The sequence below is a fragment of the Sphingomonas sp. Tas61C01 genome (assembly GCF_052567495.1).
The window spans coordinates 117844-348529 of the sequence record NZ_CP199583.1 but is presented as its reverse complement, the minus strand read 5'-3'; the positions used below and the strand labels follow the sequence as shown (position 1 = coordinate 348529).

Here is a 230686-nt window from a genome sequence, read left to right as displayed (position 1 = left end):
AAGGCGTCGACCTGATCCGCCTCGCCACCCCCACCACCGACGCCGCGCGCCTGCCGCAGGTCCTGGATGGGGCCAGTGGCTTCCTCTATTACGTGTCGGTCGCGGGGATCACCGGCCTGCAACAGGCGGCACAAGCGTCGATCGAGGCGGCGGTCGCCCGGCTGAAGGCCGCGACCGAGCTGCCGGTCGCGGTCGGCTTCGGCGTCCGCACCCCCGATCAGGCCGCCGCGATCGGCCGCGTCGCCGACGGCGTCGTGGTCGGCTCCGCGATCGTCGATCTCGTCGGTACCCACGGTGCCGATGCGCCGGCTGCGGTTCGCCCCTATATCCAGTCGCTCGCGGACGCGCTCCGCGCCGCTCGAAAGGTCCATGCATGAGCTGGCTCAACAGCGTCCGCAACGCGCTGCCCTTCGTCGCCAAGAAGGCGACCCCCGACAATCTCTGGCACAAGTGCAAGGGCTGCGGGCAGATGGTATTCACCAAGGAGCTGGAGGAGAACCTGTACGTCTGCCCGCGGTGCGACCATCACGAGCGGATCGGTCCCAGGCAGCGTTTCGCGCAGCTGTTCGACGACGGCGGTTACGTCCAGCTCGCCGCGCCGCGGGTGCCCGAGGATCCGCTGAAGTTCCGCGACTCAAAGCGCTACGTCGATCGCATCAAGGCCGCCCGCACTGCGACCGACGAACCCGACGCGCTGCTCAATGCGCGCGGCACGATCGCGGGCAACAAGGTGGTGGTCGGCGTCCAGGATTTCGCCTTCATGGGCGGATCGATGGGGCTCGCGGTCGGCGAGGCGTTCGTCTGCGGCGTCCGTGCCGCGATCGAGGACCGCGCGCCCTACATCATCTTCACCGCGGCCGGCGGCGCGCGGATGCAGGAAGGCATCCTCAGCCTGATGCAGATGCCGCGCGCGACCGTTGCGATCCAGATGCTCCACGATGCCGGCCTGCCCTATGTCGTCGTGCTCACCGATCCGACGACCGGCGGCGTCACCGCCAGCTACGCGATGCTCGGCGACGTCCAGATCGCCGAGCCGAACGCGCTGATCGGGTTCGCCGGGCAGCGGGTGATCGAGAACACGATCCGCGAAAAGCTACCCGAAGGCTTCCAGCGAGCGGAATATCTGCTCGATCACGGGATGCTCGACATGGTGGTGCATCGCAAGGACCTGCGCGACACGCTCGCCTCGGTCACCGCGTATCTGTGCGGCGAGCGCCGGGCCGCCTGATCGCGCGGCGCGGACCATGCCCGATCACGCCGTCTCCACCTCGCCCGCAGTCCAGGCGCAGCTCGACCAGCTCTCGCTGGTATCGCCCGGCGCCGACGTGCTCGGGCTCGACCGCATCGCCCGCCTGCTCGCCCGGCTCGGCGATCCGCATCTGTCGCTGCCGCCGGTGTTCCATGTCGCCGGCACCAACGGGAAAGGATCGACCTGCGCCTTCCTGCGCGCCGCGATCGAGGCGGCGGGGCATAGCGTTCACGTCTATTCCAGCCCACATCTCGTGCGCTTCAACGAACGCATCCGCGTCGCCGGCACGCTGATCGACGACGACCCGCTCGCCGCAGTGCTCGCCGAGGTGCTCGACGTCGCGGACGGCGTCGGCGCCAGCTTCTTCGAGATCACCACGGCCGCCGCCTTCCTCGCTTTCGCACGCAGCCCCGCCGCGGCCTGCATCGTCGAGGTCGGGCTCGGCGGCCGGCTCGACGCGACCAACGTCCTGCCCGCGCCCGCGGTATGCGGCATCGCCGCGCTGGGGATGGATCACGAATCCTTCCTCGGCAACGCGCTGCCGACGATCGCCGCGGAGAAGGCGGGCATCGCCAAGCCCGGCGTCCCGCTGGTGACGATGGATTACCCACGCCCGCTGCGGGATCGCATCGCCGCCGTCGCCGCGCAGGCCGGCGCGCCGGTGATCGCGCGCGGATCGGCGTGGCACAGCGAAACCGCGCACACCACGCTCCGCTACAGCGACGCCGGGTTCGCGGTCGTTACCAGCCGGCCGCGGATGGTCGGCGCACACCAGTCGCGCAACCTCGGCCTCGCGCTGGCGATGCTGCGCCACCAGGGGGCGCTGACGGTGCCCGAGGCCGCGATGCGCGCGGCTGCGGATTGGGCGACGTGGCCGGCGCGGATGCAGCGGCTCGGTGCCGGCCCACTGACCGCGCGCCTGCCGACGACGAGCGAGCTGTGGCTCGACGGCGCCCACAACCCCTCCGCGGCCAAACCGGTCGCCAAGGCGCTACGCACGCTGGCGAGGGGCCGCCCGGTCGCGCTGGTCACCGGCATGCTCGCCAACAAGGATGCGGCGGGCGTCCTCGCCGCGCTCTCTCCCTCGCTCGCACGGGTCGTGGCGGTTCCCGTCCCCGGCCACGATCATCACGCTCCCGCGGCGCTGGCGACGATCGCGCGAAACATCGGCCTCGCCGCCGACACCGCCGACGGTATCCCCCAGGCGATCGATCGCGCGACGGATTGCCCGTTGGTCCTGATCGCGGGCTCGCTCTACCTCGCAGGCGAAGCGCTCGCGTTGAACGACGAGCCCCCCACCTGACGAGTTATTGCTATTGACTTGCAATAACGAACAAGCGATCCTCGCGGCATCTACTGGAGACGCCGCGAACATGACCCTTGCCGCCCCCGCAACGACGATCCTGCCCCATGCCCTGCCCGGCTGCACCAACGCGCGTATCGTCCTTTTCGCGATCCGCAGAATGGGCGCGCACGGCCTCCACGATGCCGGCGCCGCGAACCTGCTGATCAACGCATTCGGCCAGGATTTCCGCCGTCCGCTGCTGCTGATGCGAAACTTGATGGCGGATCTCGCCACCCACGCCAGCGGCACGATCGCGATCGCACCCTGCTGCTGCGCGCGGATGACCCCCGCCGAGGGCGCGCTCCTCACCATCCTCGCCCGCATCGAGACTGCGCCGGAGACCGCACGCTACCTGCTGTCCGACCTGCTCGGCGCCCGCCGCGTCGACGGCGTCCTGGCCAGCGCCGTCGTGGTCGCCACCGCCTTCGCCGACGCCGGCCGCCCGATCGGCGAGCGGGGCTAGATACTCGTTCACGCAGAGGCGCGGAGGACGCAGAGATCGACCTCATGCCGCAGCTGCGGCAATCACTTTACACGAAGCGCAACGGGTCCAAGACAGAGACTCGAACCGGAGCAACCGCAAGCACACGCATATCGGCGTTCTCCGCGTCTCTCCGCGAACCCCCTATCTCGTCAGCTACTGGTCTCGCACCGCTGCCCCTTCCCGCGCATCGCCCTCGCCCGCGATCCCGGCGCTGCCGATCGAGCGGTCGACCAGCCCGCTCCGGCTCATCCACCAGAACAGCAGCACCCCCGGCACCGCGGCCACCGTCGTGCCCCAGTAGAAGTCGACGAACCCGAATCGCTCGACCAGCGCCCCCGCGGTGGTCGCGGTCAGCAGCCGCCCGACCACGCTCGCCGCCGCCGAGATCAGCGCATATTGCGCGGCGGTGAAGCGCAGGTCGCACAGCGCGGAGAAATAGGCGGTCACCGCAACGCTGCCGATGCCGCTGGTGAAGTTTTCGAACCCAATCGTTCCCGCGAGCCCGGCGTTGCTATGCCCCGCCGCCGCCAGCAACGCGAAGCTCGCGTTCGACACCGCCATCAGCACCAGGCTGATCATCACCGACCGCTTCAGCCCCAGCCGCGCATAGATCGCACCGCCGACGAACACCCCGATCAGGAACGCCCAGAAGCCGACGCCGACGTCGTAAATCGCGATCTCGTCGTTGGTGAAGCCGAGGTCGTTGAGCATCAGCCGCAACACGATGTTGGCGAGCGTGTCGCCGATCTTGTGGATCAGGATGAACACCAGGATGATCACCGCGCCCGCACGCTGGAAGAACTCCACGAACGGCCCGACGATCGACGCCACCACCTCTGCGACGCCGCGACGGGCGGCGGGCTCGCGGTGCCGCGGCGGCTCGCCCAGCACCAATCCGGTCACGATCGCGGGTAGCACGAACAGCGAGCAGGCGAGATAACCGATCGCCCACCCCGTGCGCGCCGCCAGCACCAGGGCCAGCGACGCCGCGGCGACGTTGCCGATCCGGTAGCCATATTGCGCCATCCCCGATCCGACGCCGAGCTGATACGGCTTCAGCGTCTCGATCCGATAGGCGTCGATGACGATGTCGAAGGTCGCACCCGCAATCCCGACCAGCACCGCGGCGACGATCGTCGCGCCGAGATCGGCCTTTGGATCGACGAACGCCAGATTGGCGACCGCGGCGACCACCAGGATCCCGGCGAACAGCAACCACGAAACCCGCTGCCCCAGCCGCCCGAGCACCGGCAACCGCACCCCGTCGATCAGCCACGCCCAGAGCGGTTTGAGGTTGTACACCAGGAAGCCCAGCGTGAAGGCGGTGATCGTCTTCTTGTCGAGCCCGTCCTGCGCCAGCCGGCTGGTCAGCGTCGCGCCGATCATCGCGATCGGGAACCCCGACGACATGCCGAGCGTGAACGCCGCGATCGGCTCCTTCTCGACATAGGGCTTCAGCCCCGCCTTCCAGTCCCCCGCCACCTCGCTCATTCACGCGCCCCCAACCGATATTACCGGACCCTAGCGAGAGAAGAGCACGACTTGAAGGAGAACCGCTTCCGCGATCGGCGTCATTCCCGCGAAGCAACATCTCCCGGGAAGGCCGCCGCCGATCCATCTTCGTCACCCCGGACTCGATCCGGGGTCCCGCTAAGCCGCAGGAGCAACCTGCGTTGCATCGTTGATAAGCGGGACCCCGGATCAGGGCTCTCCTGAGCGAAGTCGAAGGGTCCGGGGTGTCGGGCAGTCCGATCCCCACCTCCGCGTTTCCCAGCCTTCTTCACCCCAGCGGCGCGAACAACCGCAATCCGCCCGGCAGGCGCTTGGTCGGTTTCCCGTCCAGCCGCGCCTCGATCGCCGCGATCGCCGCCAGCAGGTCGCGTTGCGCATAGGGCTTGTCGAGGCACCCCGCCGCAACCTCCGCGGCCTCCGCCGGGCAGTTGCCGGTCACGAACAGTACCGGGATGTCGCGCAACCGGGCAGCGCGGGCGACGTCAATGCCGCTGCCACCTGCCAGGTTGATGTCCGCGAGCACCAAGTCGATCGACGCCGCGCTGCCGACCAGCGCGATAGCCTGCGCCGCGCTGTCGACCGTGCCGACGATCTCGAACCCCGATTCCGTGAGGAAATACTCGGTATCGAACGCGACTAGCGGCTCGTCCTCGACGACGAGGAGCCGGACGAGCTGTCGCTTCTTCCTGCCGAAGATCATCGAAATTCCCGGTGAGCGTTCGTTACGCTCGCGCACATAACGCGCGCTGTGGGCAACGGTCGCAATTATTTTCACCTCGGACGCAATCGCATGTATCAGCCGCGGCATGCCGACCGACAAACCAGATCAGCCGACCGCCGGCACGCCAGAGACCCGCAGCGGCGACCGGATCGCCAAGCTGCTCGCACGGGCGGGCGTCGCGTCCCGGCGCGAGATCGAGCGGATGATCGTGGAGGGGCGGATCGCGCTCGATGGCGTCGTGTTGGATACCCCAGCGACGATCATCCGTTCGCTCGCTGGGGTCACCGTCGATGGTGAGCCGGTCGAGGCGCCGCAGGGCGCGCGGCTGTTCCTCCACCACAAGCCGACCGGACTGCTCGTCACCGAACGCGATCCCGCCGGGCGCCCGACGATCTACGACCGGCTGCCCGCGGACCTGCCACGGCTGGTGCCGGTCGGGCGGCTCGATCTGAATACCGAGGGGCTGTTGCTGCTCACCACCGATGGCGGCTTAAAGCGACAGCTCGAGCTCCCCGCCACCGGCGTCGAGCGCGCCTATCGCGCACGCACCTACGGCCCGATCACCCAAGCCCAGCTCGAGGAGCTGATCGAGGGCGTCGAGATCGACGGCATCCGCTACGGCTCGATCGACGCCAATCTCGAACGCCGCACCGGGGCCAATGCCTGGATCGAACTGGTGCTGACCGAGGGCAAGAACCGCGAGGTCCGCCGCGTCCTCGAACATCTCGGGCTGCAGGTCAGCCGCCTGATCCGCACCCGCTACGGCCCGTTCCTGCTCGGCGAGCTTGCCCCCGGCGAGATCGGCGAGGTCAAGCAGAACGACCTCGTCGCGTTCCGCAAGGTTCTCGACGGCCCCAAGCGCGGCAAGGTCGCAGGCGAACAGGTGACGGTCGAGGTCGAGGCGCAGAAACCAGCCCGGAACGAGCCGCGCGCGGCCCCGCCCCCCCGGGCCCGACTGCCGCGCGAGGGCAGCGACCGGCCTGCGCCCCGGCCGGTGCGCCGCGACGACCGCGCGCCGGAGCGCCCCGCCCGCGAGGAACGCGCCACCGCGCCTGCGCCCACGCCGCCGCGCGCCGCCAAGCCACGCACCGGTCCGCAAGGGTTCGGCGTCGGCCAGCGCCGCCGTCAGCAACAGGCCGCCGAAGCCCAGGCATCGCCCCGCGCGCGCAGGACCGACGACGACCGCACCGAGCCCAGGGCGTTCGCCCCGCGATCACGCGCCGACAAACCCGCCGACCGCGCTCCGCCGCGGGGCCCCGATCGCTCCGGCGAGTCGCCCTGGGCGCGGCCCGACACCGGCAATCGTCCGGCCCCGGTGCGCGGCGCACCCTCGCGCACCCGCAGCGACGAAGGGCAGGCACGGGCCGCACGGGCATCGGGGAAGCCCTCCGACCGCACCACCCCGCGGGGTGGCGATAGCCCGCGCCCCACCCGTCCCGGCAAGGGTCCCGCCAAGGGCCCGTCCGGCGGTCGCGGCCACCCGCCCCGCGCGCCCAAGGGGAAGCGTTGAGATGCGCGTGATCGCCGGCACCTGGCGCGGCCGCCCGCTCGTCGCGCCCAAGGGCGACGCTACCCGCCCTACCGCGGATCGCACCCGCGAGGCGCTGTTCTCGATGCTCGCCAGCCGGCTCGGCAGCTTCGAGGGGCTGAGCGTCGCCGATCTCTTCGCCGGCTCGGGCGCGCTCGGGATCGAGGCGCTGTCGCGCGGCGCGGGGTCGTGCCTGTTCGTCGAACAGGATCGCGCCGCCGTGGACGCGCTGAAGGCCAACCTCGCCAAGCTCGAGGCCCGCGCGCCCGATTACCGAATCGACGTCCGCGCCACCTCGGTGATGGCGCTCGGCCTCGCCCCTGCGCCGCTCGACCTGATCCTGATGGACCCGCCCTATGCGTCGGGCGCAGGCAACGTCGCGCTCGACAAGCTGGCGCGGCTCGGCTGGACGAGTCCCGCGACGTGGATCAGCATCGAGACCGCCAAGGCGGAGGAGATCGATCTCGCCGGCTTTACGATCGACGCGACCCGCGTTCACGGGAAGGCGCGGCTCACGCTGCTGCGCGCCGCCTAGCGCCGCAGCAGCGCGAGTCCGCCCAGGCTTAGCACCCCCGCCGCGACGAGATAGCCGCCGACCCAGCCGAGCCCACCACGCTCGACCAGCGCCTGTGCCGCGATCGGTGCCACCGCACCGCCGACGATCCCGCCGAGGTTGAAGGTCATCGACACGCCGGTGTAGCGCACCCCCGCGGGGAACAGGCTAGGCAGCCAGCCGCCCAGCGGCCCGTACGCGAAGCCCATCACGAACAACGCCAGCGCCAGCCACGCGAACACTCCGCCGATCGATCCGGCGCCGAGCATCGGCCCCATCAGCAGCCCCGCCGCGATGCAGCCGACGAAGCCGATTACCAGCATCCGTTCGGCGCTGCTCCGGTCCGCGATCATGCTCGCGATGACCACTCCGGCGGCGAGGAACAGGATCGCGCCGAGCTCGACCGCCAGGAACTGCTCGCGGCTATAACCGAGCGCAGTGGTGCCGTAGCCGAGCGCGAAGGCGGTCGCGAGATAGAACAGCGCGAAGCACGCCACCACCGCGCACGTCCCCGCCACCACCGCGCGCGCATGATCCCTGACCAGCGAAGCGATCGGCACCCGCGGCAGCGCCTCGGCCTCAGCAGCGGCGAGGAAGGCCGGGGTCTCGGTCAGCTTCAACCGCACCCACAAGCCCAGCCCGACCAGCACCGCGCTCACCAGAAACGGCAGTCGCCAGCCCCAGGCGCGGAACTGCGCATCGTCGAGCCATAGCCCGAGGATCAGGAACAGCCCGTTGGCCGCGATGAAGCCGACCGGCGCGCCGAGCGGCGGGAACATGCCCCAGGTATTGCGCCGGTGCGGCGACGCATTCTCCACCGCGAGCAGCGCCGCCCCGCCCCATTCGCCGCCCAGTCCCAGACCCTGCCCGAACCGCAGCACGCAGAGCAGCGCCGGCGCCACCCAGCCGACCTGCGCATAGGTCGGCAGGAACGCGATCGCGACGGTCGATCCGCCCATCAGCAACAAGCTCGCGACCAGCGTCGACTTGCGCCCGACCCGGTCGCCGAAGTGCCCGAACGCCACTGCGCCCACCGGCCGCGCGACGAACGCCAGCCCGAAGCTCGCATAAGCCAGCAACAATTGTGCCGACGCGCTCTCCGCCGGGAAGAACAACGGCCCGAACACCAGCGCCGCCGCGGTCGCATAGATGTAGAAATCGTAGAATTCTACCGCGGTGCCGACAAGGCTTGCGGTCAGGATCCGGCGAGTGGAGGCAGTGGTCATGCCCCAGCCTTACCGCAGGACGCGGCCGGATGAACCATCGCGATACGATACCATCCTCCCCTGCAAGGGGAGGTGGCTGGCGTCAGCCAGACGGAGGGGTGACCCGCTATCCGGATGCGGTGTCACCCCTCCGTCAGGGCTACGCCCTGCCACCTCCCCTTGCAGGGGACGACGTCCCCTCCCCACCACATTTCATCCGGAAACGATGGATTGCTACAAACGTGACATGCATCTGCAACAAACCCGCCCCATATCGGGATCATCGCTGCTGCCCTCCCCCTTGCGAGCAGCGACCGGTCGGTCGTCTCCCCTGTCGACCGATCCTCCCCGAACTACGGGGCGGCTCCTTCCAGGTGCCGCCCCATTTTTTTGGGCTCACCAGCGTCGCGCGCGATAGATCTGGGATCGCTGCACCCGGCGTGCGCGCACCGGCGCGTCATAGGTCTCGGTGGTTGTCGTCGTCGTGGTCGTCACCGGATTGCCGATCGTCACCGTCGTGACGCTGCCGCCATCGTACCGCACATCCCCCCGGCTGGTCACCACCGTCCGCCCATCGGGAGAGACCCAATCGTCGTCCGCATGATCGGCCGGCGGCGGCGGCATCCGGTCTGGCGCGATCGGCGGCTCGTCGGCGTCGTAGACCGGCTCGGGCGGCATTGCCGCGGGTGGCTGCGGGCGCAGTCGCGGGCGGCGCGGCGCGACCGGCGCGGGCGGGGCAACGTCGTGGCGGTCGGCGGTGCCCGCATAGACGCGGTCGTCATTGGCGTAGAACGGATCGCTGCCGCGGCGGTCGACCGCCAGCGCCACGTCGAAGATCGAATAGTTGCGATCCACCAGCACCGCATCGCCGTGATAGCGCGTCCAGCGATAGCCGGGCAGCGGCTCGCGCAGGCCCAGCGCGCGCCAGTCGGCGACCGCAAAGCGCGGCGACTGCCAATAGGCGGGCAGCGCCCAGCCGCGGGTCGGCCGGCGATAGGTATCGGGCAGCGCCGCCGGTCGTGCCGCCGCGGCGTGCACCACGCGGTGGCGCTTGGCGGCCCCCGCCAGCGCAGCGTCCGTGGTGGCGATGCCCAGCAGAGCCGTCGCGATCATCACCGTGCGCATCGTCTTCTCCCGTCGGTCCGGCCCCCAGCCGGCTGCAATCATGCGTCGGAAGCTACCGTCGGCGCCAGCGAGTCGCCAGCATGCGTACCGTCCCGTTCTGGATCAGACCACGCGCGCCGCGATCAACGCGACCAGCGCCTCGCACCCGGCCGCATCCTCAGCATCGAACCGCGCCGCGATCGGGCTGTCGAGATCGAGAACCGCGACCAGCGCGTTGCCGACGACGATCGGCACCACCAGCTCCGATCGGCTCGCCGCATCGCACGCGATGTGCCCGGGAAAGGCGTGGACGTCCGCCACCAGCTGCGTCTCGCGCGTCGCCGCCGCCGTGCCGCAGACGCCCGCACCGACCGCGATGCGGATGCACGCCACCTTTCCCTGGAACGGCCCGAGCACCAGCTCGCCGCCGACCATCCGGTAGAATCCCGTCCAGTTCACGTCGGGCATATATTCCCACAGCAACGCCGCGACGTTGGCCATGTTGGCGACCGCATCGGGTTCGTCGCCGGTCAGCGCATCCGCTGCCGCGATCAGGTCGCGGTAGAGATCGGCCTTGGATCCTCTCGTGATGTCGAACTGGTACATGTCGCTACTCCGCACTGACCCGGCCGCGCCCGGCCTTCACCGCGCTGCGCCCCTTCTTCTCGTCGACCCGCCGCGCCTTCGCCGCGCGCGACGGCTTGGTCTTCACCCGACGCGCCTCGCGTTCCTCCGCGGTGGCGAGCAGCGCCGCGAGCCGCTCGCGCGCATCGGCACGGTTCGCCTCCTGCGTGCGGTAGCGCCGGGCGGTGATCACCAGCGTGCCACCCGCGGTCATCCGGCTACCCGCCGCCAGCTTCAGCCGCCGATAGGTCTCCGGATGCAGCCCCAGCTTCCACACGTCGCAGCGCAATTGGCAGGCGGTTGCGACCTTGTTGACGTTCTGCCCGCCCGGTCCCGAGGCGGCGAGGAAGCGTTCCTCGATCGCATCCTCGGGCACCGCGATCACATCAGCCCCGCGAATCGATCGGGCATCGGCGCTTCGGCGACCACCGGCTCCTTGCCCTCGCGCGGCACCACCAACTTGTGCGCGTGGAGCATCATCCCGCGCGGATCGGCACGGCCATAGACCGGGTCGCCGATCACCGCGACGCCGAGCCCGGTGGCGGCATGGACGCGGATCTGGTGGGTCCGCCCGGTCTCCGGCTTGAACTCGACACAGGCGCGCCCGTCGGCCACCGACACCAGCCGCCAGGCGGTGCGCGCGGCTTTCCCCGCCGGGTCGGCGACCATCCGCCAACCCTCCTCGCGCGTGCTGACCTTGCCGAGCGCGAGATCGATCACCCCGCCTTCGCCGCCCGGCACGCCGTCGAGCACCGCGAGATACGTCTTCTCGACCGCCCCGCGCTCGAACGCCTGTTGCAATCGCGCGTGCGCCTTCGGATTGCGCGACAGCAGCAGGCACCCGCTGGTGTCGCGATCGAGCCGGTGCACCGGATGCGGCCAGCGCTTGAAGCCGAACTTAAGCGAATCGAGATGGTTTTCGAGGCTAAGCGAACCGTCGCGCGGCGGATCGACCGGCAGGCCCGCGGGCTTGTCGATCACCAGCGCTTCGCCATCGAGGAACAGGACGTGGTCACCATGCATCCCCCGCCCTTGCCACCTGCGCGCCCGCCATGCCAGAGCCGCGTCGAATGAAGCGCCCCTTCCTTCTCGCCGCCGCGCTACTCGGGTTGCCCGCCGGTGCGCAGGCGCAGCTGTGCGAGGCGGCACAGGCGAGCATGTCGAGCGCCGACCGCGTCTATGGTCATCTGTCCTATGGCGACGCGCCGCCCACCGAACTGGTCGCTGCTCCCACAGGCTTCGCGCTCGGCGCCTGCCTGATCCGGCGCGACATGGTCCCGGACCTCGAACGCCTGCTCGCCGCCGCACCGCCGGGAACGCTGCGCGGGCTGTCGTGCCACCGCTCGATCATCCGTCAGGCCGACGTGTTCTGCCGCGAACGCCCCGCGGGTGGCGCCGCCGACCGATCGATCTCGGTCGCGCCGCCGGGACACAGCGAGCATTCGACCGGCTACGTCATCGATTTCGCGGTGCGCCCCCGTACCGATTGTCCCGACGCGGAGGCATGCATGGCCGCGGCCCCCGCCGCCCGCTGGCTGGTCGCCAACGCGCCGCGCTTCGGCTTCGAAATGTCGTTCCCCGGCGGCAACAAGCAGAACGTCAAATGGGAACCGTGGCACTGGCGCTGGGTCGGCGCAACCGCCGCCACCCCCGGCGCAGCCCGCGCCCGCTTCGTGTTCGCCAAGGCGCGGCAGGATTACCCCGCGGATCCCGCGGTGGTCGATCTGTACGTGCTCACCGACGTCCCGGCGCCACCGACCTTCGTCGCGGCGCCGACCTGGACCGGCAAGAAGCAGCGTCGACGGCGGCGTTGAGCGGCGTAGCGCGCGCGGCCGGGCCCCCTCCTCCGCGCGTCATCGCGAGCAGTGGAGGGGGGAGGTGACGCCGGAAGCTACCCCAGCTTGGCCGCAACCTCGGCGATCCGCTTGCCCTGATATCGCGCACCCGCAAGCTCGACCTCGCTCGGCTGGCGCGATCCGTCGCCGGCGATCGTCGACGCGCCATAAGGCGTGCCGCCCTTCACCTCGTCGACGCCCTGCTGGCCCTGAAAGCCGTAATCCAACCCGACGATCGTCATCCCGTGGTGCAGCAGATTGGTGATGATCGAGAACAGGGTCGTCTCCTGGCCACCATGCTGGCTCGCGGTCGAGGTGAACGCGCCGCCGACCTTGCCGATCAGCTTGCCCTGGAACCACAGGCCACCCGTGGTGTCCCAGAAGCTCGCCATCTGGCTCGGCATGCGGCCGTAGCGGGTCGGCGCGCCGACGATGATCGCGTCATAATCGACCAGCGCGTCGGGGCTTTCGATCAGCGGGTGTGCGGTGTCGGTCTTGAAGTGTGCCGATTCGACGATCGCCGCCGGTGCGGTTTCGGCGACGCGGCGGATGTCGACCTCGGCACCGCCTTCGCGCGCACCCTCGGCGACCGCATCGGCCATCTGCTCGATATGGCCGTAGGAGGAATAATAGAGAACGAGAACCTTGGTCATGTCGGTTTCCTTCGATGATGTGCGACTATTCTGAACCCGTATTCCTGCAACCGCAGGAACCCAGAGTTACGGACAACTATGCTTGTAGCCCTGGGCTCCTGCGTTCGCAGGAGCACGGTGGCGCGCCAGCATTAGAGCGAATCCACGAGCACGATCTCGGCATCCTCGATCGCGGTGATCGTCACGATCTGCGGGCCCAACAGCGCGACGCCGTCGCGGGTGTCGATGCGCTCGCCGTCGATCTCGATCCGGCCGGTCGCGGGCACCAGATAGACGTGGCGACCGTCGCCGATCTCGTGCGTCGCGGTATCGCCCGCCGACACCGTCGCCGCCATCACCCGCGCTTCGGCCCGGATCGGCAACGCATCGCCGTCGTCGGCGAAGCCGCTCGCCAGCGTCAGGAACTTGCCGGTGCGGTCGTTCGTCGGGAACGGCTTGGCGCCCCAGCTCGGGCTGCCACCGGTGCGGGTCGGCTCGATCCAGATCTGGAACAGCGTCGTGGTCTCGTTCTCGAGATTATACTCCGCATGGCGGACACCTGACCCGGCGCTCATCACCTGTACGTCACCCGCCTCGGTGCGCCCGGTGTTGCCGAGCGAGTCCTGGTGGGTGATCGCGCCGCTGCGGACATAGGTAATGATCTCCATGTCCTTATGCGGGTGCGGCGGGAAGCCCGAGTTCGCGGCGATCGCGTCGTCGTTCCAAACACGGATCGCGCCCCAGCCCATCCGGCTCGGCTCATAATAGTTGGCGAACGAGAAATGATGCCGCGCGTCGAGCCAGCCATGATTGGCATGGCCCAAAGTCGAAAAGGGCCGGCGGTCGATCTTGGTGTCGGTGTCGATCATGGACTGTCTCCAAGTTGTTGACGCCAAGATAGTCGTTCGGATCACGACTTAAATGGAAACGGTAGAAACCTATCGTTTCAAGTGATAGCTTCCACACGGACCGGAAGGAGGACCACCGATGCGCTTACCCGATCTCGAAGCCTGGGCGATCTTCGCGGCGATCGTCGAGCACCGCTCGTTCAGCGGCGCCGCCGACGCGATCGGGCTCAGCAAGGCGACGGTCTCCAAGGCGATCACCCGACTGGAGGCGCATCTCGGCCAGTCGCTGTTCCACCGCACCTCGCGGCGCCTCGCGCTCACCGAAGCCGGCAAGCCGCTCGCCGAACACGCCGCAAGAATCCTCGCCGAGGCGCTGGCCGCCGAGGAAGCTGCGCGCGACGGCGCGTCGGGGCATAGCGGTCGCATCCGCCTCGCCGCACCGATGAGCTTTGGGATCACCAACGTCGCGCAACTCGTCGCCGACTTCCTCGTCGCACATCCGGGGATCGAGATCGACCTTCACTGCTCCGATGCCCGGGTCGACATCGTCGCAGAGGGCTTCGACATCGCGCTGCGGATCGCCGACCTGCCCGACAGTTCGCTCCGCGCGCGGCGGCTGTGCGGCATCTCCACTCATCTGGTCGCCTCGCCCGCCTATCTCACCGCGCACGGCACCCCGACCCACGCTGCGCAACTCGGCGAGCACCGGCTGCTCGGCTATGCCAACGTCACCGGCCCGTGGCGCTTCCGCGGTCCGGGTGGCGCGGAGGTCGCGGTTCGCGCCGAAGGGCCGCTGGTCGCGAACAGCGGCGAGGCGCTGATCCCCGCGATCGTCGCCGGCCTTGGCATCGCGCGCTTGCCCGGTTTCATCATCGGCCCCAACATCGCCGACGGCAGCGTCGTCGAGATCCTCACCGATTGGGCGCCGGGCCCGATCGGCCTGCATTTGCTGACCCCGCCGAGCCCCCTGCGCCCCGCGCGGGTCGAGGCATTGATCGCCTTCCTCGCCGCCAACCTCCGCGATCCCTGCGCGGCAGTGACGAAGGCTGCCTGACGCTCACCGCGGCGCGCGCATCAGCCAGACCACGCGGCCGATCACCTCGACTGGCGCGTCCGGCAGCGGCGGCGCATCGGCGTTGTCGCTCGTCGCCACAGGCCCCGTCGGTCCCCGCGCGACCCGTTTGACCATCGTCGTCCCGTCGATCCGCACCACGAACACCTCGCCCCGCACCCCAGGCAGCCGGCGCGACAGATCGACCACGATCAGGTCGCCGTCCAGCAGCCCCGGCTCCATCGACGACCCGCGCACCCGGATGATTCCCGCCTGCCCCTCGCTCAGCCCCAGCCTCGCCGCGAGCGCCGGATCGATCGCATCCGCTCCGACCACGATCTCGCCATCGACGAACGCCCCCGCGCCCGCCGATGCCGCCACATCGAGCCGCGGCACCATGAATCCGCGACGCACCGGCGCGCCACCCAGTACCGTCTCGTCCACCCCGAAGAAGTCCGCCAGCCGCCGCCGGTCCTCACGGTCCAGCGTACGCGGCGATCCCCGGGTCACGAACTGCTGCAGATACGCTGCATTGCGCCCGAGCATCGCCGACAGCGCGGCAAGGCTCGTCCCGCGCGTCGCTGCCAGCGTCCTCAATGACGTCCTCGGATCCTCGGCATCCACGGGCGAATACCTAGCGTAGGAAATTTTCCTAGACAAGTTGGATAATGGAACAGAACTAGAACATCGTCCGAGACTCGGGAGATAGACGATGACGCCCTTGGTCAAGATCGACCGCTACCTACGCCGTACCAAGATGCCGCCGACCAAATTCGGGCGGCTCGCCGTCAACGACCCGCGGCTCGTCGGCGATCTCAAGCGTGGCCGCAACCCTGGGCCCAAGATGATGGCGCGGATCGATGCCTTCATCGGGGCCGACGGCGCATGACGGCCGCGCCCGTCACCGATGCCGCGGTGCTGCTGCTCCGCGCGCTGCGCATCGCCGCGCGCGCCGCGGGTGCCACCGTCACGATCCGCGCGACCGCCGAGCGCTGCTGGGCGAGCGCCACCTTCGCCGGCATCCGCCACCGCATCGACCTCGCGATCGAACCCGACAACGCGACCCTCGATTGGCTTGCGGGTCTGGCCGAGGCCGAGCTGCCGATGCGCGGCCACCTGGTCGCGGACTTGGTCGTCGCGCGCGACGGCGACCAGGCCAGGATCGAGGCCCTGACGATCGAACATGACGCCGGCTGACGATACGCGCCCCGCTTTGTAAACCGCGGCGCCCGGCGCTACGCCGCGGGCATGACCGACGTCACCTATCGCAGCTATCTCCGCCTTCCCGAACTCCTCGCGGTGCAATCGCCACGCAGCGGGGTCCATGACGAGCTGTTGTTCGTCACGATCCATCAGGCCTCCGAACTGTGGATGAAGCTGTGCCTCCACGAACTCGACGAGGCACGGCGCCGGATCGCGGCGGATGATCTCCAGCCCGCGCTGAAGATGATGGCACGGGTCAGCCGCATCCAGGCGCAGCTGATCCAGTCATGGGAGGTCCTCGCGACCATGACCCCGGCCGACTATGCGACGATGCGCGGCTCGCTCGGCGGCAGCTCGGGCTTCCAGTCCGACCAGTACCGCCAGCTCGAATTCGTGATGGGCAACCGCAACGCCGCCATGGTCGCGATCTTCGACGAACTGGACGTGCGCGAACGCCTCCAGGACGAACTCCGCCGCCCCAGCCTCTATGACGAGGCGCTCCGCCTCCTCGCCCGCCGCGGCCTCCCCGTCCCCGCCGACCGCCTCGACCGCGACGTCGCGATCAGCGCCGTCTCGTCGCCCGCGGTCGAGGCATGCTGGGCCACCGTCTACCGCGAGCCCGACCGTTATTGGGACCTGTACGAGCTCGCCGAAAAGCTCGTCGACCTCGAATATCACCTGCAACTATGGCGCTTCAGCCATTTGAAGACGGTGGAACGCGTGATCGGCTTCAAGACCGGCACCGGCGGCACCCCCGGCGTCCCCTACCTCGCCAAGGTCGTCGAACAACGCTTCTTCCCCGAACTCCTCGATGTACGAACGCGGATGTAGGCTGCTTACGGCAAGCGCGGCGACGCTGCGCATGCCTAGCACCGAACGGGCTGTTCAAAGCGCCGCCAGGTGCCTATCTTGAGATTGGATTAGGGATCGTCGATGTCGAAGAAGGGCCAACACGTCGTACCATCCACAGCCGGATGGCGCGTCAGAAAAGCGGGCGCTGCCAGGGCATCGAGTACGCATGCCACCCAGCAGGAAGCCATTCGGGCTGCAACCACGATCGCGCGCAATCAGCGTACCGAACTCTACATTCATGGTCGCGACGGACGCATCCGCGAGCGCATCTCATATGGCACTGACCCTTTGCCGCCCAGGGGATGATCGAAGCGCCTCCTTTCGAGCGGTCGGTTTTCGTCAATTGCCCGTTCGATCCCGCCTTCGCGCCACTTCTTCAGGCTATCGCCTTCTGCATCACCGATCTGGATTTCTTCCCACGGATCGCGCCGGAAAATGCCGATAACGCTAAAAGCCGGCTCGATCGGATCGTCGAACAGATCCGCGGATCAAAGTACGGAATCCATGATCTTAGTCGGTGCAAATCGACTGCTCCGGATGAGTATGCTCGTTTGAATATGCCATTTGAGCTTGGCCTCGACCATGCTTGTGCTCGCTTCGGGGGCGGAGACATGGCGGAGAAGTCGATCCTCATCCTGGAGGAGACCCGCTACGACTATCAGAAGGGGCTGTCAGATATCTCCGGCTGGGACATCCACGCCCATGATGGTGAATACATCAAGATCGTGCGCATCGTTCGCGATTGGCTTGTGCGACAGGCCGGCGCCGAGCCGCTTGGTGCTACCAAGATCCAAGACGACTATGCGACGTTCCAGGAATGGTATTGGGAGCGAGAGACTGCACGGGGCGCGGGCGACGACGACATCAGAGCCTATCCTACGGTGCAAGTAGTGACGGCGATGCGTGAATGGGTCGACGCCGGCAAACCCGATTGAGCCGAACTGAGCATCCGCAGCAAAATACGCTTTGATATGTTGTAACATGGCCGTTAGGGAGCCGCGGTACAGTTCGCCTACCCCGGAGTCTCCCATGATCAAGCTCGTCCTGGCCAGCGGTGCCGCCCTGCTCGCAGTGCCCGCCTTCGCGCAATCGGCCGCACCCGCCGCCGCGGCCGACCCCGACGCCAGGCGCGACATCATCGTCACCGGCATCGTCGAGACCAGCGAGCGCGACGTGCTGCAGGGGACGTCGGTCATCTCGGGCGAGGAGCTCACCCGCAACCTGCGTCCGACGATCGGCGAGACGCTCGCCCGCCAGCCCGGCGTGTCTGCTACCTCGTTCGGCCCCAGCGCGTCCCGACCGATCCTCCGCGGTTTCCAGGGCGAGCGGATCCGCGTGCTGACCGACGGCATCGGCTCGATCGATGTGTCGAACACCTCGGTCGATCATGCGGTGATCATCGATCCGCTGCTCGCCGAGCGGGTCGAGGTGCTGCGCGGTCCCTCGGCGCTGCTGTTCGGTTCGTCCGCGGTCGGCGGCGTGGTCAACGTCATCGATACCCGCATTCCGCGCACCGTGCCCGCCGACGGCTTCCGCCTCAACGCGATCGCCAATTACGGGTCCGCTGCCAACGAGCGTTCCGGGGGGGCGGCGGGCGACGTCGCGGTCGGCGAGCATCTCGTGCTCCACGCCGACGGCTCCTATCTGAAGAGCGACGACCTGCGCACCGGCAAGGGCTACCTCCTCTCGCGCGCCGCGCGCAGCGCCGCGCTCAGCCAGGTCGGCCTGCCGCAGCCCGGCACCGATGAACCGATCGACTTCGCCGCCTCCGCCGCACTCCGCGATCGCCTGCCCAATTCCGCAGCCGAGACTTGGACCGCGGGCGCGGGCGCGTCGATTATCACCGACACCGGCAATCTCGGCGTCTCGTACAGCCATTACGACAGCCTCTACGGCGTCCCGATCCGCTTCGCGACCGCGGTCGGCCAGGGGCAGGAAGCGCCGCGTCTGTCGGTGGTCCAGAACCGCTTCGATCTGCGCGGCGAGGTGAAGACCGGCGGCGGCTTCATCGATCGCATCCGCATCCGCGCCGGTCAGGCGAGCTATCGCCATTTCGAGCTGGAGGAGGATGGCAGCGTTGGCACCGCCTTCTACAACAAGGGGCTGGAGGGCCGGCTCGAGATCGTCCAGGCGAACCGCGGCGGTTGGCAGGGCGCGTCGGGGGTGCAATTCTTCAACCGCTTGTTCAACGTCGTTGGCGACGAGGCCTTCCTGCCGAAGAACGAGACCAACCAGACCGGCTTCTTCACGCTGCAACAATATAGCAGCGGCAGGTTCCGTGCGGAGGGCGGGCTGCGTTACGAGAACACCGATCTCGCCGCCCGCACCGTGCCCGACGACCCCCGCTTCTTCCGCGGCAGCCGCCAATTCGACGCGGTCTCGGGCTCGCTCGGCGCGAGCTACGGCGTCACCGACGCGGTCCGCTTCGGCATCAACCTGTCGCATACCGAGCGCGCGCCTTCAGGCGAGGAGCTGTTCGCCAATGGCGGCCATGCCGGAACCCAGGCCTATGAGCTTGGGAATCCCGACTTCGAGCTGGAGAAGAGCTGGGGCGCCGAGGCGACCGCGCACGTCCATGGCGACGGCTTCAGCATCGACGCGTCGGCCTATTACAACCGCTTCAGCAACTACATATCGGAGAACCAGGTCGGTCCGGCGATCTGCCAGGCCGCCGCGGCACCGTCGGGGCGCGATGTCGACCTACCCTGCTTCCAGTACCAGCAGTCGGACGCGACCTATTACGGGTTCGAGGCGGATGCGTCCGCCCGCGTCGCGCGGATCGGCGGCTACACGATCAACGCCGACCTGCTCGGCGACTATGTTCGCGCGACGATCGTCGACGAGAGTCCGATCCCGCGCATCCCTCCCGCGCGTGTCCTCGGCGGCGTCGAGGCGCAGGGCGACCTGGCGAACGCCCGCGTCGAGGTCGAGCACGTCTTCCCGCAGAACCGCATCGCCCCGTTCGAGACGCGCACCGACGACTATACGATGGTCAACGCCTCGGTCGGCCTGTCGCCGTTCGGCAAGGACAGCAAGACCAGCCTGCTGCTATCCGCCAACAACATCTTCGACGTCGTCGCGCGGAGGCACGCCAGCTTTCTGAAAGACTTCGCGCCACTCGCCGGCCGCGACATCCGCCTTACGCTGAAGTTCGGCCTATAACTCCTCCCCGGACGAAACTCCTCCCCCGCCAGGGGGAGGAATAGTAGCCGCTTGCCCCGCCCCCCGTCCCGCCGTACCGCCATCTCAAAAGGAGATCACCATGGCCGGTATGGGCGCATTCGACTGGGCGGACCCGTTCCTGCTCGACGATCAGCTGAGCGAAGACGAGCGCATGATCCGCGATTCCGCGCGCGCTTACGCGGACGACAAGCTCGCGCCGCGGATCGTCGATGCGTTCCAGCACGAACATACCGACCCCGAGATCTTCCGCGAGATGGGCCAGTTCGGCCTGCTCGGGCCGACCATCCCCGAGGAATATGGCGGCGTCGGCGCCTCCTATGTCAGCTATGGGCTGGTCGCGCGCGAGGTCGAGCGGATCGACAGTGGCTACCGGTCGATGATGAGCGTGCAGTCCAGCCTCGTCATGTACCCGATCAACGCGTTCGGCTCCGAAGAGCAGAAGCGCAAATATCTGCCCAAGCTCGCGAGCGGCGAATGGATCGGCTGTTTCGGCCTGACCGAGCCCGATGCGGGCTCCGATCCCGGCGGTATGAAGACCCGCGCGATCAAGACCGACAACGGCTATCTGTTGTCGGGGTCCAAGACCTGGATCTCGAATTCACCTATCGCCGACGTGTTCGTGGTCTGGGCGAAGTCCGACGCGCATGGCGGCGGCATCCGCGGCTTCATCCTCGAAAAGGGCATGAAGGGCCTCACCGCCCCCAAGATCGAGGGCAAGCTCAGCCTGCGCGCCTCGATCACCGGCATGATCATGATGGACGAGATCGAGCTCGGCGAGGATGCGCTGCTGCCCGACGTGCAGGGCCTGAAGGGCCCCTTCTCCTGCCTCAATCGCGCCCGCTACGGGATCAGCTGGGGCGCGCTCGGCGCTGCCGAATTCTGCTTCCATGCCGCGCGGCAATACGGCCTCGACCGCCAGCAGTTCGGCACGCCGCTCGCGGGGCGCCAGCTGTTCCAGAAGAAGCTCGCCGACATGGAGACCGAGATCGCGCTCGGGCTGCAGGCGTCGCTGCGCGTCGGCCGGCTGATGGACGAGGGCCGCTTCGCCCCGGAGATGGTCTCGATCGTCAAGCGCAACAATGTCGGCAAGGCGCTCGACATCGCCCGGATGGCCCGCGACATGCACGGCGGCAACGGCATTTCGGGCGAATATCACGTGATGCGCCACCTGATGAACCTGGAGACCGTCAATACCTATGAAGGCGCGCACGACGTCCATGCGCTGATCCTCGGCCGCGCGATCACCGGGCTGGCGGCGTTCTGATGAACCTCGGGCGCCTTCCCTTCTACCACCCCGGCGCAGGCCGGGGCCCAGTAGCGGAGGTGGACGTAACGACGCGCAGCATCGGCCAAAGGGCGTCGCCGGACCGGGCCCCGGCCTCCGCCGGGGTAGTAACAAGGGCTGAAACAGGGGCGGCAGGGTGACCAAGCCCGCCCCCCTCGCCGGCCTGAAGGTGCTCGAACTCGCGCGCATTCTCGCCGGGCCGTGGGCGGGGCAGGTGCTCGCGGATCTCGGCGCCACCGTCATCAAGGTGGAATCGCCCGCCGGGGACGACACCCGCAGCTGGGGTCCGCCCTTCGTCGACAACCCGGACGGCACGCGCGACGCCGCCTATTTCCACGCCTGCAACCGCGGCAAGACCTCGCTGGTGATCGACTTCACCACGACGGAAGGCCAGCAGCGGGTCCGCGATCTCGCCGCCGACGCCGACGTGCTGATCGAGAACTTCAAGGTCGGCGGCCTCGCCAAATACGGGCTCGATTACGCCGCGCTCTCCGCGCTCAACCCGCGGCTGGTCTATTGCTCGATCACCGGCTTCGGGCAGGACGGCCCCTACGCCCCGCGCGCCGGCTACGACTTCATCGTCCAGGGCATGAGCGGGATCATGGACCTGACCGGCGAGCCCGACGGTGCGCCGCAGAAGATCGGCGTGGCGATGGCGGACATCGGCACCGGGCTCTACGCGGTGATCGCGATCCAGGCCGCGCTGGCGATGCGCGAGCGCACCGGGCGCGGGCAGCAGATCGACATGGCGCTGCTCGACACCATGACCGGCATGCTCGCCAACCAGGCCGCCAATTATTTCGCGAGCGGCGTCACGCCGCCGCGGGTCGGCAATGCGCATCTGAACGTCTCGCCCTATGCGGTGTTCGAGACCGCGGACGGCTGGTTCATCCTCGCGGTCGGCAATGACGGGCAGTTCCGCCGCTTCTGCGCGGTAGCCGGGTTGGAAGCCGAAGCCGCCGACCCGCGCTTCGCGACCAACGCCGGCCGGCTCGACCACCGCGAGCCGTTGTTCGCCGCGATCACCGCCGCGACCAAGCGGTTCGCGCGCGACGACCTGCTCGCCCGGCTGGAGGCGGCGGGGGTGCCGGCTGGCCCGATCAACACCGTCGCCCAGGCGCTCGAAGACCCGCAGGTCCGTGCCCGCGGCATGGTCGTGCCCGGCGATGCGATCGCCGGCCTGCGCACACCGATCCGCTTCTCCGACGCCGATCTGGCCACGGGAAGGCCGGCGCCGCGGCTGGGGTCGGGCGAGTGAAAGAGCCAGCTTCTACTTGATCCTACCACCCCGGCGGAGGCCGGGGCCCAGTAGCGGAGGTGGAGACAAGGACGAGCAGCATCAGCCAAATGGCGGCGCCCGACTGCGCCCCGGCCTCCGCCGGGCCGGACTACCTATCGCCCTCCATCCAACATAACATTTGTTGTGGCCCCTGCCCCACTTGCCTACCCTCTCCCCATAAGGAGAGCCCCGCATGACCACGCCGCCGCTTCACGGCATCCGCATCGTCGAGCTCGCCGGCATCGGCCCCGGCCCATTCTGCGGCATGATGCTCGCGGATCACGGTGCCGAGGTCATCCGCATCGATCGCCCCGGCACCAGCGGCATCGCCGCTGCCGCGCTAGACCCGCTGCTCCGCTCGCGGCGATCGATCGCCTTGGACCTCAAGCGCCCCGAAGCGATCGCCGCGGTCCGCCGCCTCGCCGCCGGCGCCGACGGCCTGATCGAGGGCTTCCGCCCCGGCGTGATGGAACGGCTCGGGCTCGGCCCCGACATCCTCCACGCCGACAATCCACGGCTCGTCTATGGCCGCATGACTGGCTGGGGACAGACCGGCCCGATGGCCGACCAGCCCGGCCACGACATCAACTATCTCGCCATCTCAGGGGCGCTCGACGCCTTCGGCCGCGCGGGCGAGAAGCCGACCCCGCCGATCAACATGGTCGCCGATTTCGGCGGCGGCGGGATGATGCTCGCCTTCGGCATGCTCGCCGCGCTGCTCCACGCGCAGCGTACCGGCGAGGGCCAGGTCGTCGACGCGGCGATGACCGACGGCGCCGCGTTGCTGATGAGCATGATCTGGGGCTTCCGCGCCGCCGGTGTTTGGCGCGGCCCGCGCGGCACCAACCTGCTCGATACCGGCGCGCACTTCTACGACACCTACGAGACCGCGGACGGTCGCTACGTCGCGATCGGCGCGATCGAGCCGCAATTCTACACCGCGCTCCGCCGCGTCATGGCGCTCGACGACGATCGCTGGTCCGCACAAATGAACCCCGCCGCCTGGCCCGCGCTGAAGGACGATCTGACCGCGATCTTCAAGACCCGCAGCCGCGCCGAATGGGTTGCGGCGTTCGCGGGCCACGAGGTCTGCTTCGCCCCGGTGCTCGACTTCGACGAGGCCGCCGCCGACCCACACAACCGAACGCGCGGCACGCTGGTGGAGTGCGGCGGCGTCGTCCAGCCCGCCCCCGCCCCGCGCTATTCGGCCAGCACGACCGTCGCGCCCGTTATGCCCGGCGAGCGCGAAGACGCCACGGTGCTCCGCGATCTCGGCTTCGATCCCGCCGAGATTGCCGCGCTCGGCCATTGACGCCTGTTCCATTGCCCGGCGCCTCGGCTAGAAGGCCGCGATGACGCGCTTCACGGTCAACAACCAGCCGGTCGAATACCGGCTCGACCCTGCGACCCCGCTGCTCTGGGCGCTGCGCGACGCGTCCAACCTGACCGGTAGCAAATATGGCTGCGGCACCGGCCATTGCGGCGCCTGCACGGTCGATGTCGACGGCGCTGCGGTCCGATCCTGCCGCGTCGCGATCGGCAGCATCGAAGGCAGCTTCGTCACCACCATCGAGGGGCTGTCGCGCGAGCGTAATCACCCTGTGCAACTCGCCTTCATCGCCAACAACGTCTCGCAATGCGGCTTCTGCATTCCCGGCTTCATCATGGCCGCGGCCGCGCTGATCAAGAAGACGCCAGATCCGAGCGAGGAGGCGATCCGCCGGACGCTGACCAACATCTGCCGCTGCGGCATCTACCCCCGCGTCGTCGAAGCGGTCCAGCTCGCCGCCCGCGCCACCCGCGGCGAGGAGATCATCGCCGCCGGCGCCCGGCCCGACATCGACCCCGCCGACGCCGCCCGCGCCGTGCCCGCGCTGGTCCCGGTAAAGTAGCTCCGCGTGATCCTCCCCTGCAAGGGGAGGTAGCGGGGCGCAGCCCTGACGGAGGGGTGACACCTCATCCGGATAGCGTGTCATCCCTCCGCCTGACTGACGCCAGCCACCTCCCCTTGCAGGGGAGGATGCAAAGAAAGCGCATCCACACGCCGCCCCGCCGCGTAGCTTCACGAACCGGAACTACTGGCGGAACAACGACTTGCTACCTGAGGCGCAGACACGACCGGCCACCCGCTTCGACAGCGACCCCGCCTATGACGAGATGGCGAGCATCTTCGCGCCGAGCGCAGACCGCACCCCGACCCATGTCCGCCACCTCGCCTCTGCTCCACCGCCCGACCGCGCATCGCGCGGCGCCGTCTTCATCGTCTTTGCGCTCGTCGCGATGCTAGCTGGCCTCGCCGGACTGGCCGCCTCGCGCCATCTGGCCACGCCCTTGGCCACACCGATGCGCATGCCCACGCCGATCCCGTCGCCGGCGCCCAGCCGGACGCCGCTCCTCGCCGCCGTCCCCAAACCCGCGCCGGCACCCGCGATCGAGCCAGTTCCTCCATTCGTCCCCGTGCAACTCGCGCTCTCGCGTCCACCGAGCCTGCCGCCGATCGCCGCGCGCAAGCCACTGGCAGCGGCTCCCGAACCCGCACCCCAGCCCTACGCCACCCCCTCCAGATGGCAGAAGACGCCGCATCTCACCGGCGCGGCGTTGCAGCGGGCCTTGGCACAGGACGTGATCGACACCCGCAAGCTCAACATCAATGTCCTGGGCGCCCCCGCCCCTTCTTCGACCGCCTCGCCCCTGCCCCGCCCACGCTGATCCGCCAGCTTTCGCAATGCTGACGATCGGGTTCAGACATGCGACACCGGCTCCGGCGCACAAGGATGCATCATCGGGGCCGGCTCGTGCGCCGGCGGGAGTGAGAACGACCATGAAGACCTTGATCAAGGCATTGCTCGCGGCATCGATGTTGATGCCGGTCGCGGCGCAGGCACAGGATGACCGTCCCGAACGCCGCATGGAATCGCGCGGTGAGCGCGGCGATCGGGGCGACCGGTTCCAGCCTCGCGTTCCGTCCGAAGCACAGGCGCAGGTCCAGCAACCCGCTCAATCCCGCCCGGCGCCGCAGTTTCGTAGCGATCGCGGCGGCAACCCCGGCGTGCAGGCACAGGCCGGCGGTCAGTGGCAACAGCGCCAGCGCGACCCGGGCACCGACATGCGCGAACAGCGCCGCTCCGCGATCCGGCAGAATCTGGGCCAGCAATTCGGCAACGACGATCGTCGCAACGATTGGCGCAGCGGCCGCCCGGACGCCGGCGCCGGCTTCCAGGGTCGTCCGGACCGCCGCGACGACGTCCGCCGTGATGGCCAGCGCGACTATCGCAACGACCGGCGCGACGATCGACAGGACGTCGCGCGCGATCGCCAGCGCCAGCAATGGGATCGCGATCGCGCCTATGGAGGCCGCAACGGCAACAGCTTTGGCGGCGGCAGCTACGGCCGCAGCTACGACCAGCGCCAGGGCTGGAACCGTGGCTGGCGCAATGACGATCGCTACGACTGGAACCGCTATCGCAGCGGCAATTCGAGCCTCTACCGCCTGCCGCGCTATTACGCGCCGAACGGCTGGGGCAATGGGTATCGCCGCTTCTCGGTAGGGATCACGCTGTCGTCGGTGCTGTGGGATCAGGATTACTGGATCGACGATCCATGGTCCTATCGCCTGCCCGAGGCGTACGGCCCCTACCGCTGGGTCCGCTACTATGACGACGCACTGCTCGTCGACATCCGTAGCGGCCAGGTGGTCGATAGCGTCTACGGCATCTTCTACTGATCGGTGAGACTGCTGGGCCCGGCGACCACGCCGGGCCCTTGCCTTTGCGCCGCCAGCTTGCCACCTCCCGCCGCATGTTCGCCCGCAGAGCCCCCGCCGCCAATGCGCCCGACAAGCGCCGCGCCAGCATCGGCGCCGACGTCGCCCGGTTGCTGGAGGCCGATCCGCGCATCCGGCGCTCCGATACCGACGCCGCGCAGGTCTACCTTGCGGACAACTTCCTCGATGCCGCGCAATGCGATCGCCTCATCGCGCTGATCGACGCGGGCCGCCGCCCCTCCACCCTGCTTTCGGATCGCGCCGGCACCGGCTTTCGCACCAGCGAGAGCTGCGACCTAGACCGCTGGTCGCCCGAGGTCCGCCCAATCGACGAATCGATCGCGTCGCTGCTCGGCATCGATCCCGATCACGGCGAGACGATCCAGGGCCAACGCTACGCCCCCGGTCAGCAGTTCCGCACCCATCACGATTATTTCCACGAAGGCGAGAGCTACTGGCAGACGATGAAGAAGTCCGGTGGTCAGCGCACCTGGACTGCGATGATCTACCTCAACGACGTCGAGGAAGGCGGCGCGACGTGGTTTCCCCAAGCCGGCGTCCGGATCGCCCCGACGCGCGGCCTCCTCCTCGCCTGGAACAACATGAAACCCGACGGCAGCCCCAACGAACGCACCATCCACGAAGGCACCGCCGTCGTCGCGGGCGTGAAGTATATCGTGACCAAGTGGTTCCGCGAGGAGTCGTGGATCAGACGGTAGCGGTTGGGACCTCTAATGTTCGTTACCCCGGACTTGATCCGGGGTGGCGCTACCGCGCTAGCTGAAGCCGTGAGATTCGGGTCAAGCGGGATCCCGGATCGAGCCCGGGGTGACGAACGGATTTGGCGAATTCGGCGACTCTTGCAGAGGTCTCGCGTAGCGGGAGTGCAGGTGCGATTGCCCCCGGGCAATCCAAGATCGTGCCCGGGACACGATCGACGCTGTGCTGGGGACCGCTCTCGAAGCTAGTAGTCAATAGGGCCCTCTCCACCAGACGACCGGCCAAAGCAAATCACCAGCCTGTCCTACGCCTCTACACCCTGCCATAGACCCGCGATGCCCACCTGCTCCCGCACCCCACCCTCCCGCGCCGGCGCGTGTAGGTGCGACTCTTGTGACTTTTGCCATCTGACAAGCTCCCGATGAGCCCCGTCCTCGGCGTCACCCGCTCGATCCTCGGCCAGCCATGGCGCTGGCGCGCACTCGCCGCGGACGCGCGTGACGGCTTCGGCGGCGACGACCTCGTCACCCAGTTGCTGTTGTCGCGCGGCGCGCTGCGCGAGACGCTCGACCAGCACCGCGCGCCCTCGATCCGGGGCTTCATGCCCGATCCGTCGATCTTCCGTGACATGGATCGCGCCGCCGATCGCCTCGCCGATGCGGTGCAGGCGGGCGAAAGCGTCGCGGTCTTCGGCGATTACGATGTCGACGGCGCCACCTCCGCCGCGCTGATGATCCTCGTGCTCCGCGATCTCGGCATCGAGGCACGCCCCTACATCCCCGACCGCTTGCTCGAAGGCTACGGCCCGTCCGGTGAGGCGCTGGTCCGCCTCGCGGCCGAAGGTGCGTCGCTGATCGTCACCGTCGATTGCGGCGCCCAGGCGTTCGAGGCGCTGGCGATGGCGCATGCCGCGCCGGTCGACGTAATCGTCGTCGATCACCACAAATGCGCCGCCTCGCTCCCCGTCGCCCATGCGCTCGTCAACCCCAATCGCCTCGACGAGACCGATGGCGCCGCCCACGGCCACCTCGCCGCGGTCGGCGTCTGCTTCCTCCTCGCCGCCGCGCTGGTCCGTACCCTGCGCGCCCGCGGCTACTTCGCCGCTCGCACCGAACCGCGCCTGATCGACCTGCTCGACATCGTCGCGCTCGGCACCGTCGCCGACGTGGCCCAGCTTCGCGGCCTCAACCGCGCCTTCGTGTCGCAGGGGCTGAAGGTGATGGCGCAGCGCCGCAACATCGGCCTTGCCGCGCTGATCGAGGCGTCGCGTCTCACCCGCGCGCCCACCGCCACAGATCTAGGCTTTGCGCTAGGGCCTCGGATCAACGCCGGCGGACGCGTCGGCCGCGCCGATCTCGGCGTCCGCCTGCTCACCACCCGCGATCCCGTCGAGGCCGGCGTCATCGCCGCCGAGCTCGACCGGCTCAACGACGAACGACGCCAGATCGAGGGCGACGTCCAGCAGCAGGCCGAAGCGATGGCCGCGGGAGACCGCCGCATCGCGGTCGTCGCCGGCCGCGGCTGGCACCCCGGCGTGATCGGCATCGTCGCCGGCCGGCTGAAGGAGAAGTCCGGCCGCCCGGCGATCGTCATCGCGGTCGACGAACACGGCGTCGGCAAGGGATCGGGCCGATCGATCCCCGGCATCGATCTCGGCGGTGCGGTGCTCGCCGCCAAGGACCACGGGCTCCTCGTCGCCGGCGGCGGCCACGCCATGGCCGCCGGCCTCACCATCGCCGCCGACGACATCCCCGCCTTCGCCGACTTCCTCGAATGCCGCCTCGCCGAGGCGGTCGACGTCGCCCGCGGCGATCGGGCGTTGCTGCTGGACGCGGTGCTCGCGCCCGGCGGGGTCAACCCCGCGCTCGTCGAATCGCTCGAGGTCGGCGGCCCCTACGGCATGGGCTGGCCCTCCCCGCGCATCGCCGCCGGCCCGGTCCGCGTCGTGAAGGCGGATATCGTCGGCAACGGCCATGTCCGCGCGGTGGTGGCGGGCGACGACGGCCGCAGCCTGAAGGCGATGGCGTTCCGCTCGGCCGAGACCCCGCTCGGCCAGGCGCTGCTCGGCGCCGCGCCGCACCGCAAGCTGTGGCTCGCCGGCCGCGCCAAGATCGACGATTGGTCCAGCCGCCCCGCCGCCGAACTCCACCTCGACGACGCCGCCTGGGCGGAATGATCGACTTGACCCCCCGCCCGACCTCGCCTAACCGGCATTCACCGGCGCAGGCCCCTTCGTCTAGCGGTTAGGACGCGGCCCTTTCACGGCTGAAGCACGGGTTCGATTCCCGTAGGGGTCACCATCGTCGGAAATCGCCCTGGTCATCCGATCGCCAGAAACTCGCCGTCCTTCAGGCCTGCTGCTAACCGACGATGCGGATGCGGGTGAACAGCATGAAGCTGGACAAGTCGGATCCGTAACGCGGCCGAATGTCGTTCGGCAGGTCATACCTGCTGACGAGCCCGCCGAGGTCGAGCGCCAGCTTTCCGATCGGAATGGAGTGGTAGCCGCCGAGGCTGAGCTTGCCGACGTTGAACACGCGACCGGCGAGCGGATCGCCGCCCTCGTCGCCGAACAGCTCGTCCTTGTCGACGTTCTCCGCCCGCCCGAACAGCGTCCAGCGTCCGAGCTGCACCGCGCTGTCGAGCAGGAACGCGTCGGTGACGTGGCCGTGATCGCCACCCGCCGGGTCGTTGCGCCCCCAGGCAAAGGTCGACTGCCAGTTGCGATCGTCGCCCAACGGCAGGTTCCAGGTGACCGACGCAGAGCTGCGGCGAACGTCCTCCCCGGGGTGCAGCCCCTCGGGGCTGTGCAGGAAGCCGTGGCTGACCTGCGCCGATAGGTTAGCCGTGGGGTTCACGCTGACGCGCACCGACCAGCTGTCCATCCGCGGTCGCTCGATGTTCCAGCGGTTCTCGTCGGGCTCCCGGCCGGTGAAGACGGACCCTTCGAGCTTCAGCCCCTTATAGACGAGGCCTGCCGTGGCGACGCCGAACGTCACGTGGGTGCTGTCGAGCCAGTGGTGCGAGATCGGCGCTTCCGGGTTGGCGACGCCGGAGAAGCGATGCATGTAAGTCGCCGGCCCCAGAGCTGGCTCGCCCGGCAGGCCGAGGTACACGAACCCGGCGAGGTCTCTTCCGAGCGACCGGCTGTAAGTGGCGGACAGCTCCATGAAGGCGTCATGGGGGTGCTGGCGGTCGACCAGCTCGGTGCGGCCATCGGCGGTCTCGCCCGTGGCGAGCAGCAGCGGATAGCCGGCTTTGCCCATCAGCGGATCGAGGCTGCCCATTGCCTTCAGCGTCAGCGTGCCGTGGCCGATCGGACGCTGCGCCATGCCCATCAGCATCGATGCCACGAACGACTTCTCGTCGCCGCGCGGCCCGCCCTGATTGTCGTAGACCAGAGTTGCGTAGCCGTGGACCATAGTCGACCAGGCGCCGTGGCGACCCATGATTGCCCACATCGGCGAACTGTCCGGCTGCCAGGCGGTGCCGGACGCGTCGCGCATCATGCCGTAGGGTCCGAGCATCCCCTTCATGCCATGCATGTCCATGCCAGCCATCGCGCTGTTATCCGACCCGGCCATCGAGCCATGGTCCATCGTCCCGTGGTCCGTGGCGGGCATCTCGCCCTGCACGGCCGGTGTGCCGGCCATTCCGGATATCGCGTCGTGATCCATCCCTGCGTGCGGATCAGCGGCAGGCGGCGCGGTGGTGCGCTTGGGTGCCGGCTTCGCCTCTGCCGGCGATTGCGCTTGGTGCGGGTGTCCGCCCATGTCCATACCGGGCATGGACTGGGCGAGAGCCGTGGCGGGCGTGCATAGCGCCGTCGCGGCGAGGAAGGTCCTGATCAACATGATGTGGTCCATTCGTGCTCGAGTGCACGCGGGCGGCGCGTGACAGGGTACGCGGCGGTGCCGGAGCTCCTCGGGTCTTTCCAGCGTCCGGGGAACGACGGGCGCTCCCCGGCTCGTTACTTGGCGGCTGCCATCTGCACGTCGTGGCCGTCGTGGTCGCCGCGATGCTTCATGTCCGCACAGCAATCGCCCGTGCCTCCGTTGCCGCAGTCGGTCGCCGCGTTGACGGTCATCGGGCTGGCGAACGCGAGCGCCGCGCCGATAATAGCGAGCTTCTTCATTGTCGTTTTCCTTAGGTATCGTGACGTTCGATGTCGTTCGAAGTCACGCCACCTTCGGCGGCGGCGGCGCGGGAGCGCCGTCCAGGCGGAACAGGCCGCCGATCGGAGATGCTATTGGTTCAAGAGCGCGGGGCTTTGCCGGGCTATCCTTCGTCCCTGCAGCGTCGGGCAAGGCATAGCACAATGCGGAACTCGCGAGATTGACCTTCATCGGCTTGCCCGGCGTGGCGGGCATTGTGTCGCAGTGCGAGGCCGCGGCAGAGGTCGTTGTCGGTACGGCGGCCAAGGCTTCGCACCCCGCGCCCATGCGCAGGACCAGCCCGATCGCCAGCAGAGCCAGCAACACGTGCCGGATGTTTGCGATAGATAGAGGACGAGTGAGCGTCATCGTTCTGATCTACGGCCGACACCGGTGATCGGCAACAGAACCCATCACCGGCATAATCATGCCGACGAGCATCCGCAGCGCCAATGGGCCAAGCGCGACGTCGGACGAGCCGCCGACCCGGGTGCATTTGCGCTGCCGCTTGTCCACATAGTCGGCGTCGAAGACCGACAAGGTGCCGGGCTCGCGATCGGGCGGTCTGCCATCAGGATGCAGCTTCCGGCGCGCCGCCGGCCGCAATGGGATCGACGGCCTCTCGCGGCTTCCACCCGCCGAAGCGAGCGTAGAGGGTAGGCAGCACGAAGAGCGTCAGCAGCGTCGCTGAGATAAGACCGCCGATGACCACGGTGGCGAGTGGCTTCTGCACCTCTGCGCCCGCGCCGTGGCCGAGCGCCATGGGCACGAAGCCGAGGCTGGCCACGAGCGCGGTCATCGCCACCGGCCGCAGCCTTATCAGGGCGCCGTCGCGGGCCGCGCGGGCTCGCTCCATGCCTCGACCGCGGAGGTCGTGAATGGAGGAGACCATGACCAGGCCGTTCAAGACCGCGACACCGGACAGCGCGATGAATCCGACCGCGGCCGAGACCGAGAACGGCATGCCTCGCAGCCACAGCGCCAGCACCCCGCCGACCAGCGCGAGCGGGACGCCGGTGAAGACGATCAGCGCGTCGCGAACCGAACCGAGCGCTCCGTAGAGAAGGAGCATAATGATTGCGAAGCAGATCGGGACGACGATGGTGAGCCGCTGGCGCGCCGTGGCGAGGTTCTCGAATTGGCCGCCCCACTCCAGGTAGGTGCCCGGCGGGAGCTGTACCTGGGCCCCGATCGCCGCCTGTGCGTCGGCCACCACGCCTGCGACGTCGCGACCGCGGACGTTCGCCTGGACCACGACGCGGCGCTTGCCGTTTTCGCGGCTGATCTGGTTCGGGCCATCCCCGATCACGATGTTGGTGACGGTGGCGAGGGGTACGGAGGAGCCGTTCGCGGTGGGTACGGGCAGCTGCCCGAGCGTCTGGATGTCGGAGCGCGAGTTCTCCGCAAGCCGGATGACGACGGGGAAGCGCCGGTCGCCTTCGAAGATCACGCCAGCCTGTCGTCCGCCGACGGTGGCGGCGACGAGGTCCTGGACGTCGCCGGCGGTGACGCCGACCCGGGCCATCGCGTCACGGTTCGGGCGCACGTCGAGCAGCGGCAGCCCCTCGGTCTGCTCCACGCGCACGTCGGCAGCACCGCGGACCTTCGCAAGCGTCTCGGCGATACGCGCGGCGGTGGCGTTCATGGTGGCGAAATCGTCGCCGAACACCTTGATCGCGATATCGCCGCGGACCCCGGCGATGAGCTCGTTGAAGCGCATCTGGATCGGCTGGGTGATCTCGTAGCCGTTACCCGGAACCGTCGCGATCTTCCGCTGGATGCGCTCGACGAGCTCCTCCTTCGGCAGGCCGGGGTCCGGCCACTCGGCGCGGGGCTTCAGCATGACGAAGGTGTCGGTGGCGTTGGGCGGCATCGGGTCCGACGCGATCTCGGACGTGCCCGTGCGGGAGAAGGCGTAGCGCACCTCGGGCACGCGGCTGATGGCCCGCTCGACCGCGAACTGCATAAGCTGGCTCTGATCGACGGAGGTGCCGGGCGGACGCCAAGCCTGCACGAGGATGTCGCCCTCGTCGAGTTGGGGGAGAAATTCCTGCCCGAGCGTCGTGAAGGCGGCGACCGCCAGTGCGACCGCGCCGACCGCGGCTGCCATCGTGACGCGCGGCCGCCGCATCGCGATCTCGAGGCCGGGTTCGTAGCGCGCCTTCAGCCAGCCGACGATCCGGCTCTCCTTCTCGTCGACATGGCCGGCGAGGAAGGCGGCGATCGCGGCGGGCACGAAGGTCACCGACAGGACGAAGGCGAACAGCAGCGCGATGATGACGGTGAGCGCCATCGGCTCGAACATCTTGCCCTCGACACCCGAAAAGGTGAGCAGCGGCGTGTAGACGAGGATGATGATCGCCTGTCCGTAGAGCGACGGCCTGATCATCTCGCGCGCCGAGGCCGCGACCACGGAGAGCCTCTCGTCAAGGAGCAGTGGCCTGCCCGTCTCGTGCTGCCGCTGGCCGAGGCGCCGCAATGCGTTCTCGACGATGATCACCGCGCCGTCGACGATGAGGCCGAAGTCCAGCGCGCCCAAGCTCATCAAATTGGCGGACACCCCCACGCGCAGCATCCCGATCGCGGTCAGCAACATGGTAGTGGGGATCACCAGCGCCGCGATCAGGGCGGCGCGAAAGTTGCCGAGCAGCGCGAAAAGCACCACGATGACGAGCACCGCGCCTTCGGCGAGGTTGCGCGTGACGGTCGAGATGGTGGAATTCACCAATTCGGTGCGGTCGAGCACCGTCTTGGCAACGATATCCGCGGGAAGCGAGCGGCCGACGACTCTTAGCCGGTCGGCGACCGCGGACGCGACGGTGCGGCTGTTCTCGCCGATCCGCATCACGGCGGTCCCGACCACGACCTCGTGCCCGTTTTCCGACGCGGAGCCGGTGCGGATGCCCTGGCCGGGGCGAACGGTCGCAACCTGGCTGAGCTGGATCGGCACCCCGTCGCGGGACGCCACGATCGTGCGCGCGAGTTCATCGGCGGTGCGGACCCGCGCATCCGAACGGACGAAGAGCCCGGCACCGTTCAGGTCCACCGTTCCTGCGCCGACGCTGGTGTTGTTGCGCTCGAGCGCGGTGGCGAGGTCCTGGATGGTGATGCGCACCGACGCGAGACGCTGGACGTCGGGCACGACGAGATATTCGCGGTCGTAGCCGCCGAGCGAATCGACCCCCGCGACGCCTTCGGTGCCGCGTAGCTGCGGCGCCACGATCCATTCCTGTACGGTGTGGAGATAGGTCGCCTTGTCACGCTCGGAGACGAGATGCTCGCCCTCCGGCGTGATGTAGCTGCCGTCGCGCTGGATGCCCGGTTCTCCATCGCGGTGCCGGATCTTGTCGAGCTCGCGAAATTCGACCGTCCACATGAAGATGTCGCCGAGCCCGGTCGCGATCGGGCCCATCTCGGGCGTCACGCCCGCCGGCAGCCGGCCCTCGGCCATGCGCATCCGCTCGGCCACCTGCGCCCTCGCGAAGTAGATGTCGGTCGAGTCCGAGAAGACGGCCGTGATCTGCGCGAACCCGTTGCGGTTCAGCGACCGGGTGAATTGCAGACCGGGGATGCCGGCGAGCGACGTCTCGATCGTGAAGGAGACCTGACGCTCGATCTGGTCCGGAGACAGCGACGGCGCGAGGACGTTCACCTGCACCTGGTTGTTGGTGATGTCGGGAACGGCGTCGATGGGCAGGCGCTGAAGGGCGAACACGCCGACGAGCGCGGCGATGGCGGTGAGCAGCAGGACAAGCCAGCGGCGCTCGACGGAGAAGGTGACCAGGCGGGAGATCACATCACATCTCCATCTCGCCGCGCTTGCCGAGTTCGGCCTTGAGCGTGAAGCTGTTGGTGGTGGCGACCCGTTCCGTGCCGACGAGCCCGGATGTGACGATCACCTGGTCGCCGTTCCTGCGACCGGTCCGGACCGGCACGGCGCGGAAGCCCGTCGGCGTGCGCACGAACACGACGGTGCGGTTCTCGATCGACTGCACGGCGGTCGACGGCACCGCGACGCTGCGATCGCCGGCCATCGCGGGCAGCAGGATCGAGGCGGTCACCGGTTCGCCGGGGCGCCACCGCCCGCCGGCATTATCGAGTGTGGCGATGACCTGGACGAGGCGTGTCGTCTCGTCGAGCACCGGCGACACGAAGGTGACGCGGCCATCCTGTCGCCGCCCTCCCGCGGTCACCTCGACGCGCATGCCGGGGCGCACGCGGCCTGCGTCGGCCGGCGGCAGCGAAGCCATCAGCGCCACCGTCGACAGGTTGGCGATACGGTAGAGCTCCGCGTTCGCCTCCACCGCCTGGCCGAGCGTCGCCGGTCGCGCGATTACCCGACCCGAGATCGGCGATCGCATCGCGATGCGGTTCGGCGCCCCGCCGCCGCCACCCGTTGCGCCGAGTTGTTGCTGAGCGAGGCGCAGCGCGATGCCGGCCTCAACCGCGGCGGTGCGAGCGGCGATCAGATCCTGCTCGGGCGAGACCCGCTCGGAGAACAGCCGCTGTTCCCGGCGGTGGATCGACCGGGCGAGATCGGCACGCGCGCGTGCCGCCTCGACTTCGGCCTTCAGCGAGGCGGCTTCACGGCTCTCGATGACGGCGAGCGGATCGCCCTGCCGCACCGTCTGGCCGAGGTTGCGCGTCAGCGAGACCACGCGACCACCCAGGGTGGCCGAGACGACCTGGACCCCTTGTGGATCCCCCTGGATCATGCCGGGCACATCAATGGCGCCCGCCATGCCGCCGGTGATCGGGCGGGCGACCTCGATGCCGGCGTCGGCGATCTGTTGCGCATCGAGCGTGACCGCGTCCTTGTCGGCAGGCTTGGCGGCTTCGCCCTTCTGCATGGCCGCCTTGTCGTCGTCGGCCTTCTTTTCCGGGCCACCGCATGCGGCGAGCGCCAGCGGCAGCAGTGCCTGGGCGATCTTGATGTTCATCGTTGTTGCTCCGCGTCGGTGGGCGCCGGGGCGGTGAGCCGTTCCAGCCGGGCCTGTGCGTCATGATAGGCGGCGAGCGCATCGACCGCGGCCGTGCGGGTATCGGAGAGGGTTCGCTCCGCCTCGAGCAAGTCGAGCTGGCCGAACTTGCCCTCACGGTAGCCGATGCGGGCAATACGCGCGGCCTCCTGCGCGGCGGCGAGAACCGGGCCCGTCGCGTTCCGGGCAGTGGTGGCGGCGTTGGCCGCCTCCGCGCCCGCCGCAGCGATCATCTGCTCGGCATCGAGGATGGCGAGGCGGCGGCTCGCATCGGCCTGGCGGCGCTGCGCGTCGGCGAGGTCGACGGCCGCCCGGCCGTTGTTGAACAGCGGCAGCGGCACGGACACGCTGAAGACGCCCGCGACGTCGTTCGTCGCCTCCAGCCGCCTGGCCGCCGCGCTGACCGTCACGTCGGGAATGCGTTGGCTGCGCGCGAGCCTCACCTGCGCGGCGGCCGAGCCGAGATCCGCCTTTGCCGCCGCGACGGCGAGGGTGGCGTCGACATCGGCTGGGCGGCGCGGCCCGGCCCCGTCGACCCGCCCGAACCAGGATAGATCGATGCCCGCCACCGGACGCCCGGTCAGTCGAGCCAGGTTACCGACGGCCATCTGCGCGGAGCGTTCGGTGCGCTCCGCCGCGCCCCCGGCGTTCAAGCGCGCGACGTCGGCGCGCTGCTCCTCGAGCGGCGATGCGCGACCCGCCGCGACACGGACGCGCGCCGCGCGCAGCACCTCCGCGGCGATGCCGACCTGCTCCCGCGCAATCGTCGCGCGGCGGCTGTCGGCGCTCGCGGCGATGAACGCCTGGGTCACGCGCTGGCGCAAGTCGGCCAGGACGACGGCGGCCTCCAGCGAGGCGCGATCCAGCTGGGCGGAGGCGACGGCGACGCGTGCCGATCGCTTCCCGCCGAGTTCGAGCGGCAGGGACAGGCCGACGGTAGTCTCCGTCGATCGGAAACCGCGATAGGCGCCCGAGCCGCCGATGTTCTCGGCCATGGCGTCGATGGAGGGATTACGCCGTAGCCCGGCGACGGTGCGCTGCGCCTGTGCCGCCTCCACGCCCGAGCGCGCCGCTTCGATCGCAGGCGAGGTCGCCCCGGCTTGGGCCAGCGCGTCGTCCAGCGTCAGCGCTGGCGGCGCCGGGACGGACGCCGCGTTCTGCGCCTGCAGCGACGATGCGCAGGCGCCAGCGGCCAGGACGGCCGCGAATATTCGATACATGGAGTGCTCCTGACGTTTGCGGAGCGGGCGAGGTCGCGCCCGCGCGGCTGCGTCAGGCCTGCGGCGGTCGCAGCGTCAGTTCGATCCGGTGGCCGTCCAGCGACCGATGAGCCGCGGGAGCGTAGGCAAAGGACGTCGCGGACGCCTGGCCGAGCGAGCCCGCAGGCACCGGCGCGGCGACGTGATGCCCGTGGCAACCAGTATGGCAGTGCGGGTAGTTCCTGTCGGCGTCCGCCGGAACCTCGTCGCAGTCTCCGGCAGCGTGGACCGCCATCTGGTTCGTCGTCTCGGCGCATGTCGGAGCCGCGGCCTGCGCGACGCTGCCCCATGCCGTCACGACGAGCATCATGCAGACAAGGAGGGTGATCAGGGCGCGCATTCCAGCGTCGACTACCATGGCCGGGTCCAGTCGTCACCCCTGTCACTCAAAGGCGCCGGCTCAATCGACGTCTGCCGGCCGCGGCCGCTTGAACCTGCACGATCAACATTACACCGGCCGATCGCACAAGTCCGCACCGCGCGCGAGTTCACCCCGCCCGCTTCGACGTCAGCCGCAACAATCGCCCGGTCGGCCCGTCCTCCAGCAGCCACACCGCGCCATCGGGCGCGGCCATCACCGCGCGGATGCGCTCGCCCATGTCGAAGCGGTCGACCTCCCTGGCTTCGGTGCCGTCGAACGCGACGCGGATCAGCGCGGTCGCCGCCATGCCGCCGATCAACGCCGAGCCGCGCCATTCGGGAAACATATTGCCGTCGTAGAAGGCCAGCCCCGCCGGCGCGATTACCGGGTTCCAGTAGAGCGCCGGCTTGGCCAGATCGGGTCGGGTCGACGGGGTGGGGATCGGCGTGTCGTCGTAATTGGATCCGTAGGACACCAGCGGCCAGCCGTAATTCTTGCCGGGCTCGATCAGGTTCAGCTCGTCGCCGCCCTTTGGCCCCATCTCGGTTTCCCAGAGCCGGCCCTGCGCATCGAAGGCGAGACCGTATTGATTGCGGTGGCCGGTGCTCCAGGTTTCCGCCGGGACCAGATTAGGTGCCCCCAGCTTGATCTGCCGCGTCGGTGCGCCCCGCGCGGCGCCGGTGTTTTCCGGCGGGTCGATGACGCCGATCGTGGTCGCGCCGATCTTGCCCGCACCGGGATTACCGGGCGCCGGCTTGCCGTCGAGCGTCAGGCGCAGGATCTTGCCGACCGCCTGGTCGGGGTCCTGCGCGGGCGTCATGCGCATCCGGTCGCCCGAGGCGAGGAACAGGTGCTGCCCGTCGGGCGCGAAGGCGATGTAGCCGCCGAACTGGCCACCTTTCCCGCGTGGCAACTGCCGCCAGATCACTTCGACGCCGGTGAGCGCTGGCTTGGCGGATGCGGTGTCGAGCGTCGCGCGAGCGAGCGCCAGGCCGTCGCCGCCTTCGCCGGGCTCCGCATAGGTGATGTAGACGTGCCGATCGGTCGCGAAAGCGGGCGAGGTCGCGACGAACAGCAGCCCGCCCTGCCCGTCATGATGAACCTTTGGCACTCCGGACACCGCCGCCTTGGTGCCGTCGGGCGAGACCAGCCAGAGCTTGCCCGCCTTCTCGGTGACGAGCATGCGCCGGTCGGGCAGGAAGGCGAGCGCCCAGGGATCTTCGAAGCTCGCGATCGAGGCGACGTTGAAGGGCTTGGCGCTGGTCGCCTTGCGGTCGCCGAAATTGGCGGGTTGGGCGGCGGTCTTCGTCGCGGCCGGCGGCGGCGGCGCCGATTGCCCGCAGGCGGACAGCGAGGTGAGGGCGGCGACCGAAACGAGGCAGGGACGGATCATCGGCTATCCTAGGGCTTGGGTGAAGGGCGGAGCGACAGCGTACGATCGACGACGTTCCAGCCGCGCAGCTGGAGCGTGGCGGGCGTGCTCGCTTGGGGAAAGCGGATCGTTATCTCGCGTGCCTCGCCGGGGAGCAGCGACACGTAATTGTCGGTGAAATAAGCGGGCAGGATCTGCGCGCCGCCCGCGTCGAGGAGAGTGAGCTTGGCTTGCAGCGCGGCCACGCCGGCCGCGTTGTTCAGCCGCACCGACAGCGTGCCCTCCCCGCCCCCGGTCGCGCCGCTGCGAGCGTCGATGTCGAGCGCGACCTTGGGGAGCTTGTCCAGCGCCTTCAGGTCGGCCGGATCGCGCGCCTGCCAGTAGAGATTGTCCGACAGCGTCTCGCCGCGCGCGCCCGTCGCGGCCAGGCGGACCAGCACCGGGCCGGCCTGCATCGCCGCCGCCAGATCGAGCGTCATCGCCGCCGCGGTCGCGTTCGCGGGCACGTCGATCCGGGCATCGCGCGTCAGCAGCAGCCGGTTGTCGAGCGCGAACACCCGCGCGGTCACCCGAACCCCCGCCAGCGGCGCCCGGGTGGTGTTGACCATCAGCACGCGGTGATCGGGCTGATCGAGCTGGACGTGCACCGGCTCGGTGCTTTTCCTGGTGCCGTAGAAGGAGGCGTGCGTGTCGTAGTCGGAGGAATAGATCTGGAAGTCGGTCGACGGCCAGGCGGGGTGGGACATCCACAGCATCCGTGCGCTGTTGGTCGTCCACAACCCGGCATTGAAGCCCTCGAAGATCGCGCGATGCGATTCATAGTTGAGCATCTGCGCCTTGCGCTCGAAATCCGCGAGGTCGGTGGGTGCCCCGAAACGGGTCGCCATCGCATCCATGAAGCTCTGCACCGATACCGCGCGTTCCTGGTGCCAATCGTGATAGGCCCAGCTGTCGTTGACCGGCCAGCGATCCGCCGCCGGCACGAACCGCGCCCACGCCTCGCGGGTCGGAAAACTGGGCGTGCCGACTTCGACCGCGAAGCCCTTGGCGAACTCGGTGAAATAGCCTTCGGGCGCGCGCCAGTTGTAGGGGCCGGATCCGGCGAGATTGATGATCCGCGAATTGCCCTTGTACATCCGCGTGCCGTCTTCCTCCCACACCATGTCCTGCAGCGCGGTCTGCAGGATCGGCTGCGGCACGCCTTCGTTGCGACCGATCCACAGCATGATCGAGGGATGCGTGCGGAAGCGGCGGACGGTGTCGCGCGCATTCGCGACGAACAGCGGCACGTCTTCCGCCTCGGCATCGTTGTCCTGTGTCGATTCCCAGAAATCGTTGAGGATCATCATCCCGTATTCGTCGGCGAGCGCGTAGAAATTCTCCTCGGTGCTCTGCCCCATCCAGTTGCGGATGATGTTGAGCCCTGCCTCGCGGTGCAGCCGGAAATAGGGTTCGAGGCGGGTGCGCTCGACCCGCTTCATCATCTCGTCCATGCCCCAATTGCCGCCGCGCGCGGCGATCCGCACGCCGTTGACGCGCAGCACCAGCTGCGGCGACAGCCGCGGATCGCTGATCACGGGCGTGACCGCGGGGGAGGTCTCGGCACCGGGGAACAGGCTGTTCGCCCAGCCGCCAGCGACCTTGCGCAGTGCCGGGTGGCGCTCGTCGATGATCGGCGTCCCCAGCCGCTTCGCCTTCGCGAGATCGACCTCGATGCGGCGCAGGTCGCCCGCTTGGTCGAGCGACGACAGTTCGTAGGTCACCTGCCGCATCCCGAAGCGCAGCTGCCGCCGGTCGGACACGCCCGATCCGCTTTCGACGCTCAGCCGGAGATCGTGGAGCGCCGCCTCGCCATAGCCGTTCGGCCACCACAATCGCGGCTGCCGCACGCGCAGTGCGGGGTGGTCGGCGGGGCCGAACCGCGCCAGCACCGTCGCATGCGCCGGCACCGAGACGCGCCGTTCGACCGCGACATCGTCGAACCCCGCGCGGACGACCGCCTCCGCCGCGACGTCGCCGGCGTTGCTGACCGGCACCGTGATCTCGATGTCGGCGACCGACAGGTCGGCGTTGGGCAGCGTCGTCACCACGTCCGGGTCGCCCAGCGCCAGCGCGTCGGTCGCGACCAGCTCCACTCCCTGCCACAGCCCGGTGTTGCGGTCGCGGACCGCGGGGATCCAGTCCCACCCCTCGGTCGCGGTGAAGGTCGGCCCGTCGATCATCATCGCGCCGCCATTCTCGCCGCGCCCGCCGGTCATCGATTGTTCGTGCGGGATGCCCGGATGCGGCGGCGGCGAGACCCGCACCGCGATCGCATTGGCCCGTCCGGCGACCAGCAGGCCGGTCGCGTCGAACCGGCCGCGGATGAAGGCGCCCTTCACGTCGCCCATGCGCCGGCCGTTGACCCAGATCTCCGCGGCATAGTTGATGCCGTTGAACAACAATTCCAGCCGCTTGCCGCGCTGCTCCGCGGGCAGCACGAACTCGGTGCGATACCAATAATCCTGCCGCGCCAGCCGTTCCGGGATGGCCATGTTGTTGAGCCCGATCCGTGGATCGGGATAGACGCCGCGATCGACCAGCGTGGTGAGCGCGGTGCCGGGCACCGTCGCGGCGTACCACCGACGTGCATCGAAGCCGGCGCGCGACAGCGAGGCGGGGTCCGCGCTCACCGATGGAGCCTCCGCCATCCGCCAGCCGTTGACGGAAAACCGACCCTGTTCCGAAGGCACGAGCGGCGGCAGGGTCGAGGCGGGGACCGCGCGCGGCGTCGCGGCGGGCGCCTTGCTCGTCGGCAACGTCCAGGCGCGTTGCGGCACCGCCTCGCCGTATTGCGTGCGGACCTGGAGCGGCCAGCTGGGGCTGTTGCTCTCGAAGCGGACCAAGTCGTCGTTCGGCGCGGTGCGCGCGGCGTCGCGCAGCGCGGTCGCGGTGGCAGCGCCCGGTGCGACGGTCAGGCCGGCGACGCGGCCGGTGAAGACGGGCTGCCCCGGCACCCGCGGGCCGATCGTGACGATCGCGACCGGGTCGGCCAGCCGTGGCAGCGTGCGGGTCGCGATCCGCCGTCCGTCGAGGAACAGCGATAGCGTGTCGCCGTCGCCGATCGCGGCCAGCCGGTGCCAGCGGTCGCGGGCGAGCGGCGCGCCCGCGCTCAGCACGATGTCGCCGACCAGCACCGCGGCACGGCTGTCGACCAACGCAAGCGAGCGGGCGTCGCTCGCCCCAGGGTTGCCGACGCCGCCGACGATCACCCGTCCCGCCACCTGCCGCGCCGGCTTCACCCAGGCGGACACCGTCCATGCCGGACCGGGCCGCCAGCGCTCGCCCTCGGCATAGCCCTGTGCCGGCTTGGCGATGCCGTCGCCGCCCGCGATGAACGCCGCATCATAGGGGCCGAGCACGGCAAGCTTGGGACGCGGCAGCCGCGGCGACGGCCAGTCGACCTGCTGCGCGGTCACCCCCTGGCCGATCAGCGCGCCCAGGCCGAGGATCGCCATCAGGCCGGCGCGCTTCGTCATATCACGACACTCAGCACCAGGGTGAAGATCAGTCCGAAGATGCCGACCAGCGTCTCCATCACCGACCAGGACCGGAACGTCTCGCCGAGCGTCAGCCCGAAATATTCCTTGAACATCCAGAATCCGGAATCGTTGACATGGCTGCACATCAGGCTGCCGGCGCCGATCGCGAGGACCATCAGATTGGGGTCGACCCCGCCCGCCGCGACCAGTGGCTGGACGATCCCCGCCGCGGTCAGCCCCGCGATCGTCGCCGAGCCGAGCGCGATGCGGATCGCCATCGCCAGCCCCCAGCCGAGCACCAGCGGCGGCAGGCTCAGCCCGCCCAGCCAGCCCGCGAGCGCCGCGTCGGCACCCCCATCCACGAACACCTGCTTCAACGCCCCGGCCCCCGCTACGATCAGCAGGATCCCGGCGATGTCCTTCACGGCATCGACGCTGCCGCCCGACACCCGCGCCAGCGGCGTGCCGCGCATCACCCCCAGCATTACGATCGCGGCAAGCAGCGACACCAGCATCACCACCACCGGGTTGCCGCCGAACGTCAGCCACCCCTTCGCAGCGGGCGACAGGCCGGCCAGCGCCAGCGCCGCGGTCGTCCCGGCGAGCAGCACCACCGGCAGCAGCGCCACCGCGAAGCTCGCCGTCGCGCTCGGCGGATCCGCCGCCACCACCTCGACGTCGCCAAGCGCCGCCTGCGGCCGCGCGGTCATTCCCCGCAGGCTGCGCGCGAAAAGCGGCCCCGCGATCAGCAGCGTCGGCACGCCGACGATCGCGCCGTAGATCAGCGTCCAGCCCATGTCCGCCTTGAACAGCCCGACCAGCGCGGTCGGCGAGGGGTGCGGCGGCAGGAAGCCGTGCGCGATCGACAGCCCCGACAGCATCGGGATCGCGAGGTAGACGGTCGGCAAGCCCGAACGCCGCGCCACCGACAGGATGAGCGGCACCATCAGCACGAACCCGACATTGTAGAACAGCGGGATGCCGACGATGAACCCGGTCGCGGCCAGCGCCAGCGTGATCGATCCGCGCCCCACCGCGCCGATCAGCGTGTCGGCGATCCGCTTCGCCGCCCCGCTGTCCGCGATGATCCTGCCGAACATCGCGCCGAGACAGAGGATCGCGGTAAGCGACCCCAGCATGTCGCCGATCCCGCGGGTCAGCGACGCCGCGATCGTGTCCAGAGGTTGCCCCAGCAGCAGCGCCGCCGCCAGCGCGGCGATCAGGAAGGCGACGAACGGATGCAGCTTGGCGACCGAGATCAGCACGATCAGCAGCGCGACGGAGATCAGGACAGCGAGGATCGTCACAGCATCCGCTCCTCGGCAGCCGCGATCGCGACATTGCGCGCGGCATCGGCATCCTTGCGCCGGAAATCGGTCACCTTGCGCAACCCGACGGCGGGCGCGGGCGAGCGCAAATTGGTGACCGTCACGCCCCCCGCCCGCTCGAACCACAGCGCCGGGCGGCGATCCGCATAGGTGGTCGCGACCTCGATGTCGCGCAGCACGAGGTTCCGCACGTCGCGCGCCCACAGCCCGGTCGCGGGCAGCGCGCCGAACATGCCGGGCTCGGGATAGGCGTCCTCCGCCGCGGCGGGAAAATAGTGGAGCAGCGTCTGGCTCTGCCCGCCCAACTGGTGGAGCTGCACGTCGGCGATCTCGATATCCTCGACCGGATGACCGACCACGCCCGCGATCGTCGACGGCAGAATCGCGGCGTCGCGGCTGATCAGGTTGCGGATCGTCACCCGCCGCAACCCGCCGACCGGCGTCCCCGGCGGCCCGCGCAGCCGCCGCCCCAGCCGCAGGAAGATCGGCGAGGTCTGCGCGCCGCGCATCTTGATGTCGGTCACGCGTATGTCCTCGATGATTCCGCCATCGACGGTCTCCAGCGCCAGCCCGCGTGACTGATCGAACACGCAGTCGCGGATGACGATGTCGCGGAACCCGCCATTGCTCTCGGTCCCGCACTTGATCCGCCCGGTGCCGTTGAAGGTGGGCGGCAGGCGGCGCCAGCTGCCGTCGATCACCGATCCGACCGCGTAGCCACCGGTCACCAGGCAGCGTTCGATCACAACCTTCTCGGTCGCGCGCACATAGCCGAGCGCGAACGAGGATTTGGGGCAGATCCCGTCGTCATAAGGGCTGTTGACCGTGCACCCGACGACCCGGACATCCCGGCAGCAATCGATGTCGAAGCCATCGCGATTGGTGTCGACCGTGACGTTGTCGATCAGCAGCCGATCGACTCCGGTCGCGAGCAGGCAGAACCACCCACCGCGCACGATCCGCACGTCACGCAAAATGACGCCACGGCAGTTCTTCAGCGCGATCGCCTTGTCGCCCACTCCCGGCTTGCGCGATCCCGCGACCCCCGGCTCGTCGCCCCAGTCGCGCGCCAGCCCCGCGCCGTCGATCAGCCCGCCGCCGACGATCGCGACGTCGTGCAGCCCCTCGCCCCAGATCAGCGCGTTGTGCCAATGCGAATGGCCGAAATCCTGGTAGTCGCGGTAGCTTGGGTCGATCGGCTCCGCGGCGTCGTAGCCGCCCGTCGTCATCCCCTCGAACGGCACCGACGCCGCCAGGATCGTCGCCCCCGGATCGAGATGCAGCGTGATGCGGCTGCTCAGCCGGATCGAATAGCATCGATACACCCCGGCCGGCAGATGCACGGTGCCACCACCCCGCGACGCCGCGTGCAGGATCGCGGCGTTGACCGCACCGCTGTCGATCGCGACGCCGTCGCCCTTCGCACCGAAGCGCCGCACGTCGTGCCAGCCGCTCCTATCCGCGGGCATCGGCGCCGCCATCGCCCGCGCGCCGATCCCGGGCGCCACACCCGGCACCACGAGCGCCGCCGCCACCCCGGTGACCAGCCGACGGCGGCTCATCGACGAACCCCCGCCCCACCCGTCCGGCGCCTGCCCGCAAGCATGACGGGCGTGATCGGAAAGGTAGGTGCCCACGATATCTCCAGCAGATTGAGCCAGCGATGGCACATGTGACCCGTGACGCGCAACGATCCGAAGGTAGGGGGTCGCCCCCGCTCAGAAGCTCAATCGAGCCCCCAGGCGGAAGGTGCGGCCCAGCACGTCGTAGAGCACCGGGTTGAAGCCGTAGCTCACGCCGTTTTGCGGGGATTGCTCCGGGGCCTTGTTGGCGACGTTGTCGATCTTAAAATAGATCGAAATCTGCTTCGAGAAATCCACCGACCCACCGACATCGACATAGAAGGCGCCGGGCATCGAATTGTCCCCGATCGTCGACGTGTTGCCGGTCGGATCGGTCGCCGGGCAGCTGCCCGGCGTACATTCGATATATTCGTTGGAATAGACGCCGTTCGAGAACCACCGCTCGGTCACCGACAGCGAGAAGTCGTCGGTATCCCAGCTCTGGATCCCCAGCAGCTTCCAGTCCGGCGTATTGCCGCGGTTGTTGCCTGCCTGTTCGGTCGGGATCGTCCCCGGCAGGCCCGAAGTCTCGGTATAGTGCAGGACCCGGGTGGCGAGGCCGCGGATCATGAACGAGCCCGGCAGGCCGATGCCGCTCAGTGGGCGACGATAGCTCGCCTCGATGTCGAAGCCGTTGGTGCGAACCTGCGAGAAGTTGAAGAGCTGTTCATTGACGAACAGCGACCCCGCGGCGGTGTCCAGGTTGAAGGACGAACAGAATTCGTCGATCTTCTGCTGGAAGCACTGGTTGATCGCCGCCTGTCCGCTGAAGGGGATGATGATGCCCTTCACCTTGATGTTGTAGTAATCCACCGACGCGTTGAAGCCCGGCAGGAAGCCCGCTTCGCTGCCGTCGAAGACGATGCCGCCGGTGGTGTTGCGCGAGGTTTCCGGCTTCAGCGCGGTGTTGCCGATCGTGTTGGTCGGCGCCTGGACGAACTGCCCTGCGCTCGGCGATGCACCGGGCGGCCGGGTATCCAGGTAGGTCGCGTTCGCGAAGGTCGGTGTGCGGAACAGTTCCGACAGGTTCGGCGCACGCACGTCGCGCGAGGTGATGGCGCGCAGGCGGATGCCGGTGAGCGGCGTGTCCCAGGTGCCACCGACCTTCCAACTCGTGATCCAGCCCGACGTGCTGTAATGCGTTTGGCGGACGCCGGCGTTGATGTTCGCGCGGCCGATCTGCTCCGCGTTCGAGATCGGGATGTCGAGTTCCAGAAAGCCTTCGTGGACGTTGTACCGGCCGGTGCCGTTCTTGTAGTTGCCGGCATACCAGTTGCCGCCGGTCAGCGTGTTCTGGGTCGGATCGGCGGGATAGTCGGCGGTGTTCGGGTTGGCCGCGGTGACGCCGTTACCGTACGGGTCCGCTTTCGTCCGATACCATTCGCGCCGGAATTCATAGCCGAACGCGACCGACAACGGGCCGGCCCAGGTCTGCATCGGCTGGCCGTTTAGGTTGACCGCGGCGGCATTCTGGCTCGACCAGGTATGCTGGTACGGTCCGATCGCGGGCTTGACGTAGTTGAGCGACGCTTCGGTGACCCCGCCGTCGCCGATGATGTTGAGCGGCACGCAGCCTGCCGCGCGCGCCGCCACATTGGCGCAGGCGATCGTGCCGTTGGGCAGGCGCACCGCCTGATAGGCCGTTCTGAAGCGCGAGATGTTGAGCATGTTGGACACGTGCAGGTCGGTGTAATTGTGTCCGTATTCGTAATAGGCGTCGTAGGTCCACGTGGATCCCAGGCTGGCGAACTTGCCGGTCGCACCGATCACGCCGCGCAGATTGGTGCGAACCGGACGCACCTTGATGAAGTCGCCGAGCTGCGCCAGCGCGGAACCATATTGGAACTGGGTGATCCCCGCATTGGTGCAGCCCTGCTGGATCGAGGCGGGGACGAACGGATTGGCATTGAGATTGGCCAGGCCGCACTGGATGGTCAGGTTCGCCTGCTGGGCAAAGCCCGGATTGGGCGAGTTTTCCGCCTTCACACGCGATGCGTTGAAGGTGGCGTATATCTCGTTGTCGGGCGCGAAATCATAGCCGACGCGGCCATAGCCGTTGAACCGCTCCAGCTTGCCGGCCAGGGTAGTGCCCGCCCCGACCACGCCGCTGGTGTCGCCGCCCGAGCAGAAGGACGGCGTACACCCGGTCACCCCTCCGGTGCCGGTCGGGACGCCGTTCGATCCGTATTGAAATTGATAGGGCTGGCCGTTCGCGCCGAAGGCGGTGCCCTGCAGCGGACCCGAGGTGATCAGGCCGAACTTCGCATATTGATATTGCTGCGCTCGATCGACGTACTTGATGCGCGGTTGGCCGGCCGGGGTGTTGGTGACGCCGGTCTGCACGAAGGCGGGCGACGTAAACCAGTCGCGGCCATTGGCGCCGACGACGCCGAAGCCGGGATTGGGGACGCCGCCCTGATAGCCATATTCGCCGCTGACGACGACGTGCAGGCGATCCTGCGCGAAGCTGTTGCCCCAGGCGACCTGCGCGGTGCCGCCGGCATCGTCGCCATAGGTGGTGATGCTGCCCTGGACGTTCGCCTTGAAGCCCTTGAACCGTTTGTCGGTGATGAAGTTGACCACACCGGCGACCGCGTCCGAGCCGTAGGAGGCGGAGGCGCCGCCATTCACCACGTCGACGCGCTGGATCAGCAACTGGGGAAACTGGCTGACATCCGCCACGCCCGAATAATTGGCGCCGACGAAGCGCTGTCCGTCGAGCAGCGTCAGGGTGCGGATCGCGCCAAGGCCGCGCAGCGAGAAGGAGCTGAGGCCCTGGATGCCGCTCGACGTGCTGCCCACCGACGTCGCGCGACCCGTGCTGCCCTGGAGCGAAGGCAACTGCGTCACCGCGTTGAACACGTTGGGCTGCGCCAGGCGGTCGATGTCGGCCGCGCCGATGACCTGGGTCGGCGTCGGTGCGGAAAAGCCGTTCGCGGTGATCCGCGAACCGGTGACGATGATGTCCCGCACCGCCGCGATATCGTCGTCGGTCTGCGTATCGACGGTCGCCGTCGATGTCGGCGCGACCGGTTCGGCCGCCGCCGACGTGCCGGGCGTCGTCGTCGGTGCCTGAACCGTCTGTGCGGCGGCGGGCGATGCCAGCATCACCGCCAACGCCGCGCCGCTGGCGGTCGCCAGCGCCCACCGACGCGTCGCTATGTTGAGCCCTTGCCCGAATGAAGATGCCGTCATGAAATCCCCTCCCTCCCGTTGATCCGATCGGGCGGGGTCGACGTAACTAGGGGTGGCGCCTATCGCGCACGGCGCCCGGCGACTCTACGCTCGGCCGCGCCCCTGATCCCGTCGGAAAACCCTCTCCGTTCGCGACCGATATGTCGGCGATCTCTCGATATCCGTCGACAACTTTATGGTCGTATATGGAAAGAAGCATGGGAATGATGAATTATCATAAGGATGCGCGACGCTGTTGCCCGGCTTCACCAAGATTCAATGCGATTCGCTCAGTCGCCAAGCGCCTTCAGCATCGCCGAGAGTTCGTCCTGGCGGAACGGTTTGGTCAGCCGGGGCCGATCTGCATCGACTCCCTCCAGCTCCGCATAGCCCGACACCAGCAGCACCGGTAATGCCGGATAGGCCGACTGGACGTGCCCCGCGAGCTCGGCACCGGTCATTCCCGGCATCAGATGATCGGTGACGACGACGTCAATCGCCTGGCCGCTGCCGAGGATCCTCACGGCTTCTTCCGCGGACGCGGTCTCGATCACGGCATAGCCGAGATCGGACAGCATGCTTGCGGTGCTTATCCGCACCAGCTCCTCGTCGTCGACGAGCAGGGCGGTGCCGCGATGCTCGGCGTCGGCGGTGTCGCGCGTCGTGGTCGACGGCTCCTCGGCGACGATGAAGCTGACCGGCAGCCACAGCTCGACATTGGTGCCGAGGCCCTGCCGGCTCTGGATGGTGAGCGCACCGCCGAGCTGCGAGGCCAGGCCGTGGACCATCGACAGTCCGAGCCCGGTCCCCTTGCCGATACCCTTGGTCGAGAAGAACGGCTCGACCGCCCTCGCCAGCGTGGTCTCGTCCATGCCCGATCCCGTATCGGCCACCGACAGGCGGACATAGTCGCCCGGCACCAGCCTGGAGCGATGGTTCGAAGCAACCGAGTCGGCGGTCGCGGAGATCCGCAGCGTGCCGCCGTCGGGCATCGCGTCGCGCGCGTTCACCGACAGGTTCAGGAGCGCCATCTCGAGCTGGTTCGGATCGGCCTTGGCGGGCGGCAGATCGTCGGCGACCTCGACCACGACCTTGATCTGCGGCCCGGTCGTGCTCTCGACCAGATCGCCCATGCCCGACACCAGCCGGGCGACGTCGACCGGCATCGACTGGAGCGGCTGGCGCCGCGCGAAGGCGAGCAGGCGCTGGACCAGCGTCCTCGCGCGCTCGGCGGATTGCATCGCGCCGGCGATCAGCCGCTGCTCGCGCTCGTTGCCGACACGCTTGTGGAGCAGCATGTCCAGCGATCCGACAATCGGCGTCAGCAGGTTGTTGAAGTCGTGCGCCACGCCGCCCGTCAACTGCCCCATCGCCTCCATTTTCTGGCTTTGGCGGAGCGCTTCATGCGCGACCTCGCGGTCGGCGACCGCCTCGGTCACCCGCGCCTCCAGCGTCGCGTTGAGATCGCGCAAGGCCTCCTCGGCCAGCTTGCGGGCGGTGATGTCGAGCACGGTGCCGGCAACGCGCAGGCAGCGGCCGGACGCGTCGAACACGCCCCGCCCCTTCGCCGCAACCCACCGCTCGACGCCGTCCTCCTTGCCGATCGTCCGATAATCCACATCGTAGAGCGCGCGCCGATCCGGATCGGACGCGGCCAAATAAGCTGCGGTCGTCGTCTCGCGGTCGTCGGGATGCAGCCCGTCATAGAAATCCTGCATCGTGACCGGCACGTCCGCTGAAATGCCGAACATCGCCTTCGTCCGCGCTGGCCAGATCAGGCGATCGTCGACGATATCGACGTCCCAGAAGCCGACCTCCGCATTCTCGACCGCGAGCCGCAGCCGCTCCTCGCTCTCGCGCAGACGGGTCTCCGCACCGACGCGCTGGACATGCGCCCAGCATCGCTCGACGACCTCCCGGATCAGCGAGATCTCGTCCAGCGTCCAGTCGCGGGCGCGGTCCTGATGGACCGCCATCATCGCCGCGAGCCGCCCATCCTTCACCAGCGGGCAGCAGACGATCGCGTCGATCCCGATCGACTGGAACATTGCGCGGCCGTCGTCCGGCGCGATTTCGCCGGCGACGTCGCGGACAACGAGCGTCCTACCCTGCCGCATGTCGTGCGCGGCCCGCGCCCCGAACAGATCCAGGCTGTAGCTGCCGGCCGAGCTTTCGACCCCGGGCGCGTTGTAATCGCTGCGGATCCAGAAGCTGTCGCTGTCCGCATCGACATCGGCATAAGCGCAGCGCGAGGCACCGAGCCGCCGACCCAGCATCTCGGCCGCGAACTGCATCGCCTCGGTCGCGTCCGCCGCGCCGAACAGGCGATCCTCCATTTCCCCGAAGAATCGTAGCCGCGCCTCGCTGCCACGAAGGCTGTCCTCGGTGCGCGCTCGCGCGATCACCAGGCCCGCGGTGCGAACCACGAAATCGACGATCTCGAGATCCGACGCGTTGGGCTGGCGGGGCTCGCGATAATACATCGCGAAGGTGCCGAGGGTTTGTCCCTGCGGTGAGGCGATCGGGATCGACCAGCAGGCGCCCAGTCCGTGCTCGAGCGCCAGATCGCGAAAGTCGGTCCAAAGCGGATCGGTCGCGATGTCGGCGACGAACACCGGCTCCTTGCGGAACACCGCGCTTCCGCAGGAACCGACCGCGGCGCCGACCGCGACACCGTCGATGGCGTCGTTATAGGCTGAAGGCAGGCTCGGCCCCGCGCCATGGCGGAGATGCGTGCCGTCCTCGTCCAGCAGCAGGATCGACCCCAGCAGGCCGGTCGCGGACAGACCCTCGACCTCGCGGACGATCGCCTCCAGCGTCGACCGCAGCGGCGCCTCCTCCACCGCGAGTTCGAGGATCCGATTCTGCGCCTTGCCCAGCGCGGCCGCCTGGTCCCGCGCCTCGGCGAGGCGGGCGTTCTCGATCGCGATCGTCGCAAGCCGCGCCAGGCTTTCGAGCCGTTCGATCGTGGCGCCGTCATGCTCCGCCACCGTCGACCAATAGGCGCCGATCGCCGCGATCGGAGTCGGCCGGCCGATCGGCGCCATCACCAGGCTGCGCACGAAGGTCTGCGCATAGGCATGCTGGGGAACGCGCGGATCGAGCCGGACGTCGCTGATCGCCAGCGTCTGGCGCTCGCGCATCGCCCAGCCCGAGACACAGTCGTCGGCCGGGAAGCTCTGACCCTGCCAGAGCGGCGCCACCGCGTCCTCCGCCACATAGGAGCAGCGATCGCCGTCGCGCAGGATCACGGCGACGCCCTCCGCGCCGATCGCGGCCCGTGCGGTATCGCGCAACACCTTCACGACCGAGTCGAGCGAGTCGGCGGTCACCAGCCGTTCGCTCGCCTCCAGCACGTGCGATTGGCGCAGCGCATCGCTATCCGCGTGGGAATCGGGATCGTCTCGTTCGAACGCGCTCCCGGCCGACGGGGTTGCTCGATCCTGTTGCTGGCGTTCTTCGGACATCAAGCGAGCCTAACGCATGCTGGAACCGAGGTCATCCATTAGACCGCATGATAACGGCCCGAGCCGGACCCTATATACCGCTCGCCGATCGTTCGCTTATCTGCCACGATCCTGCGATGGCGACCGCGCGAACAACCGTCGACTATATCGTCGATCAGATCGGAGATGCCGGCCTCGTCGCGGCCAAGCCGATGTTCGGCGAGTTCGGTCTATATTGCGACGGCAAGATGATCGCGATCATCGCCGACGAACAGCTGTTCGTGAAACCTACCGAAGGCGGTCGTCTCTGGGCCGCGGGCGTCGATGAAGCCTCACCCTATCCCGGTGCAAAGCCATGTCTGCTGATCGAGCCCGATCGCTGGGACGATCGCGAGTGGATGAGCGAGCTCGCCCGCATCACCGCCGCCGAGCTGCCCGCCCCAAAAATCAAGCCGTCGAAGCGTGCCAAGCAGACCGGTTGAGGAACGCAGCACTCCTCCCATAGCTATCCTCCTCTTGCCCCAATCGCTTTGCCCCTCGGCAAATGCCCGAGGCGCCGCTAGCGAGACCGCGTGGCCGCACTCGACACTCTTGAGACCGGATTGGCGCAGCTTTCCGCGCACGGACGGCGCCGGACGCTGCTGCCCCGCGCCGGCCTGGATTTCTCGTCCAACGATTATCTCGGGCTCGCCGGGTCGAACCGCCTGCGCGATGCGGTTCTGGCGGCGATCGCGCGCGGGGTCCCGATCGGCTCGGGCGGGTCGCGCCTGCTGCGCGGCAATTGCGAAGAACATGCGCTGCTCGAGGAGGAGGCGGCGCGCTTCTTCGGCGCGGAGTCGGCACTGTTCATGGGGGCGGGCTACGGCGCCAATGCGCTGCTCTTCTCGACGCTGCCCCAGCGGGGCGACCTCGTCCTCCACGACGCGCTGATCCATGCCAGCGCGCATGAGGGGATCCGGCTCGGGCGGGCCGAGTCGCAGGCGTTCGCGCACAACGATGTCGATGCCGCGGCCGACGCGATCGCCGCCTGGCGCCGCCAGGGTGGCACCGGCACGCCGTGGCTCGCGGTCGAGACACTGTACAGCATGGACGGCGATCAGGCGCCGCTCGCCGATCTGAAGGCGCTCGCCGACCGCGAAGGCGCGATGATGCTGATCGACGAGGCCCATGCCACCGGGGTGTTCGGCCCGGACGGACGCGGGCTGGCCGCGGATCTCGACGGGCGCGCCAACGTCGTCGTGCTGCGGACCTGCGGCAAGGCGCTGGGGTGCGAAGGTGCGCTGATCCTCGCGCCCAGGACGGTGTGCGACTTCATCGTCAACCGCGGGCGCGGCTTCATCTTTTCCACCGCACCGTCGCCGCTGATCGCCGCCGCCGTACGCGACGCATTGCGCAGCCTGCGCGAGGAACCCGAGCGCCGCGACCGCCTGCATGCGCTGCTCGACACCGCCGGGCACACGCTGCGCGGCATCGGCCTTCCGGTCTCGGGATCGCCGATCCAGCCCGTCGTCATCGGCGACGAGCGTCGGACGATGGCGATCGCCGCGGCGTTGCAGGCCGCGGGGTTCGACGTGCGCGGGGTTCGGCCCCCCACCGTCCCGCCCGGCACCTCGCGATTGCGCCTGTCGTTCACGCTCAACATCGACGCGGCGGCGGTGACCGCGCTCGCGACCGTCCTTCGGGAGCATCTGTGACCACGATCGTCGTGACCGGAACCGACACCGACGTCGGCAAGACCGTCTTCGCCGCCGCGCTGACAACCGCCCTCGGCGCCACCTATTGGAAGCCGGTACAGGCCGGGCTCGACGAAGGCGGCGACGCATCGACGGTCGCCGCGCTCGGCGTGCAGCGCGACCGCATCCTGCCCGAAGCGTATCGCCTGACCACCCCGTGCTCGCCGCACCGCGCCGCCGAGATCGACGGCGTCGAGATCGATCCCGATCGCCTCGTTCCCCCGACGACGAGCGGACCGCTGGTCGTCGAGGGTGCCGGCGGCGTGCTGGTGCCCGTCACCCGGACGCTGCTCTATGCCGATCTGTTCGCGCGCTGGGGCCAACCGGTGGTGATCGTCGCGCGCACCGGGCTCGGCACGATCAACCACAGCCTGTTGTCGATCGAGGCGCTCCGCGCGCGCGGCGTGCCGCTGCTCGGCATCGCCTTCATCGGCACGGCAAACGAGGACAGCGAGGCGATCGTCGCCGACATCGGCCAGGTCAGGCGCCTCGGCCGCCTCCCCCGCCTCGCCCCGCTGACGGCGCGTGACCTTACCGCCGCCTTCGCCGCGAATTTCCGGCTGGACGATTTCCGGTGAGCGGATCCGCGATCTGGCATCCCTTCACCCAGCATGGCCTCGGTGAGCCGATCCCGCTGGTCGATCGCGCCGAGGGAGCCGCGCTGTTCACCGCCGACGGTCGCCGGATCGTCGATGCGATCTCGTCCTGGTGGGTGACGACGCACGGCCACGCGCATCCACGGATCGCCGCGGCAGTCGCCGATCAGGCCCGCAAGCTCGACCAGATCATCTTCGCGGGCTGGACCCACGAACCCGCCGAGACGCTCGCCGCGGGGCTGCGCGCGATCATGCCGCCCGCCCTAACCCGGGTGTTCTTCTCGGATTCCGGTTCGACCAGCGTCGAGGTCGCGCTGAAGATGGCGCTAGGTTATTGGCTCGATCGCGGCGAGCGGCGGCATCGCATCCTGGTGCTCGAACACGGCTATCATGGCGATACGATCGGCGCGATGTCGGTCGGTGCGCGCGGGGTCTTCAACCGCGCCTATTCGCCGCTGCTGTTCGAAGTCGAGAGCATCCCCTTCCCCGTTGCGGGACGCGAACAGGCGACGCTCGACGCGCTGGACAGAGCCTGCCGGGGTGGAGCCGCCGCGTTCATCGTCGAGCCGCTGCTGCTGGGCGCGGGCGGGATGCTGATCTATTCGCCGGCAACGCTCGCCGAGATGCGCCGGATCTGCGCCCACCACGACGTGCTGTTCATCGCCGACGAGGTGATGACGGCATGGGGTCGCACCGGCACGCTGCTCGCTTGCGAACAGGCAGGGATCGTGCCCGACATCCTGTGCCTGTCCAAGGGGCTGACCGGCGGCGCGGTGCCGCTGGCCGTCACGATGGCGACCGAGCCGATCTACGCCGCACATTACGGCACCGATCGCGCGCGGATGTTCTTCCACTCGTCGAGCTACACCGCCAATCCCGTCGCCTGCGCTGCCGCGAACGCCAATCTCGCGATCTGGCGGGAGGAGCCGGTGCTGGACCGCATCACCGATCTCGCACGCCGCCAGGCGGACCGGCTGGCGGCGCTCGAGACTCTGCCGACCGTCGCCAATGCCCGGCGGATCGGCACGATCACCGCGGTCGAGATCGACGACGGCGAGGGGTATCTGTCCGACCTCGCGCCGCGACTGACCGCAGTGTTCCGCCAGCACGACGTCCTGCTTCGCCCGCTCGGCAACACCGTCTACGTCATGCCGCCCTATTGCATCGACGACGACGATCTCGACCTGATCTACGACAGCATCGCGGAGGCGGTTGCAGCCATCTCGCCTGTTGCATAGGATGGAGATGGGATAGCAGCACGGCTGTTACGAGATACTTGGATTTGCGGAGATGCCGCATGTGACCGCCGCCCGAGCATCCCACGGCCCACTGCCGGTACGCGCGGCATTCGCGGCGGCTGCGTTCTCGCGGGGGCTGACGCGGTGCTTCGCGGACATGTTCCTCGGCTATCATCTCCATGCGCGCGCCGGGTTGAGCAGCGCCGAGACCGGCGCGACCCTGCTGGTGCTGCTCTCCGCCGGCGCGCTGGCCGATGTCGCGGCCGGGCTGCTGCTGCGGCGGTGGCGCAGCCGGGCGCGTGCGGTGTTCGTCATGCAGCGCATCGGCGCAATTTTCGCGGCCGTCGCACTGGTGCCGCTGTTCCTGCCCGAGATCGGCATGATCGGCGCGCTGTTCTGGGGCAGCGCGTTCCGGATCGCCTTCTCCTTCTACACGGTGCCGCAAACGACCTTGCTGTCGATCCTGCCTGAGGATGCGGGGGAGCGGCGGCTCTTCGTCACGCTCCACACCGCGCTGGGGGCGTTCGCGCGGCTCGTCACCGCTGCCACCGCCTTCCTCATCGTCGACGCGGTGGATCCCGCGCGGTCGGCGATCCACCTCGGCTGGGTCGTCGCCCTGGCGAGCTTCGGCGTCGTCACCGTGCTCCTGCTCGAACTGGCGGTCGGTGCGCGCCCCACCGTGTCGACCCTGCCCAGCGATCCCGCCGACGACCGAGGCTGGCCGGCCGGATTGACCTGGCTGCTCGCGACGACGCTGTTCCATGCCAGCGCGTTGTTCATGATGTCGCGGCTCTTCCTGTTCGCGCCGCAGGCGGACGGGGCGACGGTCAGCGGACCCTGGGTGCTCACCGCCTGGACGTGCGGCCTGACCGCGGGGCCGTTCCTATGGGGGAGGTGCCGTCGTCTCTCCTTCCCCGTCGCCGTCGCGGTGGCCGCGATCGCGGCGAGCGTGCTGCTGATGTCCGGACTGCCCCTGCCGGTGAAGCTGATCGCGGCGTGCGGCTACGGCATCGGGCTGGGCGCGAGCGGGGCCGAACTGATCGGCGCGATCGGCCATCTCGTCCGCAAGGGCAGCGGCGCGTCGGCGGGCATGGCCTTCGCCGCGTTCGCCTTCGTGACCAAGATCGCGATGGCCGCCGGCAACGGCGCGCTCGCCTTCATCCTGGACGGCTATGCCGCCGACGAGCGATCGACCCTCGCCCTGCTGGCGACGATCAATCTCGTCGGCGGCCTATCATGCGCGTTGGCCTGGCGCCGAGCGAAGCGCGCGCCGGGCGACCGGGTCATGGATCCAGCGGCATGCCGTCGCGCCTGAGTTCCGCCTGCCGCTCCATCGCGCGTCGTCGACTGTTGGACCGGTCGTCCATCCCGGCATGATCCAGCGCCGCCTCGACCGCCATGTCGGGTTGCGTCGCGGCCGGATCGGTGCCGATACCCGAGATCACGGTTGCGGCGGCGGTATCCGCAGCCGCATTCGTCCCGGCCCGCGGCGCCCCACCGGGAGCGGACACGAAGACGATGTCGCTACCCGCCTGGCCCGTCGCATCCTGCCGGCCGGCCCCACCTGCGTATCCGCTCCCCGCGATCACGATCGTCGCCACGACGATGGCCGCAACCACGACAGAGCCCGCAAATATTGTCCTCATCACGATCTCCTTCATTCGTTCGATCCACACGGAAGATCCGGCGCAGGCCCCCCCACGCCGGATCATCTTCAGTGCGTCGCGATCAGCAAAGATTGGCGGTGAAATAATAATATTCGGTCGACCAGGTGCTGGCGGTCCTGTTGCCCATCACGTCGAAGACGATGTAGTCGGGCCTCGTATTAGCGTTGCTCGCGAAAGCGGTCTTGGCGTGGCGAGCGTTGATGTCGAACGAATTGGCGCTGGTGTCCGTCGACTGGAACGAGAAGAGCCGGCACTGACCGCCGATCCGACGGCCCGCATCCGGGTTCGGCACGATCGTCATAAACTTGCGGCCGGACAGCTTCGTCCAACGTACCGCCTTGTAGGCGCCGTCGGTCGCCTTCGGATTGTCCGCGGGCACGCTTGCGCTCACGATCGGCATCCGCGGCGCGTCCCGATGGTTCTTCTCGGCATCCGCCCAGCACGATAGATAGGTCGGGATCGGCAGCGTCTTGCCGAACGCCCATATGCCACGATCGTCGTTCTCGAATGCGCTCAATTCGCCGTCGTTGATCTGCGGGATGATCTTCAGGCCCAACAGGTTGTTATTCTTGGCGTATTGATAGCAAGTGCTGTAGCCGGCATAGGTGTAGCCGCTGGCCAGCGCCTTGCTCGCGAAGAACTTGAGAAACACGTCGTTTTGCATGCCGTAGCGCTTGATGGAGTCAGCCGCGAGCTTGAAGATCCTGTGATCCTGAACGTCGAGGACGATCATGAAACGATCGCTTTCCACGATCCTGGGAAATTTCTTCTTGATGTTGCTCAGCATGCTATCCAACGTCTGCAGCCTGGTCACGTCGTTCGTATCGTTACATTTGACAGTCATTTGACTGTTTCTTTGATAGACCTTCAGCTGGCGATTATTCAAGGTATCTTTTCGTATGGTATTCCACCAGATCCGGTTCGGCTTGGCCTGCAGATTTAGCGAAACGTCTATCGGGTTCATCACGCCGCCGGCATTATCGAGGCATATCGCTCGGTTCGCGACCATATCGTGGGTCACGATGACCCTGCCGTCGGCATCCAGGCGGAGATCGAGTTCCACGCCCTTCATGCCCAGGATATAGGCACGCGACACGCTATCGAGCGAATTTTCCGCCTCGCCCATTTTGGGATCGACGTCGTGGTAGACCCCGCGATGAGCGATCGTTTCGTAGTTCGACTGGGCCGCAGCCGGCGTCGCACATACGGGCAGCAACAAAGCCACCAGCATTCCTATGCCTGTCCTGGGGAAACGCATCATATATCCTCTCATGCAAATGGTTATCGGTATTGATGAAAATGGTAAGCCGACTAGCTGGGCAAGCGAGATACCAGCGCTACACAAACAAAGCATTTATTTACATGACGAGCGTGTTACACTTCTCACGCAATAGTTCCCTACTCGCCCGGCCCCCCGTTAAATGGCAGATCATCTAATGTAAACGTATACCGTGCGCGCGAATGCATCCGGTAATTCACTCTATACTGACGCAATTCGCCCGCTGACGATGCACGACAGTGTCGATCGCTTTCAAATCGATCTAGCCGGAGCGCGCGGCCGCGGCGCGTGCGCTTTTTGGATCGGCGGTCAGTCGAACAGGGTTCGGTGGAAGACCAGTGACGCCGCGCCCAGCGGGCCGGCGAGATCGGGCTCCAGCGCGGCCACGTCCAAAACCGTCGCCGGCGCCCGCCGGCCGCGGCGGGCCGGCAGCCGCTCCTCGGGCCAGTCGACCGCCTCGACGATCCGCCGCGCCAGCACGCGCGGCAATCGCCCGCCCAGGATCAGCGCCTCGCAATCCAGCGTGTAGCGCAGCGCCCCGAACAGGTAGGAAAAGCTGGCCTGGTGCGCCGCCAGCCATGCCTCGACGCCGGGCCACGCCGGATCGAACCGCGCGACCATGTCGGCGATGCCGGTGGTCGCCACGCCGTGGTCGGCCAGGCAGGCGCGCAGGGTCTGGAGATTGGGCGGAATGCGCCCGACCAGCGGGAACAGCGGCGCGATCTCGCCGGCATTGCCGTGCCGTCCGCGCATCAGCGCACCGTCGACGATCACGCCCGCGCCGAACCCCGCGGCGACGTTGACATAGCAGCAACTGGCGTACCGCGAACCGACGCCCAGCAGCCGCTCGCCCAACACCGCCGCGCTGGCGATGTTCTCGACCGCGACCGGCAGCGACAGCTGGCGCGACGCGGCGGCGTGGAGATCGACCAGCGCCCAATCCTCGAGCTCCTCGCCCGGATTGACGGTGTCGGTGGCGACGAAATAGCCGGCGACCGCGATCCCCAACCCCTTCAACCTGCCCGGCGCGATGCCGATCGACGACAGCGTATTGGCGCCGAACGAGGCGGCGGCGTCGAGCAGCGCGGCGCGCGGCATCCCCGGCATCGTCACCTCGCACCGCGCGCGGATCGCGCCCGCCAGGTCCAGCAGCACGACATCGGCGCGATCGGTCATCACCGACAGGCCGAGCGCGAAGGCGGCGTCGGGCTCGATATGGATCGTCGTGCTCGGCTGCCCGCGGCCGGCCGCGACGCTGTCGCCCGCGCGCACCAGCCCCGCCGCCTCCAGCTCCTCGGTCGCGCGGAAGATCGCGGTGCCGGACAGGCCCCGCTCGTGGATCAATACCGACCGTGAGACGCTGCCGTGCCGCCTGATCGCGGCCAGCACGCTGCGCGATCGCGCGGATATCTCGCCGGCCTTCATCGAACGAATTTCCTCCCCGGCAAACCGTCAGATCGGGCCGAAACCAATTCGGGCTTGCGAGCCGTTACATTAATATCATACAATAGGATATATAAAGGATAAACGTACCAGAGGGGATGATTCGAAATGAGCTATCGCAAACAATGGGCTTGCGCCCTGTCCGCCGGAACGATGCTGGCGGGGATTCCGGCGCTCGCGCAGTCGCAGACGACCGATCCCATCACGACCACGCCCGCCACCGCGGATGCCGGGGCAAGCACCGACATCGTCATCACCGGCTACCGCGCGTCGCAACGGTCGGCGACCAAGGCGAAGCGTGAATCGTCGGTGATCCTCGACGCGGTGTCGCAGGACGATGTCGGCCGGCTGCCCGATCTCAACATTGTCGAGGCCAGCCGCCGGATCACCGGCGTGTCGGTGGTCGGCGGCGCCGATCCCACCAAGAACCGCGACATCTATCAGCGCGCGACGATCCGCGGGCTCGATCCGCGCTACAATCTCGTCACGATCGACGGCATCCCGCTCGCCTCGCCCGACTGGATCTTCCGCGGCGCGCGGCTGGACACGCTGCCGGCGTCGCTGGTGTCGCGGATCGAGGCGATCAAGAGCGTCACCGCGCAATATGATCCCCACGCGCTTGGTGGCCAGATCAACATCGTGTCGAAGAGCGCATTCGACGGGCGCAGCGACCATTTCCTCGTCGTCAACGCCAATGGCGGCTACAACGACACCGCGGGCAAGCTGGTGCGCGGCGGCGGTCCGGCGATCCGCGCGGATGCGACCGCGGCGACCCGCTTCGGGCCGAACAAGGAATTCGGCGTCGTCGCCTCGGTCGAATATCAGCGACTGCCATCGACCGCGCGCGCCGAACTGCCCGGCGACACCGGCGGCGCCGGCTGGTCCTACTTCACCACAGCCGGCGCGCGGACGCCGTTCCCGAACCGCTCCACCGGGTTCCTGGTGCCGGTGCGCAACCAGGATTATTTCTTCGAGAACATGCGCACCCGGCTCAGCGGCAACCTGAAGCTGGAATGGCGCCCCGACGATGCGACCGAGGTGTCGCTGTTCGGCGGCTATTACCGCGACAAGGATACCGAGAGCCGGTACGAGGTGCTGACCACGCCGACCGGCGCGCCCAGGAACGTCACCGCCACCAGCGGCAACTTCGCGCTCGGCGACATCCAGCAGGGGGTCACCTACCAGCCGGTCGCGCGCGACACCTGGCTGACGGACCTGAAGGGCCGTCACGATTTCGGCGGCGGCGTGGTGCTCGACACCACGCTGGCGCGGTCGAAGGCGCAATATCGCGAGCTGCGCGAAATGATCAAATACGACACCTCGCCGCGCCCCGGCGCCGCGACGTCGAACTTCCTCCCGGCCTATGGCTATGGCTATAATCTCGTCGACGGCCGGCCGCGGCTGACGATCAACGACACCGCGGCGGCGGGGAACCCCGACAGCTACCGCGCCCTCTATTATCGCCGCATCCACCGCGATCTCGATTCGACGGTCGATTTCCTGAAGGTCAATCTCGGCGTCAACGCCGCCGCCTCGGATCGGGGGTTCGGCGCCAATGTCGGTGCGGCGGTGACGCGGACCGATCTCTCCTACGACCAGCGCTATCTGGAATACGTACCGGGCAACGCCGCGGGGCAGACCGCGATCGGTTCGCTGCGCGGGATCATCTACGATCAGCGCCCGACACCCTATCTGACCCCGGCGGTGCCGTATCTGCTCGTCAATCGCCCCGCGGCGTGGCAGCTGTTCGACGCCAACCGCAATTCCTTCATTCCCACCAACCAGGTCGCCAACAACGCCGCGGACGACTTCCGCGACGTGGAGACCACCAAGGCCGCCTATGCGCAGGCGCTGTTCCGCGCCGATCGCTTCGACGTCCAGGCCGGGCTGCGCTACGACAGCACGCATCTCAGGATCGATACCAACCAACCGACCACCGCGGCGGCGACCGCCTATGCGCCGACGCAGCGCACCACCGACTATGCCTATTGGCTGCCCTCGGCGCTCGCCACCTACCAGATCGGCGACGGCATGCGGGTGCGCGCGGGCGTGTCGAAGACGATCGGCCGCCCCGACTACAGCCAATACGCCGCGCGGACGTCGTTCGGGATCGGCACCGACGGGCAGACGCTGTCGATCAACACCGGCAACCCCGACCTGAAACCGCGCGAGGCGTGGAATTACGACCTGTCCTACGAATGGTACATGCCCGCGGGGATGCTGTCGGTCGCGGCGTTCGCGAAGGACATCAAGAACGAGATCTTCACCAGCACGCAACAGGCGCCGGCCACGACCTTCCAGGGCGTGACCTACCCCCAGGTCTTCATCAGCACCCCGCGCAACGCCGCGGCGGCGAAGATGAAGGGGCTCGAGTTCGGCTATTCGATGGATCGGATCACGGCGCTGCCGGGCCTCGGCCTCAATGCGAACTTCACCCTGCTCGACGGATCCTACCGTCAGCCGGTGAGCCCCGCCGGCGTCGCCGCCGGATCGCCCGCCGCGCGCGACACCACCGGGCTGATCCAGCAGCCAGCCTATATCGCCAACCTCACGCTCTTCTACACCACCGGGCCGGTCGAGCTGCGGGGGTCGTACAACCGCATCGGTCGTGCGCTGCAGTCCGCCGATGGCGACACGCGGACGCGCGACCTCTACCAGGAACCCCGCCAGCAGGTGGACGTGCAGGCGCGGCTGACACTACGCGACGGGCTGGACCTGGTCGGCCAAGTGCAGAACCTGACCAAGGAGGCGTTCGTCGTCCGCCAGGGCACCGGCCGCGATTACCTCAACTATTTCTTCCCCGTCGGCCGCACCTTCTGGCTCGGCCTGTCGTGGAAGCCGAACCTGTGAGGCGCGGGTCGATCGCCGCGATCGCGGCGCTCTGCTGGTCGGCCGCACTCCCCGCGGCTGAGCCTGCACCCGGGCAGGTGACGGTGGTGCTGAAGTTCGTGAAGCGGAGCTCGGCGGCGGCGGCGACGCTGCGGTTCGATCCCGCTTCCTGCCGGGTCTGCACGCCGGTCACCACGCCGCTCTACAATGCAGACAACCCGCGCGAGACGGTGATCGCGCTGGCGGTGCCGCGTCGCCGGACGCTGGAGCTGCGCTTCACCGGCCCGCGCGATGCGATCCGCCGGGTGCTGCTGGAGAACGGCGACCTGGCGTTCCGGCAGGACCGGGACGCCATCGTCGTCGATCTGCCGCCGCTCACGCAGAACGTCATCACCGCGGCGGAGGTGGCGACGCACATCGTCGAGCCGGGCATGGTGCTGCGCTTCGAACATGCAGATCCGGCGCGGCGGGCGGGCGCCTATGCGACCGGCCGGTTTCCGGAGACCGAGCGTCTCGCCGCCAACGCGCTCGAGTTCGCGCAGCGCGAGGTCATCCGCGAACTCGCGCTCGGCGAAGAGGCCGAGCGCCGCGACCTCGGGCGCATCCAGGTGATGGGCTTCGACACCAATGCGCCGCACAACCATGTCGATACGCCGCCGCACATCCACATGCACCTGCGCTGGCCGCGCAACGCCGGCACGCAGATCGGCCATTTCTATCTCGGCCCCGACGGCCTGCTGACGCACAATCTGGCCGGGGTCAGCGGTGTCCCCGACACCGAGCGCCGCTTCAATCGAGGCGATACCTTCACCTCGGTCGGCCCGGACGGCAAGGGCCTCTATTTCCACCGCATCACTTCCGAAGGGTGGCTCGAGATCGGTCGGCCCGCGGGTCGTTCCTGTCTGATCCGTCCGGTCGGCGATGGCGGGTTTCAGGCCGGGGCGATCGTCCAGTGCGCGGGCGCCCCTGCCCGTCGGCTGACGGTGAAGGACGATATCGCGAAGGGCATGCTCACGGTCGCCACCGACGATCTGGTCGAAACCTTCCGCTACGATCCCGACAATGGCGAGATGTCGTCGCCGACGATGCCGCCACCGGCGACCCCGTCCAACTACGTGTCGAACGAAGTCGCGGATCTGCCGCCGAGCTGACCCACCCTCACGATCGATCCGGCGACCGATCGTTCCGGAACGCCGTCATCGCCGTCTCGTTCTCTCCTCGCCAGCAATGAGATTGGAACGCCGATGAACGAACAGGACGATCGCCCGACCGCCAAACTCTTGCGCGGGGCGCTCGCCGGCCTCGTCGCCGGCGCGGCGGCGTCGTTCGTGATGGATACGTTCCAGGCGGCGGTGGCGGCGCTGTCGTCGGACGACGACGAGCAGTCCGAACCCGCCACGCAAAAGGCCGCCGATGCGATCGCCAGGACGGTGACCGGCGACGAGATCGCCGCCGCCGACAAGCCGCTGGCGGGGCAGGCCATCCACTATGCGCTCGGGATCGGCCTCGGCGTCGCGTACGGCATCGCCGCCGAGTTCCGGCCCCAGGTGACCGCCGGCTACGGGGCCGCCTTCGGGATCGGCACCGCGACGCTGCTCGACGAAGCCGCCGTGCCCGCGGCCGGGTTGGGCGCGGCGCCGTGGGACGCAGGGCTTACCAGCAACCTCTATTCCTACGCCTCGCACCTCGTCTTCGGCAGCGCGACCGAGCTGGTCCGCCGTCAGGTCGCCGGCACGTTACGCGCCTGACGAGCGGGGTGGTAAAAGCCGCGGCGCCATCCTGACCGCCGCGCAACCCGCCACCCCCGCCTCGTCTCGGCCGCTGCGCAGCAGCCGGGCGACGACGGACGGGGCGCAACTGGCGACCAGCGCCGTCGATGTCGGTCGCGCCAGCGCCACGCGGTGGCCGATCGGCACGCCCCGCGCCAGCCACAGTTCGCGATAGGCCAGCAGCGTCGGCGCGTAGTGTGGCCAGCCGTCATAGGAGAAGCCGGGATCGACGACGACGATCGGCGCATCAATACGCGGTGCGATCGCCGCGAACAGCGCGCCGTAACGGCCCGCCTCCGCCCCCTCCCCGACCGGCGGCAGATAATAGCGGCGCGCGACCGCTGCCGCCGCGCCCGTCAGCAGCGGCACCGTCGCCACCAGCATCAAAGTCGCCGCCGCCACCCGGGAATGCCGCCCGCCACCGGCCAGCACCGCCCGCGCCCGATCGGTCGCGACCCGCACCGTGATCGCCGCCGCGATCGCCATGAATGGCAGCGCGGTCAGGATATAATGGTCGAGCTTGGACGCGGCCAAGGAGAACACCGCCAGGATGCTCGCGACCATGCACAGCGCGAAGCCTAGCAGCACCCGCTGCCGACCCCGCGCGAATACCCAAGCGACCGGCGCCAGCAACAGCAGCGGCGTCGCCGCGAAATAGCCGGCCCGCAGCAGTCCGAGATAATAGGTCCACGGCTTCGGGAGGACGAGCGACGAGGCGAACCGCCCGCCCACATCGTTCGCCCAGATCGCGGGCAGATATCCCGGCGATCGCGTCTCGCGCAGCACCAAAAACCCGATCGCGACCGCCAGCACCGCGGCGCCGGCAACCACATAGTGCGACGACGCCACCAGCCGACGCCGGCGCCCCGCCAGCAGCACGTACAGCGCCACGCCCGCCCCCGGCACCAGCCCGGCCACACTCTTGGTCAGGCACGCACAGCAGATCGCCGCGCCGGCCGCGCCCAGCAACCACCATGACGGGCAGCGCCGGTGCACGGCGAGGAACAGGAGGCACGCATAAGCCGTCACGAAGAACAGCAGCGCCGCGTCGTAATCGGCGGTGCGCGCGCTATGTTCGCCGAAATAGGCGGGGCTCGCCACCATCAGCGCCGCGCCCAGCCACGCCGTCGATGCCGATCCCGACACCCGCCGCACGAACCAGAAGACCAGCGCGATCGTCGCCAGCCCCGCGACCATGCTCGGCAGGCGCAGCGCCCAGAGCGACGGGCCGAACGCATCGACGCTGGCGGCCATCAGCCAGATCAGCAGCGGCGGCTTGCTGTTCCACAGATCGGGCGCGCCGCCATAGGTGGTGACGAGGCCGATACCCGCGCGGTGCATCTCCAGCGCGTTGACGATGTTGCGCGATTCGTCCCACAGCCGGATCGGCATCGTCGCACGATCGACGAACAGGAACGTCGCCGCCAGCAACAGCGACACGACCGCGACCAGCACCTCCGTACGGACCACGTAACCGCGCGGGCCCGTGCGGGCCGGTTCATACCGGGTGTCGAGCGGGAGTGCGGGCATCCTGGCCTAGGTGGCGGGCAAATCTTACCATCCCGCTAACCATCCCGGGTTCGCTACCGCGCCGCCACCTTCGTGCCGCCGTCGGACGCGGTCAGGTAGGCGAGGATCGCCGGCACGTCGCCCTCCGCGATGTCGGCGTGGTAGACCTCGCGCATCTTGGTGATCGTCGCCTGCCACTGCGCCGCGGTCAGCGACGGCTGGTTCAGCACCATGCTGGTCGAATGGCACGCGGTGCAATTCGCGTTGATCGCATCCGCCGACGCGCCGCCCGGGAACCGCGCCTCGTCGATCGGCATCGCCACCGCGGTCGACACCAGCGTAAACCCGCCGGCGGCGACGCTGCTCGGCGGCGCGGCGGCGGGGACGATCCGCTCGGGCGCCTTGCGCCGATCGGGGGTGCCGATCGTGGTCAGCATCAGCGCCGCACCGCCGATGACCACCGCGCACAGCGCACCGATGCCGAAGCTCTTCATGCCGTCATCCTCATGCGATCACGATGTCGGTAGCCTCGACCACCCCCCGCATGAAGCCGCCCGGGTTCCAGTTGGCGACCATCGGCTGCGCGGTCCCCGCGGCGTTCCAGCACCGCGTCAGCAACGTCGCGCGGCCGCGACCGCGCAACGGCACCTCGGCATCCCAGCGCCGGAAGCTGTAGCGTCCGTGATCCGGCCCCAGCGCCGCGCGGTGCCAGCGCCGGCCGCCGTCAGCGGAGACGTCGACCCGCGCCACCCCGTGGTCGCCGCCCATCGCGATGCCGCCGAGCGGGATCGTCGGCGTGAAGCCGATCGTCTGCCCCGGCGCCAGGCTGGTCACCCAGCTGCGCGGCACCATGCGGTTGATCGGTTCGCTCGGGAAATCCTTGGTGCCGGGGGCGACGTTCGCCTGCGGCGTCGTCGGGATCTTGTATGCCTTCGCCATCCAATATTGCTCGTCGGCGCCGGTCAGCACCTCGATGTCGTCGAGCATCTTGACCCAATAGGTCGAATACCAGCCGGGCACGACCAGCCTGATCGGGAAGCCATTGAGCAGCGGCAGCTGTTCGCCGTTCATCGCGAAGGCCAGCATGACCTCGCCGTCGCGCGCATGATCGAGCGCGAGGGTCTTGGCGAAATCGGGCGCGCCCGGGGTCGCCGGCCGATCCAGTCCGCCGAAGCGCACCGCGGTCGCCCCCGCGCGAACCCCGGCGAGATCGAGCACGTCGCGCAGCCGAACCCCCATCCAGCGCGCATTGCCCATCGCGCCGTGACCCCATTGCGCGCCGGGCACCCGCGGGGAGAAGAAGCCGCGCGAATTGCCCGAACATTGGTTCACCGCCGCCAGCTCGACCCGCGGCATCCGCAGCAGTCGCGCGAGCGACAGCGACAAGGGCCGGCCGACCGCGCCGCGAACCTTCAACCGGAACGTGCCGACGTCGATCGAGCTCGGGATGTCGGCATAGTGCCAGCGCACGAAGAACCGGTCGTTCGGGGTGAAGACGTCGCCGTCGAACGCCGACATCGGCGTTTCCAGCAGCGGCGGCGTCGCGCGCTGGAGGATCATCGTGCCCTTGCCCGGAAAGGCGCCGGTCAGCGGCCGTTCGTCGCGCGCGCCGCGAAAGCCGAGCCGTGCCAATTCCTGGGCGAGCGCCGGCGCAGCGAGCGCGACGCCGCCGACGCCGAGCGCGGCGAGCATCCGACGCCGGCCGGTCGCGGTGGCGAGTGCCATGTCGAAACGATCCATCACCGCTTCCTGCCCCAGCTTGGCGCCTGCGTCGATGCCCTCACCGCTCAACCCGCCGCCGGGTTCAGCTTGTCCTCGGTCTGGGTGAGGAAATCGTCCGCGTCGTGGCGTTCGCGCAACTGGCTCGCGGGATCGCCCATCACCCGGTTGACCATCCGCCCGCGCTGCACCGCGGGCCGTGCGCCGATCGCGTCGGCCCAGCGCTGGAGGTTCGTGTATTCGTGCACCTGGAGGAACTCGCCGGCCTCGTAGAGCAGCCCCTTCGCCATCCCGCCATACCAGGGCCAGACCGCGATGTCGGCGATCGTATAGTCGCTGCCGCCGAGATACTCGCTCTCCGCCAGCCGCCGGTCGAGCACGTCGAGCTGGCGCTTCGCCTCCATCGCGAAGCGGTCGATCGCATATTCGATCTTGGTCGGCGCATAGGCATAGAAATGCCCGAAGCCGCCGCCGAGATAGGGCGCGCTGCCCATCTGCCAGAACAGCCACGACAGGCATTCCGCGCGCGCCGCGCCGTCGGTCGGCAGCAGCGCGCCGAACTTCTCGGCGAGGTACATCAGGATCGATCCCGATTCGAACACCCGCACCGCGGGATCGACGCTGCGGTCGAGCAGCGCCGGGATCTTGGAATTGGGATTGATCGCGACGAAGCCGCTGCCGAACTGGTCGCCCTCGTTGATGCGGATCAGCCAGGCGTCGTACTCCGCGCCCGCATGGCCGAGCGCGAGCAGTTCCTCGAGCATCACCGTCGCCTTCACCCCGTTGGGCGTCGCGAGCGAATACAGCTGGAGCGGGTGCTTGCCGACCGGCAGCTCCTTGTCGTGGGTCGCGCCCGCGATCGGCCGGTTGATCGCGGCGAAGCGGCCCCCGCTTTCCTTGTTCCAGGTCCAAACGCTCGGCGGGACATAATCGGCTTGGTCGGTCATGATGGGCTTTCCAATTGCGCCGGGCGCTACTCGCCGGGCCGGTAGGTGCGTTCGACATGCCCGGCGAGATCGGCCGGGGTCAGGTAGATGGGGCGCAACCGGCCGCCTGCATAGCGTTCGATCTGGTCGGCGAAGTGCGGCGAGCGTGGATCGCCGCTCTCGCCGCCCGCCATCACCGCCCAGGCGCGCGGGGTCGCGCCGAACGAAACCACCGCGACGAAGCTGTTGCCGCTGGTGCCGTAATATCGCTTGGTGTTCGGGTATGATTTGGCGCCGAACGAGGCGAGCGATCCCCATTGTGCCGAGGTGAAGGGCACCGGAACGCTCGGCCGACGATCGTCGAAATGCGGCTCGATCACAGCGTCGAGCCGCTGGAACCGGTTGATCTCGCCCCATGCCACGCGCCAGTCGCCGAAGTCGCGACCGAGCGTCGCCACCGCCTGCGTCAAGGCCGCCAGCTTGGCGTCCGCGCCGACCCGGACGCCAATATAGTCGGGCACGTTCATCCCTGCCGCGCGTGCCGCGGGGCCGACCTGCCGCCACAGCGCATCGCCCCAGAATACCGCCAGCGCGGTCGGGGTCGATGCCGCCGACCAGCGATAGTCCCAGCCCTTCAACAACGCGATCGGGTCGGCCAGCACGCGCTTGCGCGGATCCGCCGCGGGCAGCGCCGCATGCGCTGCAACGAGCTGCGGGATCAGCGTCGCGAACGCGGGCAGGTAGCTGTCGTACGCCGCGACCATCAGCCGCTCGGCGGTGAAGTCGTGCCGGTCCTTCAGCAGCAGCGCCGCATGCACCCCGCGCGCATTCTGGCCGGCAGTGTCCATGTAGCGCGGGAAGTCGGCCGCCCTCGGGCTGTCCGCTCCCGCCGCGGTCCACGGCCAGTTGTTGGTGTTGACCACATAGCCGACCCGCGGCCTCACCGCCTGCGGCAGGCTCGCGAGCGGGTGCAGCCCATGCCAATCGGTCGCGGGATCGGCGCCGTCGACCGCGTGGGTATAATCGAACCGGTCGCTCCGCCGCGGCACGAATTGCGGGTGGAGATACGCGATCTCGCCCGCCGCATCCGCCAGGATCGTCGCGTTGGACGAGTTGGCCCGCCGCGCGGACACCTTCACGAACGACGCCACGTCGCTGGTCTTGGTCCTCAGCCAGCTCTGTTCGAGCGCCAGCACCGGCCGCCACATCAGGGCGGTCGCGATCCGCCGATCCCCGCGCGCGGCCACGATCGGGCCGTGATGCGTGTGCAGGGTCGTGAAGCTGCGCGAGGCAAGCTTGCCCTCTGCGGTGCGGTAGGCGATCGTCACCGGACGGCGCATCACCGCCCGCACCGCTCGCCCATAGCGGTAGCCGAGCCGCGCGCCCCGCCCCCGCACGATCGTCTCCGCGAATTCGTCGACCGAATCGACCCCCGACGAGGTGTGCATCCACCCGATCCGCGGGTTGAACCCCTGGTAGATGAAGAACTGCCCCCAGGTCGACGCGCCATAGGCGTTCAGTCCCTCGCCGCTGCGCATCTGCAATTCACTGCGGAAATAGAAGCTGGTGTGCGGGTTGATCAGCAGCAGCGTGCGACCGTCGGCGGTGTTGGCGGGCGCGATCGCGATGCCGTTCGACCCGCGCGGTTCCTGCGGGATCATGCCGATCTCCTCCGGGGTCGGTGCCACCCGCGCCTGGCCGTAAAAGGCGGCGAGCTCCGACAGGGAGATCCGCTCGATGTCGCCCCCGATACTGCCTTCGGTGAAAGACAGCGCCATCCACGGCTCGAACCGGGTCAGCACCCGCGGCTTCACCGACGGATGCGTTGCGAGATAATGGTTCAGCCCATCCGCCCATGCGGTCATCAGCGTCCGCAGCCAGGCCGGGCTGGCGCGATACTGCGTCTGCAGCGATGCCGGATCGACGAACAGCCGCTGGCGCAGATCCTGCCAGATCGCGCCCTCGCCCTCCGCCTCCGCGGTGCGCCCGAGCGCGGTGAGGTAGTTCGCCTCGATCCGTGGGAAATCGTCCTCGGCCTGCGCATAGATCGCGCCGAACACCGCGTCGGCGTCGGTCTTGCCGGTGACATGGGCGATGCCGTGATCGTCGCGGACGATCGTCACGTCGCGGGGCATGGCGAAGGCCGGGGTGACGATCGCGGCGAGCAGGAACAGCGGAGCGCGGTGAAGCTTCATGGCGCGAGGCTAGAACCCGCCCGCGGCCGCGACAAGGCGGCGGTTGTTGCGCGCCATGCCGGTTTCTGTTTCTTGCCACAGATGCAAGATTTCGCCTCGCTGCTCGTCCCCGATCGCGGCCAGCCCGCCCGCACCATCGAGATCGTCACCGCCGACTCGCTGGAGCCCTGGCTGGCCCGCCATCCTGCCGCCACCCGCGCCGGGCTTGCGGGGCAGCGCTTCACCGGCAAGCCCGGCACCCACGCGATCCTCGCCACGCCCGAAGGCTGGAGCGTGGTCGCGGCGATCGACGACCCAACCTCGCCCTGGTCGCTCGCGACGCTCGCCGATCGCCTGCCTGAGGGCAGCTACCGGGCACCCGGCGCCGAAGGCGGGGCGCTCGGCTGGCTGCTCGGCCAATACCGGTTCGATCGCTATCGCCAGGCCGACGATCACGGCGCGCGCGTGCTGCTCAGCGCCGACGCCGCCGCGATCGACGAGACCGTCCGCCTCGCAGCCGCCACCGCCACGGTCCGCGACCTCGTCAATACCGGCGCCGGCGATCTGGGGCCCGCCGAGCTCGAGGCCGAGGCCGAGGCGCTGGCGAAGCGGTACGGCGCCACCGTCACGACGACCCGCGGCGATGCGCTGGCGCAGGGTTATCCGATGATCCACATCGTCGGCCAGGCCGCGAGCCGCGACCGCGCACCGCGACTGATCGAACTGGAATGGGGCGACCCCGCCCATCCCCGCGTCGCGATCGTCGGCAAGGGCGTGTCGTTCGACACCGGCGGTCTCGACATCAAGCCGTCCGCGGGCATGCGGCTGATGAAGAAGGACATGGGCGGCGCCGCCCACGCGCTCGCGCTCGCCGGGTTGGTGATGGCGGCGCGGCTGCGGGTCCGGCTGCACGTGCTGATCCCCGCGGTGGAAAACGCGATCGCCGGCAACGCCTTCCGCCCCGGCGACGTGCTGCCGAGCCGGCTCGGGCTCACCGTCGAGAACACCAACACCGATGCCGAGGGCCGGCTGATCCTCGGCGACGCGCTCGCCAAGGCGGCGGAAGCCGATCCGGCGTTGATCCTCGATTTCGCGACGCTGACCGGCGCCGCCCGGGTCGCGCTCGGCCCCGATCTGCCGCCGCTGTTCACCGACGACGACGTCCTCGCCGACGAGCTGCTCGCGGCGGGGGTCGCCGCCGAGGATCCGCTGTGGCGGATGCCGCTATGGGATGGGTATGACGACCTGCTGAAGTCCGACATCGCCGACCTCGTCAATGCCCCCGACGGCGGCTTCGCGGGCGCGATCACCGCCGCACTGTTCCTTCGCCGGTTCGTGCCGGCGGGCATCCCCTGGGCGCACATAGACGTCTTCGCCTGGCGCCCCACCGCGAAACCCGGCCGTGCCAAGGGCGGCGACGCCTATGCCCTTCGCGCGACCTTCGCGGTGCTGAAGGCGCGCTACGGGGGGTAGCCGGAAGCCCCCAGACCACCGTTCGTGTCGAGGCGCTGTTGTGACGCGCCAACCATCCCTCGATACGGGCTCTCGATACGCTGCTGGCGCAGCTACTCGATCCCTACTCGGGACGAACGGAGTGGGTTAGAAACGATCACGTCGGCAAGCCCACCAACGCGCATCCTCCCCTGGAAGGGGAGGTGGCTGGCGCATGCCAGACGGAGGGGTGACGCCCTGTCCGGATAGCGGGTCACCCCTCCGTCAGGGCAGCGCCCTGCCACCTCCCCTTGCAGGGGAGGATCACTTCGGAAGCACGCCCCTACAGCCCCGCCGCGCCCTCGATGATCGGCACGAACTTCGCCGCGGTCAGGCTCGCGCCGCCCACCAGCGCGCCGTCGACATTCTCCAGCGCCAGGATCGACGCCGCGTTCGCGCCGGTCACCGATCCGCCGTAGAGGATCCGCACCCCGTCCGCGCGATCGCCGATCAGCATCCGCAGCTTGGCGCGTGCGATCGCGTGGATCGCGGCGATGTCCTCGGGGGTCGGGGTGCGTCCGGTCCCGATCGCCCAGCGCGGTTCGTAGGCGAGCGTCAGCCAACTGCCGTCGGCGTCGTCCGGCACCGATTTCTCGATCTGCGCCTGGACGATGCGCTCGGCACGGTCGGCGTTGCGCTCCGCCTCGGTCTCGCCGCAGCACAGGATCACCGACAAGCCCGCACGGTGCGCCGCCGCCGCCTTCGCCCAGGCGTCGTGGCTGGTCTCGTGCTGGTCGGCGCGGCGCTCGCTATGCCCGACGATTGCGAAGCGGGCGCCCGCCTCGCGCACCATCGGCGCCGAGACGCAGCCGGTATGCGCGCCATGATCCGCCTCGTGGACGTCCTCGGCACCGATCGACAGCGTCGGCACGCGGTCCGCCGCCGCCGCGATCAGCGTGAACGGCACCGCGACGCCGACGTCGACCTGCGGCGCCGCCTGTGCTGCCGCCGCGATCGCGTCGAGTTCGGCCAGGCTCGCCCGGTCGCCGTTCATCTTCCAATTGCCCGCCACCAGCTTGCGCCGCATCATCGCACGTCCCCGCCCGTTTCTTTGCCGTCGCGATGCAGCGCGCCACGCTTGATGGCAAGCCGCCTGCCCCCTAAAGCAGCGCCTTTCCCCGTTCCGCGATCGGCCAATCATGCTCACCTTCTTCCGCCGGATCATCAATTCCAAGGCCGGCGTGATCGTCACCTTCGTCGTGCTCGGCGTGATCGCGCTGGCGTTCGCGGCTGGCGACGTCACCGGGCTGCGCAACGGCGGCGGCGCCGTCGCGGGCAACAGCGTCGCCAAGGTCGGCGATCAATCACTCACGGTCGCCGACTTCAAGTCGCGGATCGGCAGCGCGCTCGAGAATGTCCGCCAGCAGCAGCCGACGATCGACATCACCCAGTTCATCGCGCAGGGCGGCTTCGAAGGCGTGCTCGACCAGATGGTCAACAGCCTCGCGCTCGCGCAGTTCGGGCGCGATCAGGGCATGGTCGTCAGCAAGCGCGCGGTCGACGGCGAGATCGCCAGCATTCCCGGCCTGCAGGGCCCGACCGGCAAGTTCGATCCCGCGATCTACCAGCGGCTGCTCGCCCAGCGCCGCCTGACCGACGCGCAGGTCCGCGTCGAGATCGAGCGCGACGTGCTCAGCACCCAGCTGACCCTGCCGACCGTCGGCGCGACCCAGGTGCCGCTCCAGATCGCGCTGCCCTACGCCTCGCTGCTGCTCGAAAAGCGCGCGGGCCAGGTCGGCTTCGTGCCGGTCGCGGCGATGGGCGCGGGCGCGACGCCGACCGCGGCCGAACTCGACACCTTCTACCGCCGCAACGTCGCGCGCTACACCGTGCCGCAGCGGCGGGTGATGCGCTACGCCCTGGTCACCCCCGCGATGGTCGCGGCGAAGGCGGTGCCGACCGACGCCGAGATCGCGCAGGCCTACAAGGCCGACGCGGCGAAATACGCCGCCGCGGAAAAGCGCACGATCAGCCAGGTCGTCGTGCTCGACCAGGCCGGTGCCAATGCAATCGCCGCGCGGGTGAAGGGCGGCACCGCCATCGCCGACGCCGCCCGCGCCGCCGGGCTCGAAGCCTCGACCCAAACCGCGGTCGACAAGTCGACCTACGCGGCCGCTACCTCCGCCGCGATCGCGGACAGCGTCTTCGCCGCCGCGCGCGGCGCGGTGATCGGCCCGGTCCGTGGGCCGCTCGGCTGGACCGTCGCGCAGGTCGGCGCCATCCAGCAGGTCGCCGGCAAGACGCTCGCCGAGGCACGCGGCGAGATCGTCACCGCGCTTACCACCCGCAAGAGCGCCGACGCGTTGAGCGCGCTGCACGATTCGCTCGACACGTCGCTGGCGAGCAATGCCACCTTCGACGAATTGGTCGGCGACCAGAAGCTGCAGCCGCTGACCACGCCCCAGCTGACCGCCGGCGGCACCGATCCCGACATCGCCGGCTCCAAGCCCGATCCTGCGCTGGCGCAGGTCGTCGCCGCCGGCTTCCAGAGCCAGGAGGGAGATCCGCCCCAGCTGGTGCAGACCGGCGCCGACGGCAGCTTCGCGCTGGTCGCGCTCGGCCGCATCGTGCCCGCCGCGCCCCGTCCCCTCGCGCAGGTCCGCGACACGGTGGCGCGCGACTTCGCCGCCGATCGCGCCCGCAGCGCCGCGCGCCAGCTAGCCAATGCGATCGTCGCCAAGGTCAATCGCGGCACCCCGCTCGCCCAGGCGATCGCGCAGGCGGGCGTACCGCTGCCGGCACCACGCCCGCTCGGTGCGTCGCGGCTCGATCTCACCCAGAACCGCGAAGGCGCGCCGCCCCCGCTGGCGCTGATGTTCTCGATGGCACAGGGCACCGCCAAGACGATCGAGGCGCCGGGCAGCACGCCGGCTCAGGCCGGCTGGGCGATCGTCAAGCTCGACCGCATCGACCGCGGCAACGCCGCCAGCCAGCCGCAGATCGTCAACGGTGCCCGCGGCAGCATCGGGCGGTTGGTGGGCCGCGAATATGCCGAACAGTTCGCGCGCGCGGTCCGCACCACGGTCGGCGTCAAGACCGATCCCGCGGCGCTCGCACGCGTCCGCGGCGAACTGACCGGCGCCGCGGCTCCGGCCAACTGACATCGCGATGACCGACGCGCAGGCGGCTCTCGCGGCCGGCAAGCCCGGCTTCGTCTGGCGCTGCCAGGTCGCGGATACCGAAACCCCGGTTGCCGCGGCGCTGAAGCTGATCGAGCCCGGCCGCGGCGATTTCCTGCTCGAATCGGTCGAGGGCGGATCGACCCGCGGGCGCCACAGCCTGATCGGCCTCGCCCCCGACCTGGTGTTTCGCGCGAACGGCGGCGCCGCGGAGATCAACCGCCGCTGGGCTTACGACCGAGACGCATTCGCGCCCGCCACGCAGCCGACGCTCGCCGCGCTCCGCGCGCTCGTCGCCGAATGTCGCGGCGACGTTCCGGCGGGGCTGCCACCGGCGCTGTCCTGCCTGGTCGGCTATTTCGGCTACGAGACCGTCGGCCTGGTCGAGACCCTGCCGCAGCCCGCCGCCGACACGCTCGCGCTGCCCGACATGATCTTCGTGCGGCCGACCACGATCCTGGTGTTCGATCGGCTCGCCGACACGCTCTACCTCGTCGCGCCGGTCTGGCCAACCGATGGCGCCGACCCCGCAGCGCAGGTCGCCGCGGCGGAGGAAAGGCTCGACGCGGTCGCCGCGCGCCTCGCGGGCACCCCGCTGCCCGTCGCCATCGACGCGCCCGCGTGCGCCACCGACTACACGCCCGCGCTGCCTGCCGGCCGCTACGGCGAGATGGTCGCGGCGGCCAAGGACTATATCCTCGCCGGCGACATCTTCCAGGTGGTGCTGGCGCAGCGCTTCAGCACCCCCTTCGCGCTGCCGCCGTTCGAGCTCTATCGATCGTTGCGGCGGATCAATCCCTCGCCCTTCCTCTACCATCTCGACCTGCCGGGCTTCGCGCTGATCGGATCGAGTCCCGAGATCCTCGTCCGCGTCCGCGACAATCGCATCACCATCCGCCCGATCGCGGGCACCCGCCCTCGCGGCCGCACCGCGGCGGAGGACGACGCCAACCGCGAAAGCCTGCTCGCCGATCCGAAGGAGCGCGCCGAACACCTGATGCTGCTCGATCTCGGCCGCAACGACGTCGGCCGCGCCGCCGCGCCGGGCAGCGTCCAGGTCACCGACAGCTACGGCGTCGAGCTGTACAGCCACGTCATGCACATCGTCTCCAACGTCGTCGGCAATCTGTCTCCTGCGCACGACGCGCTCGATGCACTGTTCGCGGGCTTCCCAGCCGGCACCGTCAGTGGCGCCCCCAAGGTCCGCGCCTGCCAGATCATCGCCGAACTCGAACCCGAACGCCGCGGCGCCTATGCCGGCGGCGTCGGCTATTTCTCGCCCGACGGATCGATGGACTCGTGCATCGTGCTCAGGACCGCAGTGGTGAAGGACGGCACCATCCACGTCCAGGCCGGCGCCGGCATCGTCGCCGACAGCGACCCCGCGTCCGAACAACGCGAGTGCGAGGCGAAAGCCGGCGCGATCCTGGCGGCCGCCCGCGAGGCTGTGGAGCGCGCGGCAGCGGGGAAGTACGGGCAGTAATCGCTGACATACGATCGAATAGCGAACAGTTAGATGCTTAGTGAAGTGTTCGTTATTTTGCTTGAAAGCTAGCCTATAGTTCATCTCGCTGTGTTAGTACTTTCACGTTGTACCAAAACAAGTTGGGCGCCATTGCTTCGGTATAGGATATAAGCTCTTTTCCCCTTGGCGGTTCACGCTGCAGGGGGAAAAATGATGGCCATCGACAAGGGTGTTCGGCGCTTTCGGATCATGGGCTCGGCGGTAAGCGCGCTACTGCTCGCCACCGGATCGATCGCGCTATCTACCGCGGCTCATGCTCAGGGCTTTTCGAGCTTCTCGGCGACCGGCATCGTCGTCGACGATAACGGCAAGCCGATCGCAAACGCGACGGTTACCGCCCGTTCGGACGATCAGGGGTTCTCGCGCAGCGCCAGGACCAACAAAAGCGGCAGCTACACGCTGCCCGAATTGCGTGAGGGGCAATATACCTTCAGCATCGAAGTAGAGGGCTATGCCCCGTACTCCGAGTCAGGTGTTCGCCTTGCTACTGGTTCGGCGGGCAACGAGTTCCGTCTCGCGTCGATCGGTACCAGCGGCGACATCCTCGTCACGGGTCGCCGGGTCGCCACATCGGAGTTCGATCTTACGACGACGGGGCAGGTCATCAACGTCGCCGATGTCGCCACCCGTATCCCTGTGGCACGCAGCCTCGCCGCGCTCATCCAGTTGGTGCCGGGCACCAGCGCGGGTTCGGGAGCGTTCAACAATCTGTCTTCGGTAAATGGCGGCGCGGTGTCGGAAAATGCCTTTTTCATCAACGGCCTCAACATCACCGATTTCCGCAAGGGCCTGTCGCCCGTTGAAGTACCGTTCGAATTCTACCAGACGATCGAGGTAAAGACGGGCGGCTACGCCGCGGAGTTCGGTCGCACCACCGGCGGTTTTACCAGCGCGACGTCGAAATCCGGTTCCAACGAGTTCCACGGCGGCTTGCTGATGACCTGGAATCCAAATGGACTGCGTTCTAACCGGCCTAACACCTTTTTTTCAGATAACAATGGCGGTGCCAGCGAATATCGGTCAGTGATCGCGCAGCTTTCCGGCCCGATCATCAAGGATCACCTGTTCTTCTACGGTCTTTATCAGGCGCGCAACAATACCTCCAGCGCGGCGGGCAAGCAGTTCCTTGGGGATCCGCGTAATCAATCGCAAGTCGACGATCCGGCGCAATATCTGGGGACATCGCGCAGCTACTCGCGATCCGACACACCGTTTTACGCGGCCAAGATCGATGCCATCATCACCGACGGCCAGCGACTCGAATTTACTTACTTCAACACCCGCTACCGGAGCAATACCAGCACGTTCGGCACGAGTGCGGGTACTCTCGCCGATCGCTACAATTATCGCACGAATTCTGACGGACCGTATACGGGTGGATCCAAGCAGACGTTCGGTGGCGCCAATTATGTTGGTCGCTATACCGGCGTGTTCACGAATTGGCTGACGTTATCCGCTGCTTACGGTCGCAACGAAAACATCGCATCCTTTGAATCGTTCAACGCGACCAACGTCAGCACGCCATCGGTAATCGACAGCCGTGATCCACTGAGGATCGTGCCGTTGACGATCGCCGGGGGCGGTCGGGGCAGCGATCTCGATGTCCGCAAATTCTACCGAGCGGATGCCGACCTGCGTTTCAAGATGCTGGGCTCGCATCATATCCGCTTTGGGTATGATCGAGAGGCGCTGTCATCGACTTCGTTCAGCCAAGGCACCGGCGAAGGTCTAAGCTACAACATCTTCTCGGCACGTGCCGGGAACATCTACGGCCTCGCACCAGGCACCCAATATGTTCGTCAGACCCGCTACTTCCAAGCGGGTCAATTCGCCTCTAGCAACGAAGCATTCTACATCCAAGACAGCTGGTCGTTGATCAGCGACCGCTTGAACCTGAATGTCGGCATCCGGAACGATCGCTTCTCCAACGATAACGCGTCCGCTGAGACCTTCTACAAGAGCGGAAATCAATGGGGGCCCCGCCTGGGCTTCACCTTCGACCCTATCGGGGAACGTCGCGACAAGATCTATGGCAGCTTCAGTCGCATGTACTTGCCGGTGGCGTCCAACACCAACATCCGCCTGACCGGCGGCGAATTCTTCTACACGCGTACCAATCTCTTCGGTGGGCTTGGCGCAGGCAACATACCGATCCTCGGCGCACCCGTGCTTTATCCTACGGCCGGAAATTGCCCCGATGACAACGTTCGGAACTGCTCGGTCACCGGGGACGGCAAACCCAAGGACGCCGAGACGACGGTCGCCCGCGACCTGATGCCGCAATCCGAGGATGAATTCATCCTCGGCTACGAGAAACGATTGGGAGCCAAGTGGCGCGTCGGCGCCTTCTTCAACTATTCGAAGCTGAACGAAGTTCTGGAAGACTCTGCAATCGACGCCGCCGTGAACAATTATTGCAAAGCCGAAAAGATCACGGGCTGCGACTCGGTTTGGGACGGGTTCCACCAATATGTTCTCATCAATCCGGGTCGCGGCGCGTCGATCACGCTCTCGGATCCAGTCAACGGAGAGCAGACGCTGCGTACGGTGGCGTTCACCCCGGAACAACTCGGATACCCCAAGGCCGAGCGAACCTACAAGGCGATGACCTTCGAAGCGCATCGTGAATTCGATGGCGTCTGGAGTCTGGACGCGTCGTACACCTTCTCGAAGACAATCGGCAATTACGAGGGCGGCGTTAAGACCGACAATGGCCAGAGCGACACCGGCCTGACCACCGACTTCGACCAGCCCGGCCTGACCCTCGGCACCTACGGTTATTCACCGAACGACAAACGCCACGTCATCAAGTTGGCCGGCAGCTACCAGATCGGACCAGTCAACGTCGGCGGCGTCTTCCAGGCCTATGCGCCGCGTCGTTATGGCTGCATCGGCCAGGTTCCGATCGGTGTGGATCGCTACGCAGCAGCTTACGGTGCCTCCGGGCTATTCTGCCAGGTCAGACCCGACGGCAGCATCAACACCGAGCCAAATACCACGACACCGGTCGCGCTGATCCGTCGTGGTTCGGTCTTCAAGAGCGATTGGCTATTCATCAACGACGTCGACGTGGCCTATAAATTCAACGTCGGCAAAGCATCGATGACGCTACGCGCGTCGGTCTTCAACGTCCTCAACAGGAAGGCGAAGCTCAACTTCAACGAAACCGGCACGAACGACGAAGGCGTGGCCAATCCCTATTACCGGACGCCTACCGAATACCAGAGCGGCCGCAACGCGCGCCTGCAGCTTGCGTTCAACTTCTGATCGACCGATCGAGCAGCGTTATTATGGCACCCGCGTTGCAGCACCTTGCTGCGCGCGGCGTTCCGCTGCCCAGGCCTGGTTCGTCGCGAGGGCGCAGCCGCTCTGGCCGCCGGTGCCGACCGGCGAGCACGTGTCCGGCAAGCCGCCGGCGACGCGACCGACCTGGTCCATCGTCGCGGTGCGGTTCACCCAGCTCTGGTTCTGCGCCTTGATCGGTGCGTCGTCGCGGAACTGCTTGGGGATGCGATAGGGTTGGTCGAGCGTCGAGCAGACCACGATGTCGCTGTCGGTGCTCGCCGGGCATTTCTCGCCCGCCTTCAGCGTCACGCTGCGGATCCGCTGGGGCGCCGCGCCGGATTCGGTTTGCGCCACCGGCTGGGCCGTGGCCGGAGCCTGCGCCTGCGCCTGCGCCGACGCGAGGGTCGGCAGGGCCAGCAAAGCGACGATCAGCAGCGGACGGAACATCATGATCTCCTTCATCATGCCGAACGTCCGTGATCGCGCATGGCTCCATGCTGAACGACGCGCCGCACAGCGGACCGTCGCCCGCGGTAACAGGCGTTGCGCACGATCCGCCATCGGCTATGGCGCTGCGATGATCCTGGTCATCGACAACTACGACAGCTTCACCTGGAACCTGGTCCATTACCTGATGGAACTGGGCGCCGAGGTCGAGGTCGTCCGTAACGATGCGATCTCCGCCGGCCAGGCGCTGTCGTCGGGCGCCGACGCGTTCCTGATCTCCCCCGGTCCTTGCACCCCGACCGAGGCGGGGGTGTCGCTCGATCTGGTCGCCGCCTGCGCCGATGCGGGGCGGCCGCTGCTCGGCGTGTGCCTCGGCCATCAGGCGATCGGCCAGCATTTCGGCGGCAAGGTCGAACGCGGCGGGCTGATGCATGGCAAGACCTCGGCACTGGTCCATGATGGCAGCGGCGTGTTCGCGGACCTGCCCTCGCCGTTCACCGCGACCCGCTATCATTCGCTGATCGTCAACGACGTCGCCGCGCCGCTGGTCGTGAACGCGCGGACCGAGGACGGGATCGTCATGGGGTTCCGCCACGCGACGCTGCCGATCCACGGCGTCCAGTTCCATCCGGAGAGCATCGCCACCGAACATGGCCATGCGCTGCTCGCCAACTTCCTGCGCGCCGCCGGCATCGCGGTGCGCGCGCCGCGGGACGTCGCGGCGTGACCACGCTCGCGCTGTTGCCCGACACGGCGACGCCGCTGTCGCGCGAGTCGGCGTCGCTGGCGTTCCGCGATATCCTCGACGGCCGCGCGAGCGAGGTGGCGATCGCGGATTTCCTCATCGGCCTGTCCGATCGCGGCGAGACCTCGATCGAGATCGCCGAGGCCGCGCGCGCGCTGCGGGCGCGGATGATCCCGATCGACGCGCCCGCGGGCGCGATCGACGTCTGCGGCACCGGCGGCGACGGCCACCACACCCTCAACGTCTCCACCGCCGTCGCGCTGGTCGTGGCGGCCTGCGGCGTGCCGGTCGCCAAGCACGGTAATCGCGCCGCCTCGTCGAAGGCGGGCGCGGCGGACACGCTCGAGGCGCTCGGCCTCGACATGGCGATCGCGGGAGCGACCGCGGAGGCGAGCCTTCGCGATCTCGGCATCGCCTTTCTGTTCGCGGCGAACCACCACCCCGCGATGCGCCGGATCACCCCGATCCGGCAGCGGATCGGCCGGCGCACGATCTTCAACCTGATGGGGCCGCTCGCCAACCCGGCCAGGGTCAGCCGCCAGCTGATCGGCATTGCGCGCCCCGATTACGCCGGGCTCTATGCCGAGGCGCTCGACCGGCTCGGCACCACCGCCGCACTGGTGGTGTCGGGCGAGGAGGGCCTGGACGAGCTGTCGGGGGCCGGCCCCAGCATCGCGGTCACCGTCGGTGCGGTGCCGCTACCCGCGCAGATCACCCCCGAGGACGCCGGATTGCCGCGCCACCCGATCGCGGCGATCCGCGGCGGCGATCCTGCGCACAACGCCGCGGCGCTGCGCGCGCTGCTCGACGGCGCGCGCGACGGCTACCGCGATGCCGTGCTCCTGAACGCCGCCGCGGCGCTGGTCGTCGCCGGCGCGCAGCCGGACCTGCCCAGTGCCGCCCACGCCGCGGCCGATGCGATCGACGATCGCCGCGCCGCCGACCTTCTCGATCGCTGGATCGCCTACCGATGAACGTCCTCGCCCGGATCATGGAAACCAAGCGTGCCGAAGTCGCTGCCCGAAAGGCGACCACCTCGCTCGCGGATATCGACGCGGGCATCGCCGCGCGCACCAAACCGCGTGGCTTCCGCGCCGCGCTCGATGGGCATCAGGGTCACGCGCTGATCGCCGAGATCAAGAAGGCGAGCCCGTCCAAGGGGCTGATCCGTGCCGACTTCGATCCCCCCGCCCATGCCCGCGCCTATCAGGCCGGCGGCGCCGCTTGCCTGTCGGTGCTGACCGACGAACAATGGTTCCAGGGTTCCGACGACTATCTGATCGCCGCGCGCGACGCCGTGTCGATCCCGGTCCTGCGCAAGGACTTCATGGTCGATCCCTGGCAGGTCACCGAATCGCGGTCGATCGGCGCCGATGCGATCCTGATCATCGTCGCCGCGCTCGACGACGTGCAGATGAGGGAGATCGAGGCAGCCGCGCTCGAATGCGGGATGGACGCGCTGGTCGAGATTCATGACGAGGCCGAGCTCGATCGCGCGCTGGCACTGAAATCACGGCTGATCGGCGTCAACAACCGCGACCTGCGCGATTTCACGGTCGACTTCCAGCGCACCTACGATCTGGTCCGCAAGGCACCGAAGGATTGCACCTTCGTCGCCGAAAGCGGGCTCACCACGCGAGACGATCTCGACAAGATGGCCGCGGAGGGCGTGCATTGCTTCCTGGTCGGCGAATCGCTGATGCGACAGGACGATGTCGAGGCGGCGACCCGCAGCCTGATCGGATGACCGGCCTCACCCATCTCGATGCCGACGGCGCCGCGCATATGGTCGATGTCGGCGGCAAGCAATCGACCGCGCGCGAGGCGATCGCCGGAGGCCGCATCACGATGAGCCCCGCCGCGCTCGCGGCGGTCCGCGACGGCGCCGCGGCGAAAGGCGACGTGATCGCGGTCGCGCGGATCGCGGGAATCATGGCGGCGAAGCGCACCAGCGACCTGATCCCGCTCTGCCACCCGCTGCCGCTCAGCCGGGTCGCGGTCGATCTTGCCTTCGACGACACCGGCATCGTCGTCACCGCGACCGCGGCGACAGACGGCAAGACCGGGGTGGAGATGGAAGCGCTGACCGCGGTATCGGTGGCGCTGCTGACGATCTACGACATGGCCAAGGCGATCGACAAGGCGATGGTCGTCACCGACATCCGCCTGCTCGCCAAGACCGGCGGCAAATCCGAACCCTGGACCGCGCCCACGCGCTGAAGCGACCGGCTCGCCCATGTGGGAGAGCCGGTCGCCTTCGCTCAGGCAAAGGTGACGCGGACCGAGGGACGCCGCACGCCGCGCATCGCCCCGCCGATCAGCGCAAAGCCCAGGATCATCATCGCCCAAGTCGCCGGCTCCGGCACCGCCAGCGCGAACTGCCGGTTGATGTCGTTGTACAGCGCCTTCTGCACGGCGGCAGTCGGATGGGTGCCGTCGAACGAGAAATACCCGGTGCACGCCGGGAACGCCGCCGCACCGCGGCAGGTGCCGCCGTCGGGGCGGGTCGCATCGGGCAGGATCAGCGGCTCGGGCAAGCCGAACGCGCTTGGATCAGCCTGCAGCCGCCCGAAGAAATCGAGATAGCTGAAGCGGAACAACGTCGTGCCATCGGCGAGCGTCAGGCCGGACAGCGCTTCGTTGAGATAGGCTTCGGCCTCCAGCGACGCCGCCAGTCCCGCGCCGGTCGCGACCGGGAACCCGGTGATCAGGATGTTGCGCGCGCCGAGCTTGTTGAGCGTCTCCACCCCGCTCGCATAGTCGGACGCCGCCGCCTTCAGGAACGCACTGTCACTGCCATACCCGGTCGGCGTGCCCGGCTGGATCGCCGCGAAAACGTCGTTGCCGCCGAAATTGAGCACGAACAGGCCAGTCGAATCGACCTTGTTCCCGAGTGCCAGATACTGGTTGTAGAAGAAGAGCTGCTCGCCGAGATCGGCCGACGCTGATGTCGTCGTTGCCCGTGCGCCCCCATAGGCGAAGTTGGTGCCGCCGAGCAGCGATGCGGTGGTCGGCTTTCCGAACAGGTCGATGCTCAGCAGGTCGGTATAGTCGTAGCCATTGGTGAAGCGGCCTTCGAAATACCCTTGAGTCGGGTTCGCCCCCGCACCGAGCTTGAGGATGTTGCCGGCGTCGACCAGGCTGTCGCCGAACACCGTCAACGACGTATAATTCGGCGCAGCCTCGGCCGGCACCGCCATCGCCGCGCTCGCTAGGCACACGCCCAGCGTCAACTTCCAGTTCATCGACCTCTCCCGTTTTTATTATGGTAAACGGATGGTAACACCCCGTTAGAAGGGAAGTAAACGGGCCGTGATCATCGGCGAGGTGACTGGTCGACGACGTAAGACAAACGAGCGGCATTCCCCAACCTCATCGTGCTTTCGCAGACGCGGGAGCCCTTCGCGGGGACCCAATGCGGGTCGCGTTACCGCCGCCCCCGAAACTCGGTGCCAAAACCCGCCCGACCATGCCAGATGACGCCATGAACACGCCACCCACCCTAATCCCCGTCGCCGAAGCGCAACGGCGCCTCTTCGCCGCTGCCGCCCCCGTCGCGGCCGATCATCTTCCGATCGCCGACGCCGCCGGCCGCTGGGCCAGCGCCGACATCCTCGCGCGCCGTACCCAGCCCGCGGCGGACCTGTCCGCGATGGACGGTTATGCGATCCGCTACGACGACCTGCCCGGCCCTTGGCAGGTGATCGGCGAAAGCGCCGCAGGCCGCCCCTATGCCGGGTCGATCGCAGCGGGCGGGGCCGTCCGCATCTTCACCGGCGCCGCGATGCCCGCCGGCGCGGACGCGGTGCTGGTGCAGGAGGAGGCGCGACGCGACGGCGCTCACCTGTCGCTAGATGGCGAGGGCCCCACCCGGCGCGGCGGCAATGTCCGCCGCCGCGGGCTCGACTTCAGCGAAGGCGACCGCCTGATCCGCGCCGGCGACCGGATCACTCCCGCGCGGATCGCGCTCGCGATCACCGGGGGCGCCGCCAACCTCCCCGTACACCGCCGGGTCCGGGTCGCGATCGCCGCGACCGGCGACGAGCTGATCCCGCCCGGTGCGCCGCTGAATCCGCTGTCGCTGCCCGAGGGCAATTCGTCGATGCTCGCCGCGATGCTGGCCGATCTGCCGGTCGAGATCGTCCGCCTCGGCATCCTCGCCGACGATCTCGCGACGCTCACCGCCGCCTTCGCCGCGGTCGATGCCGATCTCCTGATCACCACCGGCGGCGCGTCGGTCGGTGATCACGACCTCGTCCGACCCGCGTTGGAGATCGCGGGCGGGGTGATCGACTTCTGGCGGATCGCGCTGAGGCCCGGCAAGCCGATGATGGCGGGACGATTGGGCGAGGCGATGGTGCTGGGGTTGCCCGGCAACCCGGTCTCCGCCTTCGTCACCGCGGTCCTGTTCGCCCGCCCGCTGATCGCGCATCTTGCGGGTGCCGCCGATCCGCTGCCCCGCACCACCCATGCGTTGCTCGGCGAAGACCTCGCCGCCAACGGCGCGCGAACCGATTACCTGCGCGCCGAACTACGCGACGGGCGCGCCTTTGCCTCGACGATCCAGGACAGTTCGATGCTGCTGACGCTCGCCCGGTCGACCTGCCTGATCGTCCGCGAAGCGGGCGCGCCGCCGGCGTCGGCAGGCGACTCGGCGGAAATCCTCGTCATCGCTTGACGGCTTCCAAGATGTTCCATAGAAGTTCTGCGTCTGTTCTGGACGGAGAATATCCATGCTCACGCGCAAGCAGCACGAGCTCGTCTGCTTCATCAACGATCGGCTCGACGAAACCGGGATCTCCCCGTCGTTCGAGGAGATGAAGGAGGCGCTCGACCTGAAATCCAAATCGGGCGTGCATCGCCTGATCTCGGCGCTGGAGGAGCGCAATTTCATCCGCCGTCTGCCCAACCGCGCTCGCGCGCTCGAGGTGTTGCGGATGCCCGAGCGGCCGGAAAAGGCGGCGCGGGCCAAGCCGTCCACCACCGCGGCGGCGCCCCCCCCCGCCAACGTCCGCGCGGTCCCGCAGCCCGCGAACGACGTCATCGAGATCCCGCTGCACGGCCGGATCGCCGCCGGCGTGCCGATCGAGGCGTTCGAAGGCAGCGCGATGCTCGCGGTGCCGGCGGCATTGCTCGGCAACGGCGAACATTATGCGCTGGAGGTATCGGGCGACTCGATGGTCGAGGCGGGCATCCTCGACGGCGACTATGCGCTGATCCGCCGGACCGAGACCGCACGCGACGGCGAGATCGTGGTCGCGTTGATCGACGACAGCGAAGCGACGCTCAAATATTTCCGTCGGGAGGGCGCGATGATCCGGCTCGATCCCGCCAACCGCGCCTATGATCCGCAGCGTTATCCCCCCGCGCACGTCCGCGTCCAGGGTAAGCTCTCGGGTATCCTGCGCCGGTACGACTGATCCGGTCGAGCACCGGCGGATCGCGCCACGGGTGGCGATCCGCCGGGGCCAGCACCGTCGTCACTCGTTCGCTCCCGAGCGTCAGCGCGATGCCGCCGGTCCGGCGTAGCGTCTTCCTGTCGAGCCGCAGCCAGCGCGGCGTGCAACCGCGCGGCAGTCCGCCTTCGTTGACGACGATGTCCGCCGCCCGGCACGCCGCCAGCAGCGCGGCGCGCGGCACCGGATAGGCGCTGCGCAGCGCCATGATCCGCCACGTCCGCCCGCCGGCGACGAGATCGACCAGGCACAGGTCGCGGCTGCACCGCGCATCGGGCTGTTCGGCGAGCAGCAGTGGTTCGCCGTCCACCCCGCCATTCTCCGCGAGCGTCGACCGCGTATAATCGCCGGCCCGGTCGCGCAGGATCGCCAGCCCGGCGCGGGTCCTGACCGCGACGTGGCGACCGTCACCGGTGATCAGCAGGTCGGGCGGCGGGGTAGCGATCGCCCAGATCGCACCCGCCGCGACCGGGACGATCCCCAGCCGCCGCCAGCGCGTCCGCCACAACGCCAGCCACACGCCGCCGATCACCATCGCGGCGAACGCGCCGTCGGGCATCGCAGGCAGCGCCGCCACCGATCCCGGCGCCGCGGCGACCGCGTGCGCCAGCCACAGCAGCAGCGCGATCGCCCGCCCCGCCAGCCACCACAACGGCCCCCCCACCCCCGCCAGGTCGAGCACCAGCGCCGCCGCCTCCAGCGGCATGATAACGAAAGTGGTCAGCGGGATCGCGACGATGTTGGCGGCGGCGCCATAGATGCCCGCCTTGTGGAAATGGTACACCGCGATCGGCATCAGTGCGATCTCGACCGCGATGCCGGTCAGCAGCAGGGCCGCCAGCCCCCGCGCCGCCCGCCGCCCCAACCCTTCGTCGTGCGGCTCCAGGAATGCGCGGACCCGCGGCTGTTCGTGGATCGCGACGATCGCGGTGATCGCGGCGAAGGACAGCTGGAAGCTCGGGCCCGCCAGCGCCTCGGGCCAGGCGAGCAGCACCACCGTCGCGCCGACCGCGACCAGCCGCAGCGTCATCGCCTCGCGCCCCAGCGCCAACGCGACGAGCACCAGCAGCGCCGCGACGCACGATCGGATCGTCGGCACCTCGCTGCCCGTCAGCAACGTATAGCCGATCGCCGCCGTCGCGCCGGCCAGTGCGCCAATCAGCGGAATCCGCGCATGCAGCGCCAGCCACGGGCTCAGCGCCAGCAACCGCGCCACCACCACCATCGTCGCCGCCACCACCGCGGTGATGTGCAGTCCGCTCACCGACAGCAGGTGCGCCAGCCCCGCGCGTCGCATCGCCTCCGCATCCGCCTCCTCGATCGCGCCCTCGTCGCCGGTCGCCAGCGCCGACGCGATCCCGCCGATGCTGCCGTCGAGCCGCCCGGTGATGTGCCGGGTGAGCGCCGCCCGTGGTCCACCGCCCGCGTCGCCGCCGCGCTCCACCGTCACCGGCGCGAACCCGCGCCCGGTCGCTCCGATCCCGGCGAACCACGCGACCCGTGCGAAGTCGTAGGCGCCCGGCACGGCGGGCTGCGGCGGCGGCATCAACCGCGCGCGCAATCGGATCGTCGCACCGCGCACCGCCCCCGCGGGCACGTCGCCGGTGACCAGATTGACCCTGATCCGCCGCGGCAGCGCAGGGCCCGCCACCGGCGCGAGCGTCAGCCGCACCAGGTCGCGCGCGGCAAGCGGCTCGACCTGCTCGACGCGAGCGCCAAACGCCGCGATCGTCGGCCCCGCCAGCACCGGTGCCGCCACCCGTTCCGCGCGCCACCAGATCAGCGCCAGCCCGATCCCCGCACACAGCGCCGCGACCGCCACCACCCGCGCCGCGCGCCCGGTGCCGCCCGCCGCCGCCCCGGCCAGTGCCAGCGCCACCAAGCCGAGCAGCGCCACCGCCCAGCCCTGCGGATCGGGCACCACGAACCAGCACGCAACCCCGCCGCCGATCGCGACCGGCATCCACAGCGGCAGTTGCTCGCGTTCCGCCTCCAGCAGCCGTTCGATCGCGCGGCCCGCCTCGCGCCACGCGGTTTGTCCGCGCCAGGGGTGCGTGCTAGGGGCCTCGACGGCTGTTTCGGCCAACATGTATCGAACATTGGGAGCACGCTCGGTTGGGCGCAACGAATGATAGCGACGTAGGTATTCGCCCTAGGTCGGACGCCGTGGTCACCCGGTTCGCGCCGTCGCCGACCGGATACCTCCATCTCGGCGGCGCGCGCACCGCCTTGTTCAACTGGCTCTACGCGCGGCATCACGGCGGCAAGTTCCTGCTGCGGATCGAGGATACCGACCGCAAGCGCTCCACCCAGCCCGCGATCGACGCGATCCTCGACGGCATGCGCTGGCTAGCGCTCGACTCCGACGAACCGCCGGTGTTCCAGTTCGAGCGCGCCGCCCGCCACGCCGCGGTCGCGCACGAGATGATCGACCGCGGCCACGCCTATCGTTGCTACATGACCGCGGACGAGATCGCCGCGATGCGCGCCGAGGCCGAGGCCGCGAAGAAGCCGCTCCGCATCCGCAGCCCGTGGCGCGACCGCGATCCCGCGACCGTCCCCGCAGACGCCGCCTATGTGGTCCGGCTGAAGGCGCCGCTGGAGGGCGCGACGACGATCGACGACCGCGTCCAGGGCAGCGTCACCGTCCAGAATGCCGAGCTGGACGACCTCATCCTGCTGCGCTCCGACGGCACGCCGACCTATATGCTCGCGGTGGTGGTCGACGATCACGACATGGGCGTGACCCACGTCATCCGCGGCGACGATCATCTCAACAACGCGTTTCGCCAGCTGCCGATCATCAAGGCGATGGGCTGGCCCGAGCCGATCTACGCGCATATCCCGCTGATCCACGGCACCGACGGCGCCAAGCTGTCGAAGCGCCACGGCGCGGTCGGGATCGAGGCGTATCGCGACGAACTCGGCATCCTTCCCGAAGCGATGGACAATTACCTCCTCCGCCTCGGCTGGGGGCATGGCGACGACGAGATCATCAGCCGCGCACAGGCGGTGGAATGGTTCGATCTGGGCGGCGTCGGCAAGTCGCCGTCGCGCTTCGACCTGAAGAAGCTCGAGAACCTCAACGGCCATTACATCCGCGAGGCCGACGATGCGCGGCTGGCGGGTCTGGTCGCCACGATCGCCCGGCTCGACGGCGACGAAGCGCTCGCTTTGCTGCAGCGCGCCATGCCGCCGCTGAAGCCGCGGGCCGCCAATCTGAACGAACTCGCCGACGGCGCGGCGTTCCTTTTTCACGTCCGCCCGCTGGCGATGGCCCCCGCCGCGGCCGACTTGCTCGGGGGCGACGCGCCTGCCACGCTGGCCGCCGCACACGCCGCGCTTGACGCGGTGCACCACTGGGATACGGAAGCGCTAGAAGCTGCGGTACGGCAGGTCGCGACCGAACAGGGCCTCAAGCTCGGCCAGGTCGCTCAACCCCTCCGCGCCGCACTCACCGGGCGCAAGACGTCGCCCGGCATCTTCGATGTCCTCGTGCTGCTCGGGCGCGAGGAAAGCCTCGGTCGGATCGCCGATCGCATGGCCGCCGGACAGGAAGGACGACTGACATGAGCGACGCCGCGAAAATCTCCCTGGGCGGTAAGGATTTCGAATACCCGGTCATGTCCGGCACGGTCGGGCCGGACGTCGTCGATATCCGCAAGATGTACGCCCAGACCGACGCCTTCACCTATGATCCGGGCTTCACCTCGACCGCGAGCTGCCAGTCGAAGCTGACCTATATCGACGGCGACCAGGGCGTCCTGCTCCACCGCGGCTACGCGATCGGCGAGCTGGCCGAACAATCGACCTTCATGGAGGTCGCGCATCTGCTGCTGAACGGCGAGCTGCCCAACCAGGACGAGCTCGACACCTTCACCTACACGATCAGCCGCCACACCATGGTGCACGAACAGCTCGCGACCTTCTATCGCGGCTTCCGTCGCGATGCGCATCCGATGGCGATCCTCTGCGGCGTCGTCGGCGCGCTGTCGGCCTTCTATCATGATTCGACCGACATCCACGATCCGGTCCAGCGCACCATCGCGTCGCATCGCCTGATCGCCAAGATGCCGACGATCGCGGCGATGGCGTACAAGTACAGCGTCGGGCAGCCGTTCCTCTATCCCGACAATTCGCTCAGCTATACCGGCAACTTCCTGCGCATGACCTTCGGCGTGCCGGCCGAGCCCTATGTCGTGAACCCTGTGGTCGAAAAGGCGATGGACCGGATCTTCATCCTCCACGCCGATCACGAACAGAATGCGTCGACCTCGACCGTCCGGCTTGCAGGCTCCTCGGGCGCCAACCCGTTCGCGTGCATCGCCGCCGGCATCGCCTGCCTGTGGGGGCCCGCGCACGGCGGGGCCAACGAGGCCGCGCTCAACATGCTCCGCGAGATCGGCACCCCCGATCGCATTCCGGAGTTCATCGCGCGCGCCAAGGACAAGAACGATCCGTTCCGCCTGATGGGCTTCGGCCACCGCGTCTACAAGAACTACGATCCCCGCGCGATGGTGATGCAGCAGACGGTGCGCGAAGTGCTCGGCGCGCTCAACGTCACCGATCCGGTGTTCGATGTCGCGATCCAGCTCGAGGAAATGGCGCTGAACGATCCGTATTTCGTCGAGAAGAAGCTGTTCCCGAACGTCGATTTCTATTCGGGCGTGATCCTGTCCGCGATCGGCTTTCCGACCTCGATGTTCACCGTGCTGTTCGCGCTCGCGCGGACGGTCGGCTGGGTCGCGCAGTGGAACGAGATGATCACCGATCCCGACCAGAAGATCGGCCGTCCGCGCCAGCTCTATAGCGGCCCGACCGAGCGTCCCTACGTGCCGGTCGGCCAGCGCTGATGATCGCGCGTCGGATCCTGGTCGGCATCGGCATCCTCATGGCGCTTATGGGGCTGCTGTGGATCGGCCAGGGTCTCGGCTACATCCACTGGCCGGCGTCGAGCTTCATGCTCGACCAGCGGCCATGGGCGGATCGCGGCGCGGTGCTAGCCGTGCTCGGGCTCGTGCTGATCCTCGCCGCCCGCCGCCTTCGGTAGCGTCAGCATGAACCGCGCGCCTTCGTTCGGCGCGCTTTCCACCGTCAGGTCGCCGCCCATCGCCCGCGCCAGTCGCCGCGCGATGTAGAGGCCGAGGCCGTTGCCGCCCGGCTCGGCGGGATCGACCCGCTCGAACTTCTCGAAGATCCGCTCCTGGTCCGCCGGCGCGATGCCCTTGCCCTGATCGTCGACGATCGCAGTGGCGTGCGTCTCGGTCTCGGCGGCGGTCACCGTGATGATCGATCCCGGCGTCGCATAGCGCACCGCGTTACCGATCAGATTGACCATGATCTGCAGCGCCCGGCGGAAATCGCCCGCCGCGGGCACCGACAGGTCCGACACCGGCCGCGCGATCACCACCTCCGCACTCGCCGCACGAACCCCGAGCAGCCCCGCCGCCCGCCGCGCCACGTCGGCCAGGTCGATCGGCTCGGGGCTCAGCGCGAAGTCCGCGCCCTCGATCGCCTGCAGGTCGACCAGGTCGTCGACCAATTCGAGCAGGTGCCGCCCGGCATTGGCGATGTCGGCGGCGTAGTCGATATAATCCTGCTGCACCGGTCCGTCCGCGGCGGCGTTGATGCTGTCCGCATTGGCGATGATCCGCGACAGCGGTGCGCGCAGCACCTTGTCGAGACCGCTGGTGAAGAACGGCGTCAGCGTTCGCGTGCGATCCTCCGCGGCTTCGCCGGCCGGCATCGCGATACCCGTGAAGCCCGCGAAACCGATGTCCGCGCCGCGCCGCAGGTCGGCCGATACCGTCACGCGCTGCCCGGTCGCGCGGATCCGCGCGGGCTGATCGACGAAGGCGCGGCGGCGCGCGATCGCTTCCAGGATGGGGAGCGATCCGTCCTCGGTCTCGTCGAAGCTCAGCAGGATGGTGAGCGGCTTGCCGAGGATCGATGCCAGCTCGATGCCGTCGCCGACGAGGTGCGTCAGCCGCAGCGACGCGTCGGTCTCCCAGCGCAGCGCCGCCGCCGGGGCGCCGTAATCCTGATGATCTGGCGCGATCGTCCGGTGCGGCCGCTGCCATCCGGTCACCGCCAGCCGGACTCGGTCGCGCTCGGGTTGCGCTCGGACCCAAAGGTCGAGCGCACCGTCGCGGTCCGCGACGACAACCCCGCGCGACACGACGATGCCGAGCCGCCGCGCGAGCCGAGCGATCGTCGCCAGCTGCGGCACCGCCACCGGCCGGTCGATCGCGCCACCGGCGCGGTCGTTCAAGCCGGCGATCGCCGGATCGGCACTGACCAGCCGACCTTCGGCATCTACCGTCGCGACCGCGACCACGGCCTCCCGCGTCGGTTCGGCCTCGGTCATGCGAACGGAGCCTCGGCGAGATCGGCGAGCGCGCGCCGCAGATCGGGATGCGTCGCGAACGGCGCCAGCGCTGCCTGCGCAACCTCGGGCGCGATCGCCGCGATCTCGTCGAGCCGATCGGCGAACGCCTCGACATCGCGGGTCGGGTCGGCGTCCGCCAGCGACAGGCCGATCCTCGCGATCGCGGCCCGATCGAGCTGCACCGCGCGCAGTGCCAACCAGAGCTGCGAGCCGTCGGCATCGAGCACGATCCGTCGCATCTGCGCATAATCGAGCCCGATCGCGCGTGCGAGCACCGCGATGAACAGCGCCAGCGCCCGATCGCCGAGAATGTCGACCAGCAGCGTCGGCACCTCACTCGGCCGTGCGTCGATCGCGATCGCCAGCCGTACCGCGAGCGATTCGAGCCGCTCGCCCTCGTCATGCGCGGCGAGGCTGCGCAACGCCGCCTCCTCGATCGCCCGATCCACCAGCGCGTTATCGCCTGCGCCCTCGCGCACCGCCGCGGCGGTCCACCAGACGAGGCGGTGATGATTGTCCGCGGTCAGCTCGCTCCCCGCCGCCATGCCGAGGTCGTTGGCGGTGCGGCGCCGGCTCTGCGCGGCCAGCAGCGCGCCCGCCGCGCTCGCGACGACGCCGTCGCCGACATCGGTCAGGCGAACGACGACGCTCGGCTCGTCGGGCTCGGACACCGCGGTCGGCAGTAGCTCGGCCAGCAGGTCCTGGCGCACCCGGCCGATCAGTTCCTCCATCAACGATCGGTCGCGCAGCACCTGCGACGCGAGCAGCCGGTCCAGCGCCCTCCCCTGCGCCGCGATCAACGCCGCCGCGGCGCCGTCCTCGGCCCAATTGCCCAGCACCCGCGCCGCGTGGCGCCTGATATCGCCCTCGATCGCGCCGACGATCGCGCCGAGCACCGTCGCCAGTGTGAGCCGCGTGCGATCGTCGAGCCGCGCGTCGTCGGGCAGGAAGAAATCGGCGATCGTCCCCGACAGGCGGAGCGCGTCGCGCCGCATGCCGATACGCGCGCGTTGCGCCGCGTCGGCGGCGCTCGCGGAAATCTGGTCGCGCGGGTCTGGCGTGGTCGACATGCTGCCGAACTAGCCCCTCGTCGTTAAAACGACGCTAAGGCTCCCGCACCAGCCGCTCGATCGCCGCCGCGAGCGTCGCCGCTGCATAGACGCCGACAGCGACTAGCCCGGCTGTCGCCACGCCGGGCACTGCGCCCGCGAGCAGCACGAACGGATAGGCGGGCGGCGTTCCCCACCAGGCGGGCACCGTCTTTGGTCGCGCACGCTCGACCAGCCCGGCCGCGACCAGCGCCGCCAGCGCTACCGCGATCGCGCCATGGTCCGCGGTCGCGACGGTCTCACGATATCCGACCAGCAGCACCGCCAGGGCCGGCACCGCCCGCGCGCCCCACGACGCGGTGCGCAGGCTCGCGGGTTCGTCGCGAAGATCGGCGAGCAGCCCGGCGATCGACAGCCCGATCACTGCCACGATGGAGCCGATCAGGCCGACCACCGGACGATCGAACCACAGTGCCGCCATCGATCCGATCGCCATCAGCATCGCCACCGCGATCACCGCCGCCGCCGGAACCGCGCGTCGCACCAGCGGCGCCAGCGCCGGCCGCGCCAGCGGGTTCACCACGAAGCGATCGAACCAGCCGCGCCGCGCCGACACCAAGGCACTCAGCACGGTGCGGCTGCGCGTCTCCATCAGCGCGGCTTGATGCTCGATTCCATGCCCCTGCCGGATCATCTGGTACGGCAGCACGACATGCTGCGCCCCCGCCTGCGACGCGAGCCGCAGCAGCGTCGACTGGACGTCGTAGTCGCGGGGCATTTCGGCGAGTTCGTCCAGGCGTTGCGGCGCCAGTTGCGCGATCCCCGCCCACAGCATGCCGCCGCCGACCCGCTCGAACGCGCCGGCGTCCTGATCGTCGGGGACCACCAACAGCGTGTCGCGCATGTCGTCCGCCGCCATCGCCGCGACCGTCGCCGCGCTCGCGGTCAGCCCGTCGGCGAGCATCACGACCTTGGCCAGCGGATGCAGCTTCTCCGCCGCCTCCGCCGCCGATCGCACCGTGTCGACCGCGATCCCGCGCCGCCCGATCCGGCTCAGCGCGCCGAGCAGTTCGGGGCTGAACCGCGCCGCGATCACCACGATCTGCGACGCCCCCGCCGCGATCAGCAACCGCGCCTGGAACTCGATCAGAGTCAGTCCGCCGAACGGCAGCGTCGCGGTGAGGACACCGGGCCGATCGTCAGCATCCTGTATTGCCAGAAGAAGCCCTGCGAGCATCGCAGCGCTGTTACGGGGTGCCGCCGATGATGCAACCCCGCGGGGGATGCGGGACGGCGTTACAGCCGCTCGATCGCCCGCTTCAGCTTGGCGAGCGTCGCCGGATCGCCGATCGGCGCGGTCACCGCATCGGTCGCGAGCGCCATCAGCCGGATCGCGCCGAAGCTCGCGGCCAAGCCCTTCAGCCGCCACGCAGCCGCCTTCCACGCCTCGACCGTCACGGCCTCCGCCATCAGCGTGTAGGCGCGCTCGGCGCTTTCCACAAAGGCAAGCCGCAGTTCGGCGATCAGCCCGGGCTCGTCGCCCACCGCCGCAGCCAAAGTCGCATCGATCGCACCGGGGTCGTAAGCCATCGTATCGATCTAGCGCTCGGTGCTTAACGAAAGGTTACGCTATTCGCTTTGCCCGTACCGGAATCATGGTAACATTGCCGCTCTACGGGGGGTATTATGATCGTCGATTTCCGGGCTGACACGGGCAAGGGCACGCTTCCGCCTCTGCCGCCACCGCCCCCGATCGGCAGCGACGGCCTCGATGCTCCGGTGATCGAGGTGACCGACCTCTACGAACTCGATTCCGACGACGAGCTCGCGCCGCTCGGTGGTGGCTGGCTCCTCCCCGCGCTGGCGATCCTGGCCGCCTTGGCCTGGATCGGCGCGATGCTGTGGCTCGCACGCGATGCGATCCCGACGCTGGCGCCGGTCGCGCTGGCGCAGTTCGTCGCCGCGCTCGCGGTGCCGCCCATGCTCGTCGGGGTGATCTGGCTGCTCGCCAAGCGCACCAGCCGCGCCGAGGCCCGGCGCTTCGCCGCCACCGCGCGGGCGATGCGGGCGGAGGCGCTGAGCCTCGACCGCACCGTCGCGCTGCTGTCGCGCACCATCGACGCCAACCGCCGCCAGCTCGCCGACCAGGTCGATACCCTGCTCGCGATCGGCGACACCGCCAACGATCGCCTCGCCTCGATCGGCCAGCGCCTCGCCACCGATATCGGCCAGGCGGACGCGCACGCCCTGAACCTCGCCGACGCCGCATCGGGGGTGCAGTCGAGCCTCGGCGTACTGCTCGCCTCGTTGCCCCGCGCACATGCCGAGACCGAGCAGGTCGGCAAGCTGCTGGAGACCACCGGCCTCTCCGCCAGCCAGCACGCCGCCGCGCTCGATGCGCAGATCGTCGCGCTCGCCGAGCGCGGGCGCGAGGCCGATGCGGTCGCCGGCGGCGCCGCACAGAAGCTCGCCGCGCACATCGTCCGCATGGAGGCGACCAGCGAGACCGCGGGCGCCCGCCTCGAGACCGTCACTGCGGAGATGTCCACCGCGGTCGATGCGCTGCTCGGCCGCACCGCCGACGCGGTCGACGAGGCGCGTAAGGGCATCGCCGCGCAGGGCGACGCGATGCTGGCGATGATCGGCGCGCACCAGGCGACGCTGGAAAGCACCGCGCGCGAGAGCGCCGACGCGCTCGCCCACCGTATCGCCTCGGTGGACGAGGTCATCGACCGCGTCACCGACCGGCTCGAACAGCATCGCGCGGTCGGCGAGGATCTCGTCGCCGGGCTCGGCGCCGGCCTGTCGGGGGTCGAGGATCAGCTCGATCGCCTCCATGTCCAGGGCGTGGACCGCTCGCAGATGCTCGCCGCGTCGATCAGCGCGCTCGGCGGTTCCGCCGACGCGATGACCGAGGCGCTGAAGGCCGGCGAGACGATGGCGACCCGGACGATCGGCACCACCGAAAGCCTGCTGATCGCGCTCGACGCCGCCGCACGCGAGATCGACGAGACCCTGCCCGAGGCGCTCAGCCGGCTCGATCGCCGGATCGAGGCGACCCACGGCATCGTCGTCCAGGCCAAGCCCGAGCTGCTCGCGCTGGTCACTGCCGCGGAGAGCACCCACGACGCGATCGAATCGATCGCCGGGGTCATCGCCGACCAGCGCCGCACGCTCGACACGCTGTCCGCGATGCTGCTCCAGACGCTGACCGACGGCCGCGCCCGCGCCGACGATCTCGGCGGCATGATCGACGAGACGATCGCGCGCACCAACCGCTTCGCCGAGGAGGCCGCGCCGCGCCTGATCGACCTTCTCCTGCGCGTGCGCGACACCGCCGCGGTCGCTGCCGACAAGGCGCGCGAGACGCTGGCGACGGTCATCCCCGAAGCCGTCGACGCGCTGGAAAGCGCCAGCGTCGATGCGATGCGCCGCGCCACCGCCGACACCGTGGAGCGCCAAGTTCGCGCGATCGCCGACGCCAGCGACGGCGCGGTCGACGCCGCCACCCGCGCCACCGAGCGGCTGTCGCTGCAGGTCCAGGCGATCCTCGATCAGACCGCGATCGTCGAGACCCGGATCGAGGACGCGCGCACCGAGCGCGAGGAAGCCGATCGCGACACCTTCGCGCGCCGCGTGTCGCTGCTGATCGAATCGCTCAACTCCGCCTCGATCGACATCACCAAGGCGTTCGCACCCGAGGTCTCCGACAGCGCCTGGGCCGCCTATCTGAAGGGCGACCGCGGCGTCTTCACCCGCCGCGCGGTCCGCATCCTCGACCCCAGCGACGCCCGCGAGATCGCGCGGCTCTACGACGACGACGGGCCGTTCCGCGAATCGGTCAACCGCTACATCCACGATTTCGAAGGCATGCTCCGCACCATCCTCGCCCTGCGCGACGGCACCCCACTGGGCGTGACGCTGCTGTCCTCCGACATGGGCAAGCTGTACGTCGCGCTGGCGCAGGCGATCGAGCGGTTGCGATAGGGAAAGCTGGCCTCCGCGAAAGTCGCCGGGTTCGCCAAATTCGTTCGTCACCCCGAACTCGTTCCGGGGTCCACCGTCCCGCAAAAATCTACGGCTTATGCCCGTGCGGAGCAGTGAGTCCCGGAACAAGGCTCTCCTGACCGAAGTCGAAGGGTTCGGGATGACGGAGTGGGTTACGCAGGGGTCTCGCCTTCGCGGGAGCACAATCGGCTTAGCTTCAGCAATTCATGATCGGTCGGGATAAGCATCAACTTGATCCGAGGTGACGAACTGGTCTTTCGAAGGCTGTCATTCGCCAAATCACGGCATCAAACGTCAAAAGCTTATATAACGATAACAACCACCGGCGATCCGCTGAAGGAACCACCATGACCATCGGCACCTCCGACGCCGCCACCCAACTCGCCGCGATCGCACCGCCACTCACCCGCGTCCCGCCGATCGCTGCAGCAGAATACGCCGCCCGGATCGACCGTGCCCGGTCGCTCGCCGCTGCCGCGGGGGCCAGCGCCCTGCTGGTCCATACCGGCGCCAGCCTGCGCTACTTCACCGGAGTGCCATGGGGTGCGACCGAGCGGATGGTCGCGCTGCTGCTGCCGGTCGCGGGCGAGCCGGTGATGATCTGCCCGCGGTTCGAACGCGGCTCGCTCGAGGCCGATCTCGCGATCGGCGCCGACCTGCGCCTGTGGGAAGAGGATGAGGACCCGATCGCGCTCGCCGCCGATGCCGCCCGGGGGCGGGGCCGCATCGCGGTCGATCCGCTGATGCCCTTCGCCTGGACCGAAAAGCTCCGGGCCCGCGGCGCCACGCTGGTCGACGCCACTCCCGTGATCGACGGCTGCCGGATGATCAAGTCCGCCGCCGAGCTCGCCTGCCTCGCCGAAGCCAAGGCGATGACGCTGGAGGTGCACCGCCGCGCCGCCGCGATCCTTCGCCCCGGCATCGCCGCCAGCGAGGTGATCCGCTTCATCGACGCCGCGCACCATGCGATCGGCGGTGGCGGCTCGTCCTTCTGCGCGGTCCAGTTCGGCCGCGCCACCGCCTTCCCGCACGGCCTGCCCGGCGACCAGCTGCTGGGAGATGACGAGCTCGTCCTCGTCGACACCGGTTGCCGCGTCCACGGCTACCACTCCGACATCACCCGCACCTACGCCTTCGGCACGGTGTCGCAGGAGATCCGCGACATCTGGGAGGTCGAACACGCCGCCCAAGCCGCCGCCTTCGCGGCAGCGGCCCCCGGCGTCCCGTGCGAGGCCGCCGACGAAGCCGCCCGCGCCGTGCTGGTACGCGCAGGTCTCGGTCCCGACTACCGCCTACCCGGGCTGTCGCACCGCACCGGGCATGGCATCGGCCTGTCGATCCACGAAGCCCCCAACCTCGTCCGCGGCGACCGCACCGCGATGGCGTCGGGCATGTGCTTCTCGAATGAACCGATGATCGTCGTGCCCGACCGCTTCGGCATCCGCCTGGAGGATCATTTCCACGTCACCGACACGGGCGCCGCATGGTTCACCGCACCGCAGCCGTCGATCGACCGGCCGTTCGCGCCCTAGATCCTGCCCTCAGGGGGAGGTGGCGCCGCGAAGCGGTGACGAAAGGGAGGCAAGCGCGGAGCCAAGTCGGGAGAGACAGCCAGTCTTCTCCTCCACCACCCGGCTACGCCGAGCGGTCCCCCTCCCCCTGGCGGGAAGGATCGGCAGCAACCGTCACTCCGGCTTGTGGCTCGAGAACAGGTTCAGCATCTCGGGCGTCACCCACCCATAGGTATAATTCGCCACGAACAGCGCGAAGAGCAGCGTCGACAGGATCGTCACCCGCACCGCGAGGCGCACAATGTCGAACTCGTGCGGCGCGCTCTCCGCCTGGCCGGCGATGACCTCGCCGCCGACCTCGTGAGTCGTCCGCACGCCGAACGGCAGCACCAGGAACACCGTGAAGGACCAGAACAGCACGTAGATCGCGATGAGCGAGGTCCAGCGCATCGCGTCAGGCCTCGATCATCAACACATCGACAATCGGCTTCTTGCCGGTCCACCGGGTCGCCACCTTGCGCACTGCGAGCCGCACGTCCTCGCGCAGCCGGTCGCGCTCGCGCCGGCCGCCGCTGCGCATTGCGTCGGCAACCGCCGCGACCGCATCGTCGACGAAGGCGATCCGGTCTTCCTCGACCGGGATGCCTTGCAAGCGCACCTGCGGCGCACCGATCGACTTGCCGTCGCGTCCGATCGCCACCGCGACCGAGATCTGGCCGTTGAGCGATACCCTGCGCCGCTCGTTGATCGTCGTTCCGTCGGATGGCAGGATCACGTCGCCGTCGAGCACCAGCCGTCCGACCTCGGCATTGCCGATCTTCTTGGCGCCGCCGGGCAGCAGTCGCAGGATGTCGCCGTCCGACTGCACGATCGTCTGCGGAATACCTTCCGACAGCCCGAACCGTGCCTGCTCCATCAGATGCCGCATCTCGCCATGCACCGGCACCAGCAGCTCGGGCCGGATCCACTGGTACATCTGCGCGAGTTCGGGTCGGCCCGGATGCCCGGAGACATGGACGTGCGCCTGCCGCTCGGTGACCATCTCGACGCCGCGTCCGGCAAGGATGTTCTGGATCCGTCCGATCGCGACCTCGTTGCCGGGGATCTGCTTGGACGAGAAGATCACGCTGTCGCCCTGTTCGAGCTTCACCGTGTGCGAACCGTCCGCGATCCGCGCCAGCGCCGCGCGTGGCTCGCCCTGGCCGCCGGTCGCGACGATCAGCACCTTGTTGCGCGGCAGCCGCATCGCGGTCTCGGGGTCGACCGTCTCGGGGAAGTCCTTCAGGTAGCCGCACGCCCGCGCGACCTTCAGGATCCGGTCCAGCGATCGCCCGGTGACGCACAGCTTGCGCCCGGTCTCGCGCGCGACTTCGCCCAGCGTCTGCAGCCGCGCCGCGTTCGATGCGAAGGTGGTGACGACGACGCGCCCGCGCGCCTTGGCGATCGCCTCGGCAAGCCCGCGACGAACCGTGCTTTCCGACCCCGATGCCTCGGCGTTGAAGACATTGGTCGAATCGCACACCAGCACGTCGATCCCCTTGTCGCCGATCGCGGCGAGCGCTTCGGGGCTAGTCGGCTTGCCGATCACCGGCGTCGCGTCGAGCTTCCAGTCGCCGGTGTGGAACACCCGTCCCGCCGGCGTGTCGATGATCAGCGCGTTAGGCTCGGGGATCGAGTGGGACAGCTCGACGAAGGTGAAGCCGAACGGCCCGAGCTGGAACGACTTGCCCGGCTGGATCATGTGGAGCTTGACGCGGTTGGCGATCCCCTCCTCTTCCAGCTTGCCGCGGATCAGCCCGGTCGTGAACGGCGTCGCGTACAGCGGCACGCCGAGGTCCTCGGCCAGATACGGCAGCGCGCCGATATGATCCTCGTGGCCGTGCGTCAGCACGATCCCGACCAGGTCGTCGAGCCGATCCTCGATGAACGAGAGGTCGGGCAGGATCACGTCGATGCCGGGATACCCCGCATCGGCAAAGGTGATGCCGCAATCGACCATCACCCATTTGCCGTTACAGCCGTACAGGTTGACGTTCATGCCGATCTCGCCCGAGCCACCCAGGGCGCAGAAAAGGAGTTCGTTATTCTTCGGTGTCATTCATCGCTTTCAAGAAACAGGGGCGCCCGCAGGCCAAGATGGGCGCGAGCACGTCATCCCATATGGGCGCGTTCCCACATCATCGCCAGCCCCTGGATGGTGAGATCGGGCTCGATCACGTCGAACACGTCGGTATTATGCTCGAACAGCGTCGCCAGGCCGCCGGTCGCGATCACATTGGCGGGTCGCGCGATCTCGCGGCGCAGGCGTTCGACCAGCCCTTCGATCATCGCGATATATCCCCAATAGATCCCGATATGCATTTGATCGACCGTGTTTCTTCCGACCACGCTGGCGCTTGCGGGCTTCTCGATCGCGATCCGCGGCAGCTTCGCGGCGGCGGTGACGAGGGCGTCGAGCGACAGGTTGATGCCCGGCGCGATGATGCCGCCTTTGTACGCACCCGAATAATCACTGACGTCGAATGTGGTCGCGGTGCCGAAGTCGATCACGATCAGGTCGCCGGTGTGGAGCGCGTGCGCCGCGATCGTGTTGACCGCGCGATCCGCGCCCAGCGACGCAGGCTCGTCGACGTCGATCGCCATGCCCCATTCGACCGGCGCCCGCCCCGCGATCAGCGCCTCGGTCTTGAAATATTTGCTGCTCAGCACCTGGAGGTTGTGCAGCGCGCGCGGCACCACGGTGGCGACGATCACCCCGTCGACCTGAGACCGGTCATAGCCTTCGAGCGCGAGCAGTTGGCTGAGCCATACCGCATATTCGTCGGCGGTGCGGCGCGGATCGGTCGCGATCCGCCAGCGCGCCTTGATCTGCCGGCCGTCGACGAGCGCGAAGACGACGTTGGTGTTGCCGGCGTCGATCGCGAGCAGCATGCGGACAGCCTTCGGTTAGAGGAGGAACACGTCGCCGGCGTGAATGACACGGCGGGTGCCGTCCGCCAAGCGCAGGATGAGCGCGCCGTCGCGGTCGAGGCCGTCGAACAACCCCTCGACGGTGCCGCCCTCCGCCGACGCGGCGCTCAGTGCGGTGCCCGGCGGATGCGCGCGTTCCAGCCACCGCGCGCGCACCGGGGCGAGCCCCTCCCCGCGCCACCGCCCGATCCAGCGTGCGAACGTCGCCGCCAGCGTCTCGACGATTTCCGCGGGATCGACCGTCACACCGTGCTCGGCCAAGCTGGTGGTACGCCGGTCGGGCAGGTCGGGACGATCCGCCAGATTGACCCCGATGCCAATCACCACCGCGGCGTCGGCGCGTTCGAGCAGGATGCCGGACAGCTTGGCGCCGTCCAGCAGCAGGTCGTTCGGCCATTTCAGCCGGAGCGCCTCGCGCTTCAGATAGGCCGAGACGCATTCCTCCAGCGCCACCGCGGCGACCAGCGCCAGCGTCGGCGCGGGCGGATCGGATGCGCGCAGCCGCACAATCGTGCTCGCATAGAGGTTGCCCGTCGGCGACGACCAGCCCCGGCCGTGGCGCCCGCGCCCCTGGGTCTGCCGCTCGGCGCGCAGCCACACGCCCTCCTCGACCCCCGACCGCGCCAGCGCGATCATGTCGGCATTGGTCGAGCCCGTCTCCGCGACGGTACGGATCACCGTCAGAACAGCGCCCGCGCCGCGGCCATCGCCCAGCCGCCGATCAGTGGGATCGCGAGATAGCCGAGCGGCGACACGAACGCCGCGGTCAGCACGATCAATCCGCCCTCGACCTTGCTGTCGCTCGGCGCGAACGCCGCGGCGGGTTCGTCGAAGTACATCGTCTTGACGACGCGCAGGTAATAATAGGCACCGATCACCGACGCGCAGATGCCGACCACCGCGAGCGGGAACAGCCCCGCCGCGACCGCCGCGTCGAACACCGCGAACTTGGCGTAGAAGCCGAACAGCGGCGGGATGCCCGCCAGGCTGAACATGAAGATCGCCAGCGCCAGCGCCAGCCCCGGTCGTGTCCGCGACATCCCCGCAAGGCTGGCGACGGTTTCGACCGGCTGGTTGTCGTGATCGCGCATCTGCAACACGACGAGGAAGCTGCCGAGCGTCATCGCGATATAGATCGTCATGTAAGTCAGCACGCCCGCCACGCCCTCGGGCGTGCCCGCGGCGAGGCCGATCAGCGCGAAGCCGACATTGTTGATCGACGAATAGGCGAGCAGTCGCTTGATATTGGACTGGCCGATCGCCGCGACCGCGCCGAGCACGATCGACGCCAGCGCCGCGAAGATCACGATCTGGCGCCACTGCTCCACCGCCGGCCCCATCGCCTCGACCGCGACCCGCACCGCCAGCGCGACGCCCGCCACCTTGGGCGCCGACGCGAAGAACGCGGTGACCGGGGTCGGCGCGCCTTCGTAGACGTCGGGGGTCCACATGTGGAACGGCACCGCCGCGATCTTGAACGCGAGCCCGGCGAACACGAACACCAGCCCGAACATCAGCCCCAGCGACCGCGTGCCGCCGCCGGTATAGGCGTCGGCGATGCCGTCGAAGGTCGTCGTGCCGCTGAACCCGTAGACCAGCGAGATGCCGTACAGCAGAATGCCGCTGGCGAGCGCGCCGAGCACGAAGTACTTCAGCCCCGCCTCGGCCGAGCGCGTGTCGCGCCGCATGAAGCTGGCGAGCACGTACGCCGCCAGGCTCTGCAGCTCGAGGCCGACATACAGCGTCAGCATGTCGCTGGCCGACACCATGATGCCCATGCCGCAGGTCGAAAGCAGGATCAGCACCGGATATTCGGGGCGCAGATCGTCGCCCGCGGTGCGTTCGAAGAAGCGCGGCGCGAGCACGATCGAGATCGCCGCGGCGATGAAGATCAGCACCTTGGAGAAGGTCGCGAATGCGTCGGCACGGTAGAGACCGTCGAACGCCTCGCCGCCCGACGACGCCGGTCCGATCAGCGCGATGCCGGCGCCGGCGATGATCGCCACCGATGCCCAGGAGATCGCGCGGGTCGATGCCTGGCCACCCCAGGCGGCGACCAGCATCAGAACGATCGATCCGATGGCGAGTACCGCCTCGGGCAGGGTCATGGCGAGATTGGCGGCGTAGTTCATCGATGCGCGCCTTCATGTGCGGCGGTTGTGTGAGCGGCGGTGGTATGACCGCCAGCCGCGACCGGCTTGCCCGCGCTTGGGTTGCTGTCGCCATGCGGGGTGGCTCGGTCGATCCGGGCGAGCAGCGTGCCGACGTCCTTGCGCATCGGCGCCAGGAAGCTCTCGGGATAGACGCCCATCCAGAACACCACCGCCGCGATCGGCGCAAGCAGCCAGATCTCGCGACCGGACATGTCGCTCATCGCGCGGACCTCGTCGCTCTTCACCTCGCCGAACACGACCCGGCGATAGAGGTACAGCATGTAGGCCGCGCCCAGGATGATCCCGGTGGTGCACAGCAGCGCGATCCAGGTCGATACCTGGTAGGTGCCCATCAGCGACAGGAACTCGCCGACGAACCCGCTCGTGCCCGGCAGCCCGATCGAGGCCATCGTGAACAGCAGGAAGAACACCGCATAGCGCGGCATCGTGATCGCCAGCCCGCCATAGCGGCTGATCTCGCGGGTATGCAGCCGGTCGTAGATCACGCCGACGCACAGGAACAACGCGCCCGATACCAGCCCGTGGCTGAGCATCACCAGCATCGCGCCCTCGATGCCCTGCCGGTTGAACGCGAACAGCCCGATCGTGACGATCGCCATGTGCGCGACCGACGAATAGGCGATCAGCTTCTTCATGTCCGACTGCACTAGCGCGACCAGCGAGGTGTAGATCACCGCCACCGCCGACAGCCCAAGCACCAGCCAGGTCAGCTGCCCCGATGCTTCGGGGAACATCGGCAGCGAGAAGCGCAGGAAGCCGTAGCCCCCGAGCTTCAGCAGCACGCCCGCCAGGATCACCGATCCCGCAGTCGGCGCCTGCACGTGCGCATCGGGCAGCCAGGTATGGACCGGCCACATCGGCATCTTCACCGCGAACGACGCGAAGAAGGCGAGCCACAGCCAGGTCTGCACCTGCGGCGGGAAATCATGCGCCATCAGCACCGGGATGCTCGTCGTGCCCGCCGCGCGCGCCATGTAGAGCATCGCGATGAACATCAGCAGCGACCCGAGCAGCGTATACAGGAAGAACTTGTACGATGCGTAGATCCGGTTCGCGCCGCCCCAGATGCCGATGATCAGGTACATCGGGATCAGGCCGGCCTCGAAGAAGATGTAGAACAGGAACAGGTCCTGCGCCGCGAACGTGCCGATCATCAGCACTTCGGTGAACAGGAACGCGGCCATGTATTCGGGCACGCGCTCGGTGATCGATTTCCAGCTGGCGCCGATGCAGATCGGCATCAGGAAGACGCTGAGCATGATCAGCAGCAGCGCGAAGCCGTCGATGCCGAGCGACCATCCGAACCGCCCGAACAGCGGCAGATCGGCATGCTCGACGAACTGCCATTGCGCGCCGCCGATGTCGAAGCTGGTCCAGAGCAGGATGCCGAGCAGGAAATCGACCAGCGTCGCGCCGAGCGCGAGCCGCTTGGCCAGGTCGCCCGACACGAACAGGCACGCGACCGCGGCCAGCGCGGGCACCAGCAGCATGATCGACAGGATGGGGAAGCCTTGCATCAGCCGATCAACCCGCAATGACCCAGGTGACCGCGGCGGTGAGCCCGATCAGCATGACGAACGCATAGGTATAGAGATATCCAGTCTGGAGGCGGCCGGCCGCGCGGGTGCCGACCTGGACCAGCCAGGCCGATCCGTTGGGCCCGAACCGGTCGATCGTCTTCTCGTCGCCGCGGTGCCACAACAGCCGCCCGATCGCGAAGGCGGGGCGGACGAAGAGCAGGTCGTACAGCTCGTCGAAATACCATTTGTGGAGCAGGAAATCGTACAGCACGTGGAGCTGGTCCGCGACCGCCCTCGGCACCCCCGGCGAGCGGATATAGGCGTACCAGGCGGACACCAGCCCGATCAGCATCGCGATCGTCGCCGACAATTTGATGATCGTCGGCACGCCGTGCATCTCGTGCATCAGGTGTTCGCGGAATGCGATCGCGCCGCGCCAGAAGCGCTCGCCCGATTCCGGCTCGATGAAATAGCCGTGGAACGCGAACCCAGCGAACACCGCGCCGAGCGACAGCACCAGCAGCGGCGCCAGCATCGTCAGCGGGCTTTCGTGCGGATGATAGCCGCCGGTCCCCGCAGGGAGATCGTCCTGCGCCGGCCCGTGCGTCGACGGGCGATGCCCCGCATCCTCCGCCGCCGGCTCGTCGCCATGCGCATGGGCGTGATCGGCGTGCGCGTGCGCGTGATCGTCATGAGCATGGTCGTGCCCGTGATCATGCCCGTGCGCATCGTGGATCGCGTGCTGGATATGCTCCGACGCGGCCCAGCGCGGGGTGCCCCAGAAGGTCAGGAACATCAGCCGCCACGAATAGAAGCTTGTCAGCAACGCCACCAGCACGCCGACGAACCACACGCCCGGCTGCTGTGCGGCCCACGCCGCTTCGATGATCGCGTCCTTGGAATGGAAGCCCGCGAAGCCGAACGCGGTGTTGCCGAAGATACCCGGCAGGCCGACGCCGGTGATCGCCAGCGTCCCCATCATCATCGTCCAGAAGGTGATTGGGATGCTTTTACGCAGGCCGCCATAATAGCGCATGTCCTGCTCGTGGTGCATTGCATGGATCACCGATCCCGCACCCAGGAACAGCAGCGCCTTGAAGAAGGCGTGCGTGAACAGGTGGAACATCGCCGCGCCATAGGCACCGACCCCTGCCGCGAAGAACATGTAGCCGAGCTGCGAACAGGTCGAATAGGCGATCACGCGCTTGATGTCGGTCTGCACCAGCCCGACCGTCGCCGCGAACAGGCACGTCGCCGCGCCGATCGTCGTCACCACCGTCAGCGCCGCCGGGCTCGTCTCGAACATCGGCGACAGGCGGCAGACCATGAACACGCCCGCGGTGACCATCGTCGCCGCATGGATAAGCGCCGACACCGGGGTGGGGCCCTCCATCGCGTCGGGCAGCCAGGTGTGCAGGCCGAGCTGCGCCGACTTGCCCATCGCGCCGACGAACAGCAGCAGGCACAACACCGTCATGGTGTCGAAGCGCGCACCGAGGAAACCGATCGTCGATCCCGCCATCGACGGGGCCGCCGCCAGGATCTCGGGGATCGAGACGGTGTTGAACACCAGATAGGTGCCGAAGATGCCGAGCATGAAGCCGAGATCGCCGACGCGGTTGACCACGAACGCCTTGATCGCCGCGGCATTGGCCGACGGCTTCTTGAACCAGAAGCCGATCAGCAGATAGCTGGCGAGGCCGACGCCTTCCCAGCCGAAGAACATCTGGACCAGGTTGTTCGCGGTCACCAGCATCAGCATCGCGAAGGTGAACAGCGACAGATAGGCGAAGAACCGTGGTTGATCCGGATCCTCGTCCATATAGCCCCAGCTATACAGGTGGACGAGCGCCGAGACGCTGGTGATCACCACCAGCATCACCGCGGTCAGGGCATCGACCCGAAGCGACCAGGCAACATCGACGCCGCCGCTCTGGATCCAGTTGAGCACCGGCGTCACCGACGCGGTGTTCGCGCCCGACAGGAAGCCGATGAAGATCGGCCACGACAGTGCCGCGCTGGCGAACAGCGCCGCGGTCGTCACGACCTTGGCCGGCACGTTGCCGATCGCGCGATTGCCGAGCCCAGCGACGATCGCCGCGAGCAACGGCAGGAAGACTATCAGCGAGATCAACCGACCTACCCCTTCATCCGGTTGACGTCGTCGACCGCGATCGTGCCGCGGCCGCGGAAATAGATCACCAAAATCGCAAGCCCGATCGCAGCCTCACCCGCCGCGACGGTCAGCACGAACATCGCGAACACCTGCCCGACCAGATCGTGCAGATACGCCGAGAAGGCTACGAGGTTGAGGTTCACCGCGAGCAGGATCAGCTCGATCGCCATCAGGATGACGATCAGGTTCTTGCGGTTGAGGAAGATGCCGAGCACCCCCATCGTGAACAGGATCGCCGCGACGACCAGGTAATGGACCAGACCAATCACGTGCGAAGCACTCCGCCGAAGGGGATCACAGCTGCATCCCCTCGCCGACCGTCGGGCGCATGTTGCGCGTCGCGTCCTGCGGACGCCGCGCGTTCTGGCGCGAGATGTTCTGGCCGCGCACGCCGCCCCGCTGGCGATGCGTCAGCACGATCGCGCCGATCATCGCGACGAGCAGCACCAGCCCGGCGCCCTCGAACACGAACAGATAGCGGGTGTAGAGCAGGTTGCCGATCGCCTCGATGTTAGGGATCTTCGCGTCGGTGGGCGCGGCACGGCGGCCGAGTTCGATCGTCCCCGCGCTCCACGCGCCCAGCCCGATGATGATCTCCGCCGCCAGCGCCACGGCGAGCGCGAGACCCAGCGCGAAATAGCGCGCGATCCCGATCCGCAGCTGCGCGACCTCGATGTCGAGCATCATCACCACGAACAGGAACAGCACCGCGACCGCGCCGACATAGACGATGACGAGCAGCATCGCGATGAACTCTGCCCCGACGAGCACCATCAGCCCCGCCGCGTTGAAGAAGGCGAGGATCAGCCACATCACCGAATGCACCGGGTTGCGCGACGAGATCGTCAACGCGCCCGATCCGATGACGATCACCGCGAACAGGTAGAATGCGATCGCCTGGATCATAGCATCCTCCCCGCTCGCGGGGAGGGGGACCGCCGGCGAAGCCGGTGGTGGAGGGGGCGTGCAGCAAGGACGGCGCTCGCGGCGAGCCCCCTCCACCAGCCTGCGGCTGGTCCCCCTCCCCGTACCGGGGAGGACTGAGTCATCTGAATCATCCGGCGTCGCCTAACGGTACGGCGCATCGGCGGCAAGGTTGGCCCCGATCGAACGCTCCCAGCGATCGCCGTTATCCAGCAGCTTCGCCTTGTCGTAGATCAGTTCCTCGCGCGTCTCGGTCGAGAATTCGTAGTTCGGCCCCTCGACGATCGCATCCACCGGGCATGCCTCGGCACACAAGCCGCAATAGATGCACTTGGTCATGTCGATGTCGTAGCGGGTGGTGCGGCGGCTGCCGTCGTCGCGCGGCTCGGCCTCGATCGTGATCGCCAGCGCCGGGCACACCGCCTCGCACAGCTTGCACGCGATGCAGCGTTCCTCGCCGTTCGGGTATCGACGCAGCGCATGCTCGCCGCGGAACCGCGGGCTGACCGGGTTCTTCTCGAACGGATAGTTGATCGTTGCCTTGGGTTTGAAGAAATACTTCAGCGTCAACGCGTGCGCCTTCAGGAATTCCCATAAGGTGAACGACTTGATGATGTGTGCGACGCTCATTGACCAATTCCCACGCGCATGAACATCAGCACGCCCGATACCAAGAAGACCCAGAACAGCGACAAGGGCAGGAACACTTTCCACCCCAGCCGCATCAGCTGGTCGTAGCGATAGCGCGGCACCGTCGCCTTCACCCAGCTGAACAGGAAGAAGAAGAACAGCATCTTGGCGAACAGCCAGATGATCCCCGGCACCACGTACAGCGGCGCCCAGTCGAACGGCGGCAGCCACCCGCCCCAGAACAGCGTCGCGTTGAGCGCGCACATCAGCAGCACGTTGGCATATTCGCCTAGCCAGAACAGCGCGAAGCTCATCGAGCTGTATTCGGTCTGATAGCCGGCGACGAGCTCGCTCTCCGCCTCGGTCAGGTCGAACGGCGCGCGCTGCGTCTCGGCCAGCGACGAGATGAAGAACATCACCGCCATCGGGAACAGCAGCGGATTGAACGCGAAGCCGTTGATGAAGCCGTACAGCCCCTGCTGCTTCACCACGATGCCCGACAGGTTGAACGTCCCCGCCCACATCACCACGGAGATCAGGATGAAGCCGATCGCGACCTCGTAGCTGACCATCTGCGCCGCCGCGCGGAGCGCCGAGTAGAACGGGTATTTGGAGTTCGACGCCCATCCCGCCAGGATCACACCGTAAACCCCGAGCGACGACGCCGCGAGCACGTAGAGCAGCCCGACATTGATGTCGGCGAGCACTACGCCCGACTGGAACGGCACCACCGCCCAGACGATCAGCGCGACCGTGAAGGTGATGATCGGCGCCAGCAGGAACAGCACCCGGTTCGCCGCGGACGGGATGATGGTTTCCTGCAGGAACACCTTCAGCCCGTCGGCGAAGCTCTGCAGCAGCCCGAACGGCCCGACCACGTTGGGCCCGCGCCGCAGCGCCATCGCCGCCCAGATCTTGCGATCGGCGTAGATGATCATCGCCACCGCCAGCATCAGCGGCAGCGCGATGACCAGAATACCGATGATCGTCGCGGTGAACCATGCCCAGCCGTAGGACATGCCGACGCTCTCGGTGAAGAAGCCGGTCATTCCGCCGCCTCCGCGAAGCTGTCGTCGCCGTGGATCAGCTCCGCCGAGCAGCGCTGCATCGTTGGCGACGCGCGGCACACCGCGTTGGTCAGGTAGAAGTCCTTGATCGGATAGACGACCTCGCCCGATCCGCTCGCGTCGAGCGCCGGCGGGTTCCAGTCGAACCGCGCCAGCCCGAGCGTACCCAGCGCGGGCGTGTCCGCCGCCATCGCCGCCCGCAAGTCGGCCAGCGTGTCGAACGGCAGGGTATGGCCGAGCGTCTCCGAAAGCGCCCGGAAGATCGTCCAGTCCTCACGAGCGTCGCCCGGCGGAAACACCGCCCGCTCGCCACGCTGAACACGACCCTCGAGATTGACCCATGTTCCCGATTTTTCGGCGTAAGTCGCGCCGGGCAGGACGATATCGGCCGCCTGCGCGCCCTTGTCGCCGTGATGCCCGACATAGACCTTGCAGCCGGTGAAGCGCGTGAAGTCGACCTCGTCGGCACCAAGGAAGAAGGTCAACTTGGCGTCCGCGACATCGGCGATGCCGCCCTTCTGCGCATAGCCGAGCATCAGCCCGCCCATCCGGCTCGCCGCCATGTGGACGACGTTGAAGCCGTTCCAATCCTGTCCCGAGCTTGTCGAGGCGGCATCGCGCAGCAGATTCAGCGACTTGGCCAATGCCAACGCGGCGCCCTGCCCGCCCTTCATCGCGGCACCGCCGACGATCACCATCGGCCGCTCGGCCTTGCCGAATGCCTCGGTCACCGCCTCGGGCAGATCGCCGAGCAGCGCCAGGTCGTTGCCGAGCCATTCGGCGCGGTAGGTCAGCTCGGTCTCCGGCCCGATCGCGAACACCTTGGCGCCGCGCTTGATGGCCTTGCGGATCCGGGTGTTCACCAGCGGCGCTTCCCAGCGCAGGTTGGTGCCGACCAGCAGGATCGCGTCGGCGCGCTCGGCGCCCGCGATCGTGGTGTTGAAGTTCACCGCGGCAAGGCTGGACGTGTCGTAGTCCATGCCCGTCTGCCGCCCCTCGAGCCGATCGGACCCGAGCCGCGCCAGCAGCGCCTTGGCCGCGAACATCGTCTCGCAATCGACCAGATCGCCCGCGACCGCCGCAACGCTCGAGCCGGCATCGACCGCCGCGATCGCCGCAAACGCCTCGTCCCAGCTCGCCTCGACCAGCTTGCCGTCGCGCCGCACATAGGGCTTGTCGAGCCGCCGCCGCACCAGACCGTCGACGGCGTGGCGGGTCTTGTCGGTCGCCCATTCCTCGTTCACGTCGTCGTTGATCCGCGGCACGCAGCGCAGCACCTGCCGGCCGCGCGCGTCGAGCCGAATGTTGGTGCCGACCGCATCCATCACGTCGATCGTCTGCGTCTTGCGCAGCTCCCACGGGCGCGCCTCGAACGAATAGGGCTTGCTGGTCAGCGCGCCGACCGGACAGAGATCGACGACGTTGCCGCTCAGCTCGCTGGTCACCGCTTCCTCGAGATAGCTGGTGATCTGCATGTCCTCGCCGCGGAAGATCGCGCCGATCTCCTCGACGCCTGCCACTTCCTCCGCAAACCGGACGCAACGGGTGCACTGGATGCACCGGGTCATGACCGTCTTCACGATCGGGCCCATATATTTCTCGGTCACCGCGCGCTTGTTCTCGGTGTAGCGCGAATGGCCGCGGCCATAGGCGATCGACTGGTCCTGCAGGTCGCATTCGCCACCCTGGTCGCAGATCGGGCAGTCGAGCGGATGGTTGATCAGCAGGAATTCCATCATGCCCTCGCGGGCATTCTTCACCATCGGCGTCGTGGTGAAGATCTCCTGATTGTCCGCCGCCGGCAGCGCGCACGACGCCTGCGGCTTGGGCGGACCCGGCTTTACCTCGACCAGGCACATCCGGCAATTGCCCGCGATGCTCAGCCGCTCGTGATAGCAGAAGCGCGGGATCTCCTTGCCCGCCAGCTCGCACGCCTGCAGCACGGTGGCACCCTGCGGCACCTCGATCTCGACACCGTCGACTTTGACTTTCGGCATTACTCGGCAGCTTCCATCATCGGCGACAGGTCGCCGCCACGCTCGTTGATGCGCCGCTCCAGCTCGGGGCGGAAATGCTTGATCAGGCCCTGGATCGGCCACGCCGCGGCGTCGCCCAGCGCGCAGATCGAATGGCCCTCGACCTGCTTGGTGACCTGGAACAGCGTATCGATCTCGCCGATATCGGCGTCGCCGGTACGCAGCCGCTCCATCACCCGCCACATCCACCCGGTGCCTTCGCGGCACGGCGTGCACTGGCCGCAGCTCTCGTGCTTGTAGAAATAGCTGATCCGGCTGATCGCGCGGACGATGTCGGTCGACTTGTCCATGACGATGATCGCCGCGGTGCCGAGGCCCGATCCGACCGCCTTCAGCCCGTCGAAGTCCATCGCGCAGTCCATGATCTGCGCCGCGGGCACCAGCGGCACCGACGATCCGCCCGGGATCACCGCGAGCAGATTGTCCCACCCGCCGCGGATGCCGCCGCAATGCGTCTCGATCAGCTCCCGGAAGCTGATGCTCATCGCCTCCTCGACCACGCACGGCTTTTCGACATGGCCGCTGATCTGGAACAGCTTGGTGCCGCGGTTGTTCTCCGCGCCGAAGCTCGAGAACCACGCCGCGCCTCGCCGCAGGATCGTCGGCGCGACCGCGATCGATTCGACGTTGTTGACCGTCGTCGGGCACCCGTAGAGCCCCGCCCCTGCCGGGAACGGCGGTTTCAGCCGCGGCTGGCCCTTCTTGCCCTCCAGGCTTTCGAGCATCGCGGTCTCTTCGCCGCAGATATACGCGCCCGCGCCGCGGTGGACGAACACGTCGAAGTCATAGCCCGATCCGCAGGCGTTCTTGCCGATCAGCCCCTTGTCATAGGCTTCCGCCACCGCCGCAAACAGCGTCTCGGCCTCGCGAATATACTCACCGCGGATGTAGATGTACGCCGCCCGTGCGCGCATCGCATAGCCCGCGATCAGCGCGCCCTCGATCAGCTTGTGCGGATCGTGGCGGATGATCTCGCGGTCCTTGCACGAACCCGGCTCGGATTCGTCCGCGTTGATCACCAGGAAATTGGGACGATCGGGCTTCGGCTCCTTGGGCATGAAGCCCCATTTGGTGCCGGTCGGAAACCCCGCCCCGCCACGCCCGCGCAGGCCGGACGCCTTCATGACATCGATGATCGCGTCCTGGCCGAGTGCCATCAGCGCCTTGGTATTGTCCCAATCGCCCCGCGCCATTGCCGCGTCGAGATTCCACGGCTGGAAACCGTAGACGTTGGTGAAGATCCGGTCCTTGTCGGCAAGCATCAGCGGGCTTCCAATGCTTTGACGCGCCGCTCCGTACCGACGAAATCGGCGCGTAGATTGTCGATGCTGGAATGGATGCTGGCAAGATGCCCGATCAGCGATTGCTCGATCTGGTTCTGCGAACTCAGCCGGCGCTCGATGTTCGCCATGCGGTCCTCCATCTTACCTTCCAGCGTATCGATCCGCTGCTCGACCGTGTCGAAGCGCGCGTTGAGACGCCGGAACTGCTCACCCATGAAATTCACGACACTGTCGTTTTCGTCAGCCATGTGCAGCCTCCAGATCGCCCCAGGCGGGTCGATAATCGTGGTTCGCATCGACCATCTCGCGCAGCGACGTCGGCCCGCCCTCGGGGCAGCTCGCACGGCGTCCGGTCTGCGGGCCGGGCGTCGGGGCCTGCCCCTGCGCCAGTGCCTCGAGGATCGCGGTGGTGCGATCGTAATCGAGGTCTTCGAAATTGTCGTCGTTGATCTGCACCATCGGCGCGTTGGCACAGGTACCGAGGCATTCGACCTCGGTCAGCGTGAACAGGCCGTCCGGGGTCGTCCGCCCCTTCACCAGCCCGTGGTTCTTGCACGCGGCGAGCACGTCGTCCGACCCGGCGAGCATGCACGGCGTCGTGCCGCAAACCTGCACGTGATAGCGGCCGACCGGCGCCAGGTTGAACATCGTGTAGAAGGTCGCGACCTCGTACACGCGCATGTACGGCACGCCGATCGCGCGCGCGACGAACTCGATCACCGGTACCGGCAGCCAGCCCTGGGTCTGCGTTTCCGCCCCTACCTGGCGCTGCGCGAGATCGAGGAAAGGGATCGACGCAGATTGCTCGCGTCCCTTTGGATAGCGACCGAGAATTTCGTTCGCCTTGCGCTGGTTCTCGTCCGTCCACGCAAACGCGCCCCAGCGGGCGCGGGTCTCTGCTTCGTCGGGGATCTGCGGTGCGTCAGCCATCAGCGGTCACATTCACCAAAAACGATATCCATCGCGCCCAGGATGGCGGTGGTGTCGGCCAGCATGTGGCCGCGGCTCATGAAGTCCATCGCCTGTAGATGGCTGAACGCGGTCGGCCTGATCTTGCAGCGATACGGCTTGTTGGTGCCGTCCGACACCAGATACACGCCGAACTCGCCCTTGGGGCTTTCGGTCGCGACATACACCTCGCCCGCGGGGACGTGATAGCCCTCGGTATAGAGCTTGAAGTGGTGGATCAGCGCTTCCATCGACTGCTTCATCTCGGCGCGCTTCGGCGGCACCACCTTGCGGTCGAGGCTCGCGATCGGCCCCTCTGGCATTTCGGCGAGGCACTGCTTCATGATCCGCGCCGACTGCCGCACCTCCTCGACCCGTACCATGAACCGGTCGTAGCAATCGCCCCGCGTCCCCACCGGGATCTCGAAATCCATCTTGGCGTAGACGTCGTAGGGCTGCGACTTGCGCAGGTCCCACGGAATGCCCGCCGCGCGGATCATCGGACCCGAAAAGCCCCAGGCGATCGCGTCGTCGCGGCTCACCGTGCCGATGTCGACGTTGCGCTGCTTGAAGATGCGGTTGTCCGCGACCAGGCTGATCGCGTCCTCGAACAAGCGCGGCAGGCGATCGTCGAGCCAGTCGCCGATGTCGGCGAGCAGCTTCAGCGGCACGTCCTGATGAACCCCGCCGACCCGAAAGTAATTGGCGTGCATCCGCGCGCCCGATGCGCGCTCGTAGAAGTTGAACGTGTCCTCGCGCAGCTCGAACAGCCACAGGTTCGGCGTCATCGCGCCAACGTCCATCACATGGCTGCCCAGGTTGAGCAGGTGGTTCATAATCCGCGTCAGTTCGGCGAAGAACACCCGCAGATACTGCGCGCGGATCGGCACCTCGAGATCGAGCAGCTTCTCGACCGCCAACACATAGGTATGCTCCATGCACATCGGCGAGCAGTAATCGAGCCGGTCAAAATAAGGGAGCGCCTGCGTGTACGTCTTGTACTCGATCAGCTTCTCGGTGCCGCGGTGAAGCAGCCCGACATGCGGGTCGATCCGCTCGATGATCTCGCCGTCCAGCTCCATCACCAGCCGCAACACGCCGTGTGCGGCGGGATGCTGGGGACCGAAATTGATCGTGTAGTTCTGGATCGTGACGTCACCGGTGGTCGGATCCGCCGCATCGGTCTGGCCGAGCAGTTCGTCGACATAGGGGTCGATCGTCGTGGTGGCAGGAGCGTTCACTGGTTCTGCCCTTCCTTCTTGCTGGGCACGACGTCCGGATCGGCAGGCTTCGGCCCCGCATGCGGGTGCGGCTTGCCTGCGCCGGTTTGCGCGGTGCTCGTCGCATCGGCCTTGGCATAGGGCTCACTGGACGCCGTCGGCGCCTTGGCCGCACTCTGCGCCGCATCCGCCTTCACGATCGCGTCGGCGCTGAGCGGCGTCTGCGCGCCCTTCGCCTCTGGCAGCGCCGCCTTCTCGTCGCCGGGCAGGACATAGGCCGCCCCTTCCCACGGGCTCATGAAGTCGAAGCTGCGGAAATCCTGCGCCAAGCTGATCGGCTCGTAGACCACGCGCTTGGCTTCTTCCGAATAGCGCATCTCGACATAGCCCGACATCGGGAAGTCCTTGCGCAGCGGATGACCGCGAAACCCATAGTCGGTCAGGATCCGGCGCAGGTCCTGGTTGCCCGTGAACAGCACGCCGTACAGATCGTAGATCTCACGCTCCAGCCAGCCCGCGACCGGCCACAGCCCGGTAACCGACGGCACCGGCTTGGCTTCGTCGGTCGAGACATGGACATGGAGCCGGTGGTTGCGGGTCAGCGACAACAGGCAATAGACCACCTCGAACCGCTCTTCGCGGCCCGGATAATCGACCCCCGCAATCTCCATCAACTGCTGGTATTCGAGACCCGGCGTGTCGCGCAGTGCCGCGAGCGCCGCAACGACCGCGTCGCGCTCGACATACAGCGCGATCTCGCCGACCCGCTCGACCGCGTCGATCAGCGACGCACCGAGCGTGGCGCGAACCGTGTCGATCACACCGTCGTTGCTGGCAAAGGCAGGGGCGGACGCTCTCACCGGGCGATGCTCCCGGCGCGGCGGATCTTCCGCTGCAGCTGCATGATCCCGTACAACAGCGCTTCCGCGGTCGGCGGACAGCCCGGCACGTAGATGTCGACCGGCACGACGCGGTCACAACCGCGCACGACGCTGTAGCTGTAGTGATAATAGCCGCCGCCATTGGCGCAGCTGCCCATCGAGATGACGTATTTGGGCTCCGACATCTGGTCGTAGACCTTGCGCAGCGCCGGTGCCATCTTGTTGCACAGCGTGCCCGCGACGATCATCACGTCCGACTGGCGCGGCGACGCGCGCGGGGCCGCGCCGAACCGCTCGAGATCGTAGCGCGGCATGTTGACGTGGATCATCTCGACCGCGCAGCACGCCAGCCCGAAGGTCATCCACCACAGCGACCCGGTACGCGCCCACTGGAACAGGTCCTCGGTCGAGGTGACCAGGAAGCCCTTGTCGTTCAGCTCGCCGTTGAGGCTGTCGAAATAGCCCTGGTCTGGCGCGATCGACAGGCCATTCTCGGGATTGTTGACCAACCCGATCGGACCGGCCGACCCTATCGATCCAGGATGTGCCTCTACTCCCAATCCAACGCTCCCTTCTTCCACGCGTACACCAGGCCGAGCGCCAGTTCGGCGATAAAGATCATCATCGATATCCATGCGGTCCATCCAAGCGAAAAAACGCTTACTGCCCAAGGATATAGGAACGCCGCTTCGAGATCGAAGATGATGAACAGGATCGCGATGAGATAAAATCGAACGTCGAACTGGCTGCGCGGATCCTCGAACGCGGGGAAGCCGCATTCATACTCGCTGAGCTTCTGCTCGTTAGGCTGGTGCGAGCCGGTAAGGCGCCCGACCAGCATCGGCAGGAACACGAACGCGCTCGACAGGAGCAGCGCGACGCCGAGGAACAGCAGGATCGGCAGATAGAGTGACAGGTCGACCAATGGGCTTCTCGCAAGTGCGAACAATGAAGGTCGCTTTAGGCCCGTGGCGGAGGGGGAGCAAGGCCGCGAGGCGGTGAGAATCACTCGCAGTTGGGCGACCAAACTCCTCCCCCGCCAGGCGGAAACGCTCTTACCGAAGCGCGTTCGCCAACAGCTTGTGCAGCTTGGAATGCAGCGCATCGTTGGCGGCGAGGAACTCTCCCCGCTCCATCGACCGGTCGCCGCCACGGAAATCCGTGACGAACCCGCCCGCTTCCTTGATCAGCAGCACTCCCGCCGCGACGTCCCATGGTTGCAGCGAGGATTCCCAGAAACCGTCGTACCGCCCCGCCGCGACCCAGGCGAGATCGAGCGACGCCGCGCCGATCCGGCGGATCCCCGCCACCTCGGGCGCGACCGCGCCGAAGATCCGGCTCCATTCCGCGAAATTGCCGTGGCCCAGAAACGGGATCCCGGTCGCGATCAGCGCATCCGCCAGATCACGCCGGGACGACACCCGCAGCCGCTCCGATTGCACCCAGGCGCCGCGACCCTTCTCCGCCCAGAAGCTCTCGTCGGTCAGCGGCTGATAGACCATCCCGGTCGTGATCTCGCGCTTGCCGTTGGGCATCGGCTCCTCGACCGCGATCGAGATCGCGAAGTGGGGGATGCCGTGGAGGAAGTTCGTGGTGCCGTCGAGCGGATCGACGATGAAGCGCGGCTTGCTGGGATCGCCCGCGATCTCGCCGCGCTCCTCCATCAGGAACCCCCAATCGGGGCGCGCGCGCGACAGCTCCTCGTAGATCGTCTGTTCGGCGCGCTTGTCCGCGACCGACACGAAGTCGGCGGGCCCCTTGCGGCTCACCTGGAGCTGCTGGACCTCGTTGAAGTCACGGCGCAACCGCGGTGCCGCCTTGCGCGCGGCACGATCGATCACGGTCATCAGGCCGGAATGGCTGGGCATTTCAATTACTCGCTTCCCCTCTCCCGACGGGAGAGGGAGGGGCCCGCCGCCGTCAGGCGGTGGGAGGGTGAGGGCGAGCGAGGGATATCACCCTCACCCGACCTTCGCTACGCTCGGCCACCCTCTCTCGAAGGGAGAGGGGAAAGACGCTCAGTCGGCACGCCGCACATAGGTCTGCTCGTACACGTCGACGACGATCCGGGTGCCCGCACCGATATGCGGCGGCACCATCACGCGGACGCCGTTCTCGAGGATCGCAGGCTTGTAGCTCGACGAGGCGGTCTGCCCCTTCACCACCGCGTCGGCCTCGACGATCATCGCCTCGATCGTGTCGGGCAGCTGCACCGAGATCGGGCGCTCGTCCCACAGCTCCAGCACCACGTCCATGCCGTCCTGCAGGAACGCCGCGGCATCGCCCAGAATGCCTGCGTCGAGCGTGATCTGCTCGTAATTGTCCTTGTCCATGAAGGTCAGCGCATCGCCGTCCTTGAACAGGAACTGGAAGTCCTTGGTGTCCAGCCGTACCCGCTCGACGCTCTCGGCGGAGCGGAAGCGGACGTTGTTCTTGCGTCCGTCGATCAGGTTCTTCAGCTCGACCTGCATATAGGCGCCGCCCTTGCCGGGCTGGGTGTGCTGGATCTTAACCGCGCGCCAGATGCCGCCTTCATATTCGATGATGTTGCCGGGACGGATGTCCACGCCGCTGATCTTCATGGATCTACCTACTGCAAAGAGCGAGTGCCGCGTGCGGCAATCTGCCCGGCGACGAAGAGGCGGGCTTTAGCCGCCCGTCCCGCCAGCGGCAAGCATGGGGTACGGATCGACGTCCTCGCCCTGATACCAGCGCTCCCCGGGCTGCATCCGGGTGGTGCTGAAATGAAGATGATAATTGCCCGGTCCGGCATCCCCGGTGTCGCCGACATAGCCGATCGTCTCGCCCGCCGCGACGCGCCGCCCCTCGCTCAGCCCCGGCGCATACTTCGCGAGATGCGCATAATAATAGGTCCAGCGCCGATCGGGCGAGCGCACATAGATGGTGGTGCCGCCAAGCCCACTCTCGAACAGCTTCTCGACCGTGCCCGATGCCGCGGCGACCACCGGCGTGCCCGACGGTGCCATGATGTCGAGCCCGTGATGCGTCCGCGTCCCGCCGCCGCGTTCGTCGCCCCAATTCCGCACGAGCTGACTCCGCCTCACCCCCGCGACCGGCACCGCCAACCGGCCCGGCACATCCACCGAGGCCGGCGCCGCGGCGACCTTAGCGGCACGCCGCGCCGCGCCCCCGAACGTCGTCATCGATACGAACGCGGCGACGATCAGCGCAATGAACCCGATGATGAACCAGCCGAGCTTGGTCATGACGTCACGGCTTGAAGACCGCCTTGGTCCCGGGCTTGATCATCATCGACAGCCGCGCCGCATCCCAGTTGGTCAGCCGGATACAGCCATGGCTCTCCGCACGCCCGATCGTCTCGGGATTGGGCGTGCCGTGGATGCCGTAATGCTCCTTCGACAGGTCGATCCACACCACCCCGACCGGACCGTTCGGCCCCGGCGGCAGCATCGCGGGATCGTCGTCCTTCTTCGCATCCCAGAACAGATCGGGATTATAGTGGAACTTCGGGTTGTAGTCGGCGCCGTTGATCTTCCACGTGCCGATCGGCAGCGGATCCTTGCTCGATCCCATCGTCGCCGAGAATTGCGCGATCAGCTTGTCGTTCTTGTCGAGCACCCGCAGCACCGCATCGGACTTGTCGACGACGACGTGATCCGCGGTCGGCTGGTTGGCATCGACATTGAGCATCGCCAGCGTCTGGCGCCAATCGCCGCGCAGCTTGGGGTCATAATCGCGCGACGTCGGCAGCGCGTTCGGCACGACGATCCTGTTGCCGACCTTCAGCCGCGTGTCGGGCGAATTCAGCGCGATCAGCACCGCCGGCGTGGTGTGGAACATCTCGCCGAGCTTCTCCATCGGCGTCCGGTAGCCGATCGACGGCAGCTTGGCCTGGAGCGCATAATCCTTCGGCAGCGGATTCACATAGGGGCCCGCCAGAATCTCACGGGTCAACGTCACCGCCGCAACCGGCCGCGTCGCGCGATACTGATACAGCGCGCCGAGCGTCCTCGCATCGGCCTTCCCCGTGATCGGCAATCCGCGCGATTCCTGGAAGCCCTTCAACGCCGCCACCAGCGACTGCCCGCCGCGCCCGTCCAGCACGCCCGGCCCGAAGCCGAGATGATCGAGGATCACCTGCACGTGGAGGATCGACCGATCGACCGGCGGGATCGTGACCTTGGGCGCCTGCGCGAACCCCGCCACCGCCGATGCGGCGATCGCCGCGGTTCCGATGACCGATTTCCACATAGCCCGCTCCTCAACCGTTACGCTGCTGCAAGGAACGGCTCGGGTGCCGATTGGCTCCCTACTCCGCCTTGAGAGCGTAACGAATTGGATCGCCCTCACCCTTCCGGCGCTTCGCGCCTCCCTCCCTCTCCCGCCGGGAGAGGGAAGGGGCCCGCCCGGCGCAGCCGGGTGGGAAGGGTGAGGGTGACAGGCGTTGAGAGGGAAAGCCCCTAGGCTACTTCATCACCCCGCCCCAACGACGCACCTTAACCCCCGAGGATCGCCGCAAATGCCTTCACCGCCGCAGCCTCGTCCCCGCCCCAGACCGCGTGCGAAACGGCAATGAAATCCGCCCCCGCCGCGATCAACGGCGACGCGTTGGCCGGCGTGATCCCCCCGATCGCGACGCACGGCATCTCGAACACCGCCGACCACCAGGACAGGATCGACGGCTCCGGCCGATGCGTCGTCGCCTTGGTCGTCGTCGGATAGAAGCTGCCGAACGCGACATAGTCCGCCCCCGCCTCGCCCGCTTCCATCGCGAAGTGGCGGCTGTCGTGGCAGGTTACCCCGATCTGCGCGGTCGGGCCCAGCGCCGCCCGCGCATCGCGCGGGTCGCCATCGTCCTGGCCGAGATGGACGCCGTCCGCCCCCAGCCGCTTCGCCAGCCCGACATCGTCGTTGACGATGAACGCCACGTCGCGCGCCGCGCAGATCGCCTGCAACGGTTCGGCCAATGCCGCGGCGACATGCTGGTCGACATCCTTCACCCGGAACTGGAACGCCGCCACCGGCCCGGCGTCGAGCGCGCGCGCCAACCGATCGGGAAACGTGCCGCCGACGTCGATCGGCGAGACGAGATAGAGCTGGCACGGCGGCCGCCGATCGGCACGCCTGAAATTGGCGGCGAACTCAGGATCGAGCGGGCCGAGCGGGTCCTCGGTCACGCCGGGATCACTCCTGGCCCTTGTAGATGCGCACCAGCCGCTCGAGCATCGCCAGCGCCTCGGCACGCGGCCGCTGGAAGGTGTTGCGGCCGATGATCGAACCATTGCCGCCACCGTCGCGGATGTCGCGCGCGTCCTGGAACACCGCGTCTGCGCCCTTCGATGCGCCGCCCGAGAAGACGTTGATCCGGCGCCCGGCGAAGCTCGATTGCACGACGTGCTTCACGCGCTTGGCCATCGTCGACCAGTCGCCGTCCTTGTAGACCGACACCGCTTCCTTCTGCTCGATATGATCGGTCGGCAGCTTGGTCTTGATGATGTGCGCGCCGAGCAGCGCCGCCATGTGCGCGGCGTAGGCGCCGACGTCGAGAGCCAGCTCGCCGTCCTTGGACAGGTTGCCGCCACGCGGATAGGACCAGATCACCGTCGCGATGCCGACCGCCTTGGCCTCCTCGCTCAGCTCGCGGATCTCCTCCATCTGCTCGAAGATCTGTTCGGAGCCGGGATAGATGGTGAAGCCGATCGCCGCGCAGCCGAGCCGCAGCGCGTCCGACACGCTGCCGGTAACCGCCTGGTCGATCGAGGTCGCCCAGCTGTTCGAGCTGTTGACCTTCAGGATCGTCGGGATCCGCCCCGCGAAGGTATCCGCCCCCGCTTCGAGCATGCCGAGCGGCGCCGCGAACGCCGACAGCCCGGCATCGACCGCGAGCTGGTAATGATAATGGGGGTCATAGGCGTCGGGGTTGATCGCGAAGGATCGCGCCGGTCCATGTTCGAACCCCTGATCGACCGGCAGGATGACCAGCTTGCCGGTGCCGCCGAGATGCCCCTGCATCAGGATACGAGCGAGGTTCGCCTTCACCGCCGGGCTGGTCGCCTCGTACTTGTCGAGAATGGCGTTTACCTGCGGCGTCATCGTAATTCCCCTGCGTGCTGCTTCATCTCGGGTGCTCGTAGCGAGCGCCCGCTGCCACCGCAATCGGCGGGATCAGGCACGGTCTCCGATTGCTCAGCAAGCCGGGCGCGCTTCCTAGGAGCAGGATATCAACAAGTCTCAAACCGGCGGCCCGTCGGGTCCCCAGTCGTAGCCGCCATCTTCCTCGTCCAGCATCTCGATGAATGCCCGGTCCATTGCGTTGCCCCAACGGCGATCGTCCTCGGTCTCGCTGGCGGCGATCACCTGTGCGGCATGCCGAATTTCCTCGTCGATGCTTTCGCGCTCCAGCCGCTCCATGATCCATTCACGCACGATGACGCTCTTGCCGCGGCCTGTCGCCGCCGCATGTCGCGCAAGCCGCTCCTCGGCCTCTATCGGCAGTCGTATCCCAAGCATGACACACCTTTATCCAACATGTTGAAGGTGCGTGCTTGGGATCACCGCGTCAACGCGGCCACCCCCGGCAGTTCGCGGCCTTCCATCCACTCCAGGAACGCGCCGCCCGCGGTGGAGACGAAGGTGAACTGGTCCGCCACCCCCGCCTGGTTGAGCGCGGCGACGGTGTCCCCGCCCCCGGCGACCGAGACCAGGCTGCCGTCCTGCGTCAGCGCCGCCGCGGTCCGCGCCAGGCTGACCGTGGCAACGTCGAATGGCGGCGTCTCGAACGCGCCCAGCGGCCCGTTCCACACCAGCGTCCGGCAGTTCTTCAGCACGTCGCCGAGCGACTCGACGGCGGCGGGGCCGACATCGAGGATCATCTCGTCCGCCGCCACCTCATGGACATTGACCGTCCGCGTCGCCGGATTTGCCCTGAACTCCTTCGCCACCACCACGTCATACGGCAGGTGCACCGTGCAATCGGCGCGATCCGCAGCTGCCATGATCTCGTCGGCGACGCTCGCAAGATCATGTTCGCACAGGCTTTTGCCTACATTCACTCCACGTGCGGCGAGGAAGGTGTTGGCCATCCCGCCGCCGATGATCAGGTGATCGACCCGCCCGACGAGATGCTTCAGCACGTCGAGCTTGGTCGATACCTTGGCGCCGCCGACGACCGCGGCGACCGGGTGCTCCGGATTGCCCAGCGCCTTTTCCAGCGCGATCAGCTCGGCCTCCATCGCCCGTCCTGCAAAGGCCGGGAGCACGTGCGCGAGCCCCTCGGTCGACGCATGCGCACGGTGTGCAGCGGAGAAGGCATCGTTCACATAGAGATCGCCCAGTCTCGCGAAACGGGCGACGACGTCCGGATCGTTGCGCTCTTCACCGCCGAAGAATCGGGTATTCTCCAGGATGGCGATGTCGCCCGGCTGCAGCGTCGAGACCGCTTCGTCGGCGCCCTCCCAATCGATATAGCGAACCTCGCGACCGAGCACCGCGGCATAGGGCTCCGTGAGCATCGCCAGCGACATCTCCACCGTCGGCACGCCCTTCGGCCGCCCGAAATGCGCGAGCAGCAGCACGATCGCGCCGCGGTCCGCCAGCTCTGTGACGGTCGGCAAGGTCGCCCGCAGGCGGGTGTCGTCGCTCACCCGGCCGTCGGCCATCGGCACGTTCAGATCCTCGCGCACTAGCACGCGCTTGCCGGAAACCTCGCCAATATCGTCGAGCGTCTTGAATGGCTTGGTCATGGTTCCTCGATCCTGATCTGATCACCGACTCTGATCGTTCCGCCGGCCTTCACACGGGTGCAGGCCCCGCCCCGCCAGTCGGGCATCAGCGCCGCCTGCAACCCCGGCGCAACCGCGTCCATCCGCTCGCACGGCGCGCATTCGATCGTGATCGCGAGCACGACGTCCGCTCCGATCCGCAGCAGCGTGCCCGGCGTCTTCGGCAGATCGAAACCGTCGAGCAGCAGGTTGGCGCGGCGTTGCTGCCACGGGATTTCGCGGTCGATCTCGGCGGTCGCCGCCGCCCAATCGCCTCGTTCGATCAGCGTCACCTGCCGGCGACCTCGCCCGCCTGGCTTCACCCGCCCGCGGTAATCGCCGTCGAGGCCGCCCTCCGGCGTCACCTCGACCATTTCGATCACCTCCAGCGGGCCCTTCGGCACCGCATGCCGGGCGATCCCGATCACGGTGCCGCTCATCGCGTCAGCGCCTAGAGGAACTTGGCCATCGCGGTGGCGGTGTCGACCATGCGATTGGAGAAACCCCATTCATTGTCGTACCAGCTGACCACGCGGACCAGCTTGCCGTCGATCACCGCAGTCTCCAGGCTGTCGACGGTCGACGACGCCGGGGTGTGCATCAGGTCGATCGACACCAGCGGCTCGTCGGACCAGTCGAGCACCCCGACCAGCGGTCCGCTCTCCGACGCCGCCTTCAGGATCGCGTTGACCTCGTCGCGGGTGGTATCGCGCTTCGGGGTGAAGGTCAGGTCGACCAGGCTGACGTCGGGCACCGGCACGCGGATCGCGGACCCGTCGAGCCTGCCCTTCAACTCCGGCAGCACCTCGCCGACCGCGCGCGCCGCACCGGTCGTGGTCGGGATCATCGACATCGCCGCCGCGCGCGCACGGCGCAGGTCGGGATGGATCTGGTCGAGGATCTTCTGGTCGTTGGTATAGGCGTGGACCGTGGTCATCAGCCCGCGCTCGATCCCGATCGCGTCGTTCAGCACCTTGGCGACGGGTGCCAGGCAGTTGGTGGTGCAGGACGCGTTCGATACGATGACGTGCTCGGCGGACAGCTTCTCGTGGTTGACGCCGTAGACCACGGTGAGATCGACGCCCTTGCCCGGTGCGGAAATCAGCACGCGCTTGGCGCCAGCCGTGAGATGCTTGCCGCACGACTCCTTGTCGGTGAAGAACCCGGTGCATTCCAGCACGATGTCGATGCCGAGCTCGGCATGCGGCAGGTTCGCGGGGTCGCGCTCGGCGGTCACGCGGATGCGCTTGCCGTCGACGACCAGGTCGTTGCCCTCGGCCGACACCTCGCCCGGATAGCGGCCATGGACACTGTCGCGGCTGAACAGCCAGGCGTTGGATTTGGCGTCCGCCAGGTCGTTGATCGCGACCAACTCCAGCTCGCCGCCCTTTTCGAGAATGGCCCGTGCGACGAGGCGACCGATCCGCCCGAAGCCATTGATCGCAACCTTCGTCATTCGCCGTCTCCTCGAAAGCCGGTTCCCCGGTCGGCCGCGCGGATATCGCGGCGCAGCAAGCGGCTCGCCTTTGCGGGGGCACGGCGCCCCGTGTCAACCGCGTCGATGTGGCAAAACCGGCTTGTCGCGGACCACTCGCATGCTATCGCGGATGGATGTCCACCACCGCGACCAGCGCCGCAGATCGTGTCGATGCGGCGATCGCCCGAATCGAGAACGCCATCGAACACCGTGCGCGCAGCAGCGATGCGCTCGCGCAGCGCCACGCCGCGTTGAAGGCGCGGATGGCGGAAGCGGTCGCGGCGCTCGACGACGTCATCGCCCGCGGAAGCGCCGGCTGATGGCGGAGGTCACCCTATCGATCGGCGGCCGCTCGCACCTCGTCGGATGCCGCGACGGCGAGGAAGCGCGCGTGCGCATGCTCGGCCGGATGCTCGACGAACGCTGGGCGGTCGCGAACCGCGCCGCGGGCGGGCTCAACAGCGAACGCGCGATGTTCTTCGTGGCGCTGATGTTGGCCGACGAATATGACGAGGCGCTGACCCGCCCGCCCGCCGGTGCCGCGGTCAGCGAATCGGCGCTGGCCCGCATCGCCGACCGGCTCGAGGCGCTCGCATCGGCCCTTGAGAACGAGCCGCATAGCGCCTAGATAGGGCTTGGCGGGTTCTGCCCGATACGAGCCTTTATTATCCCTGAGGCTATTCATCTTCCTAGGGGGCTGTCCCTGCCCGGATCCTGGTCCGACGTATATGGTCCCCACCTGACGTACCGTGCGTCAGAGGATAACCCGGCAAACGGTCACGGCGGGCCCGCCACCCTCCCCCGATGCCCATCAGCATGATCGACAAAACCAGTCTCCGCGCAACCTTGCGCGCCGCACGCGAGCGCAGCGATCGCGGCACCCTCATCGTGCCCGACACCTTCCGCGCACGCCTGCGCCGCGGCCTCGTCGTCACCAGCTACGTGCCCGTCGGCAGCGAGGCCGATCCCGCTCCGCTTAACGCCGCTGCGCTGGACGCCGGCTGCACGCTCGCCCTGCCCCATGTCGTCGGCCGCGAGCAGCCGATGCGCTTCCTTGCCTGGGCGCCCGGCGACGCGCTGGTCCCGGGCCGGTTCGGTCTCAGCCAGCCCGCCGACACCGCTGCCGAATGCACGCCCGACATCATCCTCGCGCCGCTCCTCGGCTTCGATCGCTGCGGCAATCGCCTGGGCCAGGGCGCCGGCTATTACGACCGCGCCTTCGCCCGCTACCCGCACGCATGGCGGATCGGTGTTGCGCTCGCGGTGCAGGAGGTCGACAGCGTCCCCACCGATGCGTGGGACGTCCCGCTCCACGCGATCGTCACTGAACTGGAATGGATCACGCCATGACGCCAAGCTGGCGCAAGCCCGTCGGAACCCTCGGGATCCTGTCCTTCATCACGATCTGGTGCGTGCTGATCGTCAGCCTGTCGGGGATCGTCGGCACCTGGCCCTGGTACGCGCAGACGCTGTTCTACCTGGTCACCGGCATCGTCTGGATCATGCCGCTGAAGCCCGTGCTCCTCTGGATGGAGACCGGCCGCTGGCGGTGAGGCGCTCGCCCCATACGCCCACTCCACCGTCACCCCGGACTTGATCCGGGGTCCCGCTACTGTCGAATAACAGCGGGACCCCGGATCAAGTCCGGGGTGACGAAGCAAGGGGGAAGGCTCGCGCCTATCCCAAGACCACATACCTGAAGGAAAACCGCTGCATCAACCCACCCCGCAACAAGGGGAGTGGCGCGAGTGACGGGGCTCGAACCCGCGACCTCCGGCGTGACAGGCCGGCGCTCTAACCAACTGAGCTACACCCGCTTGGAAAGCGTGAGGCGCGCCCACTATGGCACCCACCCCACCCTGTCAACAGCCCTCAACCGTCTTGGTCGACGGGATCGGTCCGGCGGTGCCGGCGCTCGCGGCGCTGCTGGACCAGGGTGCCGTGTTCGAACAGGAAGCCCGCGATGTCGGGCTTGCCTGCCGCGCCCAGCACGGTCTGCAGGATGATCAGCAGCGGCACCGCCAGCAGCGCGCCCGCGGTGCCCCACACCCACCCCCAGAAGCTCAGCGACACCAGGATCAGGATCGGGTTGATCGTCAGCCGGTGGCCGACCACGAACGGTGTGATCGCATTGGCCTCGACCAGGTGGCACCCGATCATGATAGCCGGCGGCAGCATCGCCACCCAGACGTCGCGGAACGTCATCAACCCGCCCAGCGCCATCAGGAACGCGGCGATGATCGGCCCGAAATAGGGGATGTAGTTCAGCAGTGCCGCGATCCCGCCCCACATCAGCGGATAGGGCATCCCGACGAGGTGCAGCGCCCCCGCGATCACCAGCCCCAGCGCGATGTTGATCGCGGTGATCGTCCCCAGATACGCCGACACGTCGTCGACCACGTCCTGGATCACCCGCGCGGTCGCCATCGCGCCGTCGAAGCTGGTCCGCCCGGTGATCGTCCGCCGCCGCAGCCTGGTCCAGCCCGACAGGAAGAAGAACACGATCAGCACGCCGAAGAAGAACTGCACGATCACCGTCGGCGCCGACGTCGCGGCAAGTTCCAGGATCGAAGTCGGCGGCGCGACCGCGGTCGCCTGCGGCCGTGGCGGCGGCGACGTCGCGACCTGCCGCAGCATCTTGTTCACCGACTTTTCAAGCGTCGAGTAGAGATCGAGCAGCGGCGACAGGTTCTCCTGGATCCGGCTGATCCGCGACGGCAGCAGCCGGAAGAAATCGGTCGCCGGCACCACGATCGCGGCGATCGCGACGTTGGCCATCAGCAGGAACGCCAGCACGCAGAACAGCGCCGCGATCGGCGACGGCACCCGGTGGCGCTCGAGCCATTCGAGCACCGGCACCAGCGCGATCGCGATCACCAGCGCCGCGGTCAGCGGCAGGAAGAACTCGGCCCCCGATTTCAACGCGAACGGCAGCCCCATCGCGAGCCCAACCCCCGCGATCAACGTCAACGCCGCCAATAATCGATCCCGCCGCTGCGCGATCCGTATCGCCTCGTCCGCCTCGATCCCCACCGGCAACCCGAACGCCCCCTCGCGATCGGGCAGATCGAGTGGCGTCAGGGTCCGTTCGGTATCGTCGTGGTCGGCCATCCCGCGAACCTAGGGCGGAACGGCGGTGGGTGGAAGGCGGCTAGTTGAGGGGGGGGTGATGGGGGGGGGACCGGCCGCCCGGCCCCATTAACGCGCCTTTGCCTCCCCCACCGTCCGTTCGTCTCGAGTAGGGATCGAGCTTGTCGAGAGCCCGTATCGAGAGACTGTGCCTCAAGAGGGGACCTCTCGATACGCCGTCTCGACGGGCTCGACGGCTACTCGAGGCGAACGGGTTTTTTCGGGGGAAAGCTATTCCAACCCCTGTAGCTCTCAGCGCCGCAGGCTCTCTACCCTTCTCCTCCGCGTCTCCGCGTCTCCGCGCGGACCCCCTTCTTCATCGCGCCCTCGCGCCTTCGTGTGAACCACCCCACACCCCGCCCCTTGCCCCAGCCCCAATCTCCGTTAACTCCGACCCCATGGATCGCTACCTCCTGGTCATCGACGAAGGCACCACCTCCACACGCGCGATGCTGTTCACCGCGGACGGCCGCTGCGCCGCCAGCGAAGCCACCCCGCTCGACCAGCATTACCCCCGCCCCGGCCGGGTCGAGCACGACGCCGCCGAGATCTGGCGCAAGACCCTGCGCGTCACCGCGGCGATGGTCGCACAGGCCGGCGGCGCGGATCGTATCGCCGGCATCGGCATCACCAACCAGCGCGAGACGGTGGTGTTCTGGGATCGCACCACCGGCGAACCGCTCGCTCCAGCGATCGTCTGGCAAGACCGCCGTACCGCCGCCGACTGCGCCGCGCTCCGCGATGCGGGCCACGAGGCGGCGGTGCAGGACCGCACCGGGCTGCTGCTCGATCCATATTTCTCGGGATCGAAGATCGGCTGGGCGATGCGCGAATGGCCGGAGCTCGCCGCGGCGGGCGATCGCCTCGCGGTCGGCACGATCGACAGCTGGCTGATCTGGAAGCTGACCGGCGGCGCCCACCTCACCGACGCGACCAACGCCAGCCGCACCGCGCTGATGGCGATCGGCGCAGGGGTTTGGGACGACGAGATGATCGCGCTGTTCGGCGTGCCCCGCGCCGCGCTGCCCGAGATCGTCGACTGCGCCGGCCGCTTCGGCACCACCAGCGCGTTCGGCGGATCGATCCCGATCTGCGGCATCGCCGGGGATCAGCAGGCGGCATCGATCGGCCAGGCCTGCACCCGCCCCGGCGAGACCAAGGCGACCTTCGGCACCGGCGCCTTCATCCTCACCCATGCCGGCGCCACCCAGCCGCGCTCCGACCACCGGCTGCTCTCCACCGTCGCCGCGCAGCTCGGCGGGGTCCGCAGCTATGCGCTCGAAGGATCGGTGTTCGTCGCCGGCAGCCTGGTCCAGTGGCTACGCGATTCGCTCGGACTGATCGCGTCGGCGGCCGAGACCGAGGGGCTGGCGCGCAGCGTGCCCGACAATGGCGGCGTCTTCCTGGTTCCCGCGCTCAGCGGCCTCGGTGCGCCGTGGTGGGAACCCGGCGCGCGCGGTGCGATCTCGGGCCTCAGCTTCGCCGCGGGCAAGGCGCATGTCGCCCGCGCCGCGCTGGAGGCGATGGCGCACCAGGCGCACGACCTGAAGACCGCCTTCGCCGCCGACGGGCAGGACTGGCGTACGCTCAGGATCGACGGCGGCATGGTCGCCAACGACTGGATGGCGCAGGATCTCGCCGACATGCTCGGGCTGACCGTCGAGCGTCCCGAATTCGCGGAAACCACCGCGCTCGGCGCCGCGATGCTTGCCGGGATCGGCGCCGGCTGGTTCGCGGACCTCGACGAAGCCGCAGCGATGCGCGGCGCGGTCGAGACCTTCGAACCCGCGATCGACGACGACGTCCGCACCGCCCGGCTGGCCGGGTGGAAGGCGGCAGTCGGTTCTGTCGTGGCGCTGGCCGGGTAGGACACCGGCAACGATAGCTTACACGCGGGGGCCGCAATCCCCGCTAAAATGCAGGCATCGCCAACCGCGGAAGTCCACCGGCCGATGCTCGTCCTCTTTCTCTTCGTCGTCGCGTTCGCCGCCTTCGTCGTCAGCGCGGTGTCGGGCGGCGGCGCGGGGCTGGTGCTCGTGCCGTTGTTGCGGACGATGCTGCCGATCGCCTCGGTACCCGCGGCGCTGTCGATCGGAACCGCGGCCAGTTCGGCCGCGCGGATGGCGACCTTCGGCCGCTCGATCCGCTGGGATGTCGTGCGGCTGTTCGTCCCGAGCGCGCTGCCCGCCGCCGCGCTCGGCGCCTGGCTGCTGACGCGGTTCGAGCCGGCCTATATCGAATTCCTGCTCGGCTGCTTCCTGCTCGCCAATCTTCCCGCCCTGTTCCGCCGTGAGGCTCCGGAACCTGCGACCGTGCGTCCGCTGCCGCGCTCGCGCCTGCGGCTGATCGGCGCCGCAGCCGGGCTCCTGTCGGGCTTCACCGGCGCGGTCGGGCTGATCTTCAACCGATCCTATCATCGCATGGGGCTCGCTAAGGAGGAGATCGTCGCGACCCGCGCCACCAACGAGATTCTGCTCCACCTGCTGAAGATCGGGCTATATGCCGGCTTCGGGCTGCTCGACCGCCCGGCGCTGGTCGCCGGCGCGCTGATCGCGGTCGCGGCGATCCTCGCCTCGGTGGCGATGCGGTGGTTGTTGCCGCTGATCAAAGAGGCGGCGTTCCGGCGGGTCGGCCTGGCCGCGATGGTCGCATCGGGTGCGGCGTTGTTCGCGATGTCGGGGTCGCAGATCGTGCGGATGCACGATGCCTGGGTGCGCTACACCGCGCCCGATGGCGAACATCAGGTGGAGGCCAATTGGCGCGGGGTCGGCCGCTTCGCCGCGGAACTCGAACGCGAGGGCCATGTCGTCTTCGAACGGCAGGTTGCGCTGGCCGATCTACCCCCGGCGACGCGCGCGGCGATCGTTGCGGCGGTGCCGCTGTCGCGGATCACCTTCATCGAGGAAGTCCGCGGACCCGACGGCGCCAGCTACGAGGTGCACTATCTGGATGGCGGTCGGGTGGTGGCGCGCGAGGTCACGGCGCCGGCACCGCGGGCCGAGCGCCCGGCACCAGCGGCGTGACCGGCACCAGCTCGTAGATGTCCAGCATCGCGCCCTTGCCGGCCTGGGTCAGCACCAGCCGCCAGCGGAACGGCGCGACCCGCTCGACCACGCCGGCGACGTCCTGGACCGGGTTGTCGCCATAGGCGGGGGCGGTGATCTCGCCGGGACGCTTGAACGATCCGATGAAGATCTGCCGCCGGTCGGTATCGGGGTAGAGCCAGCCCACCGGCAGGTTGGTACCGGTCTGCTTGGTAAAGGCGAGGCTGTCCTTCTCGACCTCGACATAGCAGAAATCGGGTGCGTAGCTGGCGAAGCCGGCGCGCCCGCCGAACCGCACCAGCCGGCAGTGATAGGGACCGGGCGGCAGCGTCGGCGCCTCCAGCGCGGCGGCCGGATCGATCAGCGCCCCCTCCGCCTTCAGCTTGGCCGCCAGCCGCCGCGGCACCGCCGCCCGCGCCCGCGCCCAGATCGCCGGCATCGCCGCGATCCGCTGCTTGTCGGCCGGCGTCGCGACCACGTCCCACGCGGTCGGCTCGCTACCCACGGTGACCGCGGACGCGACCACCGTGGGCGGCGGCGCCAGGGGTGCCGACGCGCACCCGGCCAGAGCGAGCATACTATAGGCGAGCAGAGGCGCGGCACGACGCATCGTCGTTGTTCCTAAAGGCTGATATCGTTCGCGTAAGGGCTTGGTCTGCGCCCGTTACCGAAAAGTGCAAGCCAGTAGTTAACGATAAGTTAACGCCGCGGCAAACCGCGTCCCGCGAAGGATCAAGCGAGTTGGGGGCGTGTGCGTCGTCCAAGATCCACCTCTGAAAGGGGCGGATACAATCTCCCCTCAGGCAGCCACCCCCACTCGATCGTCGAACAGCGCCTTCAGATCCTTTTTCAGGATCTTGCCGTTCGCGTTGCGTGGCAGCGTTTCCGGCACGAAGCGGATCGCGACCGGGGTCTTGAACACCGCCAGTCGCTCGCGGACCCAGGCCTGCAGCTCCGCCTCGGTCGCGTCGCACCCGGGGCACAGGTGCACCACCGCCGCGGGTTCCTCGCCCAGCGTCCGGTGCGGCAGCCCGATCAGCGCGCAGTCGGTCACCGCGGGATGCGCGTAGAGGACGTTCTCGACCTCGGTCGAATAGATGTTCTCGCCGCCGCGGATCACCATGTCCTTGGCGCGATCGACGACGTAGCAGAACCCCTCCTCGTCGAGCCGCGCGAGGTCGCCGGTGCGCACCCAGCCGTCGACGAAGGTGGCCGCGGTCGCGTCGGGTTTGTTCCAATAGCCCTTCACGATCATCGGCCCGCGCGCCCAAAGCTCGCCGACCTCGCCGAGCGGCAGGACGGTGACACCGTCGTCGGCGACGATCTTGAGGTCCGCGACCGCGACCGGAGGCCCCGCGCTGGTCGGGCGGTTGAGATAATCCTCCGACGAATGCGAGGTCACCGTCGCCATCGTCTCGGTCATTCCCCAGCCATTGCCGGGCAGCGCGCCGAATTCGGTATAGATGCGCTTGACCAGCTCGGGGGCCGAGGGCGCGCCGCCATAGGCGATCGCCTCCAGGCTCGACAGGTCGTATTTGTCGCGGTCGGGATGTTCGAGCAGCTGCCACGCGATCGTCGGCACCCCGCCGGTCAGGTTGACCTTCTCCCGCTCGATGATCTCCATCGCGCGCACCGTGTCCCATTTGCGCATGAACACCATGGTGCTGCCGGTCGCGATCGTGCCCATCATGCTCGCGCTGCACGCGGTGACGTGGAAGAGCGGGATCACCGTCAGCCCGACCTTCGGCGTCGGCTCGGGAGGCGCCTCGCCCCGCCGCAGGAACGACCGCGCGCCCGCATAGCCGCCCGACAGGATGTTGGTCATCAGGTTGCGGTGAGTGCCGAGCGCCCCCTTCGGCGCGCCGGTGGTGCCGCTGGTGTAGAAGATCGTCGCGTCGTCGTCGGTTGCCAGATCGGCCGCGGGCAGCGCCACCTCGGGCAGCGTCGCCCAGTCGTGCGGCGTCCCGATCGCGTCCTCCAGCCGTGACGCGATCCCGTCGAGCGGCGCCGCCGCGCGCGAGACCAGCACCTGCTCCAGCGCCGGCAGCCGTGCATATTGCTCCTCCAGCCGCGCATGCCGCTCGGCATCCACGATCAGCACCTTGGCGCCCGAATCGCTCAGCCCGTATTCCAGCTCGCCCCCGGTCCACCACGCGTTCAGCGGCACCATGATCGCGCCGATCGCGGTCGCCGCGAAGAATGCCACCGGCCAATCGGGCAGGTTGCGCATCGCCAGCGCAACCCGGTCGCCCTTGCCGACGCCCATCGCCGCCAGCCGCGTCGCCAGCGTCGCGGTCGCGCGATAGGTCGCCTCGTAGCTGACCCGCTCGTCCTCGTATATCGTGAACAGCCGCTCGCCATGCGCCCTGCTCGCCTCGATCAGAAACCGTAGGGTCGGCGGGGCATTCTTCCACACCCGCGTCGCCACGCCGCGAATGTCGATCGTCTCCATCTCGAACTTGGTGCCGGGTGCGGTGAGCAGCGCATGCGCCGCCGCGATCGACATCGCGGGCCAGTTTTCGGGAAGGGCGATTAGCGGTTCGCTGGCCAAGATGCATCCTCACAGGCTTGATGATCGGGTACGGCTATTTGCTCTTTTGAGATCAGGTTACTGTTGATTCGAGCAGCGCTCAAGGCAATAGGAGCAGGCGAGTTCGAATTAGGGGTATGGAAGTGGCCATGACAGTCGCAACACCGGAAAGCCACGGCTTCGACTCCCGCCGCCTCGCTGCGGTCGGTGCGTTCGTGAAGGAACGCTATGTCGATTCGGGTAAGCTCCCCAACGCGCAGCTGCTGGTCGCGCGCGAGGGTGCGATCGTTCATCTGTCCAGCACCGGCACCGCGCGCGAAGGCGGCGCCGCGATCGACGAGACCTCGCTGTTCCGCATCGCCAGCATGACCAAGCCGATCACCTCGGTCGCGTTCATGATGCTCGTCGAACAGGGCCTGGTCGCGGTCGACACCCCGGTTCACCACGTCCTGCCCGAGCTGAAGGGCGTCGGCGTCTACAATGGCGGCGGCGGCGGCGTACCGTTCCTGACCAAGCCCACGTCGGAGCCGATGCGGATGGTCGATCTGCTTCGCCACACTTCGGGGCTCACCTATGGCTTCCAGAACCGCACCAATATCGATGCCGCGTACCGCGAATCGAAGATGGAGAACTGGCACGGCGGCCACGACCTCCAGGGCTTCGTCGCCGCACTCGGCAAGCTGCCGCTCGAATTCACCCCCGGGTCCGCCTGGAACTACTCGGTGTCGACCGACGTGCTCGGCGCGGTCGTCGAGCGCGTGTCGGGCCAGACCCTCGACGCCTTCTTCCGCGACCGCATCTTCGCGCCGCTGAAGATGGACGACACCTTCTTCCAGGTGCCCCCCGACAAGCTCGATCGGCTGACCGACTGCTACACCTTCGTGCCCGGCAAGGGCCGGATCATGTACGACCGGGGCGAGGCGAGCGCCTGGGCGCGGGCGCCGAAGCTGCTGTCGGGTGGCGGCGGGCTGGTGTCGACCGCGCTCGATTACCACCGCTTCACCGCGATGTGCCTCAACGGCGGCGAGCTCGACGGCGCGCGCATCCTCGGCCGCAAGACCATCGACCTGATGACCCGCAACCACCTGCCCGGCGGCAGCGATCTGTCGCAGATGTCCAAGTCGCTGTTCAGCGAGGCGGCGAACGCGGGCACCGGCTTCGGGCTCGGCTTCGCGGTCAACATCGACGTCGCGCGCTCGATGGTGCCCGGCTCGGCCGGCGAATATTACTGGGGCGGCATGTTCTCGACCGCCTTCTTCATCGATCCGGTCGAACGGTTGACGATGGTGTTCATGACCCAGATGAGCCCGTCCAGCGTCTATCCGATCCGTCGCGAGCTGAAGACCATGATCTATTCCGCCCTCACCTGAACCCATCGATGCGCAGGCCGAGGCCGGCGCACGCAAGGAGACCGATATGTCCAGCCCGATCCGCACCGAACGCCATGACGACGTGCTCGTCATCGTCAGCGACAATCCCCCCGTCAACGCGCTCGGCGCCGCGGTCCGCCAGGGCCTCGAAGCCGGCATCAGGGAAGCCGCCGCGGACGACGGCATCAAGGCGGTGGTGATCCGCTGCGACGGCCGCACCTTCTTCGCCGGTGCCGACATCACCGAATTCGGCAAGCCGATGCAGGAGCCCGGCCTGCCGACCGTGATCGACATGATCGAATCCGCGGACAAGCCCGTCGTCGCCGCGATTCACGGCACGGCCCTCGGTGGCGGCTGCGAGGTCGCGCTCGGCTGCCATTACCGCGTCGCGGTCCCCTCGGCGAAGATCGGCACGCCCGAGGTGAAGCTCGGCCTGCTGCCCGGCGCCGGCGGCACCCAGCGCATCCCGCGCATCGCCGGCGTCGCGCTGGCGCTGGAGATGACCGCCAAGGGCGATCCGATCTCCGCCAAGCAGGCGCTCGACGCCGGGCTGATCGACAAGCTGGTCGGCGAGGTCAGCCTGGAGGCCGACGCGATCGCCTATGCCCGCGAGATCGCGAGCGCGCGTCCCCTGCCCCGCGCCAGCGAAAAGACCGCGACCGCCGACCCCGACGCGGTAGCCGCGTTCCGCAAGGCCAATGCCAAGCGCTTCCGCGGGTTCGAGGCGCCCGAAGCCAACATCAAGTGCGTCGAGGCCGCATCGAACGGCTCGACCTTCGCCGACGGCATCGCCAACGAGCGCGCCGAATTCATGAAGCTGATGATGGGCACCCAGTCCGCTGCGCAGCGCCACCTCTTCTTCGCCGAACGCCAGGCCGCGAAGATCGACGACGTGCCCGCCGACACCGTGCTGCGCGACATCAAGCGCGTCGGCGTGATCGGCGCCGGCACGATGGGCGGTGGCATTTCGATGAACTTCCTGTCCGCCGGAATCCCGGTGACAATCGTCGAGATGCAGCAGGAGGCGCTCGATCGCGGCACCGGCGTCGTTCGCAAGAATTACGAGGCGTCCGCGGCCAAGGGCCGGCTGAAGCCCGAACAGGTCGAACAGGCGATGGGCGCGCTCAACCCGACGCTGGATTTCGCCGCGCTCGCCGAGTGCGACCTGATCATCGAGGCGGTGTACGAGAATATGGACGTGAAGAAGGAGATCTTCACCAAGCTCGACGCGATCTGCAAGCCTGGCGCGATCCTCGCCTCCAACACCTCCTACCTCAACATCGACGAGATCGCCGCCTGCACCAAGCGTCCCGAGGACGTCGTGGGGATGCACTTCTTCTCGCCCGCCAACGTCATGAAGCTGCTCGAAGTGGTACGTGGCGAAAAGACCGCGGGCGACGTGCTCGCCACCGTCATGGCGCTCGCCAAGAAGATCAGGAAGGTCGCCGTCGTCGCCGGCGTCTGCCACGGCTTCATCGGCAACCGCATGCTGATGCCGCGCCAGGTCGAGGCCAACAAGCTGCTGATGGAGGGCGCGACCCCCGAACAGATCGACCGCGTCCATGTCGAATTCGGCATGCCGATGGGGCCGTTCCAGATGAGCGACCTCGCCGGCGTCGACATCGGCTGGCACCGCGATCCGACCCGCATCGAGAACATCCGCGACGCGCTCGCCGCCGAGGGGCGCTGGGGCCAGAAGAAGCAGGCCGGCTTCTACGACTATGACGAGAAGCGGAACCCCACACCCTCGCCCCGTGTCGCCGAGATCATCGAGGATTTCCGTTCGAAGTCGAACATGAAGAAGCGCGAGATCAGCGACGAGGAAATCGTCGAGCGCACGCTCTACACGATGGTCAACGAAGGCGCGCTGATCCTCGAAGAGGGCAAGGCCCAGCGCGCGTCCGATATCGATGTCGTCTGGATCTACGGCTATGGCTGGCCGGTCTACCGCGGCGGCCCGATGTTCTGGGCAAAGAGCGAGGGCCTGCCGAAGGTCGTCGCCGGGCTTGAGAAACACGGCTTTCCGGTCGCCGCGTCGTTAAAGGAAGCCGCGACCAGCGACGGCAAACTGAAGTGACGTCGGTCCTTCCCCGCTCTTCCGTCACCCCGGACTTGTTCCGGGGTCCACTTAGCGGCGAAGTCTACGGTAGAGCTTCTTTCGCGAGCCGTGCGGCACCGTGGACCCCGGAACGAGTCCGGGGTGACGAAGCATCTTGGCCAGCCGATCAGCATATTCGGGAGCAGCAAGCATGACCGACCTCGACACCTTCCGCCGCGAAACCCGCGCCTGGCTCGACGCCAATTGCCCGCCCGAGATGCGCGAGCCGGTCCGCACCGAAAAGGACGCGGTGTGGGGCGGACGCGACCAGAGCATGCTGACCCCTGCACAGAAGCAGTGGATGGACAAGATGGGCGCGCGCGGCTGGACCGTGCCCGATTGGCCGACCGAATATGGCGGCGGCGGGCTGTCCCCGGCCGAAACCAAGATCCTCCGCGAGGAGATGGCCGCGATCCGTGCGCGCAATCCGCTGAATTCGTTCGGCATCTCGATGCTCGGGCCGGCGCTACTGAAATACGGCACCGAGGAGCAGAAGCTCGACCATCTGCCGAAGATCGCGCGTGGCGAGATCCGCTGGTGCCAGGGCTACAGCGAGCCCAATGCCGGCTCCGACCTCGCGGGCCTCGCCGCCTCCGCCGAGGACGCCGGTGATCACTATATCGTCAACGGCCAGAAGGTCTGGACCAGCTATGCCGACAAGGCCGACTGGATTTTCTGCCTGGTCCGCACCAGCAAGGAATCCAAGCAGGGCGGGATCAGCTTCGTGCTGTTCGACATGCAGACGCCGGGCGTCTCGACCAAGCCGATCCTGCTGATCAGCGGGTATTCGCCGTTCTGCGAGACCTTCATGGACAATGTGAAGGTGCCGAAGGCCAACCGCATCCACGACGAGAACAAGGGCTGGGACGTCGCCAAATACCTGCTCGGCCACGAACGCGAGATGATCTCGGGCATGGGCCTGGCCGGCGGCGGCCGCAATCCGCTGATCGAAGGCGCGATCGCCACCATCGGCCTCGATCACGACGGTCGCCTCGCCGATCCGCTGCTGCGCGCGCAGATCGCGATGTTCGAGGTGCGCGCCAAGGCGTTCGGGGCGATGTCCGAACGCTTCATCGACGAATTGAAGGCCGGCCGCGCGCACCCCGCCCAGCCCAGCATGATGAAATATGTCGGCACCGAGCTCAACAAGAGCCGCTACGAGTTGATGATGGCCGCAGGGGGCTCCGACGCGCTCGAATGGGAAAGCGACCGGTCCAACGGCGGCGGCACCCCGCGCGCCTGGCTCCGTACGAAGGCGAATTCGATCGAGGGCGGCACCAGCGAGGTCCAGCTCAACATCATCGCCAAGCGGATCCTCGAGCTGCCGGCGTGAGCCACCGCCGTGCTCCTGCGCTCGCAGGAGCCCAGAGCCAAGCAGCGACACGCCTGTAATACGGAAACCACCCGATGCCCCTCTACCTCGACGACGACCAGACCGCCCTGCAGGACACGATCCGCGACTTCGTGGCCACCGAAGCACCGGTCTCCCACCTGCGTGCGCTGCGCGATGCCGACGATCCCACCGGCTTCAGCCGCGACCTGTGGAAGCAGTTTGCGGAGATGGGCTTCACCGGCATCCTGATCGGCGAGGACCAGGGCGGGCTCGGCATGGGTCATGTCGAAGCGGGCGTCGTGCTCGAGGAGATCGGCCGCAACCTGACGCCCTCGCCGTTCCTCACCACCGCGGTCGCGGCGGTCGCCGCGCTGCAGGGCACCGCCCAGGCCGACCGCTGGTTTCCCGGGATCGTCGCCGGTGACACCGTCGCCGCGCTCGCGATCGACGAAGGCGCCAAGCACCGCGATCACATCGCCATGAAGGCAGAGCGTTCCGGCAACGGCTTCAAGCTTACCGGTGCCAAGCAGTTCGTCACCCACGGCCATGTCGCCGACCTGTTGATCGTCGCCGCGCGCACGGCGGGCGCACGCGGCGACGCCGACGGCGTGACCCTGTTCGCGGTCGACAAGGACGCCGCCGGCATCTCCGCGGAGGCCGAGCGGCTCGCCGATTCGAGCCTCGCCGCCCGCATCGCGTTCGACGGGGTAGAGGTCGATGCCGACGCGGTGATCGGCGAGGTCGATGCCGGGCGCGCGCCGCTCGACCGGCTGCTCCGCGCAGGCCGCACCGGCGCCTCGGCCGAGCTGCTCGGCGTTGGCGGCGGCGCGATGGACATGACCGTCGGCTATCTCAAGCAGCGCAAGCAGTTCGGCACGCTGATCGGCAGCTTCCAGGCGCTCCAGCACCGCGCCGCGCACCTCTATTCGGACATGGAGATCGCCCGCGCCGCGGTCCTGAAGGCGCAGCAGCAGCTCGATGTCGGGCATGCCGATGCAGACGCCGCGGTCTCGGTCGCAAAGGCGATGACCGCGCTTGCGACCACGCTCAGCGTCCAGGAAGGCATCCAGATGCACGGCGGCATCGGCATGACCGACGAATACGACATCGGCTTCTACATGAAGCGCGCCCGGGCCCTCGCCGAGATGTTCGGCGATGCCAATTTCCACGCCGATCGGCTCGCCCGCGCGGCAGGCTATTGATGACCGATCCCGACGCCGACCCCTGGGTCCCGCCGACGCCCGAGGCGCTCGCCGCCGGCCTGTTGACGCTGCTCGACGTCGAGGAGATCGACACCGATCTCTACCGCGGTGCGCGCCAGCCCGGCGGGCGCGGGCGGGTGTTTGGCGGCCAGGTGATCGGCCAGGCGCTCCAGGCCGCGCAACGCTCGGTCGAGGGCAAGGACGCGCACTCGCTCCATGCCTATTTCATGCGCGCCGGCGACGAGGATCACCCGATCGTCTACCGCGTGGTCCGCGATTTCGAGGGCAAGAGCTTCTCCACCCGCCGCGTCATCGCGCTTCAGAAGGGACAGCCGATCCTCAACATGGCGGCGTCCTTCCAGGTTGCCGAAGACGGCATGGCGCATCAGGACGCGATGCCCGACGTCCCCCCGCCCGAGGATCTGCAATCGGAAAGCGAACTGCGCCGCGCCGCCGCCGACAAGATGCCGGAGCGCTTCCGCGAATTCTTCCGCCGCCGCACCAGCCCGATCGACATCCGTCCGCTCCACCCGCGCAGCTGGTTCGAGCCCGTCACGCGCGAGCCGCGCAATTATAGCTGGTTCCGTGCGGTCGCCCCGATCGGCGACGATCCCGCGATGCACCGCGCGGTGCTCGCCTATGCCAGCGACATGGCGCTGATGGCGACCTCGATGATGCCGCACGGCGTCAACTGGATGACCCCGGGCATGCAAAGCGCCAGCCTCGATCACGCGCTCTGGATCCACGAACCCGTCCGCGCGGACGAATGGCTCCTCTACGCCACCGACAGCCCCTGGGCCGGCCACGCCCGCGGCATGAACCGGGGCAGCATCTTCACCCGAGACGGCCGCCTGGTCGCCAGCGTCGCGCAGGAGGGCCTGATCCGCCGGCGCGAGCCTCGGTAGGGGATTTCACGCGAAGGCGCGAAGGCGCGATGAAGAAGGGGGGCCACGCGTAGACGCGGAGGAAGAGATAGGAGGTGCCTGCGGCGCAGCCTCTCTAAACCCTTATTTCTCCGCGTCTCCGCGTCTCCGCGTGAACAATCCTGCCTTCGCGCCTTCGCGTGAACCATCCCTTCCGCCACCCTCCCGTTCGTCTCGAGTAGGGATCGAGCCCCTCGACGTTGCTCGGGAGAGCCTTGTCGAGAGCCCGTATCGAGAGACCTTGCCCCAAGAGAGCACCTCTCGATACGCCGTCTCGACGCGCTCGACGGCTACTTGAGGCGAACGGATTGTGGGTGGGTGGACCCCATCAAACCGCCGTCTTGCCAAACTCCTGCCGCGTCACCGGATGGCTCGACGAAAGCCCTCCGTCCACCGCGATCGCCTGTCCATTCACATAGCTCGCGTCGTCCGACGCCAGGAACAGCGCGACCTTCGCCAGCTCCTCCGGCTGCGCCCCGCGCCGCAGCGGATTGAGCCGCCCCAGCTTGTCCATCTTGTCCGCCCCCCGCGCATAATCGAAGGTCGGCTTGGTCATTCCGGTCTCGGTCAGCCCCGGGCAGATCGCGTTGACCCGCACGTTCGATCCCGCCAGCTGCTGTGCCGAGACCTGCGCCAGGTTGATCACCCCAGCCTTAGATGCCGAATAGGCGGGGGAACCCGCCCCCGACCTGATCCCGGCTACGCTGGCGGTCAGCACGATTGCCCCCTGCCCGCGCTCGGCGATCCGCGGCGCGGCATGCTTGATCGCGAGGTACGGCCCGATCAGATTGACCCGCAGCACCTCGGTGATCAGCGCCACGTCGGTATCGAAGATATTCGCCATCCCGCCCGAGATCCCCGCATTCGCGAACATCACGTCGAGCCCGCCGAACCGCTCGCACGCCAGCGCGACGCAGCGCACGACGTCCTCTTCCAGCCCGGCATCGATGCGGATCGCCACGGCGACGCCACCCGCGTCGCCGATCAGCCGCGCGGTCTCGTCGGCGCCCTCGGTACGATCCGCGCACACCACGCTGCCGCCCTCCGCCGCGAACAGCAGCGCGGCGGCGCGGCCGATGCCCGATCCGGCACCGGTGACGATGATCGACTTGTCGGTAAACCGCATCGCACTCTCTCCCATCAGATCGTCACCCCGCCGTCGATGACGATCGTCTGCCCGGTCATGAAGCTGCTCGCCGGCGCCGCGAGGAACACCACCGCCCCCGCAATCTCGTGCGGCTCGCCGATCCGGCGCAGCGGCGTCGTCTGGTTGCGCTTGGCGGCGGCGGCCTCGTCCTCCCATAGCGCGCGTGCGAAATCGGTCTTGATCAGCCCCGGCGCGATGCAGTTCACGCGGACATTGTGCGGTCCGTATTCGACCGCGAGATTGCGCGCGAGTTGCATGTCGGCCGCCTTGCTGATGCAATAGGCGCCGATCACCGGCGACCCGCGCAAGCCCCCGATCGACGAGATGATCACGATCGATCCGTCGCCGCGCTCGCGCATCTCCGGCGCCACCATCGAGATCAGCCAGTGGTTCGACACGATGTTGTTGTCGAGGATCTTGCGGAACTGGTCGTCCGCGATCCCCTCCTGCGGGCCGTAATAGGGGTTCGACGCGGCGTTGCAGACCAGCACGTCGATCCGCCCGAACGCCTCGCGGGTCCGGTCGACGAGGTTCTGCAACCCCGCCTTGTCGGAGATGTTCGCCGCGACGGCGATCGCCGTCCCTGCGCCGAACCGCGCGTCGATCTCCGCGGCCACCGCATCGCACGCATCCTGCTTGCGGCTGGAGATCACCACCTTCGCGCCGTGCGCCGCCAGCTCGATCGCCGATGCATGCCCGATCCCACGCGACGACCCGGTGATCACCGCGACCTTACCGGTCAGATCGAATTGCGACATGCTCGTCTCCTTCTTCTACTTCGTTTTCCCGCGTAGGCGGGAACCCAGGATCAAACAGGACAATGGCCCATGGGTTTGCTTAGCCCTGGGCTCCCGCCTGCGCGGGAGCACAAGATAGCGAAGCGTGACCGTCACGCGCCCGCCTTCTCGGCGAAGCCCCAGCTCGCCTTTGCCAGCCGGTACACTCCCGCCGCCGATCGCTCGGCCTGCGCGCTCGATGCGGTGCCCTCGACGATCCGCTTCTTGATGCCCTGGACGATCCCGGTCAGCCGAAAAAGATTGTACGAGAAATACCAATTGAGATCGGGCACCCCGTCGCGACCCGTCGCCGCGCAATAACGCTCGACCATCGCCTCGATCGTCGGGATCCCGCTGTCGCCCCCCGCCTTGCCGAGCACGCCCGACCGACCCTCGGGCTCGGTCACCCAGCTCATCAGGAAATAACTGAAATCGGCGAGCGGATCGCCGAGCGTCGACAGCTCCCAGTCGAGCACCGCGATCACCCGCGGCTCGCCCGCCGCAAAGATCATGTTGTCGATCCGGTAGTCGCCATGGACGATCGACGTCCGATCCTGGGTCGGCAGCGTCCGCGGCAGCCAGTCGATCAGCCGCTCCACCTCGGGCATCGTCTCGGTCTCGCTGGCGCGATACTGCTTGGTCCAGCGCGCGACCTGGCGCTCGAAATAGTTACCGGGCTTGCCGTAATCGCCGAGCCCCGCGGCGACATGATCGACCTTGTGCAGATCGGCCAGCGTATCGCACATCGCGTCATAGATCCCGGTCCGCTCGGCCGGCGCGTAATCGGGCAGCGTCCCGTCCCACAGATTGCGCCCGTCGGCCAACCCCATGACGTAGAACATCGCCCCGATCACGCTCTCGTCGGTGCAGAGCCCGTACGGCTTGGCGACCGGAAACCCGGTCGGATACAACCCTGCGATCAGCCGATATTCGCGGTCCACCGCATGCGCCGACGGCAGCAACGGCCCGAACGGCTTGCGGCGCAGCACATAGGCGCCCGACGGGCTGTCGATCCGGTAGGTCGGGTTCGACTGGCCCCCTGCGAACTTCGCATAGGTCAGCGGCCCTTCGAACCCCGCGACGTTCGCCACCATCCACGTGGTCAGCCGCTCGACGTCGAGCCGGTCGCGCCCCTCCGCAGGGATCGTGCCGGTCATCGTCGCGGTCGCGCTGGTCTCGGTCACGCGGTCCTCCTCAGGCGAAGGTGATGACGCTGCGGGTGGAATCGCCCTTGCGCAATTCGTCGAACGCGTCGTTGATCCGCTCCAGCGGCATCCGGTCGGCGATGATCGTGTCGAGATCGAGTTCGCCGCGCATGTAGAAATCGACCAGCCGGGGGATGTCGACCGGAAAGCGGTTCGATCCCATCAACCCGCCCTGCAGCTTCTTCCCCGCGAGCAGATCGAGCGCCGACAGCCCGACCTTCTCGGCGAGCGGCATCATCCCCAGGATCGTCGCGGTGCCGCCACGCCGCAGCACCTTCACCGCGGTCGCCGCCGACTGCGGGCGCCCGACCGCCTCGATCGCGTGATGGACCCCGCCACGCGAGATCTCGACGACCTGGTCCGCCGCGGTGTCGCTCATCGCGTCGATCACATGCGTCGCGCCCAGCTTCTCTGCGACCGCGCGCTTCTCCGCCACCGGATCGAGCGCGATGATCTTCGCCGCCCCCGCGATCTTGGCGGCGTTGACCGCGGCGAGCCCGATCCCGCCGCAGCCGACGACGCACACCGTCTCCCCCGGCGTCACGTCGGTGGTGTTGAACACCGCCCCCGCCCCGGTCGTCACCGCACAGCCGATCAGCGCGGCGCGGTCCATCGGCATGTCCCGGTCGATCGCGACGCAGGCATGTTCGTGGACCAGCATCATCTCGGCATAGGCCGACAGGTTGAGCATCTGCGCGACCGGCGTCTCGCCCAGCATCAGCCGCGGCGGCGCGCCCTTCTTGCGCTTGGTGTCCGCACCCAGGCACAGCGACATGTGCCCGGTGACGCAGAATTCGCAATGTCCGCAGAACGCCGACAGGCAGGTGACGACGTGGTCGCCGACCTTCACCGTCGCGACATCGTCACCGACCGCCTCGACCACGCCCGCCGCCTCATGGCCGGGGATCGTCGGCATCGCATGCGGATACGCCCCATCGACGAAGTGCAGGTCCGACCGGCACACCCCGACCGCCACCGTGCGGATCAACACCTCGCGCGGGCCGGGCTTGCTGACCGTCACCTCCTCGATGCTGAGGGGGGTCTTGGCTTCGAACAGGACAGCGGCCTTCATGGGGTACTCCGGAAGTGAATGTGTTGAACGACAACCCCATTCCCCGGTCGTCTCGAGTAGGGATCGAGCTTGTCGAGAGCCCGTATCGAGAGACATCGCCCCAAGAGAGGACCTCTCGATACGCCGTCTCGACGAGCTCGACGGCTACTCGAGGCGAACGGGTCGGGGCAAAACGCTCACCTCGAAACGCCGACGTCCCCGCTCGACACCCGGTCGGCGCGGTAGTCGCCATATTTGCCGAACTCGTTCCGGGCGATCGCCCGGTTGTGGACCTCGTCCGGGCCGTCGGCGAACCGCAGCGTCCGCATCGCCGCCCAGGCATGCGCGAGGCCGGTGTCCTGGCTCACGCCACCGCCGCCATGCGCCTGGATCGCGTCGTCGAGGATCTTCAGCGCCATCGTCGGGGCCTGGACCTTGATCATCGCGATCTCCTGCTGCGCCGATTTGTTGCCGGCGCGATCCATCATGTCCGCGGCCTTCAGGCAGAGCAGTCGCGTCATCTCGATGTCGATGCGTGCGCGTGCGATGCGCTCCTCCCATACGGAGAATTCCGCGATCTTGCGCCCGAACGCGACCCGGCTCTGCAACCGCTTCGCCATCGCCTCGATCGCGACCTCGGCCACGCCGATCGTGCGCATGCAGTGATGGATCCGACCCGGCCCGAGCCGCCCCTGCGCGATCTCGAACCCGCGTCCCTCGCCGAGCAGCACGTTCTCGACCGGCACCCGGACATTCTCGAGCAGCACCTGCCCGTGGCCGTGCGGCGCATGGTCATAGCCATAGACCGACAGCATGCGTTCGATCTTCACGCCCGGCGCATCCATCGGCACCAGGATCTGGCTCTGCTGGCTGTGGCGCTTGGCGTCGGGATTGGTCTTGCCCATCACGATCGCGATCGCGCAGCGCGGATCGCCGACCCCCGATGACCACCATTTGCGACCGTTGATCACATAATGGTCGCCGTCGCGCACCATCTGCGTCTCGATATTGGTCGCATCCGACGATGCCACCGCGGGTTCGGTCATCAGGAAGGCGCTGCGGATCGTTCCTTCCATCAGCGGCTTCAGCCAGCGCTCCTTGTGCTCCAGCGTACCGTAGCGATGAAGAACCTCCATGTTGCCGGTGTCGGGGGCCGAGCAATTGAAGCATTCCGATGCCCAGCCGACCCGGCCCATCTCCTCCGCGCACAGCGCGTATTCCAGGTTCGACAGCTGCGTGCCCTCGAACGCGAAGCTGTCGTCGACATGCGTCTGGCCCGAATGCGGCGGCATGAAGAAATTCCACAGGCCCTGCGCCTTGGCGATCTCCTTCACCTCTTCGATGACGGGGATGATCTTCCAGCGCTCGCCCTCGTGATGCTGCTCGTCATGCTCGGCCTGGCGCGGCCTGATCTGCTGATCGATGAAGCTTTTCACGCGATCCCGAAAATAGGTCTCGCGTTCGCTGAGCGTGAAATCCATGCAGCCTCTCCGCTATGTCGTCTCGTCTGTTGGCGGCGGTCTAGACCGTACCGCGTATTCGGTAAAGCGCCGCGCGCGCCCCGCAAACGCGTTTTTGCCACCTGCGCGGATCGCGCCGAAAAAACACTGTCTCTTCGAAACGAAGCTGATACTGTGCTTGGATGGGCGGGGCAGAAACGGCCGGCGACGAAGTATCGGGCACGAAGCGCTTCCGGGCGAAACGCGACGCGATACTGGCCGCAGCGGCAGAAGCGATCAACGAACAGAGCGCGAAGGGCATGACCTTCGCGGACGTCGCACGCCGCGTCGGCCTCAACACCACCAGCGTTACCTATTACTTCAAGCGCAAGGAAGACCTTGCCGCCGCCGCCTTCGAACACACGCTCGACTATCTGCTGGTGATGCTCGACGCCGCGATGGAGGCGCCCACCCCGCAGGAGCGCGTCCGCCGCTACATGTCGCTCAACATGGCGCGGCTCGACCGCGTCCGGCTCGGGCAGGAACGACCGATGGCGATCCTGTCGGATCTGCGCGCGACCGAGGATCCCAATCGCACCCGGCTGATGAACGGCTGGCGCGAGGTGTTCCGCCGCACCCGCCGCCTGTGGGGCAACAGCGGCAACCGTGCCCAGACCGATCTCTATGGCGCCCGCGCCCACGTGCTGCTCGAAAACACCTTCTGGCTGCCGGTCTGGCTGACGCGCTACGAACCCGATCAATATGGCCGCTGCGAGGCCAAGATGATGGACGTGTTCGAACACGGCATCGCCGGCAGATCCTCCGCCTGGACGCCGACCACGCTGGTGCTCGATCACCAGGAGGCGGAGCCGGGCCGCGCCGCGTTCCTGCTCGCGGCGACGCGGCTGATCAACGAACTCGGCTATCGCGGTGCCTCGGTGCAGCGGATCGCGTCCGAGCTGAACGTCACCAAGGGCAGCTTCTACCACCATCTCGACGCCAAGGACGATCTGGTGATAGCCTGCTACAAGCGCAGCTTCGACACCATCACCGATGCGCAGCAACAGGCCGACGATCTCGGCGGCACCCATTGGCAGCGCCTGTCGAGTACGATCGCCACGCTGCTCGACGTCCAGTTCGCCGAACGCGCGCCGCTGCTGCGCACCACCGCGCTCAGCGGGCTTCCCGCGAACGTCCGCACTGCGATGGTCGATCGGTCCAACCGCATCGCGCGCCGCTTCGCGGGCACGATGATGGACGGCATCGCCGAAGGATCGATCCGCCCGGTCGATTCGCTGATCGCCGCACAGACGCTGATGGCGCTCCAGAACGCCGCGTTCGACATGCGCAAATGGGCCGGCACCATGCCCCGCGATCGCGCCATCGCGATCTACGCGTCGACCCTGCTCTACGGCCTCTTCGACGACCGCGCGCTGGAATAATCCACCCTACCTTCACTCCCACCCCGGCGAAGGCCGGGGCCCAGGTGGGCAGGCCGATGTTAAGCAGCGGCGCGGCCGCCAATTCATGTTTCGCACCTGGGTCCCGGCCTTCGCCGGGGTGGCGGCGGGTCTTTGTTCCCGCCACCCCTTCCCGCCTGTCCTACACACCCTTGCAAGCGTAAGCCGTGCCGCACCGAACCACGCTCTTTGACATTGCCGGAAACGCCCCCGCCCGCACGCGTATAGGTGCGACTCTTGTGACTCTTCGCTCAAGCCCCCGCGCGCTTCAGCAACACCCCCGCCCGCCAATAATGCCACAGCGCCCACGGCGTCGCCGCGGCGAAGGTCAGCATCGCATAGCGTAGCGAGTCCTCGCCGAAGGTCGGCCGCAGCAGGTCGCTGATTACCCCGATCGCGGTCGGCCCGAGCCCCAACCCCACGAGGTTGATCACCAGCAGCGTCACCGCCGCCCACAGCGCCCGCATCCTGAGCGGCGCGAGCCCCTGGATCAGCGCGAAGCTGGGCCCGAGATAGCTGCTCACGAACAGCACCGACACCCAGTAGAGCGGTACCGCGACATACGGGTCACTGGAGAAGTAGAACAGGAACGACAGCGGCAATCCGATGCATTTCAGCGCCAGCACCAGCCATGCCTGCGCATGCAGCCCATATTTCGCCGCGACCTTGTTCGCGAGCCACCCGCCGCCGACCGCCGAGATCGTCCCGCATATCGCACCGACCGGCGCGACGTAGCGCGCGACGTCGATCATCGACAGGCCGACCGACCGTTGCATGAAACTCGGACCGAACGCCGCATGGCCGTAACCGATCAGCGACGTGATCGTCACGCCCATCACCAGGTTGAACGCCGGCCCGCTCGCCAGCATCGTCCGGAAACCCTCGCCCAACGGCGGGATCACGCCCTTGTCCTGCCCCTCGGCGACGATCTGCGCCTCGGACATGCCCCGCGGCGGTTCGACCACGAACAGCTTGACCAGGATCGCGAGCGCGATGCCCGGCAGCCCGACCGTGAACATCGCCACCCGCCAGCCGTAGAGGTGCGCGACGAAACCGCCGATCATCGTTCCGAACGCGGTGCCCAGCACCACGCCCAGCGAATAGATCCCCATCGCCCCCGCGCGCTTTTCGGGGGGGTAGAGATCGGCGATGATCGAATGGCTTGGCGGGCTCGACCCCGCTTCCCCGACGCCGACGCCGATCCGCGCCGCCAGCAGCTGGACGAAATTCTGCGCCAGCCCGCACACCGCGGTCATCAGGCTCCACAACGCCAGCGCGATCGCGATGATGTTGACCCGGTTGCCACGATCCGCGAGCCGCGCGACCGGGATGCCGAGCGTGGCGTAGAAGATCGCGAACGCGAACCCCGCGAGCAGCCCCAATTGGGTGTCGCTCAGCATCAGGTCCTTGCGGATCAGTTCCTGGAGGATCGCGAGGATCTGGCGATCCATGTAGCTGAAGAAATAGGCGGTCGTCAGCAGCGTCAGCGTGATCCCCCGCCGCTTGAGTGCCAGCGTCGCGGCGATCTCCGGGTGGCTCGCAATTCCAGTCATCGCCATACTCGCTTTACGAAAACAAAGGCCCCGCTGCGCGGATACTCGCAGCGGGGCCAGACCGGGTCAACTATTCGGTTCGTTGCAAATCATTGCCGAACGAACCGGACGTCAGAACTTCTGGGTGAGCGCCAGCTTTGCGGTGAACCCCAGCGGCGACGCGGTGAACGGATCGTAATTCTGGTCGAGCCGGGCGAACGGCGGGTCGCGATCGAAGATGTTGAGCGCCGACAGCGCCAGAGTCGTGCCGGTGCGCAGCCCGACCCGCAGCGTCGCATCCATCGTCTTGAACGCACCGATCTCCTTGCCACTGGTCACCGACCCACCCGCGAGTGCGCTCGGATTGGGCCCGAAGATCGCCGCGCCGCGCTGGTCGGTATAGCCGTCCAGATAGTTGAACTGGATGCGCAGGCTGGTCAGCCCCAAGTCGCCCTGGACGTACCAATTGCCCTTCACCTGTGGCAGCGGATACGCCGTCGTCTGGTAGTTGAGCAGCCCGACCCCGTCGAACGCGGGCTGCACGACAATGCCTTCGACCGTGATGTCCTTGGTATTGTAGTCGATGACATAGGTGCCGTTGACGCCGACCGTGATCGCACCGTCGCCGATCTCGCCGCGATAGCTCGCTTGGAGATCGAGCCCGGAGGTGCTGACGTCCGCCGAATTGATCACGTTGGTGCGCAGCCGCTGGACGTTGGCGACGCTGCAGACGCCGCCGTTGAAGGTGAAGCGTGCGGCCAGCGCGGCGTAGGTCGGGTTGGCGCAGTTCGCCGCCCCCGACGCGCCGAACAGCGCGTTGACGATGCCCTGGATCGGCTCGCCCTCGATCGGCCCGTTCAGGTCGTAGCGGAAATAGTCGAGGCTGGCGTTCAGCCCGCCGACCTGAACGATCACGCCGCCGCTATAAGTCTTCGCCTTTTCGGGGGCGAGGTTCGGGTTGCCGCTGATATCGACCGCGCGGAACGACGTGCCGATGATCTGCAGCGCGGTCAGATTACCCTCGAGCTGCTGGGCCGGCGGCCCGCGGAACGTCGAGCCCGCGCCGCCGCGCAGCGCCAGCCACGGGGTGACCTGGAAGCGCAACCGCGCCTGCGGGTTGAAGGTCGATCCGACGTCGCTGCCATAATCCTCGTACCGCGCCGACAGCTGGAGGTTGATCGCCTCGATGATCGGCAGCTGCAATTCGGCGAACAGCGCCTTCACGTCGCCGACCGATTCATTGTTGCGATTGGTGCCGAGGAACCCGAGTGCGCCGGTCTGCGGGGTGCAGATCGCATTGGGACTCAGCGGAGTGCCCGGGCAGGGGTTCACCGCCAGGTTGCTGTCGTTGTTGTAGTTCACCTTGTATTTGTTGCGGCGATACTGGCCGCCGACGGCGAAGGCGAGGTCGCCACCCGGCAGCCGGATCCCGGTCTTGCCGCTCAGCACCAGGTCGCCGACGAACAATTGCGTGTCGTAGGTCGTCCGCGTGGTGCGGAAGAAATTGTCGAAGGTCGCGGCATCGTTGATCAGCCCCGCGCCCGGCGTGACGCTCAGCCCGTTGGTGCCGCGCGATCCCGCATAATTGGCGTTGACCTGACCGGTGACGGGATTGACAGCCACTGCGGTCGAGAACGGGTTGAAGAAGGTACAACCGTTGGTCCCGGCCAGCCCGGCGACCTGCGCGGCGGTCAGCCCGGTCCGCGACGCGGTGCTCGCATAGGCGCAGTTCGGCCCGCCGAACCCGGCCAGCGCGTTCTGCAGCAGGTCGCCGAACGTGTCGGTGCCCTCGCCCTCGCGGTAATATTCCGAATAGGTGCCGCTGGTGGTCAGGTTCAGATCGGGAGTGAAATCCCAGGACAGGTCCGCGGTGAAGCGCATCTGGTCCGACTGCCGCTTCGAATAGGCCGAGCCGCGATCGTCGCCCTTGCGCCCGACGAACAGCGGATTGCCACCGAGCAGCGCCGGGCGGAACAGCACGGGAAAGGCCAGCGCGGGCGCCAGCGGCACGCCGGCTGGCGCGAGACAGCCCGATTGCGCACCGTAGAAGTTGCAGTAATCGCGCAGCGCCGGCGAATAGGTCGGAATCTGGAAGAACCCCGATCCGCCGCTCGCCGCGTTCGCCGATGGCGGCAGCGTCGGCAGGTAGGTCGGCGACGTCGTGATCCGTGTCGACGTGGTGCCGTACAGCGCGCTCGCGGTGAATTTGACGTTGTCGGTGATGTCGACCGCAGCCTCGACATAGGCCTGCAACCGGTCCTCGGGCTCGACGAGATTGCCGAACTGGCCGTAATTGTTGAAGCAGCGATCGGTCGCTGGGTTGAGCACCCCGACCGCGGTCGGGGTCGGCGCGAACGAACCCGGCGCGCTGCGGAAGCCGCCCAAATTGGTACAGCCGAGATCGCGGATGAAGTTCACCCCGTTGGCGACTCCGTTCGCGCCATAACCGGTGAACAGCCGACCAGACGGATCGGTGTATGGCACGGTCGCATTGAAATCGAAGTTGCCGGGGTTGCCGCCGCCGGTCCAGCCACCCTGCGGATTGTTCGCATAGGGTTGGATCGTGAAGTCGCGGTCTGTGGTGCGCAACTCGGACCGGTGCTGATAGCCGATCGACGCGAGCATCCGGAAGCCGTTGCCGCTATGCCCGTAGCTCACCGCGCCGCCGTAATCGCCCTTCGATCCGTCGATGTAGCGATAGTCGCCCGACGCCAGGAAACCCTGCTGGTCGGTGCGGGTGATGAAGTTGACCACGCCCGCGATCGCGTCCGACCCGTAAGTCGCGGCGGCGCCGTCCTTCAGCACCTCGACGCGGCCGATCGCGCCCTGCGGGATCAGATTGATGTCGACGATCGGGATGCCGCCGCCGACCGGCACCAGCCGCTTGCCGTTGAGCAGCACCAGCGTGCGCTGCGGCCCCAGCCCGCGCAGATTGACCGAGGCGACGCCCTCGTTGCCCTGTGACCGGCTGTCGAACTGGTTGGCATCGCCGGTCACGCCGTTGGAGGTCGGCAGGTTCTTCAGCAGGTCGACCGCCGACGGCGCGCCCTGCTTGGCGAGCTCGTCGCCCGAGATCACGTCGACCGGCGCCGCGGCGTCTTCGGACGATCCCCTGATCAGCGATCCGGTGATGACGATGTCGGGACCTGCATCGACGGTGCTGGGCACCTCCGCGGTGGCGGTGTCCTGCGCGTTTGCGGGGAGCTGCGCCTGCGCCGGGGTGGCGCTGCCGCCGACCTGCGCCTGAACCGGGCTCGCCAGCGCGATCGCCAATGTCGACAGCGCACAGGCCGCCATATAATGCCGCTTGCTCATTGCTACCTCTCCTGTCGGCCGGAACGCTTGATGGTTCCGTACCGCATCCTCGAATAGATAGTGAGCTGGCGCACTCGTCAAGCGAAACAAACGTTGCGTTATGCTACGGTATTGGGGCGGCAAGAAACATGTCAGCAGACGCGACTAATCACGCTGCAACAGACCAAATCTTCGATAACGCCACGTAAGCCAACCGAGCTGCCCCCGCGTCGATCCGCAGGACCGCCGTCATCGTGTCCCCGCAAGGGCGGCGACCCAACACTGGGCTCCCGCCTAGGCAGGAGTTCTACAAAACTGCCCCGTCATCCCGGACTCGTTCCGTAATCCACCGTTCCGCAGGAGCATAAACCGTTTGTTTGGCGGCACCGTGGACCCCGGAACGAGTCCGCGGTGACGAGCTGATTTGGTGAAGTCAGCTACTTTCGCAGCGGTCGCGCCTTCGCGAGAGCACAAGTTGTAGGGCACGGGCGGGCCCATACAGACCCGACTCCACAACCGCGCAGATCAAGCCCCCGCCTCAATACCCGTTGAGCTGCGCGAACCGCTCGCGATGATACGCCGCATTCCCCCACATCGGCTCGACCACCGCCGCGCGCTTCATGTACAGCCCGGCGTCGTGCTCGTCGGTCATGCCGATGCCGCCGTGCAGCTGCACCATCTCGCGGCTCACCAGCTTCAGCGTCTCGCCGCCGACCGCCTTCGCCAGGCTTACCGCCTGGTCGACGTCCGAACGCCCCGCGTCGATCGCCTCCAGCGCCGCCTCGACCACCGACCGCATCAGCTCCAGTTCGGTGAACATCTTCGCCATGCGGTGCTGCAGCGCCTGGAACGTCGACAGCGGCTGACCGAATTGCACCCGCGTCTTCAGATAATCGTTGGTGACCGCGAACGCCTGCTCCGCCATGCCGAGCATCTCCGCGCACAGCAGCGCCGCCGCGCGATCGACCACCGCGCGCGTCAGCTCCGGCCCGCCGAGCCGCTCCGCCGGAGCGCCCGCAAACGCGATCTGCGCATGGCTGCGCGAATCCGCCATCTTGCGGGTCGACCGGGTCACGCCCTCTTCGCCCGCGACCAGATACAGCCCATCGACAGCCGCAACCACGAACAGCTGCGCGGTGTCTCCTTCCGCCACGAATGCCTTGGTGCCGGTCAGCGACCCGCCCTCGACCTTCGTTGCGATCTTGCCGAGATCGTGGATCGGCCCCTCGTCGATCGCCAGCGTCGCCACCACCTCGCCCGACGCGATCTTCTCCAGCCAGTCCTTCTTGGCCGCGTCAGACGATCCCATCGCGATCGCGGTCGCCGCCGGCCCGGTCGAGGCGAGCGGCGTCGCCGCCAAGTTGCGGCCGAGCTGCTCGATCACCAGACCAAGCGACAGATAGCCGAACGCCGATCCGCCGAACTCTTCGGGCACGACGATGCCGCCCCAGCCCATCTGGCCGATCTCGCTCCACGCCGCGGGATCGAAGCCGCCCGGCGTCGCCGCATTGCGCAGCTTGCGAAAGGCGGTGACCGGCGACTCATTGTCGGCCCATTCGCGCGCCATGTCGCGCAGCATCGTCTGTTCGTCGTTCAGGACGGCCATTCGTCATTCCCCTCGCTAGCCAAGGATGGCGGAAGGTCCGGTCCTGCCGGCCTCCCGCCTCTCCCCGCTCTCCAACCTATTGGTGATCCAGCATCCCAAGGATGCGCTTGGCGATCACGTTGTTCTGGATCTCGGTCGATCCGCCGTAGATCGATACCGCCTTGCCCCACAGCCAGGTGCGGGTCTGCGACAGCTCGGCCTCGGTGAAGCCTTCGCCCTCCCAGCCGACGCCGTTCATGCCCATGATCTCGACGCCCAGCTCCGCCTTGTCCTGGGTGATCCGCGCGCCGACATTCTTCATGATCGACGTCGCAGCGGACGGCCCCTGGTTCGATTTGGCATCCAGCGCGGCGCGGCGCAGCGTCAGCATGAACGCCCGGGTGTCCATCTCGTGACGGACGATCCGCATCCGCAGGTCGCTATCGGCGATCTTGCCGTCGACCTCGCCGCGATATTCCTTGGCGAGTGCGCTGACCGGCTTGCCTGCCATCATCCGCCCGGCGCTGCCGCCCCCGCCCGACAGGCTCGACCGCTCGTGCTGGAGCAGGCGGGTGCCGATCGTCCAGCCCTGCCCTTCCTGCCCGACCAGATTCTCCTTCGGCACCTTCACGTTGGTGAAGAACGTCTCGCAGAACGGCGACGCGCCGGAGATCAGCCGGATCGGCTTCACCTCGACGCCCTCGGCATCCATGTCGATCAGCAAGAAGCTGATACCCGCATGCTTCTGGGTCTTGTCGGTCCGCACCAACGCGAAGCACTTGTCCGCCCATTGCCCGCCCGAGGTCCAGGTCTTCTGGCCGTTGACGAGATAATGGTCGCCCTTGTCCTCGGCGAACATCTGCAGCGACGCGAGATCCGATCCCGCGCCCGGCTCCGAATAGCCCTGGCACCAGCGCACCTCGTTGCGCGCGATCCGGGGGATATGCTCCTGCTTCTGCGCCTCGGTGCCATATTCCAGCAGCGTCGGGCCGAACATCATCACGCCCATGCCGCCGATCGGGTTCCACGCACCGATCCGCGCCATCTCGTCCTGCAGCACCCGCACCTGATCGCGCTCGAGCCCGCCGCCGCCATATTGCGTCGGCCAGGTCGGAACGCCCCACCCCTTGTCGCCCATCGCCTTCTGCCACGCGGCTTCCTCCGCGCTATGCTCGCTCGGTCCGTCGATCGCGGACATCGCGTTGTCCTTGTGCGCCAGCGACGCCGGGAAATTGGCGGCCAGCCAGTCGCGCACCTCGGTACGGAACGCATCCAGTGGCGAGGTCGTGGTGTCGAGTTCGGCGGCGGTCGCCATTCGGTCTCTCCTGCACGTCAATCTGAAGATCGGGTATGGCGTCGATGTCGCACGGATCGCGCCCCGATGCAAAGGCAATGGTGGTTTACAAGCGATGCCTCCTCGCTTGGGGAGCGCTACGCGAAAGTTGCGGTAGCCCATCCATCTTCGTCACCCCGGACTTGATCCGGGGTCCCGCTGAGCTTTGGGAGGTCAAGACATTGGCTTCGCTGCAAAGCGGGACCCCGGATCGAGTCCGGGGTGACGGGAAGCTCTCGCAAAGGTTTCGCTTGAGCGGCGCGCCGCGCCACGTCTGCCTTGTGGGGGGGGAATGCCAGCCCCCTTCCCTCCCGCTGCCATTTCGCGGATGAACCGCTTCAGCGCATGCGGTAGGTCGCATGCAGGGGGACCATCGATGCGCTTCGACAACAAGGCCGTGCCGATCGTGCTCGCCGCGGTGCTGATCGACACGATCGGATTCGGCATCGTCATCCCGGTGCTGCCGCGGCTGATCACCGAGCTCGGCCATGTCGATCTCGAACAGGGTGCGCGGCTGGCCGGCTATATGTTGGTGCTGTTCTCGGCGACGCAGTTCGTCGCGGGGCCGATCATGGGCAGCCTCGGCGATCGCTTTGGTCGTCGCCGAGTGCTGATCGCGTCGATGCTCGCCTTCGCGATCGATTACGGACTGATGGCGCTCGCCCCGACGCTCGCCTGGCTGTTCGTCGGGCGCGCGATCGCGGGGATCGCGGGCGCAGTCTATGCGCCCGCGATGGCGGTGCTGAGCGACGTCACCCCGCCTGCGAAACGTGGCGCGACGTTCGGTCTGATCGGCGCGGCATTCGGGATGGGCTTCATCATCGGCCCCGCGATCGGCGGGCTGCTCGCCGGCCTCGGCCCGCGGGCGCCGTTCGTCGCCGCGGGGCTGCTCGCCGCGATCAACGCGCTGACCATGATGGTCGCGCTGCCGGAAACGCTCGCCCCCGAAAACCGCCGTCCGTTCGATTGGCGGGCCGCCAACATCGTCGGCGCGTTCCGCCCGTTGTTCGCCGCGGGCAACGCCGCCGCGCTGCTCGGCGCGTGGTTCCTGTGGCAGCTCGCGCACATGGTCTACCCCGCCACCTGGTCGTTCTGGGCGACGATCCGGCTCGGCTGGGATGCGCGCGCGATCGGTTGGTCGCTGGCGTTCACCGGGCTGTGCATGGCGTTGGTGCAGATGACCCTCACCGGCCGCGCGATCGCGCGCTTCGGCGAACGCGTCACCGTCGTCATCGGGCTGGTTTCGGGCGCGGTGGCTTTTACCGCGCTGGCCTTCGTCACCCAGGGCTGGATGGTCTATGCGCTGTTCGTCGCCGGCGCGTTCCAGGGCTTCGTCTTCCCGGCGATGAACGCGTTGCTGTCGCACATGGTCGACGCCGATCGCCAGGGCGCGCTGCAAGGCGGCATCTCGAGCATGTCGAGCGTCGCCTCGATCATCGGCCCACTGGTGCTCAGCCAGGCCCTCGCCGCAGGCACCGACCACGGCTTCCCCGGCGCGGCGTTCCTGCTCGCGGGGCTGATGGCGGCGACCGCGCTGGTGATCATCGTCACCCTCGTCCTGCGCCGCCCGTCCGCCAACGCTGCCGCCTCACCGGTTCGCTAACCCACTCCGTGGCGCGGCGTTCCTGCTCGCGGGGCTGATGGCGGCGACCGCGCTGGTGATCATCGTCACCCTCGTCCTGCGCCGCCCGTCCGCCAACGCTGCCGCCTCACCGGTTCGCTAACCCACTCCGTTCGTCCCGAGTAGGGATCGAGTAGCTGCGTCAGCGGCGTATCGAGAGCCCGTATCGAGGGATGCGTTGGCGCGCGGAACCGAGCGAGCTCTCGATAGGCCCTGCGGGCCACTCGATCTCACCTCGGCAAGAACGGGGCTAGCGAGCCATCGAGGTTCAGGCGACCACCAGCCTTCGCTCTGCCGCCCCCACCACCCCCGCCCGCCCGGTATCGAACGCGGCCGCCTTCGCCACCAGCGCCCCCACCTCGCTCGCCAGCGTCCGTGCCGCGGCGGAGGTCTGCTCGACCATCGCCGCGTTCTGCCGGGTCGATCGATCCATCGCCGCCACCGTGGTCGCGACGTCGGAGAAGGCGATCGACTGCGCGCGATTGTCGTGGGCGATCGTGCCGAGCATCGCGTGCACCTCGCCGATCGCGCTCGCGATCGTCACCAGCGCGCCATCGACTCCGGCGACCGCGTCCACCGCCGCCTCGATGTCGGTTTGGGTCGCGGTCAGCCGCGCCCGCGCCTGTCGTGCCTCCGCCTCCGCACGGATCGCGAGCGCCCCGACCAGGTCGGCGACGATCGCGAAGCCCCGTCCCGCCTCGCCCTCGCGCCCCGCCTCGATCGCGGCGTTCATCGCCAGCACCCGCGTCTGGAAGGCGATCTTGTCGAGCCCGCCGATCACCTCGTCGATCCCCCGCGCGCTGCCCGCGACGCGGACCATGGCGTCGACCGCCCCGCGCGCGCTGGCGCGGCCCTGGTCGACCGTGGCGATCGTCCGGTCTGCCCGCTCGGCGGTGTCGGTCGAGACCTGGGTGGTCGCCTTCAGCCGCGCATCGATGTCGCCCAGCGCCGCCGCGGTCTGCTCCAGATCGGCGGCGTTGCGCTTGGATCGCGCGGCGAGATCGTCGGACGCGGTCGCGATCTCGCGCGACGCGGTGCCGATCTGCCCGGTGCCGTCGATCACCGCCTCGATCATCTCGCGCAGCGTCGTCACCGTCATGTCGAGATTGTCGCCGATCGCGGCATAGCTCTTGGGGAAGGCGCGACGCCCCCGCCCAGTGAGATCCCCCGCCGCCATCGCCCGCAGCGCTACCGCGAGCAGCTCCGACACTGCCTGCTGCTCGGCCCCACTCCGGGCATCGTCCGCACGCCTGGTTTCGGCGGCGACGCGGAACCGTTCGACCGCGGTCGCCAGCAGCCCGAGTTCGTCGGGGCGCGCGCGGTGCGGCACCGCGCACTCGCCGCCGCCTGCCAGCGCGGTCGTCGCGGTCGCCACCTCGCCAAGCGGCACCACCACCCGCCGCACCAGATACACCGCCGAGCCGATCGCCATCGCCACGATCGCGGACGCCAGCGCGATCAGCACCGCGATCCCGAGCCGCAGCTCGCCCTTCGCATCGGCATTGAGGGTGGTCTGGTAAGCTGCTGCCGCCGCGACGGTTTCGTCGACCATCCGCCGGTGCGCGGCATAGGCGGCAGTCAGCCGCCGATAGCTCGCCGCCGTCGCCGCAGCATCGCCCCGCTGCACCGCCGGCAGCAGCCCGCCGTCGAGCTCGGCCCAGAATACCTTCGCCGGCCCGTCGGTCTTCGCGGTGATCGCGGTCTTCAGCGCCGGGTCGAGATCGGATGCCCGCCAATAGAGCTGCCGGGCGTCGTAATCCTTGTGCAGCTGTGCCAGCCGCGTGGCATGATCCGCATAGGATGCCGGATCGCGGACCAGCAGCGTCGCCTCCAGATAGGACTCGATCACATAGGCGGGCGGCGGCAGGATGTCGGCGATCAGGTCGGATGCCTGTTGCAGCTTGACCTGGATCGGCCCGCCGATGCGGATGCGGTCGATCCGCCACGATGCCAGCATCGCCCCCGCGCACAGCAGCGCGATCAGCGATGCCGCGCCGATCCTGACGAGCATCCGAAGCGTCATGGCCTAGTCACCGTCCCACCCCGCCGACAGCCGATCGCCGCCGAACCGAGGCATTATAGGCGCGCCCGCCGCCGCCCGGGTGTTAGGTCAGCTTTCCTTGCCCGGTCGCCGCGACAGCCCGATGTCGAGATGCGCGCCCGCGTCGATCAGCATCGTCTCCCCGGTGATCGCCCGGCTGATCGGATCGAGCAGCATCTCGATTGGCCCGGCGATGTCGTCGGGGCCCGCCGCCAGCGCCATCGGCGTCGCCGCCGCGATCCGCTCGTTGAGCCGCCCGAACGCCTCGCTGCCGAGCCGCTTTTCGAACCAGCCGGTGCCGACATAGCCCGGCGCCACCGCGTTCACCCGGATCGCTGGCGCCAGCACCCGCGCCAGGCTCTTGGTCATCGTCACCAGCGCGCCCTTCGACGCCGCATAGGCGACCGACGATCCGATCCCGAACACCCCCGCGACCGAGGCGACGTTGACGACCGCACCCATCTCGCTTGCCCGCAGGGACGGCGCACAGGCGCGGATCATCTGGAACGGCGCGATCGTGTTCAGCCGGTAGATGTCGAGGAAATCCTCTGCCTCCAGTGCGTCGAGATCCTCGTGGTTGGCGTATTTGGTCCGCCCGGCATTGTTGACCAGGAAGTCGACCCGCCCGAACGCGTCGTGCGCCGTTGCGGCCAGCGATCGGCACGCGGCATCGTCGACGATATCCGCCTGCACTGCGATCGCGCCCTCGCCGACCTCGCCCGCCAGCGCCTCGGCCTCGTCGCGGCTGTGCGCATAGTTGATCACGCAGCGCACCCCCCGCGCCGCGAGCCGCCGCACCACCGAGGCGCCGATCCCGGTTCCGCCGCCGGTGACGATCGCGACCCCGCCCCTCATGCCTGCGCACTCGGCCGCGCGGTGGCGCGCGCGTGCCACGCCCGCAGCGCCCCCAGCTCGTCGGGGATCGGCATGCCGACGAAGTCGGCGAAGTCTATCGTCGTCAGCAGTACGATGTCCGCGATCGTGAACCGCTCCCCGTCGAGCCAGTCCCGGCGGGCGAGTGCGTGGTCGAACTCGGTCATCGCCGCGGTCACCCGCGGCCGCTGGCTCTCGCCGAACTCCTTGTACTGCGGCTTCACCACGCGCGCGGTAAACGGATGGGTATGCGCCCACACCATCCCCAGCGGCATCATCAGCCGCAGTTCGACGCGTCTGGTCCACATGTCGATCTCGGCGATATTGCGCGGATCGCGGCCGAACAGCGGCGGCTCGGGATGCAGTGCCTCGAAATAGCGGCAGATCGCGATGCTCTCCGTGAGCACGCTGGTGTCGTCGAGTGCCAGCGCCGGGGTCTGCCCGAGCGGATTGACCGCCAGATAATCGGGCGACCGGTGCTCGCCCTCGCGGATCGAGACATGTGCCATCGGCACCCGCAGCCCCTTCTCCGCCAGGAAGATCCGCACCCGCCGCGGATTGGGTGCGGGGTTGGCGCTATCGTAGAACAGCATGGCGGCGTCTCTCCTGCATTTTTGCGTTTTCGAAGATCGCGTATGGCATTCGCAGGGCGCTTCGCCTAGCGGTGGCGCAATGGAGACCGCCGCCGACCTGCTCGCGTCCGACTTCGCGACCCTGCCCGCGCTGATCGCCACGCACGCCCGCGAACGCGGCGACCGGATCGCGGTCGCGGACGATGACGGCGCGATCGACTATGCGATGCTGGAGCTGCTGACCGACCGCGTCGCCGCCGCCTTGCAGCGCGCCGGCATCGCCCCCGGCACCGCGATCGCGATCGTCGCCGCGCCGTCGGTCGATTACGCCTGCGTCTTCTTGGGCGCGCTCCGCGCCGGCTGCGTTGCCGCCCCGATCGCGCCCTCGGCCACCCCGGCCTCGATCGCCGCGATGATCGCCGACTGCCGCGCGCCCATCGTGTTCCTCGACGACGACAACGCCGCCGCGCTTGCGAGCGAGACGCTCTCGGCGCGGGCGGTCAGCTTCGGCGCCGAATTCGCCGCCTGGCTTGCCCCCGTCGGCACCCGCCCCGCCCCCGTCGCGATCGCGCCCGGCGACGGGTTCAATATCATCTACTCATCGGGCACCACCGGCACGCCTAAGGGCATCGTCCAGAGTCACACGATGCGCTGGGCGCACATCTCCCGCAACGCCGCCGCCGGGTTCGATCGCGCGGTGACGATGCTCGCGACCCCGCTCTATTCGAACACCACGCTGGTCAGCTTCCTGCCCACCCTCGGTTGGGGCGGCACCGCGGTGGTGATGAAGAAGTTCGACGCCCGCCGCTTTCTCGAACTCGCCGAGCGTCACCGCGCCACCCACACCATGCTGGTGCCCGTCCAGTATCAGCGGATCATGGCGCTGCCCGATTTCGACCGCTTCGATCTCGCCAGCTTCCGGCTGAAGACCAGCACCAGCGCGCCCTTCTCGGCGGCGCTGAAGGCGGACGTCGTGACGCGCTGGCCGGGCCTGCTGATCGAATATTATGGCATGACCGAAGGCGGCGCCTCCACCGGCCTCAACGCCAACGAATTCCCCGACAAGCTCCACACCGTCGGCCGGCCGCTGCCGGGTCACGAGATCAGGCTGATCGACGACGACGGCGTCGAGGTCGCGCCGGGCGAGATGGGCGAGGTCGTCGGCCGCTCGCCGACGATGATGACCGGCTATTTCGGCCGCGAGGGCGCCACCCGCGACGCCGAATGGCACGACGCCGACGGCAATCGCTACATCCGCCACGGCGATGTCGGGCGCTTCGACGAAGACGGCTTCCTGATCCTCATGGACCGCAAGAAGGACATGATCATCTCGGGTGGCTACAATATCTACCCGTCCGATCTGGAGGCGATCCTCGCGCAGCACCCCGCGGTCGCCGATTGCACCGTCGTCGGCGCGCCGTCCGACGCCTGGGGCGAAACCCCCGTCGGCTTCTACGTGCCGCGCGTCGGCGCCGCGGACGACGCCGACGCGATCCGCACCTGGCTGAACGGACAGGTCGGCAAGACCCAGCGCCTGTCCGCGCTGCATCCGGCCGACGAACTTCCGCGCAGCGCGATCGGCAAGGTGCTCAAGCGCGAATTGCGCGATCGGTTGATGGGGACGGCATGACCAGTTTGAAGGCGATCATCGACTCGCTGGAGCCCGTCGAGGGCGGCTGGCGCGGTACCATCCCCGATTCCTGGCTACAGGGCCGCACCAGCTATGGCGGGCTATCCGCCGCGCTCGCGCTCCACGCCGCGCAGCAGTCGGATGTCGATCTGCCGCCGCTCCGCTCCGCGCTGGTCGCCTTCATCGGCCCGCTCTCCGGCGAGGTGACGGTCCGCGCCACCCGGCTGCGACGCGGGCGCAACGCCGCCTTCATCCAGGCCGATGTCGAAAGCGAGGCGGGGCTCGGCCTGCGCGCCACCTTCGTGTTCATGGGGCCGGTCGATTCGAAGGTCGATCACCGGATCGGCGGCGCCCCCGCCTTCCCGGTGCCGACCCCCGAGGACAAGGTTTTCAAGGGCCTCGCCGCGGTCTCCTTCACCCAGAATTTCGAACTCCTCGACCGCCGCGACGGCACGCTCGGCCCGACCGAATGGCTGCGCTGGGTCCGCCTCGCCGATCGCGAAGGCGTCGATCCGATGGTCGAACTGATGTGCGTCGCCGATTGCCTGCCCCCCGCGGCACTCAAGCTGATCGGCGGCCCCGCCCCGGTCAGCTCGATGACGTGGCAGTTGAACCTGCTCGGCGCCACGCCGCGCACCGATGACGGCTGGTGGCTGCTCCGCGCCTCGTCCGATTACGCCAAGGACGGCAGCTCGAGCCAGGCGATGGCGATCTGGAACACCGACGGCACACCGATTGCCGAACAGATGCAGAGCGTCGCGATCTTCGCATAGGCACCATATCGGCCGCCAACCATGCGTATGATCCGCTCGTCGCAAATTCTCTCGTAAATACAATGTGTCGCTTGGATTCTTGGCGAAGAGCGCCTAGCACGGATTAGCCTCTAACCTGACTTGAGGCGCAACCCACCTGGGCGTCGCCGGACTATTCGCGGCGCCCATTTTGGCGGGTCCGCTGCACCGCCCTTCGCGACAAGTTGCGACACATCGATCGGCCCCTGACACAAGGCCGCGACAGCCATGCGCGATATGATTGTCGAGCGATCCGGGGGCTGGCCCCGCTCGCCTGGAGACCCCGCGATGCGCCTTCCCCTTCTTCTCGCGATGACGATGACCGCCGCCACGATGGCGTCCGCCCAAACGGTCGCACCACCGCCGCCCGCCGCTGCGCCGGCTCCCTCGGCCAACGCCGATCCTGCCGGCAACGGCGTGGTTACCAAGGCGGAGTGGCAGGCGCGCTCCGCGGCACGGTTCGACCGCCTCGACACCAATCACGACGGCACGCTCGACGCGACCGAACGCGCCGCGATGCGTGACCGGCGCCGCCCGCCCGGCGGCCGTCCGCCCGCACCCGCCGATTACTGAAGACGCATCGTCCGCCGGCGCGGATCCCCGTCGGCGGATGCAACCGCGCGCTTCCCTGGAGCACTCGCCATGGTAAACCCCGACCCGATGGGAGATTCGCCGCACCTGCTGCTCGTCGACGACGAACGCTCGATCCGCGAACCGCTTGCGCAATATCTCACCAAACAGGGTTTCCGCGTCACCCAGACCGGCGATGCCGAGAGCGCGCGGACCCGGCTGGCGGCCTATGCGATCGATCTCGTCATCCTCGACATCATGATGCCGGGTGAGGATGGGCTCAGCCTGTGCCGTCACATCGCCGCGACCTCCGACACTCCGGTGATCCTGCTCACCGCCAAGAGTGAGGAAACCGATCGCATCGTCGGATTGGAGATGGGCGCCGACGACTACGTCGTGAAGCCCTTCTCCCCGCGCGAACTCGCCACCCGCGTGAAGGTCGTGCTGCGCCGCCTCACCGCCGGCGGGGCGCGCCAGCATGCCCCCGAAAGCGGTTCCTATGCCTTCGCCGGCTGGGTGCTGAAGACCGGCGAACGCGCGCTGGTCGATCGCGAAGGCGTGTCGGTGCCGCTCTCCACCGGTGAATATAACCTGCTGTTCGCGCTGGTGACCCGCCCGCGCCAGGTGCTGACGCGCGATCAGCTCCTCGATCTAACTCAAGGCCGCGAAGCCGCCGCGTTCGATCGCGCGATCGACAACCAGGTCAGCCGCCTGCGCCGCAAGATCGAGACCGACGCCAAGAACCCCGACATCATCAAGACCGTCTGGGGCGGCGGCTATACGCTCGCGGCCGAAGTCACCCGCCTGTGATCCGCATCTGGCCGCGCAGCCTGGGCGGCCAGATGGCGCTGCTGGTGGCGCTCGCGCTGTTCGTGGCGCAGGCGATCAATTTCGGGCTATTGCTGCGCGAACGCCAGAGCTTCCGCCTTGCGCAGATCACCGGCCCCGCCGTCACCCGGTTGATCGACGCCGCCGAGCGCACGGCGCAGGGCAGGCCGGACCGCGGCCGCGTCCGCCGCTTCGCCGCAAACCCGATTCCGCCGGGCCAGCCGTCCGAACCGCCTGTCGAACGCCGCATCCGCCAGGAACTGAACGAAGCCGGGCTTCAGGTCGGCCGCATCGCCACCGCAGTACGCCCGATCGACCCGCGCGATCCGCCGTTTCGCACCCTCCAGCGCCACGGCCCTGATCGCCTGGCGCGCGACAATGACGAGCTGGTGATCGCGGTGGAGCAGCCCGGCCGCGGTTGGCTGGTGCTCCGCGCGGTGTGGCCGCGCGGCGACGACGGCATCATCTGGCGGCTGATCGGCCAGACGCTGATCCTCTACGGCGTCGTCCTTGTGCCCGTGCTGTGGGTCGGACGGCGGATCTCGCAGGGCCTGCGCGAACTCACCCGCTCCGCCGAGCGGTTCGGCTCGACCGACAGCGGCGATCCCGTACCCGTTCAGGGCACCGACGACGTCGCGCGATTGATCGGCGCGTTCAACGCGCTGCGCCTGCGCGTTACCGCGATGCTCGACGAAAAGGACCGTATGCTCGGCGCGATCGGCCACGATCTGCGCACCCCGCTGGCCGCGCTGCGGGTGCGGATCGAATCGGTCGACGACGAGACCGATCGTGCCAAGATGGCCGACACCGTCGCGGAGATGAACCGGACGCTCGACGACATCCTCTCCCTCGCACGCCTCGGCCGCCCGAGCGAACCGCTGACCGAGGTCGATCTCGCCGCGCTGGTCGATGCGGTGGTCGAGGATTTCCGCGACCTCGGCGACGACGTTACCTTCGTCGAGGCGGCGCGGCTGCCGATGCGGCTCCGCCCCTCGCTGATGCGCCGCGCGATCCGCAACCTGATCGAGAACGCCATCAAATACGGCCACGCCGCAGTCGTCACCGTCGAACCGCGCGCGCACGAGGTCGCGATCATGGTGTGCGACAACGGCCCCGGCATCCCGCCCGATCGCATCGCCGACGTCTTCGCCCCTTTCATCCGGCTCGAAACCTCGCGCAACCGCGAGACCGGCGGCATCGGCCTCGGCCTCGCCCTTGCCCGCAGCATCGTCCAGGAAGCCGGCGGCGACATCGCCCTCACCAACCGCACCGAAGGCGGCCTTGCGGCGACGATCACCCTCCCCCGCAAACCGCGCTGATCATCCTGCAAGGGAGGATTTGCGAATTCGAGTCTAGCCCCTCCCCTTCAGGGGAGGGGTTGGGGTGGGGGCTCTCCCCAGGCGTCGATGCTCGTGGAGGGTCCCCACCCCCGGCCCCTCCCCTGAAGGGGATGGGTGAACAGCCCCAATCAATCCTCCACGATCCGGCTATGCACCCGCGTATCGCGCATCCGCAGATATACCAGCAGCGACACCCCGATCATGGCGGTCACATACCAATAGAAGCCCCGTTCCAGCCCGGCCTTCTTCAGCCACAGCGCCGCATATTCCGCGGTCCCGCCGAAGATCGTGTTCGCCAGCGCATAGGGCAGCGCCACGCCCAGCGTGCGGATATGCGCGGGGAACAGCTCCGCCTTCACCACCGCGTTGATCGAGGTATAACCGGTCACGATCAGCAACGCCGCGAGCACCAGCGCCAGTGCCGCCCACGGGTTCGCCACCCGCTCCAGCGCCAGGAAGATCGGCACCGTCGCCAGCACCCCCGCCACCCCGAACGCGACCATCAGCGGCTTGCGCCCGACCCGGTCGGACAGCGCCCCCGCCAGCGGCTGGACCGCGGCATAGACGATCAGCGCCGCGGTCATGATCCAGGTCGCGGTCTCGCGGTCGAAGCCACTGGTGTTGACCAGGAACTTCTGCATGTACGTGGTGTAGGCATAGAAGGCGAGCGTGCCCCCCGCGGTCAGCAGCATCACCGTCGCCGCCTCGCGCGGATGCTCGCGGAACAGCGCCAGCGCGCTCGATCGCGGCGGGCCGGCCGCGGCGGCGTTGGTGAAGCTTTCGGTCTCGATCAGCCCGCGACGGATGCGGAACACCGCGATCGCCAGCAACCCGCCGACCGCGAAGGGGATCCGCCACCCCCAGGTCTCCAGCTGCGCCTCGCTCAGCACCGCCTGCAGCAGCAGCAGCACGCACAGCGCCGCGATCTGCCCGCCGACCAGCGTGACGTATTGAAAACTCGAATAGAAGCCGCGCCGCTCCCGCCCCGCCATCTCCGACAGATATACCGCGCTCGCGCCATATTCGCCGCCGACGCTCAGCCCCTGCAGCAGCCGCGCCACCACCAGAAGCGCCGGCGCGCCCCAGCCGATCGCGGCATAGGTCGGCGTCACCGCGATCAGGAATGCCCCCGCGCACATCAGCGTCACCGACAGCGTCAGCGCCGATTTGCGCCCGTGTCGATCCGCGTAGATCCCCATCGCCCACGCGCCGACCGGCCTCATCAGGAATCCGACCGCGAAGATCGCCGCGGCGTTCAACAGCTGTGCGGTCGCGCTCGCCTTGGGGAAGATCACCGGCGCGAAGTAGAGCGTGAACGCCGAATACACGTACCAGTCGTACCATTCGACCAGGTTGCCCGCCGACCCGCCGAGGATCGACCGCAACCGTGGGTCGACGCTCAACTCTCCTGAGCCCATCCGCCGTTCTCGCGGTACAGATAATCCGCGTCGAACTCGGCGACCCGCGCCAGCCGCGCGAAATCGAGCATCGTCACCTCGCCGTTGCGGAACGCCAGCATCCCGTCCTCGCGCAGCGACCGCAACGTGCGGTTGACGTGGACACCGGTCAGCCCGCACGCCTCCCCCAGATCCGTCTGGGTCAGCGGCAGCTGGAAGGTCGTTCCGTCGACCAGGTCTACCATCGTCAACCTGACGAACAGCTCGCAGAAGAAATGCGCGATCCGCCCGTCGGCGCCGAGCCGTCCCAGCCGGAAGATCCATTCGCGGTGCATCGCCGCATCGAGCAACGTCGAGAACCACAGCTTGCGGGTCAGATGCGGCATCCGCTCGGTCAGCTCGGTCAGCACCCGGTGATCGTAGATCGCGACCTTCGCAGGGCCCAGCGTGCCGATATCATGGTCGAGGCGCTTCATCGGAAAGGCGTGGAGATCGATGAAGTCGCCGGGCACGTGAATCGCCACCAGCTGACGATGCCCATCGCGATCGTCCATGTAGCGGCAGACATAGCCTTCGATCAGATAGGTGCTGCTTTCCAGCCGCTCGCCCCGCCCGATGATCTGCTTGCGCGCCGGGAGATCGCGAACCGCGCCCATCGCGTCCTCGATCGCCTGCCGCTCCTCGCGGCTCAGCGTGTTGCGCGCGCGGCCCATCAGGAATCGCCGGGTCACCAGCGACGAATCGTCGCCATCGTCGGTCAGGTCAGCAGCGGGCACGGAAGCCATCGATCATATGCCCGGTCGGAAGGAACGTTCTCGAAACGATCCTCCAATCCGACGCACGCGTCAAGCGGGACGGCTCCCGCGACGGTCGATCGGTAAATGGTGCGGGTGGCCGGGGTCGAACCGGCACTCCTTTCGGAACAGGATTTTGAGTCCAGCGCGTCTACCAATTCCACCACACCCGCACAGCCGGTGAAACCGGCGACCGGCTCCTAACCGCCGGCTCGCTCGATTTCAACTGTGTCGCGCTTGGTCGCCTGACAACGGATCATCGAACCTGCTCTATTCTCGCTTGCCGTGGCAGACCGAGTCATGCACATCAATATGACGAAAGACGGGGGAATGATGTCACGCTTGCTTATCATAGTATCGACACTGATTATGAGCGTCGCACTGCACGGCTGTGCAGCGGGTGTTAAGGGAACGCCCGGGATGAAAATGTATCGGTCTGGCCAAGTTGCTCAAGCGCTGCCTGTTCTTGAAGCGGAAGTCGCCGCCGGTGAGGTATCGGCTCGCTATCCCCTTGGCCTGATCTACCGCGATGGTCAGGGCGTCCCCAAAGATCCCGTGAAGGCAGAAATCCTGCTGACCGGCGCTGCGATCGGGGGCGATCCGCGGGCGGTGGCCGCGATACGGCAAATGCTCGACACCGAGAATCGTTGTCCTCTCGATAAGCAACTTCATGATGCCTGGGGTCAGGTCGGTGTGATGAACCGTAATCTGATCACGGGGGTCGTCGAATTGTTCAGCGCGCCTCCGCCGATCTTGCGTCGGATGGCCGAGATCTACGACGCGCCCTGTCCCGGTAGGGTTGCACAGCCCGAGGCGGCCAAGAGCCTTCGCGGGCTGTCCGGCGGGCCGCGCTCCATCTGGATATATGTTCCGCGCTGACGGGACGGCACTTGGCTGCGCAGCGATGCGACTGCAATTTAAGACGGGCCGACCCTAGTTGGTCGGCGTCCGCCGGCGATAGCTCAGCGCCTCGGCGACATGGATGCGCGCCACTTGCTCCGTGCCTGCAAGATCGGCGATCGTGCGCGCGACCCGGATCACCCGGTGAAACCCCCGCGCCGACAGCCGCATCGCCCCCGCGGCCTGGGCGAGCAGCCGGCGCGCCTCGTCCTCCAGCATAGCGACCCGCTCCAGCAGGTCGCCATCCGCCTCGGCATTGGTTCGCACCCCCGCCTCCGCATAGCGCGCGCGCTGGACCGCGCGCGCCGCCGCCACCCGCGCCGCGATCTCCGCCGATCCCTCGGTCGGTGGGGGCAGCATCAAGTCGACCGCGCTGACCGCACTCACCTCCACGGTCAGGTCGATCCGGTCGAGAAACGGCCCCGACACCTTGTTCTGGTAATCCGCCGCACAGCGCGGCGCCCGCGCGCAGGCGAGGCTCGCGTCGCCGAGATGCCCGCAGCGGCACGGGTTCATCGCCGCGATCAGCTGCACCCGCGCCGGAAAGGTCACGTGCGCATTCGCCCGCGCCACGCTGATGGTCCCGACCTCCAGCGGCTGGCGCAGCGAATCGAGCACTGCGCGCTGGAATTCGGGCAATTCGTCGAGGAACAGCACGCCGAGGTGCGCGAGGCTCACCTCCCCCGGCTTCACCTTCAGCCCGCCCCCGGTCAGCGCCGCCATCGATGCCGAATGATGCGGCGCGCGGAACGGCCGATTTCGGGTCAGTCGCCCGCCGGTCATCGTCCCCGCGACCGACTGGACCATCGACACCTCCAGCGCCTCCCCTGCGTCGAGCGGCGGCAGGATCCCCGGCAGGCACGCCGCCATCAGCGACTTGCCCGCGCCGGGGGGTCCGATCATCAGCAAATTGTGCGCCCCCGCCGCGGCGATCTCCAGCGCGCGTTTGGCGATTTCCTGCCCCTTCACCTGCGCCAGGTCGGGTCCGCGGATGACCTCCTCCGCCTCGCCCGGTCGCGGTGCGGCGAGCAGCCCGTGTCCCTTGAAGTGGTTGATCAGCGCCAGCAGGTCTGGCGCCGCGATCACCTCGACCGATCCCGCCCAAGCCGCCTCCGCCCCCTGCGCGGCGGGGCAGACCAGCCCCACGCCGTCCGTCGATGCATGCAGCGCCGCGAGCAGCACCCCCGGCGACGGCGCGATCCGCGCGTCCAGCCCGAGCTCGCCGACCACGACATACTCCGCCAGCGTCTCGACATCGACGACGCCCATCGCGCCCAGCAGCGCGAGCGCGATCGGCAGGTCGAAATGCGACCCTTCCTTGGGCAGGTCGGCCGGCGACAGGTTTACCGCGATCCGCTTCGGCGGCAGCGCCAGCCCCATCGCCGAGATCGCGCCGCGCACCCGCTCGCGGCTCTCGCCCACCGCCTTGTCGCCGAGCCCGACGACGTTGAACGCCGGCACGCCCGGGATCAATTGCACCTGCACCTCGACCCCGCGCGCTTCCAGCCCCAGATACGCCACCGTCCGTACGATCGTCGCCATTGTCATCCCCCGAAGCCGCGACCGTCCTAAGCGAAAGCGGATCGCGGGGATGCTTGCGGCAACTACCTAGTCGCGCTGCTGCCTTGCCAATCTAACACACCGTCCCCAAATGGCGCCCATGCCCGCCCCCCGCCACCCCGCGATGCGTATCGCGCAACTGACGCTCGGCGGCCTGCTGATGATCGGGGCGGCGCTGATCGGGCCGCTGCCCGGCCCCGGTGGCATCTTCCTGTTCGCAGGCGGGTTGATCCTGCTGCTGCGCAATTCGCGGAAGGCGCGATCGATCTTCGTCCGCGCCAAACGCCGCTGGCCGAAAATCGGGCATCTGCTCGACCGGACGATGCGCCGCCCGTCGGCGCTGCGACGCCACGCGATCGCCAAGGCGGCGCGCTCGCGTTGACTTGCGCGGCGGGTCTGGCTATGCGCACCGCCGACAAGGCCGTCCCCGGGGCGGCCGTTTTCTATTCAGACGATCAGGGAATGAACGATGAAGCGGACCTTTCAGCCGAGCAACCTGGTGCGGGCGCGCCGCCACGGCTTCCGCGCGCGGATGGCGACGGTGGGCGGTCGTTCGGTGATCCGCGCCCGCCGCAACCGCGGCCGCAAGAAGCTGTCGGCGTAAAGACGCTCACCGCGCGTCGCGATTTCCTCGCGGCGAATGCGGGACGACGCGCGCCGATGCCGGGCTTCGTGCTGCTGATGCGCCGGCGCAACGATGGTGATCCGACGATGCGCGTCGGCTTTACCGTTACCAAGAAGATCGGCAACGCCGTGGTCCGCAACCGGATGAAGCGCCGGTTGCGTGCCCTCGCACGCGATCTGCTGCCGACCGCCGGCACGCCCGGCGCGGATCATGTCCTGATCGGCCGCAACGGCGGCAACGAGCGCGATTTCGCGCTGCTCCGCACCGAACTCGGCAAGGCGCTCGCCAAGGTGGCGCGGTGATCGCCCGCCTGCTGATCCTGCTGGCCCGCGGCTGGCAGATCGGCCCATCCGCGGTCCTGCCGCCCACCTGCCGCTACCAGCCATCCTGTTCGGCCTATGCAATCACCGCGCTTCGCCGCTATGGCGCGGCGAAGGGTGGCTGGCTGGCGGCGAAGCGGATCGCGCGATGTCATCCCTGGGGCGGGTACGGACCCGATCCAGTTCCCTGACCCTTTCCCTGAGCACTGGGGCCACGTCTTGAATCAAGATCGTCAGAATTTCGTCCTGTTCGCGGTGATCGCGGCGCTGATCCTGTTCGGCTGGCCGCTGATCCAGGGCAAGTTCTTCCCCACCGCCAACCCGCCGGTCACCAAGATCGAGGCCGGCCAGACCAAGGTCGTCGCCAACAAGGCCGCGGACCCGACCGCCGACACCGCAGGCGCGATCCGCAGCCGCGCCGTGGTGCTGGCGGAAAGCCCCCGCATCGCGATCGACACGCCGACGCTGAAGGGCTCGATCAACCTGAAGGGCGCGCGGATCGACGATCTCGTGCTCGTCCAGTATAACGAGACGATCGCGAAGAACTCCGCGCCGATCCGGCTGCTGTCGCCGGGCGGCGCACCCGGTGCCTATTTCGCGGGCTTCGGCTGGCGCGACGATGGCCTGAAGCCACCCGCCGCCGATGCGCTGTGGGCCGCGACCGGCACCACGCTCGCCCCCGGCCGCCCGGTCACGCTCGACGCCGCCAACGCCACCGGCCAGCGCTTCCGGATCGTCCTAGCGGTCGACGATTCCTACATGTTCACGGTGACCCAGACGGTGCTCAACGGCGGCACTGCGCCCGTCCCCGTCGCGCCGTTTGGCTTCGTCAACCGCACCGGTATCTCCAAGGATCCGTCGAGCATGACGATCCATGTCGGCCCGATGTCGGTCGACAATGGCGGCGCGCATTATCGCCCCAATTTCAAGGACCTGCTGGAGGCGCCGTCGCGCTTCACCACCACCGGCGGCTGGCTCGGCTTTACGGACAAATATTGGCTGACCGCGCTGATCCCCGATCAGCGGGCGACCTTCGACGGCCAGTTCCGCGGCGGTGCGCGCGACAGCTACCAGGCGGACTACGCGTTCCAGCCCAAGCTGCTCGCCCCCGGCGCGACGATTACCCAGACCAGCCGGTTCTTCGCCGGCGCCAAGGAGGTCCGCACCCTCCAGCGCTACCAGGACCAGCAGGGCGTCGAGAAGCTCGACAAGGCGATCGACTGGGGCTGGTTCGAAATCGTCGAGAAGCCGATCTTCACCTATCTCCACTGGCTGTTCCGGATGGTCGGCAATTTCGGTGTCGCGATCATCCTGCTGACCGTGACGATCCGCGGGCTGATGTTCCCGATCGCGCAGCGGCAGTTCGCGTCGATGGCGAAGATGCGCGCGATCCAGCCCAAGATGAAAGCGCTTCAGGATCGCTACAAGGACGACAAGCCGCGCATGCAGCAGGAGGTGATGGCCCTCTACAAGAGCGAGAAGGTCAATCCCGTCGCTGGCTGCCTGCCGACGCTGCTGCAGATCCCGATCTTCTACGCGCTGTACAAGGTGCTGATGCTGACGATCGAAATGCGGCACCAGCCGTTCGTCGCCTGGATCAAGGATCTGTCCGCACCCGATCCGCTGACCCCGGTCAACCTGTTCGGCCTGCTGGCATTCACCCCGCCCGCGTTCCTCGCGATCGGGATCGTGCCGATCATCCTCGGCATCTCGATGTACTTCCAGTTCAAGCTGAACCCGGCGCCGATGGACGACACCCAGAAGCAGGTGTTCGCGCTGCTGCCCTGGGTACTGATGTTCGTGATGGCGCCGTTCGCGGTCGGCCTTCAGGTCTATTGGATCACCTCCAATTGCCTCGCGATCGTCCAGCAGAAGCTGCTCTACGGGCGTCACCCGGACCTCAAGACGGCGCCGGCGAAATAATGGCCGAATTCGATCCCGATACGATCGAGGCCGCGCGCAAGCTGTTCGCGGGGCCGGTGACGTTCCTGAAGTCGGCGCCGACGCTCGAATTCCTGCCGGATGCGTCGGTGTCGGAGGTGGCGTTCGCGGGCCGATCCAACGTCGGCAAGTCGTCGCTGCTCAACGCCCTCACCGGTCGCAACGCTCTCGCGCGTACCTCGAACACGCCGGGGCGCACGCAGGAGCTCAACTTCTTCGACGTCGGCCAGCCGCTCGCCTTCCGTCTCGTCGACATGCCGGGCTACGGCTTCGCCAAGGCGCCCAAGGACGTGGTCAAGAAATGGCGCTTCCTGGTCAATGATTTCCTGCGCGGTCGGCAGGCGCTGAAGCGCGCGCTGGTGCTGATCGATTCGCGCCACGGTATCAAGGACGTCGACCGCGAGATCCTCGAAATGCTCGATCGAGCCGCGGTCAGCTACCGCATCGTCCTCACCAAGGCCGACAAGATCAAGGCCAGCGAACTCGCCGCGGTGACCGAGGCGACCGAGGCCGAGGCCCGCAAACGCCCCGCCGCGCACCCCGACATCCTCGCCACTTCCAGCGAAGGCGGCATGGGCATCCCCGAACTCCGCGCCGCGGTGCTCGACGCGATCGGGTAATCCGCCCCGGCACCGTGGCCGAAATCCTCCCCTGCAAGGGGAGGATCACACCACCCCCCGGCTGGACCCGACTGCACCACGCAGCTAAGCCCCGGCCCCATGAAACTGATCATCGGCAACAAGGCCTATTCCTCCTGGTCGCTCCGCGGCTGGCTCGCCTGCAAGCTGTCGGGCCTCGCCTTCGAGGAGGTCGTCGTCCCGCTCTACGACAATGAATGGGACAAGCGCCGGGAGGGCGACGAGTTCGCGCCGTCGTCTGGCAAGGTCCCGATCCTGTGGGATGGCGACGCGGTCGTGTGGGACAGCCTCGCCATCGTCGACTACCTCGCCGACAAGGTCGGTCGCGATGTTTTCTGGCCCTCCGACGATGCGCCGCGCGCGATGGCGCGGTCGATGGCGGCGGAGATGCATTCCAGCTTCGCCGCGCTGCGCCGCAAGCACAGCATGAACATCCGCCAGGTCTTCCCCGCCAAGCGCCCGGACGACGACGTGCTCGCCGAACTCGCGCGGATCATGGAATTGTGGGCGCAGGCCCGCGCGCGCTTCGGTGGCGAAGGCGATTTCCTGTTCGGCGCGTTCGGCGCGGCGGACATCATGTTCGCCCCCGTCGTCACCCGGATCGTCACGTACCAACTGCCGATCGCCCGCTTCGCCGCCGGCTATATGGACGCGGTGCTCCACCACCGCTTCATGCAGGATTGGATCGCCGGCGCGCAGGAGGAGGAGTGGGTGATCGAACAATATGAGCAGCCCGCTCGGTGATCCCGGCGTGATCGATCCGGTCGCGCTGGCGCAGGCGCTGATCGCCGCCGACAGTGTCACCCCCGCCAGCGGCGCGGTGTTCGACGTGATCGAAGGCGCGCTGATCGACCACGGCTTCGCGACCGACCGCTTCTTCGCCGGCAGCGCGCCCGACGGCCCGGTCGAGAACATGCTCGCAGTACGTGGCAGCGGCGGCCCCCACCTCGCCTTCGCCGGGCATCTCGACGTCGTCCCGCCCGGCGATGGCTGGAGCGCCTCGCCCTGGTCGGCGGAAATCCGCGGTGGCCTGCTCTACGGCCGCGGCGCGGTCGACATGAAGGGCGCGGTCGCCGCCTTCGCCGCGGCGGCATCGGCGCCGTTCGACGGTGTCGTCAGCCTGATCCTCACCGGCGACGAAGAGGGACCAGCCACCCACGGAACCCGCGCGCTGATCGATCGCATGACCGATATCGGCCTGGCGCCCGATTGCTGCGTGGTCGGCGAACCCACCTCCGCGGCGCGGCTCGGCGACACGATCAAGATCGGACGCCGCGGGTCGGTCAACATCTGGATCGATGTCCCCGGCCGCCAGGGCCATGTCGCCTACCCTCACCTCGCCGACAATCCGATACGTCATCTGGTGGCGGCTTTGTCGGAGATCGACGGCATCGTGCTCGATCACGGCAACGCCTGGTTCCAGGCGTCGAACATCGAAATCACCGATCTCACCGTCGGCAATCCCGCCTCGAACGTGATCCCCGGCCACGCCGCCGCGCGGATCAGCATCCGCTTCAACGACGAACAGCAAGGCGACGCGCTGGTCGCGCGGATCACCGCCCTCGTCCAGCGTCACGCCCCCGGCGCCACCGTCGTCGGCAAGGTCAGTGGCGAGGCGTTCCTGACCCAGCCAGGCACGCTGTCGACGCTGGTCGCCGACGGGATCGTGGCGCGCACCGGCATCGTGCCCGACCTGTCGACCACCGGCGGCACCTCCGACGCGCGCTTCCTGTCGAAGCTTTGTCCGACCGTCGAGTTCGGGCTGGTCAACGCGACCATGCACCAGGTCGACGAGGCGGTCGCGGTCGACGATCTCCGCGCGCTCACCGACATCTATGCCGACGTCATCCGCCGCGCCCACGCCGCAGGATGATGTAGAGTGCGCCCATCCCGCCGTGCCGCGGATGCGCGCCGCGCACCGCCGCGATGTTGCCTGCGTGCCGCGACGACGCGATCCAGTCGCTGACCGCCGACCGGATCGCCCCGCGCGCATGCGGCCGCTCGCTTTCCGGCCGCGGCGGGTTGCCCGTCACCAGCAGCAGTACCCGGTCGCCCCGCGCGATCGCGCGCTCCAGTCCATGATCGAGCATCGCATGCGCCGACGCCAGCGTATGGCCGTGCAGATCGATCGCGCTGTCGGGAGAAACCAGCCCGCGCGAGATCCGGCGATCCCACCCCCCGTCGAGCGTCACCCCCGGCTTCTGCGGCTTCGGCTTGACCGGCAACGGCGGCGCTGCTGCCGGCACCCGGCTCAACGTCGCCGCCTTCTTCTTCGCCAAGGCTGGCTCGGCGGGCGCGACCGGAGGCGCAACGATCCCGCGCAGCGGTTTGACGCTGGCCATGACCCGCGCCCACAGCCCCGCTTCGTCAGGGCTGAGCGACCGCACCGGTCTGCAATCGCGCGATCGTCCCGACCGGCAGCAGCAGGAACGCCGTTCCGCGCGCCGCCATACCGCCCGCGGTGGCCTCCGCCTCCTGGCCTGCTCCCCAGAAGGTATCGATCCGATTGGCGCCCTTGATCGCGCCCCCGGTATCCTGCGCCAGCCACAGCCCGCTGGCATCGGCCCGGTCCATCGACAGGAACAGCGGCGCGCCGAGCGGTACGAACTTCGCGTCCGCTGCCGCGCTCACCCCGCCGTTGACGATATAGCCGAGCGCCCCCAGCGGCGGCGTGTTGAGCTCGCGGAAGAACACGAAGGACTTGTTCTCGTCCATGATCGCACGCCCCTCCTCGGGGTGCGCGCGAAGCCATGCGACGATGCCCTGCATCGACGTCTGCCCCGGCTGGAGCAGCCCGCGCGCCTTCATCAGCGCGCCGATGCCGGTATAATCACGACCGTTCTGGGTATCGTAGCCGACTCGCATCGTCGTGCCGTCGGGCAGCCTGATCCGTCCCGATCCCTGGATCTGGAGGAAGAACACCGCCGCCTCGTCCGCACCCCAGGCGAGCACTGGCGCCCGGTCCGCCACCGCGCCGCGCACGATCGCCGCACGGTCGTAATAGGGCACCAGGTTGCTGCCCTCGACACGCCCGCGGACCTTCTTGCCTTTCAGGTCGGGGGAGAATTTGCCGAGATCGACGTCGATCAGGTCGGACGGCCGTGCGTAGATCGGCACCTCGTACCCGGCGCGGCGGGTCCGCGATCCTGCGATCTCGGGCTCGTAATAGCCCGTCGCGAACGCCTTGCCGTCGCCGATCTGCGCGGCCTCGAACCAGCGCGCGAAGAAGTCGCGCGATCCGCCCCGCGCCACCGACGCCGCCGCCACGCACGCCGGCCGCCAGTCCGCCCCGCGGGTCAACCCCGACGCGTCGGTACGCCGCTGCAACGCCGGACATGTGGACAGGAACGCAAGCCGTGCCGCCTCGGCCTGCGTCTCGACGATCGGCAGCGCGCTCATCGGCGGTCCCGCGATGACGCCGGCGCCGGCCGCAGTCGTGGCAGCAGGATTGGCGAACGCAGGCATCGGCGCGAACGGCGTCGCCGCGGCGATCCGCCCGTCGAAGGCGCGCCCGCTGGCGACGATGCTACCCGCGCCGGTGGCGGCAGGCGGCAGCGGCGCAATAAGCGGCGATTGTCGTACCGGTTCGCGCGAGGCGCTGGATGGTGGCACGATCCCGCCGCTGCACCCGGCCAGCATCGCAATTGCCGCAATCGCGCCGGCGATCTCCGCCGGTCGCATCAGCCGAACGCCGCGCAGGCCGCGGCGACCGCTCCCCCGCTGCCCCCGCACGCGCGTCAGGCTTCGTCGGTGTCGGCGAGCTTCCAGTTCGGATCGCTGCTCTTCAGCGTCCGTGCGAAGGTCCAGACATCGTGCGTCTCGACCGCGTCGGTCACCGACCCGGCGACCACCGCGCCATCGGCATCGCGCGTCACCGCCGCGATATCCGCGTCGAAATTGACCGTGATCCGGGCCTCGCGGCCGTTCAGCGACGCATCCGCGATCACCGCGCGCTCGATCGACACCAGCCGGTTGTCGAGCACATGTCCCGCCGCCCGGCGTTCCTCGATCGCGGAAACGAACGCATCGCGCACCTCGTCCTGCGCCAGGAACGACAGCGCTTCCTCGTCGCCCTTCCAATAGGCTTCGAGCGTCATCCGGTACGCCGCCTGCGCGCCTTCCAGGAAGCGCGCCACATCGAACCCGGGTTCGCCCGCGACGATCGACCGCAGCCCGGCCTCGGCGCGCAGGTCGATGTTGCGGCTGGCAGCCTCGCGCACCTCGGGTGCGGCATCGACCGTACGCGGCACCGACAGGGGTGCGATCCGCTCTTCGGCGGGGCGCGGCAGCGGCTGTTGCTCATGGCCGGTCCGCTTGCCGAGGACGCTATACAGCCTCAGCGCCAGGAACCCTGCGACCATTGCGAGAAGAACGACGTATAACACCAGGCCTCCGATCTAAAACCAACATAGGCCAAGGCGACCTCAATTCAAACCCGCGCCCGTTGAAACGTTCGGAACACGCTGCTAGGCGCACCGCGATATCGCGTGAACGCGCGGCGACGCTGCTTCGCTCCACATCGTATAGCAGCCGCAACCGGCTTTTTTCCAGTCAAAGCAAGGATGATCTTCATGGCCGATCAGGACAACGGCACCAGCCTCGACACCCAGCCGCTGGCGAACGGCGCCGATACCGGCCCCGCGGCTGGCATGATCTCGCAATATGTGAAGGATCTCTCGTTCGAGAACCCCAACGCGCCCGCGATCTACCAGAACCAGAACCCGCCCGCGATCGACGTCCAGTTCAACATCGGCACCAGCCAATTGGCCGATGAAGTCCACGAGGTCGTGCTGAAGATCGACGTGAAGGCCGATGCCGACGGCACCACCGCGTTCATCGTCGACCTCACCTTCGCCGGGCTGTTCGGCCTGCGCAACGTCCCCGAAGAGCATGTCCAGCCCTTCCTGCTCGGCGAGGCACCGCGGCTGCTGTTCCCGTTCGCGCGTCGCGTGCTCGCCGATTGCGTCCGCGACGGCGGCTTCCCGCCGCTGCTGCTCGAGCCGATCGACTTCGGCCAGCTCTATCTCCAGCAGGCCGAGGCCAAGACCCAGCAGGAATTCGGCGACGTCGGCCAGGTATAAGGTCCGTTCGGGACCTCGCACATGAACCTCACCCGGGCACTGGGATCGGTCGGCGGGCTGACGCTTGCCAGCCGTATCCTGGGCCTGGTGCGCGACGTGCTGTTCGCGCGCTTCGTGGGCGCCGGCTTCGCGTCCGACGCCTTCATGGTCGCGTTCCGGCTGCCCAACATGTTCCGCGCGCTGTTCGCGGAGGGTGCGTTCAGCGCCGCCTTCATCCCGATGTTCAACCGCAAGGTCGCCGATCCCGCGGGTAAGGGCCTGCCGACCGGCATCGCCTTCGCCCGCGACACGCTGTCGGTGCTGTTGCCGGTGTTGATCGTCCTGACCGCGGTGATGGAGGTGGCGGCTTGGCCGATCACCTGGATGCTGTCGGGCGGGTTCAACGACGTAACCTCCACCGAATTCGACTTCGTCGTCATGCTCTCGCGGCTGACGATCCCCTATCTGCTGCTGATCAGCCTGGTGTCGCTGCTCGGTGGCATCCTCAATTCGCTGCACCGCTTCTGGGTAGCCGCCGCCGCACCGATCCTGCTCAACGGCACGCTGATCGCGGCGCTGGTGTTCTTCCACCGTCACGAGGCGCTCTACACCGCGCGCAACCAGGCGATCGCGGTGACCGTCTCGGGCGCGCTCCAGCTCCTCTGGGTCTGGTATGCCTGCAAGCGGGCGGGCGTCGTCCTCCCGCTGCGCCGGCCGCGCCTCACGCCCGACGTCCGCAAGCTGATGGGATTGATCGGCCCCGCCGCCGCGGGCGCGGGCGCGGTGCAGATCAACCTCGTGGTCTCGACCGCGCTTGCCGCCCGGCTGCTGCCGGAAGGCTCGGTCACCTACATCTATTACGCCGACCGGCTGAACCAGCTGCCGCTCGGGCTGATCGGGATCGGGCTCGGCACCGTGCTGCTGCCGACGATCTCGCGCCAGCTCGGCCGCGGCGACGAGGCCGACGCGATGAAGACCCAGAACCGCGGCATGGAACTGGCGCTGCTGCTCACCCTGCCCGCGACGGTCGCGCTGATCGTCTGCGGCCTGCCGATCGTCGCCGCGCTGTTCCAGCATGGCAAGTTCACCGCCACCGCCGCCTACGCCACCGCGCAGGCGCTCGCCGCCTTCTCGATCGGGCTGCCATCCTACATCCTCGTGAAGGTGCTTACCCCGGGCTATTACGCCCGTTCCGACACCCGCACCCCGGTCCGCTACGCGACCGTGTCGATGATCGTGAACCTGATCCTCAACCTCGCGCTGATCGTCCCGCTCGGCCATATGGGACCGCCCCTCGCCACCGCGATCGCCAGCACCGTCAACGTCGCGCTACTCTACCGCACGCTGGCGAGGCGCGGCCATTTCGTCGCCGACGCGCAGCTCCGCCGCCGTACCTGGCGCCTGCTGGTCGCGGCGCTGATGATGGGTGCGGTGATGTACTTCCTCAACGATCTGTTCGCACCCTACGTCACCGGTACCAGCCTCCAGCGCTGGACCGCGATGCTGGTGCTGGTCGCGACCGGCGCCGTCGTCTATGCGGCCGGGGTGTTCGCGACCGGCGCGATCCGCCTGCGCGACATCCGCCAGCTCGTCCGTTCCAGATAAGGCCAAACCCTTGCGCGTCGTCTCCGGCATCCAGCCCACGGGCAATCTCCACCTCGGCAACTATCTCGGCGCGATCAAGCAATGGGTGGCGATGCAGGATGCGATGGCGCCGGGCGACGACTGCCTGTTCTTCCTCGCAGACCTCCACGCGCTGACCGGCACGGTCGAGCCCCGTGCGCTCGCCGCCAACACGATCGAGATGGCCGCGACGCTGCTCGCCGCCGGGATCGATCCCGACCGCGCGATCCTGTTCAACCAGGCGCGGGTGAAGGCGCATAGCGAGCTCGCCTGGATCCTCGGCGGCACCGCGCGGATCGGCTGGCTCAATCGCATGACCCAGTGGAAGGACAAGGCGGGCAAGAACCGCGAAGGCGCCAGCGTCGGGCTGTTCACCTATCCCGTGCTCCAGGCCGCCGACGTGCTCGCCTACAACGCCACCCACGTCCCCGTCGGCGACGACCAGAAGCAGCATCTCGAACTCGCGCGCGACATCGCGACCAAGTTCAACACCGATTACGCGGTCGATCTATTCACCCTGCCCGAACCGTTCATCTCGAAAGCCGCGCCGCGCGTCATGTCGCTGCGCGACGGCGCCGCCAAGATGTCGAAGTCGGACCCGTCGGACATGAGCCGCATCAATCTCGTCGACGACGACGACCTCATCGTTCAGAAGCTGCGCAAGGCGAAGACCGATCCCGAGCCGCTGCCCGCCGACGCTACCGGCCTCGCCGAACGCCCCGAGGCGCGCAACCTCGTCACGATCTACGCTGCGCTCGCCGACGAAAGCGTCGACGCGGTCCTCGCGCGCTACGCCGGCCAGGGCTTCGGCGCCTTCAAGCCTGCCCTCGCCGATCTGGCGGTGGCGACGCTCAGCCCGATCCGCGAACGCCTGACCCGCCTGCTCGACGACCGGGCCGACGTCGCCAACGTGCTGGACCGCGGCGCCGCCCGCGCTCGCGACCTCGCCGCACCGACGCTGAAGGCCGCGCAGGAAGCGGTGGGGTTGCTGATCTGATCCGCTAGCGCCGACCGTCACGTACTCCCGCAGCGCAAGCTTCAGCCGCTCACCGCGCCCCTTCCTTCCGGGCGCTCTCGATCATCCCGCGCGCGATCTGGCGCACCCGTTCGTCGTCCTTGGTGTCGTCCCGCGCCGGATCGCCGAGATGATCCAGGCTCTGCTCCATGAAGTCGAGCAGCCCCGGGTGCCGGTCCTCGACATATTCGATCAGCTTGAAGAGCAGATGCTCCGTGGCGATCTCGCGCTGGCGGGTGTTCACGGTGTCGTCGTTGGTCATCATGGTCTCCGGATTGCACCCGGACCAACGTGTCACCCGCGCGAACGGTTCAGGCCTCGAGCTCGCGCATCAGCGAACGCACCGCGGTATCGATGTCGCCGTCGGTGTCGCGCAGCTCCTCGATCCGCCGCACCGCGTGGATCACGGTCGAATGATCGCGCCCGCCGAATTTGCGCCCGATCTCCGGCAGCGAGCGCGTCGTCAGCCGCTTGGCGAGGTACATCGCGATCTGCCGCGGCCGCGCCACCGCCCGTGCCCGCCGCGCGGACACCAGGTCGAGCGGCTTGAGGTCGAAATGCGACGACACCAGCTTCTGGATCTCGTCGATCGTCACCCGCCGCTGCGCCCCGCGCAACACGTCGCCGAGCGTCGCGACCGCGAAGTCGAGGTCGATCGTCTCGCCGGTCAGCTGCGCATAGGCGACGACACGGTTGAGCGCGCCCTCCAGCTCGCGAATGTTGGCGTGGATCCGCGCGGCGAGCAGCTCGAGCACCGGCGCCGGCACCGAAGCCTCGGGCATGTCGGCGAGCTTGCGGTCGAGGATCGCACGGCGCAGCGACAGGTCGGGTGCCTTGATGTCCGCGACCAGCCCCATCGATAGCCGACCCACGATCCGCGATTCGACCCCGTCGAGCGCCTGCGGGCACCGATCGGCGCTGATCACCAGCCGTCGGCCGCCGCCGATGATCTCGTTGACGGTGTGGAAGAACTCTTCCTGCGTCGCGTCCTTGCCCGCGATGAACTGGAGGTCGTCGATCAGCAGCAGGTCGGCCGAACGCAGCCGCTGCTTGAACGCGAACGTGTCCCTGCCGCGCATCGCCGCGACGAAATCGTACATGAACCGCTCGGCGGACATGCACAGTACCGTGGCGTCGGGATGCGTCGCCAGGAACGCGTGCGCGATCCCGTGCATCAGGTGGGTCTTGCCCTGACCGGTGCCGCTGTGGAGGAACAATGGGCTGAACCGCGGCACGCCGGGCTCGGCGAGCGCGCGCGCTGCGTTGTAGGCGACCCGGTTCGACGCATCGACGACGAAGCGGTCGAAGGTGAAGCGCGGATCGAGGATCGGCTGCTCGCTCGCCGAGCGCGTCGCAGCGGCGGCGGGCACCGCATCCGCCACCGGCGCGGTCATCACCGGCACCTGCCCCGGCGTGCGGGTCTCGATCGTGACGCTGCGGACCTGTGGCAGCAGCGAGCGGAACTCCAGGTTCAGGCGATCGGCATAATGGTTGCGGACCCAGTTGGTCATGAACGCCGACGGCAGCGCGAGCCGGATCGAATCCGCGTCGGCGCCGCCGGTCTCCTCCTCGATCAGCTCGATCGGCTTCAGCCACTGGTCGAACAGCCGCGCCCCGGCGGATTCGCGCAGGTTGGTGCGCACCCGAGTCCAGGCCCGTGCGGCCTCGCTCGTCTGCGTCGGTCCTCCCTGCCAATTCCCCACGCGCACACCTCTCCTATGGCCCGCACGAGCGTTCGTGCGATACCGCTGCAACTCGACGGAAAATATCCCCCCGTTCGGCCGATCGGCCGTCCGGCATTTCCTGCCTGGTCATGAAGCGGACCGGTGGTCACCGCCGCTGCGAGGTGCGATCTATGCGCCTGCGGATGAGTCGAGCAAGAGCGCGACCTGTCACATTTCCTAAATAATCCGGATTGACTCGGTTTCGCCCGCAGTTTTGCGTCGGATATTTAACAAGCTGCTGAATCTACTTGGGAAATTAGGAGAGGGAGCAATCCACGACTTGATCGTCGGTCCGCGAATCGCGGTGAATCCTACGTTTCTGTTTTCGTTCCCGTCAGCGACGCCGGGCAACGAAAAACCCGCCGGATTCGCATCCGGCGGGCTCGAAAACGCTAACCTAACGTGCGCTGGATCAAGCGATCCCGGACAACGCCTTGGTAAGGCGGGCGAACTTGCGGCTCGCGGTGTTCTTGTGGAGCACGCCCTTGGCGACGCCGCGCGCCAGCTCGGGCTGGACCTGCTGCAGCGCGGCGGTGGCAGCTGCCTTGTCGCCGGATGCCAGGGCGGCCTCGACGCGCTTGACGAAGGTGCGGATGCGACCGACGCGGGCGCCGTTCACTTCGGCGCGACGCTCGTTGCGACGGATACGCTTCTTGGCTTGCGGCGTGTTCGCCATGTTCGGTCCTCGTAGATTCTGTTCGATGAAAAAGGGGCGCCGGGAACACCCTACGCCCTCTCGAAGGTGCGCCCCTTAGCGAGAGGCGCGCGGCGGGTCAACCGCGCTGGCAACCGGGACACCAGAATGTCGAGCGTCCGTTCTCGGTCCGGCGCCGCACCACGCCGCCGCAATGGCAGGGTTCGCCCTCGCGTCCATAGACCAGGAACTGCTTGGAGAAATAGCCGAGCTCGCCATCGGGCCGCGCATAGTCGCGCAGCGTCGATCCGCCCGCCTCGATCGCCGCCAGCAACACCTCGCGCACCGCGCTCGCCAGCCGTTCCAGCCGAAACAGCGCGATCCGGCCTGCCGCGCGCGACGGCGCGATCCGCGCGAGGTGCAGCGCCTCGCAGACATAGATGTTGCCCAGTCCCGCAACGATCCGCTGGTCGAGCAGCATTGCCTTGATCGGCGCGCTCCGTCCCGCGAGCTCGGCGAGCAGGTGCTCGCCGGTGAAGTCGGGCCCGAGCGGCTCCGGCCCCATTGCCGCGAACGGCGGATAGACGGCGATCGATTCGCTCGGCCACAGATCGAGGAAGCCGAACCGCCGCGGGTCGTTGAGCGCCAGCGACCGCCCCTCCCCCGTCTCGATCAGCAGATGGTCGTGTGCCAGCAGCTCGCCGGGATCGACCCGCCACCGCCCCGACATGCCGAGATGGAAGACCAGCGTGTCGCCGCGATCGGTGAGGATCATGCCGTATTTGCCGCGTCGCTCCAGCGTCGTCACCGTCGCGCCGGTCAGCCGCTGGCGCAGGTCGACCGGGATCGCCTTGCGCAGGTCTGCACGGCGCGGCTCGACCTTGGTCAGGCGCTGGCCGCTCAGGACGGGGGCGAGCCCGCGGATCGTGGTTTCGACTTCGGGTAATTCGGGCACCGTCACCAGCTAGGTTGCGTTTGCCGCCGCCACAAGCACTGGCTAGAGCGGGCGGATGAGCGATACCGTTTCCTTCGGCTACGAAGATATTCCCGCGACCGAAAAGACCGCCCGCGTCGGCGGCGTGTTCACCAACGTCGCCCGCCGCTACGATCTGATGAACGACGCGATGTCGGGCGGCATGCACCGGCTGTGGAAGGACCGCTTCGTGCGCCGGGTCCAGCCGCGGACGGGCGAACAGATCCTCGACATGGCCGGCGGCACCGGCGACATCGCCTTCCGGCTCGCCGCATCCGGCGCGTCGGTGACGGTGGCGGACATCAATCCGGCGATGCTCGACGTCGGCATGGAACGCGCGGCGAAACGTGGCATCGCCGGCCTCGTCTGGAGCGAGGCGAATGCCGAGACGCTGACCTTCCCCGATCGCTTCTTCGACGCCTACACGATCGCGTTCGGCATCCGGAACGTCACCGACATCCCGAAGGCATTGCGCGAGGCGCACCGCGTGCTGCGCCGCGGCGGCCGCTTCTTCTGCCTGGAATTCTCGACCACATTGTGGCCCGGCTTCCGCGAGATCTACGACGCCTATTCTCACAGGATGGTGCCCAAGCTCGGCCAACTGCTCGCCCAGGATTCGGAAAGCTACCGCTACCTGATCGAATCGATCCGCCGCTTTCCCGACATGCCGAGCTTCGAACGGATGATCGGCGAGGCCGGATTCGTCCGCACCAAGGTCGAACCGCTGCTCGGCGGCCTCGTCGCGATCCATAGCGGCTGGAAGATTTGACCCGCTGGTGACCGCCCCCATCGTTCATGTCTGGCGGCTCCTGCGCTGGGGCCGGATCCTGGCGCGGCACGGCGCGCTGCGCGGGATCGAGCGCGATCCGAACACGCCCGCCCCGGTCCGCCGCCTCGCCCGGGTCGCGCGGTTCGGTGCGCGGGTGCCCGCGGTGCCGCGCTATGCCGATGCGTTCCAGGCGATCGGGCCCGCCGCGATCAAGCTCGGACAGACCCTCGCCACCCGTCCCGATTTGGTCGGCGATGTCGCCGCGCATGATCTGCTGCGGCTACAGGATGCGCTGCCCCCGGTGCCGTACGAGACGATCCACGCTGCGATCGAGGCGAGCCTGGGCCGACCGACGAGCGACTTTTTCACTCGGATCGAACAGATCCCGGTCGGCGCCGCGTCGATCGCGCAGGTCCACCGCGCGATCACCACCGACGGTCGCCAGGTCGCGGTGAAGGTGCTGCGCCCCGGCGTCGAGGCCGATTTCACCCGTGCCATCGCGACCTACCAATGGGCCGCCGCGCAATTGGAGGCGATGAGCGTCGAAGCGCGGCGGCTGCGTCCCCGATTGACGATCGAGACGTTCAAGCGCTGGACCACCCGCGAGCTGAACTTCCGGCGCGAGGCGGCATCCGCCTCCGAACTCGCCGAGGCCATGACCGCGGAGCCCGATTTCCGCGTCCCCGCGATCGACTGGCAGCGCTCCACCGCCAAGGTGCTGACGATGGAATGGATCGACGGCATCAAACTGTCCGATCGCCCCGCGCTCGTCGCCGCGGGCTATGACCTCCCCAAGCTCGCCGAGACGCTGATCCGCGCCTTCCTGCGCCAGGCGATCGCGGAGGGGTTCTTCCACGCCGACATGCACCAGGGCAATCTGTTCGCATTGCCCGGCAACCGCATCGCCGCGATCGATTTCGGGATCATGGGCCGGATCGATCGCCGCGCACGCGTCTGGCTCGCCGAGATCCTCTACGGGCTGATCACCGGCAACTACAAGCGCGTGGCGGAGATCCATTTCGAAGCGGGCTACGTCCCCTCGCACCACAATGTCGCCGAGTTCGCGACCGCCCTTCGCGCGGTGGGCGAGCCGATGCGCGGCCTGCCGGTTAAGGACATGTCGATCGGAATGATGCTCGACGGGCTGTTCTCGATCACGCGCGATTTCGACATGGTCACCCAGCCGCATCTGCTGCTGCTGCAGAAGACGATGGTGATGGTGGAGGGGGTCGCCACCGCGCTCGATCCCGACATCAACCTATGGGATTCGGCGGCGCCGTTCGTCCGCGAATGGATCCGCACCGAGCTGGGACCCGAGGCGGCGCTCGCCGACCGGCTGATCGCCGACGTCCGCACCCTGGTTGGCATTCCCGAGCTGATCCGCCGGATCGAGGCGCGGTACCCCGCGCCCGGCGGCGAGCCCCCCGCTCCGCCGCTCGCCGAGATCGAGGTGATCCGCATCGGCGGCGGCTGGCGCTATGCGGTAGTGGCGGTGCTGACCGCGGCAGCGAGCGTCGCGGCCACCTTGCTGGTGCTGCGGTAGGCACAGGCGATGCGCCGCCCTCCGTCTCCCCTGTGGCTCGCGCAGCCCTCTCGCTTCGCCACCCTGTCCGCGTCGCGCGCGCGCGCGGCGCTCGCGCTGCTGGTGCTGTTGCTTGCCACGACGCTGCTCGCGCTCGGCACGCCGGGTCCGCCGCCGGTCAGCGGCGATCCCGCCAATCGCGCCGAGGACCAGTCCGACGTCGTGCTCTACGAGACGATCGTCGAGGGGGTTCGCCACGGCGGCAGCTATTATCCGGTTACCGCCGACGCGCTGCGCGCGGGCAACTACCCGCTCCGCCCGTTCGTCACCTTCCGCCTGCCGACCCTCGCGATGGTGCAGGCAGCGCTTCCGGCCTTCGTGACGACCGCGCTGCTCTACCTCCTTGCCGCCGCCACCGCCCTCGCCTGGTTCGCGCGACTGCGGGAGGCGTTCGCGCGACCGCCGCCGGTGATCGCGGCGATGGCGCTGCTGGCGGGCGGGATGATGGCGTTCGTCCAGCCCGATCTCGTCGCCTTTCACGAGGTCTGGGCGGGGCTGTTCGTCGCGCTGTCGCTGGCGGTCCGCCGGCCGGGCCGCTGGATGCCCGCAGTGGCGTTCGGGCTGGTCGCGGTGCTCGTCCGCGAGACCGCGGGGCTCTATCTGGCGCTGATGGCCGCGATCGCCTGGATCGAGGGCGACCGCCGCGAGGCGCTCGGTTGGGCGGCGGCGATCGGCGTCCTGGCGCTGGCGGTCGGGCTCCACGCGCACGCGGTGGCACAGGTGGTCCGCCCGCTCGATCCGGCATCGCCGGGGTGGAGCGGGCTGCTCGGCTTCGGCTTCTTCGTGCGCACGATGACGATCTCGACCGCGCTCGGCCTCGCCCCGCTCTGGCTCGCCGCGCCGCTGGTCGGGCTGGCGCTGTTCGGCTGGGCGGCGTGGCGCGATCCGCTGGGACTGCGCGTTCTCGCCATAACGGCGGGCTATGCGTTGGTGCTGGCCCTGTTCGGCCGCACCGACACCTTCTATTGGGGATTGCTGGTGGCGCCGACCCTGCTGGTAGGCCTCGCCTTTGCTCTAGACGGCGTGCGCGATCTCGTCGTCGGCGCGCTCGATCGGCGACGGATCACGGTGACGAGGATGGTTCGATGAAGCGCATCCTGTTGATCGTTGGCGGCGGTATCGCCGCCTACAAGGCGTCCGAGCTGGTCCGGCTGCTGCGCAAGCGCGGCCACGCGGTCCGCTGCGTCCTCACCGAAGGCGGCGCGCACTTCGTCACCCCGATGACCCTCGCCGCGCTCAGCGAGGACAAGGTCTACACCACGCTGTGGGACCTGAAGGACGAGAGCGAGATGGGCCATATCCAGCTCAGCCGGGAGGCCGATCTCGTCGTCGTCGCCCCCGCCACCGCGGATCTGATCGCGAAGATGGCGGCAGGGCTCGCAGGCGATCTCGCGACCACCGTCCTGCTCGCGACCGACAAGCGCGTGATCGTCGCGCCCGCGATGAACGTCCGCATGTGGCACCATCCCGCGACCGTCCGCAACGTCGCCCAGCTCCAGGCCGACGGCATCACCGTGCTCGATCCCGACGAGGGCGCGATGGCGTGCGGCGAATACGGCAAGGGCCGCCTCCCCGAACCCGAGGCGATCGCCGCCGCGATCGACAAGGCGCTCCTCGGCCCCGGCAGCGGACCGCTTCACGGCCGCCACGTCCTCGTCACCGCCGGCCCGACCCACGAGCCGATCGACCCGGTCCGCTTCATCGCCAACCGCTCGTCGGGCCGCCAGGGTTTCGCGATCGCCGCCGCCGCCGCCGCCGCGGGTGCGCGGGTCACGCTGGTCGCGGGGCCGGTCGATCTCGCCACCCCCGCCGGAGTCGACCGCGTCGATGTCGTCACCGCCGCCGACATGGCGCGCGCGGTCGATGCTGCGCTGCCCGCCGATGTCGGCGTGATGGTCGCTGCGGTCGCCGACTGGCGCGTCGCCGCCGCCCCGCAGAAGCTCAAGAAAGGCGACGCACCGCCAATCCTCGCGCTCGCCGAGAACATCGACATCCTCGCCACCGTCGCGCGCAGCCCAGCACGCCCACGGTTGCTGATCGGCTTCGCGGCCGAGACCGAGCACGTGATCGAACACGCCAGCGCCAAGCGCACCCGCAAGGGCGCCGACTGGATCGTCGCCAACGACGTCTCGGGCGACGTGTTCGGTGGCGACGCCAACACCGTCCACATCGCCACCGCGCACGGGGTCGAATCCTGGGATCGCCTGCCCAAGGCGGCGGTCGCCGCCAAGCTGGTGGAGCGGATCGCCCGGACGCTGGAGCAGGACCGATGACCGATATCCGCATCGCGCTGATGCGCCTGCCGCACGGCGCCGGGTTGCCCCTCCCCGCCTACGCCACCGCGGGCGCCGCGGGCATGGACGTCGTCGCCGCGGAAGACGTGACGCTCGCACCCGGCGCGCGTCACGCGGTCGCGACCGGCTTCGCGATCGCGATCCCGCCGGGGTACGAGGTCCAGGTCCGGCCCCGCTCCGGCCTCGCGCTGAAACACGGCATCACCTGCCTCAACACCCCCGGCACGATCGATTCGGACTATCGCGGCGAGGTGAAAGTGATCCTCGCCAATCTAGGCGGCGAGCCGTTCGCGGTGGTCCGCGGGGAACGCATCGCTCAGCTCGTGCCGGCACCGGTCCAGCGTGCTATGCTCGACGAGGTCGACTCGCTCGACGATACCGCGCGCGGCAGCGGAGGGTTTGGATCCACCGGACGATGATCACGGCCTGGCTCATGATCGCGGTGCAGCTGCCCGCACCGCCACCGCCCGCCCTCCCGCCGGCGGCGGCGACCACGCCGATGCCGTCGAATTGGGCCGCGTTGCCGCTGTTCCCTCGGCCGCTGCGCACCGACGGCTTCCACGTCTCGGCCTTCGTGCAGAGCGAGGTGGCGGCGGGCCGATGCCGGGTCGAGCCCGATGCCGCCGGCGTGTCGCGGCTCGACGTGCCGGTCGCGATCCTGGTCGGCGCGGGCGGCGTGATCCGTCAGGTCGTTCCGCAGGCGATCGACTGCCCGACCGTCGAACAATTCACCGTCGGCTTCGTGTCGACGCTGGCACGCGGCGCCACCGTGGCCGACCACGAGCGGCTGAGGGCGGGCTGGTATCGCCTGCCGGTCACCTACCAATGGCAGGGATGACCCTCGGCGCCGACGAACTCGCGCGCTACGCCCGTCACATTGTCCTGAAGGAGATCGGCGGCGACGGTCAGCGGCGGATCGGCGCGGCGCGGGTCGCGATCGTCGGCGCGGGCGGGCTCGGCTCGCCCGCGATCCAGTATCTCGCCGCGGCCGGCGTCGGGCGGCTGGTGCTGATCGACGACGATGTGGTCGACCGCTCCAATCTCCAGCGACAGACGATCTTCGCCACCGACGATGTCGGCACCGCCAAGGTGATCGCCGCGTCCGCAGCAGCGGTGCGGATCAACCCACACGTCGCGATCGACGCACACCGCCGCCGCATCGACGCCGGCAACGCGGCCACGCTGCTCGCCGGTGCCGACGTCGTCCTGGACGGCTGCGACAATTTCCAGACCCGCCTGGCGGTCGCCGACGCCGCCCTGGCGCTCCGCATCCCCCTGGTCTCCGCCGCGGTCGGCCAGTTCGAAGGCCAGCTCGCGGTGTACCGCGGCTGGCAACCCAACAAGCCCTGCTATCGCTGCTTCGTCGGCACAGACCCCGATCAGGCCGCGAATAGCTGCGCCGAAGACGGCATTCTGGGTCCGGTCACCGGCATCCTCGGCAGCCTCGCCGCGCTCGAGGTGTTGCGCGCGATCGTCCCGTTCGGCGACGACAGCGCGGGCAAGCTGCTGCTGGTCGATGCACTCGCGCTACGCTTCCGGACGTTGGCATTGCCGAAGGATCCTGGGTGTGCGGCGTGTGGGGCCAAATCGAAGGAAGAGCCTCTCCGCCGGGCACAACGCCCCTAAACGGTCGCCGCCTTGATCAGATCCGACCGGTGCCTGAACACGCCGGTGTCGGTCATATGATGCCCCGACCTCGCCGCCTGGCCCATCAGCGCCGCCAGCTCTTGCCGGTTTCCACAGAGCGCGATCAATGCTGCCGCCAGTGTCGCCGGATCGCCCTCGGTCAGCACCCCCCCGCCATCTTCGGCGATCAGATCGCGCGAATAATCCGTGCCATAGCCGACGATCGGCGTTCCCGAGATCAGCGCCTCGATCAGGCACCGCGGCGATTCGGGGGTCTTGTGGCAGAACAGGAAGATGTCGGCCTCTCGGATATGCCGCATCATCGCATCGCGATCCTTCAGCGCCCCCGCGAAGTCGACGCGCTGGTCCAGCCCCGCAGCCGCAACCGCCGACCGCGCCATCTCCAGTTCCGGCCCATCGCCATACCAGGTGGCGGTGAAATCGATCGTCGCGTTCGCCAGAAGCGCCAGCGTCGCGATCCAGTCGGACACCCCCTTGTCGGCGTGCGCCCGGCCCGCATAGACGATCCGATATCGCGTGCCGGTCCGACGTTGCTTTCGCGCCAGCTCCTCGGGATCGATCCGCGCCGTCTCCGACAGATGGATGTTGTGCACGATGTGCGACGCGGGATTGAACTGCGCATAGGCGGCGTAGCAATCGGCGCCGTGGAACAACCCGACCGCGGCCCGCGAGATCACCAAGCGCTCGTAATGCTTCATCGCGAACGCGACACCGGTCCAGTAGAGCCGCTTCGCCCCCGTCGATCGGCTAGCATGGAACGCGGTCACCGCCGATTCGACCCGGTCGGTCCAGACGCTGAACTTGCGCTTCTTCTTCGCCGCCCGCAGCGCCGCGACTGCTGCCCAGTCGCCGAACAGACCACCGATCGCGAACGACAGGTGCGTCGCCCGGTCGATCAGCCGGTCGAGCCGCGCCGCGGTCGCTGGCAGCGCCGTCATGAAGCCGCCGAGATGCCGCCGGTTCGGCAACGCCTCGATCGTCACGCGCCCGCTGAACCCCGCCTCGTCGAGCGGCACCGCATCCGCCGGCGCCGACTCGACCTCCAGCAGCGGCAGGCAGTAGATGATCCGGTCGAAATTATCGAGCCAGCGACAGATGCCGTTGCGCGCCTGCGCATCGATCATCCGGGCGCCGCGAACGCTGTAGAGCGGCAGCGGCAAGACCAGCATCAGCGTGGTCGGCGCTTCACCGCCCTGGGGATCGCGTGGCGACGGCGCCGCCATGGCATTGTTCATCGCAGATTGGCTCCAGAGCCGCCGGACGCCGACAGAAGGCGTCCGGTGCCCGTTATTTGTATTTGCCGTGCGTGCTCTTGAACCATTCGACGAAACGCGGAATGCCGACGTCGATCGTGGTCGAGGCGCGATAGCCGAGATCGCGCTCGATCGCACTGGTGTCGGCATAGGTCGCGACGACGTCGCCGGGCTGCATCGGCATCATCTCGCGCACCGCCGGCCGTCCGCATGCCGCCTCGATCAGATCGACGAAGCGCCCCAGTTCCTCGGCGCGGTTGTTGCCGATGTTGTAGATCGCGTGCGGCGACACGCTGCCCCCCGCCTTCTGCGACCGGTCGTCGGCAGGCGGGTGGTCGAGCGCGGCGACGATGCCGTTCACGATATCGTCGATATAGGTGAAGTCGCGCTGCATGGCGCCGCCGTTGAAGACCTTGATCGGCCGCCCCTCGAGAATCGCGCTGGTGAACAGCCACGGCGCCATGTCGGGGCGACCCCACGGCCCGTAGACCGTGAAGAAGCGCAGTCCCGTCATCGGCGTCCGATACAGATGCGCGTAGCTCTCGCTCATCAACTCGTCGGCCTTCTTGGTGGCGGCATAAAGCGAGACGGGGTGATCGACCCGGTCCTCGACCCGGAACGGCAGTTCCTTGTTGCCGCCATACACTGACGACGACGACGCATAGACGAGATGTGCGGTCTTCCGCGTGCGTGCGAGCTCGAGGATGTTGAGGTGGCCGAGTAGATTGGCGCGCGCATAGGCCCGCGGGTTCTCGATCGAATAGCGCACCCCCGCCTGTGCCGCGAGGTGCACGATCCCGTCGATCTCGGCCCCGGCCAGCGCCTCCTCCAGCGCCGCCTCGTCGGCGATGTCCACCTGGACGAAGCGGACGCGGTCGCCGTGGTCGCGCGCCAGCGCGGCCAGCCGGTCATGCTTCAGCTGGACCGGATAATAGGCGTTGAGGTCGTCGATCCCGACGACGTCCTCGCCCCGCGACGCCAGCGCGTGCGCGAGATGGTAGCCGATGAACCCGGCCATGCCGGTGATGAGGATCGTCATCCGATCAGCCCAGCAGCGACTGCGCGAAGGCGCGAACCGACGGCCCGATGTCCTCGCGCGCCAGCGCCAGCGCCAGATTGGCCTGGATGTACCCCGCCTTGTCCCCGCAATCGTACCGATGCCCGTCGAAGGTGAAGCCGTGGAAGGGCTGCTTTCCGATCAGCTGCGCCATCGCGTCGGTCAGCTGGATCTCGCCGCCCGCGCCCGCGCCCTGCGTCTCCAGGATGCGCATCACCTCGGGCTGCAGGATGTAGCGGCCGGGGATCATCAGGTTTGACGGCGCCTTGCCCTTGGGCTTCTCGACCAGCCCGGTCACCTCGGTCAGGCGACCGTCGACCGCGCCGGGCGAGATGATGCCGTATTTGTCGGTCTCGCTGTCGGCCACCTCGAGCGCACCGACGATGTTGCCGCCGACGCCCGCATAGGCATCGACCATCTGCTTCAGGAAATTGGGCGTGCCGACCATCAGCTCGTCGGGCAGCAGCACCGCGAACGGCTCGTCGCCGACGATCTCGCGCGCGCACCACACCGCATGGCCGAGCCCCAGCGGCTCCTGCTGGCGGACATACACCGGCGATCCCGGCTTCTGGCGGATACCGTCGATCGCGGCGAGCGACTTGCCCCGCGCGCGCATCGTGTCCTCCAGCTCGTAGGAGATATCGAAATGATCCTCCAGCGCGCTCTTCCCGCGCCCGGTGACGAAGATGATCTGTTCGATACCGGCTTCCAGCGCTTCCTCGACCGCATATTGGATCAGCGGCTTGTCGACGACGGTCAGCATCTCCTTCGGCATCGCCTTGGTCGCCGGCAGGAAGCGCGTACCGAGCCCCGCCACCGGGAACACTGCCTTGCGCACGGGCTTGATCATCTCGACTTCCTTCTCGTCTCGGTCGGGGGCCGCTTACCGATCCGCCGCCTTCCCCGCAAACGCGATTCGCGTGGCCGTCCGCCCGCTCTGTCCCGTGGGGGGCCGGCCCGGCCGGCTTAGCATCGTCTTAAAGGACCCGGCGCTAACGCAGCGCCATGAAGAAGATCCTCGTCGTGTTCGGCACCCGCCCAGAGGCGATCAAGCTGTTCCCGGTCGTCACCGCGCTGCTCGCGACGCCGGGCCTGACGGTGCGCACCTGCGTCACTGCGCAGCATCGCGGCCTGCTCGATCAGGTGCTCGCGATCGCAGGGCTGGTGCCCGATCTCGATCTCGACCTGATGGAACCCGGCCAGTCGCTCGATCGGCTGACCGCGCGGCTGCTCACCGGCTTGGGCGAGGTGATGGACGCCGAGCGCCCCGACCGCGTGATCGTGCAGGGCGACACCGCGACCGCGATGGCGGGCGCGCTCGCCGCCTATTATCGCAAGATCCCGGTCGCGCACGTCGAGGCGGGGCTGCGCTCGGGCGATATCTACCATCCTTGGCCGGAGGAGGTGAACCGCCGCATCGTCGCGCCGATCGCCAACCTCCACTTCGCGCCGACCGAGACGGCGGCGGCGGCACTGGCGCGCGAGAATATCGCCATGGGCGTCCACGTCACCGGCAACACCGTGATCGACGCGCTGCACTGGACCAGCGCGCGGATCGCCGGCGATCCGGCGATCGCCGCGGGTCTCGACGACGTCGCCGCCCGGTTTGCGGGCAAGCGGATCGTGCTCGTCACCACGCATCGCCGCGAGAATTTCGGCGGCGGCATGGCCGCGATCGCGCGCGCGATCGGCCGCATCGCCGAGCGCGAGGACGTCGCGATCCTGTTCCCGGTCCACCCGAACCCCAACGTCGTCACGGTCATGGACGAGATCCTCGGCGACCATCCCCGGATCGCGCGGATCGAGCCGCTCGACTACCCGCACTTCATCCGCGCGCTCGATCTCTGTCACCTTGCGCTCACTGATTCGGGCGGCGTTCAGGAGGAGGCTCCCGCGTTCGGCAAGCCGGTGCTGGTGATGCGCGACACCACCGAACGCCCCGAAGGCATCGAGGCCGGCACCGCCCGACTGGTCGGCACCGACGAGGCGCGGATCGTTTCCGAAGTCTTCAGGCTTTTGGACGACAACGCCGCCTACGCCGCCATGGCGCGTGCGCACAATCCGTTCGGTGATGGTCGCGCAAGTGAACGAATTGCGAAGGTGATCGGCGATGCTGTCTGCCCCTGAACTGAAGGTCGCGGTCCTCGGCCTGGGCTATATCGGGTTGCCCACCGCTGCGGTGATCGCGCGTAGCGGCGCGCAGGTGCTCGGCGTCGACGTCACCCGGTCGGTGGTCGACATCGTCAATTCGGGCAAGGTGCACATCGAGGAGGTTGATCTGGACGGCCTCGTCTCGGGCGTCGTCGCGCGCGGCACGCTCACCGCCTCGACCGAGATCGCGCCCGCCGACGTGTTCGTCATCGCGGTGCCGACGCCCTTCGCCGACGATCATGCCCCCGACATCCGCTACGTGCTCGAAGCGGCGGCGACGATCGCGACGGTGCTGAAGGCCGGGGACACGATCATCCTCGAATCGACCTCGCCGGTCGGCACCACCGAACAGGTTCGCGACCTGCTCGCACGGTTGCGCCCCGATCTTCGCGTGCCCGGACGGACCGGCGACGGCGCCGACGTCGCGATCGCCTATTGTCCCGAACGAGTGCTGCCCGGCCGCATTCTCGTCGAGCTGATCGACAATGATCGCGTGATCGGCGGCATCACCCCCCGCTGTGCCCGCAAGGCGCTCGCCTTCTACCGCCGCTTCGTCCGCGGCGCGTGCGTCACGACCACCGCGCGCGCCGCGGAGATGACGAAGCTGACCGAGAACGCGTTCCGCGACGTCAACATCGCTTTCGCCAACGAACTGAGCCTCGTCGCCGACACGATGGGCGTCGACGTGTGGGAGGTGATCCGCCTCGCCAACCGCCATCCGCGCGTGAACATCCTGCAACCCGGCCCTGGCGTCGGCGGCCATTGCATCGCGGTCGATCCGTGGTTCCTGGTCCATGCCGATCCCGACCACACGCCGCTGATCCGCACCGCTCGCGAGGTGAACGACGGCAAGACCGCGCATGTGGTCGCCCAGGCCATCGCCTTGATCGAATCGCTTCCCGGCGTGCCGGTCGCGTGCCTCGGCCTCGCGTTCAAGGCGAACATCGACGATTTCCGCGAGAGCCCCGCCTTGCGCATCGCGCTCGCCCTCGCCGCCCGGTTCGGCAATCGCGTGCGCATCGTCGAGCCCTACGCCGCAGCGCTCCCGAACGGCTTCACCGAAACCGCCGCCACCCTCATCGACATCGACGCCGCGATCGCGAGCTGCGCGATCATGATCGTCCTCGTCGATCACGACGTGTTCCGCTCGGTCCCGCTGGAGGAACGCGCCGACAAGCGGGTGCTCGATACCCGCGGCATCTGGCCCGACCAGCCCCGTCTCGCGCCCGTCTCCGCGGCGCTTCGCCTCGCCGGCTAACCCGAGTTGCGGGTGCGGACGCCCGCACCTATAGCCGGCGCTTTCCCGGATACCCTCGTCGATCATGCTGCGTAAATTCCTGAAATCCCGCGCCAAGCCCGTCTTCGCCATACCGCCGGGCGAACGGGTCTATGCGATCGGCGACCTGCATGGCTGCGACGAGCTCCTCGGGCGCCTGCTTGCGCAGATCGACGCCGACGATCAGGCGCGTGGACCTGCCCGGACGACACTGATCTTCCTCGGCGATCTGGTCGACCGCGGCCCCGCGTCGGCGCAAGTGGTCGAGCGCCTGCGCCGTCTCGCCGCCGATCGCCCCGACGTTCGGTTCCTGAAGGGCAACCACGAGGAGATCTTCCTCGGCGCGGTCGAAGGCGAGCCCAAGGCGCTTCGGCTGTTCTGTCGGATCGGTGGACGCGAGACGGTGATCAGCTACGGGCTCGATCCGGAACGCTACGATCGCCTCGACTACGAAGAGTTCGCCGCCGAGCTGAAGCAGCTCGTACCCGTCGAACACACCGCCTTCATCGACTCATTCGAGGACATGATCGAGATCGGCGACTATCTCTTCGTCCATGCCGGCATCAGGCCCGGGGTGGAGCTCGGCGACCAGCATAGTCGCGACCTGCGGTGGATTCGAGACCCTTTCCTCGACTTCGATCGATCCTTCGACAAGATGATCGTGCACGGCCATACGATTACGCCCGAGGTCGAATTCAGGAGCAACCGTATCGGTGTCGATACCGGCGCCTATACCAGCGGCCAGTTGTCGGCGCTGGGACTGGAAGATGCGATGAGTTGGACAATTGTTACAGTTTGATTTCGCTACACCGCAAGAATTTGCGGACGGACCGCTAAACACCCCCTTTCCGCTACTTGCCGACCTGCTATGAGTTGAGACGGCGTTGGATTGTTGCAGCGCCGCAACAGTGCGGAAGTCATTCGCATCGATTTCGTTCTCGGGTTGCCTTGATCCCGTCGTGGTGGCAAGGGGCTCGATGACGAGCAAAAGAGGGAGTTCGACATGCGTCTTGGTAAGTATATCATGGCCGCCGCAGCCGCCACGATGGCAGTTGCTCCGGCAGTGGCCGCTCCGGTTAATTCGGCAGCGAGCCTCTCGGTTTCGAAGTCGGTTCGCACCGGTTCGGTTTCCGCGAAGAAGGACAAGCTTGCAGGCGGCGGCGTGATCGTCGCGATCCTGGCCGCAGCAGCGGTCGTCGCAGGCATTGTGATCGTCGCCGACAGCGATGACAACGCAGACAGCAACTAAGCTTTACCGCTGAGTTGAGGAAAATAGCGGTCTTCGGGCCGCTATTTTTTTGCCCTCCGTAGATTGGCCTCGAGTGATGGTGGAGTGCGCTGCTAGCGGACGGTGGTCGCCATACGACGAAGCTCAGCTGCCAGTCATTTGCGTCAAGCAGTGGCTTCGAAAAAGCCGCTGAACATGCCACCCATCGCCCCCCTCCAGCGTTTGTCCCGTCGAAACTGAGAAGCGGTCGGCACCCGATCTGCTCTCGCGGAGGCGGGAGCCTGATACTGTGTCCCGCCTCCGCAAGACCTTTGAAACTCACTGCGTCATCCCGGACTAGTTCCGGGATCCACCGTTCCGCACGGGCATAAGCCGTTGCTTTCGCGGAACGGTGGACCCCGGAACAAGTCCGGGGTGACGAAAAGATTGATTGTATTCGGCGACTTTCGCAGAGGTCTCGGCTTCGCGGAGGCAGATGACGAGGTAAACCTCTTAGGGCTACAATCGCCGCACAGCGCCGCACCAGGCTGCTTGTTCGAGTGCCCGGGCACGTGACGGCACGAACGAGAAAATCGATCAACTAACTGGCAGGCAAGCTCTCCGCAGCTTCCGCGCGCCTGGAACCCGCCAACTTACTGCGGCGGCATACCACTCGTGGGGGCGCCGGGCATCGCGCCCGGGGCGCCACCGGGCATGCCGCCCTGGCCCATCATCTGCTGTTGCTGCTGCATCTGGCGGACGACCGCTTCGGGGAGAAAATCGACCAGCTCGATGTCGAACGCCAGCGTCGAATTGCCGGGGATCGGACCCTTGGTCTCGGCGCCGTAGCCAAGGCTCGGCTTTATCCAGACGCGGTATTTGGCGCCCTTCGGCATCATCTTCAGCGCTTCCGAAAAGCCCGGGACCACGCCAGCGACCGGCATCGGAGTCGGCTGCTGGGATTTGTCGAAGGTCGTGCCGTTGAGCAGCTTGCCCTCGTAATTCACCAGCGCGATGTCCGTGTCGGTCGGCTTGGCCGCGCCGGGCTTGCCGGGCTCGATCACCTTGTACTGCAGGCCGGAGGGCGTGGTGATCACCCCGTTGGCGCGGGCGTTGCGCGCCATGAAATCGTCCCCCTGGCGGGCGAGCAGGAAGGCGGCGAGGCACGCCAGCGCGATGCCGATCCAGAGGTAGACGATATAGCTGCGCTTGACGGGCTGCAGCGGCACGGCGGTAACGGTCGACATGGCGGAACACCTGGAGTTGGTGATGCCGGGCCGGCCGTCACCGGTGAAGAGTCACAAAAGTCGCACCACCACGCGCGAGCGACGAGCCCGGCGCGCGACGGGGAGGCAGCCGGTTCTTACCGGGCGCCGTCGCGCTCCATGCGCTTGCGCTCCAGCTTGCGGGCGCGGCGTACGGCGGCCGCACGCTCGCGCGCGCGCTTCTCCGAGGGCTTCTCGTAGTGACGGCGCAGCTTCATTTCGCGGTACACGCCTTCGCGCTGCAGCTTCTTCTTGAGCGCGCGCAGGGCCTGATCGACATTATTGTCGCGAACGATGATCTGCATAAACCGCCTGGACTCCAGTCAAATAGCAAACGCGGCTGCGGACCTAGTCCGCGCCGTGCGAACGGGCCGATTAGCAGCGACCTCCCAGATTGGCAACCCTTCCCGCCTCCGGGGATCGCCGCTTTGCCGCGGCGTCGCGGCCGGGCTAAGGCCGAGGCATGACCGCGCTGACGCTCTACAACAGCCTGACCCGATCGGCCGAGCCGTTCCGGCCGATCGACCCCGCCAATGTGCGGATCTATTCCTGCGGCCCGACCGTGTACAATTACGCGCATGTCGGCAATCTGCGTGCCTATGTCTTCACCGACACGCTGGCGCGCGTGCTCCGCTGGAAGGGACATCCGCTTACCCACATCATCAACATCACCGACGTCGGCCATCTGACGTCGGACGCCGATGCCGGAGACGACAAAATGGAGGCCGCGGCAAAGCGCAGCGGTCAGGATATCTGGGCGATCGCCGCGCATTACACCGCGGCGTTCAAGCAGAACCTGAAGGACCTGCACATCGCGGACCCGACCGCGTTCCCGCTCGCGACCGATCACATCGCCGAGATGATCGCGTTCGGCGAAACCATTGCCGACCGGCATTGCTACCGGCTGCCCGACGGGCTCTATTTCGATACCACCTCCGTACCCGACTATGGGCGGCTGGCCCGCACCGGCGGCGACGAGGTCGAAGGGCGGATCGATCCGGTCGCCGGCAAGCGTCATCCTCAGGATTTCGCGATCTGGCGGACATCGGCCCCCGGCGAGAACCGGCAGATGGAGTGGGATTCCCCCTGGGGACGCGGCGCGCCGGGCTGGCACCTCGAGTGTTCGGTCATGAGTCGCAAATATCTGGGTGCGGCGTTCGACATCCATACCGGGGGCATCGATCACCGCGAGATCCACCACCCCAACGAGATCGCGCAGAACCAGGCCTATTGCGGGTGCGCGGATACCGGTGCGACGATCTGGATGCACAACAACTTTCTCGTCGAACGCGCAGGAAAGATGTCCAAATCCTCGAACGAGTTCCTGACGCTGCAAGCGCTGGTGGACCGCGGCTTCCACCCGCTGGCCTACCGGCTGATGTGCCTGCAGGCGCATTACCGGTCCGAACTGGAATTCTCCTGGGACAACCTCGCCGCCGCCTCGACCCGGCTGAAGCGGCTGGTGCAAGCCGTGACCGCACTGCGCCACCGGGCCGATGCGCCGACCGGAACCGCGGCCGACACGTACCGCACCCAGCTCGACGAGGCGGTGTCGGAAGACCTCAACACCGCCAAGGCGCTGCCGGTGCTCGATTCGCTGATCGCGGACAAGCGGCTGGCGCCGGCCGACCGCCTCGCCACACTCGCTGATTTCGATGCGGTGCTCGGGCTCGACCTGCTGATGCTCCACCGCGAGGACCTTCGCGTTCGGCCCGCCTCCAGTGAGATCGACGCCGGAGAAATCGAGGGCCGGCTCGCCGCCCGTCGCGACGCACGCGCCGCCAAGGATTTCGCGCGGTCCGATGCGATCCGCGACGAGCTGGCGGGGCTCGGCGTCGAGGTGATGGACGGCGACCCCCTTGGTTGGGATTGGAGAATCGGCGCATGAAGGTTGTCTTGCCCGCGATCGCGCGCGGTCTGCTCGAGCCGCATCTGCCCGCGGTGGTCGAGCCCCACTGGTTCGCCTCTCCCGCCGAGGCGAATGCGATGATCGCAGATGCCGAGATCGCTTGGGTCGACATGCAGCCGACGCATCTGGTGGCGGCGGCGCTGCACGCGTCGGGGCCGTTACTCAAATGGGTGTCGACCATCTATGCCGGCCTCGACGCGTTCCCACTCGACCGGCTACGCGCCGCCGGGGTGACGCTCACCAACGGCGCGGGGATCAACGCCTATGCGGTCGCCGAATATGCGGTGCTCGGCGTACTTGCCGCGGCCAAGCGCTTCGACGAGGTCGTCCGCGCACAGGATCGCCGGGAATGGCCGGGCGATTCGCCGGGCAAGATCGAGCTGTTCGAAACCAGCGCGCTCGTCGTCGGCTATGGCGCGATCGGCAAGCTGATCGGCGAGCGGCTGGCAACGTTCGGGGTCGCGGTGACCGGCGTCACCCGATCGGGACGCGACGGCACGCTGACCCCGGACGCGTGGCAGGCGAAGCTCGGCGACTATGACTGGGTGATCCTGGCGGCGCCATCGACCGACGCGACCAAGGCGATGATCGGCGCACCCGAGCTCGCCGCGATGAAACCCGGCGCCTGGCTGATCAACATCGCGCGCGGCGACATGATCGACGACGACGCGCTGATCGCGGCGCTACGGAGCGGCGGCATCGCCGGCGCCTTCCTCGACCCGACCAATCCCGAGCCGCTGCCTGCGGACCACCCCCTATGGTCGGCACCCAATTGCATGATCACGATGCATTTTTCCGGCCGCAGCCAGACCAAGATGTTTCGCCGCGGCGCCACCTTGTTCCTGGACAATCTCGCCGCCTATGTCGGCGGCAAGCCGATGCGCAACGTCGTCGATCTCGACCTGGGCTATTGAAGCGGCGTGTCGCGGGTGGCGAGCAGCGGCGGTAGATAGGGCCGCGGCGAACCGGCGGGAATGCGCGCGATCTCGTCGGCGATCGCCTGCGCCCTAGCCTTCGATGACGGATGGGTGCGGCTGCGGAACAGACCGCCGTCGACGTCGCCGCCATGATCGCGCCAGAACGCGACCGCGAGCTGGGGATCGTAACCGGCGTTGCGCAGCAGGTGCATGCCGAGCAGGTCCGCCTCGGTCTCGGTCTGCCGGAACAGCCGCCCGTTGCGGCCGACTTCGGCGAGCAACCCGCGACTGACCTTCGCCGCATCGAGGCGCGCGCGGTGGCGCAGGATGTTGTGCGCGAGCTCGTGCGCGACGACCACCGCAACCTGATCGTCAGTGTAGCGTTCGAAGAAGCGCACCGCGATCTGGACGATGCTGCCGTCGGCGGACGCATCCATACCGGGGCCGAGCAGCACTTCGAAGCTACCGGGACAGCCCGCCGGGGCCGCGATCGCGACCGTGCGTCTGGCCCCGCCCCTGACCAGCTCGACCCGCAGCGCCGCCGCCGCCGGCTGGCGCGCGATCACCGCCTGCGCCGCGTCGCGGGCGTTGCTGTCCGCCTTGGCACCGGGCGCGCCGCGGAGGGGCTGGCCGTTCACCGCCAAAATCGAATCGTTGGCGACCACGCCCGCTCGCGCGGCAGGCGCGCCGGCGACCACCGCCTCGACCGCAATCGGCGCTTCGAAACCGAAGCTCGTCCGCGCCTGATCGCGCATCGCCGGATCATATTGGCCGAGGCTGTGGACCGCCCATCCCGGCACCGGCACCAGCCCGCGGCAAAGCGGCGCATTGGCCGTGGTCAGGCGATAGGCGATCGTCGCCATCCGCTGATCGACCGCACGCAACGCGGTGAAGGTCGCGGCGGGATCGGCCTGCGCATCGGCCGCTCCGGGCAGCGAGGCGATGAGTACGGCAAGCGCGGCGAAGCGGCGGCGGAGGCTGGTGAGGACGGGCATGTTCATGCCCTGCGCGCCCTATCCCGTCGCCAGGCTGAACGCCACCGTAGCGGCCCGGCGCCGCCGCCACCCCTGCCCCCAAGCTTTCCTTCGTTGCGAAAACCGGCTTTTGCGGGCATGGCCGAGGCCGAACAAAGGACCGAGCACATGGCCGCAAACTGGGCCCCCGACAGCTGGACCGACGCCGATGCGCGCCAGCTTCCCGACTATCCCGATGCCGCGGCGCTCGACGCCGCGACCGAGACGTTGCGCAATTATCCGCCGCTGGTGTTCGCGGGCGAGGCGCGCAACCTGACCGAGTCGCTGGGCGAGGTGGCCGCGGGCCGCGCGTTTCTGCTCCAGGGCGGCGACTGCGCCGAAAGCTTCGCCGAATTCCACCCCAACAACATCCGCGACACCTTCCGCGTCATCCTGCAGATGGCGGTGGTGCTGACCTTCGCGTCGAAGCTGCCGGTGGTGAAGCTCGGCCGCATGGCGGGCCAGTTCGCCAAGCCGCGCAGCACCCCGACCGAAGTGATCGACGGCGTCGAGCTGCCGAGCTACCGCGGCGACAACGTCAACGACATCGGCTTCAGCGCGGAAAGCCGGATCCCCGATCCGCAGCGCATGATCCGCGCCTATTCGCAATCCGCGGCGACGCTCAACCTGCTCCGCGCCTTCGCGCAGGGCGGTTATGCGAACCTCCACCAGGTGCATCGCTGGACCCATGACTTCATGGGTCGCAGCCCGTGGTCGAAGAAATATGCCGAGACCGCGGACCGGATCGGCGAGGCGCTGGAGTTCATGAAGGCGTGCGGGATCGATCCCGAGACGGTGCCGCAGCTCGCGCAGACCCATTTCTACACCAGCCACGAAGCGCTGCTGCTGCCGTTCGAGCAGGCGATGGCGCGGCAGGATTCGCTGACCGGCGACTGGTACGACACCAGCGCGCACTTCCTGTGGATCGGCGATCGCACACGGTTCGAGGGATCGGCGCATGTCGAATTCCTGCGCGGCATCGGCAACCCCATCGGGGTGAAGTGTGGGCCGTCGCTGGAGCCCGACGCGTTGCTGCGGATGCTCGACACGCTCAACCCCGCGCGCGTGCCGGGCCGGATGACGCTGATCACGCGCTACGGCTATGACAAGATCGAGGGGCATCTGCCCAAGCTGGTCCGTGCGGTGACGCGCGAGGGCCATCCGGTGGTGTGGAGCTGCGACCCGATGCACGGCAACGTCGTGAAGGCCGCCAATGGCTACAAGACGCGGCCGTTCGACCGCATCCTCGCCGAGGTCCGCGGCTTCTTCGCGGTCCACCGCGCCGAGGGTACGCATGCCGGCGGCATCCACGCCGAGATGACCGGGCAGAACGTCACCGAATGCACCGGCGGCGCGGTCGATGTGACCGAGCAGAGCCTGGCGGATCGCTACCACACGCATTGCGACCCGCGGCTCAACGCTAGCCAGAGCCTGGAGCTCGCCTTCCTGCTCGCCGAGATGCTGAACGCGGAGATGGCGGAACGCCGCAAGGTCGCCGCCTGAGCGGGTCGCCGCGCGAGCTGGCCAGAGTCGGGTTCAGCAACCCGCTTGACGCCCCCGATGCCCTCCCGTAGGAGCCGCGCTTCACCGCTTGGCCCCTTCGTCTAGCGGTTAGGACGTCGCCCTCTCACGGCGAAAGCACGAGTTCGATTCTCGTAGGGGTCACCAGTTTTAAGGCTGGTCGCGGTTCTCGACATCGATGTGCCGGCTGTCTTCGGTTCTCGATTGCGTTGGCGGATAGGGATGCACCTTCCCCCCGCCTGACCGACTTTCAGATCGCCACGATCGCGGCGCCCGCCGCGGCAATCGCGCAGAGGATGAGCGCGATCCCCATGCCGATCGTCGATGCGCCGAGTTGCGCGCGATTGGTGGGGGCGAACTTCAGCACCGTGATGGCGAGGCACAGGGCGCCGATCGCGACGACGGTCCAGCCCACCACCGTCATGTCCGTGCTGATCGACTTATGCATGGCAAGCCCTCTAGCAGTACCCGCCCGTCAGGCAAGCCGGGCGCATCCCCGCGCGCGAAGAAGCCGCCGGCCTTTCGACCGACGGCCCCGCCCGTTCGCGAGGGAGTTCAAGTCAAGCGAACGAGACCTTGGTGGACTTGCGGCGATAGCGCAGCGTCGCGCCCATCATGCCGAAGCCGAGCAGCATCATCGCCCAGGTGGCGGGCTCGGGCACCGCGGCGGTCGGGGTGATCGCGAGATTGCGGATGCCGATGAATGCGTTGCTGAAGCGGATGCTCTTGATCGGCGCGGCGGTGTTGCCGAAGCCCATATAGCCGGGCTCTTCGAGGTCCATCGCATGATCGCTCAGCGCGATCTGCTCGATCTCGTTGCCCGCCATGTCGAATGCGGTGATCGACGCGTTGTCGTAGAGCCCGCCGTCCCAGTTCACTTCGGCCAGGAAGCCGGTGATCGCGGCGTCGAAGGTCAGCGTGAAGGAACCGGTCGCGCTGTTCAGGCCGAGCATCGAAATACCCTCCCAATCGTCATGGGCGACGCCGAAACCCCAAAGGCCGGTGTAGCCGACATAGCCGTTGTTGGTGGCGCTGTAGGAGATGCCGGGGGCGATTGCGGTGGGGCCGTCGGTCTCCTGGAAGGCGCCGAGCGTCACCGCCGAACCGCCGGGAAGGCTGACGATCGGGGCCGCGACCGCGGGTGCGGCGAGCGTCGTCATGGCGGCGGCAGCGAACAATGTGGTGAGCGTCTTCATGGTTGAACCCCTGTAAAGATCTTGGCCGATGCATCCTTGCACCGTCCCTGATCTTATGAACCGGTTTTTACCCAGCGGAAACATTCAAGATAGGCTGTGTTAACTGCATTCTGTTCCAGTAATAGATCTATTGCCTGTGTTAACTAACCTGCTTCATCTTTCGGACGCGGGACCGGTGCTTTCTCCAGCCTTATTAAGCACGTCGGAGCCGGGCGCATGCTGTCCGTACGCAAGTGACGGCAGGGCGATTCGCATGCGGCCGATGCCGATTGCTCCGGTGTGGCCACGCGGCTAAGCCTCGCTCGTGTCACCGATGCGCGCCCTGTTCCGTCTTCATCCCACGCTCGCCGGGCTGCTGATCGCGGCGGCGCTTGCGGTCAAGATGCTGGTGCCGACCGGATACATGCCGGTCACCGACGTTACCGGGATCACGCTGCAGCTTTGTCCCGGCACAGCCGAGATGGCGCAGGCGCCCGCGGCGATGGCTCATCATGCGATGGCGGCGCCTGCCGCCGATCACCGCGGCCATATGCCCGCATCGAAGGCGGAGATGCCCTGCGCCTTCGCGGGATTGGCGGCGCCGGTGCTGGCGGCGGTCGACGCGGTCCTGCTCGCGGTAGCGATCGCCTATGTGGCGGCGGTCGCGGTGCGCACCGACACGCGGCCTGCGCCACCGCTGCTGTCGCGGCTGCGACCGCCGCTTCGCGCGCCGCCCCTACCCGCCCGCTGACATCACCGGCGCCCGCGGGCGCCACGAACTTCATGATCGCGAGGTCGGCGCGCTGCGCCGTCGCGAGCTCATGCGCAGGACATCATGACACCATCCTATTTCGCGACGGCCGCAGCCGCGGTCGCGCTCGTCCCGGCCGCCGTGCTGGCCCAAAGCGGGGAGCCGCGCGGCGACATCGTCGTCACCGCGCGCGCGCTCTCCCCGACCGCGCAGGCTACCGGCCAGACCGCCACCACGATCGACGACAGCGCGATCCGCGGGGTGCCCGCGACCACGATCGCGGATCTCGTCAAGCTGTCGCCCGGCGTGGCGATCATCCAGGGCAACGGCCCGCGCGACATCGGGCTGTCGATTCGCGGGTCCAACGCGCGCAACAGCTTCGGTGCGCGCAACATCCAGGTGTTCGAGGACGACTTCCCGGTTACCCAGCCAGATGGCCTGGCGCGCTTCGACCTTGCCGATCCGCACGCCTATGGCGCTGTCGACGTGGTTCGCGGGCCGTCGTCGGCGCGCTACGGCAACTACGCGCTCGGGGGCGCGGTCAATTTCCGCACCCGCCGCGGCCGTGATATCGACGGGCTCGACGTCGGCACCGATGTCGGCGGCGACGGCTATGGCAACGTCTATGCGACGTTCGGGCATGGCGACGACCGGATCGACTACAGCGTGTTCGGCAGCATCGTCGGCGGCAAGGGCGCGACCGGGCATAGCGACTATCGCACCGCCACGATCAACGCGCTCGCCACCGCGGAGCTGGGGCCGAACGATCGGCTCGCCGCGAAGCTGATCTACAATGCCGGCGAATTCCGGCTGTCGACGCGGCTTTCCTACGATCAATATCTGGCCAATCCCTATCAACAGGGGTGCGCGCGGGCGGCGACCGCCGCGGCGGGCTGCGGAACGATCCAGGTCTTCGTCAACGGCCGCAACGGGCAACGGATCGCGCAGACCGCGACGGAGGGCGATCTCGCCCGCGACGATCGCCGCGCGATCCTTGGCGCGCGCTACGAACATGATTTCTCTGCCACCGCGACGTGGCGAACCCAGGCGACCTTCGACAGCCGCATCGTCTACCAGCCGACCAGCTCGACGCCGTTCCGCGGCGGCTTCGAAAGCTACAATCTGACCAGCGACGTCACCGCCGACCACCGGATCGCCGGGCTGTCCGCGACGGGGTTCGTCGGGCTCTTCTACAACCATCTCGACAGCCGCAGCTTCAGCTTCAGCAAGACCCCCGCGGGCCGTGACGGGTTTGGTGCGCCGACCCAGACCGTCATCGGCACCGTCGACAATGTCGGTGTCCGCGCGCGCGAGGATCTCGCGCTGGCCCCACGGCTCGGGTTGATCGTCGGGGTCGGCGGCGAGCGATCGACGATCGACGTCGCGCAGACCGCGTATGCCTACCCGCTGTCTGGCGCGGCGATCCTCACCCCGCTTCCCGCCCGGCGGGTATTCTGGAACGTCGCGCCCGATGCGGCGCTTCGATGGCAGGCGATCGATGCGGTGCAGCTGCATGCGCGGGTCGCGACCGGATACGGCATCCCGCAAGCCGGCAATCTGTTCGTCACCGCGAGCGGAGTGCCGGGCAACAACCTGGCGCTCCGCCCGCAACGTAATGTCGGCGTCGACATCGGCGCGGCGGTGACGATCGGCAAGCGGCTGGACGCGGAGATCACCGCCTATCGCGAGTGGTTCCGCGACGAGCTCGTCGGGCAATCGGCGGGGATCGACCTGCTCGCCTATACCAGCAACGTGCCGCGATCGCTTCACCAGGGGATCGAGATCGGCGCGACGTGGCGCCCGGTCGCCGGCGCGCGACTGCAGGGCAGCTACAGCTACAACGACCAGCATTATACCCGCTTCCAGGAGCGGTTGACCGCCGGGCGGATCTCGCGGGTGTTCGATCGCGACGGCAACGCCATCCCCGGCGTGGTGCCGACCGTGGTCAATGCGCGCGCCGGCTATGATCGAGCGAGCGGTGACCTGCAGGGCCTGGGCGGCTTCGTCGAGGGCGTCCACCGGTCGCGCTATGCGATCGACAATGCCAATCTGCTGACGGTGCCGGGGCATGTACTGGTCAACCTCAACCTCCATTACGATCCGCCCGCAGCGCCGGGCAGCGCCTGGTCGCGGATCGGCGTATTCGTGGTCCTCCAGAACGTGTTCGACACGGTGCATGTCGGCTCCGCCGCGGTGATCGGCGACAGCCTTTCCGCGTCGACCGGCGAGCAGAATTCGGCGAGCGTGCTCCGCACCACCACCGGATCGCTCTACGCGGGCGCGCCCCGCACCATCTATGCCGGCATCAGGAGCCGCTTCCGATGAACGATGTTCGCGACGACGCCGCGATCCGCCGCTGGCCGGGCCACAATGCGATCTGGCGGTGGCATTTCTACGCCTCGCTGTTCTGCATCCCGTTCGTGCTATGGCTGGCGCTTACCGGATCGATCTACCTGTTCCGTCCGCAGATCGAAGCGTGGATCGACCAGCCCTATGCGCATCTGACGCTGACCGGCGCGCCCGCCGCCGCCGCGGATCAGGCGCGTGCGGCGGTCCGTGCGGTGCCCGGGTCCACCCTGGCCGCCTACCAGCTGCCCGACACGCCCGATCAGGCGGTGCAGATGCTGGTCCGCGGGCCCGGCGGCGAAATCCGCGTCTATGTACACCCGCAGACGCTCGCGGTGCTGCACACGGTCGACGAGCAGTCGCGGCTGATGCGGATGATGTTCCGGCTCCACGGCGAACTGCTCGCGGGGCCGGCGGGTTCGTATCTGGTCGAGCTCGCCGCATCGTGGACGATCGTGATGATCCTCACCGGGCTGGCGCTGTGGTGGCCGCGCGGCGGCGGGCTGGCGGGCGTGGTCTACCCGCGCCTGCGGAGCGGCGGCCGGCGGTTCTGGCGCGACATCCACGGGGTCACCGGGTTCTGGGTGTCGGTGGCGGCATTGTTCCTGCTGCTGTCGGGCTTGCCCTGGGCGCAAGGGTGGGGCGGCTATCTCAAGCTGATCCGCCACGTCGCGGAGGGCGCACCCGTCAAGCAGGACTGGAGCAGCGCGCATGGCGAGCACCACATGGCGATGCCGTCGAGCACCACCGCGCCGAGCCTCGCCCCACTCGACCGCATCGCGGCGACGGTCCGCCCGCTCGGGCTGGCGGCACCGGTGCTGATCGCACCGCCCGCCCGCGCGGGCACGCCGTGGACCGCGAAGTCCGACGCCGCGAACCGCCCGCTGCGCACCGATCTGACGATCGACGGGGCGAGCGGCCGGGTGCTGACCCGCCACGACTTCGCCGAGCGCCGGCTGGTCGATCGTCTGGTCGGCTGGGGAGTCGCGATCCACGAAGGCCAGGCGTTCGGCCTCGCGAATCAGCTGTTGAACCTGTTCACCGCGATCGGGCTGGTGCTGCTCTCGACAAGCGGCGCGATCCTGTGGTGGCGACGACGCCCGACCGGGCGCCTGGGCGCCCCACCGCTGCGCCCCGCCGCCCCATTGGTGCGCGGCTTCGCGGTGGTGCTGGTGGCGCTGGGGCTGCTGTTGCCGCTGTTCGGCCTGTCGCTGGCGCTGGTCCTGATCGCCGACCGCCTGCTCGGCCCCCACGCACCGTCTCATCCCGTGGCGCGGCGGGCCGTCCCTTCCGCGCGAGGACGCGGCAATAAATCATGAACGCTGCGAACAGGCCCATCATCACCGACAACATCATCTGACTGCGTCCCGTCAGTGAGGAAAACGCGAAGAGCTCGGCGACGCCGCGGCGTCACCGAGCTCTTGCTATACTGATCGTTAACCGGTCTTACTTGCGCGTGAATTCCATCGCCGCGCGCAGCTTCGGGGTTTCGGCCATCGGCTGCCCCGCATATTCGCGCATGCCCCAGGAGCCGGATTGCCCGATCCCGCCGGTCGCGGAGTAGAGCGTCATCGTATCGCCGATCTGCGCCTTCCAGTCGGTCAGGAAGCGCTTGTACATGTCGTACATCATGGGGCTGCGCTGCATCGTCGCATCGGTGGCGGCATTGGCGGCCGAGGCGATGATGTGCTGTCCGCCCTCATAGGCGATGAAACGCTTGCCGTACTTCGCCGCGGCGGCCTTGTTCTCGTTGGCCTTGACCAGCGCATTGACCCGCATCGCCTCCAGCGAGACGAACAGCTTGTCGACGTCGGTGACGCCCGCATTCGCACCGCTGTAGAAGCTGTGGCCGAAATACGGGGCGGTCGCGAGCGCATCGACCCAGTTAGCGGTGTCACGGAACGCCAGGATGGTGCGCGCGGTCCAGCTGTTGTCGTTCTGCGTGCTCACCACCCGCACCAGCCGCGACGGGTTGTCCGCGAACGCCTCGGTGAGGATCTTGTGCATCCAGATCGATTTCTCGGCGTACCGCATGAGGCCGTTGCTGTACTTGTCGGTCGACAGCTTTTCGGCAATGCCTTCGTTCAGCGCCTGCGTGGCAACCGGGAACGCGAAGTTCCAGATCTCGTTCGACAGCTCGAAATAGGCACGATGTCCCGGCTTCAGTCGGTCGTGGACCAGCTTGGCCATGTTGCGGACATAGGTCTCGTCGGCATTGTAGGCGACCGTGAACCACGCATCCGAATCCGCCGCGTTGGCGAGATCGATCATTTGCTCGAGCCCCAACCCGTCCACACCGGCTTTTTCCGGCGTGGCGCGGTTCGCCCACGTCACGGTGGCCGGGTTACCGTTGGTATTCGACCAATCGAGAAAGCGCAGGACCCCGAACGCCTTCATGTCGTCGACATAGCGCTGGTCGAACTGCCCGTTCGCGACCAGCCCCGGCTCACGACAGTCGAGCGCGCGGAACGGGTCCGTCGCATTGGCATTGGTGACGTAGACCAAGATGTTAGGACGACCCGCACCCGATTTACCGCGCCAGGTGAACGATACGCTGTTATTCGCACCGCCCGCCCGCGTATCACCGTCGATCCGAACGGATCCGGCGCCGAGCCAGGTGCAGGTCACGGCGACGTCCTTGCCTGCCCAGACCGGCTGCGGCACGTTGAGCGCCAGCACGCCGCCGACGAGCGGATTGCCGTAGCTGTTCTGCTTGCTCTCGGCCAGGTAACCCCAGCCGGCGCTCGGATCCTTCCAGCCACCCGACGCCTGCGCCAGGTTCGCGAAGATGCGCTCGGAATTGTAATAGGTGCTGGGCGCGACGTTGACGCCGATCTCGAAGCGCGGCCCGCTTGGGATCACGACGATCGGCGCGACGATCGGCGCCGCGGCCTTAACCGGCTCCTTGATGATCAAAATCGCGGGCATGTCCTTCGACTTTACCGCCCCCGTCGTCACCGCGATGGCGGCGGCGGTTCCGGCGACCGCGACCAAGGCCAGGACCTTGGCGATGATGCTGGCGCTCGCGGCTGCCACCAGCTTCGACTTCATGGTGGATGTCGCTGCGGTAGTAATGATGGTCACGACTGTTCGGCCCCTCGTTCTAAGTCGAGACCGGGATATTGTGGACAGGTTTACAACGTCTGAAAAACTAGTCTGCGGATGCCTCTAATCTGTTGCTTTACAGGATGATGGTTAACGCCTTGCCAGTCGTCACGGTGCTTGGAAAGTCCGCGCAGGTTAACGAACCGAACTTGTCGAAAATGGACCCGAATTGCTTATGCCTAATAGATGCTTAATTATCGCCGCCGTCCCTCACCGGCACCCCGAGTCGCGCAGCGGCGGCGTTGCGGTGCCGTTGCGAAGCCGATATGAGCGCCCTGCCCGTTGGCGCGGCTCCGTGCCGAAGAACCCTTCATGGCCATCGCTGCCGATCGACCGAGGATGACCACCGAATGAGCACGCCGCAATTGATCGTGCCGAAGCGCTTCGGTGATGCGCGGGGCTGGTTCACCGAAGTCTATTCGGAACCCGCCTTCGCAGACCGCGGGATCGATTGCCGCTTCGTCCAGGACAATCATTCGCTGTCGGTGCCGCGCTACACGCTGCGCGGCCTGCACTTCCAGACGCCACCCCACGGCCAGGCCAAGCTGGTGCGCTGCGTCCGCGGCAGCATCTACGACGTCGCGGTCGACGTCCGCGCCGGCTCGCCGACCTACGGCCATTATGTCGGCGTGGAGCTCAGCGCGGAAAACGGCCACCAGCTGTTCGTGCCGGTCGGCTACGCGCATGGCTTCCTGACGCTAGAGGACGATTGCGAGGTCTCCTACAAGGTTTCGGATCTCTACGCGCCCGATTGCGACGGCGGCGTCCGCTGGGACGATCCGACGATCGCGATCGACTGGCCGATGCCCGCCGGCACCACGCCCGAACTCTCGGCCAAGGATGCGGTGCTGCCGCTGCTCGCCGATTTCCAGTCGCCCTTCCCCTATGACGGTCAGCCCCTGGCGCCGCTCGCCTAAGGATAATCATGCGCATCTTCGTCACCGGCGGCGCCGGCTTCATCGGTTCCGCGCTCGTGCGGCACCTTATCGACAACACCGAACACGAAGTGCTGAACTTCGACAAGCTGACCTATGCGGGCACGCTGTCGACGGTCGAGCCGGTTTCCCGCAGCAACCGCTATCGCTTCGTTCAGGGTGACATCTGCGACGGCGACGCCGTATCCGCCGCGATCGCGGAGTTCCGTCCGCAGGTGATCACGCACCTCGCCGCGGAAAGCCATGTCGATCGCTCGATCGACGGCCCCGGCGCATTCATCCAAACCAATGTCGTCGGCACCTTCTCGATGCTGACCGCGGCGCGCAGCTATTGGCAGAGCCTGGAGGGCGAGGATCGCGCCGCGTTCCGCTTCCACCATATCTCCACCGACGAAGTCTATGGCTCGCTCGGCGCCGAGGGGCTGTTCACCGAGGACACGCCTTATGATCCGCGCTCGCCCTATTCGGCATCGAAGGCGGGATCGGACCATCTCGTCAGCGCCTGGGGCCACACCTTCGGCCTGCCGGTGCTGATCACCAATTGCTCGAACAATTACGGGCCGTTCCATTTTCCGGAAAAGCTGATCCCGCTGATGATCGTGAAGGCGCTCGCGGGCGAGACGCTGCCGGTCTACGGCAACGGCGACCAGATCCGCGACTGGCTGTTCGTCGAGGATCACGTCCGCGCGCTGCACGCGGTATTCGAGCGCGGCGAGCCCGGCCGTACCTACAACGTCGGCGGCAATTCCGAGAAGCAGAACCTCGAGGTCGTCCAGACCGTCTGCGCGATCCTGGATCGGCTGCGGCCGCGTGCCGATGGCGAGTCCTACGCCACCCAGATCGGCTACGTTGCCGACCGTCCCGGCCACGACAAGCGATACGCGATCGACGCCAGCCGGATCCGCGACGAGATCGGCTGGGAGCCGCGCGAGAGCTTCGACAGCGGCATCGAAAAGACCGTCGCCTGGTATCTCGCCAACGAGGCGTGGTGGCGGCCGATCGTCGCCGAGAGCAAGGCCGACCAGCGCCGCGGCCTCGCCGCGTGAAGCAGGTCCTCGTCACCGGCGGCAACGGCCAGCTCGGCACCGAGCTGCGGCGCTTTGCCTGGCCCGATGGCTGGGAAGCGGTCGGCATCGACATCGACGAGCTCGACCTGACCGACACCGCCGCGATCGCCGCCAAAGTGGCCGAGCGACCCTGGGCCGCGGTAATCAGCGGTGGCGCCTACACCGCGGTCGACAAGGCGGAGGATGATGCGGTCACTGCCTGGGCGGTCAACGCGCTCGCCCCCGCCGCGCTTGCCAAGGCATGCCGCGATGCCGGTATCCCGATCGTCCAGGTGTCGACGGACTATGTGTTCGACGGCAGCCGCGAAGGCGCGTGGGAGGTCGACGATCCGGTCGCGCCGCTCGGCGTCTACGGCGCCTCCAAGCTGGGTGGCGAGCTCGCGGTCCGCACCACCTGCCCGCGCCACGCGATCGTCCGTACCGCCTGGGTGGTCAGCGCGCACGGCAACAACTTCATCAAGACGATGCTGCGGGTCGGCGCCACCCGCGATACGCTGAGCGTGGTCGACGACCAGCGCGGCAGTCCCACCGCCGCTGCCGATCTCGCCGCCGCGCTCGCGGTCATCGCGATGCGGCTGGTAGAGGATGAGGACGCGCCGACCGGCACCTACCACTTCAGCAACGCCGGCGCGGTGAGCTGGGCCGGGTTCGCGCAGGAGATTTTCGCGCAGGCGAGCGCGCGCGGCGGTCCCGCCGCCGCGGTCGTGCCGATCACCACCGCGGAATACCCGACCCCCGCGACGCGCCCCGCCAACTCGTTGCTCAGCCATGCCGCGATCGAACGCGATTACGGCATCCGCCCCCGCCCCTGGCAGGCGGCCTTGAGCGACATCCTCGACGAACTGATCGGACCGAATTCATGAAGGGCATCATTCTCGCCGGTGGCTCGGGCACCCGGCTGCATCCGGCGACGCTCGCGATCAACAAGCAGCTGCTGCCGATCTACGACAAGCCGATGATCTACTACCCGCTGTCGGTGCTGATGCTCGCCGACATCCGCGACATTCTGATCATCTCCAGCCCCGAATTCCTCGGCAACTATCGCAGCCTGTTCGGCGACGGCAGCATGTTCGGGCTGAACATCGCCTATGCCGAACAACCGCGCCCCGAGGGACTGGCCCAGGCCTTCACGATCGGCCGCGACTTCATCGGCGACGACAGCGTCGCGCTGGTGCTCGGCGACAACATCTTCTTCGGCGCGGGGCTTCAGGAGCTCTGCGCCAGCGCCACTCGTCGCACCCACGGCGCGACGGTGTTCGCCTACCGCGTCGACGATCCCGAGCGCTACGGCGTCGTCGAACTCGGCGAGGGCGGGCGCGCGATCAGCCTGGAGGAAAAGCCGACGGAGCCCCGGTCGAACATGGCGGTGACCGGGCTGTATTTCTACGACAACCGGGTCGTCGACTATGCCGCCGACCTCAAGCCCGGCGCGCGCGGCGAATACGAGATCACCGACCTCAACCGCCTCTACATGGAGGCCGGCGACCTGTACGTGGAACAGATGGGCCGCGGCTATGCCTGGCTCGACACCGGGACGCACGACAGCCTGCTCGAGGCGAGCGAGTTCGTCCGTACCATCCAGCACCGCCAGGGCATCCAGATCGCATGTCTCGAAGAGATCGCCTACCACAAGGGCTTCATCTCGCGCGAACAGGCGGCTGAACGCGGCCGGTTCTTCAGCAAGACCGCATATGGACGCGCGATCCTGGCGGCGCTCGAGAAGCCGGCCGGCTCGATCGACTAGAACCGGGCTGCGCCACTTGCCCAATGCTAGCCGGTAGCGGCTGGAGCAACCAACTCAATCGGCCGCGGTCGCCCCGCCGCATTGGTGGACCTTCTCGACCTTGTCGTCGTCGCCGAACCGCCGCGTCAGGACGGACAGGTCGCGGCAGCCATTCTGCGCGGGGCCGGCGACCACGAAGCCACGCTCGTCGCCGCCGGCGCGTACCCATTGCTGGAAGCTTCCGGTGCGCAGCGCGGCGGTCAGGGCGCCCTGCCGCGTCGTCAGCCCAGTGGCCGGGTCGGTGGCGATCGCCTCGGCGGTATCGATCGTGGGGACGTTCATCGCGCCGACCGTCGCCGCGGCGGTATGCGGCCCGGCGACAGGGGCCGCGGCGGGTCGCCACGCGGGTTTGACAGCCGCCGCAGCGACCTTGATCGCGGCTCGCTGGGGCACGGGTACGCTCACGACATAGCTGCCGCTGCCCGCCCGCGCGCCGTCCGCCTGGAGCGCGATGCCGATCGTCACCGCGCCGCCGATCACCGCCAGTATCGCACCGATCGCCTTGGTCACCGCACCGCCCGAGGGCCGGCGGCTCTCGCCCACCCGGCGCAGAACCTGGAAGCTGGCGACGGGCGCGGATGCACGATGATCGCTGAAGACGATCGCGAAGCGGCGGTTGCCGGCATGGATCTCCCAACGGCGGTCGCGACGTTGCACGCTCGGCCGGTAGCGTTCCGCATCGTTCCGGTAGATCGTCATCGTCGCTCTCCCAGCCGCGATCCTACGCATTCGCATACCGCGACGCTAGTGGGCGACGCTAGCACCGAAGATCTTGCGAAGTACTGATCATGCAAAAACGCCGCGGCCCATCGGACCGCGGCGCTTTCGTTACCGGTTCAGGGTGCGATCAGGCGTAGACCACCGCGGTCTTCCGCTGACGGCTGCGCATCGCCAGACCCATCATGCCAAAGCCGACGAGCATCATCGCCCAGGTCGACGGCTCCGGCACCGCGAACACGACGTTGTCGATCTCGGCCGCGTTCTGCTTGCTCGTGAAACGGATACCGCCGATCATCGCGTCGCCCTTGCCGATCGTGTAGGTGATGCGGCGGTTGGTCTGCGGCAGCGTCTGGTTGCCGTTGGCGGGCACCACGAAGTCCGCGCCGGAATAGCTACTGATCACCTGGCCTGCGGTGCCGAGGATCTCGACCTTGTTGAACGAATCGATCGAGCCGAGATAGAAGCTGACCAGCGAGTAGCCGGTGTGCGACAGCAGGGTCGCCGAGCCGTTGGCGAGCACGGCGAGATAAGCGGAGCCGTCGCTGTATGCCGGCTGCGCGGAGAAGGGCAGATGCGTGCCCGTCGTCCGGCTCGCATTGACGTACGACGCGGTGAAACCAGCGGGCTTTGCTGCCGAATTGAAGTTGAACACCGCGGTCTTCATGCCGGGCAGTGCCGGCACCATGAAGGCGGCGGCGGAGCCTGCGGTGGTCTTCAGCGTCGGCGCTGCATAAGCGGGCGCGGCGGCGGCGATGGCGGCGCCAGCCGCCAGTACGAGCATCTTGTTCATGTGAGTATTTCCCTGATCGACTTTTGGTGCAACCCCTGCCTTCACGTCGAAGATCAGAGCGGTCGGGCCGCTGAACGGCCTGACGTCGATAGAGCAGCGCTTTGCCGATGCGTAAAGTTCGTATAGCTTCTGTTAACCAGCAAAAGAACATTGTAACGACCTGTTCTTGGTTAACAGTTCGTAAGTGTCTTTACTTGGCACGGATCGGGGTCGCATCAAGGCGGGTCTAGAGGCGCTACACACACCCACGCCGTCATTCCCGCCCAGGCGGGGATCCAGAACCTACATCGTGAGCGATGAAGCCGCAGCGTTTGCCGGTCTGGATCCCCGCCTGCGCGGGGATGACGGCTAGGTGGTCGGGGGCCCGCCCCCGCCCGCCGGCGATCAATATGCCGATTTGGGAAACAGCACCGCCGCGAAGGTACGGATGATGATGTAGAGGTCGAAGCCGATCGACCAATGCTCGATGTAGAATAAATCGCATTCGACCCGCTTCAGCAGCTTCTCGTCGGTGTCGGTCTCGCCGCGCCAGCCATTGACCTGCGCCCAGCCAGTCATGCCGGGCTTGACCCGGTGGCGCGCGGCATAATTGCGGTTGGCCTCGCTGAACAGGATGCCCGCCACCTTCGTCGACGGCGCATGCGGGCGCGGGCCGACCAGCGACATCTGGCCGGACACGACGTTGATCAGCTGCGGCAGTTCGTCGATGCTCGATCCGCGCAGGATGCGGCCGACCCGGGTAACGCGGCGGTCGCCGGCGGTTGCCTGCTTGATGTTGTCGTACTGGAGCGTGTCGTTGCGCATCGACCGGAATTTCCAGATCCGGAAGGTCTGGTGGTTGAACCCCTCGCGGTCCTGCCGAAAGAACACCGGACCGGGACTGTCCATCTTGATCGCCAGCGCCACCAGCGCGAACAGCGGCGCGAACAGGATCAGCAACAATGTGCCGAGCAGCAGATCCTCGATCCGCTTGGAAATCTGGTTGATGCCGTTGATCGGGCGCTCGAACAGCGTCATCAGCGGGATCTCGCCGAGCATCACCATCGTCCGGCCGGCCAGCGCGAACTCCGACAGGTCCGGCGCCAGCCGGATCAGCACCGGCAGCATCGACAGTTCGCCGACGATCGTCTCGATGTCGATGCCCTCCGGCAGCGGCATCGCGACGATCACCTGGTCGACCCGGCCGCCGCGGATGTCGGCGAGCAGCATCTGCAGGCTGCCGCGGAACGGCATGCACGCCTCGCCGGTGCTGCGATTGCCGTGATCATCGTAACAGCCGACCAGATCGATCGTCAGCGCGGTATTGGCGGCGATGTAGCGCGCCAGCCTGTCGCTCTGCGGGCCCGAGCCGAAGATCGCGACACGCTGGTTGAACACACCCTTGCGCTTCATCGATCGCAGGATAAGCGTGCTGATCCCGCGCGTGACGATCAACGCCAGCCCGACGCTGACGAACCAGAACACCGTCCATCCGCGCGAAAAATCGTTCGAGGTCTTCATGAAGAACGCGACGGTGAGCATCGCCACGCCGCAACCGACCCAGGCGGTCAGCACCCGCGTCCAGCCGGTCCGCAAGGTGAAGCGGCCGTCGACGTCGTAGCAGCCGGTCAGTTCGCCGATCAGGGCATAGGCGACGCCGGCCAACCAGGCGACGCGGACATATTGTTCGATCGGTTCGAGCTTGAAGACGCCGATCGTCGCCCAGATTCCGAACAGCCCGACCGCCGACACGACGAGCCATTCGACAATCCGCGACAGCAGCCCGGACATCTCGAGCATCGCCGGCGTCCGCGCCACCCGGCGCTCCATGGGCGCCGGCGCTTCGATCGTTTCGCTTTCCGGACTCACTGCCAACTGCCCCTTTCCGCCGTCCGTACCCGTGATGCGGTAATGGTCCAGTTAAAAATGCTTCAGTCCCGGTCGGTCCTGATCCACCGGGTTTCGCGACGGAACAGCGCCAGCAGCGAGAGACGGAGCTTCCACCACAAATATTTGGGGATCGACGCCCAGTCGCTGAGCAGATCGAGCCGGCGGTGTCCTGCCAGCCCGATCACGACCAGCGACGCCGCCAAAACGGTGAGCGACGCCATCGTCCAGAAAGGCCACGCCGCTACACCGGCGACGAGCAACCCCGCCGCGACCAGCGTCGCCACGCCGTCGAGTGCGAGCAGCAGCACCAGCGGCGGGGTCAGCAGATGCAGCCCCAGCCACCCGAGCGCCGGCCGCCCCTCGCGGATCGCCTGACCGATCAATGGCAGCGCGCTGTCCTGCGCAACCTGCAGGAATCCCGATTCCCAGCGCCGGCGCTGCACCGCGGTGCCCTTGTCCGAGCTGCCGGTGCCGGTGATCCGCGCATCGGCATCGAATAGTGGCGGTCGCCCAGCGCGAGTGCTCTGGACGCCGAGCATCAGGTCCTCCGCGATGTGCCCGGTGGCGAGCGGCAGGCCGGTGAACACCGGCCAGGGGAAGGCCATGCCCGATCCGGTCAGGATAGCGGGCGCGCCGATCCGTGCCGCGCCAAGCTCGCGGACCATGTTCTTGACAAAGAAGGCGGCGGCGGAGAAGCGCGCGATGGGCCCGTCGCCCGCGCCGACGCTGAGGTAATAGGCGCCCTGGACCGGTCGTCCACGCGCGATCGCGATCGCGGCGAGCCGATCCAGCGCGTCGCCGACCGGCACGGTGTCGGCGTCGACCACGATCACGCACGCGGGTGGCGCAGCGGCGAGCGCGGCACGGCCATGATCGAGCGCAAAGCCCTTGCCGCGCAGCGACAGGTCATGCCGCTCGATCACCTCCGCACCCGCGCCGCGCGCGACCGCGGCGGTGTCGTCGCTGCAATTGTCCGCGACCACCAGCAGCCGCATGCCGGCAGGCATCGTCGCCCGCTGTGCTGCCAGGATTGCGCCGATCCCCAGCGCCTCGTCGTGCGCGGGAACCAGCACGACCACTTGCGTGGGGTCGTAGCCGGGCAGCGCCGCCTTGCGCCCCGATGGCGGAAAAGCGCCGAGCCCCGTCTCGGTCACGAAAACCAGCGTGGCGACGATCAGCGGCGCCAACAGCAACAGGATCAGCGCATCGATCATGCCGCCGCCCCGGTGATGTGGCGGACCATCAGCGCGGCATTGGCGCGGGCGTCGTGATCGCGCGCGACCCGTGCCCTGCCCTCCGCGCCCATCGCCGCGCGCCGTTCCGGCGAGGCGTCGAGCGCCGCGACCATCGCGGTCGCCAGCGCCTCGGCCGATCCGGGCGCCACCGTCCAGCCGCAGCTCGCATCGACCAGCTCGGGGATACCTGCGATCGCGGTCGTCACCACCGGCGTCGCCACCGCGAGCGATTCCATGATCACCACCGGCAGGCCCTCCGCAAAGCTCGGCAACAGCAGCGCCTTAGCCTCGCGCAGCGTCGACAGCACCACGCCGCCGTCCTGGCTGCCGAGCAGCTCGATCTGGTCGCCCAGCCCCCGCCGTGCGATCTCCGCCTCCAGGTCGGCGCGCATCGGCCCGTCCCCGATCACCGCCACCGTCGCGACGACGCCGCGATCGCGCAGCAGCGCGACCGTCTCGATCAGCACCGGCAGTCCCTTTTGCGGAGCAAGCCGCGCCACGCAGCAGAAATCGCGCTTCTTGTGCTCCGGACCCCCCGCAGCGATCGACGCGATGTCGACGCCGCAGCGGACCACCACGACGCGCTCCCAATCGGGCAGCGCCGCCCAGCGGCAGATCTGGCTGCGGCCATAGTCGCTGATCGCGACGGTGAACGCGGCGTCGGCCACCTTGCCGGCCAGATCGATCTGCCGCGGCTCGTCGAACTCGTCGGGGCCGTGGACGGTGAAGCTGTAGGGAATGCCCGACAGGAGATGGACGAGCCGAGCCACCGCCGCCGGGTTGGTCCCGAAATGCGCATGCAGGTGCGTAACTGCGCCAGACCGCATCGCCTTCGCCAGCCAGCAGGCCTCGATCAGATAGGCGAAGCGCGCGACGAACCCGCGCGGCGTTCGCGGCGTCATCGGACGCGTCGTCCGCCACGCCCGCCACGTCCGCCCTGGCGTTCGCACCGCGGCACCGATCGCGGCAGCAAGCAGCGTCGGCAAGGGCTGGTCGAGCACCACCTGCGTCCGCTCGCGCTCCGACCGGTCCGCGGCGTCGGGCAGGTCGCCCGGCGCGGCGCGGATCGAAAATCGCGTCACGGCGTGCCCCTCGGCCTCGATGCCCAGGATCTCGCGACGGATGAAGGTATGACTGACCGTCGGATACCGGTTCACGAGATAGGCAATCCGCATCGCTCAAACACCGCCCGCTGGCCATCGGCACGGCATCGCGCCCCCCCGGAGTTGCGCCCGGCAGGCGCGGCGACGACAAAGACGATCCCAGCGCCGCCGTCAACGACGAGCTTGTTATCGTATCGCGTTGAAGATGCCCTTAGCGCGTGTCCGGTTTCAGCCGCGCAGCCGCACCGTCGCGGGCACGCCGATCGCCAACGCACCCGCCGGCACGTCGCACAGCACCACCGCGTTCGCGCCGATCGCCGCGCCGTCGCCGATCGTCACCGCGCCGAGCACCACCGCGCCCGCACCCAGATTGACCCGCGCGCCCAGCGTCGGGGCGTCGCCCGGCCGGTCGATGCGCCGCACGCCCAGCGTGCAGTTCTGCCGGATGATGCACTCGTCGCCGATCGTGACGTGGCCGTGGATGACGATCCCGCCCTGATGCTCGATGATCACGCGCCGGCCGACCTTGGCGGTGAACGGCAGCTCGATCCCGTAGACATTGCGGCAATGCACGAACGCGCGGCGATAGATCATCGTCAGCGGTGCGCGCAGCAGCCTGGACCGCACGCTCATCCGCCACACGCCGAAGCGATAGACCATCAGCGTTCGGAAGCCCGCCCGCGTCGCATCGCTGCCATTGGCGCGATAATCCTCGCCGATCAGCGCGCGCAGCTCTCGGAACGTCATCCGCCGCTCGCCTCCGCGCCCTTATATTCGATCAGCGACGCGGTGCCGCCGGTCAGCCGGCGCAGATGGAAGCGGAGCAGCCCCTTGGCCTGCGCAAACTTGCCGATGACGAGGAAGAAGCCCGCTGCCGCCGCGAAGCCGGGCACATCACCGGCGCGGTGCTTGCGCCAGGCGATCCGCGCCATCTGCAACGGGTAGATCGCCAGGCCGATCACCGCCCACCAGCCGATCGCCACGCCCAGCAGCAGGATCGCTACCGGTAGCGCAATGCCCCACGCGACGATGCTGCGCGTCTCGCGCCGCCAGTGCGGATCGGCGTTCGAACCGTGCCGCCAAGCGAGTTCGGCGAACGCGTGGCCGCCGCGCTCGGTGCGCCGCCACCATTGGCCGAACCGGGTCATCGCCGCGTCGTGGAGCGTCATCTCCGCATCGATCCGCCGGAGCCGCCAGCCCGCCCCGCGCATGCGAAGGCAGAGATCGGGCTCCTCCCCCGCGATCAGGGTCGGATCATAGCCGTTCGCGCCGCGGATCGCGCGCGTCCGGAACAACGCATCGCCGCCGCAGGAGCGCGCCTCGCCGACCGGTACGTCCCATTCGTCGTCGCACATCCGGTTATAGATGCTGCGCTCTGGGAAGCGCTCGCGCCGCCGTCCGAACACCACCGCCAGATCGGGTTCCGCGCGCATCGCGGCGAGCGCCTGCTCCAACCAGCCAGCATCGAGCGAGCAATCGCCGTCGATCATCTGCACGAAGCTGTCATTCCCGGCATCGACCCGCGCCAGCCCGGTATTGCGCGCCAATGCTGCGGTGAAGGGGGTGTTCGGCGGCAGCGTCATCACCTCCACGCCGGCGCTCCTGGCAAATGCGACGCTATCGTCGGTCGATCCCGAATCGACATAGATCTTGGTGGCATCGGCGGGGAGCGAGCGCAGGCAAGCCTTCAACCGGTCGCCCTCGTTGCGCCCGATCGCGATGATCGACACCGCGCTCACGATCGGTCGACCCAGGCCGGCATCTCGTCGACCGGCCCATCCCACCGGGGGATCGCCGCCTCGCGGTCGAGCGCGACCGGGCCGATGCCGTTGCGCAGGAGATCGCGGAACTCGCGCGGCGCATGCGCGCTCCTCCGGCCCAGTCCGACCAGCTCGCGCACCCGCCAGATGCCATAGCCTGCGACCCACGCCAGCGCCGATAGCCGTGCGCCGACGGGCCCGCGGGTCCGCGCGAAATAGCGGCGGCGCGACCGGAACCAGTAATCGGGCAGGCGCGCTTTCTCGCTGGCGCCATCGACCACCCCGGTGGCGGCGCCGCCGACATGCCGCACCCGGCTGCCGGGCACATGAAGCGCCTTCCAGCCCGCCGCCGCGAGCCGGTGCATCAGCTCGACCTCCTCGAAATAGAGGAAGAAGCCTTCGTCGAAGAGGCCGCATTCGCGCAGCGCCTCGGCGCGAAACAGGACGCTGGCGCCGGTCACCCACTCCGCCTCGACGGGTTGCGCCGCCACGACCAATCCCGGCTTGCCACCCGCCAGCCGTTCGAGCAGCGGCGTGTTGGCGCCGCGGAAGAACTCGCTCGCGACGGTCGGGAAGGTGAAGGCCGACCCGACCGGCCAGCCGCCAGGTGCGAGCAATTGGCTCCCCGCCGATGCTGCCTTCGGCTCCGCGCGGATCGCCGCGACCAGCGCGACCAAGGCACCCGGCTCGATGATCGCGTCGGGATTGACCAGATAAATGAAGGCCGCTGGCTCTGACTGCTGGAGCGCGCGCCGGATACCCTGATTGTTCGCCCAGCCGAATCCACCATTGAAGCCGAGCGGCAGCCACGTCACCCAATCGCGATGCGTCGAGACCGCCAGGGCCGCCTCGAGCCGTTCCACCGATCCGTCACCGGAGCCGCCATCGGCGAGGATCACCGACAGACCGGGCAATCGGACCCGCTCTCCCGCCAGCGCGTCCAGGCACTGGAGCGACAGGTCTGGTGTGCGATAATTGACGATGATCGCGGTGATGCGATCGTCATACCGCTGGATCGGCGCGTCCATCAGGCGATCTTCCCTGCTAGGCAAGGTCGGGCGGACGGAGAGTCACAAGCGGCGGCTGGCATGGCAGCGCCGATACACGCGAACCCGCAGCCTTCAAAGGCAAAGCGACGCTCCTGCCGTGCCGGAAACGGACGCGCACCCGCTCGCATCCATGCTGGCCCGTCCCGTTCTACCGACCGGCCAGCGCCGCCATCACCGCGCGCTGCTTCGGCGCCTGCGCCAGCGGCTGCCCCGGATATTCGCGCATCCCCCAGGCGCCGAATTGCGAGACGCCGCCGGTTGCCGAATAGAGCGTGATGGTGTCGCCGATCTGCGCCTTCCAGTCGGCGAGGAAGCGATCATAGGCCTCACCCATGAGCGGGCTGCGTTGCATCGCCTCCATCACCGGGATCAGCGGACCCGACGGCGCGATCAGATGCTGACCGGCCTCGTAGGTTATGTAGCGCTTGCCGTATTTGTCGGCGACAGCCTTGTTCTCGAGCGCCTTGGCGATGCTGTTCGCGCGCAGGGCCTCGAGCCGCTCGAACAGCGCCGGCAGATCGGCGACGGTCGACTTGTCGTAAGGCGCCTTGAAGAAGCTGTGGCCGAAATAGGGGGCGGTCGCGAGCGCATCGACCCATTGCGGGGTGTCGCGGAACGACATGATCGTCCGCCCGACCCAGCTGTTGTCGTTCTGCGAGCTGATCACGCGGACCAGCCGACGCGGATCATCCGCGAATGCCTGGGTCAACAGCTTTTGCATCCAGATCGTCTTCTCGGCATATCGCATCAGGCCGTTGCTGTACTTGTCGGTCGACAGCTTTTCGGCAACGCCTTCGTTCAGCGTCTGGGTCGCAACCGGAAACTGGAAGTTCCAGATCTCGTTCGACAGTTCGAAATAGGCGCGACGACCCGGCTTCAAGCGGTCGTGGACCAGCTTGGCCATGTTGCGGACGTAGGTCTCGTCGGCATTGTAGGCGACCGTGAACCACGGGTCCGATCCCGCCGCATTGGCGAGATCGATCATGTGTTCGATGGCGACGCCGTCGTTGCCCGACTTATCGAGCGTGGTGCGGCTCGCCCAGGTGACTGTCGCAGGATTACCGTTGGTGTTTGACCAGTCGAGGAACCGGAGCACGCGAAACGGCTTCATATCGTCGACGTAACGCTGGTCGAACTGGCCGCTCGCGACCAAACCGGGCTCGCGGCAATCGAGCTCGCGGAACGGATCGCGCGGGTCGGATCCGGTGAGATAGATCAGGATATTCGGCCGTCCCGAACCCTTCTTACCCGGCCAGGTGAAGGCCAAGCGGTGCCCGAACGCCCCTGCCCGCGTATCGCCGTCGATCCGCACGGTGCCGCGCCCGGCCCAGGTGCACACCACCGCGACGTCCTTGCCGGCCCAGACCGGCTGGGGCACGTTGATCGCCAACGTGCCGTTCGTCACCGGGAAGCCGGCCGCGGTCAGCTTGTCGGCGGTCACCGCCTTCCAGGCATTGGCCGGATCCTTCCACGCGCTCGCCCCTTGGGCGAGGTTCGCGAAGATCCGCTCGGATCCGTAATAGATGCTGCCAGTGACGTTCACGCCGATCTGCATTGGCGGGCGCCCGGACGCGGGCGCGCTCGCCTTCGGCGCTGCACGATCCGGTTGGACCGCCAGCATCGACGCGCTCGCGCCGAGGCCCAGCACCAAAGCCGCAAGGATCAGCGATCCGTTACGCGCGTAATTCACGATCGCTCTCGGCATGTCGGCTCCATGCCCCTTGCATACCAGCCGGGCGCCGCCCTGTCGCGGCTCGATCTCAGAGCATCCGCACGATTGCCAGCCCGGCCTGGTCTACCCCATAGCCGATCACCAGTCCGGCGACGCCCGCCAGCAGGATCAACCCCTCCTTGCGCAGGTTGAGCAGGCCGGACCGGCGCAGCCAGACCCAGCCGAACAGCATCGCGACGAGCTCGATGAGCCCGACCACCCAGACCAGCCCGAAGGTGCCGAATTGGGTATAGGCCCACCAGCCGGCGACCACCAGGAAGCTGAGCCTGACGACGTTGGTGTAGAGCGTGAACATCGACTTCCCGAGCGCGATCATCACCTGATTGGCGGTGAGCGTGCCCATCAGGAAGAAGCTGGAGAACAGCAGCACCTGGAAATACGGGATCGCGGGCAGGTAACGGTCGTCGTAGAGCAGGGTTATGACCAGCGGCGCGCACGCGATCAACCCGCCGACGATGAAGGAATACAGCAGCGACACCTGGAGCCGTTGGCGATAATATTCGTACGGCAGGGTTTCGGGCGCCTCGCGGGCGAGTTGCGCCAGGCGCGGGTAGAGGATTCGGCCGGTATAGCTCGCAGCCAGCCCAGTCGGCGCGCCCGCGAGGTTGTTGGCGATGATGTACAGGCCGAACACCTCGAGCGGAAACAGCTTGGACAGCGCGACCTTGTCGGTCTGGCTGATGATCAGCGTCAGGATCGTCGATCCGGTGATGAAACGCGAAAACTTCCACAATTCCGCCGCCCGCGTGCGGCTGAAACGCCAGCGCCGCCGCGATCCCTCGAACCACGCATAACTGACCCAGACCCTGAACAACTGCCCGAGCAGGTTCGACAGCAGGATCGCCCAGTAGTTGTGCAGCAACAACGCGATCGCGATCGAGCTCACGACGCCGAACATCTGGGCGATAATGTCGATCTTGTTGAGCCGTTTGACCTCCCGGTTGCGCAGCGCCGTGAACATCATCATCGAATCGAGGCCGTCGAACAGGAAGATCAGCCCGCCCGCGGCGATCGCCATCTGCAGATCGGGCTTGTCGAGATAATTGGCGATCGGTGCCGAGAAGACCGCGACGAGCACCGTCAGCGCGAGCGACCGCATCATCCGCAACGTCCAGAGCTCGTCGAGGAACTTGGGGTCGTTGCTGTCCTTGTGCCGGATGATGAAGGCGTTGATGCCGATGTCGGACATCAAGCCGAACGTCACCGACACCGAGGTGATGATGCCGACCACGCCGAACGCCTCGGCACTCAGCAATCGCGTCAGGATCGCCGAGCTGACGATCCGGGTAAGGTTCAAGAACACCACCGTGCCCGCGACCGCGCCGGTGTCACCCGACAGCTTCTGCTTCAGCAGCCCGAACAGCGCGACCGGATTGAAGCGCCGCATCGATGCGGTGGCGCCGTTGAGGGTCATCGTTGATCGCCTTGTATGATGCGGGCATGGTCCTGCGCGGCGCGTCGATAGATGTCTTCCCACCGTGTCAGCAGGTCGCGCCACCGGAAGCCGGTGGCGTTGGCGCGGGTGCGGGCATTGGTCGCAAGCCGGTCAGCCGCCGCCGGATCGCTCGCGAGCGTATCGAGTGCGGCGGCGATGCCGGCCACCACGGCAGTCTGGTCGGTGGGCTCGACCAGGATCGCAGCGTCCTTGGTCAGCAGCTCCTGCGGACCGGCCCAGTTGACGCAGACGATCGGCACACCGAGCGTCATCGCCTCCTGAAAGGCGATGCCGTTGGCTTCGGCGAGGCTCGGCATCACCAGCGCGCGGTATCGGGATAGACGGTCGTACAGCGCCGGGCCCGGTTGCACCCAGCCTTCGAACCGCACGCTATCGGCGACCCCGAGTTCGTTCGCGAGCGCCTCGAGCGCCGGGCGTTCCGGGCCGTCGCCGAGGACGTCGAGCGTCAGATCACGATCGCGCGCCTCGGCGATCGCGCGGATTGCGAGGTCGCAGCCCTTGTACGCGACGAGCCTGCCGAGAAAAACGAACGATGGGTCATAGCCCTGCTGCGCCCGCGGAGCCCGGTCGACCAGCGCATCGGGCACGCCGCTATCGAGCGTCGGCACCAACCGATCCGGCGAGCAACCGCCGAGGCGGAGCGCATGCATCGTCCGCTCGCCGCCCGCCACGAGGACGAACGCCTCGCGCTTGCCCCTAAACAGCGCGCCCAGCACTCGCTGCATCGGCCGGAGCGTCAGGCTCCCCAGCGCTTTGCTGCGTGGCTCGCGGTCGCGAAATGCCGGCGGGTGCGTGACGTTGCCGTTCAGCGGTCCGATCACCACCGGGAAACCGGGAAAGCGGAAATAGGGCTGGACTGGCGAGATCGGCGAGGTGAAATGC

At 68.1% G+C, this 230686-nt stretch carries 208 protein-coding genes, 4 tRNA genes and 3 pseudogenes (2 of these 215 running past the window's edge); 98 read left to right on the top strand and 117 right to left on the bottom strand.

The window, feature by feature from the left end:
* The 4 genes from trpA to ACT009_RS01570 all read left to right on the top strand — a co-directional run.
* A protein-coding gene (gene trpA / locus ACT009_RS01585; protein WP_445192657.1) for a tryptophan synthase subunit alpha crosses the window boundary here: on the top strand, positions 1-377 show its 3' end. Its footprint begins 424 nt before the window's first position; only the last 377 of its 801 coding nucleotides appear in the window; its start codon lies beyond the left edge, outside the window; the stop codon is at positions 375-377.
* A complete protein-coding gene (gene accD, locus ACT009_RS01580) occupies positions 374-1228 on the top strand; it encodes an acetyl-CoA carboxylase, carboxyltransferase subunit beta (RefSeq protein WP_445192656.1) in 855 nt (284 codons plus the stop codon). The genes trpA and accD overlap by 4 nt, the downstream gene beginning before the upstream one ends.
* A gap of 16 nt (positions 1229-1244) precedes the next feature.
* Positions 1245-2552, top strand: a complete 1308-nt coding sequence (locus ACT009_RS01575) for a bifunctional folylpolyglutamate synthase/dihydrofolate synthase (RefSeq protein WP_445192655.1) — start codon at positions 1245-1247, stop codon at positions 2550-2552.
* A gap of 70 nt (positions 2553-2622) precedes the next feature.
* Positions 2623-3057, top strand: a complete 435-nt coding sequence (locus ACT009_RS01570; protein WP_445192654.1) for a DUF6628 family protein — start codon at positions 2623-2625, stop codon at positions 3055-3057.
* Positions 3058-3231: 174 nt separating this feature from the next.
* Here ACT009_RS01570 and ACT009_RS01565 read toward each other — a convergent pair whose 3' ends face one another.
* Positions 3232-4569, bottom strand: coding sequence for an AmpG family muropeptide MFS transporter (locus ACT009_RS01565; protein ID WP_445192653.1), 1338 nt, complete (start codon positions 4567-4569; stop codon positions 3232-3234).
* Positions 4570-4858: 289 nt separating this feature from the next.
* Complete coding sequence (locus ACT009_RS01560; protein WP_445192652.1) at positions 4859-5290, bottom strand: response regulator; 432 nt, start codon at positions 5288-5290, stop codon at positions 4859-4861.
* Positions 5291-5396: 106 nt separating this feature from the next.
* On the opposite strand from ACT009_RS01560, the gene ACT009_RS01555 reads away from it, so the two are divergent.
* Complete coding sequence (locus ACT009_RS01555; RefSeq protein ID WP_445192651.1) at positions 5397-6821, top strand: pseudouridine synthase; 1425 nt, start codon at positions 5397-5399, stop codon at positions 6819-6821.
* 1 nt (position 6822) lies between these two features.
* Positions 6823-7374: a 16S rRNA (guanine(966)-N(2))-methyltransferase RsmD gene (gene rsmD, locus ACT009_RS01550; protein ID WP_445192650.1), complete on the top strand. Its 552-nt coding sequence runs from the start codon at positions 6823-6825 to the stop codon at positions 7372-7374.
* On the opposite strand, the gene ACT009_RS01545 is transcribed toward rsmD, so the two are convergent.
* From ACT009_RS01545 to ACT009_RS01525, 5 genes are all read right to left on the bottom strand, one after another.
* The gene (locus ACT009_RS01545) at positions 7371-8618 is read right to left on the bottom strand and encodes an MFS transporter (protein WP_445192649.1); all 1248 of its coding nucleotides are present in this window, start codon (positions 8616-8618) and stop codon (positions 7371-7373) included. The genes rsmD and ACT009_RS01545 overlap by 4 nt on opposite strands.
* Positions 8619-8993: 375 nt before the next feature.
* Entirely contained in the window at positions 8994-9722 is a 729-nt protein-coding gene (locus ACT009_RS01540) for an RcnB family protein (RefSeq protein WP_445192648.1), read from the bottom strand.
* 102 nt (positions 9723-9824) lie between these two features.
* Positions 9825-10307, bottom strand: a complete 483-nt coding sequence (locus tag ACT009_RS01535) for a GAF domain-containing protein (RefSeq protein ID WP_445192647.1) — start codon at positions 10305-10307, stop codon at positions 9825-9827.
* Between the two features lie 4 nt (positions 10308-10311).
* A complete protein-coding gene (arfB, locus tag ACT009_RS01530; RefSeq protein ID WP_445192646.1) occupies positions 10312-10710 on the bottom strand; it encodes an alternative ribosome rescue aminoacyl-tRNA hydrolase ArfB in 399 nt (132 codons plus the stop codon).
* Entirely contained in the window at positions 10707-11348 is a 642-nt protein-coding gene (locus ACT009_RS01525) for an RluA family pseudouridine synthase (RefSeq protein ID WP_445192645.1), read from the bottom strand. Before ACT009_RS01525 ends, arfB begins: the two co-directional genes overlap by 4 nt.
* A 47-nt stretch (positions 11349-11395) precedes the next feature.
* Here ACT009_RS01525 and ACT009_RS01520 point away from each other — a divergent pair, with 47 nt between their 5' ends.
* Positions 11396-12139, top strand: coding sequence for a M15 family metallopeptidase (locus tag ACT009_RS01520; protein WP_445192644.1), 744 nt, complete (start codon positions 11396-11398; stop codon positions 12137-12139).
* Between the two features lie 77 nt (positions 12140-12216).
* Here the strand turns inward: ACT009_RS01520 and wrbA are convergent, their stop codons facing one another.
* Both wrbA and ACT009_RS01510 read right to left on the bottom strand, forming a co-directional pair.
* Entirely contained in the window at positions 12217-12813 is a 597-nt protein-coding gene (gene wrbA / locus ACT009_RS01515; RefSeq protein ID WP_445192643.1) for an NAD(P)H:quinone oxidoreductase, read from the bottom strand.
* A gap of 131 nt (positions 12814-12944) precedes the next feature.
* Positions 12945-13661 carry a pirin family protein gene (locus ACT009_RS01510; RefSeq protein ID WP_445192642.1) on the bottom strand — a complete coding sequence of 239 codons (717 nt, stop codon included), beginning with the start codon at positions 13659-13661 and terminating at the stop codon, positions 12945-12947.
* A gap of 118 nt (positions 13662-13779) precedes the next feature.
* On the opposite strand from ACT009_RS01510, the gene ACT009_RS01505 reads away from it, so the two are divergent.
* Positions 13780-14694 (top strand): LysR family transcriptional regulator, encoded by a 915-nt coding sequence (locus tag ACT009_RS01505; RefSeq protein ID WP_445192641.1) that lies wholly within the window; start codon positions 13780-13782, stop codon positions 14692-14694.
* Positions 14695-14697: 3 nt separating this feature from the next.
* Here ACT009_RS01505 and ACT009_RS01500 read toward each other — a convergent pair whose 3' ends face one another.
* Entirely contained in the window at positions 14698-15288 is a 591-nt protein-coding gene (locus tag ACT009_RS01500) for a S24 family peptidase (protein ID WP_445192640.1), read from the bottom strand.
* A 115-nt stretch (positions 15289-15403) separates the two neighbouring features.
* Here ACT009_RS01500 and ACT009_RS01495 point away from each other — a divergent pair, with 115 nt between their 5' ends.
* The 15 genes from ACT009_RS01495 (at position 15404) to ACT009_RS01425 (ending at position 29276) form a co-directional block, all read left to right on the top strand.
* Positions 15404-15580 carry a hypothetical protein gene (locus ACT009_RS01495; protein ID WP_445192639.1) on the top strand — a complete coding sequence of 59 codons (177 nt, stop codon included), beginning with the start codon at positions 15404-15406 and terminating at the stop codon, positions 15578-15580.
* Complete coding sequence (locus ACT009_RS01490; RefSeq protein ID WP_445192638.1) at positions 15577-15888, top strand: hypothetical protein; 312 nt, start codon at positions 15577-15579, stop codon at positions 15886-15888. The genes ACT009_RS01495 and ACT009_RS01490 overlap by 4 nt, the downstream gene beginning before the upstream one ends.
* Positions 15889-15939: 51 nt before the next feature.
* Positions 15940-16725 (top strand): tryptophan 2,3-dioxygenase, encoded by a 786-nt coding sequence (locus ACT009_RS01485; protein ID WP_445192637.1) that lies wholly within the window; start codon positions 15940-15942, stop codon positions 16723-16725.
* A gap of 102 nt (positions 16726-16827) precedes the next feature.
* Positions 16828-17052, top strand: coding sequence for a DUF2188 domain-containing protein (locus ACT009_RS01480; RefSeq protein WP_445192636.1), 225 nt, complete (start codon positions 16828-16830; stop codon positions 17050-17052).
* Complete coding sequence (locus ACT009_RS01475) at positions 17049-17681, top strand: hypothetical protein (protein WP_445192635.1); 633 nt, start codon at positions 17049-17051, stop codon at positions 17679-17681. Before ACT009_RS01480 ends, ACT009_RS01475 begins: the two co-directional genes overlap by 4 nt.
* 94 nt (positions 17682-17775) lie before the next feature.
* Positions 17776-19908 carry a TonB-dependent receptor gene (locus tag ACT009_RS01470; RefSeq protein WP_445192634.1) on the top strand — a complete coding sequence of 711 codons (2133 nt, stop codon included), beginning with the start codon at positions 17776-17778 and terminating at the stop codon, positions 19906-19908.
* Positions 19909-20008: 100 nt separating this feature from the next.
* Entirely contained in the window at positions 20009-21193 is a 1185-nt protein-coding gene (locus ACT009_RS01465) for an acyl-CoA dehydrogenase (protein WP_445192633.1), read from the top strand.
* Positions 21194-21350: 157 nt separating this feature from the next.
* Complete coding sequence (locus tag ACT009_RS01460; RefSeq protein ID WP_445192632.1) at positions 21351-22472, top strand: CaiB/BaiF CoA transferase family protein; 1122 nt, start codon at positions 21351-21353, stop codon at positions 22470-22472.
* A gap of 214 nt (positions 22473-22686) precedes the next feature.
* Complete coding sequence (locus ACT009_RS01455; protein ID WP_445192631.1) at positions 22687-23805, top strand: CaiB/BaiF CoA transferase family protein; 1119 nt, start codon at positions 22687-22689, stop codon at positions 23803-23805.
* 40 nt (positions 23806-23845) lie between these two features.
* Positions 23846-24385, top strand: coding sequence for a (2Fe-2S)-binding protein (locus ACT009_RS01450; protein ID WP_445192630.1), 540 nt, complete (start codon positions 23846-23848; stop codon positions 24383-24385).
* A 202-nt stretch (positions 24386-24587) separates the two neighbouring features.
* A complete protein-coding gene (locus ACT009_RS01445) occupies positions 24588-25202 on the top strand; it encodes a hypothetical protein (protein WP_445192629.1) in 615 nt (204 codons plus the stop codon).
* Positions 25203-25314: 112 nt separating this feature from the next.
* On the top strand, positions 25315-26217 hold the full coding sequence (locus tag ACT009_RS01440) for an RcnB family protein (RefSeq protein WP_445192628.1): 903 nt from the start codon (positions 25315-25317) through the stop codon (positions 26215-26217).
* Between the two features lie 74 nt (positions 26218-26291).
* Positions 26292-26975, top strand: a complete 684-nt coding sequence (locus ACT009_RS01435; protein WP_445192627.1) for a prolyl hydroxylase family protein — start codon at positions 26292-26294, stop codon at positions 26973-26975.
* Between the two features lie 422 nt (positions 26976-27397).
* A complete protein-coding gene (gene recJ, locus ACT009_RS01430) occupies positions 27398-29152 on the top strand; it encodes a single-stranded-DNA-specific exonuclease RecJ (RefSeq protein WP_445192626.1) in 1755 nt (584 codons plus the stop codon).
* A gap of 49 nt (positions 29153-29201) precedes the next feature.
* A tRNA-Glu gene (locus ACT009_RS01425) sits at positions 29202-29276 on the top strand.
* Positions 29277-29336: 60 nt separating this feature from the next.
* Here ACT009_RS01425 and ACT009_RS01420 read toward each other — a convergent pair.
* From ACT009_RS01420 to ACT009_RS01355, 14 genes are all read right to left on the bottom strand, one after another.
* Positions 29337-30830, bottom strand: coding sequence for a hypothetical protein (locus tag ACT009_RS01420; RefSeq protein WP_445192625.1), 1494 nt, complete (start codon positions 30828-30830; stop codon positions 29337-29339).
* Positions 30831-30946: 116 nt separating this feature from the next.
* The gene (locus ACT009_RS01415; protein WP_445192624.1) at positions 30947-31111 is read right to left on the bottom strand and encodes a hypothetical protein; all 165 of its coding nucleotides are present in this window, start codon (positions 31109-31111) and stop codon (positions 30947-30949) included.
* 43 nt (positions 31112-31154) lie between these two features.
* Positions 31155-31499 carry a hypothetical protein gene (locus tag ACT009_RS01410; protein WP_445192623.1) on the bottom strand — a complete coding sequence of 115 codons (345 nt, stop codon included), beginning with the start codon at positions 31497-31499 and terminating at the stop codon, positions 31155-31157.
* Between the two features lie 9 nt (positions 31500-31508).
* Complete coding sequence (locus tag ACT009_RS01405; RefSeq protein ID WP_445192622.1) at positions 31509-31670, bottom strand: hypothetical protein; 162 nt, start codon at positions 31668-31670, stop codon at positions 31509-31511.
* Between the two features lie 31 nt (positions 31671-31701).
* Positions 31702-34926 (bottom strand): efflux RND transporter permease subunit, encoded by a 3225-nt coding sequence (locus ACT009_RS01400; RefSeq protein ID WP_445192621.1) that lies wholly within the window; start codon positions 34924-34926, stop codon positions 31702-31704.
* A 1-nt stretch (position 34927) separates the two neighbouring features.
* Positions 34928-36070 (bottom strand): efflux RND transporter periplasmic adaptor subunit, encoded by a 1143-nt coding sequence (locus ACT009_RS01395; RefSeq protein WP_445192620.1) that lies wholly within the window; start codon positions 36068-36070, stop codon positions 34928-34930.
* Positions 36067-37329 (bottom strand): TolC family protein, encoded by a 1263-nt coding sequence (locus tag ACT009_RS01390; RefSeq protein ID WP_445192619.1) that lies wholly within the window; start codon positions 37327-37329, stop codon positions 36067-36069. Before ACT009_RS01390 ends, ACT009_RS01395 begins: the two co-directional genes overlap by 4 nt.
* A gap of 52 nt (positions 37330-37381) precedes the next feature.
* Positions 37382-37708, bottom strand: a complete 327-nt coding sequence (locus ACT009_RS01385; protein WP_445192618.1) for a hypothetical protein — start codon at positions 37706-37708, stop codon at positions 37382-37384.
* Between the two features lie 148 nt (positions 37709-37856).
* Entirely contained in the window at positions 37857-39122 is a 1266-nt protein-coding gene (locus tag ACT009_RS01380; RefSeq protein ID WP_445192617.1) for a PQQ-dependent sugar dehydrogenase, read from the bottom strand.
* A gap of 8 nt (positions 39123-39130) precedes the next feature.
* Entirely contained in the window at positions 39131-42619 is a 3489-nt protein-coding gene (locus ACT009_RS01375) for a glycosyl hydrolase 2 galactose-binding domain-containing protein (RefSeq protein WP_445192616.1), read from the bottom strand.
* Complete coding sequence (locus ACT009_RS01370) at positions 42616-43929, bottom strand: gluconate:H+ symporter (protein ID WP_445192615.1); 1314 nt, start codon at positions 43927-43929, stop codon at positions 42616-42618. The genes ACT009_RS01375 and ACT009_RS01370 overlap by 4 nt, the downstream gene beginning before the upstream one ends.
* Positions 43926-45512 (bottom strand): rhamnogalacturonidase, encoded by a 1587-nt coding sequence (locus tag ACT009_RS01365; RefSeq protein WP_445192614.1) that lies wholly within the window; start codon positions 45510-45512, stop codon positions 43926-43928. The genes ACT009_RS01370 and ACT009_RS01365 overlap by 4 nt, the downstream gene beginning before the upstream one ends.
* 156 nt (positions 45513-45668) lie before the next feature.
* Positions 45669-48767, bottom strand: a complete 3099-nt coding sequence (locus ACT009_RS01360; RefSeq protein WP_445192613.1) for a TonB-dependent receptor plug domain-containing protein — start codon at positions 48765-48767, stop codon at positions 45669-45671.
* Between the two features lie 269 nt (positions 48768-49036).
* Complete coding sequence (locus ACT009_RS01355; protein ID WP_445192612.1) at positions 49037-52213, bottom strand: GAF domain-containing protein; 3177 nt, start codon at positions 52211-52213, stop codon at positions 49037-49039.
* 116 nt (positions 52214-52329) lie between these two features.
* Between ACT009_RS01355 and ACT009_RS01350 the strand changes: the two genes are divergently transcribed.
* The 5 genes from ACT009_RS01350 (at position 52330) to ACT009_RS01330 (ending at position 57074) form a co-directional block, all read left to right on the top strand.
* A complete protein-coding gene (locus tag ACT009_RS01350) occupies positions 52330-52674 on the top strand; it encodes a TfoX/Sxy family protein (RefSeq protein WP_445192611.1) in 345 nt (114 codons plus the stop codon).
* 90 nt (positions 52675-52764) lie between these two features.
* Positions 52765-53886 carry an 8-amino-7-oxononanoate synthase gene (locus tag ACT009_RS01345; protein WP_445192610.1) on the top strand — a complete coding sequence of 374 codons (1122 nt, stop codon included), beginning with the start codon at positions 52765-52767 and terminating at the stop codon, positions 53884-53886.
* A complete protein-coding gene (gene bioD, locus ACT009_RS01340; protein ID WP_445192609.1) occupies positions 53883-54503 on the top strand; it encodes a dethiobiotin synthase in 621 nt (206 codons plus the stop codon). The genes ACT009_RS01345 and bioD overlap by 4 nt, the downstream gene beginning before the upstream one ends.
* Positions 54500-55759, top strand: coding sequence for an adenosylmethionine--8-amino-7-oxononanoate transaminase (locus tag ACT009_RS01335; RefSeq protein WP_445192608.1), 1260 nt, complete (start codon positions 54500-54502; stop codon positions 55757-55759). Before bioD ends, ACT009_RS01335 begins: the two co-directional genes overlap by 4 nt.
* Before the next feature lie 61 nt (positions 55760-55820).
* Positions 55821-57074: a hypothetical protein gene (locus tag ACT009_RS01330; RefSeq protein WP_445192607.1), complete on the top strand. Its 1254-nt coding sequence runs from the start codon at positions 55821-55823 to the stop codon at positions 57072-57074.
* Here the strand turns inward: ACT009_RS01330 and ACT009_RS01325 are convergent.
* The 3 genes from ACT009_RS01325 to ACT009_RS01315 all read right to left on the bottom strand — a co-directional run bounded on the left by ACT009_RS01325 (position 57043) and on the right by ACT009_RS01315 (position 60130).
* Positions 57043-57405, bottom strand: coding sequence for a hypothetical protein (locus ACT009_RS01325; protein WP_445192606.1), 363 nt, complete (start codon positions 57403-57405; stop codon positions 57043-57045). The genes ACT009_RS01330 and ACT009_RS01325 overlap by 32 nt on opposite strands.
* Before the next feature lie 82 nt (positions 57406-57487).
* Entirely contained in the window at positions 57488-58687 is a 1200-nt protein-coding gene (locus ACT009_RS01320) for a glycerophosphodiester phosphodiesterase family protein (protein ID WP_445192605.1), read from the bottom strand.
* A 327-nt stretch (positions 58688-59014) separates the two neighbouring features.
* The gene (locus ACT009_RS01315; protein ID WP_445192604.1) at positions 59015-60130 is read right to left on the bottom strand and encodes an ROK family transcriptional regulator; all 1116 of its coding nucleotides are present in this window, start codon (positions 60128-60130) and stop codon (positions 59015-59017) included.
* A gap of 126 nt (positions 60131-60256) precedes the next feature.
* Between ACT009_RS01315 and ACT009_RS01310 the strand changes: the two genes are divergently transcribed.
* The 3 genes from ACT009_RS01310 to ACT009_RS01300 all read left to right on the top strand — a co-directional run bounded on the left by ACT009_RS01310 (position 60257) and on the right by ACT009_RS01300 (position 64725).
* On the top strand, positions 60257-62998 hold the full coding sequence (locus ACT009_RS01310; RefSeq protein WP_445192603.1) for a TonB-dependent receptor: 2742 nt from the start codon (positions 60257-60259) through the stop codon (positions 62996-62998).
* Entirely contained in the window at positions 62995-64128 is a 1134-nt protein-coding gene (locus tag ACT009_RS01305) for a hypothetical protein (RefSeq protein ID WP_445192602.1), read from the top strand. Before ACT009_RS01310 ends, ACT009_RS01305 begins: the two co-directional genes overlap by 4 nt.
* A gap of 93 nt (positions 64129-64221) precedes the next feature.
* Positions 64222-64725, top strand: a complete 504-nt coding sequence (locus tag ACT009_RS01300) for a DUF1440 domain-containing protein (protein WP_445192601.1) — start codon at positions 64222-64224, stop codon at positions 64723-64725.
* On the opposite strand, the gene ACT009_RS01295 is transcribed toward ACT009_RS01300, so the two are convergent.
* The 5 genes from ACT009_RS01295 to ACT009_RS01275 are packed head-to-tail and all read right to left on the bottom strand — an operon-like array spanning position 64714 to position 71095.
* The gene (locus ACT009_RS01295) at positions 64714-66276 is read right to left on the bottom strand and encodes an ArnT family glycosyltransferase (RefSeq protein ID WP_445192600.1); all 1563 of its coding nucleotides are present in this window, start codon (positions 66274-66276) and stop codon (positions 64714-64716) included. The two genes, ACT009_RS01300 and ACT009_RS01295, sit on opposite strands and share 12 nt — an antisense overlap.
* 53 nt (positions 66277-66329) lie before the next feature.
* Complete coding sequence (locus ACT009_RS01290; protein WP_445192599.1) at positions 66330-66749, bottom strand: hypothetical protein; 420 nt, start codon at positions 66747-66749, stop codon at positions 66330-66332.
* A 10-nt stretch (positions 66750-66759) separates the two neighbouring features.
* Positions 66760-67995 (bottom strand): molybdopterin-dependent oxidoreductase, encoded by a 1236-nt coding sequence (locus ACT009_RS01285; RefSeq protein WP_445192598.1) that lies wholly within the window; start codon positions 67993-67995, stop codon positions 66760-66762.
* Positions 67996-68042: 47 nt separating this feature from the next.
* On the bottom strand, positions 68043-68921 hold the full coding sequence (gene yghU, locus ACT009_RS01280; RefSeq protein WP_445192597.1) for a glutathione-dependent disulfide-bond oxidoreductase: 879 nt from the start codon (positions 68919-68921) through the stop codon (positions 68043-68045).
* 26 nt (positions 68922-68947) lie between these two features.
* Positions 68948-71095 (bottom strand): penicillin acylase family protein, encoded by a 2148-nt coding sequence (locus ACT009_RS01275; protein WP_445192596.1) that lies wholly within the window; start codon positions 71093-71095, stop codon positions 68948-68950.
* 81 nt (positions 71096-71176) lie between these two features.
* Between ACT009_RS01275 and ACT009_RS01270 the strand changes: the two genes are divergently transcribed.
* Positions 71177-72547, top strand: coding sequence for a leucyl aminopeptidase family protein (locus ACT009_RS01270; protein WP_445192595.1), 1371 nt, complete (start codon positions 71177-71179; stop codon positions 72545-72547).
* A 301-nt stretch (positions 72548-72848) separates the two neighbouring features.
* Here the strand turns inward: ACT009_RS01270 and tpiA are convergent, their stop codons facing one another.
* Entirely contained in the window at positions 72849-73595 is a 747-nt protein-coding gene (gene tpiA, locus ACT009_RS01265) for a triose-phosphate isomerase (protein WP_445192594.1), read from the bottom strand.
* Positions 73596-73704: 109 nt separating this feature from the next.
* On the opposite strand from tpiA, the gene ACT009_RS01260 reads away from it, so the two are divergent.
* The 3 genes from ACT009_RS01260 (at position 73705) to ACT009_RS01250 (ending at position 80476) form a co-directional block, all read left to right on the top strand.
* Positions 73705-75666 carry a SurA N-terminal domain-containing protein gene (locus ACT009_RS01260; RefSeq protein ID WP_445192593.1) on the top strand — a complete coding sequence of 654 codons (1962 nt, stop codon included), beginning with the start codon at positions 73705-73707 and terminating at the stop codon, positions 75664-75666.
* A gap of 7 nt (positions 75667-75673) precedes the next feature.
* The gene (gene trpE / locus ACT009_RS01255) at positions 75674-77167 is read left to right on the top strand and encodes an anthranilate synthase component I (RefSeq protein ID WP_445192592.1); all 1494 of its coding nucleotides are present in this window, start codon (positions 75674-75676) and stop codon (positions 77165-77167) included.
* Between the two features lie 195 nt (positions 77168-77362).
* The gene (locus tag ACT009_RS01250; RefSeq protein WP_445192591.1) at positions 77363-80476 is read left to right on the top strand and encodes a TonB-dependent receptor; all 3114 of its coding nucleotides are present in this window, start codon (positions 77363-77365) and stop codon (positions 80474-80476) included.
* 21 nt (positions 80477-80497) lie between these two features.
* Here ACT009_RS01250 and ACT009_RS01245 read toward each other — a convergent pair whose 3' ends face one another.
* Positions 80498-80959, bottom strand: a complete 462-nt coding sequence (locus tag ACT009_RS01245) for a hypothetical protein (RefSeq protein ID WP_445192590.1) — start codon at positions 80957-80959, stop codon at positions 80498-80500.
* Positions 80960-81071: 112 nt separating this feature from the next.
* Between ACT009_RS01245 and ACT009_RS01240 the strand changes: the two genes are divergently transcribed.
* Genes ACT009_RS01240 through moaC form a run of 4 tightly spaced genes read left to right on the top strand, consistent with a single transcriptional unit; the run spans position 81072 to position 83906 of the window.
* Positions 81072-81668 (top strand): anthranilate synthase component II, encoded by a 597-nt coding sequence (locus tag ACT009_RS01240; RefSeq protein WP_445192589.1) that lies wholly within the window; start codon positions 81072-81074, stop codon positions 81666-81668.
* The gene (trpD, locus tag ACT009_RS01235; RefSeq protein WP_445192588.1) at positions 81665-82660 is read left to right on the top strand and encodes an anthranilate phosphoribosyltransferase; all 996 of its coding nucleotides are present in this window, start codon (positions 81665-81667) and stop codon (positions 82658-82660) included. Before ACT009_RS01240 ends, trpD begins: the two co-directional genes overlap by 4 nt.
* Positions 82657-83433 (top strand): indole-3-glycerol phosphate synthase TrpC, encoded by a 777-nt coding sequence (gene trpC / locus ACT009_RS01230; protein WP_445192587.1) that lies wholly within the window; start codon positions 82657-82659, stop codon positions 83431-83433. The genes trpD and trpC overlap by 4 nt, the downstream gene beginning before the upstream one ends.
* Positions 83430-83906, top strand: a complete 477-nt coding sequence (gene moaC / locus ACT009_RS01225; protein WP_445192586.1) for a cyclic pyranopterin monophosphate synthase MoaC — start codon at positions 83430-83432, stop codon at positions 83904-83906. Before trpC ends, moaC begins: the two co-directional genes overlap by 4 nt.
* A gap of 41 nt (positions 83907-83947) precedes the next feature.
* On the opposite strand, the pseudogene ACT009_RS01220 reads toward moaC, so the two are convergent.
* Positions 83948-84055 (bottom strand): annotated as a pseudogene (locus tag ACT009_RS01220) (PEPxxWA-CTERM sorting domain-containing protein); the annotation flags it as partial.
* Between the two features lie 33 nt (positions 84056-84088).
* Positions 84089-84886, bottom strand: a pseudogene (locus ACT009_RS01215) (SGNH/GDSL hydrolase family protein); the annotation flags it as partial.
* Positions 84887-85170: 284 nt separating this feature from the next.
* On the opposite strand from ACT009_RS01215, the gene ACT009_RS01210 reads away from it, so the two are divergent.
* On the top strand, positions 85171-86364 hold the full coding sequence (locus ACT009_RS01210; protein ID WP_445192585.1) for a molybdopterin molybdotransferase MoeA: 1194 nt from the start codon (positions 85171-85173) through the stop codon (positions 86362-86364).
* A gap of 55 nt (positions 86365-86419) precedes the next feature.
* On the top strand, positions 86420-87106 hold the full coding sequence (gene lexA, locus ACT009_RS01205; RefSeq protein WP_445192584.1) for a transcriptional repressor LexA: 687 nt from the start codon (positions 86420-86422) through the stop codon (positions 87104-87106).
* A gap of 7 nt (positions 87107-87113) precedes the next feature.
* Here the strand turns inward: lexA and ACT009_RS01200 are convergent.
* Positions 87114-89231 (bottom strand): annotated as a pseudogene (locus tag ACT009_RS01200) (ComEC/Rec2 family competence protein); the annotation flags it as partial.
* 26 nt (positions 89232-89257) lie between these two features.
* Between ACT009_RS01200 and gltX the strand changes: the two are divergent.
* Genes gltX through ACT009_RS01185 form a run of 3 tightly spaced genes read left to right on the top strand, consistent with a single transcriptional unit; the run spans position 89258 to position 92192 of the window.
* Complete coding sequence (gene gltX, locus ACT009_RS01195) at positions 89258-90715, top strand: glutamate--tRNA ligase (RefSeq protein ID WP_445192583.1); 1458 nt, start codon at positions 89258-89260, stop codon at positions 90713-90715.
* The gene (locus tag ACT009_RS01190) at positions 90712-91995 is read left to right on the top strand and encodes a citrate synthase (RefSeq protein WP_445192582.1); all 1284 of its coding nucleotides are present in this window, start codon (positions 90712-90714) and stop codon (positions 91993-91995) included. The genes gltX and ACT009_RS01190 overlap by 4 nt, the downstream gene beginning before the upstream one ends.
* On the top strand, positions 91995-92192 hold the full coding sequence (locus ACT009_RS01185) for a hypothetical protein (RefSeq protein WP_445192581.1): 198 nt from the start codon (positions 91995-91997) through the stop codon (positions 92190-92192). The genes ACT009_RS01190 and ACT009_RS01185 overlap by 1 nt, the downstream gene beginning before the upstream one ends.
* Here the strand turns inward: ACT009_RS01185 and ACT009_RS01180 are convergent.
* Genes ACT009_RS01180 through ACT009_RS01165 form a run of 4 tightly spaced genes read right to left on the bottom strand, consistent with a single transcriptional unit; the run spans position 92142 to position 96169 of the window.
* On the bottom strand, positions 92142-93509 hold the full coding sequence (locus ACT009_RS01180; RefSeq protein WP_445192580.1) for a sensor histidine kinase: 1368 nt from the start codon (positions 93507-93509) through the stop codon (positions 92142-92144). The genes ACT009_RS01185 and ACT009_RS01180 overlap by 51 nt on opposite strands.
* The gene (locus tag ACT009_RS01175) at positions 93506-94600 is read right to left on the bottom strand and encodes a hypothetical protein (RefSeq protein WP_445192579.1); all 1095 of its coding nucleotides are present in this window, start codon (positions 94598-94600) and stop codon (positions 93506-93508) included. The genes ACT009_RS01180 and ACT009_RS01175 overlap by 4 nt, the downstream gene beginning before the upstream one ends.
* A 34-nt stretch (positions 94601-94634) precedes the next feature.
* Positions 94635-95816, bottom strand: coding sequence for a hypothetical protein (locus ACT009_RS01170; protein ID WP_445192578.1), 1182 nt, complete (start codon positions 95814-95816; stop codon positions 94635-94637).
* 59 nt (positions 95817-95875) lie between these two features.
* Entirely contained in the window at positions 95876-96169 is a 294-nt protein-coding gene (locus ACT009_RS01165) for an Hpt domain-containing protein (protein ID WP_445192577.1), read from the bottom strand.
* Positions 96170-96265: 96 nt separating this feature from the next.
* On the opposite strand from ACT009_RS01165, the gene ACT009_RS01160 reads away from it, so the two are divergent.
* Positions 96266-98566, top strand: a complete 2301-nt coding sequence (locus tag ACT009_RS01160; protein ID WP_445192576.1) for a hypothetical protein — start codon at positions 96266-96268, stop codon at positions 98564-98566.
* Between the two features lie 368 nt (positions 98567-98934).
* On the top strand, positions 98935-100119 hold the full coding sequence (locus tag ACT009_RS01155; RefSeq protein WP_445192575.1) for a M24 family metallopeptidase: 1185 nt from the start codon (positions 98935-98937) through the stop codon (positions 100117-100119).
* Positions 100120-100272: 153 nt separating this feature from the next.
* Here the strand turns inward: ACT009_RS01155 and ACT009_RS01150 are convergent, their stop codons facing one another.
* From ACT009_RS01150 to gap, 29 genes are all read right to left on the bottom strand, one after another.
* Positions 100273-100548 carry a DUF1467 family protein gene (locus ACT009_RS01150; protein WP_445192574.1) on the bottom strand — a complete coding sequence of 92 codons (276 nt, stop codon included), beginning with the start codon at positions 100546-100548 and terminating at the stop codon, positions 100273-100275.
* A 4-nt stretch (positions 100549-100552) separates the two neighbouring features.
* A complete protein-coding gene (locus ACT009_RS01145; RefSeq protein ID WP_445192573.1) occupies positions 100553-102196 on the bottom strand; it encodes a ribonuclease J in 1644 nt (547 codons plus the stop codon).
* Positions 102197-102249: 53 nt separating this feature from the next.
* Positions 102250-103029, bottom strand: coding sequence for a type III pantothenate kinase (locus tag ACT009_RS01140; RefSeq protein ID WP_445192572.1), 780 nt, complete (start codon positions 103027-103029; stop codon positions 102250-102252).
* 15 nt (positions 103030-103044) lie between these two features.
* Positions 103045-103746 (bottom strand): biotin--[acetyl-CoA-carboxylase] ligase, encoded by a 702-nt coding sequence (locus tag ACT009_RS01135; protein ID WP_445192571.1) that lies wholly within the window; start codon positions 103744-103746, stop codon positions 103045-103047.
* A 2-nt stretch (positions 103747-103748) separates the two neighbouring features.
* Positions 103749-105200, bottom strand: coding sequence for an NADH-quinone oxidoreductase subunit NuoN (gene nuoN / locus ACT009_RS01130; RefSeq protein ID WP_445192570.1), 1452 nt, complete (start codon positions 105198-105200; stop codon positions 103749-103751).
* Positions 105197-106759, bottom strand: coding sequence for an NADH-quinone oxidoreductase subunit M (locus ACT009_RS01125; RefSeq protein WP_445192569.1), 1563 nt, complete (start codon positions 106757-106759; stop codon positions 105197-105199). Before ACT009_RS01125 ends, nuoN begins: the two co-directional genes overlap by 4 nt.
* Before the next feature lie 7 nt (positions 106760-106766).
* Positions 106767-108896 (bottom strand): NADH-quinone oxidoreductase subunit L, encoded by a 2130-nt coding sequence (nuoL, locus tag ACT009_RS01120; protein WP_445192568.1) that lies wholly within the window; start codon positions 108894-108896, stop codon positions 106767-106769.
* A 5-nt stretch (positions 108897-108901) separates the two neighbouring features.
* Entirely contained in the window at positions 108902-109207 is a 306-nt protein-coding gene (gene nuoK, locus ACT009_RS01115) for an NADH-quinone oxidoreductase subunit NuoK (protein ID WP_332783448.1), read from the bottom strand.
* A gap of 25 nt (positions 109208-109232) precedes the next feature.
* Positions 109233-109844: an NADH-quinone oxidoreductase subunit J gene (locus ACT009_RS01110; RefSeq protein ID WP_445192567.1), complete on the bottom strand. Its 612-nt coding sequence runs from the start codon at positions 109842-109844 to the stop codon at positions 109233-109235.
* A 162-nt stretch (positions 109845-110006) separates the two neighbouring features.
* Complete coding sequence (nuoI, locus tag ACT009_RS01105; protein ID WP_445192566.1) at positions 110007-110492, bottom strand: NADH-quinone oxidoreductase subunit NuoI; 486 nt, start codon at positions 110490-110492, stop codon at positions 110007-110009.
* On the bottom strand, positions 110489-111541 hold the full coding sequence (nuoH, locus tag ACT009_RS01100) for an NADH-quinone oxidoreductase subunit NuoH (RefSeq protein ID WP_445192565.1): 1053 nt from the start codon (positions 111539-111541) through the stop codon (positions 110489-110491). The genes nuoI and nuoH overlap by 4 nt, the downstream gene beginning before the upstream one ends.
* Positions 111538-113556, bottom strand: coding sequence for an NADH-quinone oxidoreductase subunit NuoG (nuoG, locus tag ACT009_RS01095; RefSeq protein WP_445192564.1), 2019 nt, complete (start codon positions 113554-113556; stop codon positions 111538-111540). Before nuoG ends, nuoH begins: the two co-directional genes overlap by 4 nt.
* On the bottom strand, positions 113556-114857 hold the full coding sequence (nuoF, locus tag ACT009_RS01090; protein WP_445192563.1) for an NADH-quinone oxidoreductase subunit NuoF: 1302 nt from the start codon (positions 114855-114857) through the stop codon (positions 113556-113558). The genes nuoG and nuoF overlap by 1 nt, the downstream gene beginning before the upstream one ends.
* Positions 114857-115126 carry a hypothetical protein gene (locus ACT009_RS01085; RefSeq protein WP_445192562.1) on the bottom strand — a complete coding sequence of 90 codons (270 nt, stop codon included), beginning with the start codon at positions 115124-115126 and terminating at the stop codon, positions 114857-114859. The genes nuoF and ACT009_RS01085 overlap by 1 nt, the downstream gene beginning before the upstream one ends.
* Positions 115119-115808: a complex I 24 kDa subunit family protein gene (locus ACT009_RS01080; protein ID WP_445192561.1), complete on the bottom strand. Its 690-nt coding sequence runs from the start codon at positions 115806-115808 to the stop codon at positions 115119-115121. The genes ACT009_RS01085 and ACT009_RS01080 overlap by 8 nt, the downstream gene beginning before the upstream one ends.
* Positions 115808-117022, bottom strand: coding sequence for an NADH-quinone oxidoreductase subunit D (locus ACT009_RS01075; RefSeq protein ID WP_445193969.1), 1215 nt, complete (start codon positions 117020-117022; stop codon positions 115808-115810). Before ACT009_RS01075 ends, ACT009_RS01080 begins: the two co-directional genes overlap by 1 nt.
* A 41-nt stretch (positions 117023-117063) precedes the next feature.
* Positions 117064-117906 carry an NADH-quinone oxidoreductase subunit C gene (locus ACT009_RS01070; RefSeq protein WP_445192560.1) on the bottom strand — a complete coding sequence of 281 codons (843 nt, stop codon included), beginning with the start codon at positions 117904-117906 and terminating at the stop codon, positions 117064-117066.
* Positions 117903-118442 (bottom strand): NuoB/complex I 20 kDa subunit family protein, encoded by a 540-nt coding sequence (locus ACT009_RS01065; RefSeq protein ID WP_445193968.1) that lies wholly within the window; start codon positions 118440-118442, stop codon positions 117903-117905. Before ACT009_RS01065 ends, ACT009_RS01070 begins: the two co-directional genes overlap by 4 nt.
* A 35-nt stretch (positions 118443-118477) precedes the next feature.
* Entirely contained in the window at positions 118478-118852 is a 375-nt protein-coding gene (gene ndhC / locus ACT009_RS01060; protein ID WP_445193967.1) for an NADH-quinone oxidoreductase subunit A, read from the bottom strand.
* 130 nt (positions 118853-118982) lie between these two features.
* Positions 118983-119795, bottom strand: coding sequence for an inositol monophosphatase family protein (locus ACT009_RS01055; RefSeq protein ID WP_445192559.1), 813 nt, complete (start codon positions 119793-119795; stop codon positions 118983-118985).
* Between the two features lie 150 nt (positions 119796-119945).
* Entirely contained in the window at positions 119946-120509 is a 564-nt protein-coding gene (gene efp / locus ACT009_RS01050; RefSeq protein ID WP_445192558.1) for an elongation factor P, read from the bottom strand.
* 66 nt (positions 120510-120575) lie between these two features.
* Positions 120576-121154, bottom strand: coding sequence for a M23 family metallopeptidase (locus ACT009_RS01045; protein ID WP_445192557.1), 579 nt, complete (start codon positions 121152-121154; stop codon positions 120576-120578).
* 4 nt (positions 121155-121158) lie between these two features.
* Positions 121159-122160 (bottom strand): L,D-transpeptidase family protein, encoded by a 1002-nt coding sequence (locus tag ACT009_RS01040; RefSeq protein WP_445192556.1) that lies wholly within the window; start codon positions 122158-122160, stop codon positions 121159-121161.
* A 245-nt stretch (positions 122161-122405) separates the two neighbouring features.
* Positions 122406-123086: a thiamine phosphate synthase gene (gene thiE / locus ACT009_RS01035; RefSeq protein WP_445192555.1), complete on the bottom strand. Its 681-nt coding sequence runs from the start codon at positions 123084-123086 to the stop codon at positions 122406-122408.
* 7 nt (positions 123087-123093) lie between these two features.
* Complete coding sequence (locus tag ACT009_RS01030; RefSeq protein WP_445192554.1) at positions 123094-124002, bottom strand: class I fructose-bisphosphate aldolase; 909 nt, start codon at positions 124000-124002, stop codon at positions 123094-123096.
* Positions 124003-124140: 138 nt separating this feature from the next.
* Positions 124141-124419 (bottom strand): ribbon-helix-helix protein, CopG family, encoded by a 279-nt coding sequence (locus ACT009_RS01025; RefSeq protein WP_445192553.1) that lies wholly within the window; start codon positions 124417-124419, stop codon positions 124141-124143.
* A 41-nt stretch (positions 124420-124460) separates the two neighbouring features.
* Complete coding sequence (locus tag ACT009_RS01020; RefSeq protein WP_445192552.1) at positions 124461-125651, bottom strand: phosphoglycerate kinase; 1191 nt, start codon at positions 125649-125651, stop codon at positions 124461-124463.
* Entirely contained in the window at positions 125648-126109 is a 462-nt protein-coding gene (locus tag ACT009_RS01015; RefSeq protein WP_445192551.1) for an MOSC domain-containing protein, read from the bottom strand. The genes ACT009_RS01020 and ACT009_RS01015 overlap by 4 nt, the downstream gene beginning before the upstream one ends.
* An 11-nt stretch (positions 126110-126120) precedes the next feature.
* The gene (gap, locus tag ACT009_RS01010; protein WP_445192550.1) at positions 126121-127125 is read right to left on the bottom strand and encodes a type I glyceraldehyde-3-phosphate dehydrogenase; all 1005 of its coding nucleotides are present in this window, start codon (positions 127123-127125) and stop codon (positions 126121-126123) included.
* Positions 127126-127280: 155 nt separating this feature from the next.
* Here gap and ACT009_RS01005 point away from each other — a divergent pair, with 155 nt between their 5' ends.
* From ACT009_RS01005 to ACT009_RS00990, 4 genes are all read left to right on the top strand, one after another.
* Positions 127281-127466, top strand: coding sequence for a hypothetical protein (locus ACT009_RS01005; RefSeq protein WP_445192549.1), 186 nt, complete (start codon positions 127281-127283; stop codon positions 127464-127466).
* Positions 127466-127774, top strand: coding sequence for a cell division protein ZapA (locus tag ACT009_RS01000; protein ID WP_445192548.1), 309 nt, complete (start codon positions 127466-127468; stop codon positions 127772-127774). Before ACT009_RS01005 ends, ACT009_RS01000 begins: the two co-directional genes overlap by 1 nt.
* Before the next feature lie 188 nt (positions 127775-127962).
* Entirely contained in the window at positions 127963-128496 is a 534-nt protein-coding gene (locus tag ACT009_RS00995; RefSeq protein WP_445192547.1) for a 5-formyltetrahydrofolate cyclo-ligase, read from the top strand.
* Positions 128493-128699 carry a DUF2842 domain-containing protein gene (locus ACT009_RS00990; protein ID WP_445192546.1) on the top strand — a complete coding sequence of 69 codons (207 nt, stop codon included), beginning with the start codon at positions 128493-128495 and terminating at the stop codon, positions 128697-128699. Before ACT009_RS00995 ends, ACT009_RS00990 begins: the two co-directional genes overlap by 4 nt.
* 187 nt (positions 128700-128886) lie before the next feature.
* On the opposite strand, the gene ACT009_RS00985 is transcribed toward ACT009_RS00990, so the two are convergent.
* Both ACT009_RS00985 and ACT009_RS00980 read right to left on the bottom strand, forming a co-directional pair.
* A tRNA-Asp gene (locus tag ACT009_RS00985) sits at positions 128887-128963 on the bottom strand.
* A gap of 55 nt (positions 128964-129018) precedes the next feature.
* Positions 129019-130257 (bottom strand): AI-2E family transporter, encoded by a 1239-nt coding sequence (locus ACT009_RS00980; protein WP_445192545.1) that lies wholly within the window; start codon positions 130255-130257, stop codon positions 129019-129021.
* 416 nt (positions 130258-130673) lie between these two features.
* Between ACT009_RS00980 and ACT009_RS00975 the strand changes: the two genes are divergently transcribed.
* A complete protein-coding gene (locus tag ACT009_RS00975; RefSeq protein WP_445192544.1) occupies positions 130674-132143 on the top strand; it encodes an FGGY family carbohydrate kinase in 1470 nt (489 codons plus the stop codon).
* Positions 132144-132227: 84 nt separating this feature from the next.
* Positions 132228-133298 carry a sulfite exporter TauE/SafE family protein gene (locus ACT009_RS00970; RefSeq protein WP_445192543.1) on the top strand — a complete coding sequence of 357 codons (1071 nt, stop codon included), beginning with the start codon at positions 132228-132230 and terminating at the stop codon, positions 133296-133298.
* Here ACT009_RS00970 and ACT009_RS00965 read toward each other — a convergent pair.
* Positions 133252-133929, bottom strand: a complete 678-nt coding sequence (locus tag ACT009_RS00965; protein WP_445192542.1) for a DUF4893 domain-containing protein — start codon at positions 133927-133929, stop codon at positions 133252-133254. The genes ACT009_RS00970 and ACT009_RS00965 overlap by 47 nt on opposite strands.
* Before the next feature lie 189 nt (positions 133930-134118).
* The gene (locus tag ACT009_RS00960; protein WP_445193966.1) at positions 134119-135825 is read right to left on the bottom strand and encodes a class I adenylate-forming enzyme family protein; all 1707 of its coding nucleotides are present in this window, start codon (positions 135823-135825) and stop codon (positions 134119-134121) included.
* Between the two features lie 161 nt (positions 135826-135986).
* Between ACT009_RS00960 and ACT009_RS00955 the strand changes: the two genes are divergently transcribed.
* The 5 genes from ACT009_RS00955 to ACT009_RS00935 all read left to right on the top strand — a co-directional run bounded on the left by ACT009_RS00955 (position 135987) and on the right by ACT009_RS00935 (position 142757).
* The gene (locus ACT009_RS00955) at positions 135987-137219 is read left to right on the top strand and encodes a serine hydrolase domain-containing protein (RefSeq protein WP_445192541.1); all 1233 of its coding nucleotides are present in this window, start codon (positions 135987-135989) and stop codon (positions 137217-137219) included.
* 46 nt (positions 137220-137265) lie between these two features.
* Positions 137266-139296: a 3-hydroxyacyl-CoA dehydrogenase NAD-binding domain-containing protein gene (locus tag ACT009_RS00950; RefSeq protein WP_445192540.1), complete on the top strand. Its 2031-nt coding sequence runs from the start codon at positions 137266-137268 to the stop codon at positions 139294-139296.
* A 172-nt stretch (positions 139297-139468) separates the two neighbouring features.
* Positions 139469-140650 carry an acyl-CoA dehydrogenase family protein gene (locus tag ACT009_RS00945; RefSeq protein ID WP_445192539.1) on the top strand — a complete coding sequence of 394 codons (1182 nt, stop codon included), beginning with the start codon at positions 139469-139471 and terminating at the stop codon, positions 140648-140650.
* Positions 140651-140724: 74 nt separating this feature from the next.
* On the top strand, positions 140725-141852 hold the full coding sequence (locus ACT009_RS00940) for an acyl-CoA dehydrogenase family protein (protein WP_445192538.1): 1128 nt from the start codon (positions 140725-140727) through the stop codon (positions 141850-141852).
* Entirely contained in the window at positions 141852-142757 is a 906-nt protein-coding gene (locus tag ACT009_RS00935) for an acyl-CoA thioesterase (RefSeq protein ID WP_445192537.1), read from the top strand. The genes ACT009_RS00940 and ACT009_RS00935 overlap by 1 nt, the downstream gene beginning before the upstream one ends.
* 346 nt (positions 142758-143103) lie before the next feature.
* Here ACT009_RS00935 and ACT009_RS00930 read toward each other — a convergent pair whose 3' ends face one another.
* From ACT009_RS00930 to ACT009_RS00910, 5 genes are all read right to left on the bottom strand, one after another.
* Complete coding sequence (locus ACT009_RS00930; RefSeq protein ID WP_445192536.1) at positions 143104-143901, bottom strand: SDR family NAD(P)-dependent oxidoreductase; 798 nt, start codon at positions 143899-143901, stop codon at positions 143104-143106.
* A gap of 14 nt (positions 143902-143915) precedes the next feature.
* Complete coding sequence (locus ACT009_RS00925; protein WP_445192535.1) at positions 143916-144680, bottom strand: SDR family NAD(P)-dependent oxidoreductase; 765 nt, start codon at positions 144678-144680, stop codon at positions 143916-143918.
* Between the two features lie 131 nt (positions 144681-144811).
* Positions 144812-145855, bottom strand: a complete 1044-nt coding sequence (locus ACT009_RS00920) for a phosphotransferase family protein (RefSeq protein ID WP_445193965.1) — start codon at positions 145853-145855, stop codon at positions 144812-144814.
* A 37-nt stretch (positions 145856-145892) separates the two neighbouring features.
* Positions 145893-146975 (bottom strand): Zn-dependent alcohol dehydrogenase, encoded by a 1083-nt coding sequence (locus tag ACT009_RS00915; protein ID WP_445192534.1) that lies wholly within the window; start codon positions 146973-146975, stop codon positions 145893-145895.
* A gap of 176 nt (positions 146976-147151) precedes the next feature.
* A complete protein-coding gene (locus ACT009_RS00910) occupies positions 147152-148435 on the bottom strand; it encodes an acyl-CoA dehydrogenase family protein (RefSeq protein WP_445192533.1) in 1284 nt (427 codons plus the stop codon).
* Between the two features lie 161 nt (positions 148436-148596).
* Here ACT009_RS00910 and ACT009_RS00905 point away from each other — a divergent pair, with 161 nt between their 5' ends.
* On the top strand, positions 148597-149835 hold the full coding sequence (locus ACT009_RS00905) for a TetR/AcrR family transcriptional regulator (protein WP_445192532.1): 1239 nt from the start codon (positions 148597-148599) through the stop codon (positions 149833-149835).
* Between the two features lie 269 nt (positions 149836-150104).
* On the opposite strand, the gene ACT009_RS00900 is transcribed toward ACT009_RS00905, so the two are convergent.
* The 4 genes from ACT009_RS00900 to ACT009_RS00885 form a co-directional block, all read right to left on the bottom strand.
* A complete protein-coding gene (locus ACT009_RS00900) occupies positions 150105-151406 on the bottom strand; it encodes a spinster family MFS transporter (RefSeq protein WP_445192531.1) in 1302 nt (433 codons plus the stop codon).
* A gap of 111 nt (positions 151407-151517) precedes the next feature.
* On the bottom strand, positions 151518-154700 hold the full coding sequence (locus ACT009_RS00895; protein ID WP_445192530.1) for a TonB-dependent receptor domain-containing protein: 3183 nt from the start codon (positions 154698-154700) through the stop codon (positions 151518-151520).
* 517 nt (positions 154701-155217) lie between these two features.
* Positions 155218-156285, bottom strand: a complete 1068-nt coding sequence (locus ACT009_RS00890) for an acyl-CoA dehydrogenase family protein (RefSeq protein WP_445192529.1) — start codon at positions 156283-156285, stop codon at positions 155218-155220.
* Positions 156286-156361: 76 nt separating this feature from the next.
* Positions 156362-157579 (bottom strand): acyl-CoA dehydrogenase family protein, encoded by a 1218-nt coding sequence (locus ACT009_RS00885; protein ID WP_445192528.1) that lies wholly within the window; start codon positions 157577-157579, stop codon positions 156362-156364.
* A 394-nt stretch (positions 157580-157973) separates the two neighbouring features.
* Here ACT009_RS00885 and ACT009_RS00880 point away from each other — a divergent pair, with 394 nt between their 5' ends.
* Positions 157974-159200: a TCR/Tet family MFS transporter gene (locus tag ACT009_RS00880; protein WP_445192527.1), complete on the top strand. Its 1227-nt coding sequence runs from the start codon at positions 157974-157976 to the stop codon at positions 159198-159200.
* Positions 159201-159486: 286 nt separating this feature from the next.
* Here the strand turns inward: ACT009_RS00880 and ACT009_RS00875 are convergent, their stop codons facing one another.
* The 3 genes from ACT009_RS00875 to ACT009_RS00865 form a co-directional block, all read right to left on the bottom strand.
* A complete protein-coding gene (locus ACT009_RS00875) occupies positions 159487-161241 on the bottom strand; it encodes a methyl-accepting chemotaxis protein (RefSeq protein ID WP_445192526.1) in 1755 nt (584 codons plus the stop codon).
* An 87-nt stretch (positions 161242-161328) separates the two neighbouring features.
* Positions 161329-162114 carry an SDR family NAD(P)-dependent oxidoreductase gene (locus tag ACT009_RS00870; RefSeq protein ID WP_445192525.1) on the bottom strand — a complete coding sequence of 262 codons (786 nt, stop codon included), beginning with the start codon at positions 162112-162114 and terminating at the stop codon, positions 161329-161331.
* The gene (locus tag ACT009_RS00865; RefSeq protein ID WP_445192524.1) at positions 162111-162725 is read right to left on the bottom strand and encodes a glutathione S-transferase family protein; all 615 of its coding nucleotides are present in this window, start codon (positions 162723-162725) and stop codon (positions 162111-162113) included. Before ACT009_RS00865 ends, ACT009_RS00870 begins: the two co-directional genes overlap by 4 nt.
* A gap of 79 nt (positions 162726-162804) precedes the next feature.
* Between ACT009_RS00865 and ACT009_RS00860 the strand changes: the two genes are divergently transcribed.
* From ACT009_RS00860 to ACT009_RS00840, 5 genes are all read left to right on the top strand, one after another.
* The gene (locus ACT009_RS00860) at positions 162805-164334 is read left to right on the top strand and encodes a class I adenylate-forming enzyme family protein (protein WP_445192523.1); all 1530 of its coding nucleotides are present in this window, start codon (positions 162805-162807) and stop codon (positions 164332-164334) included.
* A complete protein-coding gene (locus tag ACT009_RS00855) occupies positions 164331-165107 on the top strand; it encodes a thioesterase family protein (protein ID WP_445192522.1) in 777 nt (258 codons plus the stop codon). The genes ACT009_RS00860 and ACT009_RS00855 overlap by 4 nt, the downstream gene beginning before the upstream one ends.
* A 306-nt stretch (positions 165108-165413) precedes the next feature.
* Positions 165414-165698: a hypothetical protein gene (locus ACT009_RS00850; RefSeq protein ID WP_445192521.1), complete on the top strand. Its 285-nt coding sequence runs from the start codon at positions 165414-165416 to the stop codon at positions 165696-165698.
* Between the two features lie 87 nt (positions 165699-165785).
* Entirely contained in the window at positions 165786-166505 is a 720-nt protein-coding gene (locus ACT009_RS00845) for a response regulator (protein ID WP_445193964.1), read from the top strand.
* Between the two features lie 32 nt (positions 166506-166537).
* Positions 166538-167842, top strand: a complete 1305-nt coding sequence (locus ACT009_RS00840) for a HAMP domain-containing sensor histidine kinase (RefSeq protein ID WP_445193963.1) — start codon at positions 166538-166540, stop codon at positions 167840-167842.
* Between the two features lie 149 nt (positions 167843-167991).
* On the opposite strand, the gene ACT009_RS00835 is transcribed toward ACT009_RS00840, so the two are convergent.
* From ACT009_RS00835 to ACT009_RS00825, 3 genes are all read right to left on the bottom strand, one after another.
* Positions 167992-169266 (bottom strand): MFS transporter, encoded by a 1275-nt coding sequence (locus ACT009_RS00835; RefSeq protein WP_445192520.1) that lies wholly within the window; start codon positions 169264-169266, stop codon positions 167992-167994.
* On the bottom strand, positions 169263-169994 hold the full coding sequence (locus tag ACT009_RS00830; protein WP_445193962.1) for a Crp/Fnr family transcriptional regulator: 732 nt from the start codon (positions 169992-169994) through the stop codon (positions 169263-169265). Before ACT009_RS00830 ends, ACT009_RS00835 begins: the two co-directional genes overlap by 4 nt.
* Positions 169995-170142: 148 nt before the next feature.
* A tRNA-Leu gene (locus tag ACT009_RS00825) sits at positions 170143-170227 on the bottom strand.
* Positions 170228-170423: 196 nt separating this feature from the next.
* On the opposite strand from ACT009_RS00825, the gene ACT009_RS00820 reads away from it, so the two are divergent.
* Positions 170424-170933, top strand: coding sequence for a hypothetical protein (locus ACT009_RS00820; RefSeq protein WP_445192519.1), 510 nt, complete (start codon positions 170424-170426; stop codon positions 170931-170933).
* Between the two features lie 54 nt (positions 170934-170987).
* Here the strand turns inward: ACT009_RS00820 and ACT009_RS00815 are convergent, their stop codons facing one another.
* Positions 170988-172496 carry a YifB family Mg chelatase-like AAA ATPase gene (locus ACT009_RS00815; protein WP_445192518.1) on the bottom strand — a complete coding sequence of 503 codons (1509 nt, stop codon included), beginning with the start codon at positions 172494-172496 and terminating at the stop codon, positions 170988-170990.
* A 118-nt stretch (positions 172497-172614) separates the two neighbouring features.
* Here ACT009_RS00815 and ACT009_RS00810 point away from each other — a divergent pair, with 118 nt between their 5' ends.
* The 8 genes from ACT009_RS00810 (at position 172615) to dapE (ending at position 177911) form a co-directional block, all read left to right on the top strand.
* Complete coding sequence (locus tag ACT009_RS00810) at positions 172615-172896, top strand: hypothetical protein (protein ID WP_445192517.1); 282 nt, start codon at positions 172615-172617, stop codon at positions 172894-172896.
* Positions 172897-172983: 87 nt separating this feature from the next.
* Entirely contained in the window at positions 172984-173118 is a 135-nt protein-coding gene (rpmH, locus tag ACT009_RS00805) for a 50S ribosomal protein L34 (RefSeq protein WP_174292372.1), read from the top strand.
* A 56-nt stretch (positions 173119-173174) separates the two neighbouring features.
* Positions 173175-173441 (top strand): ribonuclease P protein component, encoded by a 267-nt coding sequence (gene rnpA, locus ACT009_RS00800; protein ID WP_445192516.1) that lies wholly within the window; start codon positions 173175-173177, stop codon positions 173439-173441.
* The gene (gene yidD / locus ACT009_RS00795) at positions 173438-173650 is read left to right on the top strand and encodes a membrane protein insertion efficiency factor YidD (protein WP_445192515.1); all 213 of its coding nucleotides are present in this window, start codon (positions 173438-173440) and stop codon (positions 173648-173650) included. Before rnpA ends, yidD begins: the two co-directional genes overlap by 4 nt.
* Positions 173651-173678: 28 nt before the next feature.
* Positions 173679-175382: a membrane protein insertase YidC gene (yidC, locus tag ACT009_RS00790; protein WP_445192514.1), complete on the top strand. Its 1704-nt coding sequence runs from the start codon at positions 173679-173681 to the stop codon at positions 175380-175382.
* The gene (gene yihA, locus ACT009_RS00785) at positions 175382-176020 is read left to right on the top strand and encodes a ribosome biogenesis GTP-binding protein YihA/YsxC (protein ID WP_445192513.1); all 639 of its coding nucleotides are present in this window, start codon (positions 175382-175384) and stop codon (positions 176018-176020) included. Before yidC ends, yihA begins: the two co-directional genes overlap by 1 nt.
* 99 nt (positions 176021-176119) lie before the next feature.
* Complete coding sequence (locus ACT009_RS00780) at positions 176120-176782, top strand: glutathione S-transferase family protein (RefSeq protein WP_445192512.1); 663 nt, start codon at positions 176120-176122, stop codon at positions 176780-176782.
* Positions 176763-177911, top strand: a complete 1149-nt coding sequence (gene dapE / locus ACT009_RS00775) for a succinyl-diaminopimelate desuccinylase (RefSeq protein ID WP_445192511.1) — start codon at positions 176763-176765, stop codon at positions 177909-177911. The genes ACT009_RS00780 and dapE overlap by 20 nt, the downstream gene beginning before the upstream one ends.
* On the opposite strand, the gene ACT009_RS00770 is transcribed toward dapE, so the two are convergent.
* Genes ACT009_RS00770 through ACT009_RS00760 form a run of 3 tightly spaced genes read right to left on the bottom strand, consistent with a single transcriptional unit; the run spans position 177883 to position 180423 of the window.
* Positions 177883-178380 (bottom strand): Smr/MutS family protein, encoded by a 498-nt coding sequence (locus tag ACT009_RS00770; RefSeq protein ID WP_445192510.1) that lies wholly within the window; start codon positions 178378-178380, stop codon positions 177883-177885. The two genes, dapE and ACT009_RS00770, sit on opposite strands and share 29 nt — an antisense overlap.
* A gap of 25 nt (positions 178381-178405) precedes the next feature.
* The gene (gene mltA, locus ACT009_RS00765; RefSeq protein WP_445192509.1) at positions 178406-179719 is read right to left on the bottom strand and encodes a murein transglycosylase A; all 1314 of its coding nucleotides are present in this window, start codon (positions 179717-179719) and stop codon (positions 178406-178408) included.
* Positions 179720-179775: 56 nt separating this feature from the next.
* Positions 179776-180423, bottom strand: coding sequence for a Tim44/TimA family putative adaptor protein (locus ACT009_RS00760; RefSeq protein WP_445192508.1), 648 nt, complete (start codon positions 180421-180423; stop codon positions 179776-179778).
* Positions 180424-180609: 186 nt separating this feature from the next.
* Here ACT009_RS00760 and secB point away from each other — a divergent pair, with 186 nt between their 5' ends.
* The 3 genes from secB to trpS are packed head-to-tail and all read left to right on the top strand — an operon-like array spanning position 180610 to position 183718.
* Positions 180610-181119, top strand: a complete 510-nt coding sequence (gene secB / locus ACT009_RS00755) for a protein-export chaperone SecB (protein WP_445192507.1) — start codon at positions 180610-180612, stop codon at positions 181117-181119.
* 21 nt (positions 181120-181140) lie between these two features.
* Positions 181141-182703: a murein biosynthesis integral membrane protein MurJ gene (murJ, locus tag ACT009_RS00750; protein WP_445192506.1), complete on the top strand. Its 1563-nt coding sequence runs from the start codon at positions 181141-181143 to the stop codon at positions 182701-182703.
* Between the two features lie 10 nt (positions 182704-182713).
* Positions 182714-183718: a tryptophan--tRNA ligase gene (trpS, locus tag ACT009_RS00745; RefSeq protein WP_445192505.1), complete on the top strand. Its 1005-nt coding sequence runs from the start codon at positions 182714-182716 to the stop codon at positions 183716-183718.
* A gap of 49 nt (positions 183719-183767) precedes the next feature.
* Here trpS and ACT009_RS00740 read toward each other — a convergent pair whose 3' ends face one another.
* From ACT009_RS00740 to mutM, 4 genes are all read right to left on the bottom strand, one after another.
* Positions 183768-183998, bottom strand: coding sequence for a hypothetical protein (locus tag ACT009_RS00740; protein WP_445192504.1), 231 nt, complete (start codon positions 183996-183998; stop codon positions 183768-183770).
* A 49-nt stretch (positions 183999-184047) separates the two neighbouring features.
* Complete coding sequence (dnaA, locus tag ACT009_RS00735; protein ID WP_445193961.1) at positions 184048-185439, bottom strand: chromosomal replication initiator protein DnaA; 1392 nt, start codon at positions 185437-185439, stop codon at positions 184048-184050.
* Positions 185440-185872: 433 nt separating this feature from the next.
* Positions 185873-186136: a 30S ribosomal protein S20 gene (gene rpsT, locus ACT009_RS00730; protein ID WP_445192503.1), complete on the bottom strand. Its 264-nt coding sequence runs from the start codon at positions 186134-186136 to the stop codon at positions 185873-185875.
* 97 nt (positions 186137-186233) lie between these two features.
* Complete coding sequence (gene mutM / locus ACT009_RS00725) at positions 186234-187049, bottom strand: bifunctional DNA-formamidopyrimidine glycosylase/DNA-(apurinic or apyrimidinic site) lyase (protein WP_445192502.1); 816 nt, start codon at positions 187047-187049, stop codon at positions 186234-186236.
* Between the two features lie 55 nt (positions 187050-187104).
* Between mutM and ACT009_RS00720 the strand changes: the two genes are divergently transcribed.
* The 7 genes from ACT009_RS00720 to ACT009_RS00690 are packed head-to-tail and all read left to right on the top strand — an operon-like array spanning position 187105 to position 193338.
* Positions 187105-187836: a class I SAM-dependent methyltransferase gene (locus ACT009_RS00720; protein ID WP_445192501.1), complete on the top strand. Its 732-nt coding sequence runs from the start codon at positions 187105-187107 to the stop codon at positions 187834-187836.
* Between the two features lie 7 nt (positions 187837-187843).
* Positions 187844-189379 carry a 2-polyprenylphenol 6-hydroxylase gene (gene ubiB, locus ACT009_RS00715; protein WP_445192500.1) on the top strand — a complete coding sequence of 512 codons (1536 nt, stop codon included), beginning with the start codon at positions 187844-187846 and terminating at the stop codon, positions 189377-189379.
* A gap of 9 nt (positions 189380-189388) precedes the next feature.
* On the top strand, positions 189389-190507 hold the full coding sequence (locus ACT009_RS00710) for a hypothetical protein (RefSeq protein WP_445192499.1): 1119 nt from the start codon (positions 189389-189391) through the stop codon (positions 190505-190507).
* Positions 190504-191691 (top strand): bifunctional phosphopantothenoylcysteine decarboxylase/phosphopantothenate--cysteine ligase CoaBC, encoded by a 1188-nt coding sequence (gene coaBC / locus ACT009_RS00705; RefSeq protein ID WP_445192498.1) that lies wholly within the window; start codon positions 190504-190506, stop codon positions 191689-191691. The genes ACT009_RS00710 and coaBC overlap by 4 nt, the downstream gene beginning before the upstream one ends.
* Entirely contained in the window at positions 191688-192131 is a 444-nt protein-coding gene (gene dut, locus ACT009_RS00700) for a dUTP diphosphatase (protein WP_445192497.1), read from the top strand. Before coaBC ends, dut begins: the two co-directional genes overlap by 4 nt.
* Entirely contained in the window at positions 192128-192550 is a 423-nt protein-coding gene (locus ACT009_RS00695; protein WP_445192496.1) for a hypothetical protein, read from the top strand. The genes dut and ACT009_RS00695 overlap by 4 nt, the downstream gene beginning before the upstream one ends.
* A complete protein-coding gene (locus ACT009_RS00690) occupies positions 192547-193338 on the top strand; it encodes a HesA/MoeB/ThiF family protein (RefSeq protein ID WP_445192495.1) in 792 nt (263 codons plus the stop codon). Before ACT009_RS00695 ends, ACT009_RS00690 begins: the two co-directional genes overlap by 4 nt.
* Here the strand turns inward: ACT009_RS00690 and ACT009_RS00685 are convergent.
* Genes ACT009_RS00685 through galU form a run of 3 tightly spaced genes read right to left on the bottom strand, consistent with a single transcriptional unit; the run spans position 193335 to position 196519 of the window.
* The gene (locus tag ACT009_RS00685) at positions 193335-194594 is read right to left on the bottom strand and encodes a glycosyltransferase (RefSeq protein ID WP_445192494.1); all 1260 of its coding nucleotides are present in this window, start codon (positions 194592-194594) and stop codon (positions 193335-193337) included. The genes ACT009_RS00690 and ACT009_RS00685 overlap by 4 nt on opposite strands.
* Positions 194595-194646: 52 nt before the next feature.
* Complete coding sequence (locus ACT009_RS00680; protein ID WP_445192493.1) at positions 194647-195651, bottom strand: SDR family NAD(P)-dependent oxidoreductase; 1005 nt, start codon at positions 195649-195651, stop codon at positions 194647-194649.
* Between the two features lie 4 nt (positions 195652-195655).
* Positions 195656-196519: a UTP--glucose-1-phosphate uridylyltransferase GalU gene (gene galU, locus ACT009_RS00675; protein WP_445192492.1), complete on the bottom strand. Its 864-nt coding sequence runs from the start codon at positions 196517-196519 to the stop codon at positions 195656-195658.
* Between the two features lie 155 nt (positions 196520-196674).
* Here galU and wecB point away from each other — a divergent pair, with 155 nt between their 5' ends.
* The 4 genes from wecB to ACT009_RS00655 all read left to right on the top strand — a co-directional run bounded on the left by wecB (position 196675) and on the right by ACT009_RS00655 (position 200345).
* Positions 196675-197796 carry a non-hydrolyzing UDP-N-acetylglucosamine 2-epimerase gene (gene wecB / locus ACT009_RS00670; RefSeq protein WP_445192491.1) on the top strand — a complete coding sequence of 374 codons (1122 nt, stop codon included), beginning with the start codon at positions 196675-196677 and terminating at the stop codon, positions 197794-197796.
* Positions 197780-199078 (top strand): UDP-N-acetyl-D-mannosamine dehydrogenase, encoded by a 1299-nt coding sequence (gene wecC, locus ACT009_RS00665; RefSeq protein ID WP_445192490.1) that lies wholly within the window; start codon positions 197780-197782, stop codon positions 199076-199078. Before wecB ends, wecC begins: the two co-directional genes overlap by 17 nt.
* 64 nt (positions 199079-199142) lie before the next feature.
* The gene (locus tag ACT009_RS00660; RefSeq protein WP_445192489.1) at positions 199143-199895 is read left to right on the top strand and encodes a metallophosphoesterase family protein; all 753 of its coding nucleotides are present in this window, start codon (positions 199143-199145) and stop codon (positions 199893-199895) included.
* A 204-nt stretch (positions 199896-200099) separates the two neighbouring features.
* Positions 200100-200345 (top strand): hypothetical protein, encoded by a 246-nt coding sequence (locus tag ACT009_RS00655; RefSeq protein ID WP_445192488.1) that lies wholly within the window; start codon positions 200100-200102, stop codon positions 200343-200345.
* 611 nt (positions 200346-200956) lie between these two features.
* On the opposite strand, the gene ACT009_RS00650 is transcribed toward ACT009_RS00655, so the two are convergent.
* Together ACT009_RS00650 and rpsU are read right to left on the bottom strand one after the other, a co-directional pair.
* Positions 200957-201550: an FKBP-type peptidyl-prolyl cis-trans isomerase gene (locus ACT009_RS00650; RefSeq protein WP_445192487.1), complete on the bottom strand. Its 594-nt coding sequence runs from the start codon at positions 201548-201550 to the stop codon at positions 200957-200959.
* Between the two features lie 116 nt (positions 201551-201666).
* On the bottom strand, positions 201667-201873 hold the full coding sequence (gene rpsU / locus ACT009_RS00645; RefSeq protein WP_010162663.1) for a 30S ribosomal protein S21: 207 nt from the start codon (positions 201871-201873) through the stop codon (positions 201667-201669).
* A 158-nt stretch (positions 201874-202031) separates the two neighbouring features.
* Between rpsU and cysS the strand changes: the two genes are divergently transcribed.
* Positions 202032-203456, top strand: coding sequence for a cysteine--tRNA ligase (gene cysS, locus ACT009_RS00640; protein WP_445192486.1), 1425 nt, complete (start codon positions 202032-202034; stop codon positions 203454-203456).
* Positions 203453-204391 (top strand): D-2-hydroxyacid dehydrogenase, encoded by a 939-nt coding sequence (locus tag ACT009_RS00635; RefSeq protein WP_445192485.1) that lies wholly within the window; start codon positions 203453-203455, stop codon positions 204389-204391. The genes cysS and ACT009_RS00635 overlap by 4 nt, the downstream gene beginning before the upstream one ends.
* On the opposite strand, the gene ACT009_RS00630 is transcribed toward ACT009_RS00635, so the two are convergent.
* Positions 204385-205395, bottom strand: coding sequence for a M48 family metalloprotease (locus tag ACT009_RS00630; RefSeq protein WP_445192484.1), 1011 nt, complete (start codon positions 205393-205395; stop codon positions 204385-204387). The two genes, ACT009_RS00635 and ACT009_RS00630, sit on opposite strands and share 7 nt — an antisense overlap.
* Before the next feature lie 141 nt (positions 205396-205536).
* Between ACT009_RS00630 and ACT009_RS00625 the strand changes: the two genes are divergently transcribed.
* Positions 205537-206910 (top strand): class II 3-deoxy-7-phosphoheptulonate synthase, encoded by a 1374-nt coding sequence (locus ACT009_RS00625; protein ID WP_445192483.1) that lies wholly within the window; start codon positions 205537-205539, stop codon positions 206908-206910.
* Between the two features lie 90 nt (positions 206911-207000).
* A tRNA-Glu gene (locus ACT009_RS00620) sits at positions 207001-207075 on the top strand.
* 103 nt (positions 207076-207178) lie between these two features.
* Here ACT009_RS00620 and ACT009_RS00615 read toward each other — a convergent pair.
* Complete coding sequence (locus tag ACT009_RS00615) at positions 207179-207376, bottom strand: hypothetical protein (protein ID WP_445192482.1); 198 nt, start codon at positions 207374-207376, stop codon at positions 207179-207181.
* A gap of 112 nt (positions 207377-207488) precedes the next feature.
* On the bottom strand, positions 207489-208124 hold the full coding sequence (locus tag ACT009_RS00610) for a PEPxxWA-CTERM sorting domain-containing protein (RefSeq protein ID WP_445192481.1): 636 nt from the start codon (positions 208122-208124) through the stop codon (positions 207489-207491).
* A 313-nt stretch (positions 208125-208437) separates the two neighbouring features.
* On the opposite strand from ACT009_RS00610, the gene ACT009_RS00605 reads away from it, so the two are divergent.
* From ACT009_RS00605 to ACT009_RS00595, 3 genes are all read left to right on the top strand, one after another.
* Positions 208438-208854, top strand: a complete 417-nt coding sequence (locus ACT009_RS00605; protein ID WP_445192480.1) for a hypothetical protein — start codon at positions 208438-208440, stop codon at positions 208852-208854.
* Between the two features lie 84 nt (positions 208855-208938).
* On the top strand, positions 208939-211179 hold the full coding sequence (locus ACT009_RS00600) for a TonB-dependent receptor family protein (protein ID WP_445192479.1): 2241 nt from the start codon (positions 208939-208941) through the stop codon (positions 211177-211179).
* The gene (locus tag ACT009_RS00595; RefSeq protein ID WP_445192478.1) at positions 211176-212519 is read left to right on the top strand and encodes a PepSY-associated TM helix domain-containing protein; all 1344 of its coding nucleotides are present in this window, start codon (positions 211176-211178) and stop codon (positions 212517-212519) included. Before ACT009_RS00600 ends, ACT009_RS00595 begins: the two co-directional genes overlap by 4 nt.
* Positions 212520-212646: 127 nt before the next feature.
* Here the strand turns inward: ACT009_RS00595 and ACT009_RS00590 are convergent, their stop codons facing one another.
* Positions 212647-214284 carry a hypothetical protein gene (locus ACT009_RS00590; protein WP_445192477.1) on the bottom strand — a complete coding sequence of 546 codons (1638 nt, stop codon included), beginning with the start codon at positions 214282-214284 and terminating at the stop codon, positions 212647-212649.
* 371 nt (positions 214285-214655) lie between these two features.
* Between ACT009_RS00590 and rfbC the strand changes: the two genes are divergently transcribed.
* The 4 genes from rfbC to rfbA are packed head-to-tail and all read left to right on the top strand — an operon-like array spanning position 214656 to position 218051.
* Positions 214656-215222: a dTDP-4-dehydrorhamnose 3,5-epimerase gene (gene rfbC, locus ACT009_RS00585; protein ID WP_445192476.1), complete on the top strand. Its 567-nt coding sequence runs from the start codon at positions 214656-214658 to the stop codon at positions 215220-215222.
* 8 nt (positions 215223-215230) lie between these two features.
* On the top strand, positions 215231-216286 hold the full coding sequence (rfbB, locus tag ACT009_RS00580) for a dTDP-glucose 4,6-dehydratase (protein ID WP_445192475.1): 1056 nt from the start codon (positions 215231-215233) through the stop codon (positions 216284-216286).
* The gene (rfbD, locus tag ACT009_RS00575; protein WP_445192474.1) at positions 216283-217170 is read left to right on the top strand and encodes a dTDP-4-dehydrorhamnose reductase; all 888 of its coding nucleotides are present in this window, start codon (positions 216283-216285) and stop codon (positions 217168-217170) included. Before rfbB ends, rfbD begins: the two co-directional genes overlap by 4 nt.
* Entirely contained in the window at positions 217167-218051 is an 885-nt protein-coding gene (gene rfbA, locus ACT009_RS00570) for a glucose-1-phosphate thymidylyltransferase RfbA (protein ID WP_445192473.1), read from the top strand. The genes rfbD and rfbA overlap by 4 nt, the downstream gene beginning before the upstream one ends.
* Before the next feature lie 54 nt (positions 218052-218105).
* On the opposite strand, the gene ACT009_RS00565 is transcribed toward rfbA, so the two are convergent.
* From ACT009_RS00565 to ACT009_RS00515, 11 genes are all read right to left on the bottom strand, one after another.
* On the bottom strand, positions 218106-218789 hold the full coding sequence (locus ACT009_RS00565; RefSeq protein WP_445192472.1) for a hypothetical protein: 684 nt from the start codon (positions 218787-218789) through the stop codon (positions 218106-218108).
* 148 nt (positions 218790-218937) lie between these two features.
* Positions 218938-219600 carry a PEPxxWA-CTERM sorting domain-containing protein gene (locus tag ACT009_RS00560; protein ID WP_445192471.1) on the bottom strand — a complete coding sequence of 221 codons (663 nt, stop codon included), beginning with the start codon at positions 219598-219600 and terminating at the stop codon, positions 218938-218940.
* A 384-nt stretch (positions 219601-219984) separates the two neighbouring features.
* On the bottom strand, positions 219985-221409 hold the full coding sequence (locus ACT009_RS00555; RefSeq protein WP_445192470.1) for an undecaprenyl-phosphate glucose phosphotransferase: 1425 nt from the start codon (positions 221407-221409) through the stop codon (positions 219985-219987).
* A gap of 101 nt (positions 221410-221510) precedes the next feature.
* The gene (locus ACT009_RS00550) at positions 221511-222683 is read right to left on the bottom strand and encodes a glycosyltransferase family 2 protein (RefSeq protein WP_445192469.1); all 1173 of its coding nucleotides are present in this window, start codon (positions 222681-222683) and stop codon (positions 221511-221513) included.
* Positions 222680-223861 (bottom strand): glycosyltransferase family 4 protein, encoded by a 1182-nt coding sequence (locus ACT009_RS00545; protein ID WP_445192468.1) that lies wholly within the window; start codon positions 223859-223861, stop codon positions 222680-222682. Before ACT009_RS00545 ends, ACT009_RS00550 begins: the two co-directional genes overlap by 4 nt.
* 174 nt (positions 223862-224035) lie before the next feature.
* Entirely contained in the window at positions 224036-224554 is a 519-nt protein-coding gene (locus ACT009_RS00540) for a serine O-acetyltransferase (RefSeq protein ID WP_445192467.1), read from the bottom strand.
* A complete protein-coding gene (locus ACT009_RS00535; protein ID WP_445192466.1) occupies positions 224551-225537 on the bottom strand; it encodes a glycosyltransferase in 987 nt (328 codons plus the stop codon). The genes ACT009_RS00540 and ACT009_RS00535 overlap by 4 nt, the downstream gene beginning before the upstream one ends.
* 5 nt (positions 225538-225542) lie before the next feature.
* A complete protein-coding gene (locus tag ACT009_RS00530; RefSeq protein ID WP_445192465.1) occupies positions 225543-226595 on the bottom strand; it encodes a glycosyltransferase family 2 protein in 1053 nt (350 codons plus the stop codon).
* Between the two features lie 169 nt (positions 226596-226764).
* Entirely contained in the window at positions 226765-228321 is a 1557-nt protein-coding gene (locus ACT009_RS00525; protein WP_445192464.1) for a hypothetical protein, read from the bottom strand.
* A 55-nt stretch (positions 228322-228376) separates the two neighbouring features.
* The gene (locus tag ACT009_RS00520; RefSeq protein WP_445192463.1) at positions 228377-229762 is read right to left on the bottom strand and encodes an oligosaccharide flippase family protein; all 1386 of its coding nucleotides are present in this window, start codon (positions 229760-229762) and stop codon (positions 228377-228379) included.
* Positions 229759-230686 carry the 3' portion of a glycosyltransferase family 4 protein gene (locus tag ACT009_RS00515; RefSeq protein WP_445192462.1) on the bottom strand. Its footprint extends 341 nt past the window's final position, so 928 of the gene's 1269 nt are visible here — the last part of the coding sequence; its start codon lies beyond the right edge, outside the window; the stop codon is at positions 229759-229761. Before ACT009_RS00515 ends, ACT009_RS00520 begins: the two co-directional genes overlap by 4 nt.

Bases quoted from the DNA above. Each gene is read 5' to 3' on its own strand.
- ACT009_RS00695 (WP_445192496.1), top strand. From the start codon at position 192,128: ATGATCACGGCCTGGCTCATGATCGCGGTGCAGCTGCCCGCACCGCCA.
- secB (WP_445192507.1), top strand. From the start codon at position 180,610: ATGGCCGATCAGGACAACGGCACCAGCCTCGACACCCAGCCGCTGGCG.
- ACT009_RS00815 (WP_445192518.1), bottom strand. From the start codon at position 172,496: ATGGCGACGATCGTACGGACGGTGGCGTATCTGGGGCTGGAAGCGCGC.
- ACT009_RS01390 (WP_445192619.1), bottom strand. From the start codon at position 37,329: ATGTATCGAATATTCGCGGCCGTCCTGGCCGCTGGCGCCTGCGCATCG.
- ACT009_RS01140 (WP_445192572.1), bottom strand. From the start codon at position 103,029: ATGCTGCTCGCGATCGACGCCGGCAACACCAACGTCGTCTTCGCGCTC.
- ACT009_RS01055 (WP_445192559.1), bottom strand. From the start codon at position 119,795: ATGCCCAGCCATTCCGGCCTGATGACCGTGATCGATCGTGCCGCGCGC.
- ACT009_RS00920 (WP_445193965.1), bottom strand. From the start codon at position 145,855: ATGACCGGCACGATCCCTGCGGAGGGGCGCGACCGGCTCGACGTCGAG.
- ACT009_RS00605 (WP_445192480.1), top strand. From the start codon at position 208,438: ATGCGCGCCCTGTTCCGTCTTCATCCCACGCTCGCCGGGCTGCTGATC.
- ACT009_RS01240 (WP_445192589.1), top strand. From the start codon at position 81,072: ATGATCCTGGTCATCGACAACTACGACAGCTTCACCTGGAACCTGGTC.
- ACT009_RS01320 (WP_445192605.1), bottom strand. From the start codon at position 58,687: ATGATGCGTTTCCCCAGGACAGGCATAGGAATGCTGGTGGCTTTGTTG.
- trpC (WP_445192587.1), top strand. From the start codon at position 82,657: ATGAACGTCCTCGCCCGGATCATGGAAACCAAGCGTGCCGAAGTCGCT.
- ACT009_RS01015 (WP_445192551.1), bottom strand. From the start codon at position 126,109: ATGAGCGGCACCGTGATCGGGATCGCCCGGCATGCGGTGCCGAAGGGC.
- ACT009_RS01185 (WP_445192581.1), top strand. From the start codon at position 91,995: ATGATCGCGCGTCGGATCCTGGTCGGCATCGGCATCCTCATGGCGCTT.
- dapE (WP_445192511.1), top strand. From the start codon at position 176,763: ATGAGCAGCCCGCTCGGTGATCCCGGCGTGATCGATCCGGTCGCGCTG.
- yghU (WP_445192597.1), bottom strand. From the start codon at position 68,921: ATGACCGACCAAGCCGATTATGTCCCGCCGAGCGTTTGGACCTGGAAC.
- ACT009_RS00950 (WP_445192540.1), top strand. From the start codon at position 137,266: ATGTCCAGCCCGATCCGCACCGAACGCCATGACGACGTGCTCGTCATC.
- ACT009_RS01480 (WP_445192636.1), top strand. From the start codon at position 16,828: ATGTCGAAGAAGGGCCAACACGTCGTACCATCCACAGCCGGATGGCGC.
- ACT009_RS01155 (WP_445192575.1), top strand. From the start codon at position 98,935: ATGACCATCGGCACCTCCGACGCCGCCACCCAACTCGCCGCGATCGCA.
- ACT009_RS00710 (WP_445192499.1), top strand. From the start codon at position 189,389: ATGCGCCGCCCTCCGTCTCCCCTGTGGCTCGCGCAGCCCTCTCGCTTC.
- ACT009_RS00530 (WP_445192465.1), bottom strand. From the start codon at position 226,595: ATGGACGCGCCGATCCAGCGGTATGACGATCGCATCACCGCGATCATC.
- rsmD (WP_445192650.1), top strand. From the start codon at position 6,823: ATGCGCGTGATCGCCGGCACCTGGCGCGGCCGCCCGCTCGTCGCGCCC.
- ACT009_RS01210 (WP_445192585.1), top strand. From the start codon at position 85,171: ATGAACACGCCACCCACCCTAATCCCCGTCGCCGAAGCGCAACGGCGC.
- murJ (WP_445192506.1), top strand. From the start codon at position 181,141: ATGAACCTCACCCGGGCACTGGGATCGGTCGGCGGGCTGACGCTTGCC.
- ACT009_RS00955 (WP_445192541.1), top strand. From the start codon at position 135,987: ATGGAAGTGGCCATGACAGTCGCAACACCGGAAAGCCACGGCTTCGAC.
- ACT009_RS01270 (WP_445192595.1), top strand. From the start codon at position 71,177: ATGCAAGATTTCGCCTCGCTGCTCGTCCCCGATCGCGGCCAGCCCGCC.
- ACT009_RS00600 (WP_445192479.1), top strand. From the start codon at position 208,939: ATGACACCATCCTATTTCGCGACGGCCGCAGCCGCGGTCGCGCTCGTC.
- nuoN (WP_445192570.1), bottom strand. From the start codon at position 105,200: ATGAACTACGCCGCCAATCTCGCCATGACCCTGCCCGAGGCGGTACTC.
- ACT009_RS01495 (WP_445192639.1), top strand. From the start codon at position 15,404: ATGACGCCCTTGGTCAAGATCGACCGCTACCTACGCCGTACCAAGATG.
- ACT009_RS01540 (WP_445192648.1), bottom strand. From the start codon at position 9,722: ATGCGCACGGTGATGATCGCGACGGCTCTGCTGGGCATCGCCACCACG.
- ACT009_RS01560 (WP_445192652.1), bottom strand. From the start codon at position 5,290: ATGATCTTCGGCAGGAAGAAGCGACAGCTCGTCCGGCTCCTCGTCGTC.
- lexA (WP_445192584.1), top strand. From the start codon at position 86,420: ATGCTCACGCGCAAGCAGCACGAGCTCGTCTGCTTCATCAACGATCGG.
- ACT009_RS01355 (WP_445192612.1), bottom strand. From the start codon at position 52,213: ATGTCCGAAGAACGCCAGCAACAGGATCGAGCAACCCCGTCGGCCGGG.
- rpsT (WP_445192503.1), bottom strand. From the start codon at position 186,136: ATGGCGAACACGCCGCAAGCCAAGAAGCGTATCCGTCGCAACGAGCGT.
- ACT009_RS01510 (WP_445192642.1), bottom strand. From the start codon at position 13,661: ATGATCGACACCGACACCAAGATCGACCGCCGGCCCTTTTCGACTTTG.
- ACT009_RS01025 (WP_445192553.1), bottom strand. From the start codon at position 124,419: ATGCTTGGGATACGACTGCCGATAGAGGCCGAGGAGCGGCTTGCGCGA.
- ACT009_RS01030 (WP_445192554.1), bottom strand. From the start codon at position 124,002: ATGACGCCGCAGGTAAACGCCATTCTCGACAAGTACGAGGCGACCAGC.
- mltA (WP_445192509.1), bottom strand. From the start codon at position 179,719: ATGCGACCGGCGGAGATCGCCGGCGCGATTGCGGCAATTGCGATGCTG.
- ACT009_RS00660 (WP_445192489.1), top strand. From the start codon at position 199,143: ATGCTGCGTAAATTCCTGAAATCCCGCGCCAAGCCCGTCTTCGCCATA.
- ACT009_RS00960 (WP_445193966.1), bottom strand. From the start codon at position 135,825: ATGTCGATCGCGGCGGCGCATGCGCTGCTCACCGCACCCGGCACCAAG.
- ACT009_RS00900 (WP_445192531.1), bottom strand. From the start codon at position 151,406: ATGACTGGAATTGCGAGCCACCCGGAGATCGCCGCGACGCTGGCACTC.
- ACT009_RS01435 (WP_445192627.1), top strand. From the start codon at position 26,292: ATGTTCGCCCGCAGAGCCCCCGCCGCCAATGCGCCCGACAAGCGCCGC.
- ACT009_RS01325 (WP_445192606.1), bottom strand. From the start codon at position 57,405: ATGAGGACAATATTTGCGGGCTCTGTCGTGGTTGCGGCCATCGTCGTG.
- ACT009_RS00565 (WP_445192472.1), bottom strand. From the start codon at position 218,789: ATGACGATCTACCGGAACGATGCGGAACGCTACCGGCCGAGCGTGCAA.
- ACT009_RS00780 (WP_445192512.1), top strand. From the start codon at position 176,120: ATGAAACTGATCATCGGCAACAAGGCCTATTCCTCCTGGTCGCTCCGC.
- ACT009_RS01275 (WP_445192596.1), bottom strand. From the start codon at position 71,095: ATGAAGCTTCACCGCGCTCCGCTGTTCCTGCTCGCCGCGATCGTCACC.
- rfbB (WP_445192475.1), top strand. From the start codon at position 215,231: ATGCGCATCTTCGTCACCGGCGGCGCCGGCTTCATCGGTTCCGCGCTC.
- ACT009_RS01020 (WP_445192552.1), bottom strand. From the start codon at position 125,651: ATGACCAAGCCATTCAAGACGCTCGACGATATTGGCGAGGTTTCCGGC.
- ACT009_RS00525 (WP_445192464.1), bottom strand. From the start codon at position 228,321: ATGCCGAGAGCGATCGTGAATTACGCGCGTAACGGATCGCTGATCCTT.
- ACT009_RS00840 (WP_445193963.1), top strand. From the start codon at position 166,538: ATGGCGCTGCTGGTGGCGCTCGCGCTGTTCGTGGCGCAGGCGATCAAT.
- rpsU (WP_010162663.1), bottom strand. From the start codon at position 201,873: ATGCAGATCATCGTTCGCGACAATAATGTCGATCAGGCCCTGCGCGCG.
- dut (WP_445192497.1), top strand. From the start codon at position 191,688: ATGACCGATATCCGCATCGCGCTGATGCGCCTGCCGCACGGCGCCGGG.
- ACT009_RS00740 (WP_445192504.1), bottom strand. From the start codon at position 183,998: ATGACCAACGACGACACCGTGAACACCCGCCAGCGCGAGATCGCCACG.
- ACT009_RS00965 (WP_445192542.1), bottom strand. From the start codon at position 133,929: ATGCGTCGTGCCGCGCCTCTGCTCGCCTATAGTATGCTCGCTCTGGCC.
- ACT009_RS01380 (WP_445192617.1), bottom strand. From the start codon at position 39,122: ATGATCCGTCCCTGCCTCGTTTCGGTCGCCGCCCTCACCTCGCTGTCC.
- nuoH (WP_445192565.1), bottom strand. From the start codon at position 111,541: ATGACCGGCTTCTTCACCGAGAGCGTCGGCATGTCCTACGGCTGGGCA.
- ACT009_RS01470 (WP_445192634.1), top strand. From the start codon at position 17,776: ATGATCAAGCTCGTCCTGGCCAGCGGTGCCGCCCTGCTCGCAGTGCCC.
- ACT009_RS00560 (WP_445192471.1), bottom strand. From the start codon at position 219,600: ATGAACAAGATGCTCGTACTGGCGGCTGGCGCCGCCATCGCCGCCGCC.
- ACT009_RS00895 (WP_445192530.1), bottom strand. From the start codon at position 154,700: ATGAGCAAGCGGCATTATATGGCGGCCTGTGCGCTGTCGACATTGGCG.
- ACT009_RS01545 (WP_445192649.1), bottom strand. From the start codon at position 8,618: ATGACCACTGCCTCCACTCGCCGGATCCTGACCGCAAGCCTTGTCGGC.
- ACT009_RS01520 (WP_445192644.1), top strand. From the start codon at position 11,396: ATGAAGCGCCCCTTCCTTCTCGCCGCCGCGCTACTCGGGTTGCCCGCC.
- ACT009_RS00910 (WP_445192533.1), bottom strand. From the start codon at position 148,435: ATGGATTTCACGCTCAGCGAACGCGAGACCTATTTTCGGGATCGCGTG.
- ACT009_RS01110 (WP_445192567.1), bottom strand. From the start codon at position 109,844: ATGATCCAGGCGATCGCATTCTACCTGTTCGCGGTGATCGTCATCGGA.
- ACT009_RS00630 (WP_445192484.1), bottom strand. From the start codon at position 205,395: ATGAACATGCCCGTCCTCACCAGCCTCCGCCGCCGCTTCGCCGCGCTT.
- ACT009_RS00850 (WP_445192521.1), top strand. From the start codon at position 165,414: ATGCGCCTTCCCCTTCTTCTCGCGATGACGATGACCGCCGCCACGATG.
- ACT009_RS01395 (WP_445192620.1), bottom strand. From the start codon at position 36,070: ATGAACATCAAGATCGCCCAGGCACTGCTGCCGCTGGCGCTCGCCGCA.
- yihA (WP_445192513.1), top strand. From the start codon at position 175,382: ATGGCCGAATTCGATCCCGATACGATCGAGGCCGCGCGCAAGCTGTTC.
- ACT009_RS01450 (WP_445192630.1), top strand. From the start codon at position 23,846: ATGACGCGCTTCACGGTCAACAACCAGCCGGTCGAATACCGGCTCGAC.
- ACT009_RS01365 (WP_445192614.1), bottom strand. From the start codon at position 45,512: ATGAGCCGCCGTCGGCTGGTCACCGGGGTGGCGGCGGCGCTCGTGGTG.
- tpiA (WP_445192594.1), bottom strand. From the start codon at position 73,595: ATGATGCGGCGCAAGCTGGTGGCGGGCAATTGGAAGATGAACGGCGAC.
- ACT009_RS01085 (WP_445192562.1), bottom strand. From the start codon at position 115,126: ATGGCTGACGAAAACGACAGTGTCGTGAATTTCATGGGTGAGCAGTTC.
- ACT009_RS00880 (WP_445192527.1), top strand. From the start codon at position 157,974: ATGCGCTTCGACAACAAGGCCGTGCCGATCGTGCTCGCCGCGGTGCTG.
- coaBC (WP_445192498.1), top strand. From the start codon at position 190,504: ATGAAGCGCATCCTGTTGATCGTTGGCGGCGGTATCGCCGCCTACAAG.
- ACT009_RS01485 (WP_445192637.1), top strand. From the start codon at position 15,940: ATGACCGACGTCACCTATCGCAGCTATCTCCGCCTTCCCGAACTCCTC.
- ACT009_RS00625 (WP_445192483.1), top strand. From the start codon at position 205,537: ATGGCCGCAAACTGGGCCCCCGACAGCTGGACCGACGCCGATGCGCGC.
- ACT009_RS01565 (WP_445192653.1), bottom strand. From the start codon at position 4,569: ATGAGCGAGGTGGCGGGGGACTGGAAGGCGGGGCTGAAGCCCTATGTC.
- ACT009_RS01175 (WP_445192579.1), bottom strand. From the start codon at position 94,600: ATGTCGACCACGCCAGACCCGCGCGACCAGATTTCCGCGAGCGCCGCC.
- ACT009_RS01315 (WP_445192604.1), bottom strand. From the start codon at position 60,130: ATGAAGGCCGGCGAGATATCCGCGCGATCGCGCAGCGTGCTGGCCGCG.
- ACT009_RS01465 (WP_445192633.1), top strand. From the start codon at position 20,009: ATGGCCGGTATGGGCGCATTCGACTGGGCGGACCCGTTCCTGCTCGAC.
- wecC (WP_445192490.1), top strand. From the start codon at position 197,780: ATGCTGTCTGCCCCTGAACTGAAGGTCGCGGTCCTCGGCCTGGGCTAT.
- ACT009_RS00990 (WP_445192546.1), top strand. From the start codon at position 128,493: ATGACGCCAAGCTGGCGCAAGCCCGTCGGAACCCTCGGGATCCTGTCC.
- ACT009_RS00540 (WP_445192467.1), bottom strand. From the start codon at position 224,554: ATGACGTTCCGAGAGCTGCGCGCGCTGATCGGCGAGGATTATCGCGCC.
- ACT009_RS00945 (WP_445192539.1), top strand. From the start codon at position 139,469: ATGACCGACCTCGACACCTTCCGCCGCGAAACCCGCGCCTGGCTCGAC.
- nuoG (WP_445192564.1), bottom strand. From the start codon at position 113,556: ATGCCGAAAGTCAAAGTCGACGGTGTCGAGATCGAGGTGCCGCAGGGT.
- ACT009_RS01420 (WP_445192625.1), bottom strand. From the start codon at position 30,830: ATGTTGATCAGGACCTTCCTCGCCGCGACGGCGCTATGCACGCCCGCC.
- ACT009_RS01170 (WP_445192578.1), bottom strand. From the start codon at position 95,816: ATGCTCGCAGGGCTTCTTCTGGCAATACAGGATGCTGACGATCGGCCC.
- ACT009_RS01125 (WP_445192569.1), bottom strand. From the start codon at position 106,759: ATGCAAGGCTTCCCCATCCTGTCGATCATGCTGCTGGTGCCCGCGCTG.
- wecB (WP_445192491.1), top strand. From the start codon at position 196,675: ATGAAGAAGATCCTCGTCGTGTTCGGCACCCGCCCAGAGGCGATCAAG.
- nuoF (WP_445192563.1), bottom strand. From the start codon at position 114,857: ATGCTTGCCGACAAGGACCGGATCTTCACCAACGTCTACGGTTTCCAG.
- ACT009_RS00905 (WP_445192532.1), top strand. From the start codon at position 148,597: ATGGGCGGGGCAGAAACGGCCGGCGACGAAGTATCGGGCACGAAGCGC.
- ACT009_RS00875 (WP_445192526.1), bottom strand. From the start codon at position 161,241: ATGACGCTTCGGATGCTCGTCAGGATCGGCGCGGCATCGCTGATCGCG.
- trpE (WP_445192592.1), top strand. From the start codon at position 75,674: ATGACCGACGCGCAGGCGGCTCTCGCGGCCGGCAAGCCCGGCTTCGTC.
- ACT009_RS00655 (WP_445192488.1), top strand. From the start codon at position 200,100: ATGCGTCTTGGTAAGTATATCATGGCCGCCGCAGCCGCCACGATGGCA.
- ACT009_RS00890 (WP_445192529.1), bottom strand. From the start codon at position 156,285: ATGGCCGTCCTGAACGACGAACAGACGATGCTGCGCGACATGGCGCGC.
- ACT009_RS00820 (WP_445192519.1), top strand. From the start codon at position 170,424: ATGAGCGTCGCACTGCACGGCTGTGCAGCGGGTGTTAAGGGAACGCCC.
- ACT009_RS01165 (WP_445192577.1), bottom strand. From the start codon at position 96,169: ATGGCTTACGACCCCGGTGCGATCGATGCGACTTTGGCTGCGGCGGTG.
- ACT009_RS01285 (WP_445192598.1), bottom strand. From the start codon at position 67,995: ATGGATCGTTTCGACATGGCACTCGCCACCGCGACCGGCCGGCGTCGG.
- ACT009_RS01505 (WP_445192641.1), top strand. From the start codon at position 13,780: ATGCGCTTACCCGATCTCGAAGCCTGGGCGATCTTCGCGGCGATCGTC.
- ACT009_RS00865 (WP_445192524.1), bottom strand. From the start codon at position 162,725: ATGCTGTTCTACGATAGCGCCAACCCCGCACCCAATCCGCGGCGGGTG.
- ACT009_RS01310 (WP_445192603.1), top strand. From the start codon at position 60,257: ATGAGCTATCGCAAACAATGGGCTTGCGCCCTGTCCGCCGGAACGATG.
- galU (WP_445192492.1), bottom strand. From the start codon at position 196,519: ATGATCAAGCCCGTGCGCAAGGCAGTGTTCCCGGTGGCGGGGCTCGGT.
- ACT009_RS01190 (WP_445192582.1), top strand. From the start codon at position 90,712: ATGAGCGACGCCGCGAAAATCTCCCTGGGCGGTAAGGATTTCGAATAC.
- ACT009_RS01040 (WP_445192556.1), bottom strand. From the start codon at position 122,160: ATGTGGAAATCGGTCATCGGAACCGCGGCGATCGCCGCATCGGCGGTG.
- accD (WP_445192656.1), top strand. From the start codon at position 374: ATGAGCTGGCTCAACAGCGTCCGCAACGCGCTGCCCTTCGTCGCCAAG.
- ACT009_RS00870 (WP_445192525.1), bottom strand. From the start codon at position 162,114: ATGAGGGGCGGGGTCGCGATCGTCACCGGCGGCGGAACCGGGATCGGC.
- ACT009_RS01555 (WP_445192651.1), top strand. From the start codon at position 5,397: ATGCCGACCGACAAACCAGATCAGCCGACCGCCGGCACGCCAGAGACC.
- ACT009_RS00650 (WP_445192487.1), bottom strand. From the start codon at position 201,550: ATGTCGACCGTTACCGCCGTGCCGCTGCAGCCCGTCAAGCGCAGCTAT.
- ACT009_RS01575 (WP_445192655.1), top strand. From the start codon at position 1,245: ATGCCCGATCACGCCGTCTCCACCTCGCCCGCAGTCCAGGCGCAGCTC.
- ACT009_RS00995 (WP_445192547.1), top strand. From the start codon at position 127,963: ATGATCGACAAAACCAGTCTCCGCGCAACCTTGCGCGCCGCACGCGAG.
- ACT009_RS01250 (WP_445192591.1), top strand. From the start codon at position 77,363: ATGGCCATCGACAAGGGTGTTCGGCGCTTTCGGATCATGGGCTCGGCG.
- ACT009_RS01490 (WP_445192638.1), top strand. From the start codon at position 15,577: ATGACGGCCGCGCCCGTCACCGATGCCGCGGTGCTGCTGCTCCGCGCG.
- ACT009_RS01045 (WP_445192557.1), bottom strand. From the start codon at position 121,154: ATGACCAAGCTCGGCTGGTTCATCATCGGGTTCATTGCGCTGATCGTC.
- ACT009_RS01160 (WP_445192576.1), top strand. From the start codon at position 96,266: ATGATCGTCGATTTCCGGGCTGACACGGGCAAGGGCACGCTTCCGCCT.
- ACT009_RS01440 (WP_445192628.1), top strand. From the start codon at position 25,315: ATGAAGACCTTGATCAAGGCATTGCTCGCGGCATCGATGTTGATGCCG.
- ACT009_RS01150 (WP_445192574.1), bottom strand. From the start codon at position 100,548: ATGCGCTGGACCTCGCTCATCGCGATCTACGTGCTGTTCTGGTCCTTC.
- ACT009_RS00690 (WP_445192495.1), top strand. From the start codon at position 192,547: ATGACCCTCGGCGCCGACGAACTCGCGCGCTACGCCCGTCACATTGTC.
- ACT009_RS00550 (WP_445192469.1), bottom strand. From the start codon at position 222,683: ATGATCGATGCGCTGATCCTGTTGCTGTTGGCGCCGCTGATCGTCGCC.
- ACT009_RS00810 (WP_445192517.1), top strand. From the start codon at position 172,615: ATGCCCGCCCCCCGCCACCCCGCGATGCGTATCGCGCAACTGACGCTC.
- efp (WP_445192558.1), bottom strand. From the start codon at position 120,509: ATGAAGATCAGCGGCGTGGACATCCGTCCCGGCAACATCATCGAATAT.
- ACT009_RS00885 (WP_445192528.1), bottom strand. From the start codon at position 157,579: ATGGCGACCGCCGCCGAACTCGACACCACGACCTCGCCACTGGATGCG.
- ACT009_RS00520 (WP_445192463.1), bottom strand. From the start codon at position 229,762: ATGACCCTCAACGGCGCCACCGCATCGATGCGGCGCTTCAATCCGGTC.
- ACT009_RS01245 (WP_445192590.1), bottom strand. From the start codon at position 80,959: ATGATGAAGGAGATCATGATGTTCCGTCCGCTGCTGATCGTCGCTTTG.
- ACT009_RS01570 (WP_445192654.1), top strand. From the start codon at position 2,623: ATGACCCTTGCCGCCCCCGCAACGACGATCCTGCCCCATGCCCTGCCC.
- ACT009_RS01260 (WP_445192593.1), top strand. From the start codon at position 73,705: ATGCTCACCTTCTTCCGCCGGATCATCAATTCCAAGGCCGGCGTGATC.
- ACT009_RS01410 (WP_445192623.1), bottom strand. From the start codon at position 31,499: ATGACGCTCACTCGTCCTCTATCTATCGCAAACATCCGGCACGTGTTG.
- ACT009_RS01300 (WP_445192601.1), top strand. From the start codon at position 64,222: ATGAACGAACAGGACGATCGCCCGACCGCCAAACTCTTGCGCGGGGCG.
- recJ (WP_445192626.1), top strand. From the start codon at position 27,398: ATGAGCCCCGTCCTCGGCGTCACCCGCTCGATCCTCGGCCAGCCATGG.
- ACT009_RS00555 (WP_445192470.1), bottom strand. From the start codon at position 221,409: ATGGAGCGCCGGGTGGCGCGGACGCCGGCGATGCTCGAGATGTCCGGG.
- ACT009_RS01290 (WP_445192599.1), bottom strand. From the start codon at position 66,749: ATGAAGAGCTTCGGCATCGGTGCGCTGTGCGCGGTGGTCATCGGCGGT.
- ACT009_RS00615 (WP_445192482.1), bottom strand. From the start codon at position 207,376: ATGCATAAGTCGATCAGCACGGACATGACGGTGGTGGGCTGGACCGTC.
- ACT009_RS01375 (WP_445192616.1), bottom strand. From the start codon at position 42,619: ATGACGAAGCGCGCCGGCCTGATGGCGATCCTCGGCCTGGGCGCGCTG.
- ACT009_RS00770 (WP_445192510.1), bottom strand. From the start codon at position 178,380: ATGGCCAGCGTCAAACCGCTGCGCGGGATCGTTGCGCCTCCGGTCGCG.
- ACT009_RS01535 (WP_445192647.1), bottom strand. From the start codon at position 10,307: ATGTACCAGTTCGACATCACGAGAGGATCCAAGGCCGATCTCTACCGC.
- ACT009_RS01000 (WP_445192548.1), top strand. From the start codon at position 127,466: ATGGCGGAGGTCACCCTATCGATCGGCGGCCGCTCGCACCTCGTCGGA.
- rpmH (WP_174292372.1), top strand. From the start codon at position 172,984: ATGAAGCGGACCTTTCAGCCGAGCAACCTGGTGCGGGCGCGCCGCCAC.
- cysS (WP_445192486.1), top strand. From the start codon at position 202,032: ATGACCGCGCTGACGCTCTACAACAGCCTGACCCGATCGGCCGAGCCG.
- ACT009_RS00680 (WP_445192493.1), bottom strand. From the start codon at position 195,651: ATGACGATCCTCATCACCGGCATGGCCGGGTTCATCGGCTACCATCTC.
- ACT009_RS00720 (WP_445192501.1), top strand. From the start codon at position 187,105: ATGAGCGATACCGTTTCCTTCGGCTACGAAGATATTCCCGCGACCGAA.
- ACT009_RS00685 (WP_445192494.1), bottom strand. From the start codon at position 194,594: ATGAACAATGCCATGGCGGCGCCGTCGCCACGCGATCCCCAGGGCGGT.
- ACT009_RS01415 (WP_445192624.1), bottom strand. From the start codon at position 31,111: ATGAAGAAGCTCGCTATTATCGGCGCGGCGCTCGCGTTCGCCAGCCCG.
- ACT009_RS00855 (WP_445192522.1), top strand. From the start codon at position 164,331: ATGACCAGTTTGAAGGCGATCATCGACTCGCTGGAGCCCGTCGAGGGC.
- ACT009_RS00860 (WP_445192523.1), top strand. From the start codon at position 162,805: ATGGAGACCGCCGCCGACCTGCTCGCGTCCGACTTCGCGACCCTGCCC.
- ACT009_RS01145 (WP_445192573.1), bottom strand. From the start codon at position 102,196: ATGACACCGAAGAATAACGAACTCCTTTTCTGCGCCCTGGGTGGCTCG.
- wrbA (WP_445192643.1), bottom strand. From the start codon at position 12,813: ATGACCAAGGTTCTCGTTCTCTATTATTCCTCCTACGGCCATATCGAG.
- ACT009_RS01525 (WP_445192645.1), bottom strand. From the start codon at position 11,348: ATGCATGGTGACCACGTCCTGTTCCTCGATGGCGAAGCGCTGGTGATC.
- ACT009_RS01360 (WP_445192613.1), bottom strand. From the start codon at position 48,767: ATGACGGCATCTTCATTCGGGCAAGGGCTCAACATAGCGACGCGTCGG.
- ACT009_RS00845 (WP_445193964.1), top strand. From the start codon at position 165,786: ATGGGAGATTCGCCGCACCTGCTGCTCGTCGACGACGAACGCTCGATC.
- ACT009_RS00975 (WP_445192544.1), top strand. From the start codon at position 130,674: ATGGATCGCTACCTCCTGGTCATCGACGAAGGCACCACCTCCACACGC.
- ACT009_RS01180 (WP_445192580.1), bottom strand. From the start codon at position 93,509: ATGACCGAGGCCGAACCGACGCGGGAGGCCGTGGTCGCGGTCGCGACG.
- ACT009_RS01080 (WP_445192561.1), bottom strand. From the start codon at position 115,808: ATGGCTGACGCACCGCAGATCCCCGACGAAGCAGAGACCCGCGCCCGC.
- ACT009_RS00930 (WP_445192536.1), bottom strand. From the start codon at position 143,901: ATGCGGTTTACCGACAAGTCGATCATCGTCACCGGTGCCGGATCGGGC.
- rfbA (WP_445192473.1), top strand. From the start codon at position 217,167: ATGAAGGGCATCATTCTCGCCGGTGGCTCGGGCACCCGGCTGCATCCG.
- ACT009_RS00980 (WP_445192545.1), bottom strand. From the start codon at position 130,257: ATGGCCGACCACGACGATACCGAACGGACCCTGACGCCACTCGATCTG.
- ACT009_RS00635 (WP_445192485.1), top strand. From the start codon at position 203,453: ATGAAGGTTGTCTTGCCCGCGATCGCGCGCGGTCTGCTCGAGCCGCAT.
- gap (WP_445192550.1), bottom strand. From the start codon at position 127,125: ATGACGAAGGTTGCGATCAATGGCTTCGGGCGGATCGGTCGCCTCGTC.
- ACT009_RS00935 (WP_445192537.1), top strand. From the start codon at position 141,852: ATGACCGATCCCGACGCCGACCCCTGGGTCCCGCCGACGCCCGAGGCG.
- ACT009_RS00925 (WP_445192535.1), bottom strand. From the start codon at position 144,680: ATGTCGCAATTCGATCTGACCGGTAAGGTCGCGGTGATCACCGGGTCG.
- ACT009_RS00595 (WP_445192478.1), top strand. From the start codon at position 211,176: ATGAACGATGTTCGCGACGACGCCGCGATCCGCCGCTGGCCGGGCCAC.
- ACT009_RS01475 (WP_445192635.1), top strand. From the start codon at position 17,049: ATGATCGAAGCGCCTCCTTTCGAGCGGTCGGTTTTCGTCAATTGCCCG.
- ACT009_RS01455 (WP_445192631.1), top strand. From the start codon at position 22,687: ATGACCACGCCGCCGCTTCACGGCATCCGCATCGTCGAGCTCGCCGGC.
- ACT009_RS00915 (WP_445192534.1), bottom strand. From the start codon at position 146,975: ATGAAGGCCGCTGTCCTGTTCGAAGCCAAGACCCCCCTCAGCATCGAG.
- ACT009_RS01350 (WP_445192611.1), top strand. From the start codon at position 52,330: ATGGCGACCGCGCGAACAACCGTCGACTATATCGTCGATCAGATCGGA.
- moaC (WP_445192586.1), top strand. From the start codon at position 83,430: ATGACCGGCCTCACCCATCTCGATGCCGACGGCGCCGCGCATATGGTC.
- ACT009_RS01385 (WP_445192618.1), bottom strand. From the start codon at position 37,708: ATGCGCGCCCTGATCACCCTCCTTGTCTGCATGATGCTCGTCGTGACG.
- ACT009_RS01295 (WP_445192600.1), bottom strand. From the start codon at position 66,276: ATGCCCGCACTCCCGCTCGACACCCGGTATGAACCGGCCCGCACGGGC.
- rfbC (WP_445192476.1), top strand. From the start codon at position 214,656: ATGAGCACGCCGCAATTGATCGTGCCGAAGCGCTTCGGTGATGCGCGG.
- ACT009_RS01005 (WP_445192549.1), top strand. From the start codon at position 127,281: ATGTCCACCACCGCGACCAGCGCCGCAGATCGTGTCGATGCGGCGATC.
- ACT009_RS00940 (WP_445192538.1), top strand. From the start codon at position 140,725: ATGCCCCTCTACCTCGACGACGACCAGACCGCCCTGCAGGACACGATC.
- rnpA (WP_445192516.1), top strand. From the start codon at position 173,175: ATGCCGGGCTTCGTGCTGCTGATGCGCCGGCGCAACGATGGTGATCCG.
- ACT009_RS00970 (WP_445192543.1), top strand. From the start codon at position 132,228: ATGCTCGTCCTCTTTCTCTTCGTCGTCGCGTTCGCCGCCTTCGTCGTC.
- ACT009_RS00610 (WP_445192481.1), bottom strand. From the start codon at position 208,124: ATGAAGACGCTCACCACATTGTTCGCTGCCGCCGCCATGACGACGCTC.
- nuoI (WP_445192566.1), bottom strand. From the start codon at position 110,492: ATGAGCGTCGCACACATCATCAAGTCGTTCACCTTATGGGAATTCCTG.